The sequence below is a fragment of the Nonomuraea sp. NPDC052265 genome, assembly GCF_044547985.1.
Lineage (GTDB): Bacteria > Actinomycetota > Actinomycetes > Streptosporangiales > Streptosporangiaceae > Nonomuraea.
The window spans coordinates 1-226,245 of the sequence record NZ_JBIUBJ010000005.1 but is presented as its reverse complement, the minus strand read 5'-3'; the positions used below and the strand labels follow the sequence as shown (position 1 = coordinate 226,245).

Sequence of the window (226,245 nt, the reverse complement as noted above, 5' to 3'; positions counted from 1 at the left end):
TGAGTGATCCTCAGGAGACCCCCGGAAAACATGAGGACGGCGGCATGGTCAGGCCCCTCGAAGAGCGCTACCGCATCGTGCGCGAACTCTTCCCCCAGTTCCGCATCGAGACGGTCCAGGGCCGGATCGTGGTGAACGAACCGGGCACCTGGCAGCACAACATGATCCTGTCCAGGACGTTGTTCCAGCTCGCCGCCGCGATGGCCGGCCGGGGCTGGGAGATCTGGCCGAACATCTCCGTCTACCTGGGGCCCGGCCACGACCTCTACGTGCCCGACCTGGCCGTGGTCCCCCACCGGCCGCGCCTGCACGAGGAGCACGCCGTCCACGGCGCCTCGACGATCCTGCTCGTCGACGTCGTCTCGGTGGCCACGACGTACGACGTGCACTTCGTCAAGACCGGCGGTTACGCGCGCGGCGGGGTGCCGCTCTACCTGGTGATCGACCCGTTCCAGCGGCTGGTGACGCTGTACGGCGGGCCCGGCGGGACGCGTTACCGCAGCGAGAACGTGGTCTCCCTGGGCGAGCCGGTGTTCCTGCCCGAGCCGTGGAACGTCAACGTCGACACCGCGGCCCTGACGGAGGCCGGCGCCTGAACGCCGGCCCCCTGGCGGGGCACTAGACGATCTTGTGAATCCAGTCGCGGGTGTCGGGGCGGGCGCCGTACTGGATGCCGACGAGCTCCTCGCGCACCCGCATGGTCACCGGGCCCGGGGTGCCGTCGGCGATGGTCCAGGAGCGGTCGGCGCCCCTGACCGAGCCCACGGGGGTCACCACGGCGGCGGTGCCGCACGCGAACACCTCGGTCAGCTCGCCTGCGGCGCAGGCGGACTCCCACTCGTCCACCGAGATCAGCCGCTCCTCGGTCTCCAGGCCGAGGTCGTCGGCCATCTCCAGGATCGACTCCCGGGTGATGCCGGGCAGCAGGGTGCCGGTGAGCGCCGGGGTGACGAGCTTGTTGCCGAAGACGAAGAACAGGTTCATCCCGCCCATCTCCTCGACGTACTCGTGCTTGTGGGCGTCGAGCCAGACGACCTGGTCGCAGCCGTTCTCGACGGCCTGGCGCTGGGCGACGAAGGCGGCGGCGTAGTTGCCGCCGCACTTGGCGAAGCCGGTGCCGCCGGGCGCGGCGCGCGTGTACTCGGTCGACAGCCACACCGAGACGGGCTTGATGCCGCCGGTGAAGTACGAGCCCGCCGGCGAGGCGATGACCATGTACTTGTAGGTCTTGGACGGGTAGTTGACGCCGAGTCCGGGCTGCGTGGCGAACATGAACGGGCGCAGGTAGAGGCTGTGGCCCTCGGTGGTGGGCACCCACTCCTTGTCGGCCGAGACCAGGAGCGCCAGCGACTCCACGAACGCCTCCTCCGGCAGCTCCGGCATGGCCATGCGCTCGGCCGAGCGGTTGAAGCGGGCGGCGTTGGCGTACGGGCGGAACGTCACGATCGAGCCGGCGATCTGCCGGTACGCCTTCAGTCCCTCGAACAGCTCCTGCGCATAGTGGAACACCGAGGTCGCGGGGTCGAGCGAGAGCGGCCCGTACGGCAGGAGCCGGGCGTCGTGCCACCCCTCGCCCTCGGTGTAGTCGATCGAGATCATGTGGTCGGTGAAGACCTGCCCGAATCCGGGGTTCGCCAGTACCTGCTCCCGCTCGGCCGCGGTGCGAGCGTGGTCGGAATGCTGCACGTCGAAGCTGAGCTTCTGAGCGATGGTCATGACGACGGTCCTTCTCTCTGCGAATCTGCGATTCTGAAAGCTACTGCCCACGAGCAGTATTCGTACTTCCTATTGTCTTGCCATTTGGGATGGCAAGAGGCAGTTGGGATGGTTCGGTCCCTCTGGACGCAAAAAGCGCCTGGCAGCCCTCTCCGGGACCGCCAGGCGCGTACGGGGCTAGACGGTCCTAGCCGGATACTCGCGCGGAGATGTCGTCGCCGATCTCGCTGGTCGTGCGGCCGGCGCGGCCGGTGACGCGCTCGGCGATGTCGGCGGCCACGGCCTGCTCGACCTTGGCGGCCTCGGCGTGCAGGCCGAGGTGGTCGAGGAGCATGCCCACGGACAGGATGGTGGCGGTCGGGTCGGCCTTGCCCTGACCGGCGATGTCGGGCGCGCTGCCGTGCACCGGCTCGAACATGCTCGGCGAGGTGCGCTCGGGGTTGATGTTGCCGCTGGCCGCCAGGCCGATGCCGCCGGCGATCGCGGCGCCGAGGTCGGTGATGATGTCGCCGAACAGGTTGTCGGTGACGATCACGTCGAAGCGCTCGGGCTGGGTGACGAAGAACATCGAGGCCGCGTCGATGTGGCCGTAGTCGGTGGTGACGTCGGGGAACTCCTCGGCCACGCGGTTGACCGTGCGCTGCCAGAGGTCGCCGGCGAAGGTGAGCACGTTCGTCTTGTGGACGAGCGTGAGCTTCTTGCGGGGCCGCGACCGAGCCTTCTGGAAGGCGTAGCGCACGACGCGCTCGACGCCGTGGGCGGTGTTCAGCGACTCCTGGGTGGCGATCTCGTGCGGCGTGCCGCGCCGCACGACGCCGCCGGTGCCGGCGTAGAGGCCCTCGGTGCCCTCGCGGACGACGACCATGTCGATGTGCTCGGCGGTGGCGCCGGCCAGCGCGGTCTCGACGCCCGGGAACAGCTTGACCGGACGCAGGTTGACGTAGTGGTCGAACTCGAACCGGAGCTTGAGCAGCAGGTCGCGCTCCAGGATGCCCGGCGGCACGCTGGGGTCGCCCACGGCGCCGAGCAGGATCGCGTCGTAGCCGCGCAGCTCTTCGAGCACCGCGTCGGGCAGCGTCTCGCCCGTGCGGTGGTAGCGGGCTGCGCCCAGGTCGTAGTGGGTGGGCTCGATCTTCGTGCCCACGGCCTCCAGGGCCTTGAGCCCTTCGGCTACGACCTCGGCGCCGATGCCATCCCCAGGGATGACGGCCAGGCGGATGTTACGCGACTCCATGGGCGGTACCTTACCGGCTCGTCTCGGCTGACGAACACATCATCTCAACCTCCGGACAATCCGTTTTGGGGGGATTGCGACCTTTTGACCGTTTCGTTAGAGTCCGACGAGCCTAATCCACGCAGCCGCTGCGTGGAGCCGGGGACCCATCTCTCCCCCCGGGGCGAATCGGCACCGCTCTCCCTCCAGGAAGCACCGCCGTAGGGCTACTTCCAGGCCCGAGCCCGTCAGCTAACCCGGCCGGCCACGTGGAAGGACAGTCCCCTGTCTAGCATCGCCATTCTCCTGGCGGTGGCAGCGGGCGGCGCAGGTCTCGCGCCCGCAGCTCCCGCCGACCCCTCCCCCGCCATCACCCTCACCGGCCCCCAGGTGAAACAGGTCCAGGAACGGCACGTGCCGAAACCGGCCTGGAAGGTCGCCCTCGAATACGCCATGGACAAGCGCGGCACCCCGTACGTGTGGGGCGGCGCCAGCGAACGGGGCTACGACTGCTCGGGCCTCATGCTCCGGGCCTACGAGGACGCCGGCATCGAGCTCCCCAGAACCGCCGCGGAGCAGTACGGCGCCTTCTCCAAGAAGATCGCCTGGAAGGACCTCGAACCAGGCGACCTGGTGTTCTTCAGCGGCCTCGGCCACGTCGGCATGATCTCCAAGCCCGGCTACATGGTCCACTCCCCCCACACCGGCGACGTGGTGAAGGAGGAACGCCTGTCGCAGTGGCGCAGGCAGGCCTTCGTCGGCGCGGTACGCCCCGACCCCAAGGGCGTCAAGCGCTGGGCGGACTACGCCAAGCTCCGCAAGGCCCCCGCCCCCGCCATGCTCACCGCGACCCTGTGACGACGACCTTCCCCGGGGCGTGTCCCTCCTCCTGGTAGCGGACGGCCGCCGGGATCTCGCCGAACGGGAAGGTCCTGTCGATGACCGGGGTGACCTCCCCCCGCTCGACCATCCCGGTCAGCGTCAGCAGGTTCGCCCTGTTGCTCCCGCAGCGGACCACGTCCGCCCTGACGATCCGCTGCGGGACGAAGGGCGCCGACGCGAGCGCGGCGAACATGTGGCCGGCCGGCTGCACCCAGCGGCCGGCCGGCCCGCCGACCAGCACGTACGTGCCCTTCCTGGTCAGCGCGCGGCGGCAGTCCGACAGCCGGCGGCCGCCCGCGACGTCGAGGAGGACGTCGAAGCGCCGGTCCGACGCCGCGAAGTCCTCCTTGGTGTGGTCGATGACGTCGTCCGCGCCGAGCGAGCGGACCAGGTCCGCGTTCCGCCCGCTGCACACGCCGGTGACGTGGGCCCCCATCGCCTTGGCCAGCTGCACGGCGAACGTGCCCACACCGCCGGACGCGCCGTTGACCAGCACCTTGTGGCCCGGCTGGACGCGTCCCTCGTCGCGCAGCGCGATGAGCGCGGTGTTGGCCGCCATCGGCACCGCCGCCGCCTGCTCGAACGACAGACACTCCGGCTTGGGCGCCACCTCGCTCTGCCGCAGGCAGACGTACTCGCCGAAGCCGCCCTGAAGGGACATCGCGTACACCTCGTCGCCGGGGCGGAACAGCGTGACGTCCTTGCCCGCCGCCTCGACCTCCCCCGCCACATCGGCCCCGAGGACGGCGATCCTGGGCCGGCGCAACCCGACCCCGCCGCCCATGACCCGGGCCAGGTACGGCTCTCCCCGCATGAAGTGCCAGTCATAGGGCTGCACGGACGTGGCCCGCACCCGGACCAGCACCTCGTCGTCGCGCGGCACGGGCCGCTCGACGTCGGTCAGGACGAGCTGGTCGGGCGAGCCGAACGTGCGCAGGACGTAGGCCTTCATCGTTTCCTCCCTCGTGGACGTGCCGCCAGTGTGGGCGCGACCTGCGCGGATGCTCAACGGTCGAAAGGCGACGGCTCGATGGCCGAAAGGACGACGGCCCGTCCCGCCGATGGTGCGACCCGGGAGGGGCCGTCCGCGCGATGACCCGGCAGGGCCGCGCCGGTCACGCTCTCAGGCATGAGATGGATCGCACCCGCCGGGCTGCTCACGCTCAGCGTCGTCCCCCTGGTCGCCGGCGCCCTCCGGGTGACCGAGCTGGCCTCCGGCGCCGCCGTCACGGCGGACAACGCGCGGTTCTTCGCCATGCCCCTGCCGGTGCTGCTGCACATCCCGGCGTCGCTGGTGTTCTGCGTCCTCGGCGCGTTCCAGTTCCAGGCCGGGTTCCGGGCCGGGCGGCCGGGGTGGCATCGCGCGGCGGGGCGGGTGCTGGTGGCGAGCGGGCTGGTCGCGGCGCTGTCGGGGCTGTGGCTGACGCTCTTCTCCGACCTTCCCGCGGGCGACGGCGCGCTGCTGGCCGCGTTCCGGCTGCTGTTCGGGACGGCCATGGCCGCCTGCCTCGTGCTCGGCCTGGCCGCGATCCGGCGGCGCGACGTGGCCCGGCATCGCGCCTGGATGACGCGCGGGTACGCGATCGGGCTCGGCGCGGGCACGCAGGCGTTCACCCTGGCGTTCGGGCCGGCCGCCTTCGGGCCGCCCGGTGAGCTGGGCCGGGCGCTGCTCGTCGGCGCGGGCTGGGTGATCAACCTGGCGGTGGCCGAGACGATCGTCCGCCGGGGTCAGGTGCGTACGCGGTCGGTCTCGTAGGCCCACATGGCGATCTCGACGCGGTTGCGCACGCCGAGCTTGGTCATCAGGCTCGCGACGTGGCTCTTGACCGTGCTGAGCGAGATGTGCAGCTCGGCAGCGATCTCGCTGTTGGTCCGGCCGCGGGCCACGGCGCGCAGGATCTCCTCCTCGCGGCCGGTGAGCGCCTCGACCGGCTGCGCGGGCGCCTCGGTACGCCCGGCCCCCGCGAAGGCGGCCAGCAGACGCGCGGTCACGCTCGGGGCGATGAGCGCCTCGCCGCCGGCCGCCGCGGTCACCGCCTGGGCGAGCAGCGCGGGACCGGCGTCCTTGAGCAGGAAGCCCCTGGCTCCGGCGCGGAGGGCGGCGTAGACGTACTCGTCGAGGTCGAACGTGGTGATCACGACCACCGCCATGGGGTCGGCGACGTCGGGTCCGGCCAGCTCCCGGGTGGCCGAGATGCCGTCGAGGCCGGGCATGCGGATGTCGAACAGGCACACGTCGGGGCGCAGGCGGCGGGCCAGCTCGACGGCCCGCCTGCCGTCGCCGGCCTCGCCGACGACCTCGATGCCGGGCTGGGCGTCGAGGATCATCCTGAGCCCGGTACGGGCGATCTCCTGGTCGTCGGCGACGAGCACCCGGATGACCCCGGCCTCCAGCCGGTCGCTCACGGCACTCATGCGGCCTCCTTGGGGAGGACGGCGGTGACCGTCCAGCCACGGTTGGGGTTGGGGCCCGCCTCGCAGGTGCCGCCGAGCAGGGCGGCGCGTTCGATCATGCCGATGAGACCGTATCCGGGGGCGGCGACGCCGCCGGCGCGGTCGCCGTCGTCGCTCACGGTCAGGCGTACGGAGGCGTCGTCGGCCGTGACGCGGACGGTGATGTGGGTGGCGTGGCGGGCGTGCCGCCGGGCGTTGGTGATCGACTCCTGGGCGATCCGGTAGAGCGCGGCGCCGGCCGACGGCGGCAGATGGCCGAGCCCTTCCGCGATCTCCACCTCGACCGCCGGGCCGACGCGCGGGCGTCCGGCGAGCTGCCGCAGGTCGTCGAGGTGGCGGCCCGGAGCCAGTTCCGCCGGCTCGTTCCTGCGCAGCACCCGTACCATGGCCCGCATCTCGGCGAGCGTGCGCGACGCCTCCGCCTCGATCACCCGTAGCGCGTCGGTGGCCGCGCCCGGCTCGGAGGCGGCGGTGGCCAGGCCCGCCTGGGCGCGGATGGCCATGGCCGAGACGTGGTGGGCGACGGTGTCGTGCAGGTCGCGGGCGAGCTGTTCGCGTTCGAGCAGCTTGACCTGGTCGAGCTCGCGCAGCCGCGCGCCGGCCCGGTACCGGAAGGCGCTGCCCAGCCCTACGGTCGCGACCAGCACGCCGAGCGCCGGGACGATGTCGCCGGGCGCCATGCGTCCGGCGACCAGCGACAGGCCGACCGCGACGAGTCCGGCCGCCATCCCGGCCGCGGCCTCTCGCCCCGAACCCCACCGGAACAGCGCGTAGAGCACGATCGTCACGAAAGCCAGCGTGTACGTCTCCACCGGCTCGCCGCCGGTCAGCAGCGGGGCCAGGGCGGTGACGCCGAAGACGAGCGCGACCATGAGCAGCGGCCTGGTCCGGCGCCACAGCAGCGTGGGGATCAGCGCGAGGGTGACGGCCGTCGAGACCACCGGCCACCGGAGGTCGGGCCGCAGCGCGCCCTCGATCACCGCGACCGGCACGAGCACCGCGACGAGCGCCCAGTCGCGCCACACCCGCACCGGCGGGCCAGGAGGACGAGGCTCGCGCCACACAGAACGAACGAGGGCGGCCACCCCCTCATCGTAAAGGCCCCCCTCCTCCCCCCAGAGCCCCAAACCCCCACCAACCCCCGCCCTCTCACCACCCGAAGCCTCCGGCCACTGAGGGGCCAGGCCAGGGGGCCGGAGAGCAGAACCAGGGAACGAAACCGGGGGGCCAAGCCGGTCCGGGGCCGTTGGGAACGGTCAGTGTTTGCGGGCGTCGAAGATGAGGTCCCAGGCTCGGGACTTGGCGTGGGCGACCGCTCCCAGCAGTACGCCGCTGTCGCCGAGCATGCTGGCCACCACCCGCGGGCGCAGCGGCCCCAGTTCGGCGATGCGGCGCTCGACGGAGGCGCCCAGCAGGTCGAGGTTGCGGCCCACTCCCCCGCTCAGCACGATCACCTCCGGATCCAGCACCGCCGCCACGGCCACCAGCAGCCCGCCGATGCGGCGGCCCTCCGCCTCCACCACCGACCTGGCCGTCTCGTTCCCGTCGGCGGCGGCGGCGAAGACCTCCCTGGCCGTCTCCAGCTCCAGGCCCGCCGCCCGCGCGGCGCGCACGACACCCGGCGCGGAGGTGACGGCCTCGGTGGCACCGTGCACGAACGAGTCGGTGTCGCGCGCCGAGGAGCCGGTGCCCCGCGCGAGGGAGTCGGTGCTGCGTGCGTGGGGGTTGGCGTCGGGCGGGGTGGGGTCGGGCGGTTCTTCTGGGGCCGGGACGTAGGAGATCTCGCCGGCCGCGCCCCGCGCCCCGACGTACAGCTCGCCGTTGATCACGATGCCCATGCCGACGCCCGTGCCGATGGACACCAGGGCGAAGGTGGCCTTGCCGCGTCCGGCGCCGTGGGCGTGCTCGCCGACGGCGGCCAGGTTGATGTCGTTCTCGATGACGAGGTCGACGCCGAGGGCCGCGCGCAGGTGGTCGGCCAGGTCCGGCGGGCCGGGCAGGTTGGGGGCGAAGTCGAGGCCGCCGCGGACGGGGTCGTACACGCCGGGCGAGCCCACCACCGCGCAGGTGATCGCCCCCCACTCGACCTCCGCCTCGCGGGCCGCCGCCCTGGCCAGCTCGCCGACCAGCCCGGCCAGCTCGGCCGAGGTACGGGCCGTGTTGCGCCCGTCGGTACGCCCCGCGAAAGCGCCGCGCAGGTCGGCCACGGCCACCCTGATCCAGTCGCGACCGATGTCGATCCCGGCGACGTGGGTGGAGGCGGCGTTCACGTCGTAGAGCGAGGACACCGGGCCGGGCCGCCCGGACACCTCCCCCACCAGGTGGACCAGGCCGTCCTCCTCCAGCCCCGCCAGGGCGGCCGAGACCGTGGGCTTGGACAGGCCGGTGCTCTTGGCCAGGTCGGCGCGCGAGGCCGGGCCGTGCTCGTGGAGCTGGTCGAGCAGGCGGCGCTCGTTGAGCACCCGCAGCAGCCGTGGATTGGCCAGGTCGCGTCGCATGTCCGGCCTCCCTCCGAGGTGCACTCTAGCCAACTCGCCTGATAGTAAACTACCTTTCTTACCAAGCGGGGGCGGGCATCTTCTGAGAGGACGAAGTGCGATGCACCGAGCTTGGCGACTCATCCCCGCGGCGGCGGTCCTGCTGGCCGCCGCCTGCGGGAACAGCACCACCGGCACGACCACCACCACCCAGTCCACCGCGGCCCGGCAGGGCGGGACGATCGCCCTGTTCCTGCCCGAATCCAAAACCACCCGGTACGAGGCCTTCGACCGCCCTCTGTTCGAGGCCAAGGTCAAGGCGTTGTGCCCCGACTGCAAGGTGATCTACGGCAACGCCGAGCAGGACGCGGCCAAACAGCAGCAACAGGTCGAGGCCGCGCTGACCCAGGACGCCGACGTGCTCGTCCTGGACGCCGTGGACGCCAACGCGGTGGCGCCCCTGGTCAACCAGGCCAGGCAGAAGAAGGTCCCCGTGGTCGCCTACGACCGCCTGATCTCGGGGATCGACTACGCCTACTACGTCTCGTTCAACAACGTACGGGTGGGCGAGATGCAGGGCCAGGCGCTGCTCGACGCCATGAACGCCAGGGGCACCACGGCCAAGGGGCAGATCGTGATGCTCCACGGCTCACCCACCGACCCCAGCTCGGCCGACTACAAGAAGGGCGCCAAGAACGTCCTGGACGGCAAGGTGAGGGTCGGCAGGGAGTTCGACACCCCGGACTGGAGCCCCGACAAGGCCCAGCAGCAGATGGAGCAGGCGATCACCGCCATCGGCAGGGACGACATCGTCGGCGTGCTGTCGGCCAACGACGGCATGGCGGGCGGCGCGATCGCGGCCATGAAGCGCGCCGGCTACAAGGAACTGCCGCCCATCACCGGGCAGGACGCCGAACTGGCCGCCGTGCAGCGCATCCTCACCGGCGAGCAGTACATGACCATCTACCTGGACATCAGGACGGAGGCGGAGAAGGCCGCCGAGCTGGCCGTCGCCCTGACCAAGGGCGAGCAGCCCGCCGCCACCTCCAAGGTGAACAACGGCACCGCCGACATCCCGGCCTTCCTCCTCGACCCCATCGCGGTCACCGCCGACAAGATCAAGGACACCATCGTGAAGGACGGGTTCTACAAGGCCGACCAGATCTGCACGGCCGAGGTCAAGGCCGCCTGCGCGAAGGCGGGCATCGAGTAGATGATCGCGGCGACCGGGATCTCCAAACGGTACGGAGCGGTGCGGGCGCTCGACGGGGCAGGGCTGGACCTGCGTCCCGGCGAGGTCGTGGCGCTCATGGGCGACAACGGGGCGGGCAAGTCGACGCTGGTCAAGACCATCTCCGGCGCGGTCGTGCCGGACGAGGGCGAGATCACCGTGGACGGCGTGCCGGTGCGCGTCGCCACCCCGCACGACGCGCAGGCGCTCGGCATCTCGACCGTCTACCAGGATCTCGCGCTCTGCGAGAACCTCGACGTGGTGGCCAACCTGTTCCTCGGCGCCGAACGCCGCCGCTGGTCGGTGCTGCGCCACCTGAGCATGGAACGCGCGACCCGCGACCTGCTCGCCCAGCTCGACGTGCGCATCGGCGACATCAGGGTGCCGGTGTCGATGTTGTCGGGCGGGCAGCGGCAGTCGGTGGCCATCGCCAGGGCGCTGCTCGGCGAGCCCCGGCTGGTCATCCTGGACGAGCCGACCGCCGCGCTCGGCGTCGAGCAGACGGCGCAGGTGCTCGCGCTGATCCGGCGGTTGCGCGAGCGCGGGCTCGCGGTGCTGGTGATCTCGCACAACCTCGCCGACGTGCGCGAGGTGAGCGACCGGGTGGTGGTGCTGCGTCTCGGGCGCAACGCCGGTGAGTTCCGTACGGCCGAGGCCTCCCGCGAGGAGATCGTGGCCGCGATCACAGGAGCGGGCGAATGACGGCGATGCCGATCGCGGTGACCGGACGGCTGCGCCAGGGCGAGGTCGGCGCCTGGCCGGTGGTCGGCGGCCTGGTGGCGATCACGATCGTGTTCAGCACGCTCAACGAGCGTTTCCTGTCGCCCGAGAACCTCACCAACCTCGCCCTCCAGATGGCCGCCACGGGCACGATCGCGCTCGGCATCATCATGGTGCTGCTGCTCGGTGAGATCGACCTGTCGGCCGGCTCGGTCAGCGGCCTGTGCGCCACGATCATGACGATCGCGCATGTCAAGCAGGGCTGGAACGCCCTGCTCGCCATCCTGCTCGCGCTGGCCGCCGGCGCGGCGATCGGGCTGCTGCACGGGCTCATGCTGACCAAGCTGCGGATGCCGTCGTTCGTGGTCACGCTGGCCGGGCTGATGGGCTGGCTCGGGCTGCTGCTCTACCTGCTGCGCCAGGGCGGGACGATCAACCTGCCGTTCAACGGGTTCATCTCCGGGCTGAGCGACACGTGGCTGCCGGGCTGGCTGTCCTGGGCGCTGGTGATCGGGCTGGCGGGCGGTCACGCGGGGATCGCCACGCTGGCCAGGCGGGCGCGGCTGGCCGCCGGGCTGCCCGTGGCGCCGGCGTGGCAGGTCCCCGTGACGGCGGGCGGGCTGGCGGTCGTGCTCGGCGCGGCGGTGGCGGTCATGTCGGCCGACCGGGGCGTGCCGCTGCTGCTGGTGCTCTTCGGCGCGCTGGTCGTCCTGCTCGACCTGGTGCTGCGGCACACCACCTTCGGCCGCCACCTGTACGCCGTCGGCGGCAACGCCGAGGCCGCCAGGCGCGCGGGCATCAACGTGACCAGGATCAGGATCCTGGCGTTCGTGCTGGCCTCCACGCTGGCGGCGGCCGGCGGCGTGCTGGCGGCCAGCCGGCTGTCGGCGGTCAACCAGGGGTCGGGCGGGAGCGACATCCTGCTCATGGCCATCGCCACGGCGGTCATCGGCGGCACGTCGCTGTTCGGCGGCCGGGGCCGGGCCTACGCCGCGCTGCTCGGGGTGCTGGTCATCCAGTCGATCACCAACGGCATGTACCTGCTGAGCGTGGACTCCTCCGTCCGGTTCATGGTGACGGCCGGCGTGCTGGCCCTGGCGGTGGCGATCGACTCGCTGGCCCGCAGGGGCGCCGCGCGATGAGCCGGGTCCTGGGCATCGACGTGGGCGGGACGAAGGTCGCGATCGGGGTGTCGGGCTCCGACGGGCCGGTGGTCGCCGGTCGCACCCGGCTGGAGACCGGGCCTGACACGCTGGTCCGGGCCCTGGCCGCCGCCCGCGTCCTGGACGGGCGGCCGGCCGCGGTCGGCTTCTCCACCTGCGGGGTGATCAGGGACGGCGTGGTGCGCCTGGCCCCGAACGTCCCCGGCTGGGAGGGGCTGGAGCTGCCCAGGCTGCTGCGGGAGGAGTTCGGCGCCACACCGGTGGCCATCGACAACGACGTGAACGCGGCGGCGGCGGCCGAGCTGCGGTGGGGCGCGCTGCGCGGCGTCTCCACGGGCGTCTATCTCAATCTCGGCACCGGCCTGGCGGCGGCCCTGGTGGTCGGCGGCCGGGTGGTGGCCGGGGCGCACGGCGCGGCGGGCGAGATCGGCTACCTCCAGGTCACGCCGGGGCAGGCGGCCTTCGCCGACGGGCGGGTGCCGCTGGAGGAGCTGGTCTCCGGCGCTGGGCTGGCGGCCAGGGGCGGCGCGCTGCTCGGCCGTGCGACCACGGCGGAGGAGGTGCTCGCCGCGCGTTCCGGGCCGCTGGCGGAGCTGGTGGAGGAGACGCTGCGGGTGCTGACCATGACCGTGGCGAACCTGTGCGTCACGCTCGACCCCGAGCGGCTGGTCGTGGGCGGCGGCATGATGGGCGCGGCCGGGCTGATCGTGCCCAGGCTGGCCGGGGAGGTGCGGCGCGCCGTGCCGTTCCCGCCGGAGATCCGGCCCGGCCGGTTCACGGACGACGCGCCGCTGCTCGGCGCGCTAGCCCTGGCCCACGCCGCGGCGCGGGCCTGAGGACGGGCGCTACCGGGCCGAGTTCTGGGGGGCGCCGCCGTTGTCCCTGCGGTCCAGGGCGGTCTGCAGGGCCTCGGCAGCCTCGTTCTCGTTCTCTTCGGTACGGTTCCAGGCATACATCTCGTACATGTCGCTCATCTCGTTTCGCGGGCGCGTTCCAGAAAAAGGGGCGTCGGACCCCGGTCGCGAATCCGACCGGGCCTGCTCTCGCGGGTCCGGGTCACGGACCGGACGAGGGGAAGGGACTGACCGGCCGACGGCGTCACCACTCACCGCGGCGGGTCGTCGACCTGCCCTAACAGGCCCCGCCGCGGCAGGTAATGAGTACGAGCACCTGGCGCATCTCCATCAACGGTACCCGGCGGCAGTTTCGCTGTCTCGTTGGATGTCCTACTATCTCGCATTCTGAGACAAGAAAAGGCCGCCACCCGGAACGGTCCAGGTGACGGCCTTCCCCCAGATCTGAGGGTCAGTCCTCCGGCTGCGAGGGTCAGTCCTCCAGGTCGACCGAACGGCCGCTCTCGGCGCCGATCTCGGCCGCGATCTGGTCGATCATGGCGGCCGGGATGGCCGAGTCGACGGTCAGCGCGATCAGCGCCTTGCCGCCCTTGACGTCACGGGCCACCTGCATCGAGGCGATGTTGACGCCGGCCTCGCCGAGCAGCCGGCCGACCACGCCCACGATGCCCGGACGGTCGGTGTAGGTGAAGAACGACAGGTGGGCCGTCGGCTCGATCTCCATCTCGTAGCCGTTGACCTCGACGATCTTCGTGATCTGCCGGGGGCCGGACAGCGTGCCGGAGACCGAGACGTGCCGGCCGTCGGCGAGCACGCCGCGCAGGGTCACCACGTTGCGCCAGTCGGGGCTCTCGGAACTGGTCACCAGCTCCACGCTGATGCCCCGCTCCTTGGCCAGCAGCGGCGCGTTGACGTACGTGACCTGCTCCTCGATCACGTCGGCGAACACGCCCTTGAGCGCGGCCAGCTCGATGACCCGCACGTCCTGGGAGGCGATCTCGCCGCGGACCTCGACGTCGAGCTTGGTGGCCACCTCGCCCGCGAGGGCGGTGAAGACCCGGCCCAGCTTCTCGGCCAGCGGCAGGCCCGGCTTGACGTCCTCGGCCACCGCGCCGCCCTGGACGTTGACCGCGTCGGGCACGAACTCGCCCGCCAGCGCCAGCTTCACGCTCCGCGCGACCTGCGTGCCGGCCTTCTCCTGGGCCTCGTGCGTGGAGGCGCCGAGGTGCGGCGTGGCGACGACCTGGTCCAGCTCGAACAGGGGGCTGTCGGTGCACGGCTCCTTGGCGAACACGTCGAGGCCGGCGCCAGCGACGCGGCCCTCCTTGATCGCCGAGTAGAGCGCGGCCTCGTCCACGATGCCGCCGCGGGCCACGTTGATGATCCGTACGGACGGCTTGACCTCGTGCAGCTCCTTGTCGCCGATGAGCCCGAGGGTCTCCTTCGACTTCGGCAGGTGCACGGTGATGAAGTCGGCCTGCTTGAGCACCTCTTCGAGGCTGAGCAGCTTGACGCCCATCTGCGCGGCGCGGGCCGGCGGCAGGTAGGGGTCGTAGGCGATCAGCTCGACGCCGAACGGCTGGAGCCGCTGGGCCACGAGCTGGCCGATCTTGCCGAGGCCGAGGATGCCGACGACCTTCTCGTCCAGCTCGACGCCGGTGTACTTGGAGCGCTTCCACTCCCCGTTCTTCAGCGCGGCGTGGGCCTGGGCGGTGTTGCGGGCGCTGGCCAGGATGAGCGCGATGGTCTGCTCGGCGGCGCTGGTGATGTTGGAGGTCGGCGCGTTGACGACCATGACACCGGCCTTGGTGGCGGCTTCGACGTCGACGTTGTCGAGACCGACGCCGGCGCGGGCGACCACGCGCAGCTTCGGCGCGGCGGCGATGGCCTCGGCGTCGACCTGCGTGGCGGAGCGCACGATCAGGGCGTCCACGTCGGCGAGGGCGGGCAGAAGCTGGGAACGGTCCGCTCCGTCGGTGTGGCGGACCTCGAAATCGGCGCCGAGCACGGCGAGGCCGGCCTCGGACAGCTCCTCTGCGACCAGAACGACGGGCTTGTTCACAGGCGTGGATCCTTAGGGGCATGCGGCGGGCTGGAGGGACACGTCGATGGGTCCCTCGGATCCCTCTGAGTCTATCCGCGCTTGTGAACGCGTTCACGAGGGACCCACGATTTGAGACGGCCGACCGGCGTCGCGGGCCCCTGGAGACGGCTCCGAGTACCCCCGCGACACAAAGTCATCCACTCTGCACTCATCTTTGTCTTGATCGGGAGATTTATTCGCCATTAGCCTGATAAGCCGTGGCCGACTACCTATGGTTCGTCATATGAGCATCGGGAACCCTGCGCTTGCCGACGTGCTCGCACAGCATGGCATGCCCCATCGCCTGCTGGCGGCCCTCGCCGACGGTGGAGTCCTGGTGGCAGTGCGACCAGATCGATCGGTCGTCCTCGGGACGACCCAGGCGGGTGACCGGGTTCTGCTCGGGTACACCAGCCCTACGACCTACGCCAGGCACCGCGGCAGCCATTCCCTCACGGCGTGCGACGCCGGCACCATCCTGGACATCCAGCGCGTCACGGGCGTGCGGGAGATCGTGATCGACGCCGCGGGTCCCGCAGCCGCGGCCGTGCCCATCGACGATCTCCAGCGCTTCCTCACCGGCACGCGCTCGGGGCCCACACCCGTGTTGTCGGGGGCGGTGCCCGCCGCCTACGCGACCGGCGCGATGGCCACCGTCTCGCGGGTGCCCGCGCTGGCGCAGGTGCCCCCGCCGGCCCCGCAGGCGCCCGCGCTGCCGTGGGTCCCCGCGCCCCGGCCCCACCTGTCGGGGCCGATGCAGCAGGTGGACCCCGGCTACCGCCGGTGCACGCACCCGATCCTGCCGGCGCTGCGGCAGGCCATCGCGCAACTGCTGGCCGACTTCCCGCTCGTGCACCACGTGTGGATCTCCGAGGCCGGCACCGCGTCCGGGGCGACCGGGATCATGCTGCACGTGAAGGTGCACATGTCGGCCGCCGAGGACGTCGTCCGCGACCTGCACCGCCTGGTACGCGCCCGCCTGCCGCAGTTCGCGGCCAGCGGCGCGCCGATCCTCATGGCCAGGGTCGCCGACGCGCGCAGCGAGCGCCGGATGATCGAGATCGGCGCGCACGTGGTCTGCGCCGACGTACGGGAGTAACCGTGGCGAGGGCCCGGGGAACCGGGCCCTCGAACGCGGGCGTTCGCGGCCGACCGGGAAAACTGGGCCCTACCGAACAAGCTCTCGCTCGGCTTGAATATGTCCATGATCACAACGCCGGTGAGCGCGCCCACGGTTTCCAGGGGCGTGCGCCTCGGCTACGGCGTGGGCTCCTTCTGCACGGCCACGGTCAGCGCCGTGCCGGGCCTGCTCCTGCTGTACTACATGACCAACTTCCTGGCGGTGCCCGCGTGGCTGGCCGGCGTGGTGGTCACCGCGCCCAAGGTCTGGGACCTGATCATCAACCCGCTGGTCGGCCGGTGGTCGGACCGGACCGTCTCGCGGATGGGGCCGCGCCGCCCCTGGCTGCTGGCCGGATCGCTGACGTTGCCCGTCGCGTTCTTCCTGGTCTTCGCCGGGCCGCCGCTGACCGGGGTCCCGGCCGCCCTGTACGTCGGGCTGTGCTTCATGGCCACGGCCACGGCGTACGCGCTGTACGAGGTGCCGTACAAGGCCATGCCCGGCGAGATGACCGACGACTACCACGAGCGCACCTCGCTGTTGCAGTGGCGGATGGTCTTCATCGGCGCGGCCACCGCGATCAGCGGCGTGCTGGCCCCGATGATCGCCACCGGCCAGGGCGAGGAGGGCACGCTCGGCAGCTACCGGCTGATGGGCCTGACGATCGCCCTCATCCTGCTGGCCTCGATGCTCGCTTCCTTCTTCGGCACCGCCCGCGCCCCCATGACCGGCGCGCCGGAGGCCGACCACGGCGGGTGGCGCGAGCAGTTCGCGGCGATCAGGGGCAACCGGGCGTTCCTGTGGCTGACCGTCATGGCCTGCCTGCAGATGCTGGCCGTCAGCATGATGCTGGCCGCGGCGCCGTACTTCGCGTCGTACACGCTGGGGTCGCCGAAGAGCACGCAGACGCTCTTCGCCGCGCTGGTCGGGCCGATGCTGCTGACCATGCCGCTGTGGGTGTGGCTGGCCCGGCGCTTCGACAAGCGCGGCGCGATGATCCTGGCCGCGCTGCTGTTCGGCGGGGGCACGGCGGCGGCCATGGCGACCCCGCTGTTCGGCCCCCTGTACGCCCACCTGACCATCCTGCTGGTCGGCGTCGGGATCGCCGGGGTCGAGCTCATGCTGTTCTCGATGCTGGCCGACGTGGTCGCCACGGACGCGTCGGAGTCGGGCAAGCGGCGGGCGGGCGTGCTGACCGGGCTGTGGACGGCCATCGAGAGCGGCGTCAGCTCGTTCGGCGCGCTGATTTTCGGGGTCATCCTGTCGATCGGCGGCTTCGTCGAGTCCGACGCGAGCAGGCCCGTCCAGCAACCGGACAGCGCCGTGACCGCGGTCCTCATCGGGCAGACCGCGGTCCCGGCGCTGATCATCTTCCTGTCCGTGCTGGTGACGCTGCGGTACCGGCTCAGGCCACCCGACGGGCCAGCACCAGGCGCGTCCGGGTGAACAGCCCGGCCACCAGGGCCGCGACCAGCGGCAGGCCCAGCACGAGCGCGGCCAGGAACAGCCAGGGGACGTCGATCACGGCGGGACCGTCCAGGAAGTCACGCGAGCGGCCGCCGCCGTACCTGGTCAGCGGCCAGGTCACCGCCACCCCTGCGACGGATCCGGCCGGCAGGCCCACCGCGGCGCCGAGTCCCGCGATGTAGGCGGCCTGGGCGGCCACCACCAGCCTGCGCACCCGGGGCGCCGCGCCGACCGCCGACAGGTTGTTCAGGTCGGGACGCATGTCGGCCGCCGCCAGCCCCGTGGCCGCGAACGTGCCTCCGAGGACGAGGACCAGCGCAGCACCGAGCAGGATCATGAGGACGAAGGCGCGCTCCTCCGCGTTCCCCCGCTCGGCGTAGAGGAACAGGTTGCCGTCCACCTCGCCCCGCAGGTCGGCCTCCATGCGCCGTTCGTCCTGCGGCGGGGACGCGGTGTAGAGCAGCCGCTCGACCGCGCCGAACCCGGCCTCGGCCAGCGCCTGCGGCGGGATCATGGCGCCCGCCTGACGGGGGTCGGCGCCGGTGGAGACCACGGCCGGGATCCGGATCGTCCTGGTGGTCGTGCGCGTGTCCCCCTCCTGGCGGTCGACGGTCACCTCGATCATGCCGTCGCGCACCACGTCCGAGCTGAAGGCCACGGCCTTGCCCGCCGCCAGCGCGGCGGCCGCCTGCGGGTCCCGGCGCTTCTGGAGGAAGGCGAGCAGGTCCGCGCCGCCGATCGGGGGGCGGTCGTAGACCCGCTGCGGGCACGCCGGCCCGCACATCCTGTTCACGGTCAGCCACAACGTCCTGCCCTTGGCGTCCGCCACCTCATGTCCGGCGACGATCTCCGTGCCGGGGAAGCGGACGCGGACGGCCTCCTTCAGCCGGGCCCACGTCTGCCCGTCCATCTCCGTGGCCCCGCCGATCACCGTGGTGCCCAGCGGGAACACCGTGATGTTGGCCTCCTCCCGGTGGGTGTACGCGGTGCTGCTGCCGATGCCGAGCGCGACCGCCCCCATGGTCGCCGCCATGACGGCGGCCGCGGCGGAGGCCGTACGGACGCGGTGGCGCGCGGCGTCGCGCACGGACAGGCGCAGCGGGAGCGGCAGCCGGGCGGCGATCCGCGAGCCGGCCTGGACCAGCCACGGCATCAACGCGACCATGCCGAGCACGAACGGCACGAAGGCCGCCGTCATCGACACCACGCCCCTGGTCATGGCGTAGCCGGTCGCCCCCAGCCCGACCACCAGCAGCACGATCCCGAGCACGGGACGCCGGGCCCGCCCCCGGACCTCCGCGGCCCGACCGGCCAGCACCAGCGCGGTGTTCTGCCGGCTCGCCTGCACCGCGGGCACGATCGCCGCGACCAGCCCGCTGAGCAGGCCCAGCGCCGCCACGCCGAGCACCGGCAGCCACGGCACGTCCGCCGGCCCTTGCGTCCAGTTCAGTTCCCTGGCCGCGATCGACTCGACCAGCAGGCCGGGGCCGATGCCCAGGACCACCCCGAGCACGGCCGCCGCGCCGCCGAGCACCAGGCCGTCGGCCAGCACGATCATGCGCAGGTGCCGCGCCGACCCGCCCTGCGCGGAGATCACCGCCAGCTCCCTGCGCCGCCGCCGCAACCCCACGGCGAACGCCGGACCGGCCAGCAGCACGGTCTCCATGATGACGAGCACGATCGCGACGACGAGCACGACCAGATCCTTCGCCCTTCCCGGGCCGTCGAAGCGCGGGTCGTCCCCCGTGTGGGCGTCGAGCAGCGCGCGGGAGGTGACGCCCAGACCCGCCCGGTTGAGCTGCTGCACCTTCGACCCCATGACGGGCGTGGCGGTGTCGGCCAGCCAGCCGCTGCTGTTGCCGTCGTTCTGGTGCGGGAGCAGGCCCTCCGGCAGGGCGGTCAGCTCAAGGATGCCGGGCCGGATGGGGTTGTCGAAGACGCCGACCACCTTCACGGTGCGCTCCGGCCGCCGCGTGACGAGCGTGTCGCCCACCCGGACGCCGCTGTCGGCCAGCTTCGACGAGATCGCCACCTCGCCGGGCGCGGCGGCGTACCGGCCCTGCTTCAGGGGGCGCATCCCGGCCGTCATGGGGTCGCGCAGATCGACCTCCAGGACGTCCGCCAGGTTGAAGCCGTCGGGCAGCCGGGTGGTGACCACGCTCTCCTGGTAGCGCAGCAGGCGACCGGGGAGCAGCGTGTTGATCTCGGCGACCGTCCACGGGCGCATCGGGCCGGTGCTCTGGCTCTGGTACGCGGAGAAACCGTCGTAGTTCTGCTTCACCGGCAGGCGGAACGGGAAGGTGCTGATCCGCGCGTCGGCCGCCCCGATCTCCAACACGGCCTTCTCCTGCGGGGTGACGCCGGTCGTGGCGGCGCCGGTGAGCACCGCCGTGATCACCAGGACGGGCAGGCCGATCATCACCATGATCAGCGCGGTACGGCCCTTGGCCCGCAGCGCGCTCCGCCTGGAGATGCGCAGGGCGGCGAGGAAGGCGCTCATCGCGAGCTCTCCAGCCGCACCGCCGACGCCTCCGCGATCAGGCCGTCCCGCAGGTAGACCACCCGGTCGGCCCACGCCGCGTAGCGCGGCTCGTGGGTGACCAGCAGTACCGCCGCGCCCTCGTCGCAGCGGTTGCGCAGCAGGTTCAGGATCTCGTCTCCGGTGGCCGTGTCGAGCGCGCCGGTCGGCTCGTCGGCCAGCAGCAGCCGCCGTTCGCCGACCAGCGCTCTGGCGATGGCCACGCGCTGGCGCTGACCGCCGGACAGCTCCTCGGGGAACCGGTCGGCGATCTGGTCGACGCCCACGTCGGCCAGGACGGCCAGCGCCTCCCGGCGGGCCTGGCCGGCGCGGATGCCGCCCAGTTCCCTGGGCAACATCACGTTCTCGGCCGCCGTCAGGGACGGGATCAGGTTGAGGTCCTGGAAGACGTACCCGACGCTGCCGCGTCGCAGCGCGGCCAGGTCGCGGACCTCGGCCAGGTCGTGGCCCTCGATCCGGACCGTGCCCGACGTGGGCCGGTCGAGGCCGCCGGCCAGGTTGAGCAGGGTCGATTTGCCCGAGCCCGACGGGCCCATGACCGCGACGAGCTCCCCCTGCCCCACCTCCAGGCTGACGCCGCGCAGGGCGTGCACCTGGCCGTGCTCGCGGGTAACGTCCCGCAGCTCCACCACAGTCATTGGTTCTTCTCCTTGGCAACGGCCTCGCAGTGGTCGAGCCAGCGTTGCTCGGCCTCGACCTTGAAGATCATCGATTCCAGGACGAGCCGCTGGGCGAGACCGTCCCCGGCGGTCCTCTTGGCCCTGGTCAGGTCCTGGAGTGTGCGCATGCTCGCCATCCGTTGCGCCTGGATGACCTCGCCGACGTCCACGTCGGTGGCGGCGACGGCCATCGCGATCTTGATGACGAGCTCGTCCCGAGGCCGGTCGGAGTGGTCGACGGGGGTGCTGAACCATCGTTCCAGCTCCTCCCGACCGGCCTCGGTGATCGTGTAGACGGCTCTGCCCTGCTCGTCGGCGCCGCCGGGCGCCACCAGGCCGTCACGTTCCAGGCGGGAGAGCGTCGTGTAGACCTGGCCGATGTTGAGCGGCCAGGTCGCCCCCGTAGACGCCTCGAACTCCACCCGGAGCTGATAGCCGTAGCGCGGCGCGCTGCTCAGCAGAGCGAGCAGTCCGTGTCTGATCGACATGGATACTGAGTATGCATACTGAGTATGGCGATCGCAACCGATCCGCGTATTCTGGACACGGCACGCCGTTCAGGCCGATACTCGGGAGATGAGCTCCACGCAACCGCCGTTCCGCGCCTCCGACGGGGAACGCGACCGTGCGATCGACGAGCTCAAGCACCGGGCCGTGGAGGGCCGGATCTCCCACGACACCTTCGTCGGCCGGGTCGACCAGGTGCTGCGGGCACGCAACCAGCACGAGCTCGACGAGCTGGTCGCCGACCTGCCGCGGCGGCCCACGATCCGGCAGCGGCTGACGGACGCGGTCTCGTCGGTGTCGGAGTTCACCACGCGGCTCCAGTCGGCCTGGCGGCGGCCACGACTCCCCCGGCTGGCCCTGCCGGACGACGACCGGCTGCGTTACGTCGTGGGCCGGGGCTCGGCCTGCGACCTCGTCCTGTCGGACCTGACGGTGTCGCGCGTGCACGCCGAGCTGCGGCGGGAGGGCGACGGCGGCTGGATGCTGGTCGATCTCGGCTCGCTCAACGGCACCCGGCTCAACGGGTGGCGGCTGGTGGGGCCCGCCCGGGTGAAGTCGGGCGACGAGATCTCCTTCGGCGACTGCGGCTTCCTGCTCGCCTCGGACCACCCGTCCTCCTGACCCCGCGCCGCCGCAGCCCGCTCCAGAAATACGGATATTTGCGGATTACACGGCGACCACGCTGATTCATGCTCACATGCGATCCCCCAGTCCCTTGGAGACCACATGCGGCGCACCTCAGCCTCCCTCCTCGCGGGCACGCTCGTCGCGGCACTCGCGTGGGCGTCCGGCCCTTCCACACCGGCGGTCGCCCTCGACCCCTCGCCCGGCGTGGCCGACCTGACCCAGGACATCAACCAGATCCTCGGCGACTCCCGGCTCACGATCGCCAGAGCGGGCGTCGTCGTGAAGAGCGCCGCGAACGGCGAGCAGCTCTACGCCACCGACGCCGGCAAGCTCCTGACCCCCGCGTCCAACACCAAGCTGTTCACCTCGGCCGCGGCCGTGGAGACGCTCGGCCTGGACTACCGCTTCCCGACCACCGTGCTGAACGCCGGCCGCAAGGTCGGCTCGGTGCTCACCGGCGACCTCGTGCTGCGCGGCACCGGAGACCCGACCATGCTCGCCGAGGACTACGACGCGCTGGCGGCCAAGGTCGCCGCGGCCGGCGTCAAGGTCGTGACGGGCAAGCTGATCGCCGACGACACCTGGTTCGACGGCCAGCGGCTCGGCACCGACTGGGCGTGGGACGACGAGACCGCCTACTACGCGGCGCCGATCTCCGCGCTGACCGCCTCCCCCGACCGCGACTACGACGCCGGCTCGGTGATCGTCTCGGTGGCGGCCGACGGCGGCCAGGTCAAGGTCTCGACGACCCCGGAGACCGACTACCTGAAGATCGTCAACAAGGCCACCGTGGGCGCCGAGACCGACGTGCTCATCGAGCGGCAGCACGCCTCCCGGACGGTCGTGATCACCGGCACGGTCGCGGACCCGTACCAGGAGTGGGTGGCGGTGGACGACCCCACGGCGTACGTGTCCTCGCTGTTCCGCAAGGCGCTGGCCGCGCACGGCGTACGGGTGCTCGGGCCGACGACGACGGCTGCGGCCCCCGCCGGGGCGGCCGAACTGGCCAGGCACGACTCGATGACGCTGGGCGAGCTGCTGGTGCCGTTCCTGAAGCTGAGCAACAACATGCACGCCGAGATCCTCACCAAGGCCATGGGCCGCAAGGCCGCGAACCAGGGCACCTGGTCGGCCGGCCTGAAGGTCGCCACGGACTTCGCCAAGGCCAACGGCGTCCAGGTGATCAACATGCGGGACGGCTCGGGGCTGTCGCGCCGGGACGGCTTCTCGCCGGACTCGATCGTGCGGCTCCTGACCGCCGTACGGGCCAAGCCGTGGTTCGGCACCTGGTACGAGGCCCTGCCCATCGCCGGCAACTCCGACCGCTTCACCGGCGGCACGCTGCGCAGCCGGATGCGGAACACCCCCGCGGCGAACAACGTGCACGCCAAGACGGGCTCGCTGACCGGCGTGACCTCGCTTTCCGGCTACGTGACCAGCGCCGAGGGCGAACCGCTGGTCTTCTCGATCATGCTGAACCAGTTCCTGTCCGGCTCGCTGAAGGACATCGAGGACAAGATCGCCGTACGGCTCGCGCAGTTCTCGCGGACGACGGCGACCGACGTCACCGCCCAGCTCAAGGCCGCCGACCAGGGCGCGGCGGGCGACCTGGAGTGCTCGTGGCTGAAGCCGGCCCAGTGCTAGCGGACCGCTAGACGACCCGGCGGCCTCCGGACGCGCGAGAGGCCGCGCCGCACGTCCCCCGCACACAGGACCGCGGCCGGGCCCGCCCCCCTCGCCCGGGGACGGGCCGCCGGACCCGTCACGGGCCCTGCCGCGTCACGGCACGACAAAGGGGCCTGCCCCGATGGGCAGGCCCCTTAGACACGCAGTTCAGTCGCTGAGGAATGACGTCAGCTGACGGCGCACTTCGTGTCTTTGCTCTTGATGCCGAGGATCTGGCTCAGGATGTCGCCGGTCTCGAGGACGAGCACACCGCTGGTGCTGTTGTCGACCTCGCCACGGGCGAAGATGTTCTCGTCACCGCAGACGAAGAGAACCCGGCCCGGGTCCTCGTCGGAGTGAGGGACGAAGGCCATGTGAGGGGTCGCCGCTAGAGCCGAGCCGCCGACCATGACCATCCCGCCGACGAGCCCGGCCAGGATGAGCCCTTGTCTGAACATATCGATTCTCCTTGATACCTATCGACTACTCTCCGTAGCTATCGGGAGGAGATTTGCCCTAGGCCCTCTTTCAACAAACGCCAGTATTTCTGTCTTTACCAGCGCAAAAACGCGGCGTGGGAGAAGGGGTGACACAGCTCGCCGTTCTTGACCGACCGGTGTACGCGGCAGAGGAATATCCAGCCCCGCCATGACCCCCCACTGACGGTACCCCGCTCAGAGGACGGTGAGAACCACCGGACCGTCGGCGGTGATGGCCACCGTGTGCTCGACGTGGGCGCTCCTGCTGCCGTCGGCGGAGCACACCGACCACCCGTCCTCGGCCATGCTGTACTCGTCGTCGCCGCCCGCCATCAGGCTCGGCTCGATGGCGATCACCAGGCCGGGGCGCAGCCGCAGCCCTCGTCCGGCGCGCGCCTCGTTGGGCACGAACGGCGACTCGTGCATGGCCCGGCCGATGCCGTGGCCGCCGAAGTCGTTCTGCATGCCGTAGCCGGCGCCGCGGCCGACCAGCGACATCGCGTGGCCGATGTCGCCCATCCGGCCTCCGGGCACGGCGGCCGCGATGCCCGCCGCCAGCGTCTCGCCGGCCACCTGGACGAGCTTCAGGTCCTCGGCCCGCGCGTGCCCGACGGAGAAACTCACCGCGCCGTCGGCGTGCCAGCCGTCCACGTGCGCGCCGAAGTCCACGCTCAGCAGGTCGCCGTCACGCAGCCGGTACGGCGTCGGCAACCCGTGCAGCATGACGCCGTTCACGGACGTGCACACCACCCCCGGGTACGGCATGGCCCCGAACGACGGGTGGTACCCGAGGAACGACGACCGCGCCCCCGCCTCGTGCATGACCTCCCGGGCCACCTCGTCGAGCTCCAGCAGCGACACCCCGACGGCGGCCCGCTCCCGGACGGCGGCGTGCACGGTGGCCACGACGCGGCCCGCCTCCCGCATGGCGTCGATCTCCCCGGCGGTCTTGAGCGTGATCACAACGGCCTCCCAGCCCTCGACGCGATAACTATACCGGTATTATTATCACGCTTACCAAGAGCTTCAAGACCGCGGGCGAGGTCAATCAGGGCTTACTCATTGACTAATCACACAGAGTAACCGTTATAGTGCTCAGAGTATGCGTTTCGGACGGTTCTCGATGCTCGCTCTGGCGCTCGCGGCTGGGGCCGTCGACGCGCTGAGCTTCCTCGCGCTCGGCCAGGTGTTCACCGCGAACATGACCGGCAACGTCGTCCTTCTCGGCCTGGCCCTCGGCACCGGCGACACCTCGCACGTCATCCGCTCGGGCATCGCCCTGGCCACGTTCTGCCTGGGCCTGGCCGCCGGGTTCACCCTGCTGGGCCGCGCCCCGCCCGCCGGACGGGATCCACCGGCGGGGGTGCCGGTGAGTCCGCTGGCGGTGCTGCTCGCCGAGCTCGCGCTGCTGGTGCTGGTGGCGGCCGGATGGGCGGCGCACGTACTGCCGCGCCCGGCGCTGATCGCCGCCTCGGGGACGGCGATGGGCCTGCAGAGCGCGGTCACGCGCTGGGCGGGCGGCCCCGGGCTGTCCACGACCTACCTCACGGGCACGCTGACCAGCCTGGCGGGCCGGGCGGTCGGCCCGCGTTCGGGGGTGCTGCGCCCGCTGGCCGTGGTGCTCTCCGTGGCCTCGGGCGCCGTCATCGCGGCCTCGGCGCTACGCCTGCACGCCGCCGTCACCCCGCTCATCGCCCCGGCCACGGTCGCCGCCGCAACCGCCGCCTGGGTCCTCACCGCCGACCGCCGAGGGAGACCGCGCCCGCCCGGGTGACGGTCAGGACGGCTTCCGGTAGGTCAGCAGGTAGCGCCAGAAGAGCCGCCTGCGCAGGGAGAAACCGGGGAGCAGGGACGCCGCTTCCCGCCGGATCTCCTCCAGGGACATCTCCGGCGGCCGTACGGGCGCGCGCACGGCCCGGGGACGAGGGCCCCTCGCCCGCTCCGCCGCCGCCACCGCCACCCGCGCCGCCGCGTTCACCGGTACGGCGGCCAGGCTCCAGGCGAAGTCGGCGGTCGTCCGCTCCGGGTAGCAGCCGAGGACGGCCAGCACCCCGCCGGGCGCCAGCGCGTCCCGGAGAGCCGCCACCGTCCCGAACGGCATGTGGTGCAGGCTGGCCAGGCAGGAGATGTAGTCGTAGCGCCCCGCGGGCAGCTCCATGCGCGTGACGTCGGCGCACAGGAACCGCACGCCGTCCACCGGCGCCGCCGAGGCGGCCTCGATCACCTCGGGGGCCGGGTCCACCGCGTCGACCTCGATCCCGAGGCCCGCGAGCCGCCGCGCGAACCGCCCGGTGCCGCAGCCGACGTCGAGCGCCGTACGGGCTCCCCCGGGCACGAGCCGGGCCATCGTCCGGTGGTAGTGATCGTTGTGATCGAAAGGCATTCCGGCATCATGCCATCGGACCGCCCGAGCCCCCCGGAGTCGGGGGAAAAGCATCGCCCGCCCGATGACGGTGCAGCGGGCGGGCGACGCGTGAAGGTCAGGCCTTGAGCCAGCTCATCATCGGGCGCAGCTTGGCACCCGTCTTCTCGATCGGGTTCTCGGCCAGCTCCTCGCGGTGGCGCGTGAACTCCTTCTGGCCGCCGTCGAACTCCTCGACGAGCTGCCGGGCGAAGGTGCCGTCCTGGATCTCGCCGAGGATGCGGCGCATCTCCTGACGGGTCTCGTCGGTGATGACGCGCGGGCCACGGGTGTAGCCGCCGTACTCGGCGGTGTCGGAGACCGACCAGTACATCTTGGAGATGCCGCCCTCGTACATGAGGTCGACGATGAGCTTCATCTCGTGGAGGCACTCGAAGTAGGCGACCTCGGGCTGGTAGCCGGCCTCGATGAGGGTCTCGAAGCCCGCCTTGATCAGCTCGGAGACGCCGCCGCACAGCACGGCCTGCTCGCCGAACAGGTCGGTCTCGGTCTCCTCGGTGAAGGTGGTGCGCAGCGCGCCGGCGCGGGTGCCGCCGATGCCCTTGGCGTACGACAGCGCCAGGTCCAGAGCCTTGCCGGAGGCGTCCTTCTCGACGGCGACCAGACACGGGACGCCACGGCCGGCCTCGAACTGGCGGCGGACCAGGTGGCCCGGGCCCTTCGGGGCGACCATGCAGACGTCGACGCCCTCGGGCGCCTCGATGAGGCCGTAACGGATGTTGAGGCCGTGGCCGAAGAACAGCGCGTCGCCCTCGACGAGGTTGGGGGCGACGTGCTCGGCGTACAGGTGGCGCTGGATGTGGTCCGGCGCGAGGATCATGGTGAGGTTGGCCTCCTCCACCGCCTCGGCCGGGGTGACGACCCGCAGCCCGTCGTTCTCCGCCTTCTCGCGGCTCTTGGAGCCCTCGGGGAGGCCGACGCGCACGTCGACGCCGGAGTCACGCAGGGAGAGCGCGTGGGCGTGGCCCTGGCTGCCGTACCCCAGCACGGCCACGTGACGCCCCTGGATGATCGACAGGTCGGCCTGGTCGTCGTAGTAGATCTCGGTCACTTGAATAAAACCTTTCAGGCGGTACGGTCCAGTGCCCTGAGGGACCGGTCGGTAATGGAACGGGCGCCGCGGCCGATGGCCACCATGCCCGACTGGACGAGTTCTTTGATCCCGAACGGCTCAAGGACCTTGACGAACGCGTCCAGCTTGTCGGGGGTGCCGGTGACCTCGATGGTCACCGCGTCGGCCGCGACGTCCACGCAGCGGGCGCGGAAGAGGTTGACGAGTTCTAGGACGTGCGACCGGTTCTCGGCGTCGGCCTTGACCTTGATCAGCATGAGTTCGCGCTGGACCGACTGTGACGGGTCCAGCTCGACGATCTTCAGGACGTTGACCAGCTTGTTGAGCTGCTTGGTGACCTGCTCAAGGGGCAGTTCCTCGACGCTCACCACGATGGTGATGCGCGAGATGTCGTCGTGCTCGGTGGGCCCGACGGCGAGCGAGTCGATGTTGAACCCCCGCCTGCTGAACAGCGCGGAAACACGTGCGAGAACGCCCGGCTTGTTCTCCACGAGCACGGACAGCGTGTGCCTACTCATCCTCGTTCTCCCACTTCGGCGCCATGTCCCGGGCGATCTTGATGTCGTCGTTGCTGGTGCCGGCCGCGACCATGGGCCACACCATGGCGTCCTGGTGGACGACGAAGTCGATCACGACCGGCACGTCGTTGATCTCCATGGCCTTCCTGATGGTCGCGTCGACGTCCTCGGCGCGCTCACACCGCAGGCCCACACAACCATAGGCCTCCGCCAGTTTGACGAAGTCGGGGATGCGACGCGCGGTCTGCAGGTTGGTGTTGGAGTAACGCTCCTCGTAGAAGAGCGTCTGCCACTGGCGGACCATGCCGAGATTGCCGTTGTTGATGACGGCGATCTTGACCGGCACGCCCTCCAGGGCACAGGTGGCCAGCTCCTGGTTGGTCATCTGGAAACAGCCGTCGCCGTCGATGGCCCACACCGTGGCCTCCGGCCGGCCCATCTTCGCGCCCATGGCGGCCGGGACGGCGAAGCCCATCGTGCCGAGACCGCCGGAGTTGATGAACGTCCCGGGGTTCTCGTAGTCGATGAACTGCGCGGCCCACATCTGGTGCTGCCCGACCCCGGACACGTAGTACGCGTCGGGCCCGGCGATGGCGCTCAACCGCTCCATGACGTACTGGGGGGCCAGCGTGCCGTCCTCGAACGTCTCGTAGCCCAGCGGGTAGGTCTCCTTGTAGCCGTTCAGGACGGTCCACCAGTCGGTGTAGTCGCCCTTCTGGCCCGAGGCCTGGATCGCGCCGACGAGATCGCTGATGACCTCCTTGCAGTCACCCACGATGGGCACGTCGGCGTGCCGGTTCTTGGAGATCTCGGCGGGGTCGATGTCGGCGTGCACGATCTTGGCCTGCGGCGCGAACGAGGACAGGTTGCCGGTCACCCGGTCGTCGAAGCGCACGCCCAGCCCGATGATCAGGTCGGATCTCTGCAGCGCGCCCACGGCCGAGACGCTACCGTGCATGCCCGGCATGCCCATGTGCTGGGGGTGGCTGTCGGGGAACGTGCCACGAGCCATCAGGGTGGTGACGACCGGGATGCCGGTCAGCTCGGCGAGCTGCAGGAGCTCGGCCGACGCGCCGGCCTTGTGGACGCCGCCGCCGACGTACAGGACGGGCCGCCGGGACTCGGCGATGAGCTTGGCGGCCTCGCGGATCTGCTTGGAATGCGGCCTGGTGACCGGGCGGTAGCCCGGGAGCTGCATGACAGGCGGCCAGCTGAAGGTGGTCTGGGCCTGCAACGCGTCCTTGGAGATGTCCACCAGCACCGGCCCCGGACGGCCGGTCGAGGCGATGTGGAACGCCTCCATGATCGTGCGGGGGATGTCCGCCGGATCGGTGATCAGGAAGTTGTGCTTCGTGATCGGCATGGTGATGCCGGAGATGTCGGCTTCCTGGAACGCGTCCGTGCCGATCATCGGCGCGGCGACCTGGCCGGTGATCGCCACGATCGGCACCGAGTCCATGAAGGCGTCGGCGATGGGGGTGACCAGGTTGGTGGCTCCGGGGCCGCTGGTCGCCATGCACACGCCCACCTTGCCGGTGGCCTGCGCGTAACCCTCGGCCGCGTGGCCGGCGCCCTGCTCGTGCCGTACAAGCACGTGCCGGACCTTGGTCGAGTCGTAGAGGGGATCGTAGGCGGGCAGAATCGCGCCGCCCGGGATCCCGAACACGGTGTCGACTCCCACGTGCTCCAGCGCCCTCACCAGGGCCTGTGCACCTGTCATCCGTTCGGTCATCGGCTCGTTCCTTGCGTGGCTACTCACTTAAGGACATAAAAAATGCCCCTTCCCACCGGCGGGGGTGGGTCTGGGGCGGCGCGCAGGTCGGAGTGCTTCGCTATCGGCCTGCGCGCCGGCGAAGTACTACGAGAATCTCACTGCGAAGCATGGCTTACACCATAGCCGCTCAGAACGCCCCGGTGTCAACTTGGCGGGACACGAGTCTCAAACAGTGAGACTCGTACGCATCAGGCTGTCCACGCCGCGGGCCGCCATGGGACGTGCCACCAGGAATCCCTGCCCCCTGGTGCAGCCCATCTCGCGCAGCAGCTCCAGCTGCTCGGGCCGTTCGATGCCCTCGGCCACCACGGTGAGCCCGAGGTCGTGGCCGAGCCGCACGATCGTACGGGTGAGCAGGGTCAGCGTGTCGTCCCTGCCCAGCCCCGACACGAACGACGGGTCGATCTTGATCATGTCGACCGGGAGCTGCCTGAGGAAGGCCAGCGAGGCGTAGCCGGTGCCGAAGTCGTCGATCGCCAGCCGCACGCCCAGCGACCGCAGCTCCGACAGCCGCTTGATGGTCTCCTCGGCGTCCTCGACGAGCATTTCCTCTATCACCTCAAGGGTGAGCGCGGAGGCGGGCAGGCCGCTCTCGGCCAGCGCCTGCTCGACGGTCTCGACGAACCGGGGGGCGGTGATCTGCCGCGCCGACAGGTTGAGCGACAGGCCGATGTCCCACGAGGACGCCCGCCAGGCCGCCACCTCGCGGCACGCCTCGCGCAGGATCCACTCGCTCAGCGGCACGATCAGCCCGGTGTCCTCGGCCGGGCCGAGGAACTGCTCGGGCGGCACGAACACCGAGCCGCGCCACCACCGCACCAGCGCCTCGACCGCGGTCACCCGGGATGTGGCCAGGTCGACCACGGGCTGGTACTCGATGGCGAACTGCTGCTCGATGAGCGCCCGCTGCAGGTCGGCGGCCAGCTCCAGGCGGCGGACCACGTCGGCGTGCATCTGCGCGGCGAACACCTCGACCCGCCGCCCGCCCAGTTCCTTGGAACGCGCCATCGCCACATCGGCGTTGCGCATGAGGTCGCCGGCGGGCAGGCCGTCCTCGGTGAAGGCCACGCCCACGCTCGCGGTCAGCGCCACGTCGCGGTCGGCGACCCGGAACGGCTCCTGGGAGACCGCGCGTACCAGGCGTTCGGCCATGTCCACGGCCATCTGCGCGTCGCCGCCGGTCTCCACGAGCACGGCGAACTCGTCGCCGCCCCACCGGGCCAGCGTGTCGTCGGCGCGTACGGCCCCGCGCAGCCGCCGGGCGGCCTGGCCGAGCAGGTAGTCGCCGCTGGCGTGCCCCACCGAGTCGTTGACCGAGGTGAACCCGTCGAGGTCGAGGAAGATGACCGCGACGTTGCCGGACGTGCGGCCCGACAGCACCTCGCGGGTGCGTTCCTCGAAGTAGGCGCGGTTGGGCAGCCCGGTGACGCCGTCGTGGAAGGTCAGGTGGGCGACCTGGTTGCGCAGGGCCTCCTCGTCGCTGACGTCGCGGGTGGTGACGAGCATGAGGTCGTCGCCGCCGATGTGGCGGGTGGCGACGGACTCGGTGGGCCGCCAGGTGCCGTCGGCGGCGCGCACCCGGCAGGCGATCATGCAGGCGCCCGGCGCGGCGCCCTCCTCGTCGGTGGTCATGGCGCGCATCGCGGCCTGGATGCCGGGGACGTCCTCGGGGTGGATGTAGTCGAAGATCGAGCCGCCGACCAGCTCCTCCGGGGTGTAGCCGTAGGTGACCTCGACACCGGCGCCGATCTCGTGGACGACGCCCTCGTAGTCGCACAGCAGCACCACGTCGCCGGTGCTCTCGGCCAGCTCCCTGAGCTGCCGCTCGCCCAGCGAGACCAGGCCGCGCAGCCGGATGGAGGCCGCCGAGAGCACGAACAGGCGTACGAGCAGGAGCAGCACCACGGAGACGGCGACCACCACGACGCCGGTCACCGGCTGCGCGGCACGGGCTCCGGCGAGGTGGGCCAGCAGCGTGCAGGTGGCCACGGCGACGAGCGCGAGCGGCATCATCGCGACCACGTTGCGCACGACGGGACCGCCGACCGGCCGCGCCCGCGGCCCCCAGGGCACGGCGGCCAGCAGCAGCAGCGCGACGGGCACGAGCATGACGGTCCACATGGGCGGCTGGTCGCCGGACAGGCGGGCCATGGCGGCCGACAGCCCGCCCACGGTCATGGTGGCGAGCACGCCCACCCCGGCCAGGCCGAGCAGCCAGGAGCCCGCCCTGCTGGTGAGCACCGAGGGGATCACCCCGCAGGTGACGAGCAACGCGATCATCGGCGGCACCATGGCGAACGTGAACGTGGGCGCGTCGCCGGTGTCCTCGTAGTAGTGGCGCAGCGCGACCACCCAGCCGATGAGGAAGAGCGAGGCCGCGCACAGGTACGCGTCCGTGAGATGCCGTAGAGCGACCTTGGCCGGGAACCTGCGGTCGGCGGCGATCAGCGCGCCGCCCGCGATGATCACGGTGCCGAGCAGGACGAACAGGTCGGCGAAGCTGACGACGAAGCTCGTGGCGACCGAACGGAGCGCCACGCCCGCGGCCCACACGACGGTGCCGCCGCCCATCCAGCGCGCGGCCATCGCCGTCGAGCGGTGTTCGGCCGACCTGACCGAGACCACCAGCAGCGAGGCGGCGACGACGAGGGCCGCCACGCCTCCGGCCACGGCCCCGGTCAGCAGGGCCGGCCCGCCCGCGAGGAGCGCGGCGGCGAACGCCACCACTCCGGCCGCCCCTGCGGCGGCCAGCGGCGCCCGTGGATCACGCCAGCGGATCACAGTCGTTGCCCATCCCGTCTTGAACCCTGCACCAGTGACCGCCGAAGCCCGGCGAGCACATCGCCAGTGTGTGCGGTCGCGGATGCGCGGGTGGTGACAACGCCGATGTCGTCACCGATCTGATAACCACACAGACCAATTTCCGCCAAGAGTTCCTTGACAGCGAGTCAGGAACTCCCTGCAGACGCCACCGTACGCACGAAAGGTCACGGACCAGCCACGTTCCGGAATCCTCTCAATACGAGTCGGAAATGACGTTGATCAACTGTTCACCTGCGAGGTAACGGCCGAGCTGCTCGCGGATCAGCCGGAGCGTGCGCCGCACGGAGGCGGGGGTGCTGCCCGCGATGTGCGGTGTGATCAGCACGCCCGGCGCGCTCCAGAGGGGGTGGCCCTCGGGCAGCGGCTCGGGCGCGGTGACGTCGAGCGCGGCGCGTAGCCTACCGGTTTTGAGCTCGGCGATCAGCGCTTCTGTGTCGACCACGCCGCCCCTGGCCGCGTTGACCAGGACGGCGCCGTCCTTCATGCGGGCCAGGAAGGCGCCGTCGACCATGCCCGCGGTGTCGGCCGTGGCGGGCACGAGCAGGACCACGACGTCGGCTCCCGGCAGCAGCGCGGGCAGCTCCTCCATCGCGTGCACGCCCTCGCGCGCGCTCCTGGCCACCCGGACGACCTCGACCTCGAAGCCGCTCAGCCGCCGTTCGACCGCCGCGCCGATGGACCCGTGGCCGACGATCAGCACGGTGGAGTCGGCGAGCACGCCGGTGTGGTGGTAGGTCCACTCGCCCCTGCGCTGGGCGTCGGTGAACCCGGGGAACTCCCTGAGCACCGCGATCATCGCGCCGACCGCCCACTCGGCGGTGCCGGCGTCGTGCACGCCGCGGGCGTTGCACAACACCGCCCCCTCGGGCAGGTGCGGCCGGTACGGCTCCACCCCCGCGGTGACCGTCTGCACCAGCCGCAGCGAGCGCATCCGCGCCAGCGTCCCCGGCACGTCGGGCACCACGACCAGCGGCGGGATCCAGACCTCGACGTCCTCGAGGCCGTCCGGCATGGACGAACCATCGTAAACAGCGAATTCGACGCCCGGCAGGTCAGACAGGACCTCCGCCGCCGCTTCGGACGGAACCCAGATCTTCATGCCGAGAACCTTACGACCCGCGGGGAAGTATGGAACACATGAGGAAGCTCCGGACGATCGTGCTCCTGACCGCGCCGGCCGTGCTGGCCGCGCTGGCCGCCTGCTCGGGCGACGGCCAGACGCGCCTGACGGCCGCCGCCCCCACCGCCGCCCCCACCGCCGCCACGACCGCCGCCACGACGGCCGCCCCTACGGCCTCCGTCCCGGCGGCCGTCGCGCCCGGCGCGCCCAAGGACGTGGTGACCGGCCTGGCCGTGCCGTGGGCGATCGCCTTCCTGCCCGGCGGGGACGCCCTGGTCACCGAGCGGGACACGGCCAGGCTGCTGCGCGTCACCCCCGCGGGCAAGGTCACCGAGCTCGGCCGGATCGCCGACGCGCGGCCCGGCGGCGAGGGCGGCCTGCTGGGCGTGGCGGTCAAGGACCGGCAGGTCTTCCTCTACTACACCGCCGAGCAGGACAACCGGATCGTCCGCTACCGGCTCGGCCAGAACGGCCTCGGCGACGAGCAGGTGATCGTGCGGGGCATCCCGAAGGGCGGCATCCACAACGGCGGCCGGCTCGCCTTCGGCCCCGACGGCTACCTGTACGCCACCACCGGCGAGACCGGCGAGCGCGAGCTGGCCCAGCGGCGCGACTCGCTCGGCGGCAAGATCCTGCGCATGACCGTGGACGGCGCCCCCGCCCCCGGCAACCCGTTCGGCACGCTCGTCTACAGCTACGGCCACCGCAACGTCGAGGGCCTGGCCTGGGACACCGCGGGCCGCCTGTACGCCTCCGAGTTCGGCGCGAACACCTACGACGAGATCAACCTGGTCCGGCCGGGCGCCAACTACGGCTGGCCGGTGGTCGAGGGCAAGGGGCACGACGCCCGCTTCGTCAACCCCATCCTCACCTGGTCCACCGGCGAGGCGTCGCCGTCCGGCATGGCGTACGCGGACGGCGGGCTGTGGGTGGGCACGCTGCGCGGCCAGCGGCTGTGGCAGGTGCCGCTGGGCCGGGACGGCTCGCCGGGCACGCCCGTGGCCCGCCTGACCGGCCGCTACGGGAGGCTGCGGGCGGTCACCGCGGCACCCGGCGGCACCCTGTGGGTGGGCACCAGCAACAAGGACGGCCGCGGCTCACCACGCCCCGGGGACGACCGGATCATCTCGGTCCCCATGCCCTAGCCGTGGGGACATAGCCGTACTGACTCAGCCGGTCGTGCCGCAGGTGAGCGCGGTCTGCGGCCGGTACTTGGTGACCAGCTTCTTGTCCTTCTTGACGGCCTCGCCGTCCTTGTAGAACACGCGGGTGACGTCGATCGTGAAGCCCTGCTGGCCCATGGCCGCCACGCAGCCCGGCTCACCGCTGGTCGCCCGGCCGAACGGCTTGAAGTCGCGCCGCTCGGACTCGACCGCCTCGACCTTGTCGTACCGCTTGGTGCTCCACAGGGTGACGGTGACCGTCGTGGAGGTGGTCGCGGTCTTGATCAGCACGCCGTACTCGGAGTCGTTGCGCCACTTGAGGTCGCGGTCGGGGTAGAGCAGCGCCACGTCGCGCCCGGCGGGGTAGGAGGGCGCGTAGTAGTCCATGGGCTCGTGCTCGACCAGGTCGAAGCCGCCGAGGAAGGCCGCGTTGTACATGGTGGTGGCGAACTGGGAGACGCCGCCGCCGACGATGTCCACCATCCGGCCGCCGACGATCTGGCCGGCCCGGACGTAGCCGTCCTCGATCGTGCGCTCGCCGGTCGCCTCGTTGAGCGAGAGCGTCTCGCCCGGCTTGACCAGCCTGCCGTCGAGCTCCTGGGCCATGCGCCGGATGTTGGTGACGCGGGGCGGGCAGCAGTCGAAGGTCGTGCTGAACGTGCCGACGTTCTCCTTGATGCCGAGGCCGCGGATCTGGCCGGTGGTGACCTCCGGGGTGACCACGCCCAGCTTGACCTCCACGGTCCGCGGGCCGTCCGAGGTGAGCAGCTTCTCGATGTCGCGGGCCAGCAGCTTGGCGTTCACGCCCCTGCCCTTGCGCGCGGGCACCAGCACCGGCTTGTCGCCGACGATCTGGTACGTCGCGTCGCGCGGTTGCTGTGTGGCGTCCACGAGGCTGTTCTCCACCGGCGCGAGCGCGGCCTCGGCGTCGAACGCGGGGACGAGCGCGCCCTCGCCGTCGGGCACGTAGGACAGGTGGGCGGCGATCACGGCCGGGGTGAGCTGGGCCTGCTTGCCGGCCAGGGTCAGCGTGACCGGCGCGGAGACGGCCTTCCTGGCCTCGGCCAGGGCCGACTCGACGGCCTCCGTCGTGGTGGCGGGCTTGGCCGGGCGCATGTTGAGCACCACCGCGCCGCCGCCGCGCAGGAAGGTGTCGCCGATCCGGCGTACGGCGTCGTCCCGGTCGAGGAGCACGCCGTCCTCGGGCATGCGGGCCTTCGGCGTCAGCCCGGAGAAGACCACCCTGCCCTCGCGGGCCTGCTTGTCCACGCCTTCGGCCAGGCCCTCGACGGTCCTGGTGAGCTGGGAGGAGTCGATGGTCACCTTGGGCGGGACGTCGGTCGTGCCGGTCAGTCCGTGCCAGACCTCGACGGGGCCGGGGAAGCCGCTGGGGGCCTGCCCGATGGTGCCGACCACGTCGAGTTCGAGCCCGGCCTCGTCGGGCTGGATGGTGTCCTTCTTGCCGCCGACGTCCACCGTGACCGGCCGGCTGAGCCGGGCGCCCAGCTCGGTGCGCAGCTTGTCGGCCGCCTGCGTGACGGTCAGGCCGCCGATCTCCACGCCGCCCACGCGGGTGCCGCGCAGCACGGCCCCCGACATCATCACGGCCGGCACCACGTACGCCAGCGCGGCCAGGACGAGCACCAGCACCAGCACCCCGGGCAGCAGACGGCGCCGGCGGGCGGGCTCCGGCTCGAAGGAGGACGGCCGGTCGCCGCCGCTCCCCCCGAACACCGGGGCGGACGCGGCGGGGTCCTTGTCCCTCATCGGCCACGGCTGCGCGGGCGGCGCCTTCGGTGGCAGCGCCCCGCCGGTCTGACCGCCGGGCGCGCTCGGTCCTGGGGCCGGCCGGGGCTCCTGCTGGTCCTGCGGGCCGAAGATGTCACGGGACACGCCCGGAGGTAATCCTTCGATCCGCGGCTTCTTGGAGACACCCGACGTGGGCAGTGGCACCGAGGCGAACGGGTCGGTCGGTGATTCGATCGGTCCGGCGTTTCGCACGCCTCAATCTCCTCCCGGTCCGCAGCCAAGTCTCAGGCAACAGTAAGGCACGAGTATCCGACTATGTCACGAGAAACGAATACGGAAGTGTGTCAACCTAGCCACCGGTAGCGATGTTCCGGCCGTCCCGCGGTGCCGTACCTGGGGTGGAGCCCGGCCCGGCCCGAGGCGCACAGGTGCTCCAGATACCGCCGCGCGCTCACCCTCGACAGGCCCGTGAGCTCGGCCGTCTCGGCCGCCGACAGGTCGCGCCCGGACTCACGCAGCGCCCCGGCCACCAGCGCGCAGGTGGCCGGCGACAGGCCCTTCGGCACCGGGACGGGCTGCTGGGGCGCGCCGAAGAGCCGGTCCACGTCGTCCTGGCGGGCCTGGGGGCCGATGGCGGTGAGCCGCCTGCGGGTGTCGGCGTACTGGCGGAGGCGTTCGGTGAGCGCGGCGGCGGTGAACGGCTTGATCAGATAGTTGACCGCGCCGCCGCGCATGGCCTCCCTGACCGTGGCCACGTCGCGGGCCGCGCTGATCATCAGGACGTCCACGTCGGTGAGGGACTTGAGCACCTCCAGGCCGGACATGTCGGGCAGGTAGATGTCGAGCAGGACCAGGTCGGGCCGGAACTCGGCCACGGCGGCGAGCGCGTCGGCCCCGCCGTGCGCCACGGCGACCACCTCGAAGCCGGGGACGCGCGAGACGTACCCGCTGTGGATGCGGGCGACCATGAAGTCGTCGTCCACCACCAGGACCCGTACGTCGTTCATCCGCGGGCCTCGGCGGGCAGCAGGGCGGTGAAGACGGCGCCTCCCGCGTTGCGGACCCGGACCCAGCCGCCCCTGCGCAGGCACGCCTGCCGGGTCAGGGCCAGGCCCAGGCCGCGCGGCCCCGAATGGGCGGCCTTCGTCGTGAAGCCCTCCCTGAAGACCTCCTCCACCAGCTCGGGGGTGATGCCGGGGCCGGAGTCGCCGACGCGGACGTGCAGGCCCTCGGCGTCGGCCACGACCGACACCTCGATCGTCCCGCCCGCGCCGTCGAGGGCGTCGATCGCGTTGGCGACCAGGTTCCCGACCACCAGGACGGCGTCCTGCGGGTCGCCGAGCGCGCCCTCGGGCACGGCGGAGTCCTCCGCCAGCACCAGCCGCGCCCCGCGTTCGGCCGCCTCCGCCGACTTGGCCAGCAGCAGCGCGGCCAGCGTGGGGTCCTGGACGCGTTCGCGCAGGCCGGTGGCGTACGCGCCGCCCGTGGTGCGGGTGATGAAGCCGATCGCGGCCTCGTGCTCGCCGAGCTCCAGCAGGCCGACGACCGTGTGCATGCGGTTGGCGAACTCGTGGGCCTGGGCGCGCAGGGCCTCGGTGGCGCTGCTGCTGTCGTCCAGCTCGCGGGCCAGGCGCACCAGCTCGGTGCGGTCGCGCAGGGTGACGACCCAGCCGCGGTGCCGGCCGCGTACCGCGACCGGGGTCCTGTTGAGCACCAGCACGCGGTCGCCGTGCAGCACCACGCGGTCCTCGCCAGGGTCGGCGCCGGTCAGCACGTCGCGCATGCGCTCGGAGACCGGCATGCTCGTCACGTCGGCCCCCAGGTCGCCGAGCAGGTCGCGGGCCGCGTCGTTGACCAGCGTGACGCGCCCGGCCAGGTCGAGGGCGAGCACGCCCTCCTTCACGCCGTGCAGCACGCCCTCGCGCTGCTCCAGCAGCGCGGCGATCTCGCGCGGCTCCAGCCCGAACGTCTGCCTGCGCACCCGGGCGGTGATCAGCGCGGCCAGCGCCAGACCGGCCAGCAGCACCGCCAGCGCGGTCCAGATCAGCGGCGGCAGCGCGCCGCCGAGCTGGCCGGTGACCGTGGTCTGGAGCACGCCGACCGACACCAAGCCGATGACGTTGCCGTATTCGTCGCGGATGGGGGTCTTGCCCCTGACCGTGGTGCCGATCGTGCCGGTCTCGGTGCCCACCCAGCTCCGGCCCGTACGCAGGACCGCGGTGCCGTCGGTGGACAGCCGCTTGCCGATCAGGGCGGCGTTGGGATGGGCGTAGCGCTTCTGCTCGGCGTTGGCGATGGCCACGTAGTCGGCTCCGGTCTCGTGCTGGACGCTGAGCGCCAGCGGTTGCAGCACCGACTCCGGGTTCTCCAGCCGGAAGGCGTCGCGTACCTGCGGAAGGGCGGCCACCGACTGGGCGATGGCCAAGGCGCGCTGCTGGTGCAGCGCGTCGAGCTGCTCCCGTGTGTGCCCGGCCCACACACCGGCCGTGCCGCCGACGGCGAGCAGCACGATCACCATCTGGAGCACGAACAACTGGGTGCCGAGGGGGGCATCGGTAACCCTGCGCACGCCCACATGGAAACAAAGCCAGGTCACGGCCAGGTCGCGACCAATACGACCACTATGACGGCAATCGCCCAAAGCCTCGACCGCGCGGGGAACGGGCATCACCATCGCAGCCCTACGACTGTGAGAATCCCCCCTTGGAGTGATCATGCGCTTGCGCGTATTCGCCGCCGCCCTGGCGGCACTCTCCGTCACCGCCCTGTCCGGCTGCGGCGGGACCGGCGCCTCAGGCGGCGACGCGTCCCTGCGGATCATGGCCCCCGCGGCGGCCGGCGGCGGCTGGGACCAGACCGCCCGCACGGCCGAGCAGGCGCTCAAGACGGCCGACCCCAAGCGCAAGGTCGAGGTCTACAACGTGCCGGGCGCGGGCGGCACGATCGGCCTGGCCCAGCTCGCCGGCGAGAAGGGCAACGGCAACCTGCTGATGACCATGGGCCTGGTCATGGTGGGCGCCATCGAGCAGAACAAGTCGAAGGTCACCCTGGCCGAGACCACCCCCATCGCCAAGCTGACCGAGGAGTACGAGATCGTCGTGGTCCCGGCGGACTCCCCGTTCAAGACGCTGGCCGACATGGTCGCCGCGTGGAAGGCCGACCCGGCGAAGGTCTCCGTGGCGGGCGGCTCGGCGGGCGGCACCGACCACATCGTGGCCGGGCTGATGGCCAAGGCCGCCGGCGTGGACCCCAAGCAGGTCAACTACATCGCGCACTCCGGCGGCGGCGAGGCGCTCAACGCGCTGCTGGGCAGCAAGGTCAGCGCGGGCATCTCGGGCGTCGGCGAGTTCGCCGAGCACGTGAAGTCCGGCAAGCTGCGGGCGCTGGCCGTCAGCAGCGGCTCGCGCGTGGCCGGCCTGGACGCGCCGACCCTCAAGGAGGGCGGCCTGGACGTCGAGCTGGCCAACTGGCGCGGCTTCGTCGCCCCCGGCGGCCTGGACGAGGCCGCCAAGAAGTCCCTCACCGACCTGGTCACCAAGATGCACGACTCCCAGCCGTGGAAGGACGCCGTCGCCAAGAACGGCTGGATCGACTCCTTCCAGACCGGGCAGCAGTTCGCCGACTACCTGAAGTCCGAGGAGACCAAGGTCAAGGGCATCATCGCCGAAATGGGGCTCGTGTCCTGATGGCTCGCTGGTGGCGGCCCGAACTCGGGCTGGCGGTCGTGGTGCTCGGGCTGGGCGTGTTCGTGTTGGTCGGCACGCTCGACGTCTCGGCCGCGGCCTCCCAGCTCGGCCTCGGGCCGCGCTTCTTCCCCATGCTGGTCGGCGGGGCCATGGTGCTGATCGGCGCGCTCTACGTGATCGACGTGCTGCGCGGCGGCGCCGGCGACCCCGAGGAGAGCGAGGACGTGGACGCGGACGCGCCCACCGACTGGCGCAGCGTCGGGCTGGTCAGCGGCGTCTTCCTGGCCTTCGCCGCGCTCCTGGACGTGCTCGGCTGGGTCATCGGCTCCGGCCTGCTGTTCTTCGGCCTGTCGGTCGCGCTCGGGGCCGAGCACAAACTGCGGGCCGCCGTGGTGGCCTTGGTCCTCGGCGTGACGACGTACCTGCTGTTCGTCAAGGGGCTCGGCGTCTCGCTGCCGGCCGGGCCGCTCGGCGGGGTGATCTGAGATGGGCTCGATCGACCTCCTGATGGACGGCTTCGCCGCCGCGCTCACCCCCGTCAACCTCCTGTACGCCCTGATCGGCGTCACCCTCGGCACCCTGGTCGGCGTGCTGCCCGGCATCGGGCCCGCGATGACCGTGGCGCTGCTGCTGCCGATCACCTTCACCGTGCCGCCGGCCAGCGCGTTCATCATGTTCGCCGGCATCTACTACGGCGGCATGTACGGCGGCTCGACCACCTCCATCCTGCTCAACACGCCCGGCGAGTCGTCCTCCATGATCACCGCCCTGGAGGGCAACAAGATGGCCAGGCGCGGGCGGGCGGCGCAGGCCCTGGCCACGGCGGCCATCGGGTCGTTCGTGGCGGGCACGATCGCCACGGCGCTGCTGGTGGTGGCCGCGCCCGCCGTGGCGAGCTTCGCGATCTCGTTCGGCCCCGAGGACTACTTCGCGCTGGCGATCCTGGCCTTCACCGCCGTGTCGTCGGTGCTGTCCCGCTCGATCGTGCGCGGGCTGGCCTCCCTGGGGCTGGGGCTGGTGATCGGCCTGATCGGCATCGACCAGCAGACCGGTCAGGCGCGGCTCACGCTGGGTGTCCCGCAACTGCTCGACGGCATCGACGTGGTGATCGTCGCGGTGGGCCTGTTCGCCGTCGGCGAGGCCCTGTACGTGGCCTCCAGGCTGCGGCACGCCACCCCCGAGGTGGTGCCCGTGGGCCGGGCGTGGATGGGCCGCGCCGACTGGCGGCGCTCGTGGTTGCCGTGGCTGCGCGGGACCGCGCTCGGGTTCCCGTTCGGCGCGCTGCCCGGCGGTGGCGCGGAGATCCCGACCTTCCTGTCGTACGCGGCCGAGAAGCGCCTGGCCAAGGGCGTGGCCAAGGAGGAGTACGGCAAGGGCGCGATCGAGGGCGTCGCGGGCCCGGAGGCGGCCAACAACGCCTCGGCGGCCGGGACCCTGGTCCCGCTGCTCACGCTGGGCCTGCCCACGTCGGCCACGGCCGCCATCCTGCTGGCCGCCTTCCAGCAGTACGGCCTGCAACCCGGCCCGCAGCTCTTCGACCACAACCCGGCCCTGGTGTGGGCGATGATCGCCTCGCTGTTCGTCGGCAACACGATGCTGCTCGTGCTGAACCTGCCGCTGGCGCCCCTGTGGGCCCGCGTCCTGCGCATCCCCCGGCCGTACCTGTACGCCGGGATCGTGCTGTTCGCCGCGCTCGGCGTCTACGCCCTGAACGGCACGGTCGTGGACCTGTTCGTCCTGTACGTCCTCGGCCTGCTCGGGTTCTCCATGCGCCGCTTCGGCCTGCCCGTCGCGCCCGCGGTGATCGGCATGATCCTCGGGCCGATGGCCGAGATCCAGCTCCGCCGCGCGCTCGCCATCGGCGCGGGCGACGTGAGCGTGCTGGTACGCAGCCCGATCGCCGCCGTGCTCCTCGCCCTGGCCCTGCTCGCGCTGCTCACGCCGCTGTTGCGGCGGCTGATGGCACGCCGGGGCGTCGATGCGGTCACACCCGTGTCACGCGAGGACTGACCGGCCCGCCCACCGGGAACGACGCCCGGTGGTTCTTGGGGCCGGTGCCTCCCTTCCCGGAGGCGCGGTGCTCACGGGCGCGGCTCCTCGGTGGCCCCGTCGATATGTCCGGATCGGCGGGACCACCAGGGGTCCCGCCGATGTGCCGGACCTACTCCGAGACGCCCAGCTTCTCCAGGATGAGCTGCCGGGCGCGGGCCGCGTCGGCCTTGCCGCGACTGGCCTTCATCACGCCACCGACCAGCGCACCGGCGGCGGCGATCTTCCCGGAACGCACCTTCTCGGCCGCGTCCGCGTTGTCGGCCAGCACCTGGTCGATGATCGCCGACAGCTCGCCCTCGTCGTTGACGATCTTCAGGCCGCGCGCCTCGACCACCTCGTCGGGTGTGCCCTCACCGGCCATCACGCCTTCGAGCACCTCCCGGGCGAGCTTGTCGTTGAGCGCGCCCGAGGCCACCAACTCGGTGACCTTGGCGATCTGGGCCGGCGTGATGGGCAGCTCGGCCAGCGGGACGCCGCTCTCGTTGGCGCGCCGCGCCAGCTCGCCCATCCACCACTTGCGCGCGTCGGCCGCCGGCGCGCCGGCCGCGACCGTGGCCTCGACCAGGTCGATCGCGTCGGCGTTGTGCATGGCCTGCATGTCGAGGTCGGACAGACCCCACTCGGCCTGCAGCCGCTTGCGCTTGACCGACGGCAGCTCGGGCAGCGCCGCCTTCAGCTCGGCCACCCACGCCGGGTCGGGCTCGATCGGCACCAGGTCGGGCTCCGGGAAGTACCGGTAGTCCTGGGCCTCCTCCTTGGACCGGCCGGACGTGGTGGTGCCGGTGTCCTCGTGGAAGTGCCGCGTCTCCTGGATGATCTTGCCGCCCTCGGCGAGGACGCCCGCCTGGCGCTCGATCTCGCTGCGCACCGCCCGCTCGACGCTGCGCAGCGAGTTGACGTTCTTGGTCTCGGTGCGGGTGCCCCACTCCGACGACCCGCGCGGCATGAGCGAGACGTTGACGTCGCAGCGCAGCGAGCCCTCCTCCATGCGCACGTCGGACACGCCGAGCGAGCGCATGATCTCGCGCAGCTCGGTGACGTACGCCTTGGCCACCTCCGGCGCGAGCCGGTCGGTGCCCGGGATGGGCTTGGTGACGATCTCCACCAGCGGGATGCCCGCGCGGTTGTAGTCGACGATCGAGTAGTCGGCCCCGTGGATGCGGCCGGTCGCGCCACCCATGTGGGTGGACTTGCCGGTGTCCTCCTCCAGGTGCACCCGCTCGATCTCGATGCGCACGATCTCGCCGCCGATCTCGACGTCGACGTAGCCGTCGAAGCAGAGCGGCTCGTCGTACTGGGAGATCTGGTAGTTCTTCGGCATGTCCGGATAGAAGTAGTTCTTCCGGGCGAAGCGGCACCACTCGGCGATCGAGCAGTTCAGCGCCAGGCCGATGCGGATCGTCGACTCGATGGCCATGGCGTTGGCCACGGGCAGCGAGCCGGGCAACGCCAGGCAGGTCGGGCAGACCTGCGTGTTGGCCGGGGCGCCGAAGGCGGTCTTGCAACCGCAGAACATCTTCGACTTGGTGCCGAGCTCGACGTGCGTCTCCAGCCCGAGCACCGGCTCGAACCTGTCGAGCGCTTCGTCATAGACCATGGTCATAGCGACGGGGCCTCCTTCAGCAGCGGGCCGCCCCAGCGGCTCTCCAGGGCCTTCTCGACGGCGGCGCCGACGCGGTAGCAACGGTCGTCGGCCAGAACCGGGGCCATGATCTGCAGGCCGACCGGCAGGTTGTCCTCGTCGGCCAGGCCGCACGGCACCGAGATGGCCGCGTTGCCCGCGAGGTTGGACGGGATGGTGCACAGGTCGGCGAGGTACATCGCCATCGGGTCGTCGGTGCGCTCGCCCAGCCGGAAGGCCGTGGTCGGCGTGGTGGGCGAGACCAGCACGTCGACCTGCTCGTAGGCCGCCTGGAACTCGCGCGAGATGACCGTGCGCACCTTCTGCGCCTGGCCGTAGTAGGCGTCGTAGTAGCCGCTGGACAGCGCGTACGTGCCCAGCATGATGCGCCGCTTGACCTCGGGGCCGAACCCGGCGGCCCTGGTCAGCGCCATGACCTCCTCGGCGCTGCGGGTGCCGTCGTCGCCGACGCGCAGGCCGTAGCGCATGGCGTCGAAGCGGGCCAGGTTGGACGAGCACTCCGACGGCGCGATCAGGTAGTACGCCGGCAGCGCGGTCGTGAACGACGGGCAGGACACCTCGACGACCGTGGCGCCCAGCGACTCGAGCAGCTTGACGACCTCGTGGTAGCGGGCCAGCACGCCCGGCTGGTAGCCCTCGCCGGCGAACTCCTTGACCACGCCGATGCGCATGCCGGCCACGTCGGGGTTCCTGGCCGCCTCGACGACGCTCGGGACCGGCGCGTCGACCGACGTGGAGTCCATCGGGTCGTGCCCGGAGAACGCCTCCTGCAGCAGCGCCGCGTCGAGCACGTTCCGCGCGAACGGCCCCGGCGTGTCGAGCGAGCTCGCGAACGCGATCAGCCCGTAGCGGGAAGAACCGCCGTAGGTGGGCTTCATGCCCACGATGCCCGTGACGGCGGCCGGCTGCCGGATCGAGCCACCGGTGTCGGTGCCGGTGGACAGCGGCGCCTCGTACGCGGCGACGGCCGCGCTGGACCCGCCGGACGAGCCGCCCGGGATCCTGTCCAGGTCCCACGGGTTGCGGGTCGGGTGGTAGGCGGAGTTCTCCGTGGAGGAGCCCATGGCGAACTCGTCGAGGTTCGTCTTGCCGAGGATGACCAGCCCGGCCTCGCGCAGGCGCGCGGTCACGGTCGCGTCGTACGGCGGCCGCCAGCCTTCGAGGATCCTGGACCCGGCCGTGGTCGGCATGTCGCGGGTGGCGAAGATGTCCTTGTGCGCGACGGGCACCCCGGCCAGCGGCCCGAGCTTCTCGCCCGCGCGCAGCCGGGCGTCGACCGCCCGCGCCTGCTCAAGGGTCGTCTCCCGGTCGACGTGCAGGAACGCCTGGACCTTGGGCTCCACCTCGGCCATGCGGTCGAGGTGCGCCTCGGCCACCTCGGCGGCCGACACCTCACCCGCGGCGATCATCGCGCCCAGCTCGGCGGCGGTCTTGCGGATCAGACTCATGCCTCCTCCCCGAGGATGCGTGGCACACGGAAGCGGTCGTCCTCGACGGCGGGAGCGCCGGAAAGGGCCTGCTCGGGCGTCAGGGACTGTCGCACCTCGTCGGCACGGAAGACATTGGTCAACGGAAGCGCGTGCGACGAAGGCGGCACGTCCTCGGCGGCGACCTCGGCCACCTTCGCGACCGACTCGATGATGGCATCGAGCTGGGTGGCGTAGTGGTCGAGCTCGTCGTCGGTGAGCGCCAGCCTGGACAACCGGGCCAGGTGCGCGACCTCGTCGCGGGTTATGGCGGACATGAGTCGTTGAACCCGTTTCGTGGATGGAGTTTGGGACACTGCCATCCTAGAGGGCTTGACGCCGCAGGCCCGAACCCTTAACCCGGCGGAAACACGCTCATCCGTAGAGCTGGTCCAGGCCGATCGCCAGCACGTCGCTCTCCTGGACGATCCCGGCCCCGATCTCGCCCGGCGACTTTCCCAGGACCTCGAGTTCCAGCAGGTGGAACTGACGGCACATCTCCTCGAAGTGCGGGCCGAGCACTTGGTCGCTGAAACTGGCCCTGGCGTTCTCCCAGGCGTTGGTGGCCAGGCCGCTCTCCAGCAAGCCCCATGGAGTCCCGCGTCTCCGTCTCCTCTTCGAGGACATGGCGAGCTTCCTTGAAGAGCGGGGTCGTGGACCGGAGCACCGTTCGCCGCACCCAGTCGTCGAAGTCACCGAGGTCTTTCGGCCTGTCGTTGTCGACCAAGGGCGGGTAGGCGGGCGTTCCTCCGGTCACCGCATGCAGCTGACGGCCAGCCGCGGGCGACGAAGTCGAGTCCTGTAATCGTTCAAGCCGTCTGGGTGACCTCGGGCTGGAAGCCGAACTCGACCGCCGACGCCGCCTCGCAGTGGTCCCTCAGCCAGACTGTGGCCTCGGAAGCCGGCATGGGCTGGCAGAACAACCACCCCTGGCCCAGGTCGCAGCCCATCTCGGCCAGGCGCAGGGCGACCTCGTCGGACTCCACGCCCTCGGCCACCGAGCGCAGGCCCAGCGAGCGCACCAGGTCGACGATCGACCGGACGATGCGGTCGTCGTCCTCGGACTCGGCGATGCGGCGGACGAACGAGGCGTCGATCTTGACCTCGGAGACCGCCAGGCGCTGGAGCCTGATCAGCGAGGAGTAGCCGGTGCCGAAGTCGTCGAGGGACAGGGGCACGCCGAGCGCGGCCAGCGCCTTGATGGTCTCCTGGGTGTAGGCCTGGTCGCCGGTCAGGATGCGTTCGGTGACCTCCAGCTGGATGGCGGCGGGCGGCAGGCCGTAGCGGGTCAGGCCCACCTCCAACTGCTCGGGCAGCGCCGCGTCGAGCAGGTCGCGGGCGGAGATGTTGACCGAGATCTGCATGTGCAGGCCGGTGTGCCACCAGCGGGCGGCCTGCTCCAGCGCGGCCTCGATGACGTATTCGGTGAGCTGGCGCATCAGGTACGTCTGCTCGGCCAGCGGGACGAAGTCCGACGGCGGGATCGGCCCGTGCACCGGATGGCGCCAGCGCAGCAGGGCCTCCACCCCGGTCACCGCGCCGCCGGTCAGGCCGATCTTGGGCTGGTAGTGCAGTTGCAGCTCGCGGTTGTCGATGGCGCGGCGCAGGTCGCCCAGCAGGTTGAGCCGTTCGGGCGAGTTACGGTCTTTGTCAGGCTGGTAGAGCTCCACCCCGGTACGCCCCTCCTTGGCCAGGTACATGGCCACGTCGGCGCGTTGCAGCAGCAGCTCGAAGTCGGGGGCGTGGTCGGGGTAGAGCGCGATGCCGACCGAGCCGTCGAGGTCGAAGCTCATGCCCTCCAGGCGTACGGGCTCGGTCAGGGCGGCCCGCAGCCTGGCGGCCACCTCCCTGGCGGCGTTGGCGTCCCTGATCGAGGGGAGCAGCACGGCGAACTCGTCGCCGCCGAGCCTGGCCACCACGTCGCCCGGACGTACGGAATGGGTCAGCCGGTGGGCCACCATCTGCAGCAGGCGGTCGCCCACCGGATGGCCCATCGTGTCGTTGACCTCCTTGAACCGGTCGAGGTCGAGGAGGAACAGACCGACCCGCTCGTCCTGGCGGGACTCGGCCAGCGCCTCCTCCGTGCTGACGATGAGCATCTTGCGGTTGGGCAGGCCGGTCAGCTCGTCGTGCAGGGCCTGGTGGTCGCGGCGCATGGAGAGCGTGGCGGTGAAGTAGACGGCGGCCAGGGGGGCGACGAAGAGCGGCACGAGACCGGGCGAATGGTCCATCACCACGACGACCAGCGGCGCGAGGCCGAGCAACGCCGTGTAGACGAGCCCCTGCGGACCGGCGGTGACCCGCAGCACGCGGACGATCGAACGCCGCTCGTGCAGCGCGACCGCCCCCGACACCAGCGCGGCCCTGGTGGCGAAGTAGGCCACCCCGGCCAGCGCGATGGCCGGCAGGTCGGCCCCCCTCGGCACCCACGGCACGGCCGGACCCGGCACGATGCCGAACAGCCCGAGCACGACGGCGGCGGCGGTGAGCGCGAGGGTGGACTGGGCGACGTTGAACATGACCCGGTGCCACGCCTTGCGCGTCACGACGCCGTTCATGGCGATGGCGACGGCCTGCATGAGCACGGCGGTGGACAGCCCGAAGTGCAGCAGGACCGCGAAGGTGAACATGGTCGACGGGTACGTGCCGCCGACCGCGGTCGCCGAGGACACCATGACGGGCCGCAGCTCGCCCAGCACCACGAGAACCGCCAGCACCCAGAACAACGGTGTACGGGCGAGCTCCGCCAGCGCGACCAAATCCAGCCGGAGCAGCGCCACGACCAGTGCGGTGAAGCCGATCACGGTGATGCCCGCGAGGAACGCCCAGAGCGGCGTGCCGACGCGCGGTCCGGTGTCACGGGTGTCGGTTGGGTCAGTCATCGGTAACAGAACCCCCATTAGGTCACTATGGGAGGGTACGACCTTCACCCCACTTCGCGAAACCAAGCGCGTACGTTCCGTCACTTCTCCTTTCCGACATATACCCAAAAACCACTATGGGTAGCGCGGACATCGACGGTCCGTACACCATCCTGATCCCCGGCCCGCCGGGCACGCATCCGCGAAGTCACCGAACACGAGCCCCGGCGCAAGGGCGAGCCGGCCCGTTCGCTACGCCTCCTCGGTGACCGCCACCCGCGCCGCGGCCTCCGGGCCCTCCTTCAGCAGCACCTCGAACCCCTGCTCGTCGAGGATCGGCACCTTCAGGCTGACCGCCTTGTCATACTTCGACCCAGCGTTCTCCCCCGCCACCAGGAACGACGTCTTCTTCGACACCGATCCGGCCACCTTCCCGCCCCGGCCGGTCAGCGCCTCGGACGCGGTGTCACGCGTGTACGCCTCCAGCGTCCCCGTGACCACGAACGTCAGCCCCTCCAAAATCTGGGGCTCCGTCTTCTCCGGAGCGGGTCCGTCGTCCATCCGCACGCCGGCCGCCCGCCACCGCTCGACGATCTCCCGGTGCCAGTCGACCTCGAACCACTCCCGGATCGTCGCCGCCACCCGCGGCCCGATGCCCTTGATCGAGGCCAGCTCCTCCTCCGAGGCGTTCATGATGGCGTCGATCGACCTCATGGAATCGGCGAGGTCACGGGCCGTCGGCGGCCCGACGTGCCGGATCGACAGCGCGACCAGCACCTGCGCGAGCGGCGCCGCCTTGGCCCGGGCGAGCTCGTCGACCAGCGTGCGGGCGGCCTGGCTGGGCCCGCCGTCGAGGTTGGCGAACAGGGAGACGACCTTCTGCTCGCCGGTCTCGGGGTCGAGCTTGGGCAGCCCGGTGTCCTGGTCGCGGACGACCGACCGGATGGGCATGAGCTGCTCGATCGTCAGGTCGAACAGGTCGGCCTCGGTGCGCAGGACGGGCTCCTGCGGCGGCACCGGCTGGGTGAGCGCGGTCGCCGCGACGTAGCCCAGCCCGTCGATGTCGAGCGCGCGCCGCCCGGCCGCGAAGTAGAGGCGCTCGCGGATCTGCGCGGGGCAACTACGGGCGTTGGGGCAGCGCAGGTCGGCGTCGCCCTCCTTCTCGTAGGCCAGCTCGGTGCCGCACTCCGGGCAGTGGGTCGGCATGACGAACTCCCGCTCGGAGCCGTCGCGCAACGCCGTGACCGCGCCGACGATCTCGGGGATGACGTCGCCCGCCTTGCGCAGCACCACGGTGTCGCCGACGAGCACGCCCTTCTTGATCACCGTGGCCGCGTTGTGCAGGGTGGCCCGCTCGACGGTCGAGCCCGCGACCACGATGGGCTGCATCACCGCGTACGGCGTGACCCGGCCGGTGCGGCCGACCCCCACCTGGATGTCGAGCAGCTTGGTGTTGACCTCCTCCGGCGGGTATTTGTAGGCGATCGCCCACCGCGGGGCCCGCGAGGTGGACCCCAGCTCCCGCTGCGTACGGAAGTCGTCGACCTTGACCACGACCCCGTCGATCTCGTACGCCGGATCGTGCCGGTGCACCCGGTAGTGCTCGATGAACTCCTCGACCTCGGTGAGGCCGGGCACCACCTTGAACAGGTCGCTGACCGGCAGCCCGAACTCGCGCAGCCGCTCGTAGACCTCGGACTGGGCGCGCGGCACGGCCGAGCCCTCCCAGATGCCGATGCCGTGCACGAGCATGCGCAGCGGACGCTGCGCGGTGACGCGCGAGTCCTTCTGCCGCAGCGTGCCCGCCGCCGAGTTCCGCGGGTTGGCGAACGGCTGCTTGCCCTGCTCCACGAGCTGCTCGTTGAGCTGCCTGAAGCCTTCGACCGGGATGTAGACCTCGCCGCGCACCTCGACCAGGCTCGGGACGCCCTCGCCCTTGAGCCGGTGGGGCACCCCCTTGATCGTGCGGACGTTGGCCGTGACGTCGTCGCCGACGCGCCCGTCGCCCCGGGTCGCGCCGCGCTCCAGCTTGCCGTCGCGGTAGACGAGCGCGATGGCCAGCCCGTCGATCTTCAGCTCGCACAGGTAGGGCCCCGGGTCGCGCTCGGCCAGCCGCTCGACGCGGGCCATCCAGGCGGCCATGTCGGCCCCGTCGAAGGCGTTGTCGAGGCTCTCCATGCGGTTGAGGTGACCGACCTTGACGAAGTCGCCCGAGACCGGCGCGCCCACCTTCTGGGTGGGCGAGTCGGGCGTCTGCAGCTCCGGATGGGCCTCCTCCAGCGTCAGCAGCTCGCGGAACCACTCGTCGAACTGCGCGTCGCTGACCGTCGGCTGGTCGAGCACGTAGTAGCGCCAGCGCGCGTCCTCGACCAGCTCGCTCAGCTCCGCATGCCGCTTGAGCGCGGCCACGGGCACGCCCCCGACCTCGGTGTCACGCTCGCTCACGCTGGGTCTCCTTCCACGTCCGACACGCTGAGCAAACGCTACCGCCGGGCCCCGACAGGAACGACTCCCCCGGTCAGCCGCCCTGGGCCCAGACGCCTTCCCAGACCGAGCAGTTACCGGTGATCTTCCTTGCCGTGCCCCGGCAGACCCTGCCCTCGATGGAGAGCATGTAGCCGGTCTTGACCGAGAACTCCAGCGGCTCGGTGCCCGAGCAGTTGCGGTACGTCTTGTGCCCGTCGCCGCCGCCGTCCTTGACCCAGCGGAACTGCAACCACGAGCACCCCGTACGGCCGGGGAAGTCGTACAGCCTGCCGCTGACCACGAACCCGGGCCGGTCGAGCAGGACCTTGCCCTTGGCCTTACCGGCCCGGTCGGCGGAGTAGATCGACCCCCAGCTCCAGACCTCGGGGTTGGCCGAGGCCTCGGCGGGGACGGCGATCGAGGCGGACGCGATCAGCATGGTGGCACCGACGGCCAGCGAGCGAACAATCATGGCCCGCACGCTACTCAGCCGCCTTGCATCCCACTTGCCGGATCTCCCTTGAGGGACGCTGCTCAACCGCCTTGCCCGCTCGCCGGATCGTCCTCGCGGGACGCTGCTCAGCCGCCCTGCATCCCGCTTGCCGGATCGTCCTTGAGCACCTGGGCGGCCTTCCTGCACGCCGCCAGGGCCGCCCGCGCATACCGGGGCGAGGCCCCGGCGAGGCCGCAGGCGGGCGTCAGCGTGACCTTGGCGGCCAGGCCCTCGGGCGCGAACCCGAGCCGCCGCCACAGCTCGACGGCGGGTCTGGCGACCACCCCGGCGTCCGGCAGCGCGACGTCCCTGCCCGGGACGACGCCCAGCAACAGCCCCGCCCCGGCTTCAAAGAGCTCGCCGAGCTCTTCGTCGTCCCGGCGGCGCAGCAGCGACGCGTCGACCGACACGGCCCGCGCCCCGGCCCGCCGCAGCAGCGCGTAGGGCACCCCGGGCGCGCAGCAGTGGACCACCGGATCGGGGAACAGCCGCAACGCATCCTCCACCCGCCACTCCTCGACCGCCGCGAGCCGCCCGAACCCCGACGCGGTCGGGACCGTGCCCGCCAGGACGCCCGGCAGCCCCGGCTCGTCGAGCTGGAGCACGATCTCGGTGACGCCGGGCAGCCGCCGCCGCACCTCGGCGCAGTGGTCGGCGACCCCCTGGGCCAGCGACGCGACCAGGTCGCGCACGGCCCCCGCGTCGGAGAGCATCTTGTCGCCGAACCTCAGCTCAAGCGCGCCGGCCAGCGTCCACGGCCCGCACACCTGGAGCTTGAGCGGCCCGGAGTAGTCGTGCGCGACCTCCTCCAGCCCGTCGAGGTCGCGGCGCAGGTGATCGACGGCCCGCCGGTGGTCGCGACCCGGCCGGTCGGCCAGCCGCCACCCGGACGGCTGCACCTCGGCCGGGAGATCCACCAGCAGCCCGGCCGTCCTGCCGATCATGTCGGCGCCGACCCCTCGGGCCGGCAGCTCCGGCAGGTACGGCAGACCGAGCAATTCTCCGAACACGACACGGATCGCCTCAAGATGATCCTCACCCGGATGCGACCCGACCCCGGTGGCTTCCCACGTAGACATGGTCACAAGCGTAGGCTCTGCCGAATGGAGCTCACCAAACTCACGCACGCCTGCGTACGCCTTGAGAAGAACGGCAAGGTCCTGGTCATCGATCCGGGCACCTTCTCGCAGGAGCCGGTGCTCGACGGGGTCGACGCGGTGCTCATCACCCACCAGCACTTCGACCATTTCGACATCGAGAAGCTGAAGGCCGCCCCGGCCGGGATCGAGGTCTGGACCTGCGAGGGCGTCGCGGCCGAGCTGACCGACGTGCCGGTCAAGGTCCAGGTGGTCCGGCACGGCGACTCCTTCGACGCGGCGGGTTTCCGGGTGAAGGCGTTCGGCGAGTGGCACACCAAGAACCACCCGGATGCGCCTGTCGTCCAGAACGTCGGTTTCATGCTTGACGACGAGGTGTTCTACCCGGGCGACGCGCTCACGTTGCCCGGCGTCGACGTGCCCACCCTGCTGGCGCCCACCAACGCTCCTTGGATGAAGCTCAGCGAGATGGTCGAATACCTGCGGACGCTGCGCCCGGCCCGCGCGTTCTCCACGCATGACGGCCTGCTCAACGACATCGGCCTGTCGCTGGTGGACAACTACCTGGAGCTGGAGTCCGAGAAGCAGGGCGCCGACATGCGCCGGCTCAAGGTCGGCGAGTCGGTGACGCTCCCCTAGGCGGCCGAGACGATGGTGGCCGAGCCGATGACCGTGTCGCCGGAGTACAGCACGGCCGCCTGGCCCGCCGCGACGCCGGTGGCCGGGCGGTCGAGGTCGATGCGCAGGCCGCCCCCGGCCTCCTCGAAGCGGCAGCCGTAGACCTCGCCGTGGGCCCTGAGCTGCACGGTCAGGTCGTCGGAGCGGGACGGGCCGTTCCAGACCGGGCGGACGCAGGTGATCGAGGTGACCTCCAGCGCCGCGCGCGGGCCGACCGTGACCGTGTTGGAGACCGGCTCGATCGACAACACGTAGCGCGGCCTGCCGTCGGCGGCCGGACGGTCGATGCGCAGGCCCTTGCGCTGGCCCACCGTGAACCCGTGGGCGCCCTGGTGGGTGCCCACCACCTCGCCCTCCTGGTCGACGATCGGGCCCTCCTCGGCGCCGAGCCGGCCGGCCAGGAAGCCGCGCGTGTCGCCGTCGGCGATGAAGCAGATGTCGTGGCTGTCGGGCTTGTCGGCGACGGTCAGGCCGCGCCGGGCGGCCTCCTCGCGCACCTCGGCCTTGGTGGAGCCGCCGAGCGGGAAGATCGCGTGGCTGAGCTGCTCACGGGTGAGCACCCCCAGCACGTACGACTGGTCCTTGCCCTGGTCGACGCTCCTGGACAGCACGCCGTCGGACAGCTTGGCGTGGTGGCCGGTCGCGACGGCGTCGAAGCCGAGGGCGAGCGCCCGGTCGAGCACCGCCTCGAACTTGATCTTCTCGTTGCACCGCAGGCACGGGTTGGGGGTGCGGCCCGCGGCGTATTCGGCCACGAAGTCCTCCACCACGTCGCGCTGGAACCGCTCGGCCATGTCCCAGATGTAGAACGGGATGCCGATCACGTCGGCGGCTCGCCGCGCGTCGCGGGAGTCCTCGATCGTGCAGCAGCCCCGCGCGCCCGTGCGGTGGGATTGGGGGTTGGCCGACAGGGCCAGATGCACACCAGTGACGTCGTGACCGGCCTCGGCGATCCGGGCGGCGGCCACGGCGGAATCGACGCCGCCCGACATGGCGGCAAGCACACGCAGTCCCATGACCGTTCCAGCGTACTGTCCGGCGGGGAGTGCGCGGCCATCGGCTCCGTCTGGAAGGATTCAGCGCATGCGACTGTTCGGGCGCAAGGACGAAGAGGACGAGGCCGGCCGGCCCGGCGACGGCGTGGCCGGGTTCTGGGCGTGGTGGCAGGAGGCCAGGCCGCGGCTCGACCCGCTGGTGGCCGCGGGCGCGGCCGAGGGCATCGAGGAGCTGGTCGCCCCCGCCGTGGAAGCGATCCATCCCGGCCTGGTCTGGGAGGTGGCGCCCGGCAGGAACGCGGCCCACATCCTGGTGGTGACCGCGGCCGGCGACGCCGAGCTGCGCTCGCTCGCCCACCGCTGGGCCAGGGCCGCGCCGCCGGCCGACCTGTTGTGGGAGTTCCACCCGTCCCGGCAGGCCAATCCGCAGGCGCTGGAGCTGACGCTCGACGTGGGCGGGTTCGAGTTCGCGCTCGACAAGCTGGTGTTCGGGCTGCGCGTGCCGCGCGACCAGCCGCGGGTCGACGTGGCCGCCCACCACCCGATCTTCAGCGAGCTCGACGAGGAGACCCGCCTGGAGGCGGCGCTGCTCGCCCTCGACCGGCTGCTGGGCGAGGACGACGTGGCCAGGTGGGTGGGCGAGATCACACCCGCCACGTTCCAGCCGATCGACGCGGTCGCCGCCGTCCACCTGCCCGCCGTGATCGCCGACCTGGCCTCGGGTTACCAGGACGAGGAGTGGCTGATGCTCGAAGGCCGGACCGGCGAGGGCGCGCCGCTGGCCGCCACCGCGCGCTTCCCGCTGCGGCCCGTCGACCACCCGCTGTTCGACCAGCACATCGAGATCACGCTCCCGTACGCCCACCGCGACGACGACGGCCTGCCCGCCGGCGAGTCGCTGACGGCCCTGCGCGACTACGAGGAACGCCTGACCGGCCTCCTGCTCACGCTGCGCGACGACGCCCTGCTGGCCGCGCACCTGAGCGCCGCCGGCCAGCGGGTCGTCCACGTCTACGCCGACCCGGCCTCCGACGCGGCGACCCACGCCAGGGAGCTGATCGGGAGCTGGGAGGAGGGCGAGCCGCGGGTGGACGTCAGCAGTGACCCCGCCTGGGCCGCGGTCTCCCCCTTCCTCAGCTGAGCCCGGCCCTGCGGGCGCGTTCGACGGCCGCGGGCAGCACCTCGATCAGGCGGTCGACGTCGGCGCCGGTCGAGGTGTGGCCCAGGGTGAACCTGAGCGAGCCGCGCGCGGCGGCCGCGTCGGCGCCCATCGCGAGCAGCACGTGCGAGGGCTGCGCGACGCCCGCCGAGCAGGCCGAGCCGGTCGAGCACTCCACGCCCTTGGCGTCGAGCAGCATGAGCAGCGCGTCGCCCTCGCAGCCGGGGAAGGAGAAGTGGGCGTTGCCCGGCAGCCGGCCGGCCGGATCGCCGTTGAGCACGACGTCGGGGACGGCCTGGCGGACGCGCTGGATGAGCTCGTCGCGCAGCGCCGTCAGGCGGCGGCCCAGGGCCTCCTGCTCCTTCACGGCGGTCCGTACGGCGGCGGCGAGGCCCGCGATGGCGGGCGCGTCGAGCGTGCCGGAGCGCACGTCGCGCTCCTGGCCCCCGCCGTGTTGCACCGACACCGGCGTCAGCCCTCTGGCCAGGAGCAGCGCGCCCACGCCCATCGGGCCACCGACCTTGTGGCCGGTCAGCGTGAGGGCGTCGGCGCCCGAGTCGGCGAACGACACCGGGAGCTGCCCGATCGCCTGCACCGCGTCGGTGTGGAACGGGACGCCGTGGTCGTGGGCGACGGCCGCCAGCACGTGGACGGGCTGGATCGTGCCGACCTCGTTGTTGGCCCACATGACGCTGATCATGGCGACGTCGTCGGGGTCGCGCTCGATGGCGGCGCGCAGCGTGTCGGGATGGACCCGGCCGTACTCGTCGACGTCGAGCAGTTCGACCTCGGCGCCCTGGCTCTCGGCCAGCCACGTGGCCGGGTCGAGCGCGGCGTGGTGCTCGACGGAGCTGATCAGGATGCGCCGGCGCGGCCTGCGCGCCCAGTAGAGGCCCTTGATGGCGAGGTTGTCGGCCTCGGTGCCGCCCGAGGTGAACACGACCTCGCTCGGCCGGGCGCCCAGGGCGTCGGCGATGGTCTCGCGCGACTCCTCGACGACCCTGCGCACCTGACGGCCCGCGGCGTGCAGCGAGGAGGCGTTGCCGACGCGTTTGAGTTGCTCCGTCATGGCCTCGATCGCTTCGGGCAGCATGGGCGTGGTAGCCGCATGATCAAGATAGGCCGACGGTCGTGTCACCCAGCCAGGGTATCTCGTTTGCTACTGTACCGTCCGGACGGTACAGTTGACGCATGAGAAGGGACGAGTTGTTGGACGCGGCGGAAGACCTCCTGTGCGACCAGGGGTCGGCCGCGCTGACGCTGTCCGCCGTGGCCGACCGGGCCGGGGTGAGCAAGGGCGGCCTTCTTTACCACTTCGGCACCAAAGAGGCCCTGATCAAGGGCATGGTCGAACGGCTGATCGAAGAGTTCGACGACCTGATGGCCGCTCAGCCGGAGGGCACGTACACCGAGCGGTACCTCGGGGCCACGCTGGTCGCCGTGCGCTCGGGCCGGCTACGGAGATGGGCGGTCGTGACGGGCGCGTCGGGGAACCTCTTCCTGCTCGCGCCGCTGCGGGAGGCGATGTCCCGATGGCATCGGGAGGGGCTGGGCGACGAGCCCGACCCGCTGGCCTCGCAGATCGTACGGCTGGCGTGCGAGGGGTTGTGGGACGTGGCGAGCCATGATCCGCAGCTCAACACGGAAGCCGACCTGCGGGCCCTCGAAACCCGTCTGAGAGCCCTGCTCAAACCCGGCTGACCCCCGCCATCAGGCCGTATGTGCGGCTGTGTCGCGGGTCACCCTGGCCCCGGGAATGCTCCTGGGTCACTTCTGGTTCAGCTGTCGGAGCTTCTTCGCCGAAGCTCTTCCACGGCGGAACGGGATGGATGGGAGGGCGGGCCTGCGATGACGATTCACCGCACCCACGACCCCTGTCCCCCGGCTTCCAGCCGCCCACCGTCAAGACCCAACGCCTCGGCGACACCCGCCGGTCCGGCCCCTGCCGGACTGACGAGCGGGTTCGCGTCGGGCGACCGGTAGCCCCGGGCACTGGAGGGGCCGGTCGAGCGGCGCGGCCGTCCTGGCCGGTGACCCCGCTCAGGCGGACCGCCCGCATCCGGACGCCTGCCCCAAGGGCCCGGCACGGTCGCCGACCGGCACGAGGCAAGCCCGACCGGCACCAGCCGGTCGCCGCGCCCGAGCCGCCCCACTCAACCGCCCCAACCGCTCGACAACCCCACCAACACCCCAAGCCGACCGGCCCACCTCGGCCGGTCACCGGCTTGGCAGGCCACGCCCAAAACCGGCCTCCCTGTCGGCCGGCCCAACCGCTCCCCTCCGGCCCGGCAAACGGGTAGGCCACCAGCCAGACCGCTCAGCGGGCCGACGGGACGGGTCCGTCAGCCGAGCCAGGCCGGGCCGGTGGGACGAGCCGGGCCAGGCCAGTCGGTGGGCCGGGTTGGTGGTCTTGTCCCTTCGAATTCAGATTCTGCAGGCGCCCCCACACGGGAGCGCCTGATTTGTGGCGAACGAACGATCTTGTGAGAGGTGTGCTTTATGACCCGCGACCTGAGGACGGCCCGCTACGGGGCGATCCTCACCTTCGTCCTTGGCGGCCTGATGGTGGGCACGATGACCGTGCGCATCCCCGCCCTGACCGACAAACTCGGCCTGTCCGAGGCGACGGTCGGCGCGGTGCTCCTCGCATGGGGCCTCGGGGCCCTCGTGACCATGCAGTCCATGCGACGGATCATGGCCCGCGCGGGCAGCAGGGCGGTTCTGCGGATCGGCGGCCCACTCACCGCGATCGGCCTGCTGGCCGTCGCCTTCGCCCCGAACCTCCCCCTCCTCATCGTGGCCGCCACGTTCTTCGGCATGGCCTTCGGCACCGTGGACGTCGCCATGAACGCCCAGGGCTCCACGGTCGAGCAGGCGTACGGCCGGCCGCTGATGAACGGGATGCACGCCGGCTGGTGCGTCGGCGCGATCTCGGCGGGCGCCCTGGGCAGCGTGTCGATCGCCGCCGGCCTGTCGTTCACCGCCAACCTGGCGCTGGTCGCGCTGGTCTCGCTGCCGGTCGCGCTGCTGGTCGGGCGTACGTACCTGCGGGAGGCCCCGGCGACGGGGGCGGCGCGCACGGCCCGGCACCGCATGCCGGCCGTCGTCTACCTGCTCGGCGCGATCATGTTCTTCGCCTTCATGGTCGAGGGCGTGGTCGCCGACTGGAACGGCCTGTACATGCGCAACGAGCTCGGCGCCCCCGAGGCGCTGGCCGCGCTCGGCTACCCGGTGTTCGAGGCCGGCATGCTGCTGGCCAGGCTCACCGGTGACCGGCTGCGCTCCCGGTTCGGGGTGCGCGGCATGCTGGGCGTGTCGGGCGTGGCCACGGCCGGGTTCTTCGCGGTCGTGCTGATGGCTCCGGCGGCGCTGGTGGCGGTGCCGGCGATGTTCTTCGTCGGGCTCGGCGTGGCGACGATCGCGCCGCTGACGTTGTCCCTGGCGGGCACCGCGACCGACGCCCCCGGACCGGCCATCGCCCAGGCGGGCGCCATGGGCTACGCCGGCCTGCTGCTCGGCCCGGTGGTGATCGGCTTCCTGTCGGACGCCACCTCGCTGCGCGGCGCGCTCGGCATCGCGGTCGTCCTGGGCGTGCTGATCGCGGTGGCGTCGCGGTTCCTGCCCCGGCGGGAGGCCCCGGTGTTCGGAGCCGTTCCCGTGCGCGAGCCTGTGAAGGTCGCCGCGTAGGACGTTCGTCATGCCGAGCGGGACGGCGCTCGTCGTCCAGGACGGCGGCGCGTTCGCCCGCCCGGCCCGCCCGAGACGGCGAAGGCGGCGCCGCACGTCGTGCGGCGCCGCCTTCCCTTGACGCTACTTGCGCTTGCTGACCTCTTCGGTGAGCTGCGGGACGACCTGGTGCAGGTCGCCCACGACCCCGTAGTCGGCGAGCTCGAAGATCGGCGCCTCCGGGTCCTTGTTGATCGCGATGATGGTCTTCGCGGTCTGCATGCCGGCCCGGTGCTGGATGGCGCCCGAGATCCCGGCCGCGATGTAGAGCTGCGGCGAGACCGTCTTGCCCGTCTGGCCCACCTGGAACTGGTGGGGGTACCAGCCGGCGTCCGTGGCGGCGCGCGAGGCGCCCACGGCCGCGCCCAGCGCGTCGGCCAGGCCCTCGATGACGGAGAAGTTCTCGGCGGAGCCCACGCCCCGGCCGCCGGAGACCACGATCGCGGCCTCGGTCAGCTCGGGCCTGGCGCCCTTCTCCTGCTTGACGCGCTCGACGATGCGGGCGGCCTTCGCCGCCTCGCTCAGCGCGACCGACACCTCCTCGACGGCGCCGGCGCCCGCGGCGGCCTGCGGGGCCGTCGAGTTCGGACGTACGGCGACGATCGGGGTGCCCCTGCGCACCTTGGAGTGCACGTTGACGCCGCCGCCGAAGATCGACTGGTCGGCCACGAAGCCCTCGGACAGGCCCACGGCGTCGGTGATGACGCCGGAGTCGGTCTTGACGGCCAGGCGACCGGCGACCTCCTTGCCCTCGGCCGTGGCGGCCACGAGCACCGCGGCGGGCGACTTCTCGGCGACGAGCTGGGCCAGCAGCTCGGCCTTGGGCGCCACCACGTGGTCGACGATGTCGGCGGACCCGGCGTTGTAGATCTTCTCGGCGCCGTACTCGGCCAGCCTGGCCTTGGCGGCGTCGCCGAGGCCGGGGCCGGCCCAGACGGCGGCGGGCGTGCCGAGCGAGCGGGCCAGGGTCAGCAGTTCGAGCGTGACCTTCTTGACCTCGCCGTCGACCTGCTCCACGAGAACGAGAATCTCCGACATATCAGTAACCCCCCGTTCTCAGATGAACTTCTTGGAGGCGAGGAAGTCGGCGGCCTTCGAGCCGCCGTCGCCCTCGTCCTTGACGATCGTGCCGGCGGCGCGCGGCGGCGCGGCGGCGAAGTCCACCACCTCGGACCAGGCGGCGCCCAGGCCGACCTGGGCGGCGTCGATCTCGGCGTCGGCGATGGCCAGCGTCTCGACCGGCTTCTTCTTGGCCGCCATGATGCCCTTGAAGGACGGGTAGCGCGGCTCGTTGATCTTCTCGACCACGGACACGACGGCCGGCAGCGAGGCCTGGACCTTGTCGAAGCCGTAGTCGGTGATGCGCTGGACGCTGATCGAGGAGCCCTCGACCTCCACCTTGTTGGCCAGGGTGAGCTGGGCCGTGCCCAGGCGCTCGGCCAGCATCGCGGCCAGCACGCCGGTGCGGGCGTCGGTCGACTCGGAGCCCAGGACGACCAGGTCGAACCCGATCTTCTTGAGCACCTGGGCCATCGCGTACGAGGTGGACAGCGCGTCGGAGCCGTGCAGCGCGTCGTCGCTCAGGTGGACGGCCTTGTCGGCGCCCATCGCCAGGGCCTTGCGGATGGTCTCGGTGGCCTTGCCCGGACCCATGGTGAGCACGGTGACCTCGCCACCGTGCGCCTCCTTGAGCTTCAGCGCCTCCTCGACCGCGTACTCGTCAAGCTCGTTGACCACGCCGTCGACGGCGTCACGATCGAGCGTGTTGTCATCGGACCGCAGCTTGCGCTCGGTCGCCGTATCGGGGACCTGCTTCACGCAGACGACGATGTTCATGGCCGGTGGCCGACCTCCCGTGTTCGCGTGCGCCCACCGCGTCGCTGCGATGGGCGCCGAATGCAATGCTGACCAGACTGCCAGGTTCCCGACGGGCTCCTGACACGGGGTGGGTCAGAGTCGTGCCCTGGCTCCCGCGGTCATGTTACCCGTGGGTAGCTTACGCGCAAACCAGCGGTTCCCGCGAAAAGCCGTACCGTCCCCACCATACCGAACTTTATTCGGTATGGTCCGATCGCCCCCCGGGGAAATCAGGCGGACAACAGGAACACGATGCCCACCACCAGGGCCGTACCCGCGAACAGGGCCAGTGTGAACGTGCTGAACACCGCGGCCAGCCCGAAGCAGAGCCCCACCACCCCCGCCACGCTCACCACGTCGGTCACCATCCGGCTCTGCCGGAACGGCCCGCGCGAGAACAGCGCCACCCCCGCGTCGCTCACCACCCCCAGCGCGTAGGCGGCCAGCAGGAAGAGCGCCACCTCGGGCAGCGGCTCGCGGGCGGCCGCCGCCAGCAGCGACACGAACAGGCCCGAACCGATCAGCCACCGCCTGCGCACCTTCTCCCGGTGCCGCGCCCTGGACTCCCCGACCGACCCGCGGCGGCCGTCGCCCGGCCGCCACTCCCTGGTGCTCATGTCGTCGGCCGGCCGCGGACGCACCGCCGTGGCCGAGGGACGGGGACCGGTCGGGCGTACGTGCGGGACGGAGGCGACGCCCAGCCGGTCGCAGATCCGCGCGGCCGTGGGACGCGCGGCGGGGTCGGTGGCCAGGCACTCGCGTAACAGCGGCGCCAGCCATTCCGGCACGCCCTCCAGGTCGGGCGGGTGGTGCACCACCCGGTAGGCCACCGCCGAGGCCGGCCCCTGCCCGTACGGCTGCCGCCCGGTCGCGGCGTAGGCGAGCGTCGCGCCGAAGGAGAACACGTCGGCCTCGGCGCCCGCGCTCCCGCCTTCGAGGATCTCGGGAGCCAGGTAGCCGGGCGTGCCGACCACCGCGCCCGAGGCCGTGACCGACAACGAGTCGAGCGCGCTGGCGATGCCGAAGTCGATGACGACCGGGCCGTCCTCGCTCATCATCACGTTGGCCGGCTTGAGGTCGCGGTGGACGACCCCGGACTCGTGCATGGCGAGCAGCGCGTCGGCCAGCCCCGAGGCCAGAGGGGCCAGGTCGGCGACGGGCACGGGCACGGCACTGAGCGGGCGGCCCTGGACGTAGCGGGTCACCAGGTAGGGTCTTGGGCCCTCCAGCGAGGCGTCGAGCACCTCGGCGACGTGCGGCCCGCCGACCCGGCGCATGGTCTCGACCTCGCGGTCCAGCCTGGCCAGCGCGAGGCCGTCGGCCGCGACGTGTGGATGCAGCACCTTGACCGCGACCGTGCGCCCCTGGGCGTCGAGCGCCAGATGGACCTCGCCGAAACCGCCCGCGCCGAGCCTGGAGAGAAGCTCATAGGGACCGAGGCGCTCGCTCATACCTCATCTCTCCCCCGCCGGGCCGACGGGGACACTCAGGACCACGGAGTCAGGAAGCCCAACCCCAGCCCGTCGAGCAGACTTTCGATCAGTCCGGTGATCAGCCCGATCGTGCTCTGCCTGGCGTCGCTCGCCAGGTCGTCGATGACGCTCTGCGGGGCCCGCCAGGGCGTCCAGACCGGGTCCTGGCCGAGCGCGAACATCGCCGCGAACAGCGCCGCCGTGCCCACCGCGACGACCGCGACCAGCGCGGCGCCGGGGCTGCGCAGCACGCCGGTGAGCGTGCGGGTCACGGCCTTGCGCGGCGCGCCGCCGCCCGGCAGCACGAACAGGCCGCCGGCGAACGCGCCCGCGGCGTAGGCGGCGGCCTGGTTGGTGCCCATGCCGCCGGCCCAGTGGAGCGCTCCCCAGACGCACGCGCCGAACAGCAGCGCGAGCGGCACGTGGACCAGCGTCACCAGCGCGGCCTTGACCAGCGCCCACGGCGTGCCGACCAGCGCGAGCAGCGGATCGGCCGAGCTGCTGCCGCGGATCTGGCGCCGCTTGACCATGTCGCCGAAGAGGTACTCGCCCACGCGCAGCACCACCGCGAGCGCGACGGCCACCGCGCCCATCACGACGGGCATCATGACCGTCAACGCCACCAGCGTGACCAGCAGCAGCAGCCCGGTCACCTGGGCGCCGAACAGATACCTCCTCCGCTCCGCCGGCGGCACGTGGCCGCGCGGCTGGGGCGGCGGCGTGTGGGGGCGCGGCTGCGGCGGCGGCGCCGGGTAGCCCGCCACGCGCTGGTCGGTGCGCGGCACCGGCCGCGCCGACGTCGGCGCGGGCACGTAGGGCGGCGGGCGCTCGTCCCGCCGCGCGGGCGGCGGTGGCGGGGGCGGCGTGGGCTTGCGGTACTCGACCGGCGGCAGCAGGTCGGAGAACGTGTCCATGGCGCGCGTGCCGCTGCCGATGCGCTTGGTGCCGGTCGGCCCCTCGAACTCGTTGAACGTCGTCACCGACGGGTCGAGCTCCCTGGCCATGCGCAGCAGCTCCTGCGCGCTCGGGCGAGCGGCCGGGTCGACCCGCAGAGCGCGCGACAACCAGCCGCGCAGCCACGCGGGCGCCCGGTCGAGCTGGGCCCGCCCCTCCATGATGTTGAAGCAGACCGCCTCGAACGTCCCGGTGCCGAACGGCGGCGCGCCCGTGGCGGCGAAGAACACCGTCGAGGCCAGCGCGTGCACGTCGGCCGCCTGGGTGATGTCGCTGTCGCGGATGATCTCGGGCGCCAGGTAGCCGGGCGTGCCGACGAACATGCCGGTCTGGGTCAGCCGGGTCGCGTTCACCAGGTGGGCGATGCCGAAGTCGATGACCAGCGGCTCGCCGTCGACCAGCATGACGTTGGACGGCTTGAAGTCGCGGTGGATCACGTCGGCCGCGTGGATGGCGACCAGCGCCTGGCACAGCCCCAGGGCCAGCCTGATGACCTGCCGCGCCTCCAGGGCGCCCTCGCTCAGGACGGTCTCCTCGAGCGTGCGCCCGGGGGCGAAGCGGGTCACGACGTAGGGCTGGCCCCCCACCAGCTCGGCGTCGATGACCTCGGCGACGTGCGGGCTGCGCACCCGGCGCATGGTCTCGACCTCGCGCGTGAGCCGGTCGCGGGCCTTGAGGTCGGCTGCCACGTGCGGGTGGAGCACCTTGATGGCGACCTCGCGGCCTTCACCGTCGAGACCCAGATGGACGACCCCCATGCCGCCTTCGCCGATCTTCCGGACGATGCGGTAGGGGCCGAGGCGTTCCGGCGCTTGGATGCTCATCGCCACCTTCCTCGGCTCAGCCGCCCTTCAGGCTGGTGAGTTGCTCTGTCACGGGTGTGACGTCCAGTGGACTCCATACACTCCCCCTTGGCGTGTCCCCGAACGTGCCGTAGGCGAGGATCAGCGAGAGCGCGGCGCCCGCCGCCAGGACTCCCGCCATCGCCATGGCCGCTGTTCTCGAGGGTACGAGCGATGAGAGCGTTCTGCGCATCTGCCGCCCCGGGCCCTCGACGCCCGGCCCCGCGCAGAGGGTCCAGAGCGCGACCGCGGCGCCCCACGCGAGGGCGTTGGCCGAGTTCATCTTGACCACCACGCTGAGCAGCAGCGTCACCGGCAGGCCGAGGATGAGGGCGTACAGGACGAGGGCGAACGTGATGCCGACGGACTTGGCCAGCGCCTGCGGCCGGGCGAAGACCCTGAGCACGTCGAGCGCGGCGGCCCCGGCGGGCCTGCGGCCGTTGAGCTCCGGCTGGGCGAGGTCGGCCGCGCGCAGCAGCACCGCGATCGGGATCGCCACCACCGCCACCAGGACGGGCGCCGTCACCGCCGCCACGATCAGGAGGATCAGCAACATCGCGCTCGCCACCCCGTACGCCTTCGAGCGTTGCAGCGTCGGCCCCGGATGCGCGCCCGGGTTGTAGGGGTCACGGGCGGTCTGCGGGTCTTGGGGCGGATATTGCGGCCGCGCCGGGATGTAGGGCGGCGGCTGCGCGGGCACCGGGCCCGGCCTGCCGTAGTCGGGCTGCTCGGGCCCGGCGCCGGCCAGGCGGTGGTCCACGGGCTGGGGGCCGGAGCTGAGCCGGCCGAACTCGGCCGAGTCCGGACGCACACGCCGGGTGGGCACGTCGGCCTCGTGCCAGTCGACCTGCGGCTGAGACTGCTGCTGGGACTGGGGGTGGGAGTGCTGCTGGGGCTGGGGGTGGAGCGGGGGCTGCTGGTGCGGCCAGGGCTGGCTGGGCCCGGCCTCGCGCTGGATCTGGCGCAGTTCCTCCGGCGACACCCGGCGGGTCGGCCACGGGTCGCCCGCGCCCTGGCCGGGCAGCTCTCCACCGTGGTCGGGCAGCGCGGCGCCCTGGCTGGGCAGCCCCTGGCCGGGCAGCCCCTGGCTGGGCAGCAGCGAGACGAAGTGCGGATCGGCGGGCGGCGCGACCGGCTGCTCCTGGCCGTCGATCAGCCGGCGCGGCGTCATCGGCGGCGTGGAGACGTCGTAGGAGGGCTTCTCCCCCACGAACGGCGGCCGCCTGGTCGGGAAGTCGTCGGGCGCGTCGGGCCGCGGCACGGTGGAGATCTCGTCGGGCACGCCCTGCGGCGGCCTCGGCAACATCCGGGCCGTCTGCTCGGCCAGGTCGGCGGCCTTGGGCCGCTTGGCCGGGCTGCGCTGGAAGCCCGCCTTGAGCAGCGGCTGCAACTCGGCCGGCACGCCGCTGATGTCGGCCTTGCCGGCGGTGATGTTGTAGAAGATCATCTCCAGCGTGCCCTTGCCGAAGGGCGGCTGGCCGGTGGCGGCGTAGAGCAGCGTGCCCGCCCAGGCGTGGATGTCGACCTCGGGGCCCGCCTCCTGGCCCTCGATGATCTCGGGCGCGAGGTAGCCGGGCGTGCCGATGAACATGCCGGTCTGGGTCAGCCGGGTCGCGTCGACCGCCTGGGCGATGCCGAAGTCGATCAGGACGGGCTCGCCGTCGAGGATCAGCACGTTGCCCGGCTTGAGGTCGCGGTGGATCACGCCGACGGAGTGGACCACGGACAGCGCGGAGGCCACGCCGTGGGCCAGCCGGACCAGCGCGGGCAGGTCGAGCGGCCCGTCGTCCTTGACGATCTCGTCGAGGGGACGGCCGGGCACGTAACGCGTGACGATGTAGGGACGATGACCGGTTACGTCCGCATCGACCACTTCTGCAATGAATTTGCTGCGGACTCGGCGCATGGTCTCGACCTCACGCGAAAGCCGTCGCCTGGCGACCTCGTCACCGGCGACCTCTCCGCGCAGGACCTTGACCGCCACCTGCCGCCCCTGGGGGTCGACAGCGAGGTGGACAACGCCCATCCCGCCTTCACCGAGCCGCCTGAGCAGCCGGTAAGGCCCTAGTCGGTCATCGTTCATGGCATGAAGCACCATACCGGCTTAATCCCCGCCCACGAGATGAACCATGAGGCCACATTCCCACTCGTACAACGTCCGATACGGCCTCATCGGTTTCCCATCCAACGGTCTCGAATTGGCTTCAGTTCGGCTTCGGGGCCTTCAGGTCGTCAGGGACAGCACCTCGGCGCCCTTCAGCCCGGCCAGCGTGGCGCCCGGCACGGCGAGCTTCGACCTGCGCAGGCCGCTGCCGATGACCACTCTGGGATGGTCGGCGACATGCTTGTCCACCAGGACGGGCCAGTCGCCGGGCAGCCCGAGCGGGGTGATGCCGCCGTACTCCATGCCGGTCAGCTCGACCGCGTCGGCCATCGGCGCGAAGCTCGCCTTCCGGGCGTCGAGGTGCCTGCGCACCACGCCGTTGACGTCGACGCGCATCGTCGCGAGCACCATGCAGGCGGCATAGCGCGTCTCGCCGCCGCGCTTGGCGGCCACGACCACGCAGTTGGCGGACTCGTCGAGCCGTACGCCGTAGCGCTCGCAGAACGCGGCCGTGTCGGCCAGGCCGGGGTCGATCTCCGTGACCTCGGCACCCTCGATGCCCGTGACGGCGATCGCCACCGGATCGGCCAGCAGGTCACCGCGGTCGCTCGCGGGCACCCAGTGCAACGTCATCCTCGTCTCCTCGATCGCTCTTCCTCGACCGACCCTATGCCGGTCGCGGAAGTAGCGTGCGACGTCACGTGGACTGCAGCACCCGCTGGTGCAGCAGGGTGACGACGCTGCGGGCCGACTCCATGGCGCCTGCCTGCCAGGCGATCAGGTGGGTGAGCCAGTCACCCGCGAAGTACACCCTTCCGGCGGGGCGTTGCAGAAGAGTGAAGGACGAATCAAAGGACGGCCAGTACATCCAGCCGCCCTGGATGTGCTCCTGGCGGTGCCAGGCGATGGAGACGCTGGACAGGAGGTCCTGACGGTATTTGTCGCCGTGGATCTTCCTGCCCTGGGTGAGGGCCTTGCGCCGTCTGTCCTCGGGGGTGAGGGAGCCGTACAGCTCGGCGTTCTGCTCGGTGTTGTAGTAGCCGACGATCAGGCCGCGTTCGGAGTGGTAGCCGTGGGAGGGGTACCAGATGTGGGTGATGTCCAGGTCGGTCTCGGTGACACCGCCGTAGATGCGGTCCTCCAGCTCCCACCAGCGCCTGCCGTACTCCAGGCCGATCTTGCCGGCGGCGATCGGGATGGGGGTGCTCAGGGCGCTGGTGACCTGCGCTCCGAGGTTGTGCGGGATCTTGGCGAGGAGGTGCGGGGGGAGGGTGGCGACGCAGTAGTCGGCCTTGACGCTGCCGCCGCTGTAGGCCACCTCGACGCCGTCGTCCAGGGTCGTGATCCTGGTGACCTTGGCGCCCGTCCTGATGCGGTCGGCCCCTACGGCCTCGGTCAGCTTCGTGACGATCGCGTCCATGCCGCCGACCGGCTGGAACATGGGGGTGGCCATGTCGTAGCCGAAGTCGTTGGTGATGGCGCGGCCGGTGGCGGCGGCCAGGACGTCGTGGAGGGTCCCGGGCGGCGGGATGGGGGTGCCGGTGTCGAGCGCCGGGTATTTGGTGAAGCCGCGCCGGGGTGAGCCCTCGTAGTCGAGCTTGGGTCCCAGGTCGCCGAACCGGCGGAGGAATTCGAGCAGGCGTTGCCGGTCGTCGGCGGTGATCGCCTTGTCGAGCGCGCCGACATTTGTGGCCTTGGCCAGCAATTCAGCGACATATCCGTACATGTCGGCTCGGGCGGTCCGGGCCCGCACGGTTCTGCCGTTGGTGTGGACGTACGCGGCGGCGTTGTTGTTGACGAACGTCTCGATCGGGACGCCCAGCTCGCGGCAGTAGTCGAGGGTGACCATCCAGGGGGCGATGCGGCCGGGGCCGGCGTTGAAGTAGACCCCCTCGCCGAGCCTGACGTCCTGGGCCGGGCCGTTCAGCTCGGTCAGGCGGTCGCCGCCGCGCAGCGTGAGGTTCCTGCCGCCGGCCCTGTCCCTGGCTTCGAGCAGGGTGCAGTCGTAGCCGGCCTTGCCCAGCTCGTACGCGGCGGTCAGCCCGGCCACGCCCGCGCCGAGAATCACCACCTTGGCCGCGCCCCTGCCGCGCAGGGAGAAGTCGCCGGGACGCGGCGCGGCGAACTCCTTGTCCTGCTCGGAGGGGGCGAGCCCGAGCGCGCCCATGGCGGCGTACATGGCGCCCGCGCCACCCACCGCCCCGATCCCGACGAGCAGCCCCCGCCGGGTCAGCGCCGCGCCTTCCACCGTCACCCGCTCCCTAGGTCAGCAGTTACCGACATCTCAGCCGTAGGGCCCGCTGCCGCAGGCCACCTGGCCGCCGATGGTGGCGAAGATCCCGAGCAGCGCCATGATCTGGCGGAAGTCGTCGGTGGTGAACTCGGTGTGCCGCGAGCCGACGGTCTTCACACCGGGCACCAGCGCCACCGCCGCCGCGATGGCGGTCGAGTTCCACTCCACCCCCAGCGTGTACGGCGCCTCCACCCGATAGGGCGTGAAGTCGCTCAACCTGGAGAGCCCGCGAGCGGCGGCCTCACAAATCTTCGCCTGGGCGACGCTCGGCGGCAGCAACTCGGCCGAGAACTTGTCGATCCCCTTCTTCACCGCGACCGTCTCGACGTCGCCGAGCAGCTCGCGCGCCTCCTCGCCGACGGCCTCGTCCCCGGTCACCAGCACGACGGGCACGCCGTGGAAGCCCGCGCACGCCGCGACCAGCCGGGTCTCGCCGCACAGCTCGCCGTTGAGGTAGACGTTCTGGATCTCCTTGCCCATCCACGTGTGGTTGAGCACGCCGTGCTGGACGCCGGCCCTGGCGTGGTAGCCCACGAAGCACGCGGCCTGGAACGTGCCGTCGAGCCCCTGGGCCATGCGCTGGGCCTTGCCCGGCCCCCGGATCAGGGTGGCCCGCGGGTCGAGGAGGTCGATCCGCAGGTTCTTGGTGGACCCGTGGGCGTCGTTGACCAGCACCGATCCGGCGCCGGCCGCGAACGCGCCCTCGACGGCGGCGTTGGCGTCGGCGGTCATCAACTCGCAACCGCGGTCGTAGCCGCGCTTGCCGGCGTGCATCTCCTCGGGGTCGGTCAACCCCGTCACGCCCTCCATGTCCACCGACAGGTAAACCTTCACGCAGTCAACTCCTCGTCCTTCGCCGGATCCGTCCCGTGGACGGTCACGCGCCCCACGTCTCCACCCGCCGTACCTCGGCCTCGGTCATGATGCCGACCTGGGAGGTCAGGAAGGCGGCCGCCTCGGCCCGCCACGGCTCGGGGATCTCCTCGATGGCCGGCGGGTAGCAGTGGTCGAGCCAGCTCGTGGACTCCTCGGTGGCCTCGAAGTGGTCGAGGGCCTTGGCGAACAGGGAGTGCTCGACGCCGGGGATGCGGGCCAGGCCGTACTCGATCATCTCCTGGCCGCCGAAGGGCGGCGGCCGCAGCCACTTGCGGGCCACGGGACGGTCGGCGGTGACGGGGGTGTCCAAGGGGCGGCGCTCGACGGCGGCCTGGATGAGCTCCTTGTACAGGCACTTGCCGCAGGTGCGGCAGGGGCCGTCGGTACCGCGCAGGCACCAGCGCACCTGGTCCTTGAGCTCGGAGTTCAGGGCCAGCCGCATGGTGACGGCCTCGCTCACCCCGCCGACCGGGAGCACGATGTGCACGCCCGCGGCGGCGAACAACCGGCCCCACGCGCCGTGCGGCGCCCACATGGGGTTGTCAGGCGTGAACCGCAACAAGTAACGGTCACCGCCGAGCCAGCGTGAACCGAGTTCATAGCCGAAGCCCAGGCCACCGAGGTTCATCCGGTCGGCCAGCAGGAGCGCTCCCGCCGCGACGGCGTGGTGCTCCGGATAGCCCGGACGCGGCTCGGCGAGGGTGAACTCCAGGTCGGAGGTGACGGTGGTGAGCTCGCGGCCGGTCCGCTCGGCGAGCTTGGCCAGCACGTCGGAGCGGTAGTGCGGCCACCGGTTGGGCACCCTCGGATGCGGCACCCGCCGGAAGTGCACGAACGGCGCCGACGGGTGGATGGCCGCCGCGGCCACGGAGTCCGCGCCGCCGCTGTAGGAGAGGGCGAGCCTGTCCCCGGCCCGGCGCGGCTCGGCGCCGACCGGCCCGGCCTCGATGCCCCAGCCGTCGTGCAGGGCCTCGGCCACCTCGGCGGAGATCGCCCGGTCGAACGTGATCCGCCGCCTGGTCCAGGGCGCCACGATCGTCCAGGCGGCCACGGCGAACAGGTCGGGGTGGGCCTCGGCGGGCACGCCGCCGATCGAGCAGGAGTTGGTGGCCAGCTTGACGGGGTGGTCGTCGGCCGCCCTGCCGGTGATCTCGTCCTCGGGGTCGAGACGGAAGGTCAGCTCGCCGTCGGACCAGGTCACACGCACGGCCGGCCCCCTTCGGCGGCCCCCGGGACGCGGCCTCTCAGGTCGTCGATGGCCTGCCAGACGAGCACCTCGTTCTGGAGCACGCCGTCGAGGGCCTTCGCGGTCTCCTGCGCCAGCCGGTACGTGTCGTCGACCCTCGCCTTGTCGATCAGCGGGGCGACCAGCGGCGGCCGGGCGTTCCGCAGCCGCTCGACCTCGCCCTGGAGGGCCGCCATCTCCCGGCGCAGCGTCTGGACCTCCCAGAGCGCGTCCCGGATGTCCTGCCGGTGATCGGCGACGGAGATGTAACGGGAGTCGAACCACGTACGCACGGCTTTACGCAGCCGGGCGGGGACCGGGACGCGCATCATGAAACGCCACCATACTGGCAAACCCGCTTCCCCTTGGACGGCCTACTCCAAAGGGTCGCATTCGTATGGCGGCCGGGCGGTCACCGTCCGGTGAACCTGGGTTTGGCCTTCTCCGTGAAGGCCCGCATGCCGATCCGGGCGTCGTCGGTGGCGAACAGGCCGGAGAACTGCAGGCGCTCGATCTCCAGGCCCGAGTCGAGATCGACCTCGACGCCCTGGTCGACGGCCTGCTTGGCGGCGCGCAGCGCCACGGCGGGGCCGCCGACGAACGTGGCCGCCCACTCCAGGGCGGCCGTGTAGACCTGCTCGTCCGGCACCACCCGGTCGACCAGCCCGATGGCCAGGGCCTCGGCGGCGGGGACGTGCCGGCCGGTGAAGATCAGGTCTTTGGCGCGGGACGGGCCGACGAGGCGGGGCAGGCGCTGGGTGCCGCCCGCGCCCGGGATGAGCCCGAGCAGGATCTCCGGCTGGCCGAGCCTGGCCGACTCGCCCGCGACCCGGAAGTCGGCGCACAGGGCCAGCTCGCAGCCGCCGCCCAGGGCGTAGCCGGTGACGGCGGCGATGACCGGCTTGCCGATGCGCGCGACCGTGGTGAAGCACGCCTGGAGCGTGCGGGAGTGGGTGGACATGTCGGCATAGGACATGTCGGCCATCTCCTTGACGTCCACGCCGGCGGCGAAGACCCGCTCGCCGCCGTAGAGGATCACCGCCTGCACCTGGTCGTCGGCATCGACCTGAAGCGCCGCCTCGACGAGCTCCCGCTGCGTCTGAACGTCGAGCGCGTTCATCTTCGGACGGTCAAGACGGATCGTGGCGATCTGGTCGGCCACCTCGACGCTCACAAACTCACCCATGAGGCGAACCTAACAGAGCGCTCCCCGCTCACCCCGCCGCGGCCGACCTCACCTCGTCGGCGGTCTTCTCACTGGTCGACACGCGTACCAGTGCCGCCGACAGGCGGGCGAGCTCGTCGCCGGAGCGGGCCAGGCGGGCCAGGCCGCGTTCCTGGCGGGGCAGGCCGAGCCGGGCCGCGCCGTCCAGCACCCGCCTGTCCAGGTGCGGCGCGACCTGCGGCCAGACGCCCTGGACCTCGCGCAGGAAGATGTCGGCGCCGGTCGGGCCGATGCCGGGGAACTCCCGCAACAGCTCGCCGATCCGCCCGGGGTCGCCCCCCGCCTCGTCGCGCAACCTGCGCAGGTCGCCCTTCCAGCGGTCGAGCAGCAGCTCGGCGCCCCTGCCGAGCATGGTCGAGGTGCGTTCGTCGTAACGCCGGTAGTGGCCGCGGCCCAGGGCGTCCACGCGGTCCTGCCAGCTCGCCCGCGCCATGTCCCGCGGCGTGCGGTACCCGGCCGCGAACAGCTCGCGCGCCGCCGCCACCGCCACTCCGGACGAGATGCGCGCGCTGAGCAGCGTGGCCAGCACCAGGAGCTGGTACAGCGGCCGCGGCCGGTCGGCGAGCCTGATGCCCGCCTCCCCGGCGAACGTCTGGCCGCACTGTTCGAGCAGGGCGTCCAGCACGCCCTTGTCCTTGTCAGCCATGAAGCTCCGCTACCCCCATGGCGGGCGCTCATCCCGGCCCGGCGCGTTTGCCGCCCTGGTCGCGGGGGAGGCGGGGGTTCTCCAGCGAGAAGGAGCTCACCGTGCTGACATTGACTGACAACGCCGTGGTCGCCATCCGTGACCTGATGGTCGGCGAGGACGTGCCCGCGAACGCCGGCCTGCGGATCTCTCCCAAGCCGGACGAGGCGGGCACCTTGGAGGTGTCGCTCGCGAGCACGCCGTACGCCGGGGACCAGGTCATCGAGCAGGGGGACGTCCGCGTCTTCGTGGCCGAGGACGCGGCGCCCATCCTCGACGACAAGTCGCTGGACGCCCAGCCGGGCACGCCGGGTCACCCGACGTTCCGGCTGGACCGCCGGACCTGACCGCCGCTCCCGGCGGCCCGGCCCGGCACCTCGGGGCCGCCGGGGGCCGTCAGCCCGCTTCGCGGCCGGCGCGCACGGCGTCGGCCAGCTCGACCAGCAGGCGCTCGGTCTCCTCCCAGCCCACACAGGCGTCGGTGATGCTCTGCCCGTACGTCAGGCCCTCCGCCGGACCGGGCTCCTGCCGCCCCGGCACCAGGAAGCTCTCCACCATCAGCCCCGCGACGCCCTTCTCGCCCGCCGCCAGGCGCCCGGCCACCTCGCGGACCACCGCCGCCTGCCGTACGTGGTCCTTGCCGCTGTTGCCGTGGCTGGCGTCGATGATCAGCCGTTCCGGCAGCCCGGCCTTGGCCAGCAGCGCCAGGGCGTCGCCGACGGACTGGGGGTCGTAGTTCGGGCCGGTGCGCCCGCCGCGCAGGATGACGTGACAGTCGGGGTTCCCGGTGGTCGAGACGACCGCGGCCCGGCCCTCGTCGTCGATGCCGAAGAACACCTGCGGGTGCGAGGCGGCCTTCACGCCGTCGATGGCCACCTGCACGTCGCCGTCGGTGGCGTTCTTGAAGCCGACCGGCATGGACAGGCCGGAGGTGAGCTGGCGGTGCACCTGGCTCTCGGGCGTGCGGGCGCCGATCGCGCCCCAGGTGACGGCGTCGGCGATGTACTGCGGGCTGGTGGGCTCCAGGAACTCGCAGCCCACCGGCAGCCCGGTGTCGAGCACGTCGAGCAGCACCGTCCTGGCCAGGCGCAGGCCGCGCTGGACGTCGTGGCCGCCGTCGATGTCCGGGTCGTTGATCAGGCCCTTCCAGCCGATGGTGGTGCGCGGCTTCTCGAAGTACACCCGCATGACGACGCACAGGGCGTCGCCGAGGTCGCGGGTGGCGGCGGCCAGGCGGCGGGCGTAGTCGAGCGCGGCCTCGTGGTCGTGCACCGAGCACGGGCCGACGATGAGCAGCAGGCGGTCGTCGTCGCCGGTGAGCACGTCGCGCACCGCGTTCCTGCTCGCCGCCACCAGGGCCTCGCGCTCGGGGCCCAGCGGCTGTTCGCCGATCAGCTCGTGGGGCGTGGGCAGGGGTTCGAACGAGGTGATGCGCAGGTCGCTGGTCGTGGTCATGAGCTGTGTCCTCCGCTTTTCGATGGGAGTCGGAAGGCGGTACGGCCCACGTCCGTGGCCCCCGGAGCCGTCCGCCTGAACGACGAAAGGCAGAGACGGGACGTCTCTGCCTTTGGGCTCCGGGTGATCAGTAAGTCAGCGCACGTGACCTTCGGCTCCACCCGGAGCCGCCACATAGCGCCAAAATCGGCTGATCACTGACATGCTGTTGACGCTAGCAGACGCCGGGTGACCGCTCCAAATCCCGTCCGCTATCCGAGATCGGATTCCCAGCCGGGTTCGCGCAGGTCGCCGAGCCCGTAGAGCCCGACCAGGGTCCCGTCGGCACGGGTGACGACGACGTGGTCGACGTTCGCGCCTTCCATGCGCCTGGCCAGGGCGTCGAGCTGTTCGCTGGGCCGTACGGTGGTGACGCCGGTGTCCATGGCGGCCTCGGCGGTGCCGGTCAGGTCGGCGCCCTTGAGCTGGCGCGACCCGATGACGCCCTGCACCACCTCGTCCCTGTCCACCACGACCGCGAGCCCGGCCGGGTCGGCGACGATGCGCTCGCTGAGCTCCTCCAGCGGATCCTCCAGATCGGCGGTGACCGGATCGCGCCGGGTGCCGGAGGCCACCAGGACGGCCTCCCCCTCGTACGGCAGGTCGTCCGACAGCCAGTCCATCTTGCCTGGGCCGTAGTCGTGCACGTCGGCGAAGCCGAGCCGGGCGAGCCGGTGGGCGGCGCGCGGGCTCAGGTCGCAGAGCCAGTCGTGGCAGTAGACGACGACCGGACGCGAACGGTCCAGCAGGTCGTCGGCCAGCCGGTCGAGCGAGCCGAGCGGCAGGTGCACGGCGCCGGGCAGGTGCGCCCAGGCGTACTCCCGCTCGGGCAGCACCTCGGCGAGCTGGGCCCCGCGCGTCGCCAGCAGGTCCTGGACGCCCTCGCGGTCGATGATGTCCGTCATGAGGCGCTCAGCGCTCCCCGCCGTGGGGCCGTTCGGACTTGGGCCCTTCGGCGCGGTCGCCGCCCACCTTGCGCGGGCTCTTGGCCGGGTCCGACTGGAGTTTCCTGGCCACGCGTTTCTTGAGCTCCTGCTCGCTCAGCCCCTGCCGGTCCAGCTGCTTGCGGAGCCGGCGGCGCTCGTTGTCGTAGGAGTGACTTCCGGGTCGAGGCATTACAGCTCCCCCTCTCCTCCCGGGCCCGCTACCCAGCCCCCCGCGCGGTAGTCCTGGCACCTATGGGCCGGCCGCCGGGCGGGCCTATCGCGCCCGGCCTGCCGGAGCCGCGCCTCCCGCCGCCCGGCACGGTGTGCCCCCCGGAGCGGCGACCGGACACTCTGTTAAGGGATGAAAAATATCTTCGCAAAGTTCTCGCCAGAGAAGGAAAATGTTGAGACGCTGAACCCGCACCACGCCCCCCAGTCAAGGAGCGGTTCATGCGCAGAGCGCTGGCGATCGCCGTCGTCGCCTTGTTGCCCTTAACCCAAGTGCCCTCGGCCAACGCCGAAGAACCCGCCGACCGGCAGCAGGCCTTCGCCGCGGCGGCCGACGAGTTCAAGGTCCCACAGAGCGTGCTGCTCGGGGTCTCGTACCTGGAGTCGCGCTGGGACGCACACGCGGGCCAGCCGTCGAGCGACGCCGGGTTCGGCCCCATGCACCTGACCGACGCGGCCGCCTACACCGACTCGAACCACCACGGAGAGGGCGAGGAGGACGCCCGCGGCGACGAGACCAGGCCGCTCGCGCCCACCCCGGTCCCCGTCCCGGCGGAGATCCCCGCCTCGCTGCGCACGATGGAGCGGGCCGCGCAGCTCACCGGCGAGAGCCACGAGCGGCTGCGCGCCGACGACGCGGCCAACATCCGCGGCGGCGCGGCGCTGCTCGCCGACTACCAGAAGAGCCTCGGCGCGCCCCTGAGCGCCAACCCGGGCGAATGGTACGGAGCCGTCGCCAAGTACTCCGGCGCCGAAGAGGCCGACGCGGCCAAGTTCTTCGCCGACGAGGTCTACGCCACCATCCAGGAAGGCGCCGAGCGCACCACGGACGACGGGCAGAAGGTCACCCTGCCCAAGGTCCCGGACCTGGAGAAGATCGAGAAGTGGCTGGAGAAGCTCGGCCTGAAGCCCCCGAGGCGCGACGGCGTCGAGTGCCCGGCCTCGATCTCCTGCGAGTGGATCCCCTCGGCCTACCAGGAGCTCCCGCCGGACGACTACGGCCACTACGACCTGGCCAACCGGCCGGTCAGCCAGAAGGTCGACTACATCATCATCCACGACATGGAGGGCTACTTCCTCCCGTCGATCAGGCTCAACCAGGACCCGAACTACGGCGCGAGCTGGCACTACTCGGTCCGTTCCAGTGACGGGCACATCGCCCAGCACATCAAGACCAAGGACGTCGGCTGGCAGGCCGGCAACTGGTACATCAACTCCAAGTCCATCGGCATCGAGCACGAAGGCTTCCTGGCCGAGGGCAGCACCTGGTACACCGAGGCGATGTACCGCTCGTCGGCCCGGCTGGTCCGCTACCTGGCGCTCAAGCACGGCGTGCCGCTCGACCGCGCCCACATCCTCGGCCACGACAACGTCCCGGGCACGATCCCGAGCACGGTGCGCGGCATGCACGAGGACCCGGGGCCGTTCTGGGACTGGGCGCACTACTTCCAGCTCATGGGCGCGCCGCTGCACCAGTTCGGCGGGCCGCGGGCCGGCTCGGTCATGATCAAGCCGGACTTCGCCACCAACAAGCCCTACTTCTACGGCTGCGACCGCAAGAACCCCGAGGCGGCCTGCCCGCCGCTCAGCGCCGGCACCGTGTGGCTGCGCACCGAGCCGCGCGAGGACGCCCCGCTGATCAAGGACATCGGCAAGCACCCGACCGGCGGCTCGCTCTACAGCGTGTACGACCACAGCGCCAGGGCCAGCACGGGCCAGCGCTTCGCCGTCGCCGACCGCCAGGGCGACTGGACGGCGATCTGGTACCTCGGCCAGAAGGCGTGGTTCCACAACCCGGCGAGCGCCCCGACCGCGATCCCGTCCATGGGGCTCGTCGTCACGCCGAAGCCGGGCAAGGCGACCGTACCGGTGTACGGGCGGGCGTATCCGGAGCAGGAGGCGTACCCGGCCGGTGTTCCGTACCAGGCGGTGACGCCGCTGCAGTACACGTTCTCGGCGGGTGAGCAGTACACGCTGGCCGGGCCGGCCGCCGCCGAGTACTACCGGGCGGTCACGTTCAACCTGGAGGACCACAAGGTGGTCAAGGGCAAGACGAAGTACCTGGAGATCCAGTTCGGGCACCGCGTGATGTACGTCAAGGCTGACGACGTACAGGTGACGTTCTCCGGGTGAACTCCTTGACGGCGCGCCTGGTGCTCGCGAGCGCCTCCTGAGAGGAGTCGAACGTACGCTGGGCGACACCGACGAACACGCAGTCGACGACGAGGAGCTGGCTGATCCTGCTGGCCAGGGCGCCGGGACGGAACTCCGTCTCGCGCCCGGCCGAGATCAGCACGTGCTCGGCCAGCTCCGCGATCGTCGAGCGCGGGTTGTTGGTGACGGCCACCGTGGTGGCCCCCGCCTCGCCCGCCCGGCGCAGCGGCTCGATCACGTCGGGGGTCTCCCCCGAGGTGCTGATGCCGATCGCCACGTCGCCCGCCTTCAGCAGGACGGCGCTGGTCAGGGCCAGGTGGGCGTCCTGGAAGGCGTGGCTGGACAGGCCGATGCGCAGCAGCTTCTGGGCGACGTCCTCGGCGACTAATCCCGAGGCGCCCACGCCGTAGGCGTCGATGCGCCTGGCCCCCACGATCGCGTCGACGACCAGGCCCAGGCGCTCGCTGGTGAGCTGGGCGACGGTGTCGTTGATGGCCTCGGACTCGGCCCTGGCCACCTTCTGGATGACCTCCGACAGCGGGTCGTCGGGCGCCAGGTCGCCGGGCACGAGCCGGTCGGGCTGCGCGGCCGCCGCGGCCAGGGCCAGCCTGAGCTGGGGATATCCGGCGAAGCCGAGCAGCCGCGCGGTGCGCACGATCGTGGCCTCGCTGGTGCCGGAGGCGGCCGACAGCTCCGTGATGGTGCTGCGCGCGACCGTCGCCGGATCTTCCAGGATGAGCCGGGCGACGGTCTGCGCGGCAGGCGTCAGGGACGGCAGGACACCGCGGACCGTGGCCACCAGATTGTCGGCCCGCAGGCCGTTCCCGCTGTCGTCCACGGTCCTGATTATGCACCGCCCGGCCACCGGGCCGACCTCGTCCGGATATATCAGCGCAAGGTACCGTTCGTCATTCCCACCGGCTCCTCGGGGACGGCGATCAGCCCCAACTCCGCCGGAGTGGCAGCGAACGGGTGATGCGGGACGACCCGGACTGTGTACCCGAAGGCCCCCGTACGGTCGAGCGGCACCCGGCCCGTGAAGTGGGCGTGGCCGTCGTCCTCCAGCGACTCCACGGCCAGTCGCGCGTACCGCAGGTGGACCAGCTCGTCGTGCGGCCCGACCTTGCCGTACGCCGCCTCGACCAGCACGTCCCCGGGCTCCAGGTCGCCGAGGGCGATCGTGGCCCGCAGCTCGACCGCGGCGCCCACCTCAGGGGTGTCGCCCACGCCCGACGCCTCGACGTGCTCGACCCGCACGCCCGGCCAGGCCCGCGTGACGCGCACCCGCCAGGCCGCGAACGCCCTGGCCGCGGCGTAGGAGTCGGCCGACAGCGCGCGGGCCGACTTGGCGGCCGGGGTGTACAGATTCACGACGTAGTCGCGGAGCATGCGCCCGGCCAGCACCTTGGGCCCCAGCGAGGCCAGGGTGTGCTTGACCATCTCCATCCACCTGCGCGGCAGCTCGTCGAAGGGCCGGTCGTAGAAACGGTCGGACACCTCGTGCTCGATCAGGTCGTACAGGGCGCCGGCCTCCAGCTCGTCGCGCCGGTCGGGGTCGCTGACCCCGTCGGCGGTCGGGATGGCCCAGCCGTTGGTGCCGTCGTACCACTCGTCCCACCAGCCGTCGCGGATCGACAGGTTGAGCCCGCCGTTCAGCGCCGACTTCATGCCCGAGGTGCCGGACGCCTCCAGCGGCCGCAACGGGTTGTTCAGCCACACGTCGCAGCCCTGGACCATGAGCTGGCCGAGCGTCATGTCGTAGTCGGGCAGGAAGACGATCCGGTGGCGCACGTTGTGCTGGTCGGCGAACTTGACGATCTGCTGGATCAGCTTCTTGCCGCCCTCGTCGGCCGGATGCGCCTTGCCGGCGATCACGATCTGCACCGGCTTGTCCGGGTCGAGCAGCAGGCGGGCCAGCCGCTTGGGGTCGCGCAGCATGAGCGTGAGCCGCTTGTACGACGGCACCCGCCGGGCGAAGCCGATCGTCAGCACGTCGGGGTCGAGCGCGTCGTCGATCCAGCCCAGCTCGGCGACCGAGGCGCCGCGCTCGCGCCACGACCTGCGCAGCCGCTCGCGGGCGCCCTCGACCAGCCGCCCGCGCAGCTTGCCGCGGATCTCCCAGATCTCCCGGTCGGAGATCTTCTGGATGCCCTCCCAGCCGCGGGCGCGCTCGATCAGCGAGGGCAGCTCGCGGCCGGCCAGCTCCATGAACTCGCGCCCGACCCACGTGGGCGCGTGCACGCCGTTGGTGATCGAGCCGATCGGCACCTCGTCGAGGTCGAAGCCGGGCCACAGATCCTTGAACATCTCCCGGCTGACCGCGCCGTGCAGCTCGGAGACGCCGTTGACGCGCTGGGCCAGGCGCATGCCCATGACCGCCATGTTGAAGCGGCCGGGCTCGGCCTCGGCGCCCAGCGCCAGGATGCGCTCGACGGGCACGGTCGGCCAGGCGGAGTCGCCGCCGAAGTGGCGTTCGATCAGGTCACAGGGGAAGCGGTCGATGCCCGCGGGCACCGGCGTGTGCGTGGTGAACACCGTTCCCGCGCGTACGGCCTCCAGCGCCTCGTCGAAGGACATGCGCGACTCGGTCAGCTCGCGGATGCGCTCCAGGCCGAGGAAGCCGGCGTGGCCCTCGTTGGTGTGGAAGACCTCGGGCTCGGCGTGGCCGGTGATGCGGCAGTAGGCCCTGATCGCGCGTACGCCGCCCACGCCCAGCAGCAACTCCTGCATGAGCCGGTGGTCGGTGCCGCCGCCGTAGAGGCGGTCGGTGACGTCGCGGGCGGCGGTGTCGTTGTCGGCCACGTCGGAGTCGAGCAGCAGCAGCGGCACCCGGCCCACCTGCGCCACCCAGACCTGGGCGTGCAGGACGCGGCCCTCGGGCAGCCCGAGCCGGATCTTGACGGGTTCGTCGCCGTCCTTCAGCAGGGTCAGCGGCAGCCCGCCGGCGTCGAGCGCCGGATAGTGCTCAAGCTGCCAGCCCTCCGGCGAGAGCGACTGGGTGAAGTAGCCGTGGCGATAGAGCAGGCCGACCGCGAGGATCGGCACGCCCAGGTCGCTGGCCGCCTTGAGGTGGTCGCCGGCGAGGATGCCGAGACCGCCTGAGTACTGGGGCATCGCGGCGGCGATGCCGTACTCGGGGGAGAAGTAGGCGATGGCGCGTGCGACGTCGGGCAGCGTCTGGTACCAGCGCGGCGAGGTCATGTATTCGCGCAGGTCGTCGGCTGCGTCGGCGAGACGGCGGAGGAAACGGCGGTCGGCGGCCAGCTCGTTGAGCCGGGCCGGTGTGACGGCGCCGAGCAGGGCCACGGGATCGTGACCGACCTGTTCCCACAGGGCCGCGTCGACCTCGGCGAAGAGGTCCAGCGTCTCCGGGTGCCAGGACCATCGGAGATTGTGCACGAGCTCGCCCAGGGCGGCCAGCTCCGCGGGCAGGACGGTGCGGACGGTAAACCGGCGGATAGCTCTCACGTTTCTGCACCCTACGGGCTAGGAGGGACCTCTCAGTCCTTCACCCCCAAGAAGGCCCTTCAAACCCCAGCCCGTAACAAGCATGAAGCCGGACGATTGGGGCAACTTTCCTCTTTGTTGGCTCTCCCGGGAACACACTCGGGAGGTCTATCCGCTGCTGTCCAGTATTTACGTGCAAGGATCGTTACTGCCGGGGTAGGCCGTATCCAGCGGTCCCCGTGGTTGCGGAATCTTGCACATACGGAAAGCCTCCGGCGGCGCCGAGCGCGCCGTCGCAAACCCTGCGATTGCGATGATCGGACGAATTCCCATCACGGACATCTCCCCCGTCGTCGACTGCGGGCAGTGGCCCGCCAAGGCGGTCGCCGGCGAGACCTTCCAGGTCTCGGCGACCGTCTTCCGAGAAGGCCACGACGCCGTGGCCGCGGGCGTGGTGCTCACCTCGCCCGATGGACAGCGTGGCCGCCTGAGACCCATGCGCGAGCTCGCCCCCGGCACCGACCGCTGGGGTGTGGACGTGTGCCTGCCGGCCGAGGGTGACTGGATGTTCCGCGTGGAGGCGTGGAGCGATCCGATCAGCTCGTGGCTGCACGACGCCGAGATCAAGATCCCGCGCGGGCTCGACAGCGACCTGATGTGCGAGGAGGGGGCCCGCCTGTTCGAGCGGGCCGCCAAGGCCGTCCGTACGGCCGACTGCCCCGCCCCCGGCGGCCAGACGGGCGCCGCGAACGGCCACTCCAGGAACGGCAAGGGCAACAGCAAGGGCAACGGCAACGGCGACAGCGCGTGCGGGCACCGGGCGGCGCTGCTGTCGGTCGCGGCCACGCTGCGTGACGAGGAGCTCGACCCGCGGGCCAGGCTGTCCATCGCCCAGCTCCCCGAGACGGCCGCGCTGCTGGCGGCGCATCCGTTCCGCGAGCTGGTGACCAGGGCGAAGCCGTACAAGGTCAGGGTCGACCGGCGCAGGGCGCTCTACGGCTCCTGGTACGAGTTCTTCCCCAGGTCCGAGGGCGCGGTCGTCAGCGAGGCCGGCGTCTCGCAGTCGGGCACCTTCCAGACCGCGTCCAAGCGGCTGCCGGCCATCGCCAAGATGGGCTTCGACGTCGTCTACCTGCCGCCGATCCACCCCATCGGCCACACCTTCCGCAAGGGCCGCAACAACACGCTCAGCCCGGAGCCCGACGAGCCCGGCTCGCCGTGGGCGATCGGCTCGGAGGACGGCGGCCACGACGCGATCCATCCCGATCTGGGCACCCTTGAGGACTTCGACGAGTTCGTCAGCCGCACCCGCGCCCTGGGCATGGAGGTCGCGCTCGACTTCGCCCTGCAGTGCGCGCCGGACCACCCGTGGGTCAAGGAGCACCCGGAGTGGTTCACGATCCGGGCGGACGGGACGATCGCCTACGCCGAAAACCCGCCCAAGAAGTACCAGGACATCTACCCGATCAACTTCGACAGGGACCCCGAGGGCATCTTCGCCGAGGTCCGGCGGGTGCTGCGGCACTGGATGGACCACGGCGTGCGGATCTTCCGGGTGGACAACCCGCACACCAAGCCGGTGTCGTTCTGGGAGCGCATGCTGGCCGACATCCACGCGACCGACCCGGACGTGGTGTTCCTGGCGGAGGCGTTCACCCGGCCCGCGATGCTCCAGACGCTCGCCAAGACCGGGTTCCATCAGTCGTACACGTACTACACGTGGAAGAACTCCAAGTTCGACGTGGAGACGTACCTCTCCGGGCTCGCGCACGAGACGTCCGCGTTCCTGCGGCCGAACCTGTTCGTCAACACCCCGGACATCCTGCACGAGTACCTGCAGCACGGTGGCGTGCCGGCGTTCAGGATCAGGGCCGTGCTGGCCGCTCTCGCGTCGCCGACCTGGGGTGTCTACTCCGGGTACGAGCTCGCCGAGAACGTTCCGGTGCGCCCGGGGAGTGAGGAATACCTTGATAGTGAGAAATATCAGTACAAGCCGCGCGACTGGGCGGCGGCGGAACGCGAAGGAAGGACCCTCGCCCCGCTCATCACCCATCTGAATTTGTTCCGAAGAGCGCATCCGGCGCTGCAGGAATTGCGTAACCTACGGTTCCACAGGGTCGACCATCCGGACATCGTCTGCTTCTCCAAACGGCTTCCGGGCGCCTATGACACGGCCACACGAAGGCACGGCCTGGGCGACGTCGTTCTGGCGGTTGTCAATCTGGATCCTCACCACACCCATGAGGCGACGGTAGATCTCGACCTGCCCGCCATCGGTTTCGACTGGAACGCCGAATTCGTCGTGGACGACGAACTGTCGGGCGAGTCCTACCGCTGGAGGCAGAGCAACTATGTGCGTCTCGACCCTCACATCCAGCCTGCCCACATTCTCACCGTACGAGCCGCGCCACGGTAGAACAGAATTCAGCGGGGAGTCTTCAACGTGTGTGAAAGCGCCCTCCTCATGAGCCCCTCGTGGGGGAGCCCATGAGCTCCACACCCATTCCCAACACCTTTGACGAGGAAAAGCCGCGCGATCCTTACTGGTACAAGCGCGCCGTCTTCTACGAGGTGCTGATCAGGGGATTCGCCGACTCCAACGGCGACGGGACCGGAGACATCAGAGGTCTGATCAGCAAACTCGACTATCTGCAGTGGCTGGGCGTGGACTGCCTGTGGCTGCTGCCCCTGTACGAGTCGCCGCTGCGTGACGGCGGCTACGACATCGCCGACTTCATGAAGATCCTGCCCGAGTTCGGGGACCTGGGAGACTTCGTGCGGCTGGTCGAGGAGGCGCACAAACGCGGCATGCGGGTGATCGCCGACCTCGTCATGAACCACACCAGCGACGCCCACCCCTGGTTCCAGGCGTCCAGGCACGACCCGGAAGGCCCGTTCGGCGACTTCTACGTCTGGTCGGACACCGACGAGAAGTACCAGGACGCCCGGATCATCTTCGTCGACACCGAGACGTCCAACTGGACCTACGACCCGGTGCGCGGCCAGTACTACTGGCACCGCTTCTTCCACCACCAGCCCGACCTCAACTACGAGAACCCGGACGTGCAGGAGGCCATGCTGGAGGTGCTGCGGTTCTGGCTGGACCTCGGCATCGACGGCTTCCGCCTCGACGCGGTGCCCTATCTCTTCGAGGAGGAGGGCACCAACTGCGAGAACCTGCCGAGGACGCACGAATACCTCAAGAGCATCAGGCGCGAGGTCGACCGCCTCTTCCCGGACCGGGTGCTGCTCGCCGAGGCGAATCAGTGGCCTTCGGACGTGGTGGAATATTTCGGCGATCCAGTAGGCGGCGGGGACGAATGCCACATGGCCTTCCATTTCCCGCTCATGCCCCGCATTTTCATGGCGGTCCGCCGGGAGTCCCGTTACCCCATCTCCGAAATTTTGGCACAAACGCCGAAAATTCCGGAACATTGCCAGTGGGGGATTTTCCTCCGCAACCATGATGAGCTGACGCTCGAAATGGTGACGGACGAAGAACGCGACTACATGTACACCGAGTACGCCAAGGATCCCCGTATGCGGGCGAATGTCGGCATCCGCCGACGTCTGGCGCCCCTGCTGGAGAACGACCGCAACCAGATCGAGCTGTTCACCGCGCTGCTCCTGTCACTGCCGGGATCTCCCGTGCTCTACTACGGCGACGAGATCGGCATGGGCGACAACATCTGGCTCGGCGACCGCGACGGCGTCCGTACCCCGATGCAGTGGGACCCCGACCGCAACGCCGGGTTCTCCGACTGCGACCCCGGCCGGCTGTACCTGCCCGTGATCATGGACCCGATCTACGGCTACCAGGCCATCAACGTCGAGGCCCACCAGAAGAACGCGGGCTCGCTCCTCCACTGGACCAAGCGGATGATCGAGATCCGCAAGCGCCACCCCGTCTTCGGGCTCGGCGAGTTCGCCGAGCTCAACTCCTCCAACCCCAGCGTGCTCGCGTTCGTCCGGGAGCTGGGCGACGACCGGATGTTGTGCGTCAACAACCTGTCGCGCTTCCCGCAGCCGGTCGAGCTTGACCTGCGCAGATTCGTCGGCGTCTCCCCCGTGGAAACCATGGGAGGGGTCCCATTCCCGGCAATTGGCGAACTACCGTATCTTTTGACGCTTCCCGGGCATGGGTTCTATTGGTTCACACTCCCACCGGCACACACCCAGGAGGAGTAGGGCGTGATAGACGAGCTCCTTGCCGCATGGATCGGTCGCCAACGATGGTTCGGCGGCAAGGGGCGCCCGATCGACCGTTTGTCGATCGAATCGGACGTCGAGCTGACGCCAGGGCTCCGGCACCTCATCGTGACCGTCTGGCAGGAGGGCTCGCGGGACCGGTACCAGATCCTCATGGGCGAGCGGCGTGACCTGCCCGACCGGCTCAACCACGCCCTCATCGGCAATCTCGGCGAGACCTTCTTCTACGACGCCGTCCATGACGCCGACAGCATGAGCTGGCTGCTGGAGGGCATGGCGGGCGACGAGACCCGCAGCGGGCTGCGCATGCGGCACGCGCCCGGCGTGACCATCGACACCGGCCAGCGCAGCCTGGTGCTGGGCGCCGAGCAGTCCAACACCTCGCTGGTGTACGGCGACGCCTACATCTGCAAGCTGTTCCGGCGGCTGATCCCCGGCGTCAACCCCGAGCTGGAGATCATCACCGCCCTGGCCGCCCGGCACGCGCCGAACATCGCCCAGCCGTACGGGTGGATCGAGGCCGACGTGGACGGCACGGACACCACGCTCGCCTTCATGCAGGAGTACCTGTCCAACGCCAACGACGGCTGGGACCTCGCGCTGGCCAGCGTCCGCGACCTGTACGCCTCGCTGCCGGAGGTCACCGCCGCCGAGGCGGGCGGCGACTTCGCCGCCGAGTCCGTACGGCTCGGCGTGGCCACCGCCCGCGTCCACCACGAGCTGGCCGAGGCCTTCCCCACCGAGCTGGTCGAGATCCACGAGGTCAAACGCATGGCCGAGGGCTTCCGGCGGCAGCTCGGCCGGGCCGTGGCCGAGGTGCCCGAACTGCGGCCGCACATGCCGGCCCTGGAGGACGCCTACCACCAGGTGGAGCTGCTCACCAGGGAAGTGCCCGTGCAACGCGTTCACGGGGATTACCACCTCGGCCAGGTGATGCGTACGCCCACCGACTGGGTGGTGCTGGACTTCGAGGGCGAGCCGGGGCAGCCGCTGGCCGAGCGCCGGGCGCTGTCGTCGCCGCTGCGGGACGTGGCGGGGATGTTGCGCTCGTTCGACTACGCGGCCAGGCACCTGCTGGCCGACCACCCGCAGGCCGCCGGACTCCTGCCCCGGGCCGAGGCCTGGGCCGACCGCAACCGCACCGCCTTCCTGGAGGGGTACCGGGAGGGGGGCGGCGTGATCACGGTGGGCGACGCGGCGCTGCTGCGGGCGTTCGAGCTGTCGAAGGCGGTGTACGAAGTGGTCTACGAGGCCCGCAACCGCCCGTCCTGGGTCTCCATTCCCCTGGCCGCCTTCCGTCCCCGCCCCTCCTGACCTCCGGTCCCGGCGCGGACGCGGGGGTCAGCGGAGCTCTTCGACCAGGCCGGGCAGTCCTTCGGCGCCGTGGCCACGGGCCGCGCGCTGGTCCACGATGGTCTTCAGCGGCAGCAGGAGGTCGGGCTTGACCTGCTGTTCCCTGAACGCGCGCACCAGGTTCTCCAGGCCGGACCGGTTGATCTCCAGGTTCGACACCAGGGTCGTGTAGTCGCGGGACTCGACGGACTTGACCCACTCCGGTTGGAGCGCGGCCATCGCGTTGAGCCACGGGACCAGGAGGGTGCCGGTGAAGTCGGTCAATGGGTAACCGGCGGCGTCCACGAGCGCGATCGCCTCCAGGAAGCCCGCGATCTGGCCGTACATGCCGGTCAGCATGGCCAGGTCGAGGAGCGGGGCCATGCCGGGGTCCGGGCCCACGAAGCGCGGTTCGGCCATCGCGCGGAACGCATCCTCGTGGCGGTCGAAGGCCCCCTGCGAACCGCTGTAGAGCACGAGCGCGCCGGGCCGGCCGATCATCTGGGGCACGGCCATGATGCCGCCGTCCACGTACTCGCCGCCGCGTTCGGCCACCCAGCCGGCGGCCTGGCGGGCCTCGACGGGCCTGCCGGTGGTCAGGTTCGCCACGACGCGGCCCTCCAGCGGGACGTCGGCCAGCAGCTCGTACACGGCCGGGTAGTCGAGCACGCAGACGATCACCAGCGGGCTCGCCGCGACCGCCTCCGCCACCGTCGCGGCGCGGGTGGCGCCCCTGACGACCAGGGGGTCGGCCTTGTCGGCCGAACGGTTCCAGACGGTGACGCGGTGCCCGGCGTCCAGGAGGCTGCCGGCGAGCGCCGCGCCCATGAGGCCGAGACCAATAATCGAAATTTCTTGCGACATTTCGGGATTCCTTAGTGTTTGACGGATGCGTTCACCCTGCACGTGGGGGGTTATGGTCTGATTCGGAGTTGCTTATGGGGGGCGGAGTGCGGTTCGGGGTGCTGGGGGCGCTCACCGTGTGGGGGCCGGGGGGCGAGCCCGTCCAGGTGCTGGAGGTCAAGGTCCGGGCGCTGCTGGCCGACCTGCTGATCCACGCCGGGCGGCCGGTCTCCGCCGATCGGCTCATCGAGGACCTGTGGGGCGGCAGGCCGCCGGCGAACGCCCTGGCCGCGCTCCGGGTGAAGGTCTCGCAGCTCCGCCGGGTGCTGGGCGACCGAGAGCTGGTGGCGTACCGGGCGCCGGGGTACGTGCTGCGGGTGGAGCCCGAGGCCGTGGACGCCGGGCGGTTCGCGGCCCTGGTCGGGCAGGCGCAGCGCAGCGCCGACCCGGGGGCCCGCGCCGTGCTGTTGCGGCAGGCCCTCGACCTGTGGCGGGGGGCCGCGTTCGCCGAGTTCGCCGACGAGGAGTTCGCCAGGACGGCCGTGGCCAGGCTCGACGAGCAGCGGCTGGTGGCCGTGGAGGAGCTGGCCGAGGCGCGGCTCGGACTGGGCGAGCACGGGCTGCTGGCGGCCGAGCTGGCCGACCTGGTGGCCGAGCACCCGTTCCGGGAGCGGCTGCGGGCCGCGCACGTACGGGCTCTGTACCGGGCGGGGCGGCAGAGCGAGGCGCTGGCCAGTTACGCCGACCTGCGGGCGCGGCTGGCCGACGAGCTGGGGCTCGACCCCGGTCCCGAGCTGGTGGCGCTGCACCAGGCGATCCTTGAGCAGGACCCGGCGCTCGACGGGCCGGGACGGCGGCGTACGAACCTGCCCGCGCCGCTCACCGGCCTCGTGGGGCGGGAGGAGGCGGTGGCCGAGGTGCGCGCCCTGCTGCGGGCCAACCGGCTGGTCACGCTCACGGGCCCCGGCGGGGTCGGCAAGACCCGTCTCGCGCTCGCGGCGGCGGACTCCCCCGGCCCGGCCGGCTTCGGCGGCGGCGTGTGGCTGGTGGAGCTGGCGGGGTTGCGTGCCGGCGCGCCGGCGGTCGAGGTGGCCGAGGCGGTCGCGGGGGTGCTCGGCCTGCGGGACGACGTGGCCGGCGCCGACAAGGACCTGACCGCCCGGCTGGCCGGCGTCCTGGAGGGCACGCGGACGCTGCTCGTCCTGGACAACTGCGAGCACGTCGTCGAGCAGGTCGCCGCGCTGGCCGGACGGCTGCTACGGGCCGCTCCCGGGCTGCGGATCCTGGCCACCGGCCAGGAGTCGCTGCGCATCGAGGGCGAGGCCCTGTGGAGCGTGCCGCCCCTGGGACGGGAGGCGGCGGCGGAGCTGTTCGCCGCGCGCGCGGGCATCGAGCCGGACGACGACGTCGCCGAGATCTGCGCCCGGCTGGACGGCATCCCACTGGCCCTGGAGCTGGCCGCGACCCGGATGCGCACGCTCACCCCGCGCCAGCTCGCCGAACGGCTGGACGACCGGTTCAGGGTCCTCGCCTCCGGCCGGCGCGGCGCGCCCGCGCGGCAGCAGACCCTGCGCGCGATGATCGACTGGAGCTGGGAGCTGCTGGGCGAGGACGAGCGCGTCGTGCTGCGGCGGCTGGCCGTGCACGCCGACGGGTGCACGCTGGAGGCGGCCGAGGAGGTCTGCGCCGAGCCGGGCGTCGACGTCCTGGACGCGGTGGCCAGGCTGGTGGACCGTTCGCTGGTGGTGCGGGCGTGGGGCGACGGGGAGCCGAGGTTCCGGCTGCTGGAGTCGGTGGCGGCGTACTGCGTGGAGCGGCTGGGCGCTGCGGGCGAGCTGGAGGAGGTCCGGCTCCGGCACGTGCGCCACTACACGGGCCTGGCCGAGCGGGCGGAGCCGTACCTGCGGGGGCACGGGCAGCGGCGCGCGCTCGCCCGGCTCGACGCGGAGGGCGGCAACCTGCGCGCGGCGCTGGAGACGGCGGTGCGGCTCGGCGCGGCGGCCGAGGCTCTGCGGCTGGTGAACGCCCTGGCCTGGTACTGGGTGCTGCGCGGCCGGCTGGGCGAGGGCAAGCGCGCGCTGGAGGCGGCGCTGGCGATCCCGGCGGACGACGATCCGGGCGCCCCGCGGGCCAGGGCGTGGCTGGCGGGCATGCGGCTGCTGGTGGGGCAGCCGCCGGGCCCGGACGTGACGGAGCTGTTCGCGGCGGTCGAGGACGCGCGGGAGCGGGCCAGGGCGCGGTGGTTCGTCGGGTTCGCCCTGTTCGGGTACGACGACCTGTCGGTCAGCGCCGGGATGGTCGAGACGGCGTTGTCGGAGTTCGACGAGCTGGACGACGAGTGGGGCATGGCCGCCACCTTGACCATCAGGGCCAGGTGGGCGGGGATGCGCGGCGACCTGGAGGGCATGCGGCGCGACGGCGAGCGCGGCCTCGCGCTGTTCAGGCGGGCCGGGGACCGCTGGGGCGAGCTGCGGGCGGCGGAATGCCTGGGCAGCCACGCCGAGATCATCGGCGACTACGACCGCGCCGCCGGGCTGCGCGCGCAGGGCCTGCGCATGGCCGAGGAGCTGGGCCTGTGGAGCTCGGTCTCCGACGCACTGTCCCGCCTGGGCCGGATCGCCATGCTGCGGGGCGACCACGCGGCGGCCGAGGACCACCACGAGCGGGCCAGACGGCTGGCGGTGTCGCAGTCGAACCGTCCGGCCGAGGAGTTCGCGGAGATCGGTCTGGCGCTCGGCGCGCGCCGGCAGGGGCGGCTCGACGAGGCCGAACGGCTGCTGCGGACCTGGCTGGACTGGGTGCTGGACGTCTCCGGCGAGCCCGGCGCGGCGCTGATCCTGGCGGAGCTGGGGTTCGTGGCCGAGCTGCGCGGCGACGCGGCGGGCGCGCTGGAGTTCCAGCTTCGCGGGCTGGCCGCCGCACGCAAGGTCGGCGACCCGCGCGCGACCGCCCTCGGACTGGAGGGCCTGGCCGGGGCGCGGGCGCTCGGCGGGCGGCACGAGGACGCGGCGCGACTGCTGGGCAAGGCCGCCGCGCTCAGGGCGTCGGTCGGTGCGCCGCTTCCGGCGGGCGAGCGGGGCGACGTGGACCGGATCACGGCGCTGGTGACGACGGCCCTGGGAGCGGCGGCACTGGCGACCGGGCTCGCCGAAGGCGCCGGCACGCCGGTGGACGACCTCCTCCAGGAGGAGTCCGGCCACGACACGGCCAAGGAACATCCATGACGATCACGCATACTTCTGCGATCATCCCGGGATTTTGCACATTCGGTGATTGTCGCCGTGAAAGCGGGCAGTGCCTGGGATGGACGGTCATCATAAGGCAGGGTTGGGAGCATGCCCATGAGGACAGAGCTCGACCGCCTGGCTGGCGGGGCGCACCACGATCCGCACTCCGTGCTCGGAGCGCACCCCGTCGCGGGCGGCGTGGTGTTCCGCGCGCTGCGCCCGCTGGCCGAGCGGGTGCAGGTGGTGCTCGACGACGGCACGGCCCACGACATGAGACACCAGGCCCACGGCGTGTTCGAGACCACGGTCGGCGGGCTGGACAAGGTACCCGACTACACGCTGCGCGTCCGGTACGCCGGGGGCGAGCCGCATGAGGTCAAGGACCCGTACCGGCACTGGCCGACGCTGGGCGAGGTGGACCTGCACCTCATCGGCGAGGGGCGGCACGAGCGGCTGTGGGAGGTCCTGGGCGCCCGCGTGATGGAGCACCAGGACGTGCGCGGCACCGCGTTCGCCGTCTGGGCGCCGAACGCGCGCGGCATCAGGGTCGTCGGCGACTTCAACCACTGGGACGGCACCGCCTACCCGATGCGCTCGCTCGGCCGGTCGGGCGTGTGGGAGCTGTTCGTCCCCGGGCTGGACGCCGGTGAGCGGTACAAGTTCCAGATCCTGGGCGCCGACGGGCTCTGGCGCGACAAGGCCGACCCCATGGCCCGGCGCACCGAGGTGCCCCCGATGACCGCCTCCGTGATCGACCGGTCCACCTACACCTGGGCGGACGACGACTGGATGGCCGAGCGGCGCGACCGGCCGGCGCAGCTCGGGCCGATGAGCGCCTACGAGGTGCACCTGGGGTCGTGGCGGCCGGGGCTGTCGTACCTGGAGCTGGCCGACCAGCTCTCCGACTACGTGGCCGACATGGGGTTCACGCACGTGGAGCTGCTGCCGGTCGCCGAGCACCCGTTCGGCGGCTCGTGGGGCTACCAGGTGACGTCCTACTACGCGCCGACGGCCCGGTTCGGCACGCCCGACGAGTTCCGGCACTTCGTGGACCGCATGCACCAGCGCGGCATCGGCGTGCTGCTGGACTGGGTGCCGGCCCACTTCCCCATGGACGAATGGGCCCTGGCCCGCTTCGACGGCACCCCGCTGTACGAGCACGCCGACCCGGCCAGGGGCGAGCACCCCGACTGGGGCACGTACGTCTTCGACTTCGGCCGCAGGGAGGTCAAGAACTTCCTGGTCGCGAACGCGCTCTACTGGCTGCAGGAGTTCCACGTGGACGGCCTGCGCGTGGACGCGGTCGCCTCGATGCTCTACCTCGACTACTCGCGCCGCGAGGGCGAGTGGACCCCCAACGTCTACGGCGGCCGGGAGAACCTGGACGCGGTCGAGTTCCTCAAGGAGATGAACTCGGTCTGCTACCGGGAGGCTCCGGGCATCTCGACCGTGGCCGAGGAGTCGACGGCCTGGCCCGGCGTGTCGCGGCCGGTGCACCTGGGCGGGCTCGGCTTCGGGTTCAAGTGGAACATGGGCTGGATGCACGACACGCTCGAATACCTGCGCCGCGAGCCGATCTTCCGCCAGTACCACCACCATCAGATGACGTTCTCGCTCATCTACGCCTATTCCGAGAACTACGTGCTGCCGCTGTCGCATGACGAGGTCGTGCACGGCAAGGGCTCGCTGCTGGGCAAGATGCCGGGGGACGAATGGCAGCGCTTCGCCCAGCTCAGGGCATTGCTGGCGTTCATGTGGGCGCATCCGGGCAAGCAACTGCTGTTCATGGGCGGCGAGTTCGGCCAGGGCTCGGAGTGGTCGGAGGAGCGCGGGCTCGACTGGTGGGTGCTGGAGTTCGACGGACACAAGGGCGTTCAGCGGCTCGTCCGCGACCTGAACAGGCTCTACAAGGAGACCCCGGCGCTGTGGGAGCAGGACGCCAGGCCGGAGGGGTTCCGGTGGATCGACGCCGACGACGCGTCCGGGAACACGTTCTCGTTCGTCCGGTACGCGGCCGACGGGTCGGCGGCGGCCTGCGTGGTCAACTTCAGCGGCGGGCCGCACGAGAGCTACCGGCTCGGCCTCCCGTACGGCGGCCACTGGGCGGAGGTCGTCAACACCGACGCCTACGACTACTGGGGCAGCGGCGTGGGCAACATGGGAGGGGTCGAGGCCGAGGCCGAGCCGTGGCACGGGCTGCCGTTCTCCACGACGTTGCGGGTGCCGCCGATGGGCGCGGTGTGGCTGACCAGGGAGGCGCCGGCCGATCCGCTGAACACGTGAGGCCGGCCGGTCCGCTGAACACGTGAGGTGCGTGCGCTGAAAGTTCGGTGAGAAACAGGGCTGGGCCCTGTGCTGGCGGGATAAATCGCCCTAAACTCCGAGATCATCCCCCTCGGAGGACGCGTGCGATTTCGCCCCCTGATCGTGTGCTCGATCGTGCTGGCCCTGTCATCGGTCTCGCTCCCGGCGTTCGCCGACGACCCCGTGGCGACGCCGACGCCGGCGCCCTCCCAGGGCAAGCTGGAGGAGGGCCTCGCGCTCGACGGCGACACCACCCGGGCCATCGTGGAGCTGACCGACGCGGCGCAGCACGAGCCGGTGGCCGGCGCGGCGGCGGCCCAGAGCGTCGACGTGCTGCTGCAGCCGCAGAGCCAGCCGTTCATGGTGGTGGAGGGCACCGCCGAGGAGCTGGCCAGGCTGGCCGAGGACCCGCGCGTGACCTCCATCCACCGCGACCGGACGTACGCGCCGGCCGAGGTGGGCTCCAACATCACCCAGATCGGCGCGGACAAGGCCCACGAGAAGAACTTCACCGGCGCGGGCCAGAACGTCGTCGTCCTGGACACCGGGATCGACCGCGACCACCCGTACTTCGCGGGCCGGCTCGCGGGCGAGGCGTGCTTCTCGGCGGTGGAGAGCGGCGTGGAGTCGCTGTGCCCCAACGGGCAGCCCCAGCAGACCGGCGAGGGCGCGGCCGACGCCACCACCGCCAAGTGCCTGTCCGGCGGCGTGAACCTGTGCGAGCACGGTACGCACGTCGCCGGCATCGCGGCCGGCGGCGGCGGCGTGGCCCCGGGCGCCGGGATAATCGCGATCCAGGTGTTCAGCCGGGTCAACGACGAGGACATCTGCATGGGCGAGTCGTCGTGCCTGCTGGCCTTCGAATCGTCGCTGCGGCTGGCCATGGACTACGTGGCCACGCTGACCCAGCCCGTCGCCGCGGTGAACCTGAGCCTGGGCGGCGCGCTGTCGGAGACCGACTGCGACGCCACCGAGGAGGGCGCGGTCTTCAAACCGAAGATCGACGCCCTGCTGGCCAAGGGCATCGCGACCGTGGTCGCCGCCGGGAACGAGTTCTTCGAGGGCGCCTCCTACCCCGCCTGCGTCTCCTCGGCGGTCGCGGTCGGCGCGAACGACGGCGCCGACGCCATCGCCGACTTCTCCAACCGGGGCTCGCTGGTCGACTTCTTCGCCCCGGGCGTGGACATCTCGTCCTCGGTGCCGGACAACCAGATGGCCGTGCACAGCGGCACCTCGATGGCGACGCCGCACGTGGCGGGCGCGCTGGCGCTGATGAAGGCTGCCTCGCCGCAGACGCCCATGGCCGACCTGATCAACACGCTGAAGACCACGGGCAGGCCCTACCAGTACGAGGCCAACGGCACACAGGTCACCACCCCCCGCCTGGACGTGGGCGCCGCCCTGGCCGGCACCGGCACCCAGCCGCCGATCACCCAGGCGCCGACGACCGGCCCCACCGCCGACCCCGAGCCCGACCCGACGGACGGCAGCGGCCCGACGCCCGAGCCCGACCCCGACGACCAGAACCCCGCGCCGGCCCCGACGTCCTCGGTCACGCCGGTCCCGCTGCCCACGGTCACGGTCACGGTGACCGTCACGCCGACGCCCGCCCCGTCGGCCGCCGCCGTCTGCACGCGCGGCACCTCCGGCGCCAGGATGACGGCCGCGAAGTGGGCCGTGGAGATCCACCGCAGCAGCGGGACGATCCCCGACAGCACGCTCAACTGCTATCTGAAGCTGATCGGCAAGGCCAGCAAGGTGTTCCCCGAGCTGACCAAGGCGTCGTCGCTGGGCAAGGCGTACCGGGTGCTGAAGGGCACCAAGACGACTCGGGACAAGCTGGACGGCGCGCTGCTGACGGCCTGGCTGAACTGGGCGCACGGCACGAACGGCACCACCGTGCTGACCGCCGCCGAGAAGGTGCGGCTGAGCGGCTCGGCGTCCAAGGCGGCGCTGAAGAAGGCGACGAGGAACGTGCTCAGATCACTCTGAGCGGCTTCACCAAGGAAAGGGCCGGTCCTGTCCGACCGGCTCTTTCCCTTTTCCCGGCACAAGGCAAAAAGCCGCTCAGCTTTCCCTGCTTTCACATACGTCACGGACATCACACTTGTCACACCCGGGGATGGTCACCTCACACCGGACGGTCTGACCCTCGGAGGACTAAGTGAGGCTACGGTCCCTGTTGACCTGCGCTGTCGCGCTGGCCACGACATCCGCCGTGCTCTGCACGACGCCACCGCTGCACGCCGACGCGCATGACAGCGGCGACCCGGTCATCAGCCCCGCCCTGGTCGCGGAGGTCAAGGCCAAGAGCAAGGTGCGCTCGATCATCCAGCTCAAGCCGGGTCAGAACGTGCAGGCCGTGGCCAAGGACCTCGAACAGGCCTCCGAGGGCAGCCGGGTCCTGGAGGCGGCCCAGTCCACCCACTTCTTCGTCGCCGAACTGGACGGCAAGACCCTGGCCCAGCTCAGGAAGGACGACCGCGTCCAGGCGGTCTACAAGGACGAGCTGCGCCCGGCCGTCCTGGACGCGAGCACCCGGCTCATCGGCTCCGACCGGGCCAACGCGGCCGGCTGGACGGGCAGGGGCCTGACGGTGGCCATCCTCGACACGGGCATCGACCGCGACCACCCGTTCTTCGCCGGCCGGATCGTGGACGAGGCGTGCTTCTCCTCCTCCGACGCCGGCGACGGCTCGGTCTCGCTGTGCCCGAACAACCAGCCGAGCCAGACCGGCCCGGGCGCGGCCGACGCCGAGACCGCCCAGTGCGTCGTGAACGGCGTCAACGCCTGCTCGCACGGCTCCCACGTCGCGGGCATCGCCGCGGGCCGGATGACGACCGGCGCCCCCTCCGACGGCGTCGCGCCCGCCGCGGGCATCCTGCCGATCCAGGTGTTCAGCCGCATCGACAACGCGATGACCTGCGCGGTCATCGGCACCCAGTCGCCCTGCTTCCTCAGCTACACCTCCGACCAGAAGCTGGCGCTGGAGTACGTGGCGCGGGTGGCCGCGGCCCAGCACGTCGCCGCGGCGAACCTGAGCCTGGGCGGCGGCGGCCCCTACCGGGAGAGCTGTGACTCCGACCCGAGCGCGGCGGGGCTCAAGCCGGACTTCGACACGCTGGTCTCCCTCGGGGTCGCGCCCGTGGTCGCGGCCGGCAACAACGGCTTCTCCGACGGCGTCTCGGCGCCCGCCTGCATCTCGTCGGCGGTCGCGGTGGGCGCCACCGACGACCGGGACGCGGTGGCCGACTTCTCCAACCGGGGCACGCTGCTCGACCTGTTCGCGCCGGGCGTGGGCATCAGGTCCTCGGTCCCGGACGACACCTACGCCGACAAGAGCGGCACGTCGATGGCCGCGCCGCACGTGGCGGGGGCGTTCGCGCTGATGCGGCAGGCGTACCCGAACCTCACGGTGGCGCAAAGCCTGCAGCGGTTGCAGGCCACCGGCCGGAGCATCGGCTACGCCTCCGGCGGCGCCCAGGTGCGTACGGCGCGCATCGACGTGTTCGCGGCCACAGCCCAGGGAGCTCCCAAGGTCTGAGCTCAGCGCGACGAAAAGGGCCGGATGGGACGATCCGGCCCTTTCGCGTACCAGAACAAGAAGCGGTAACAGAACACAAGCACCTCTCTGACATCTCTTGTCCAATATCTACACTTCTTTACACAAACACCCCCCGACCCCCCGGAGGATCAGTTGAGACTTCCGTCTCTGCTGGCCGGTGCGATCACGCTCGCCGCCACCGCTGCGACGCTGGTCGCCACCCCCGCCCTGGCCGACCCCGCGTCCAAGATCGACCCGGCGATCACCTCGACCGGCGAGCACCGCGTCATCGTCCGCGTACGCCAGCCCGCCCAGGTGCAGTCCGCCCGGGCCGGCGCGGAAGGGGTCAGGCAGGACAGGCGGAACGTCACGGCCACGCCGCCCGCGGAGGTGGCGGGCAAGCTCGACTTCTTCGTCTACCGCGGCACCCGCGCCGAGCTGGAGAAGGTCGCCGAGCAGGCGGACGTCGTCTCGATCCGCGAGGACCGGGTCAACGAGCCCTCGCTGGCGCAGAGCGTCCCGCTGATCGGCGCCGACCGGGCGCACCGGCAGGGCTACACCGGCAAGGGCACCGCCGTCGCGATCATCGACTCCGGCATCGACGGCGACCACCCGGCCTTCGGCCGCCGCATCGTGGCCCAGGCATGCTTCTCCGCCACCGACCCGGCCGACGGCTCGACGCCGCTGTGCCCCAACGGCAGCCAGTTCCAGATCGGCGACGGCGCCGCCGACTCGGAGACCGAGGCGTGCCTGCGCAACGCCCCCCGGCCCGAGTACGGCCTGTGCTACCACGGCACCCACGTCGCGGGCATCACCGCGGGCCAGGCCACCAAGGACTTCCCGTACCCCGGCGTCGCCCCCAAGGCCAGGATCATCGCGATCCAGGTCTTCAGCCGCTTCGACAACTCCCCCTACTGCGGCGCCGCCGCCGCGTGCGTGCTCGCCTACGACTCCTCGGTCCTGACCGGCATGGCGTACGCGAACGTGCTGGCCGACCAGTACGACCTCGCCGCGGTCAACCTGAGCCTGGGCGGCGGCAAGTACGACGCGTACTGCGACGAGGGCGACGGCGCCGACTTCAAGGCCGAGGTGGACCACCTCCAGGCCAAGGGCGTCGCCACCGTCGTGGCCGCGGGCAACAACGGCTTCGACGCCTCCGTCTCCTGGCCCGCCTGCGTCTCCAACGTCGTGACCGTGGGCGCCACCGACAAGCAGGACGCCGTGGCCCCCTTCTCCAACCGGGGCACGCTGCTCGACCTCTTCGCCCCCGGCGTCGCGATCACCGCCGCCATCAGCGGCAACGGCTACGCCGCGCTGAACGGCACCTCGATGGCCTCCCCGCACGTCGCCGGCTCGTTCGCGCTGCTGCGGCAGAAGCGCGCGCACGCCACGTCCGACCAGCTTCTCGACGCGCTCAAGCGCACCGGCAAGCCCATCGCGTACGTCAGCGCGGGAACCCAGCTCACCACCCCCCGCATCGACGTCCACGCCGCCCTCCGCGACCGCCACTGACCCTCACCGTGAGACCCAGGCGGACGTCGCCCGGCACGTCCGCCTGGAACCCGGCCTCAGCCTCTTCTGAGCCTCATCCGAAATGCGTCGCTTAGGGTGGCTATATGGACGCAGGCAGGGCGATCTTCGAAACCGTCGACAAGCTTCGCCAGCGGCGCACCGGCCCGCTGGTCCTGGAGCTCGATCTCACCGAGGGCCTCACGGAAGGACCGCCGGCCGACCCGGTCGCCGCGGTCCTGTCCATGCGCAAGACCCGCCTGTCCGACGTGCTGTCGGGGCTCCGGCGGGCCGGGCGGGACTCCAGGGTCAAGGCGCTGGTGGTCAAGCTCGGCGGCAACCCCCTGGGCCTGGCCATGGTCCAGGAGCTGCGCGAGGCCGTCACCCGCTTCCGCGCCTCCGGCAAGCTGACCGTGGCCTACGCCGAGACGTTCGGGGAGTTCAGCGGCGGCACGGTGCCCTACTACCTGGCCACCGCGTTCGAGCGGGTCTACCTCCAGCCCAGCGGCGACGTCGGGCTCACGGGGGTGGCGATGGAGCAGCGTTTCCTCAAGGGCGCGCTGACCAAGCTGGGCGTGGAGGTCGAGGCCGGTCAGCGGCACGAGTACAAGACCGCGGTCAACACCTTCACCCAGGAGCACATGACCGAGCCCCACCGCGAGTCGATGACCCGCATCGTGGAGTCGGTCGCCGAGCAGCTCGTACGCGGCATCGCCGAGGGCCGCGGGCTCGACCCCGGCAAGGTGCGTGAACTGATCGACCGCGGCCCCTTCACCGCCTCCGAGGCGCGGGAGACCGGCCTGGTGGACGCCCTCGCCTACCGCGACGAGGTGTACGACGAGGTCAGGCGGGCCGCGGGCGGCGAGGCCCACCTGCTGTTCGTCTCCCGGTACGCCAGGAGCGCGGCGGTGCGGAAGCTGCCGCACCCCATGGCCGACAGCATCGCGCTCGTGCACGGCAGCGGGCAGATCAGGAGCGGCCGCAGCGGACGCAGCCCGCTCGGCGGGGGCGGCGCGATGGGCTCCGACACGATCAGCGCGGCGCTGCGCGCGGCCCGCCGGGACGAGCACGTCAAGGCCGTGGTCTTCCGCGTGGACAGCCCCGGCGGCTCGTACGTGGCCTCCGACACGGTGTGGCGCGAGGTGACGCTGACCCGCCGGGTGAAGCCGGTGATCGTGTCCATGGGCGACCTGGCCGCGTCCGGCGGCTACTTCGTGGCGATGGGCGCCGACGTCATCGTGGCCCAGCCCGGCACGCTGACCGGCTCGATCGGCGTATATGGCGGCAAGCCCGTCATGACTGACTTGCTCCAAAAAATCGGGATAAATACTGAACTGGTCGCCGACGGCGTCAACGCCGGCATGTTCTCCACCGCCCGCGGCTTCTCCCCCGAGCAGTGGGACCGGGTGAACGCCTGGCTCGACCGCATCTACGACGACTTCGTGGGCAAGGTGGCACAGAGCCGCGACCTCACCCGCGAACGCGTCCACGAGCTGGCCAGAGGCCGGGTCTGGACCGGCGCGGACGCCCAGGCCAACGGCCTGGTGGACGAGCTGGGCGGCCTTGAGCACGCCCTCGGCCTGGCCCGCGAGCGCGCCCGGCTCACCGACGACGCCCCCGTGCGCGTCTACCCCAGGCTCAACCCGCTGGAGCGCCTGCGGGGGCCGGAGTCCAGCGAGGACAAGTCCGCCGCCCTGGCAGGCATGCGCCTCGACGCCTGGGGGCCGCTGGCCCGCCTGTCGGCCGAGCTGGGCCTGCCCGCCGCCGGCCCGCTCGCGTTGCCCGGTTGGTACATCATCAGGTGATCGCGGGCGTGGTGGCCGTCCGGCCGAAGAAGGTGGCGGCCCGCTCCAGGGCGCCGGTGTCGCGCAGGATGTCGCCGGGGCGGTTGGCGTAGCCCACCAGCGCGCCGCCCCACGACCCGAAGTACTCGGCCGACAGGCGCAGCGTGCCGACCAGCGGATCGGCCACGGACTCGTCCTCCTCGCTGATCGTGGTGACCGCCCAGACGGTCTTGCCCGCCATGCGCGCCTTGAACTCGTACCCGGGGACGCGCATCCAGGCCGACCAGTAGTCCAGGTAGAGCTTGGTGGTGGCGGAGACGCTGTACCAGTAGAGCGGGGAGACGATCACCAGGTCGGTGGCGTCGAGCGTGGCCTCGGCCAGCAGCTTCTCCGCGCCCTCGGGGACGGGGTAGACGCCGTCGCCGGAGTGGCGGATGTCCTGGAAGGGCGGCAGCGGGTGGTCGTCGAGGCGCAGCCAGCGTTGCCGGACGTCCGGCGCGAGCGTGGCCGCGGCGTGCCTGGCCAGGGTCTCGGTGTTGCCGTCGCGGCGACTGCTGCCCAGGAGGAAGAGGAAACTGCGCATTCAGCATCCCATCGGCCGGTAGCGGGCGCGCAGCCGTACCAGCGGCTGGAGCGCGGGGGTGACATAGGGGACGGCGAGGACCTGGGCGACGAAGAGCGTGTGGTCCCCGGCCGGGACGACCTGGGTCGTCTCGACCTCCAGAGCCGCCACACCGCCCTCGACCACCAGCGCCTCGGTGTGCGCCCCCCGGTGGTGGGGGGTGCCCGCCAGCAGGAGGCGGGCACTGGGACGGCCGGCGGTGGCGAAGCGGCTGGCGACCGCGGCCTGGCCGGAGGACAGCAGCGAGGCCGCCCACCGGTCCCGCCGGAGCAGCACCTCGCAGAGATAGCCGCGCGAGGCCAGGCTGACCAGCACGAGCGGCGGCTCGGCCGAGACGGACATCAGCGTCGAGACGGTCACGCCCAGGTCGTCGCGCCCGTCCCGGACGGTGATCACCGCGACGCCCGCGGCCAGTTGCGCCATCGCCTCCGTGAACTCGCTCACAGCGGGGACCTCCGCCCGGAGGCCCCCGCCGCGGGCGTCAGGCGAGGCCGTTGGAGGTCAGCCATTCCTTGGCCACCGTGGCGGGCTCGTCCTTGTTGACGGAGATCTTCTGCATCATGTCGAGCAGGGACTGCGTGCTCAGCTTGGCCGAGACGCCGTTGAGCGTGGTGCGGATCGTGTCGCTCGCGCCGGCCTTGAACAGCAGGGGCGTGACGTTCTGGGCGGGGAAGATGTTCTTGGTGTCCTGGAGCGGCACCAGGTTGTTGGCCAGCATCTTGGGGTCGGTGGTGAACACGTTGCCGACCTGGATCGAGCCGTCCTTCAGGGCGTCGGCCGTGGCCGGGCCCTTGGGCTCCCACTGCTTGAACTCGATGCCGTAGACCTCCTTGAAGCGTGCCTCCCACCGCTTCTTGAACTCCGGCGGGCCGCCGACGACCATGTTCTTGGAGACCTTGGCCAGGTCCTCCATGGTGTTCAGCGACTGCTTGGTCTGGGTCTCCTTGGTGACCGAGAGGCTGTCCTTGTCCTCGGCCGGGGAGGAGTCGAGCACTTCGAGCTCGGCCGGGAGCTTCTCCTTCAGCGCCGCGTTGACCTCGTCGGTCGTCGAGGCGGTGTTCTTCAGGTCGATGAAGGCCAGCAGGTTGCCGTTGTACTCCGGAACGATGGTCAGGCCACCGTTCTTGACCTGGTCGTAGACCGCCTCGCGGCTGCCGATGCGCGGCTTCTCCTCGACCTGCACGCCCTTGGCCTCAAGCGCCTGGGCGTAGATCGACGCGAGCAGCACGCTCTCGTCGAAGTCGAAGGAGCCGATGACGGCCTTGCCCCCGGCCGCCGCGGCCGACCCACTGGGCGCCGCGCTCGTGGTGTCGAGCGGGTTGCCCCCACCGCCGCCACCGCCACCACAGGCGGCCAGCGCCAGCGTCGCCGACACGAGCACCGCCGCGGTGCCGATCATGCGTCTCATCTCGAATTTCCCTTCTAAAGCGGCAGGTAATACCGGAGACTATCGAACCTTCAGTCTCTGGCTCACCCCCGGCGAAACGGTCACCCTCTGGATGAGGGCGAACACGATCTGCACGACAAGCGCGAACAGCACAATCAGTACTGAACCCCCCACGACGCTTGCATAATCCTTCGTCGCGAAACCGTCGATCACGAATCGGCCGAGCCCGCCGAGCCCCGTGTACGCGGCGACCGTCGTGGTGGAGACCACCTGGATCGCCGACAGCCTGAGCCCGAGCAGGATCAGCGGCAGCGCCACCGGGACCAGCACCCGGCCGAGCACCTGCCCGCCGCGCAACCCCATCCCGTACGCCGCGTCGCGCAGCTCCGGATCGACGCCCCTGATCCCCTCGTAGGTGTTGACCAGGATCGGCGGCACCGACAGCAGCACCAGCGGGATGATCACCGGCCAGATCGAGGACGTGCCCAGCAGCAGCACGAACAGCACCAGCAGGCCGAGCGTCGGCAGCGCCCTGGCCAGGTTCGCCGAGATGACGACCACGACCTCGCCCCGGCCGGTGTGCCCGATCGCCAGCCCCAGCGGCACCGCGATCAGCATCGCCAGCGCCAGCGCCAGGACCGAGAACTCCAGGTGCTCCAGCAGCCGCGCCGGGATGCCGTCGGGGCCGGCCCAGTTCGCCCCGGTGCCGAAGAAGTCGGCCAGCCAGCCGAAGAACGAGCCCAACCAGCTCACGACGTCCCCTTCCGCGCGCGTACCCAGGGAGTGAGCAGTCGCTGGGCCAGGACCAGCAGGCCGTCGGCGACCAGCGCCAGCGCGACGATCAGCACGATGCCGGTGACCACCGGCGGCATGAACGGGTTCTGGTAGGCCCGGGTGAACAGCCCGCCGAGCCCGCCCTGGCCGATCAGCGCGCCCACGCTGACCAGGCTGATGCTGGAGACCGCGACCACGCGCAGCCCGGCCAGCACCACCGGCGTGGCGATGGGCAGCTCGACCTGCAGCAGGCGGCGCATGGGCGTGAACCCCATCGCCACGGCCGACTGGCGAACGTGGTCGGGCACCGAGTTCAGCCCGTCGACCACGGCGGGGATGAGCACGGCCATGCCGTAGAAGGTCAACGGGATGATCACGGTGGTCTGGGACAGCCCGGTCACCGAGATCAGCAGCATGAACACCGGCAGCGACGGCAGCGCGTAGACGACGTTCATCAGGCCCGAGGTGGGCTGGTAGAGCCAGCGCCAGCGCACACAGGCCAGCCCGAGCGGCAACGCGAGCACCAGCGCGGCCAGGATCGGCACCAGGGACATGGTCAGGTGGTCGGTCAGCAGGTTCCTGATGCTGTCGGCGCGGCCGGTGTCCCAGTTGCGGGCGATCCATTCCCAGATGCTGGGCGGACCTTCACGCATCGGCGGCCTCCGCCAGCGCCTCGTCCAGGGCCTCCCTGGTGGCCACGCCGATGACCCGGCCGTCCTCGTCCACGGCGACCGAGCAGCCGGAGGGCGACAGCAGCGCCGCGTCCAGCGCCGACCGCATCGAGTCGCGCCCGAGCACGAACGTCCCGTACGGCTCCAGTTCCTCGGGCCGCGACCCGGCGAACCAGCCCACGGGCCGGTCGTCGTCGGTCACGACCAGCAGCCACGGCTCGTCGCTCGCCGCCCGTTCGCGCACGGTCAGGTCGGTACGCAGCCGCAGCCCCTTCGTGGAGATGAACTGCAGCCGCCTGATCCCCCGGTCGTGGCCCAGGAACTCGCGGACGAAGTCGTCGGCCGGCTCCGACAGCAGCGTCTTGGGGTCGGCGAGCTGGGCCAGCCGCCCGCCCACGCGCAGCACGGCCACGCGGTCGCCGAGCTTGATCGCCTCGTCGATGTCGTGGGTGACGAACACGATGGTCTTGTTCAGCTCCGCCTGCAGCCGCAGCAGCTCGTCCTGGAGGCTGGTGCGGACGATCGGGTCGACCGCGCTGAACGGCTCGTCCATGAGCAGCACGGGCGGGTCGGCGGCCAGCGCCCTGGCCACGCCCACGCGCTGCTGCTGCCCGCCGGAGAGCTGGAACGGGTAGCGGTCGGCGAAGGCCGGGTCGAGCCCGACGCGTTCGAGCAGCTCCATGGCCCGCGCGCGGGCCTTCTTCCGGTCCCAGCCCAGCAGGTACGGGACCGTCGCGATGTTGTCGACGATCTTCCGGTGCGGGAACAGGCCCGCCTGTTGGATGACGTACCCGATGCCGCGGCGCAGCGTGGGCGGGTCGATGCCGCTCACGGGCACCCCGTCGAGGAGGATCTGTCCCTCGGAAGCGTCGATCATGCGATTGATCATCCGGAGGGACGTCGTCTTCCCGCAGCCCGAAGGGCCCACCAGCACGGTGATCTCGCCGGTGGGCGCCTCAAGGCTGAGAGCGTCCACGGCGGTGGTGCCGTCTGGATAGCGTTTGGTGACAGCGTCGAATGTGATCACGCGTGACCTCTCGCTCGATGGCAGGGCCGCGGCCCCCGTGCCACGACCGCCGCATGATCTCGGTGGCCCACAAGACTACGGCGGCCCGGACCCCTGTGTCCTCACGGGGGACGGCTTAAACGTTTCACTGACCAGGGAGATTTACCGGAATTTCCGATCAAGTGGTGCGCCGGACCTGGGTGAGTTGGCATGATTACCTCCACAATCTCCAGACGCGTACCCCTCACCTCAGCGTCCGCACATTTAGCAAGAGGATCGGCCCCGTGTCCCAGCCGCTCACCGGTCAGCGCCCCCGCAACGAACTGATCGCAGAGCTCTACGACCGCCATGCCGCCGGGCTGTTCGCGTACTGCGCCGACCAGCTCGGTGATCCGGGCACGGCGTCCGACGTCCTGGCGTCCGTGCTCGCCGGCGTCCCCGACGCCGTCCCGCCCCGCGCCGCCCTGTACGCCTACGCCCGCCGCCAGATGCGCCGGCGGGACGTCGTCTACGCCCCTCCGGTCGTGGACCCGCTGGTCGATCCGGCCTCGGCGCTGGTCGAGCGGGTGCTGCGCGAGCTGCGTCCGCAACAGCGCGAGGTGCTGGTGCTGTCCGCGGTGTGCGCGCTGAGCAGGGCCGAGCTGGCCTGGGTGCTCGACATCGCGCCCGACACCGCCGAGGAGCTGGTCGTCGGGGCGAGCCACCGCTTCCGCCAGGTCCTGGGCATGGCCCTGGCCGCGCTGGCCGACGGGCGGGTGCCCAAGCCGCTCTCCGACGTGTACGGCGCGCTCGCGGTCGCGCCGCTGCGGGACGTCCTCGGACGTCTGCCCTGGCCGGAGCCGCCCGCGATCCTGCGCGTGCACTTCGCCGGGTCGGTGCCGGCCGAGCCCGGGCCGCTGTTCGTCAAGCCGCTCTGGCCCGCGCCGCCGCAGTGGCCGCTGCCGCTCGCCGAGGCCGACCCGGCGACCAGCACCGGGATCTTCCCGGCGGACCTGCTCGTGCCGCCCGCCGCCGGGCGGCCGTCCGTGCACGAGGCGACGACCGCGCCGATGCCCAAGCTGCGCGATCCGCTGGGGGCGCTGGACTCGATGGGGCCGCTGCGGGACCCGGCCGCGCGGGCGGCGGCCGTACGCCCGTTCCTGTCCACGCCCCCGAAGCCGTCACAGCCCTCGAAGCCCTCGCAGCCGCCACAGCCCCCGCGGAGCCTGGCCGAGCCGTCGCAGGCCCTGGCCGAGCCCGCGCGTCCCTCCGCCCGGCCCTTCAGCACGGGCGACTTCACCGCCCCGCCCGCCTCCCAGCCCTCCGCGGCGGACGCCTCGGCCGAGGCCCGCGTGGAGCGGGCCGCCGTCCCGCCGCCCGGGGAGCGGCCCTTCTTCCTGGCCGCGCCGGTGCCCGCCGACGTGCTGGACGACGAGCCGGTGACGCAGGAGATGCCCGCCATCAGGGACGTGCCGGTACGCGAGGACCCGCCCCGCCCCCCGCAGCGTCCCCTCGCGGCGGAGCAGCCGGGCAAGGAGGCCGCGCCGCTGTTCACCCCGAGGTCCAGGGCCACCGCCGAGCCGGTCTACCGCATGCCCGAGCCCGAGCCGGACCCGGCGCCCTCCGGCCCGGCGCCGTCCGGGCGGAGCCGCGCCGCGGACTTCGCCGCCGAGCTCGCCCGCGAGCTCGAAGCCGACCGCGAACGCCACCCGGACCCGATCCGCGACCTCCAGCGCCCGTCCCGCCGCGGTCCCGGCGCCGAGCCGGCCCGCTCACCGGGCAGAGACGGCGCCAAACCAGGCGCCAAACCAGGCGCCAAGCCCGGCGCCCGCAAGCAGCCGGCGGGCAAGAAGAAGGCCGCGGCCAGGAAGAAGGCGCTCAAGCGGCGCAGGGAACGGCACCACGACTGGGCCTGGGAGTTGATCGGGTTCCTGATCTGCGTGGCCATCGCGATGATCGTGTTCTTCTCCGTGCCGATGTTCATGGGCCCGTGAGCGCCTACATGGTGTTGACGATCAGCCCGATGTGCGTGAAGTAGTTCAGCGCGCCGAACAGGAGGAACGCCACCCCGGCGATCCCCCAGCACACCCCGGTCACGGTCGTGACCGGGCCGCCCCTGGCCCGCAGCGCGAACGGGAACAGCACCGCCCCCACGCCGACCAGCACGTACAGGCCGGAGATGAAGGTGGCCTCCAGCAGGGGCATGCCGGCGAAGGCCCCCGAGATCGGCTCCTGCGGCGGCGCGGCGAACAGCGTGTACGTCCACCCGGCCGCGGCGATCCCGAAGCAGGCCAGCCCCATGGCGAAGACGAACAGCGCGATCGGCCCGGCCGTACGCGCCACGAGCTTGCGCCGGTCGGGCGCCACGGCGACCAGCCCCCAGCGTTTCCACAGGTAGAGCGCGGCGGCCAGCAGCAGCACGCCGAACGCCAGCGAGGGCTCCCCGAAGATGATGTTGTCGAACGGGAAGCCCTGCCCGGCCAGCGGCCAGGTGAGCGTCATGTGCAGCCCCGTCACCGCCAGGATGGCCCCGACCGCGCCGAACGCCAGCGCCCAGCCCTCCACGTGCTCCAGCGGGTCGCCCCTGAGCAGCCGGCGGCCGAAGGAGACCACGAGCAGCAACCCGACGCCGGCGGCGACCGCCATGATCGTGTTGTACGTGGGCATCCTGGTCCAGTCGATCTTCAGCTCCGGCTCCGCCAGGACCACCCAGATTCCACTCATACAGACGCAATTACCCTAAGTATCATACAAGTAACACAAAGTTACACGGCCGACAGGATCAGCCCGCTCGTCGGCACGCCGGTCCCCGCCGTGACCAGGACGTTCCGCACCCCGGCCACCTGGTTGGCGGCCGTCCCCCGGATCTGCCGGACCGCCTCGGCGATGCCGTTCATGCCGTGGATGTACGCCTCGCCCAGTTGGCCCCCGTGCGGGTTGACGGGCAGGCGGCCGTCCAGCTCGATGCCGCCGTCCCGCAGGAAGTCCGGGGCCTCGCCGCGCCCGCAGAAGCCCAGCTCCTCAAGCTGGGCCAGGACGAACGGGGTGAAGTGGTCGTACAGGATGGCCGTCTGGATGTCCGCCGGGGACAGCCCGGACATCTCCCACAGCTGTCTGCCGACGACGGACATCTCCGGCAGGCCGCTCATGTCGTCCCGGTAGTAGCTCGTCATCATCATCTGGCCCGCGCCCGCCCCCTGCGCCGCCGCTGTGATCACGGCGGGCGACCTGCGCAGGTCGTGGGCGCGTCCGGCGGACGTCACGACCAGGGCCACCGCGCCGTCGCTCTCCTGGCAGCAGTCGAGCAGGTGCAGCGGCTCCACGATCCACCTGGACGCCTGGTGCTCCTCCAGCGTGATCGGCCGCCCGTGGAACCAGGCGGCCGGGTTCGTGGCGGCGTGCCGGCGCATGGCCACCGCCACCCGCCCGAAGTCCTCCGACGTCGCCCCGAACTCGTGCATGTACCGCCGCGCGAACATGGCGACCCACGCGGCCGGGGTCATCAGCCCGAACGGCACGTGCCAGCTCATCTCCAGCCCCTGGGAGGTGGGCTCCCCGGTCAGCCGGGCGTTCGGCTGGCCGAAGCGGCGGCCGGAGCGCTCGTTGAAGGCCCGGTAGCAGACCACCGTGCGGGCCATGCCGGTGGCCACGGCCATGGCCGCGTGCGCGACGGTGCCGCAGGCCGCGCCGCCTCCGTACTCGACGCGGGAGAAGAAGGTGAGGTCGCCGACGCCGGTCTCCCGGGCGACGGCGATCTCCTGGTTGGAGTCCTGGGTGTAGGTGACCATGCCGTCCACCTCGGACGGCGGCACCCCGGCGTCGTCCAGGGCGGCGAGCACGGCCTCGGCCGCCAGCCGCAGCTCCGACCGGCCCGAGTCCTTGCTGAACTCGGTGGCGCCGATGCCCGCGATCGCGGCCCGCCCGCCCGGCATCACGCGCTCCCGGGCAGGACGAAGGTGACGGTGCCGGTGGCGTGGTCGCCCAGGCTCACCCTGCCGCGCACCTGCGCGGTGTACCGGTCGCCGTCGCGCTCGACGATCACGCCGCTGAAGCTCAGCCGGTCCCCCGCGTACGCCGGGACGCCCAGCCTGACGTTGATGCTCGTGATGACCGCCTCCGGGCCCGTCCAGTCGGTGACGTAGCGTTCCACCAGGCCCATGGTGGTGAGGATGTTGAGGAAGATGTCCTTCGAGCCCTGGGCGCGGGCCTTGGCGGTGTCGTGGTGCACGGGGGTGAAGTCCCTGGTGGCCAGGGCCGTGGCGATCACCGTCGTGGGGGTCAGGTCGACGGCCAGCTCGGGCAGGGCCGTACCGGTGGCGGGGGTCACGGCTGCTCCGGCGTCCACATCGGCAGGACGAGCTCGTCGTCCATCGACCGGTACGTCACCCGCAAAGCCATCCCGACCTCCACCTTCTCGATCGGGCAGTCCACGACGTTGCCCACGATCCGTACTCCTTCCGGCAGGTCCACCACGCCCACCACGAACGGGACCTCGCGCCCCGGCACCGGCGGATGGTGGTGGACGACGTAGCTGTAGAGGGTGCCGCGGCCGCTCGCGACGACGTGCGACCGGTTCGCCGAGCGGCAGGCAGGGCACATCGGGCCGGGCGGGTGGCGCAGCTCGCCGCAGTCCGCGCAGCTCTGCACGCGCAACTCGCCGTCCCGCACGCCCTCCCAGAAGAACGCGGTGTCCCTGTTGACCGCCGGCCTCAGCGGGTACGGCTCCCGCGCGCGCGGCGCGGGCGCCTTCGGGCGGAACTTCAGCACCCGGAAGAGCATCTCGGCGACCGGCTGGTCGTCGTCGCCGTACCAGGTGACGTTCCAGGTGGCGAAGTAGCCCTCGCCCAGGGCGGTGCGCTTCGGCCCGGACAACGACGTGAAGCGGGTGGCGGGCGTCAGCAGCTCGCCGATCCTGGCGTACCGGTGGTAGGTCTGCTCGCAGTTGGTCGCCACGACCCCGGTGTAGCCTCCGGCGTCGAGCGCGGCCAGCAGGTCGTCCACCGGCGAGCGGTCCTTGGCCCGCGAGCCCGGCCCCTGCATGGTCCACACCTGGGCCATCGCGGGCGGGGCCACCCCCTCCTCCAGGTAGCGCGGGTTGGCGTCGCCCATGGCCTCCAGCCAGTGGCGGATCATGGGCGCGTTCACCGGGTCGGCGGCCGGGGTGCCGCGCAGCTCCCCCATGGCCATCTGCTTGCCGGCCAGCTCGTGCAGCTCCTCGTCGCTCATCGCGGCGGTCATCGCGTCGGTCATCGCGGCGGCCTCGGCAGGTTCAGGCCGAGCATCGCGATCAGCTCGCGCTGCACCTCGTTGACCCCGCCGCCGAACGTCAGCACCACCGCGCCCTTGACGCCGTGGTCCATGCGCTCGGCCAGCTCGGCCGTCTCCGGGTCCGAGGGGTCGCCGTACCTGGACACGACGTCGCAGACCAGCCGGCCGATCTCCTGCATGCGCTCGGAGCCGTAGATCTTGGTGGCCGAGGCGTCGGGCGCGCCCAGCCAGCCGAGGTCCATGTTCGCCGCCACCTGCCAGTTGAGCAGCTCGTTCGTACGGAAGGCGGCCCGTACCCGGGCGAGGGCTCGGCGGACGTCCGGGTTGTCCGTCAGCCCGGCGTGCCTGGCCCAGGCGAGGAAGCGGTCGTAGGTCTGGCCGAGGTTGCCGGCCGGGCCGAGGGTGACGCGTTCATGGTTGAGCTGGTTGACGATCAGGTCCCAGCCCCGGTCCACCTCGCCGACCACCATGTCCACCGGGACGCGGACGTCGGAGAAGTAGGTGGAGTTCGTGTGGTGGCGGCCGTCCATGGTGACGATCGGGGTCCAGGAGAAGCCGGGGTCGTCGGTGGCGGCGATCATCATCGTGATGCCCTTGTGCTTCTTGGCCTCGGGGTTCGTCCGGGCCGCCAGCCAGATGTACTGGGCGTAGTGCGCGCCGCTGGTGAAGATCTTCTGGCCGTTGACGACGTAGTGGTCGCCGTCGAGCACCGCCGTGGTGCGCAGGGAGGCCAGGTCGGTGCCGGCCTCGGGCTCGCTGTAGCCGATCGCGAAGTGGCACTCCCCGGCCAGGATGCGCGGCAGGAACCGGTCCTTCTGCTCCTGGGTGCCGTACTGCATCAGCGTCGGGCCCACCGTCTGCACGGTGATGATCGGGTACGGCACCCCGGCGCGGGCGATCTCGTTGGCGAAGATCTGCTGTTCCAGGGGCCCGTACCCGCCTCCGCCGTACTCCTTGGGCCAGCCCAGCCCGAGCTTGCCGTCGCGGCCGAGCCGGCGGCAGTGCTCCATGTACGCCTCGCCGAACGGGTCGTCGGCGATCTTCGCGCGGTCCTCGGCGGTCAGGCAGCTCCGGAAGTACTCGCGCAGCTCGTCGCGGAGCGCGCGCTGCCCGGGGGTCAGGTCGATCAGCATCAGACGAGGGCTCCGATCAGGTCGAGCTGGGCGTCGGCGCCGCCGAGCAGGTGGGACAGGTGCTTGGCCTGCGCGAAGTAGCGGTGCAGCGGGTAGGTGACGTCGAGCCCGAGCCCGCCGTGCAGGTGCTGGCAGGTGTAGAGGGCCTTGACGGCCTCGCAGACGTGGAACGCGGCCAGCGCCACGTCCTCGTCGGCGGGCAGGCCCTCGCCCAGCCGCCACGCCGCCGACCACATGGCCACGTCGAGGGCCCGTCCCGCGATGTAGACGTCGGCGATCTGCATGGTCACGGCCTGGAACTCGGCCAGCGCCCGGCCGAACTGCCGTCTCGTCCTGATGTAGGAGGTGGTCAGGTCGAGCGCCCCGGCCAGGACGCCGCTCGCCTGCGCCGCGACGGCCACGGTGAACAGCCGCCCGGCGTCGGCGGCGGCCTCGGGCCCGGCCACCCGCTCGGCGGGCGTGCCGTCCAGCAGGACCGTGGCGGCCGGCTCGCCGGTCGAGGTGAACTCGGGGCTCGCGGGCGGCGACGCCGCCAGGAACAGCCCCTCGTCCGCGGTGACCAGGACGTCGTCCGCCGGGTACGGCACCGAGACCTTGCGCCCGGTCAGCGACCAGCCGTCGCCCTCGCGGCGGGCGGACGTCGCGGGCGGATCGGCCGGGGCCCGGCCGGGCTCGCGGCGGGCCAGGGTGCCGCGCGTGACCCGCCGCCGCTGGTCGGGGCCGCCGTGACGGGCCAGGGCCAGCGTGCTCACCAGGACGGGCAACGCCGGCACGGCCGCCGCCCGCGCCCCGACCTCGCGCAGCACCACGGCCATCTCGACGGGTCCGAGCCCGGCGCCGCCCGCCTCCTCGGGCACGCACACGCCCATGAGCCCGGCCCGCCACAGCCCGTCCTCGGCCGCCGGGCCGCCCTCCCCCTGCTTGGCCAGAACTTCGGCGGTCAGCTTCTTCAGGTCCTGCTGGGTCTCGTCCAGGTTGAAATCCATCAGCTCTCCAAGAGGTGGTGCCTGCCGTGCTCGACGAACTCGTCCTCGATCGCCTTGACGTCCACGCCGGTCAGGGGGCGCAGCCCGGCCGGGGACCGCCACCAGACGGGGTCGCCGGTCCGCCACGCGTCCTTGGCCAGGATCCGCTTGATGACCTTGTGGGAGGGGGTCAGCGGAAGTTCACTACAGATCCGGATATAGCGGGGTAAGGACTTGGGGCCCAGGTCGGTCCGCCCGGCCAGGAAGGCGGTGAACGCCTCGGCGTCGAAGGGGCCGTCCAGGACCAGCGCCGCCATCACCTGGTCGCCGGCCGCCGCGTCCGGCACCGGGTAGACCGCCGCCTCCACCACGCCGCCGAACTCCCGCAGGGCGGCCTCCACGGGGGCGACCGCCAGGTTCTCGCCGTCCACGCGCAGGCGTTCGGTGCCGCGCCCGGCGAAGAAGACGTGGCCGCCGGGGTCGGCGTAGGCCAGGTCGCCGGACCAGAACGCGCCGTTCCTGACACGTTCGGCGTCCGCGTCCGGGTCGTTGTAGTAGCCCTCGAACAGGCCGGGGCCGGAGGTGTTGACCAGCTCGCCGACGGCCTCGTCCGGGTTGAGCAGGCGACCGCCCTCGATGCGGGCGGGCGGGCACGGGCGTCCGGTGAAGGGGTCGAGGATCCGCACGCCCGCGCCCAGCCTGCCGAGGCTGCCGGGCGGGCCGCCGGGGTCGGGGGTGAAGGAGATGGCCGTCTCGGTGGAGCCGAAGGCGTCGATCACCCGGCAGCCGAACCGTTCGCCGAAACGCCTGGTCGCGACCGCGCTGCCCTCGTTGCCGAAGGCGATCCTGAGGGGGTTGTCGGCGTCGTCCGGGCGTTCGGGGGTGGCCAGGACGTACGAGAGCGCCTTGCCGACGTAGTGCAGGTACGTGCAGCCGTGCCGCCGTACGTCCGGCAGCAGCCCGGAGGCCGAGAACCGCCTGCGCACGGCCAGCGCCGCCCCCGAGGCCACGGCCGGGGCGTAGGCGGCCATCAGGGCTCCGGAGTGGAACAGCGGCATCGAGCAGTGGACGACGTCCTCGGGCGTGAGCAGCGCCGCCAGGCTCAGCCCCGGCAGGGCCAGCTTGCGCTGCGTGATCCGGACGGCCCTGGGCCGCCCGGAGGTGCCCGACGTGAAGATCAGCATCACCAGGTCGCCGGGACCGGCCTCGGCGGGCCGTCCCTCGCCCTCGCCCAGGGACGACACCGTGGACAGCGGCAGGCTCTCCAGGCCCAGCGCCTCGGCGACCGACGTGGCCGGGCCCGCGAAGGGGGCGTCCCAGAGCAGGAGGTCCACGTCGGTGGCGCGGGCGTCGCGGATCAGCTCGTCGACCGGGCGCGTCGGGTTCAGCGCGACCATCACGTGCCCGCCGAGCGCCGCGCCGCCGAGCAGGAAGAGCAGCTCCGGGACGTTCTCCGCCAGCACGCCCACGTGCAGACCGGTGCCGCGCCCGCTCAGCCAGGCTCCGGCGGCCCGGCAGCGGGCGACGTGCTCGCGCCACGACCACACCGCGCCCTCGAACATCAGCCCAGGTCGGTCGTCCTGCGCCCGGTCGAGGAGCAGGGCCGCCAGCGTCTGCGCGATCATCGAGCCCTCCAGCAAGCGCTAGGTAAGCCGAATGGCAAACTAGAACAGATTCTAATATCTGTCCAGTACCGGCCTTTCTCGCCTTGTTCCGACATAGTCCTGTAACGCCGTAGACATGGGCCGATACGGCCTGTTTGTGACTCACGAGTAACAAGCCGCGTAGTCGAGAAATCAGATAACGTGTTCTTATGCGTACCTCGCCCGGGTCATTCTCCGCGCCCCCCAGCGACACCGAGGGGGCCGCCGAGGGCCGCGCCGCGGCGGGCGGTCGCAGTGTCCGCACCCGCAGCCAGCACCAACGCCGCAAGCGCATCGTCCAGGCCGCCGCCGCGCTGGCCTCACGCGGCGGTGTCGAGGCCATGCAGATGCGCACGGTCGCCGAGCGCGCCGGCGTGGCGCTGGGCACGCTCTACCGCTACTTCCCGTCCAAGATGGACCTGGTCGTGGCGGTCGTGGGCGAGGAGATCGACCTACTGGAGAGCAGCATCGAGCGCCGCCCTCCGGGGGCCTCCACGCCGGCCAGCCGGGCCGTCGACGTGCTCATGCGGGCCACGCGGGGGCTGATGCGCGAGCCGGAGCTGGCCGACGCGCTGATCCGGTCGCTGATCATGGCCGAGGTCCAGACGCCGTTCGGCGACCGCATGACGGGGCTGCTGCTGCGCGTGTCCGCCGACGGGCTCACGGTCGACCAGGCCGGCGAGGAGCAGCTCGACCTCGCGGGCTCGCTGGCCAGCGTGTGGGTGCAGGAGCTGCTGGAGATGTTGCGGGGGCGGCGCACGTACGACCAGATCCAGCGGCGCATCGAAACGGCCGCGAATCGCCTCCTGGCCGACATCTAGCCTCTTGTCGGATATCTCCGTCATGCCCTAAAACCGTCCGAGGCCGGCGCCGAAATTGTCGGTGGCGGGAGCTATACAGGGGGGCATGAGCGACAAGCCGACGAGCGACGACTTCCTCCGGCTGGCCGATCCGATGCGGCGCGAGCTGTTCGCACACTGCTACCGGATGCTGGGGTCGGTGCACGACGCCGAGGATCTCGTGCAGGAGACGTATCTGCGGGCCTGGCGGGGCTATGACGGGTTCGAGGGGCGGTCGTCGCTGCGCACGTGGCTCTACCGCATCGCCACCACCGCCTGCCTGACCGCGCTCGACAGCCGTGGCCGGCGGCCCCTGCCGACCGGTCTCGGCGCCCCGAGCACCGAGGCGAGCGCCCCGCTGGTCCAGGACGGCGAGGTGCCCTGGCTGGAGCCGGTGCCCGACACGCTGGCCGGGGTCGAGGCGGGCGGCGACCCCGCCTCGATCGTGACCTCGCGCGAGAGCATCAGGCTCGCGCTCGTCGCCGCGCTGCAGCACCTGCCGCCCCGGCAGCGCGCGGTGCTGATCCTGCGCGACGTGCTCAGGTGGCGGGCGGCCGAGGTCGCCGAGGCGGTCGGCCTGTCCACGGCGGCCGTCAACAGCATCCTCCAGCGGGCCCGCGCGCAGCTCAGCGAGGTCTCGCCGAGCCTCGACGACCCCGTCGAGCCGCTCTCTGCCGAGCAGCGCCACCTGCTCGACCGCTACGTCGCCGCCTTCGAGAACTACGACGTCGACGAGCTGGTCTCGCTGTTCACCAAAGACGCGATCTGGGAGATGCCGCCCTACGTGGGCTGGTACGAAGGCCCCGACGCGATCGGCGAGCTCGTCTCCGACCAGTGCCCCGCGAGCCGGCCGCACGACCTCAAACTGCTTCCGGTCGCCGCCAACGGCCAGCCCGCGTTCGCCGTCTACTTCCGCGAGGACGACGTCTACCGTCCCTTCGCGATCATGGTGCTGGCGCTCCGCGACGAGGGCATCAACCACGTAGCCATGTTCTTCGACCTGCAGCTTTTCGACACCTTCGGGCTGCGCGCCGAGCTCCCCGCGGGAACCGAGACTTCCGCCGGAAAGTAGAACGCGTTACAGTCGCGGCCAGAGCAACGTTCTGGAGGCGACTGTGGGCACACCTGTGATCGTCGAGGCCGTTCGCACACCCATCGGCAAGCGGGCGGGATGGCTGTCGGAGCTCAAGCCGCAGCAGGTGCTGGCCGCGGCGCTGAACGGGCTGATCGAACGCGCCGGCGCCGACCCGGCCTCCGTCGGCCAGGTGTTCGCCGGATGCGTCACCCAGGCCGGCGAGCAGGGCGGCCACGTCGGCCGCCATTCCTGGCTCTACGCCGGGCTCCCCTACCAGACGGGCGTCACCACGATCGACGCCCAGTGCGGCTCCTCGCAGCAGGCCGTGCACCTGGCGGCGGCGATGATCAGGGCCGGCGTCATCGAGGCGGGCATCGGCTGCGGCGTCGAGATCATGAGCAGGGCGCCGCTCGGCAGCAACGTGCGGCCCGCCAGACCGCGTCCCGACGACTGGAGCATCGACCTGCCCGACCAGTTCACCGCGGCCGAGCGGATCGCGCGGCGGCGGGGGCTGACCAGGGAGCGGCTCGACTGGTTCGGCGCGCGCTCGCAGCGCCTGGCGGCCAAGGCGTGGGCCGACGGGCGGTTCGAGCGGGAGATCGTGCCCGTCGGGTCCGTACGCAGGGACCAGGGGTTACGCGAGACCACGGTCGAGAGCCTGGCCGGGCTCAAGCCGGTCGCCGAGGGCGCCCTGCACACGGCCGGCACGTCCTCGCAGATCTCCGACGGCGCGGCCGCCGTGCTGGTGACGAGCGAGCAGGAGGCCCGCCGGCAGGGGCTGCGGCCCAGGGCGCGCATCCTGGCGCAGGCGCTCGTGGGGGCCGAGCCGTACTATCACCTCGACGGTCCCGTGGAGGCGACCGCGAAGGTGCTGACGGCGGCCGGGATGACCATGGGCGACATCGACAGGTTCGAGGTGAACGAGGCGTTCGCGTCCGTGGTGCTCTCGTGGGCCGCCGCGCACGAACCCGACCTCGACCGGGTCAACGTCAACGGCGGGGCCATCGCGCTCGGCCATCCCGTCGGGGCCACCGGCGCCCGGCTCATCACCACCGCCCTGCACGAGCTCGAACGCTGCGACGGCAGCACCGCGCTGGTCACGATGTGCGCGGGCGGCGCGCTGGCCACGGCGACGATCCTCGAACGCGTCGCCTGATCTACCATTCAACGCACGTGCTCGATCGGGGGAACCGGTGGGGAAGACCAGGCGCAGGCCGTACTCGGAGCAGCGGCCGCAGGAGCTCGGCGGCGGGGTGTGGAGCGTGCCGGTGCCCATCCCGGGCAACCCTCTCGGCTACACGCTGGTCTACGCCGTCGAGTCGCCGCGCGGGCCGGTGCTGGTGGACGCCGGCTGGAACCACCCCGACGCCTGGGCGGCGCTCAGCGGCGGCCTGGCCTCGCTCGGGCTCGACGTCGCGGCCGTGAGCGGCGTGGTCGTCACCCACTTCCATCCCGACCACGCCGGGCTGGCCGGGCAGGTCAAGGAGGCGTCCGGGGCCTGGATCGCGATGCACGAGGAGGACGCGGCGCTGGTCCGGCTCATGCACCGGTTCGCCTCGGAGGAGCACGCGAGCTTCCAGTCCGACATGCTCAGGCGGGCCGGCGCCGATCCCGCCGAGGTGCGCGAGGCGATGGGCACCCGGCCGACGCCGCCCGCGCTGCCCGACCGCGAGCTGCGCGACGGCGACCTGGTGGAGCTGCCGGGCCGCAAGCTGCGGGCGGTGCACACCCCCGGTCACACGCCGGGCCACATCTGCCTGCACCTGGAGGACGCCGACCGGCTGTTCACCGGCGACCACGTCCTTCCCGACATCACCCCGCACATCGGGATCTATCCCTACGACCGGGACGACGTCGATCCGCTGGGCGACTTCCTGGACTCGCTCGACCGGGTCGGCGAGCTGGGCCCCCTGGACGCTCTGCCAGCACATGAGTGGATATTTCCTGATGTTGCCGCACGCGCCGCCGAGATCCGCCACCATCACGAGGAGAAGCTGATCCGGTTGCGCACCCTCATGGCCGAGCGGTCGCGACCGCTGACCATCTGGGAGGTCGCCGCGATGATGACCTGGAACCGGCCCTGGGACGACCTGACCCCCGTGCTGCGCGGCATGGCGGCCGGCGAGGCCGCGGCCCATCTGCGCACCCTGGAGACCCGGGGCCTGATCCGCCGCGTCCCGGACGTCGATCCCGTACGCTTTCAGGCTCTAGACTCCTAGACATCCGATGTCTAGGGAGAAAAGCGTGGCGGTCACCGACGCGGCCATCGACAAGATCAAGCAGATGATCCTCTCCGGCGAGCTGACTCCGGGCGACCGTCTGCCGAAGGAGGCCGACCTCGCCGAGCGGCTGGGCCTGTCGCGCAACTCGCTGCGCGAGGCCGTGCGCGCGCTCGCCCTGATCAACGTGCTCGACGTACGCCAGGGCGACGGCACGTACGTCACCAGCCTGGAGCCGCACCTGCTGCTCGACACCATGTCGTTCGTGCTCGACCTGCACCGCGACGACACGGTGATCCAGTTCTTCGAGGTCCGGCGCATCCTTGAGCCGGCCGCGACGGCCCTGGCCACCGAGCTGATGAGCGAGCAGGACATCGAGGAGCTGCGGCTCATCCTCGACTCGTTGCCCGCCGAGCCGACGGTCGAGGAGCTGGTCGCCAACGACCTGGAGTTCCATCAGCGCATCGCGCGCGGGTCGGGCAACAGCGTGCTGTGCTCGTTCATCGAGAGCCTGTCAGGTCCGACCACTCGGGCCCGAGTGTGGCGCGGCCTCACCCAGGAGGGCGCGATGACGAAGACCCGCGAGCAGCACACCGCGATCTACGAGGCCATCGCCGCCCGCCAGCCGGACGTGGCGCGTTCCTGGGCCACCGTGCACGTGGCGGGCGTGGAGGCGTGGCTGCGCAAGGCCCTCGACTGATCGGCACGCGGGAGCGCTCCCCGGGTAGTAACCGTGTCGTGCCCGACAAACTGGAGCGATACCGCAGCAAACGCGACCCCAGCCGGACCCCCGAGCCCGTGCCCGCCACCCCTCCCGAGGACGGTGGCGGCGCCGCGTTCGTCATCCAGGAGCACCACGCCCGGTCCCTGCACTGGGACCTGCGGCTGGAACGCGACGGCGTGCTGGCCTCCTGGGCGGTCCCCAAGGGCCTGCCCGCCGACCCCGGCACCAACCACCTGGCCGTGCACACCGAGGACCATCCGATGGAGTACCTCACCTTCCACGGCGAGATCCCCAAGGGCGAGTACGGCGGCGGCACGATGACCGTCTGGGACACCGGCACGTACGAGACCGAGAAGTGGTCCGACCGGGAGGTCAAGTTCGTCCTGCACGGCAGGCGGGCCTCCGGCCGGTTCGTGCTGTTCCGGACGCGGGGCAAGAACTGGATGATCCACCGCATGGACGCCCCCGCCCGCGACCCGTTCCCCGACGTGGAGCCCATGCTGCCCACCGAGCGCGCCCGGCCGCCCAGGAACGCCGCCGACTATGCCTTCGAGTTCGCCTGGCGCGGACGCCGGCTGCTGGTCCCCATCGACGGCGGGCGCACGACGGCCGCCCGCGAGCACCCCTGGCTGCGTCCGCTGGCCGAGTCGTTCGGCAGCCGGACGGCGGTGCTGGACGGCGAGGTGGTCACGCTGGGCGGCACCGAGATCCTGGTCGTCCACGACCTGCTGTACGACGAGGGCCGCTCCCTGCTGGACGAGCCGTTCGCCGACCGACGGGCCGCCCTGGAGGCACTGGAGCTGGCCGGTCCCCGCTGGCAGACCGCGCCCTCGTGGCCCGGCGAGGCCGGCCCGGTCCGGCAGGCGGCGCGCGAGCAGGGCCTGCCCGGCGTGGTCGCCAAACGCCTGGACTCCCCCTACGAGCCCGGCACGTCCAGGTCCTGGCTGTTCATCCCCTCCTGACGCCGCCGTCGTCGCGGTCAGCCCGTCAGCAGGCCCTCGTCCGCCAGTTCCAGCCACAGGTCCCCGGGGACCGGACGGGACCACAGGGCGGCGTTGGCCAGGACCTCCTCGGGCGCGCGGGCGCCCAGGACGATCGAGGCGACCGCCGGATGGCGCAGCGGGAAGGCCATGGCCGCCTGCGGCAGGGTGACCCCGTGGCGCTCGCAGGTCTTGGCGATCCGGACGGCCCGGTCGAGCAGCGGCGCCGGCGCGGGCGCGTAGTCGAAGGTGCCCGACGGGGCCGGCGTGGCCAGGAGGCCGCTGTTGAAGACCCCCGCGGCCAGCACCCTGACGCCGCGTTCGGCGCACTCCTCCAGCAGCGGCAGGCCCGACTGGTCGAGCAGCGTGTAGCGGCCGGCGAGCATGACGACGTCGATCCCGGTCTCCCGGACGAACCGCAGCGGCACCTGCCACTGGTTCATGCCGACGCCGATCGCCTTCACCACGCCCTGCTCCCGCAGCTCGGCCAGCGCCGGGTACGCCTCGGCGATCGCCTGCTCCACGTGGTCGTCGGGGTCGTGGATGAGGGCGATGTCGATCTCCGGCAGGCCGAGCCGGGCCAGGGAGTCCTCCAGGGAGTCGCGCACGCCGTCGGCCGAGAAGTCCCATTCGCGGCCCAGCCCGACCGGGACGTCGAAGATCTCGTCGTCCTCGCGGACCTGCGAGGGCACCACCAGCCGGCCCACCTTCGTGGACAGGACGTAGCCCGACCGCTCGGCGAGCGCGGCGCCCATGCGGCGCTCGGACAGCCCCAGCCCGTAGTGGGGCGCGGTGTCGTAGAGCCGCACGCCGCTGTCCCAGGCCGCGTCGACCGTGGCGCGCGCCTGCTCGCCGGAGACCGCCTGGTAGAGGTTGCCGATCGGGGCGCCGCCGAAGCCGACGCGGGGCAGGTCGATCACGTCATCTCCCAGACCGGTCGCATGCCGCCCGCCGACTTGTCGAAGCCGCCGTCGAGCAGGCGGTTCATCTGGCGTTGCCAGGCCTGGTCGGCGGGGTCGTCCTTGAGCGCGGCCTGCAAGGCGGCGTAGTCCTCGACCTCCACGAAGTGGAACAGGTCCAGGCCGTCGCGCCAGATGCGCCACGAGACCACGCCGCCCGCGCGCATGGCGGACTCCAGAGCGGCCGGGATCTCGGCGTGCTCCCTGTCGTAGGTCTCCTCGCACCCGGGCCTGAGCCTGGTGTGGAGGGCGAGGCGTTCCATCAGTCCTGCGCCTTTCCGCCGGCGATCCTGCTGATGATCAGTGCGATCAGAATGATGCCACCGTAGATGACCGGTTGCCAGAAGCCGGAGACCCCGATCAGGGTCAGGATGTTCTGGACCAGGCCGATCACCAGCACACCGGTCAGCGCGCCGAGGACGGTGCCCTTGCCGCCGTCCATGCTGACGCCGCCGATGACGGCCGCGGCGAAGACCATGAAGATCCAGCCGTCGCCCATCTCGTTGCCGATGCCCCCGAGACGTCCGGTCTCCAGGATGCCGGCCGTGGCGGCCAGGATCCCGCCGAGGACGAACACGCCGAACAGCACGCGGTCCACCCGGATGCCGGCGGCGCGGGCGGCGTCGGCGTTGCCGCCGATGGCGTACAGGGCGCGGCCGAGCCTGAGGTAGGTCAGGCCGAGGACGCCGGCGGCGAACAGCAGCGCGGCGATCCAGATGGCGGCGGGCAGCCCGAGCCAGGTGGCGCTGCCGAGGTAGAGCATCGAGTCGGGGAGCTGGAACAGCGTCTTGCCCTGGGTGAGACCCTGCTGGAGGCCGTCCACGATGATCAGCATGGCCAGCGTGACGATGAACGCCGAGAGCTGGAACCTGATGATCAGGAATCCGTTGAACGCGCCGATGGCCGCGCCCACGAGCAGGGCCAGCGGGATCACCAGCCAGCCGGGCAGCCCGAGGCCGAACCCGCCCGCCGAGGCCGGGACCACCAGCATCACGGCGATGCTGGGCGCGCTGCCGACCGTCGACTCCAGCGACAGGTCGAACTTCCCGGCGATCAGGATCATCGCCTCGGCCAGCACGAGCAGCGAGATCGCCGCCTGCTGCTGCAGGACGTTCGTCAGGTTGCCCGCCGTCAGGAAGGTCGGGTCGAGGAACGCGCCCACGACGAGCAGGAGCAGGATCACCGGCACCAGGGTCAGGTCGCGGAACCTGGCCAGCCGCAGCCGGGGGGGCGGAGCAGTCAAAGTGGTCACTCTTGTATGCCTTCCATCACGGCCACGAGCTCGTGGTCGGTCCAGCCACGCGGCACGTCCTTGACGACCCTGCCGTGGAACATCACCAGCACCCGGTCGCAGATGCGCAGGTCGTCGAGCTCGTCGGAGACCACGACGGCCCCCGCGCCCCGGCCGACCGCGTCCTCGACCGCGCCGAGCAGGGCCTGCTTGGCCTTGACGTCGACCCCCGCGGTCGGGTTGATCACGACCAGCGCCCTGGGGTCGTCGACGAGCGCCCGCGCGAACACGACCTTCTGCGCGTTCCCGCCGGACAGGTCGCCGACGGGCTGGTCGGGCCCCTCGGTCTTGATGTCCAGGCTCTCGATCATCTGGACGGCCCTGGCCCGGCGCCGCGCGGGCGAGACGATGCCGTAGGGGCCCAGTTTGCGGGCGATCGGCAGGGTCGCGTTCTCCCCCACGGACAACATCGGCACGAAACCCTCGTGGTGCCGGTCCTCGGGCACGAACCCGAGCCCGGCCCGCATGGCGGCGGGCACGTCGCCCGGCCTGACCTGGGCGCCGTCGATCGTGACCGTGCCCGTGTCCGGTTTGCGCAGCCCGACCAGGGTCTCGGCCAGTCCGACCTTGCCGCTGCTCGCCGAGCCGGCCAGGCCCACGACCTCACCGGACCTGACCGCGATATCCACGTCCTGGTAGCGGCCGGCCAGCGACAGGCCCGCGCCCGACAGCACGACCGCCTCGCCCGGCGTGCGCTGCCGGAAATCGTAGGCGGCGGTGGCCTCGCCGGTCATCGCGTCCACCAGCTCGTCGTGCGGGAACCCCTCGACCGGCCGGGTCACGATGTGCCGGGCGTCGCGGAAGACCGTGACGCTCTGGCAGATCTCGTACACCTCGTCCAGATGGTGGGAGATGTACATCATCGTGACGCCCTGCTCGCGCAGCGAGCGCATGCGGGTGAACAGCCGCTCGATGGCCGGGCCGTCGAGCCTGGCGGTGGGCTCGTCGAGGATGATGAAGCGCGCGCCGAACGACAGCGCCCGCGCGATCTCCACGAGCTGCCGCTGCTCGACGCTCAGCTCGCCGGCCAGCGCCCGCGGGTCGACGTCCACCTCGTACGTGTCCAGCAGCTCGCGCGCCTTGGCCCGCAGCGCCCGCCAGTTGATCACCCGGCCGCGGTCGGTCTGGCGGTTGACGAACAGGTTCTCCGCGACCGTCAGCGCAGGGATGATCGTGGACTTCTGGTACACGCAGGCGACGCGCCGCCGCCAGGCGTCGCGGTCGCCGAGGGCGGGCGCCGTCTCTCCCGAGAACAGCACCTCGCCCTCGTCAGGCCGCTGGAGCCCGGTGAGGATCGACACGAGGGTGGACTTCCCCGCGCCGTTCCGGCCGACGAGGGCATGGGTCCGGCCCTCGGCGATGGCGATCTCCGCGCCGTTCAGCGCGGTGGTCGGGCCGAAACGCTTGACAACATTTCGGGCTTCAACGTGATATTTCATCACTTGACCTGGTTACCCCAGAGGTTCTGGTCGTCCACGTTGTCCTTCGTCACCAGCGGCGCCGGGAGCTGGTCCTCGAAGCCGTTGGGGAGCTGGATGATGTTGCTGCCGTGGTCGGTCGGGCCCGGCTGGAACGTCTTGCCGTCGACCGCCGCCTTGGCGTAGAAGATCGCGTACCGGGCGTAGAGGTCGGCCGGCTGCGACACCGTGGCGTCGATGTTGCCCTTGCGGATCTCCTCGAACTCCTGCGGGATGCCGTCGTTGGAGACCACGAAGACGTGCTTGGGGTCGGCCGGCGGGACCAGCAGGTTCTTCTGCTTGAGCACCTGCAGCGTCGGGGCCAGGTGCACGCCGCCGGCATGCAGGTAGATGCCCTTGATGTCCGGGTTCTGCTCCAGGCGGGTCTGGAGCATGGACGCCGCCTTGCTGCCCTCCCACTCCGTCGGCTCGCTGAACACCGTGATGCCGGGGAACTTGCTCTTCATGCACTCGTTGAACGCCTCGGACCTGTCGCGGCCGTTGATCGAGCTGAGCGCGCCCTCAAGCTGCACGACCTTGCCCTTGCCGCCGAGCTTCTCGCCGAGGAACTCGCACGCCTTGGTGCCGTACGCGCGGTTGTCGGCGCGTACGACCATGTAGACCTTGCCCTTGTCGGGGCGGGTGTCCACGGTCACCACGGGGATCTTCTTGCTCTCCAGCTGCTGGAGCGTGTTGGCGATGGCGCCGGTGTCCTGGGGGGCCATGACGATCGCCTTGGCGCCCTGGCCGACCAGCGCCTGCACGTTGTTGACCAGCTTGGAGACGTCGTTCTGGGAGTTGGTGGCGGGCATCAGGTCGACCTTGAGCTCGGTCGCCATCTGCGGGACGTACTTGATGTAGGAGTTCCAGAAGTCGGAGTCGGCGCGCGGGTGGTCGATGCCCACCTTGCCGCCGCCTCCTCCTTCCGCCGTGGAAGCGCTGGTGCCGTTCGTGCCGTTGGAGCCACAGGCGGCGACGACCGCCAGCAGGGCCGCGCTCGCGACCACCGGACCGATCTTCATGGGGGGTTACCTTCCTTGGTGGGTTGGCCGGAGCCGCAGCCCCTGCATGCCGCCGTCGACCGCGAGCGCGGTGCCGGTGGTCGCGGCGGCCTCTGGACCTGCAAGATAGGCGATCGCCGCGGCGACCTCCTCGGCGCTGACCAGGCGGCCCATGGGCTGCCTGGCGTTCAGCGCCGCTCGTTCGCCCTCGGGATCGCCGGCCGAGTCGAGCAGCCGCCCCACCCACGGGGTGTCGGCGGTGCCCGGGTTGACGCAGTTGACGCGGATGCCCTCACGGACGTGGTCGGCGGCCATGGCCAGGGTCAGCGACAACACCGCGCCCTTGGTCGCGCTGTAGAGCGCCCGGTCCGGCAGCCCGGCGGTGGCCGCGATCGAGCAGGTGTTGACGATGGCCGCGTGCTGCGACCTGCGCAGGTACGGCAGCGCCGCCCGGCTCACCCGGACCATGCCGAACACGTTGACGTCGAAGACCTTCCGCCACTCCTCGTCCGGATTGTCCTCGACCGTGCCCTGGGCGCCGATGCCCGCGTTGTTGATCACGATGTCGATGCCGCCGAGCCGTTCGGCGGCCTCGGCCACCGCCACGCGCACGGACGCGTCGTCCGCCACGTCCGCCTTGATCCCGACGAACGGGTCGCCGGGCGGGACGAGGTCGAGGCAGGCGACCTTCATCCCGCGCGCCACGAGCAGGGTGGCGGTGGCCAGGCCGATGCCCGAACCGCCGCCGGTCACGATGGCTTTGAGCGTCATGACGTGGCCCTCCAGACCTCTCCGTCGGGGAACGTGTGTGCGGCGATCGACGCCGCGTGCATCTCGGCGCTGAAGCCGGGCGCCATGGGGACGGCGTAGCGGCCGTTGTCGATGACGACCGGGTGCACGAAGTGCTCGTGGAGGTGGTCGACGTACTCGATCACGCGGCCGTCCATCGTGCCGGTGACGGCCACGTAGTCGAACATCGACAGGTGCTGCACCAGCTCGCACAGCCCGACGCCGCCCGCGTGCGGGCAGACCGGCACGCCGAACTTGGCCGCGAGCAGCAGGATCGCCAGGTTCTCGTTGACCCCGCCGACCCTGGCCGCGTCGATCTGCAGGTAGGAGATCGCGCCGGCCTGGAGGAGCTGCTTGAAGACGATGCGGTTCTGGACGTGCTCACCGGTGGCCACCGGGACCGGGCTGATGCCCGCGGCGATGGCGGCGTGGCCGAGCACGTCGTCGGGGCTGGTCGGCTCCTCCACCCAGTGCGGCCGGTACGGGCTCAGCGCGCCGACCCACTCGATGGCCGAGGCGACGTCCCAGCGCTGGTTGGCGTCGATCGCGATCGGGTAGTCGGGGCCGCAGACCTCGCGGGCCACGCGGAAGCGGCGCAGGTCGTCGTCGAGGTCGGCGCCGACCTTGAGCTTGATCTGCCCGAAGCCCTGGTCGAGCGCCTCCTTGCAGAGGCGTCGCAGCTTGTCGTCGTCGTAGCCGAGCCAGCCGGGAGAGGTGGTGTAGGCGGGGTAGCCGATCTCGATGAGCCGCTGGATCCGCTCTTCCTTCCCCTCTTCCGCATTTTTCAGGATCTGGAGGGCTTCGTCCTGGGTGAGAGCGTCGCTCAGGTAGCGGAAGTCGATGAGCCCGACGATCTCCTCGGGCGACATCTCGGACAGCAGCCGCCATACCGGCTTGCCCACCCGCCTGGCCTTCAGATCCCAGAGGGCGTTGACCACGGCGGAGATCGCCATGTGCATGACGCCCTTCTCCGGCCCCAGCCACCGCAGCTGCGAGTCGTTGACCAGCTCCTTGTACAGGACGCCCAGGTCTTCGACGTCCCGGCCGAGCACGTACGGCTCAAGCGCCCGGATCGCCCCGGTCTGCACGTCGTTGCCGCGCCCGATGGTGAACGCGAACCCGTGCCCCTCGACCCCGTCGTCGGTCTTCAGCACCACGTACGCGGCGGAGTAGTCGGGGTCGGGGTTCATCGCGTCCGACCCGTCCAGCTCCCGCGACGTGGGGAAGCGCACGTCGTGCGTCTCCAGCGCGACGATTCTGTACGACATCAGGCCTGCCCCACCGTCTGGCGCTGGCGGCCGAGCCCGTCGATCTCCAGCTCCATCACGTCCCCGGCGCGCAGGTACGGCTGTCCGGGGATGCCCATCGCGACCCCGGCCGGGGTGCCGGTGTTGATCACATCACCGGGTTCGAGCACCATGAACCGGCTCAGATAGCGCACGATCTCGGCCACGTCGAAGATCATGTCCTTGGTGCCGCCGTCCTGGCGTCGCTCGCCGTTCACCGAGAGGCGCAGCCCCAGGCTCTGCGGGTCGCCGACCTCGTCCGCCGTCACCAGCCAGGGGCCCAGCGGGTTGAACGTCTCGCACGACTTGCCCTTGTCCCACTGGCCGCCGCGTTCGAGCTGGAACTCGCGCTCGGAGACGTCGTTGGAGATCGCGTACCCGGCGATCGCGTCAAGGGCCTCCTCCCGGCTGTCGAGGTAGCGGGCCTGCCTGCCGATGACGACCGCCAGCTCCACCTCCCAGTCGGTCTTCACGCTGCCACGTGGCACCAGCACCTCGTCGTACGGGCCGATCACGGTGTTGGCGGCCTTCATGAACACCACGGGCTCGGTGGGCGGCTCCGCGCCGGACTCGGCGGCGTGGTCGCGGTAGTTCAGCCCGATGCAGACCACCTTGCCCGGCCGGGCGATCGGCGCGCCCACCCGCAGCCCGGCGGCGTCGACCATGGGCAGGTCGCCGCGCTCCAGCGCGTCACGCACGCGCGCCACTCCCCCGGAGGCGAGGAAAGCCCCGTCGATCTCGGGCTCCCCGATGTCACGCAGGGTTCCGGAGGCGTCCATCACCACCGGCCGCTCCTGTCCGACAGGTCCCACTCGCAGCAGCTTCACACCGCACCCTTCACTTATTCATCGGATGTCTGTGCCTCAGATGCTGCTGCTCCATGGCGGCGCGTGTCAAGGGCGTCCAGCGGGATACATCCGATCCGTAACCCAGAAGGACACCTCGAACCCCAAGCAAACCACCCAACTCAGCCCCCACACCTCCCAGGTTTCCCTCCTTCGCCGGTCACCTCATCGTAAAAAACATCGGACGTACCCAAGGATCACCCAGAAGGCGCCACTCGGCCCGGAACGGGGGCCGGGGCCTTGTGCGCAGGCCGTGGACGTCACGCACGAGGTGCGCCCGCAGGTCCTAAGCCCGGGGCGACCCGCCTTCCGCTCTCGCGCTCGCCTCCTTGCGTCCTGGCCGGAGCAGCAGCAGCCCGGTGACGGTGAGCGCGCAGGACAGGATGACGAGTTGCACGCCGTAGTTGAGGGACTTCGTCGGGAGCAGAAGGTTGCCGGCGTGCAGGCCGGTGTGCACGCCTACCGCCATCCACAACGTCCCCGTACGCGCACGCGCCGCCGCGCACGCGAAGCCGAGTGCGACGGCCTGCAGCACGTAGAGCAGGCGTTCGGCCGGCGAGTCGGCCGAACTGTTGGAGAGGATGTGCAGCGCGCCGAACCCGACTGACACCACGATCAGCACGGCCGTCCGCGACAACCGGGCCGACAGCGTGTCGAACAGGTGCCCGCGCCACAGCAGCTCCTCCGGGAACGCCTGGCTGAGCAGGGCGAACGCGATGCCGTACGGCACCAGGCCCAGATTGGCGAAGATCGCTTCGCTCGGCGCCAAGGACGTGACCCCGAACGCCAGCGACAACAGGACGGCGGCCACCACCGGTGCCGCGCCCGCCACGACCCCCAGCAACAGCTGCGGCACGGCCCGCCATGAGCGTTCCAGGCCCACGCCGGCCCAGGACTGCCCGCCGAGGAAGCGTCGGATCAGATACACCAGCCCGAGCGAGGCCAGCGTGATCCCGATCATGCCGAGCGGCCGGTAGAGGGGATGGTCGGCGGTCAGTAGCAGGGTCACGGGAGCGGTGCCGACGATGACCTGCGCGAACATGGCGGCCACGGTGATCAGCACGGCCCAGAGGGGATGGGTGGCTCTGGTCATGGAAGAACACGCTAGGCAGCCGGCCCGGACGGCACATCCGACCGGAGTCTGAACCCGGCATGACCATGGTCATGGGTCCTCGGGGAGGATCACGGCGTCCTCGCGTGCGGCTAGAGTCGTCGGGCATGCCGCCCTCTCCGACCGGGCTCCGTGACCCCCACCGGCCGGCCCTGTTCAGCATGGTGTTCTGGGTGGTGTGCGCGGGCACCGCGATCGCGTACGCCTCGAACCCGGGAACGCCGGCCCAGGTCGTGCTGTTCTACGCCGCCCTGGCGTTCGTGGTCACGCTGTGGCTGCTGCTGCCATGGCGGCGGGCCACCGGGTGGCGGCGTCCGGTCGCGTTGGTGTTTCTGCCGGCGACGCTCACGCTGGGACCGATGGGGTCGGACGGGGTCCACATGCCGCTGACGCTCATCGCCATCGCCAACGTCGCGTTCGTGTACGACATGCGGGCCGCGGCGGTCATCATCGGCTGCCTGAGCGCTGTCCTGTGCGTCCTGGACATCGTGATGTACGACCGGAGCCTGGTGCACGCCGTCGGCCAAGCCGTTCCGTTCATCGTGTTCGCCTCCTTCGTGCTCGGCATGACGTCGGCCGTGCTGGAGGCGCGGCGCAGGCGGGCCGAGGCGCAGCGGCTCCTCGCCCGCGTGCGGGAGCTCACGGTCGCGCAGGAGCGGGCGCGGATAGGCGCGGAGATGCACGACTCGATCGGCCACCACCTGACGGTGATCAAGATCAGCCTGGAGAACGCCGAACGCTTCCGCTCCCGCCGCCCCGAGGCCGCCTGGGACGACGTGCGGCTGGCGAAGGAGACGAGCGTCGCGGCCCTGGCCGACGCCCGCCGCTGGGTCAGGGCCCTGCGTCCGCTCGCGTTGGAGGGCCGCGTCAGCAGCGCGGCGCTGGAGCGGCTGGCGACCTCGTTCGACGGCACGGGTCTGTCGGTGTCCTTCGAGGTCGAGGGCGAGGAGGTGCCGCTGGAGCCGGACGTGGAGCTGGTGCTCTACCGCGTGTTGCAGGAAGGCCTGACGAACGCCGTCCGGCACGCGGGGGCCCGCCACGTGCGTGGACGGCTGGCGTTCGGCGACGAGCGGGTGGTCCTGGTGGTCGCCGACGACGGCGGAGGCCGGGGCGCGGACGCACCCGACGGCTTCGGCCTGCGCTCCCTCGCCGAACGCGCCCGCGCGGTGGGCGGCACCCTGGTCGCGCGCGACCGCCCGGAAGGCGGTTTCGAAGTACGGGCAGAGCTTCCGGCACGGCTCGGGGTAGCGTCATGACCCGGCGCGAGCACCTGCCGGACGGCGAGGCGGGGTCGGAGGTGACATGACGGCGATCAGGGTCCTGCTGGCCGACGACCAGGAGCTGATCCGGCGTGGGCTGCGCAGGATGCTGGAGATCGAGGACGGCATCGAGGTGGCCGGTGAGGCCGCCGACGGGGAGGAGGCGCTGCGCGTGGCCGCGGAGTGCCTCCCCGACGTGGCGCTGGTCGACGCGAGAATGCCCAGGATGGACGGCGTCGAGCTCATCCGCCGCCTGTCGGCCGGGCATCTCGGCGTGGCCGCGATCGTGCTCAGCACCTTCGACGAGGACGACTACATCTTCGGCGCCCTGCGCGGCGGCGCCGTCGGCTACCTGCTCAAGGACTGCACGCCGGAGGAACTGGTCGACGCCATCCGCCGGGCGAGCCGAGGGGAGACGGTGCTCGCCTCGCCCGTCGCCGAACGTCTGGTGGCCGAGCTACGGCGCGCCCCCGCTGCGCCCAGGGCGCTGCCTCACCAGGAGCGCCTGTCGGCCAGGGAGTCCGAGGTCGCCAGGTTGATCGCCGCAGGGGCCACGAACCGGGAGATCGCGGCGCGGCTGCGCATCACGGAGGGCACGGCGAAGAACCACGTCTCAAGCCTGCTGCGCAAGTACGGCATCCCCGACCGCACCCGCCTCGCCCTCCATCTCCGGGACACCGACCCCCTCACCCCCTGATCGGCCACCACAAGGGAGAGGGGGCGGCGGTGAGGGGTGGTGTTCTGCGGGGTTACATCGGGATGTCCGGCCGGACGGGAGCTGGGGGCGGACCCGGGCTACTTGACGGGCGTACAGTGGCGTAATAGAACACGTTTCAGTACATATAAAACAAGCGCTTGATCAAGAGGTGACCGCGCGTGCATATCGACCTCGTCGACAAGGACCGTTACGCGACTTCCGGCCCACCCCACGAACAGCTCGCCTGGCTGCGCGCCAACTCCCCCGTCCACCGGCACGACGGCGAGCCCGGGTTCTGGGCGGTCACCCGGTACGAGGACGTCGTGCACGTCTCCCGCCACTCCGACCTGTTCTCCTCGGCCAAGAAGCTCGCCCTCTTCGACGAGATGCCCGAGGACCAGATCGCCCTCCAGCGGCTGATGATGCTCAACCAGGACCCGCCCGAGCACACCAGACGGCGTTCCCTGGTCAACCGCGGCTTCACCCCCCGGACGATCGGCGCCCTCGAACAGCACATCCGCGACATCTGCGACGACCTGCTGGACAAGTGCTCCGGCGAGGTGGACTTCGTCACCGAGGTCTCCGCCCCCCTCCCCCTCTACGTGATCTGCGAGTTGCTCGGCGCTCCCACGACCGACCGCGACAAGCTGTTCTCCTGGTCGAACCGCATGATCGGCGCCCAGGACCCCGACTACGCGGCGACGCCCGAGGAGGGCTCCGGCGCCGCCATGGAGGTGTACGCCTACGCCAACGAGCTCGCGGCGCAGCGCAGAGCCGCCCCCAAGGACGACATCATCACCAAGCTCCTCCAGCCCGACGACAAGGGCGAGACCCTCGGCGAGGACGAGTTCGACCTCTTCGTCCTGCTGCTGATCGTCGCGGGCAACGAGACCACCCGCAACGCGGCCTCCGGCGGCATGCTCGCCCTCTTCGACCACCCCGACCAGTGGGACCGCCTGGTCGCCGACCCCACGCTGGCCAGGACGGCGGCCGACGAGATCGTCCGGTGGGTGTCGCCGGTCAACCTGTTCCGGCGCACCTCCATGGCCGACCAGGTGCTCGGCGGGCAGCCGATCAAGGACGGCGACAAGGTCGTGGTCTTCTACTCCTCCGCCAACCGGGACGCCTCCGTCTTCCCGGACCCGGAGGTCTTCGACATCGGGCGCACGCCCAACACGCACATCGGGTTCGGCGGCGGCGGCGCGCACTTCTGCCTCGGCAACCACCTCGCCAAGCTGGAGCTGCGCGTCCTGTTCGAGCAACTGGCCAGGCGCCGCCCGCGCATCCGCCAGGCCGGCCCGGCCCGCCGCCTGCGCTCGAACTTCATCAACGGCATCAAGGAGCTGCCGGTCACGATCGCCTGACCCTCCCGAGGGCGCCGGGAACGCCCTCACGAGAAGCGCCGGTGCCGGAGATGGCGCTGGGGCCTGTCTCGTCTCCGTCATCAGGCGCCTTCACGAAGTGGTGGACTGTCACCCATCCTTCGCCGCAGGCCCGGATCGTCTTCCGCGTGTCCCGCCGCCGGTCAGGAAGTCAGCGCGCGGAGGGCGGGCAGCACCTCCCCGGCCAGGCGTCCCGCCTGGGCGCGCGGGTCGGGGCCGACCGGCGTGAAGTTCATCGACGTGAACCCCATGGCCACGAACTCCGCCAGGCGGCCGGTCACCTCCGACGCCGAGCCGGCGACCATCCCGTCCCCCTCGGCGGCGGCGCCGATGCGGAAGGCGACGTTGTACACGCACTCGACCGGGCGACCGGCCGACAGGATGCGGTCCCTCATGGCCGCCGCCCGTTCCGGTGGCGCGAAGCCCAGGGAGGGGATCCAGCCGTCGGCCAGCCGTCCGGTGGCGTCCAGGGCGCGCGGCCCGTACGTGCCCAGCCAGATCGGGATGGGGCTGAGGGGCTTGGGTTCGATGGTGGCCCGGTCGGTGTGGTAGCGAGAGCCTTCGTAGGTGAAGTGCGATTCGGACCAGAGGCCGCGGATGACGTGGATGGCCTCCACCATGCCGTCCACCTTCTCGCGCGGCGTCGGCACGCCCAGCCCGAACGCGCGGAACTCCTCGTCGGAGTAGCCGCCCCCGAGGCCGAGGATCAGCCGGCCGCCGGAGAGCCGGTGCAGCGTCTCGGCCATCTTGGCGACCATCGCGGGCGGCCGGTACGGCACCCCGAGCACCCGCGTCGCCACCCTGATCCGCGAGGTGGCGGCGGCCACCCAGGTCAGCATCGTCCACAGCTCGTACGTCGGCTCGCTCCCGCAGGGGTGATCCGAGGCCGAGACGAAGTCGAAGCCCAGCTCCTCGGCCGCGCGAGCGTCCCCCACGGGATCGGCCCCCGGCCCCGCCGAGGTCGATATGCCCAGTCCGAACACGACGCGCCTCCTCCAGGTTGGTTTACATGTAAACCTAGAGCGAAGGTCGGTTACACGTCAACTAAACTCCGGAGGCATGGAGCCACGCTGGCTGGACGACGCCGAGTTCCGGGCCTGGATCGGCTACCGCAGGATGCGCCTGCTGCTGGACGCCCAGGTCAGCCGCGACCTCGCGCGCGACTCGGGATTGTCGGCCCCCGACTACGACGTCCTGTCCGCGCTGAGCTCCACGCCCGACCACCGGTGGCGGCTCACCAGGCTGGCCGACCGGATGCTCTGGTCGAAGAGCCGCCTCTCGCGGCACATCTCGCGGATGGAGCAGCGGGGGCTCGTCACGCGGGAGGGCTTCGAGGGGGACGGGCGCGGGGCCGTGGTCGTGCTGACCGAGGGAGGGCTGCGGGCCATCCAGGAGGCGGCGCCCGACCATGTGGCGTCCGTCCGCAGGCACTTCATCGACCTGCTCTCGCCGGAGCAGATCGAGGTGCTCGCGACGATCGCCGAGACCGTCCTCGACCACCTGCCGGACGGCGAGCAGGACAAACCTGGCTGACCCGGCGCGCTCAGGCCTCGACCCACATCGGACGCCAGTCCGGCACCTCGTGGTAACGCCGCAGCTCCGCCACCCCGGACAACATCCCGCCCCAGGCCGCGTACGGCGGGCGCTCGGCGTCGAAGCCGCTCTGCACGAGCGTCAGCCGCGTCCTGCCGGCGGACCCGGCCAGCTCCCAGGAGCTCACCCCGGGGCCGCCCCAGTCGACGGAGAACCGGCGCTCCGGCTCCAGCTCCAGCACCTTGGCCGGCGACGGGTCGTTCGCGAACCCGCCCATGGCGAACCGGCCGCCGACGTACGGCTCGATCTCGATCGGGATCCCGAACCACTTGGTCACCGTCTCCGAGTCGATCAGCGACTCGAAGACCTGGGCGGGCGCCGCGTCGATGGTGACCTCGGCGCGCAGCTCGCGCGCGGTGAAGTCGGCGCGCGGCGTGAGCGCCCGGCCCTCGACGTGCTCGGCCAGGCCGGCCAGGACCTGGAACCAGTACGTCTGCAGCACGCCCCGGATGCTCTTGCCGGTGACGACGTCCTGGAAGTCGAAGTGCGACTGCGACACCGAGACGATCGTCGCCGAGTCGCCGTCCTCCTCGACCGCGAGTTCGGCGGTCGTCTCGACGCCGTCCAGCAGCCAGGCGAACCGCACGCCTCGGTCGTCGGCCGACAACACCCGCTGGTGCGGCGCGTCGCCCTCCGGCGTCGTACGGCCCCAGAACTCGAACCGGTCCGGCAGGTCCACCTCGACGTGCTCGGCCAGCCAGACCCGGACCGCGGCCGGATCGGTCAGCGCGTGCCACACCTCCTTGACCGGCGCCTGGACGCGGACCTTCGCGATCATCGGCTCACTCATGCTCTTCTCCCTTGGGGTAACAGGCGACGGCGAGCTTGAAGGCGTCCCCCTCAGCGCCGCCGTAACGAGTGAAAAGCTCCTGCAGCATGCCCTGCAGGTCGTTCAGGAACTGCTGGCGGCTCTCCGGACGTACGCGGATCTCTCCGGACAGGCCGATGGACGGCAGCTCGGGCGCGTCCCGGTCGAGCGCGGCGATGTCGGCCTGGACCTCCTCCATGAGGTCGAGCAGGTAGCCCAGGCTCAGTTCGTCACGTGCCTTGCGCAGCCCGATCCGCCCGACCAGCCGCGGCGACAGCCAGTACGAACGGGCGCCGGCCTGGTAGATGCCCTCGTGGATGCCGCGCACCTTGCGCTCGGACACCAGGTCCACGAGACCGGCCTCGACCAGCCGCTTGACGTGGTAGTAGACCCGCTGCGGCGTCTGCCCGAGGCGTTCGGCCACCTCCGAGCACGTACGCGGCTCGGCCAGTTGCCTCAGCACCTCGACCCGCTGCGGCTTGAGCAGCGCCTCGGCCTGCTCGATCTGCTCCAGATACAGGACATCTCTCATCGCAAAAGCGATTTTTTACGTAAAAATCCTCCTTGTCAATAGGGCCCGACGAAGCGAGCGGGTCACCCGTGAAGGGTCAGAGCCGTACCCCTGGAAGGCCCTCAAAACCGCACAGAGCGGAAGGAACGCTCAACCGGCTCTACGGCCAGGAGCTGTCCTGATCGGGGTCGCCGCCGGCGGACAGGAGGCGGAGGTCGCTCTCGACCATCATGGCGACCAGCTCGTCGAACGACACGCTCGGCTCCCACCCGAGCTGCGCCCGCGCCTTCTTCGGGTCGGCGCACAGCAGGTCCACCTCCGCCGGCCGGTGCAGTGCCTGGTCGACCACCACGTGCCGCTCCCAGTCCAGCCCGGCGGCCGTGAAGGCGGCCTCCACCAGCTCACGCACCGACTTCATCCGCCCGGTGCCGATCACGTAGTCCTCGGGGTTGGCGGCCTGGAGCATCAGGTGCATCGCCTTGACGTAGTCGCCGGCGTAGCCCCAGTCGCGGCGCGCCTCCAGGTTGCCCAGCCGCAGCTCCGTGGCCAGCCCGAGCTTGATCCGGGCCACTCCGAGCGTGACCTTCCTGGTCACGAACTCCGCGCCGCGCCGCGGCGACTCGTGGTTGAACAGGATCCCCGACACCGCGAACATCCCGTACGACTCGCGGTAGTTCTGCGTGAGGAAGTGCCCGTACGCCTTGGCCACCCCGTACGGCGAGCGCGGGTGGAAGGCGGTGCGCTCGTTCTGCGGCGTCTCGGTGACCTGGCCGAACATCTCCGACGACGAAGCCTGGTAGAAGCGGATCTGCCCCGAAGGCGACGATCCTCCGCCCCGCGACACGCCCGAACACACCCGGATGGCCTCAAGCATCCGCAGGACGCCCATCCCGGTCACCTCGGCGGTCAGCTCGGCCTGCTCCCACGACATGGGCACGAACGAGATCGCCCCCAGGTTGTACACCTCGTCGGGTTGAACGCGTTCCACCGCCGAGATCAGCGAGCCCTGGTCCAGCAGGTCGCCCCGCACCACGTGGACGTCGGCGAGCAGCTTGCGCATGCGCGAGACGCGCGGGTTCGCCTGCCCGCGGGCCAGCCCCCACACCTCGTAGCCCTGGTCGAGCAGGTGCTCGGCCAAGTAGGAACCGTCCTGGCCGGTGATGCCGGTGATCAGAGCGCGCCTGGCCAAGGGGTCCTCCAACTATCACGTAGGTACGGTGGCCCGCACCGCGTCCCTTTGGGACGGGAATGTACAGCTAAGCGCCTGGACGCAGCACCCAAGGCCACTAGAACATGTTCCACCGAACCACGCTCGGTTACCTTAATGTCGCAGTTCGCACGGCCTGTGGAGACTGTTGTGAACAATTCCAGGTGACCTACCGAATGGTAGCCTTCTCGGACTAAGGTCATCTTTCACGGTACACGCCCACCTCTTGGGGCCTTACCGCAGAAAACATGGGCCTACCGGCGGAGAAAGGGGTGTCCGTGAGCGAGGCGCTGCGGATCGCGCTGCTGTCCTATCGCAGCAAGCCCACCTGCGGCGGGCAGGGCGTCTACCTCCGGCACCTGAGCCGCGAACTGGTCGCGCTCGGCCACCACGTCGAGGTGTTCTCCGGACCGCCCTACCCCGAGCTGGACGAGGGCGTCGTCCTGCGTGAGGTGCCGAGCCTCGACCTCTACCGCGACGAGGACCCGTTCAGGACGCCGAAGCTGGCCGAGTACCGCGACTGGATCGACCTCCTGGAGGTCGGCACCATGTGGACGGCCGGCTTCCCCGAGCCGCTGACCTTCACCCTGCGCGCCTACCGCGAGCTGAAGAAGCGGGTCGGCGACTTCGACGTCGTCCAGGACAACCAGACCCTCGGCTACGGCCTGCTCGGCATCCAGAAGCTGTTCCCCGTGGTCGGCACGATCCACCACCCGATCAGCGTCGACCGGCGGATCGAGCTGGAGGCCGCCACCGGCTACAAGAAGCTCACCATGCGCCGCTGGTACGGGTTCGTGAAGATGCAGTCCCGCGTGGCCCCCAGGCTCAGCCCGATCCTCACCGTCAGCGAGTCGTCGCTGGCCGACATCCACCGCGACTTCAACGTCCCGCAGGCCAACATGCGGCTGATCCCGCTCGGCGTGGACACCCGCTACTTCCACCCGCGCCCCGGCAAGCCCCGCCGCAAGGGCTCGATCGTCGCGGTGGCCAGCGCGGACTCGCCGATGAAGGGCGTGTCCACGCTGCTGCGCGCGGTCGCCAAGCTCGCCACCGAACGCGACGTGAACCTGACCGTCGTCAGCAAGCCCACCCCCGGCGGCCCGACCGAACGGCTCGTCCAGGAGCTGTCCTTGCAGGACCGGGTGCGCTTCGTGCACGGCATCTCCGACGACGAGCTCGGCGAGCTGATCGCCACCTCGGAGATCTCGGTGGTCCCGTCGCTGTACGAGGGCTTCTCGCTGCCCGCCGTCGAGCACATGGCCTGCGGCACGCCCCTGGTGGCCAGCCGTACGGGCGCGCTGCCCGAGGTCGTGGGCGACGCGGCCGTCCAGGTGCCGCCGGGCGACGCCGAGGAACTGGCCGCCGTGCTGCGCCGCCTGCACGACTCCCCCGAGGAGCGCGAGCGGGTGGGCAAGGCCGGATACGACCGGGTCATGGAGCGCTACACCTGGCACGTCGTCGCCAAGCGGACGGTCGAGGCGTACCGCGAGGCGATGGCGGCGCACAAGAGCCGCCGCTGACCCCCGAACGAAAAGCCCCAAGAGCTGATCAAGGAGAAGCGACAAAGTGCTGACCGTGGACTTCGCCCGGCTCCCCGTGGGCCCCGGCGTGCGCGTGCTCGACCTGGGCTGCGGCGGCGGCAGGCACGCCTTCGAGGTGCTGCGCAAGGGCGCCGACGTCGTCGCCTTCGACATGGACCAGGCCGAGCTGGACAACGTGGCGGCCATGTTCGTGGCGATGGACAAGGCGGGCGAGGTGCCGCTGGGCGCGACCGGCGAGACCGTCCAGGGCACGGCGCTGGACATGCCGTTCGAGGACGGCGGCTTCGACCGGGTCATCGCGGCCGAGGTGCTGGAGCACATCCCCGACGACATGGCGGCCATGCGGGAGATCTTCCGCGTGCTCAAGCCGGGCGGCACCGCGGCGATCACCGTGCCGAGCTTCCTGCCCGAGCGCATCTGCTGGGCCCTGGACGAGGACTACCACACCGCCCCCGGCGGCCACGTGCGGATCTACACGCTGGCCGAGCTGTCGGCCAAGCTCAAGTCCGTCGGCTTCGAGATCGGCCCGCACCACCACGCCCACGGCCTGCACGCGCCCTACTGGTGGATCAAGTGCGCGGTGGGCGTCAACAACGACGACCACCCGGTCGCCAAGGCGTACCACGAGCTGCTGGTGTGGGACATCATGAAGCGCCCGGCCGCCACCAGGATCGCCGAGGCGCTGCTCAACCCGCTCATCGGCAAGAGCGTGGTCCTCTACGTCAAGAAGCCATGATCTCCCGCGAGGAGGTCGTCCGCACGGCCCTCAGCATCGCGGCCATCCAGCAGGACGACGGCGGCGTGCCCTGGCCCGAGGGGCACGTGGACGCGTGGAACCACGTCGAGTGCCTGATGGGCATGTGCGTGGCCGGACTGGCCGAGCCGGTGCGGCGCGGCTGGGAGTGGCTGGCCCGCCACCAGCGCCCCGACGGCTCCTGGCCGATGAAGCTGCTCGACGGGGTGGCGACCGAGGCGGGCGGCGAGTCCAACCACGCCGCCTACGTCGCCGCCGGCGTCTGGCACCACCATCTCGTCACCGGCGACCGCGAGCACGCCGAGCGCCACTGGCCCATGGTCAAGGCCGCCCTCGACTACGTGGTGGGCCTGCAGACCGAGCGGGGCGAGATCGTCTGGGAGCGGGACGCCCACGGCCGGGCCGCGGCGTACGCGCTGCTGACCGGGTGCTCCTCGATCCACCAGGGCCTGCGCTGCGGCGTGCTGCTCGCCGACCACCTGGGCGACCCGCAGCCGCACTGGGAACTGGCCGCCGACCGGCTCGCCCACGTGTTGTCGGCGCACCCGGAGGCGTTCGCCGACAAGAGCCGGTTCTCGATGGACTGGTACTACCCGGTGCTCGGCGGCGCGGTACGCGGGCGGCAGGCGTTCGAGCTGCTGGAACGCGAGTGGTCCACGTTCGTGGTGCCGGGGCTCGGCATCCGGTGCGTGTCCGACCAGCCGTGGGTGACCGGGGCCGAGACGTGCGAGCTGGTGCTGGCCCTGGACGCCATGGGCGACCGTACGCGGGCCGCCGCCCTCTTCGCCGACGTGCAGCACCTGCGGCACGAGGACGGCTCGTACTGGACCGGCTGGCAGTTCGTCAACCTCAAGCACTTCCCGCACGAGCGCTCCGGCTACACCGCGGCCGCTGCCATCCTCGCCGCGGACGCGTTGCAGCGCCTCTCCCCCGGTTCCGGGCTGTTCCGCGACATCGCGGGCACGTCGGTGTCCGATCCGGAGGCGTGCGGGTGCGTGGAGCGGCAGTCCTTCAGGCCGGCGCCCCCCGGCTGAGCCCACGTCGGCGGGGGCAGGGGCGCAAGGGCTTTTGCGGGTTCTTTGCCGGGGACATCCGGTGCGCCGCCGGTGAATGGCGCAATGGGGTTACTAGCTTCGTGTCTGGCCGTAGGAGGCGTCTTCGGGGGAAGCGTGGGCGACACGGGCACAACAGCGTTCTTGGACCAGGTCAGGATCGAGCCGACACTGTCCCCGGCGAGGGGGCTGCGGAGTTTTCTGGCCAAGGATCCTTCGGAGTCCGATCTGGGCCGGCGCAGGTTCCGGTTGCGCGCCGGGGCTCCCCGAACAGTCTTCGCGGATGCCGAAAAGTCGTACGTATTCGGCTTCAACGCGGTGATGTCGCGGGAAGTCGAGAAAATCGAAGAGCTATCACCTGAGCAGCGGCCTTTCGGCTACGAGGGCGCGGCGGCGGCCTGCACCGTGCTCGACCTGCTCACCTTGACCCGGGGCCGGCGCCTTCACGAGCTACTGGCCGGCCCCGCCCAGCATCACCGCCACGCCGCGTACGTCGGCGCCGGACGCGGCTACGCGCTGCTGCGGCTGCGTCCGGTCTGGGGCGCGCGGCGGGCGCACCCGCTGATGCGCTGGCTGGCGGTGGACGGCTTCGGGTTCCAGTGGAGCCTGGCGCGCGCCGACCGCATGGTGGGCCGCAGGAGCATGCCCGACCTGCTCACCCGCGCCCACTGCGCGGTCTTCGACCAGGGGCTCGGACGGCTGCTGTGGTACCACGACTGCGCCTCGCCGGACGACGTCGGCGCGCGGATCGCGGGCTTCCCCGCGTCGCGGCGGGCCGACCTGTGGAGCGGCGTGGGGTTCGCGGCCACGTACACGGGCGGCGCCGACAGCGACGAGCTGTGGTGGCTGACCGAGCACGCCGGCGCCGACGGCTTCCGCGCCCACCTGGCGCAGGGCTGCGCCTTCGCGGTCGCGGCCCGGCTGCGCTCGGGGGCGCTGCCGGACCACGCGCGGCCGGCCGTGCCGATCCTGGCCGACGCCGCGCCCGACGAGGCGGCCGCGTGGACCGACCAGGCGCTCCTCGCACTCGGCCACGACGCCCACACCCACGAGGACTTCCAGCGCTGGCAGGCCCACACCCGAAGGTCGTGGAACCGCCGCCACCGCAGCTAGACGCCCTGGCCGACGCGTTCGAGCACGCGCAGCGAGCCCTCGGCCGACACCTCGAGGAAGGCGCCCGACTCCAGGGCCCGCAGGTAGACCCGGTACGGCGCCTGCCCGCCGTCGGCCGAGTCGGGGTAGATGTCGTGGAAGACCAGCGCGCCGCCCTCCATGACGTGCGGCGCCCAGCCCTCGTAGTCGCGGGTGACCGGCTCCTCGGAGTGGCCGCCGTCGATGAAGAGCATGCCGAGCGGCGTGTTCCACAACGCGGCCACCCGGTCGGACCGCCCGACGACGGCGATCACCTCGTCCTCCAGCCCGGCGGCGGCGATCGTGGCCCGGAAGACGGGCAGCGAGTCCATCCGCCCGAAGCGCGGGTCCATCAGCGTCGGGTCGTGGTGGGCCCAGCCCGGCTGGATCTCCTCCGAGCCCCGGTGATGGTCGACGGTGACGACCACCGAGCCGACGTGCCGGGCCGCCGCGCCGAGATAGATCGCCGACTTGCCGCAGTACGTGCCGATCTCGCAGACCGGCCCCCGGCCGCCGTAGCGGCAGGCCGCCTCGAACAGGGCCAGACCCTCCTTCGGCGGCATGAATCCCTTGGCGTGCTCCGCTGCGTGGAGCAGCTCCGGCGGCATCGTCATAGGCATGCACACTAGCCGAACCGAATAACATTCCAGGGACCTCTTGCCGTGCTTCTTTGCAACCTGTTCTACTTGGCACGTGAATCAGCGCGCTCGCATCGCGATGTCCGACGACGAGGTCACGGCGTTCCTGGAGGGGTCGCGCAAGGTCCAGCTCGCGACCGTCAACCCCGACGGGACACCGCATCTGGTGACCATGTTCTACGGGCTGGACGAGGGCCGCATCGCCTTCTGGACGTACGGCAAGGCGCAGAAGGCACGCAACCTGGCGCGCGACCCGCGGGTGAGCTGCCTCGTCGAGGCGGGCGACGACTACGACCAGCTCCGGGGCGTCCTGGTGTACGGCGTCGCCGAGCAGGTGGACGACCGCGACCGCGTGCTCGACATCGGCATGATGATCGCGCGCAGGACGACCCCGGGCGTACCGGACGACCTGCTGAGCCCCTATGTCGAGCAGACCGGGAGGAAACGGATCGCCTACGTCGTCGAGCGCACCAAAGTGGTCTCATGGGACCACAGGAGGCTCACATGAAGGTCAAGGTCGATGAACTGGTCTGCGAGGCCAACGCCGTGTGCATGGGGCTCGCGCCCGAGGTGTTCGAGGTGGATGACGACGACCAGCTCCACATCCTGCTCCCCGAACCACCCCCCGAAATGCGGGACCGCGTCCGCAGCGCGGTCAGGTCCTGCCCGAAAGCCGCCCTGTCGCTAGAGGACTAGCCGTAGCCGGAGGAGGAACCCCATGCGCGCCGCGATCCTGCACGCCGTAGGCAACGACAAGCTGGACATCCGCGACGACATCACCCTGGCCCCCGTCGGGCCGACCGATGTCCGCGTACGGATCAGAGCCACGGGCGTGTGCCACTCGGACCTGTCGGCCATGTCCGGCGTGCTTCCGCAGCCGGTGCCGCTGATCCCGGGCCACGAGGGCGCGGGCGAGGTGGTCGAGGTGGGCGAGCACGTCACGTCGGTCGCGCCGGGCGACCACGTCGTGATCAGCTGGCGCCCGGCCTGCCAGTCCTGCGACCTGTGCGTGGGCGGGCAGCCGTACATGTGCATGAAGTACGTCATCGAGTCCTTCAGCAAGGGCAACTTCCGCTTCGGCGGCGACAACGCGACGGCGTTCGGCATGGCCGGCTGCGGCACCTGGGCCGAGGAGGTCATCGTGCCCTGGCAGGGCGCGATCAAGATCGACGAGGACGTGTCGTGGGAGGCGGCGGCCCTGATCGGCTGCGGCATCACGACCGGTGTGGGCGCCGCGATCAACACCGCCAAGGTGCGTCCCGGCTCCACGGTCGCGGTGATCGGCTGCGGCGGCGTCGGCCTGTCGGTCATCCAGGGCGCCCGCGTCTCCGGCGCCAGGACGATCCTCGCCATCGACCCGCTGGAGTCCAAGCACGCCCTGGCCAAGAAGGTCGGCGCGACGCACGCGATCACCCCCGAGCAGGTCCCCGAGGCCCTGAACGAGCTGACCGGCGGCAGCGGCTTCGACTACGGCTTCGAGGTCGTCGGCAAGGCGGCGACCATCCAGAGCGCCTGGCAGCTCACGCGGGCGGGCGGCGACGTGGTCGTGGTCGGCGCCGGCGCGGTGGACGACATGGTCTCCATCTCCGCCTTCAGCCTGCTGTTCGAGGGCAAGAGACTGCTGTCCAGCCTGTACGGCGAGGCCGACGTGCGGCACGACTTCCCGTACTTCGCCAAGCTCCACAAGGCGGGACAGCTCGACCTGGAATCGCTGATCAGCGCCCGCATCCGGCTCAGCGACCTGAACGACGCCGTCGCGGCCCTCAGGGGCGGCGAGGTGCTGCGCCAGATCGTCATCATGGACTGACACCACCCCCAGCCCGCCGAGGCCGGAGGCCGGGCCCCCGGTTTCCGGCCTCGGCGTGGCTCCGGCGACCCGTACCTGGCCTGCAAGTTCCTCACGACGGACGTGGTGATGTCCGCGCTGCGCGGCACGTCCGACGCCCTGGTCTGCCGCGTCGTCCGCTGACCGTCCCGGGCGGCGGAGCCGCACCGTCAAGGCGTCCCCGGCGGCCGGCCCCGGCCTGTTCTCCTCGCTCTGAGCGCGTGGCGGGGCCGGCCGGCGAGGGCGGCTCAGGAGGGCAGGAGCGTGTCGAGCGGGACGGCGGGATCGGCGAGCGCGGCCCTGTCCACGGGCTTGCCGGAACGGATGAGGGCCTGGGTGTGGTCGGTGACGTCCCAGACGTTGACGTTCATCGCGGCCAGCACCTTGTCCCTCTCGTCCAGCCAGAACGCGATGAACTCGCGGGCGTCCAGGTCGCCGCGCACCACGACGTCGGGGGTGCTGCCGGGCGGGATGTGGCCGACGTACTCCATGCCCAGGTCGTACTGGTCGGTGTAGAAGTAGGGCAGGTTGTCGTAGGTGTCGGCCCGGCCGAGCATCGCGCGGGCGGCGGTGGCGGGCTGGTTGAGCGCGTTCGCCCAGTGCTCGACCCGGACGTGGTACCCCAGCAGCGGGTGGTAGGCGTTGGCGATGTCCCCGGCGGCGAAGATGTCGGGGTCGGAGGTGCGCAGGTCGGCCCCCACCTTGACGCCGTCCTCGACGGTCAGCCCGGCGGCCCGCGCCAGGCCGGTGTCAGGGTCGGCGCCGACGCCGGCCACGACGACGTCCGCCTCGACGTGGGCGCCGTCGTCCAGCAGCACCCCCGAGTCGGTGATCTCGGCGGGGCGGGCGTCGAAGAGGAAGTTCACGCCGTGCTCGCGGTGCAGCGCGGTGAACACCTGGGCGACGTACGGCCCCAGCACGCGCAGCAGCGGCGCGGACGCCGTCTCGATCACGGTGACCTCGGCCCCGGCGGCCCGTGCCGCGGCGGCCACCTCCAGCCCGATCCAGCCGGCTCCGAGTATCGCGACACGACCGGCGCCGGCCAGGGTGGCGCGAAGGCGTTCGCTGTCGTCGACGGTACGCAGGTACAGCACGTCGGACCGGTCGGCCCCGGGGATGCCGGGACGGCGCGGCCGGGAACCGGTGGCCAGCAGCAGCTTGTCGTAGCCGAGCCGCTCGCCGCCGGTGAGGGTGACCTGGTGGCCGCCGGGGTCGATGCCGGTGACCTCGACGCCCAGCCGCAGCTCGACGTCGTGCTCGGCGTACCAGGAACGGTCGTGGACGAAGATCTTGTCGCGTTCGGCGCCGCCCTGGAGATAGTCCTTGGACAGCGGCGGCCGCTCGTACGGCAGATGGGTCTCCCTGCCGACCAGCACGAGCCGGCCGTCGAAGCCCTCCTCGCGCAGGGCCTCCGCGGCCTTGGCGGCGGCCAGGCCGCCGCCGGCGATCACGATGGTCACGGGTTCAGGCATGGTCGGATCTCCTCTTCCTGTCCTGGACGAAGGGCCCGGCGCCCGGTCGGGGCCGGGCGTCGGCGCGGCGATCGCGGCACATGTCGGCTCCTACCCACACCGGCGCGGTGAGCGACATCAGGGGTTCCGCGTCGGCCGGTGCGCGGCCGGGCGGGCGCTCTATCGTGGGATCACCCAGCTCCGCGGGAGCGGCAAAGTGGTCGGGGAAGGCGTCTGATGGTCGCAGCCATCGCCAGGGTCCATGGCCTGTCGACAGCGCTGGTCCCGTGCGCGTACGGGGCCGCGGTGCTGACGCTGACGTGGCTGACCCAGGACGGGAACCTGGGCGACGTGATGTACGGGGACCTCGCCATGATGGCCATGGCCTTCCCGCTCTACCTCGCCGCCGGACCCCTGAACGGCATGCTGCTCCAGGTCATCCGCCCGCGGCCGCACGACGACCCCGCCCACGGGTGGGACTACCCGTACGCCTGGGACTACGTCCTCATGGCGTGGCCGGGGGTCGTCATGGCGGTCCTGCTGGCGGTCCTGCTGACGCGCCGGCGCACCCGTACGGCGGGACGGGTCCTCGGATGGCTCTCGGCCGCGGCCGTCACCCTGGTGGGAGTGGCGACCACCTTCGACGGCTGGGGGCCGCGCCGGCCGTTCGGGTGGCCGTTCCTCGTCTACGGGCTGGTCATGATCATGGGGTTGATGACCGTGCGGAGCCCGGCTCCGGAGAAGGCCGTCACTCCGGACGTCTAGCGCGGGGGCGCCCGGTGGCCGGGCAACGGGCGCCCTTGAGAGTCCCTCGTCCTACGTGGTGGAGAAGGCCGCGTCGAAGGCCGTGGCGGGCGGCGTGATGGAGTTCAGTCTCCTGATGTACCCCAACGCCTCTCTGGCCCCGTCCAGCCGGTCCATGCCCGCGTCCTCCCACTCGATGGAGATCGGCCCGTCGTACCCGATCGAGTTGAGCGCCCGGAAGCAGTCCTCCCACGGCACGTCCCCGCGCCCGGTGGAGACGAAGTCCCAGCCCCGTCGCATGTCCGCCCAGGGCAGGTGCGACGACAGCCGTCCCTTGCGCCCGTCGCCGATCCGGACCCGCGTGTCCTTGCAGTCCACGTGGTAGATCCGGTCCTTGAAGTCGAGGATGAACGCCACCGGGTCCAGGTCCTGCCACACCATGTGCGAGGGGTCCCAGTTCAGCCCGAACGCCGGCCGATGCCCGATCGCCTCCAGCGTCCGCTGCGTCGTGTAGTAGTCGTAGGCGATCTCGCTCGGGTGGATCTCGTGCGCGAACCGCACCCCCACCTCGTCGAACACGTCGAGGATCGGGTTCCAGCGGTCGGCGAAGTCCTGGTAGCCGGCCTCCACCATCGACGCCGGCACCGGCGGGAACATGGCCACGGTGTGCCAGATCGACGACCCCGTGAACCCGACCACCGTGTCCACGCCGAGCGCCGCCGCCGCCCTGGCCGTGTTCTTCATGTCCTCGGCCGCGGCCCGCCGTACGGACTCCGGGTCGCCCGAGCCCCAGATGCGCGCGGGCAGGATCGCCTTGTGCCGCTCGTCGATCGGATGGTCGCAGACGGCCTGGCCGACGAGGTGGTTGGAGATCGTCCACACCTTCAGGCCGTGCTTGTCGAGCTGGGCGCGTTTCTGCTCCACGTACGCCGGATCCGCCACGGCCTGCGCCACGTCGAAGTGGTCGCCCGAGCAGGCGATCTCCAGGCCGTCGTAACCCCATTCGGCCGCCAGCCTGCACACCTCCTCGAACGGCAGGTCCGCCCACTGCCCGGTGAACAGCGTTACTGGTCTCATGAGTCCTCCACAGGGGTGTAACGGCTGCCGTCGGCCGCGCTGCGCTCCACCGCCGCCAGCACGCGCTGCACCCGCAGCCCGTCGGCGAACGACGGCGCGGGGTCGGTGCCGGCCGCGACGGCCTCCAGGAAGTCCTTGATCTCGTGGGTGAAGGTGTGCTCGTAGCCGAGCCCGTGTCCCGGCGGCCACCACGCGCCGACGTAGGGGTGGTCGGGCTCGGTGACCAGGATCCGCTCGAACCCGCCCCCGCCCTCGCTGAACCACAGCTCGTTCATGGACTCGAAGTCGAACGCCAGGCTGCCGAGCTGCCCGTTGATCTCGATGCGCATCGCGTTCTTGCGCCCGGTCGCGAACCTGGTGGCCTCGAAGGAGGCCAGCGCGCCGCCCGACATCCGCCCGATGAACAGCGCGGCGTCGTCGACGGTGACCGCCCCCCTCTCCTCCGTACGGGACCCGCCCAGCCCCGCCGACTCCCCGGCCAGCGGGCGTTCCTTGACGAACGTCTCCGTCAGCCCCGACACGCCCACCACGTGCTGGCCGGTGACGAACTCGGCGGCGTCCACGATGTGCGAGCCGATGTCGCCCAGCGCCCCCGCGCCCGCCTTGTCCTTCTGCAACCGCCACACCAGCGGGAACTCCGGGTCCACGATCCAGTCCTGGAGGTACTGGGCGCGCACGTGCCGGATCTCGCCGAGCCTGCCCTCCTCGACGTACCGGCGGGCCAGCGCGACCGCGGGGACCCGCCGGTAGTTGAAGGCCACCATGCTCCTGCCCGGCGCCTCGGCCGCCGCCGCGACCATGGCCTCGGCCTCGGCGACGGTGTTGGCCAGCGGCTTCTCGCAGATCACGTGCTTGCCGGCGCGCAGCGCGGCGACGGCGATCTCGGCGTGCGAGTCACCCGGCGTGCAGATGTCGATGATCTGCACGTCGTCCCGCCGTACGAGCTCTCTCCAGTCCGTCTCGACGTCGGCCCAGCCGAGCCGGGCCGCCGCGGCCGCGGTGTGCTCCTTCGACCGGCCCGCGAGCACCGCCATGCGCGGCGCGAGCGGCAGGTCGAAGAACGCGCCGACGTTCCGCCACGCCTGGGAGTGGACGCGGCCCATGAACGCGTAGCCGATCATGCCCACGCCGATGGTGGTCTTGTCTGACATGCAACCCCCGATCAGGATTCGAATCCGAGCGCCAGATACTTGTCGACGTTCTCCTTGGTGATCGTCTCCGAGGCGAGGGTGATCGACTGGGGAACCTGGTTCTCCACGAGGTCACTCATGCCCTTGCCCTGCGCGATCAACCGGGCGAGCCGGACGGCCGAGGAGGCCATCGTGGGGCTGTAGGTGACGGTGGCCTTGAGCACCGAGGTGCCCGCCTGGATCTCCTTCATCGCGTTCAGCGAGCCGGCGCCGCCGACCATGATGAACTCGTCGCGGTTCGCCTCCTTGATGGCGGCCAGGACGCCGACGCCCTGGTCGTCGTCGTGGTTCCACAGGGCGTCGATCTTCTTGTGCGCCTGCAGCAACGAGGTCGCCACCTGGTTGCCGGTCTCGACGGTGAACTTGGCGTCCTGCTTGGCCGTGACGCTGAACCCGTACGTCTTCAGCGCGTCGGCGAACCCCTTGCTGCGGTCCTGGGTCAGCGGCAGCGTGGCGATGCCCTGGATCTCGACGATCACCGGGTTCGCGACGCCCTTGTCCTTGAGCTGCTTGCCGATGTAGTGCCCGGCCGCGACGCCCATGCCGTAGTTGTCGCCGCCGATCCACGTCCGGTAGGCCAGCTTGTCCGGGAACACCCGGTCGAGGTTGATGACCGGGATGCCGGCCTGCGCCGCCTGCAGCGCGACCTGGTTGAGCTGCTGGCCGTCGTTGGGCAGGATGACCAGGGCGTCCACCTTGGCCGCGATCAGCGACTCGACGGCCGAGATCTGCTGGTTGATGTCGTTGGTGGGCTCGACGGGCTTGAAGTCGACGTCGCCGTACTGCTTGGCCGCGCTCTCGGCGTTCTTGGCGATGGCCGCGATCCAGCCGTGGTCGGCGGCCGGCGCGGAGAAGCCGATCGTCACCTTCTGACCGGGTTCGTCGTTGCCGCTCGCGGCGGTGGCGGGCGCGGGCGCCGCCGACGAGGGAGCGGCCGCGGGCTCGTTGCTGGTGCAACCCGCCGCTAACAGCACTGCCCCGCCGACGAGGAATCCCCTGCGCGCGACGTTCTCACTCATATTGCTCTCGCTTTCAGGTTCCGCCGCTGGAGAAGGACGGCGACGACGATGATCAGGCCCTTGGCGATCAGCTGGTCGCTGGTGTTGAGCCCGTTGAGGATGAACAGGTTCGTGATGAGGGTGAAGATCAGCAGGCCCAGGATCGAGCCGATGATCGTGCCCCGGCCTCCGGTGAGCAGGGTGCCGCCGATGATGACGGCGGCGATGGCGTCGAGCTCGTACAGGTCGCCGTGGGTGGACGAGCCTGTCGTCGTGCGGGCCATGATGAGGATCGCGGCGACGCCGCAGCAGAAGCCGGACAGGGCGTACAGGAGCATCGTGTGCCTGCGTACGTCGATGCCGGCCAGCCTGGCCGCCTCGGGGTTGCCCCCGACCGCGTACGTGCGGCGGCCGAACGTGGTGCGGTTCAGGACGATCCACCCCAGCACCACGACCAGGGCGAACACGTAGACCAGCAGCGGGATGCCGAGCACCCGCGTGGTGGACAGCTGCACGATGCCCTCGACCTGGATGAGCTGCGTCTTCCGGTCGGACATGCGCTGGGCCAGGCCGCGGGCGGCCACGAGCATGGCGAGGGTGGCGATGAACGGCACCATCCGCCCGTAGGCGACCAGCAGCCCGTTGACCAGCCCGGCCCCGGTGCCGACGAGGATCGCGCAGACGGCCATCACCACCGGCCCGTACGACTGGGTGGCCAGCGTGGTCGCCCACACCGAGGCCAGGGCCATGACCGCGCCGACGGACAGGTCGATGCCGCCGCCGATGATCACGAAGGTGGCCCCGACGGTGATGACGCCGATCGTGGCGGCCAGGGCCAGGATGCTGACCAGGTTGGAGGTGGTGGCGAAGTTGTCGAACCGGGTGACGAGGCCGACGACCACGAGCAGCGCCAGCGCGCCCAGCAGGCCGAGATGGCGGATCTCGGCGACCCCGTTCAGCAGGGACGGTCTCGGCCGGGCGATCCCGGTGGCGGGTCGTTCGGGCGCCTCAATGGGGTCGCTCATCAGGCGGCCCTCCCATCCATGATCATGTCCAGTACGCGGTGCTCGTCCAGGCCGGCCGCCTCGCCCTCGTGGATGACGGCGCCCTCGCGCAGCACGAGCACCCGGTCGGCCAGGCCCAGCACCTCGGGCACCTCGCTGGAGACCAGCAGCACGCCGATGCCCTGGTCGGCCAGGTCGCGGATGACGGCGTACAGCTCGGCGCGGGCGCCGACGTCGACGCCCCGGGTGGGCTCGTCGAGCAGCAGCAGCCTGCGCCCGCCGAGCAGCCAGCGGGCGAGCACGGCCTTCTGCTGGTTGCCGCCCGACAGGGTCCTGATCGGGCGCTCGGGGTCGGGCGGGCGGATGTCGAGGAGTTCGGCCAGGCGTGCGGCCTCGGCCCGCTCGCGTTTGCGGTCGATCCATCCGAACCTCGCGAACTGCGGCAGGGTGCCGAGCGTGATGTTCGCGGTGACGCTCTGGTCGAGCAGCAGGGCCTGGGCCTTGCGCTCCTCGGGGGCCAGGCCCATGCCCTGCCTGACGGCGCCGGCCACGCGACGGCGCGCCGGGCGGCCGGCGAGCGTGACGCGGCCGGAGGCGGGGCGGGCGCCGTAGACGGCCTCCAGGATCTCCGAGCGTCCGCTGCCGACGAGCCCGGCCAGCCCGACGATCTCCCCGGCCCGGACGGAGAAGGAGACGTCGGCGAACACGCCGGGCGCGGTCAGGTTCTCGACGCGCAGCACCTCCTCGCCGGGGGGCCTGGTGAGGCGGGGCGGGAAGACGTACTCGACGTCGCGGCCGGTCATGAGGGAGACGATCCGGGCGGTGGGGGTGTCGCGGGCGGGCAGGCCGACGGCGACGGTGCGGCCGTCCTTGAGCACGGTGACGCGGTCGCCGATCTCGCGGATCTCCTCCAGCCGGTGGGAGATGTAGACGACGGCCACGCCCTGGGCGGTGAGCTCGCGGATGATGCGGAACAGGTTGGCGACCTCGTCGTGGGCCAGGGCGGCCGACGGCTCGTCCATGATGATCAGGCGGGCGTCGTGGGAGAGGGCGCGGGCCATCGAGACGACCTGCTTGGCGGCCGGTGAGAGCCGTCCGACCTCGGCGGACGGGCGGATCTCGCCGTGGCCGAGGCGTTCCAGCACCTCGCGGGCGGCCCGGCGGCCGGCCTGGCGGTTGACGAACCCGAAGCGGGCGTGCTCGTGGCCGAGGAAGATGTTCTCGGCCACGCTGAGGCCGTCGACCAGGTCCAGTTCCTGGTAGATGGTGGCGAAGCCGAGCCGGATGGCGTCGATCGGGCTGGTGGGCCGGACCGGCGTGCCGTTGAAGACGATCGTGCCCTCGTCGGGCTGGTGGGCGCCGGCCAGCACCTTGATCAGGGTGGACTTGCCCGCGCCGTTCTGGCCGAGCAGGCAGTGGACCTCGCCCGCCCGTACGTCGAGATCGACCCCGTCGAGCGCGCGCACGCCGGGGAACTGCTTGACGATGCCCTTCATGACCAGCATCGGGGTCCCCTTCAGGCGTTGACGATGCGGTTGATGTTGTCCGGTGACAGGTAGTGCTCGATCGCGAGCAGGCCCGCGCCGAGCGCGGCGGCGTTGATCCCGGTGCGGCTCGGGGTGATGGACAGGTGGTGGGTGGCCAGCGGCAGGGACCGGCGGTAGATCGTCTCCCTGATCCCGGCGAGCAGGTGTTCGTGGACGCGCGACAGCGCGCCGCCGATGACGATGACCTCGGGGTTGAAGAAGTTGACCAGGCCGGCCAGCACCTCGCCGATGAGCCGGCCGGCCTCCCTGACCAGCCGCAGCGCCTGGGTGTTGCCCGCCTGGACGAGCGCGACGACGTCGGCGCCGGTCTCGGCGGCCAGCCCGAGCTCGGCGAGCCGGCGCGCGATGGCGGCGCCGCCGGCCACGGCCTCCAGGCAGGCGCTGTTGCCGCAGCGGCAGCCGGCGTCGTCGTGGCCGCTGACGCGGATGTGCCCGATGTCGCCGGCCGAGCCCTGGGCCCCTCTGTGGAGCTTGCCGTCGGCCACGATGCCGCAGCCGATGCCGGTGCCGACCTTGACGAACAGCAGGTGGCTGGTGCCGGCGAAGGCGTTGCGGTGCTCGCCGAGCGCCATGACGTTGACGTCGTTGTCGACCAGCACCTGGATGCCGTCGAAGTACTCGGGGACGGGGTAGTCGTTCCAGCCGGGCATGATCGGCGGGTTGTTGGGGCGGCCGGTGGCGAACTCGACCGGGCCCGGCACGCCGATGCCGATCGCGCGCAGCGCGGCGCGTGGCCGTCCGGCCTCGCCGAGCAGCCGGTCGAGCCGCTGGTCGACGTGGGCGAGCACCTTCTCGGGGCCCTCGCCGATCTCCAGCGGGTCTTCGCACTCGGCCAGCAGGCCGCCGGTCATGTCCATGAGCGCGACCCGGCAGTGGGTGGCGCCCAGGTCGACGCCGGCGAAGGCGTGCTCCTCGGTGTGCAGGCGGAGCTGGCGCGGAGGACGGCCGCCGGTGGACTCGCCGCTCTCGGTCTCCTCGACGAGGCCGCGCTCGATGAGCGCGTCGACGCGCTGGGAGATCGTGGATCTGGCCAGTCCGGTGAGGCGCGCGAGATCGGAACGGGTGGTCGCCGATCCGGCGCTGATGAGCGTCAGGACGTCGGCAGCCGAGCCCGGCTGGGGGGTCATGCGGGAACAATAAGATCACTCATGCGGCAAATCAAGAGTCTGATTCGACCGAACTGCACGGACTTATGCCGAAGATCGAACAAAGCCTGTCATGCGACGTGCGCCGCAACCCTCCCGAACGCGCGGAAGCCGGCCGCCGCCCGGACGGGCGACGACCGGCTTCCGGCAGGTGCGGGCGTTAGAGCATGGCCTTCATCGAGTCGCCGGCCGTCAGCACGTACGGCTGCTCGGCCATCACCGCGTCCCAGTTGCCGGCGATCGCCTCGGGCGTGAGGTCGTCGGTCTTCCAGCCCGGCCCCTCGGCCACGAAGACGCGGGCCACCCGTCCGCCGCCGACGGTGAACACCTCTCCGCTCGACTCGCACGAGTCGTGCACGAGGTAGGCGACCAGCGCGCTCACCCGCTCGGGCGTGAACTTGGCCTCGAACTCGGCCGGCAGCAGCGCCTCGGTCATCCTGGTCCAGGCGATCGGCGCGATGGCGTTGGCCTTGATGCCGTTGCGCGCACCCTCGACGGCCAGCGTCTTGGTCAGCCCCACCAGGCCCATCTTGGCCGTGGCGTAGTTGGCCTGGCCGAAGTTGCCGAACAGGCCGGCCGGGCTGGAGGTGTTGACGATCCGGCCGTACCCGGCCTCCTTCATCAGCGGGTACGCGGCCTGGCTGACCAGGTACGACCCGCGTACGTGCACGGCCAGCACGCCGTCGAAGTCCTCGACCGTCATCTTCCCGAACGACTTGTCGCGCAGGATGCCCGCGTTGTTGACGACGACGTCCACCCTGCCGAACGCGTCGACAGCCGTCTGCACGAGCGCCCTCGCGCCCTCGGGGGTGGCCACGTCGTCGACGTTGGCGACGGCCTGGCCGCCGTTCTTGGTGATGAGCTCGACCACCTCGGCGGCGGGGCCGGTGGAGGCGCCGGTGCCGTCGAGCGCGCCGCCGAGGTCGTTGACCACGACCTTGGCGCCCCGCTCGGCGAGCAGGAGCGCGTGCGCCCTGCCGAGGCCGTGCCCGGCGCCCGTGATGATCGCGACCCTGTCATCGAACCGAAGCATCGAACCTCCAGAGCAAGAGAACAACATTCTGGTAGGAGTACGATAACCGACCGGCTCAGGCGCGTCTCCAGAGCTCCGGCTCGCCCTCCTCCCTGCCTACTCTGCCCCGATCGGCCAGCCACACCAGGTGGGCCAGCGTCTCGTTGTTGGCCGCCCGGCGCATGAACGGCGGGATCGTCTCCCAGGGCCGCGACCAGCTCAGCCGGGTGGCGACCTCCCAGCAGGTCACGCCGTCGCCCTCGCCGACGACCCGTTCGATCTCGGCCAGCCGCTCGTCGTGGTGCGCCAGCACGTGGTCGACGCGTTCGGCCAGCTCCAGGAAGCGGTACTCGTGGCCGGGCAGCACCTCCTCCACGTCCAGCTCGCGCACGGCGGCCAGCGAGCCGAGGTAGTCGGCCAGCGGGTTCGGGCCCGACTGGGGGTGCACGGCCACGATCGGCGTGATCTTCGCCAGCACGTGGTCGCCGGAGAGCAGCAGCCTGCGCCCCGGCGAGACGAAGCACAGGTGGCCGGGCGTGTGCCCGGGGGTCCACACGGCCCGCAGGTCCCAGCCGGGCAGCCCGAGGTCCTCGCCGTCCTCGATCAGCCGGTCGGGACGGGCCATCGTGACCATGTGCCTGATCATCATGGAGGCCCCGGCCAGCTCGTCCAGGCTCAGCTCGGGCACGCCGGAGCGCAGGAGCAGGGCCCGCTCCCGCTGGACGAGCGAGTCGATGGCGGCGTCGTCGTACCGCTCGCGCACGAGGCCCGCGTCGGCCGGGTGCAGCCCGATCCAGGCGCCCGACGCCTCACGGACGCGTCCCGCCAGGCCGTAGTGGTCGGGGTGCAGGTGGGTGACCAGGACGGCCCGGACGTCGGCGATCCCGTAGCCGGCCACGGCCAGCCCGGCGGCGAGGGCGTCGTAGGCCTCGTCGGTGTTCCATCCCGCGTCCACGATCGCCACGCCGTCGGGCAGTTCGAGGGCGTAGACGAGCACGTACCGCAGCGGGTTGACCGGAATGGGCACCGGGATCGACCAGAGCCCCGGCCGGACCCGCTCGACCTCCGGAACCACCCCGCTCACCCATGCATCACGCTGCGCCACGCTGGAAGGAGTCACCACGAACTTCGCCATGGCCCCGAATATAGTTCTGGTCCCGAATCATGTTCTACTAGGGGTCATGAAGCTGAGCCGCGAGATCTCGGACGATGGCCGCTTCGTCCGGCAGCCGAACCGCTTCACCGAACGGCTCGGGCCGCCCGAGCCCGGCCGCTACCGGCTCTACGCCTCCTACGCCTGCCCGTGGGCACAGCGCGTGCTGATCGTCCGCGCCCTGCTCCGCCTGGAGGACCTGCTGGACGTCACGATCGTCGACCCCGTCCGCGACGAGAAGGGCTGGCGGATCCCCGACGGGGACCCGCTGTACCTGTCGGAGCTCTACCACGCCACCGAACCGGGCTACACGGGCCGCTACACCGTGCCGTGCGTCTGGGACACCCGGGACGAACGCATCGTCACCAACGACTTCCCGCGGATCACCCTCGATCTGGAGACGTCGTGGGGCACCGGTCCCGACCTGTATCCCGAACGCCTGCGCCCGGACGTCGACATCATGAACGACCGCCTCTACCACGGCCTCAACAACGCGGTCTACGAGGCCGGCTTCGCGCGCGGGCAGCAGGCGTACGAGGAGGCGGTCACGCGCGTGTTCACCACGCTCGACCTGCTGGAGGTGCGCCTGGCGGAGTCGGAGTTCCTCTTCGACACGCTCACCGACAGCGACGTGCGCCTGTTCACCACGCTGGTCAGGTTCGACACGGTCTACCACGGCCACTTCAAGTGCTCGATCAGGCGGCTGACGGACTATCCGGCGTTGTGGGCGTACGCCCGGAGGCTCTACGCCATCCCCGCCTTCCGCGACACCACGGACTTCGACCACATCAAGCGCCACTACTACCTGACCCAGACGAACATCAACCCGAGCAGGATCGTTCCGGTAGGGCCGGAACTCGACTGGAGCCTGTGACCCCCGGCCTCGGCATCGCCACGAACAGCAGCGCCGAGGCCAGCACCACGCCGGAGGCCACCCACCAGGCGGCCGACGCCCCCGTCTGCGCGGCCAGCAGGCCGAGCGTGGAGTTGGCCAGCACCCCGCCCGCCTGCAGCGAGAGCGAGGACGTCGAGGTGACCGTGGTGCGCTCGGCCGCGGAGACCGCGTTGTGCTGCATCTCCAGGCAGAGCAGCCCGGTCACCGACAGCCCGGCGAACATGACGAGGTAGGCCAGCCCGGCCGTCACCAGGCCGGGCACGCCGTCCAGCCCGGCGGTGGCGGCCAGCGAGCCGACCGACAACGCGCAGAGCACCGCGCCCACCGCGGCCCCCCGGGCCGAGCTCCCGGCCAGGCGGGCCACGCGGGGGGCGAGCACGCTGCCCGTGGCGCTGGCGGCGTAGCCCAGGGCGGCCACGACGGCGTAGGCCAGGCCGCCGCCCTCGGCCGTGCCGGCCAGCTCGGCCAGGCGCCCGGGGGTCAGCAGCTCGATCGTCATCAGCAGCACGCCGGACGCGGCGGCGACGAGCATCAGGCGGCGCAGCACCGCGGACCCGGCGGTGAGCCGGATCCCGGCGACCACCGTGGCGGGCACCTCACGCAGCACGCCCCCCAGCGACCGCCGCGCGTGGGACGGCTCGGGCAGCGCGAACACCACCACGACCAGCAGGACGGCGGCCGCCGCCGCCCCCAGCAGGGGCGGCACCGCGAGCGGCGTCATCAGCTCCGGCGGCACCACCATCGGCACCCCGCCGCCCACCAGCACGCCGACGCACAGGGCCGCCGACTCCATCGCGCCGCCGCGCGCCAGGCCCGGTTTGAGGTCGGCGTCCTCGCCTTCGAGCTCGTGCAGGGTGTCGACGTACCAGGAGGTGGCCGGGCCGGTGGACAGCGCCCTGGCCACGCCCTTGATCACGCCGCTGACCAGGAACATCCAGAACGTCGTCGAGACGCTCATCATCGCGAGCCCCGCCACGGTGAACGCGGCCGAGGCGGCCAGCACCATCCGCCGCCCGACGACGTCGGCCAGACCGCCCGTGGGCAGCTCCAGGCTCGCGGCGACGACGGAGAAGACGGTCACCGACAGGCCGATCTCAGCCAGGCCGAGCCCTCTGTCGGTCATCAGCAGGACCATGCTGGCGGCCATGAGCCCCAGCGGCAGCCAGGTCAGGAAGCTGACGAGCATGTAGCGCCGCAACGCGGAACGAGCGGTCATCGGTCCTGCTCCTCTTCGTCGTCTCTGGTGCGGGGGAAGCCGCCGAGCCAGATGTGCACCTGCCGGGCGTCGGGATCCCCGGCGTGGCGGGCGGCGAGCTCGCGGACCAGCTCCTCGACCCGCTCGCCGAACTCCATGAGCCCGGCCGGCGGCAGCTCGACGAAGTCGTCGCTCAGCCCCGCCGCCCGCACCCATTCGGGCGACCAGCGGCGCTCGTCGTAGTCCTCGACGATGCGGGCGAGGGTCTCGACCTGGCGCATCCGCATGATCCGGACCGCCTCGCGGCCCTCGTCGGTGCCCGACAGCTCGCTGCTGTCCCAGGAGGTGTAGCGGTGGCGGGCCCGCCAGCGGCGTTCCCGGCCGTCGCGCCGGTCGGGGTCCTCCTCGATGAAGCCGTACTTGAACAGCTCACGCAGGTGGTAGCTGGTCGAGCCGGAGCTCTCCCCCACCTTGCGGCCCAGCTCGCTGGCGGTGGCCGGGCCGTCGCTGCGCAGCAGCCCGAGCAGCCGCACCCGCAAGGGGTGGGCGACGACCTTGAGCACCTGCGGGTCATTGATCTTGTACCGCTCCTCCATGAGCACGACCCTAGACCGCAAAGGCTTTTTTGCAAAGGGATTTTTGCGAATTCTCCGGCCTTCTAGACTGGGCGCATGCTCGACGACATCCGCGTGGACGACGCCGTCCTCGCCCTGCGCCCCGACTTCGCCGTGCTGGTCATGCTGGCCCACGGCCTGCGGAACGGCCCCACCGACGACCGCACCCGCGCCTGGCTGGCCGAGGTGTCGGCGGCCGAGGCGCAGCCCGACAAGATCGACGCCTGGAAGGACGCCTACCGCGCCTTCGGCGCCAAGCCGCAGCGCACCAGGCCCTCGGTCGACGCCCTGACCCGGCGCATGCCGCTGCCGGAGATCAACCGGGTGGTCGACGCGTACAACACGATCAGCGTCAAGCACGCGCTGCCCATCGGCGGCGAGGACCTCGACCGCTACCAGGGCCCGGCCCGCCTGGTGCGGGCGACCGGCGACGAGCACTCGGAGGAGGCGCTCGGGCAGCCCGAGCCCGGCGAGGTGATCTGGCGCGACGACGCCGGCGTGACGTGCCGCCGGTGGAACTGGCGTCAGGTGGCGCGCACCCGGCTCACCGAGGAGACCACCAACGCGATCTTCCTCCTCGAACGCCTGGAGCCGATGTCGATGGAGGAGCTCCGGCAGGCCGGGAAGGAACTGGCGGGCCTGCTGTCGGAGCTGTCACCCGGGGTGCGGATCACCAGCAGAATCGCGCCCGACGGGAAATAAACCTGGCGGCCACACGTTGATACCAAACAGTAACAATGGCGACTCTCCCTGGATTGACTAGGCGGGCGTGACCTCTTCGGCGTGTCCTGAGAGGATCGTTCGAGGCGGCGCGCGCTCTTCGGCGCGCGCTGCCGGTCCGGGCGAGTAGCCTTGGACAGGTTCTCTAACATCAACGCCGATCTGCGGAAGAGGGCGATTTCCGCCGTGTCGTCTGAGTCGTCGCGGACAAACCCGCTGGCAAGCTTTGGTCAGAACGAGTGGCTTGTCGACGAGCTGTACCAGAAGTACCTTCAAGATCCAGAGTCTGTCGACAAGGCCTGGTGGAACTTCTTCGCTGACTACAACCCTGATTACGGACCGGGCCGGACCCCGGTCAGGGAGGCGGCGAACGGCACTGCGACCGCGCCCGCTCCTCCCAAGGCGCCCCCGAAGGCGCCTCCGGCAGCCGAGAAGCCGAAGCAGCCGGCCACCCCGGTGCCCAAGGGCGCCGAGGAGGTGAAGCTGCGCGGCGCCGCCGCGCGCACGGCCGCCAACATGGACCTGTCCCTGACGGTCCCGACGGCGACCAGCGTGCGGGCCATCCCGGCCAAGCTGCTCATCGACAACCGCATCGTGATCAACAATCACCTCAAGCGGGGGCGTGGCGGCAAGATCTCCTTCACCCATCTGATCGGCTTCGCGATCGTCAAGGCGCTGAAGGCGATGCCGGAGATGAACCACTCCTACACGGAGGTCGACGGCAAGCCGACGCTGGTCAAGCCCGAGCACGTCGGGTTCGGCCTGGCGATCGACGTCCAGAAGAGCAACGGTGAGCGCCAGCTCCTCGTGCCCTCGATCAAGGGCGCCGAGGAGATGGACTTCCGCCAGTTCTGGGTGGCCTACGAAGAGGTCGTCCGCAAGGCCCGCGCGGGCAAGCTGGGCGTCGACGACTTCTCCGGCACCACGATCTCGCTGACCAACCCCGGCACGATCGGCACCGTCCACTCGGTCCCGCGTCTGATGCCGGGCCAGGGCACGATCATCGGCGTCGGCGCCATGGAGTACCCGGCCGAGTACCAGGGCGCCTCGCCCGACACGCTCTCGCGCCTGGCCGTCTCCAAGGTCATGACGCTGACCAGCACCTACGACCACCGGATCATCCAGGGCGCCCAGTCGGGCGACTTCCTGCGCCAGATCCACCGGCTGCTGCTCGGCGAGGACGGCTTCTACGACGAGATCTTCGAGGCGCTGCGCATCCCGTACGAGCCGGTGCGCTGGGTCCAGGACATCTCGGCCTCGCACGACGACGACGTGGCCAAGTCGGCCCGGGTCATCGAGCTGATCCACGCCTACCGCGTGCGCGGCCACCTGATGGCCGAGACCGACCCGCTGGAGTACAAGCAGCGCAAGCACCCCGACCTCGACATCCAGTCCCACGGGCTGACCCTGTGGGACCTCGAACGCGAGTTCGCCACGGGTGGTTTCGGCGGTCGTGCGCTGATGAAGCTCCGCGAGATCCTGGGCGTGCTGCGCGACTCCTACTGCCGCACGGTCGGCATCGAGTACATGCACATCCAGAACCCCGAGGAGCGGGCCTGGATCCAGGCGCGGGTGGAGAAGCCGCACGCCTCGCCCGAGCGCGACGAGCAGCTCAACATCCTGTCCCGGCTCAACACCGCCGAGGCGTTCGAGACGTTCCTGCAGACGAAGTTCGTCGGCCAGAAGCGCTTCTCGCTGGAGGGCGGCGAGTCCCTGATCCCGCTGCTCGACTCGGTGATCAGCGACGCCGCCGACGAGGGCCTCGACGAGGTCGTCATCGGCATGGCCCACCGCGGCCGGCTCAACGTGCTGGCCAACATCGTGGGCAAGTCCTACGCCCAGATCTTCGGCGAGTTCGAGGGCAACATCGACCCGCGCACCGCCCACGGCTCCGGTGACGTCAAGTACCACCTGGGCGCGAGCGGCGAGTTCACCGCGCCGAGCGGCAAGATGATCACCGCGTCCGTGGTGGCCAACCCCTCCCACCTGGAGGCGGTCGACCCGGTGCTGGAGGGCGTGGTCCGCGCCAAGCAGGACCTCCTGGAGCGCGGCGAGGAGGGCTTCACCGTCCTTCCCGTCCTCGTCCACGGCGACGCGGCCTTCGCCGGCCAGGGCGTGGTGGCCGAGACGCTCAACCTGTCGCAGCTGCGCGGCTACCGCACCGGCGGCACCGTGCACGTGGTGGTCAACAACCAGGTGGGCTTCACCACCTCGCCCGCCTCCTCCCGCTCGTCGGTCTATGCGACCGACGTGGCGCGGATGATCCAGGCGCCGATCTTCCACGTCAACGGCGACGACCCCGAGGCCGTGGTGCGCGTGGGCCAGCTGGCCTACGAATACCGCCAGGCGTTCCGCAAGGACGTCGTCATCGACCTCATCTGCTACCGCCGCCGCGGCCACAACGAGGGCGACAACCCCGCCTTCACCCAGCCGCTGATGTACGACCTGATCGACGCCAAGCGCTCGACCCGCAAGCTCTACACCGAGGCGCTGATCGGCCGGGGCGACATCACGGTCGAGGAGGCCGAGTCGGCGCTGCGCGACTACCAGGCCAAGCTGGAGCAGGCGTTCACCGAGACGCGCGAGGCGGCCAAGAAGCCCAAGGAGGCGGCCGCCATGCGGGTGCCGCCGGCCGAGGTCGTCAAGTGGTCCCACGCCGACACGCCGACGGCGATCAGCGACGAGACGCTCAAGCGCATCGTCGAGACCCAGCTCAACCTGCCCGACGGCTTCACGCCGCACCCGCGCCTGGCGCCGGTGTTGCAGCGCCGCGGCCAGATGGTCGAGACCGACTCGATCGACTGGGCGATGGGCGAGACGCTGGCGTTCGGCTCGCTGCTGATCGACGGCCACCCGGTGCGCCTGGTCGGCCAGGACTCCCGGCGCGGCACGTTCACCCAGCGACACGCGGTGCTGGTCGACCGGATGACCGGCGCCGACCACACCCCGCTGAAGCAGTTCAACGAGGGCACCACGAAGTTCTACGTCTACGACTCGCTGCTCAGCGAGTTCGCGGCGCTCGGCTTCGAGTACGGCTACAGCGTCGTGCGTCCCGATGCCCTGGTGGCGTGGGAGGCGCAGTTCGGCGACTTCGTCAACGGCGCCCAGACGATCATCGACGAGTTCATCTCGTCCGGTGAGCAGAAGTGGGGCCAGCGGTCGTCGGTCGTGCTGCTGCTGCCGCACGGCTTCGAGGGCCAGGGTCCCGACCACTCCTCGGCCAGGATCGAACGGTTCCTCCAGGTCTGCGCGCTCGACAACATGACGGTCGCGCAGCCGTCCACGCCGGCCAACTACTTCCACCTGCTGCGCTGGCAGGTGGAGTCCAACCGGCACAAGCCGATGGTGGTCTTCACGCCCAAGTCGCTGCTGCGGCACAAGGCGGCAACGTCGAAGGCGTCCGACTTCACCACCGGCACCTTCCAGCCGGTCCTGAGCGACACCACGGTCGATCCGGCCAAGGTCACCCGGGTCGTCCTGGTCTCGGGCAAGCTCTACTACGACCTGGCCGCGCAGCGCGACAAGACGGGCCGCGACGACGTCGCGATCGTCCGGCTCGAGCGGCTCTACCCGTTCCCGACCGAGGAGCTCACCGCCGAGCTGGCCCGCTACGGGCAGCAGGCCGAGCTGGTGTGGGCGCAGGACGAGCCGGTGAACATGGGCCCGTGGCCCTACCTGACGCTGAAGCTGGCCGAAGACCCGCAGACGCTCGGCGGCCGGTCGCTGCGCCGCGTCTCGCGGACCCCGAACAGCTCGCCTGCGACGGGTTCGCACAACTCGCACGACACCGAGCTGGAGGAGATCCTCCACCAGCTCTTCGGCTGAGCAGGCCGCCAGTGAGCCCCCGGCCGCCCGGCCGGGGGCTTCTGTGTTGACCGGCAGGGTGAGGCCCCTGCCTGCACGAAGGAGAAACCCATGTACTTCACCGATCGAGGGATCGAGGAGCTGGTCGATCGGCGGGGCGAGGAAGAGGTCAGCGTGCTCTGGCTGGGCGAACGGCTGCGCGAGTTCGTCGATCTCAACCCCGAGTTCGAGACCCCGATCGAGCGCCTGGCCACCTGGCTGGCCCGCCTCGACGACGAGGACGACGACTGACACGATTCCGCCACCCAGACGCGATACATCTTGAGTTTTCGAGTAACGCGACATATCGTGTTCTCGTAGGAGACGTACTCGTCGAGGAGGCATACGTTCATGGAGAAGTGGACGCTGGAGGCCCCTGAGCAGCTCACGTTCGGGCCGGTGGAGTCACTTGACGTGCGCATCGTCGCCGGCAGGCTGGCCGTGCTGGCCAGCGAGGGCCCGCCCACGCTGGAGCTGACGGAGATCGAGTCGGCCGCGCCGCTGCTGGTCAGCTACGACGCGCTGACCAAGGAGCTGGTCGTCGCCTACGAGGGCCTGACCCTGGACGGCCTGCTCGGCTGGCTGCGGCGCGACAGGCGCAGGACCAACCTGACCCTCACCGTGCCCAAGGGATGCCGGGTGAACACGGAGGTGGTCTCGGCCTCCACGGTGCTGGCCGGGTTCGAGCGTTCCACCCGGGTCAAGAGCGTGTCCTCCGAGGTCGTCCTCGACGGCGTGAGCGGCGAGGTGAGCGCCACGACGGTCTCCGGCTCGATCGAGAGCCGGGCCATGGAGGGCGACCTGGCGTTGAAGACCGTCTCGGGCGAGCTGACGCTGGCCGACGGCAGCCCGCGCCGGCTCAAGGCCAGCACGGTGTCCGGCCGCATCACCGCCGACCTGACGCTCCGGCCGACGAGTCATGTGACGCTCAACAGCGTCTCGGGTGCCATTCTGGTGCGGGTGCCGGAGAACGCCGAGTCCGACGTCAGCATGAGGTCCACCTCCGGCAGGCTCAGCTCGACGTTCGACGGGCTGTCGGCGGCCAACAGCCCCGGCTCCAAGACGCTGTCGGGGCGGCTGGGCGGAGGCATGGCCTCACTGTCGGCGTACACCGTCTCGGGCGAGGTCGCGCTGCTCAAGGGAGAGAAGGAATGAGCCCTGTCTTCGGTCACGGCCGGCTCCGGCTGTACCTGCTCAAGCTGCTGGAGGAGAGCCCGCGGCACGGATACGAGGTCATCCGGCTGCTCCAGGACCGCTTCCTCGGCGTCTACTCGCCCTCCCCCGGCACGATCTACCCGCGCCTGGCCCGCCTGGAGGAGGAGGGCCTGGTCACGCACGAGGTGATCGACGGCAAGAAGGTGTTCTCCATCACCGACAAGGGCCGCGAGGAGCTCAACGCCCGGCTCGACGAGCTCGACGACCTGGAGCAGGAGATCTCCGCCTCGGTGCGGGACATCGCCCGCGAGGTCAAGGAGGACGTCCGCGACACGGTGAAGTCGCTGCGCGACGAGCTGACCCGGATGGCCAAGGACGTCCGCACCGGCACCCACGACAGCGCCAAGACCCGGGCCGAAGACCTCAAACGGCTCAAGGAGCAGCAGAAGCGGCAGTGGATGGCGCACGCCAGCCAGTGGCAGGTGGAGAGCGACCGGCTGGCCGGCGAGTGGCGCCGGATCTGGTCGGACATCTGGGCCACGCTCGGCGGCGACACCGTGCGCCGCATCGAGCTCGACAGCGAGCTGGGCGAACTGCTGGCCGACTTCGTGGCCCAGGCCCGCATGGAGGCCGCCGACGCCGCCCTGACCACGCAGAAGCTGACCGAGCTGCACGCCGTCCTCGACGAGGCGTCCGCCCGCATCCGCGACATCCTCCAACGCTGAGCCCGTGCTCAGCCCGTCCTGAGCCGACGCCGAGTCACCGCTAGGCCGAGCGCAGCGACCGTTCCGGGCGCCCGAGGCCGCGGGCCGCCCTGCGGGCGTGGTAGGCGACCGGCATGTAGCGCAACCGCTCGGGCAGGCGCGCGGTCAGCATCGCCACCGCGTGCCCGAGGTGCCGCAGCCGCCGCTCGTCCCGGGCCGTCCAGCGCAGGCCGAGCTTCCTGCGCGCGGCCGGCGGCAGGGTGCCGACGGTGACGAAGTGGTTGAACTCCCCCGAACCCAGCCCCACCGGCGTCCACAGGCGGCGCAGCGGCCTCGGCAGGCCGGGCGGGGCCGGTGTGCCGCGCATGACGGCGAGCACCTCCAGCGCGGTCGGGTGCGGCTCCAGCCGTTCGGCGATCATCGTGTCGAAGTAGCGCCAGAACGCCTCCAGGTTCGCCGGCATCTCCCGCTCCGGCACGTGCAGGATGGCGCCGAGCTGCCGCGATTCGGCGTACATGCGGCGTTGCTGCTCTTCGGTGTACGGGGTGCCGAAGTAGCGGTTGAGCGTGACGAAACGCTCGAACAGCGACAGGTGCACCCAGGCCCATGCCTCGCCGTTCAGGGCGTGGTAGGCGCGGCCGTGCTCGTCCACGCCGCTGATGGACCGGTGCAGCTCGCGCAGCCGCCGGCCCTCGGCCAGGCCGCCCTCCCCGCCGTAGACCCACTTCTGGACGGAGGCGAGCGTGCGGTTGAGCCGCCCCCACGGATCTTCCTTGTACGTCGAGTGCTGTGCCACGGCCGCGCCGACCGCCGGATGCATGGTCTGGAGGACCAGCGCGCTGCCGGCCACGAGCAGGTTGCGGTATTCGCCCGCGGTGTCCCAGTGCATCGAACCCGGGCCGAACGGCTCCACATCCATGGTGACGCCTCCAGGGTGATACAACCTCATTTTCCTGTATCACCCGGAAGACGGACAAGTAACCCTGCACTTATTCAGCCAGTAAAGACGATCTTTCCGAAGATCTCCCCCTCGGCCATGGCGGCGAAGCCGTCGCGGGCCTCGGCCATCGGCAGCGTCCGGTCGATCACCGGCCGCACGCCCGTCTGCTCCAGGAACACCGCCAGCCGCTGGAGCTGGTCGCGCGTGCCCATGGTGGTGCCGACCACGGAGAGCTGCAGGAAGAAGACGCGGTTGAGGTCGGCGGACGGGACCGCGCCGCTGGTGGCCCCGGAGACCACGATGCGGCCGCCCGGCCTGAGCGACTTGAGCGAATGGTCCCAGGTGGCCTGGCCGACGGTCTCCATGACCGCGTCCACCCGCTCGGGCAGCCGCGCGCCGGTCTCGAAGACCTGGTCGGCGCCGAGCTCGCGGGCCCGCTCGCGCTTCTCCTCCGAGCGGCTGGTCGCCCAGACCCGGAAGCCGCCCGCCCGGCCGAGCGCGACGAGCGCGGTGGCGACGCCGCCGCCGGCGCCCTGCACCAGCACCGTCGAGCCCGGTTCGAGCCCCGCCTTGTCGAACAGCATGCGGTACGCGGTCAGCCAGGCCGTGGGCAGGCAGGCGGCCTCCTCGAAGCTGAGCGCGGCCGGCTTGGGCACGAGATTGCGCCGCGGCACGGCCACCCGCTCGGCGAACGTCCCGTCGTGCACCTCCGACAGCAGCGAGCGCCTGGGATCGAGCGTCTCGTCCGCGCCCGTGCCGATGACGGCGTGCACGATGACGTCGTTGCCGTCCTCGTCCACGCCGGAGGCGTCGCAGCCGAGCACGATCGGCAGGCGGTCCTTCCTGATGCCCACGCCCTTGAGCGTCCACAGGTCGTGGTGGTTGAGGGCGGCGGCGCGTACGGAGACGGTCGTCCAGCCGTCGGGCGCCTCCGGCTCGGGATGCTCACCGAGCGTCAGCCCGGCGAGCGGATTGTCGGGATCGGTCTGTGTGGCGGTTACGGCGAACATGGCCGCACCCTACTAACCGGCCCACCGCCACCCGCGGCGCCGCCCCGCCTCTCACCGTTCGACCGTCACCCGGATCCCCGCCAGGGCGCGACGTCATCGCTGGACCGTCACCCGGATACCCGCCAGGGCGCGGCGCCTGAAATCCTCGGAACCGGCGACGGCGACCTCCACGTCCCCCCGGCACGTCCACTCGCCCGGACGTCCGCGCCCCTGGATCACCTTCGGCAGCCGGGCCTTCCCGGCGCAGTCGGGCGTGGGCACCAGCACGACCATCTCCCGCACTCCCCCGCCGAACCAGAGTTGCGGCCCGGCCGGATCCCCCTGAATCGTGGCCCCCGGCTCGGCGAGCCGCACCGACCCCTTGCCCGACAACACGAGATAGCCGTCGCGGGTCACCTGTCCGCGCAGCTCCCGCGCCAGGGCCGTGCGCTGCTCGAAGGTCAGCCCCTCGCCCCGGTCCTGCATCGCCACCCGCCACCGTCCGAACGTGAACAGCAGCACCTGCCCGGTGCCCCCGCCGGGCTGACGCGGCCACAGGGTGACGCCCGGGCCGTAGCTCCTGATCGGCCGGCCGCCGCCGGTCACCTCGGCGACCCCGTTGTACGGCACGCTGAACTGCCGGAAGAGCCCGTCGACCCACGCCCCCTGGAACGGCCGCACCCCCAGCTCGTTGAGGTCGAGGTCGGCCGGATAGCGCACCTCGGCCTTCAGCCCGTCGGGGAAGACGACGTCGATGATCTCGTCCCGCCCCTTGGTCCTGGCCGGGACCCGCAAGGTGCTGGGGCCGTTGTCGATCGTGGTGAGGGAGCGGATGGGCGCGGTGGCGGACGGCGCGGGCGCCCGCGGCAGCGGGTCGCGGCTGAGCAGCAGGCTGACGGCCGGGATCACCAGCAGAGCCAGCACCACCGCGAGCCCGATCCACCGGCGGCGGCCGCGCTCACCTGCCTCGATGACGTCGAACTGGTCGGACACGACGTGCCTCGCCGGGTTAGTGCGGGTTGTGCCCTTCACCCCCAGTTCAGTTGAGCGACATCCACCCGCGCAAGCCCTCGAACCCGGCGAAGTCGCCGTCCGAGGTCACAACTTCACAACCCCGTGCGGGATCACCAGGTGGCCACGTTGAGCCCGCCGCCGGTGACCAGCTCGACCCGCTGCCCGACCAGTTCCCTGGACATGGCGTCGGCCAGCAGCTCCGGCTCCAGCACGTGCGCGTGCGCCCGCCCGCCGGCCGGCAGGTCCACGACGAGGATGCCCTTCTCCGGGCCGCCGTCCCGGCCGTGCGCGACCGTGTACCCGGCCACGGTGGCGGGCCCGGCGTACGAGTCCGCCACGGGCACACCGGAGGCCGTGAACACCGGTGTGGCGTCCCCCAGGAGCCCTCCCGGCTCGCTGGACCACACCGCGTACGTGTGCTTCGTCAGGTGCATCCCGACGCCGGTCACCAGCCCGTGCCCCGGCTGCGTGCGCAGCAGCCCGGCCATCGTGGCCGTCGAGTGCAGCACGTAGTCGCTGGCCGGGCCGCCGGCGTACGGCAGGCCGCCGGTGACCGTCAGGCCGCGCCGGTCGAACGGGTCGAGCCCGATCGCGTCGCACGCCTGCCGCAGCGCGACGGCGAAGCAGCTGTACAGGTCGAGGGCGTCGAGGTCGGCGAGGCCGAGCCCGGCGCGGCGGAAGGCGGCCTCCGCCGCGGCCCCGATCGCCCGCGAGGAGCCGAGCGCGGGCCGCGCCGCCACCTCCCAGGTGTCCTCCGCGTACGCCCAGCCGCGCAGGTGGACCCGCCGCTCGTCCGGCACCCCCAGGCGGTCGGCCAGCCCCGCGGCGGCCAGGACGACGGCCGCCGCCTGGTCGACCTCCATGACGGCCACGGTGTTCCTGGTGTACGGCCAGCCGACGAACCGGTTGCCCTTCACCAGCTCCTCGGGTGTGCGCACGGCCCGCCGCCACGCGTACGGGTTGGCCGCGGCCACCTCGGTCATCGGCGCCATCATCCGGCCCCGGTCGAGCATCTCCTCCTCGACCGTCATCCCGGCCGCCGCCCGCCGCGCGGTCTCCATGATCGCGTACGTGTGCACCGGCAGGAACAGCTCGTGCGCCAGCTCGGCGGGGTGCGGGGGACGTTCCCAGCCATAGGGCGGCTTGGGATCGGCGGCGTGGCTCCACGGCACGTGCTCGCCCGCCCGCCGGTAGGCCCGCCGGGTGGCCAGCGCCTCGGCCCCGGTGATCAGCGCGCAGTCCAGCTCGCCCGCCGCGATCCGGGCCGCGGCCTCACCGATGAGGAGCTGCGGAGCCGTACCGCTGACCTTGGAGTAGGTCTGGTGGCGCGGCGTGGCGCCCAGGCGCTCGGCCAGCCGTCCGGTCGGGGAGTCGTACTGCCAGGAGTCGGTGTACACGATCTGGATCGAGTCGAGCCGTCCGACGGGAAGCCGGGCGTCCTCGGCCGCCTCGCGGGCGACCGACTCCCACAGGTCGAGCGGTTCCGGGCCGGGCTGCTCTCGAATGGTGCGTTGTGCGATGCCGATGAGACAGGGGGTGCGTGGATCCATGCGGACATCCAACCAGAACAACATTCGGTTGATAAGTAGTGGCGTTTGACAATTAGCGTTACCGCTGTTGCTGAAGACTATTCATCGCGCCTTTGACCTGCGCGGATGCCCTTCGCGAATACATGCGATTTTGCTATTTCCATAACGGAACGGAACCGGCGCCGACTTTTTCGCGTCGTTTCCTGGCCGACGGGTTGCGCCATTCATTAGCGTGCTCAACGTTTTCCTGGCCCACCGGGGCGCAGTACCCCGCTCTGGGCCGCCGAGAACTGAGAGGAGCTCCATGTATTCCCGAGCAAGGCGCATCGCGATCCCCCTCGCCGGACTGGTGGCCGTCGGCCTGGCCACCGCCATGACCAACGGCGCCGCGGCGCAGGCGACCTCAGCACCCGATGTCGTGTCCAGGAACGCGGCGACCCCCGCCGAGCAGGCCGTGCAGTTCTGGACGCCCGACCGCATCAAGCTCGCCACCGACTACGACGGCGCGCTCGACGTGTCCTCCAGGGGCGCCAGGGGCGGCGTCCAGACCCCCGACGGCCCGCCCGGATCCGTCCCGCCGATCGGCCAGGAGAAGGGCAAGGCCGGCAGGAGCAAGCAGGTCAACCTGCCCAACACGGTCGGCCGCGTGTTCTTCACGCTGCCCCGAGCCGACCCGCGCGACCCGAAGAACTGGCGGTACTGCTCGGCCAGCTCCGTACAGGGCAAGTACCGCAACCTGGTGGCGACCTCCGCCCACTGTGTCTACGACACCCAGAAGAACACCTTCTACGACAACTGGATCTTCATCCCGTCGTACTGGGACGGCGACAACGTCTGGGAGGGCAAGGCGCCCTACGGCATCTACGCCGCCAAGACGTTCAACGCGCACGACGACTTCGTGGTGAAGGAGGACTACGACTTCGACTACGCGTTCGTCAACGTCTACAACGGCATCAAGGTGCAGTGGGAGAAGACCGGCAACCGGTGGCGGTGGACCGTCAAGAACGTCGGCCGCCTCGGTGACAACGTCGGCGGCCAGGGCTTCACCTGGAACCGCAGCACGAAGCTGAACGTGTACTCCTTCGGCTACCCGGCGGGTGGGCATCCCGACGGCGACAAGCCGTACACCGGCCGCACCATGAAGTGGTGCTACGGGAGGACGGCTCCGATGCCCGAGGCCAAGAAGTACAACCTCCAGGAGCAGATCGGCTTCAGGTGCTCCTTCACCGCCGGCGCCAGCGGCGGCCCGTTCATCTACGACTACAGGAACTCCTCACGCACCGGCTACCTGGTGGGCGTGAACAGCGTCGCGTGGGACACCGACGGCAACGACCGCTACGACCACATCTCGTCGCCGTACTTCAACACCGACACGTACAACGTCTACAAGGCCGCCGCCAACCGCTGGACCGGCAACATGCCGTGATCCGGCCCTGCAGTCGAGGCCCCGGATCCTCCTCGGCGGGATCCGGGGCCTTCCCCCGCCGTCGAGGGATTCCGATGCCCGTTCAGACGCGGAAGACCGGCCCGGTGGCGACGGCGAGCGCGCAGGCGTTGGGGAAGGTCTGCGAGTAGTGGTAGCGGTCGCCGTCCCAGACGCCCCACGCCCGTACGTCCACCGGCTCGTACTCGGCGGTGCAGGAGACGCCCGTACGGCCGGTCAGCCGGGCCGGGTTCCCGTGCACCTGTTCGAGAGCGGCACAGGCGGCGACCTGCCCGGGAACGACCCGGCCGGGCGTGCACTCCAGTACGCCGTGACGATCTCCCACACTGATCCGGAAAAGCCTTTGATCCTTGTGCGGCGTCTGGACATCGGACGGGCCGGTCGTGGCGTTCGCCACTGGAGCGGCGGCGAATGCCGCGCAGGAAAGCGCGGCGATGCAGAGAATTCGGTGCATACGCGAAGCCTCTATCACCCCTCTGACCTGCGGCAACGACCGACACGCGTGATCATTTAGACGTATCGGGAGGGATCGGCTGATGGTGTCCTTATCGCACACGGTGCACTCTTGATCAGGTAACGAATCTCTATCCGGGCTGCAATACAGGCAGTTGATCTGGAAAAATCCACCCTTACGACCCTAAGAAAGGCATTTCATGATCTCCCGGGCCAGGCAACTGGCGGCGGCCGCCCTGGGCGGCGCGCTGCTGCTGCTGCCTGCCTTCACGGGGATCGCGAACGCCGCACCGGCGAGCAAGGTCTTCGGCGTCACGCTGGCCAGGACGGCCACCGACATGAAGAAGGTCGCCGACTACTGGCGGCCCGACCGGCTCAAGCAGGCCGACAGCTACAGCCCCGCCACGCCGGGCGCACAGGCCGCCCCGACGTCCTCGGCCGGCGCCGTCTCCGGGCCGAACTCCCCCGCGACGGCGGTGCGGCGGACGTCCGCGACGCAGGACGTGGTGCCCGTGCCCCCGAAGCAGGGCGGCGCCGGCAAGACCATGGGCAAGGTCTTCTTCAGGTTCGGCACCAAGGAGTACTGGTGCTCGGCCAGCGCGGTCGCCGCCAGGAACCGCAGCGTCGTGGCCACGGCCGGGCACTGCGCGTACGACTCCCGCCAGGCCAAGGCCGCCGAGTACTGGATCTTCGTGCCCAACCCCGGACCCAACGGCGAGACGCCCGACGGGATCTACGTCGGCGCCGCGCTCAGCCTGCACGAGGACTGGCCCGGCAAGGGCGACTACGACTACGACTACGCGTTCGTGACCGTGCACCGCGGGTTCGTCTGGGAGCAGGCCAAGGACGGCACGTACACGATGAAGGACGTCGGCAGGCTCCAGGACAACGTGGGCGCCCAGGGGCTGGAGATCAACAGGAAACCGGCCGCCTACACCGTGGCCGCGTTCGGTTTCCCGGCCGGCGCGCAGCCCGACGGCACGCGTCCGTTCGACGGCAGGACGTTGCGGACATGCCAGGGCGGCGTCACGTACTGGACCGTGGCCCCCGCGCTCGACCTGCAGAAAGGCGTACGACTCCAGCCGTGCGACTTCAGCCCCGGCGCCAGCGGCGGCCCCTGGCTGGTCGACTACGACGCGGCCCGCAGGCTCGGCAACCTGAACGGCGTCAACAGCCTCACCTGGAACAGGGACGCCAAGGGGGCCTACGACGCGGTGTCGTCGCCGTACTTCGACACGACCACCGCGGAGGTCTACCGACGCGCCGCCGCGATCACCACACCGGGAAATGTGGCGTAAGTCACACGAAACGGTGTGATCACTGCTCGTGATCAGCCGATCCTTGATCTCGGTCCGGTAACGGAGGCTCTGGGAGCGCTGACACGATCTTCCTAAAATTTTCATCAGGAGTGTCAGCGTTATAGGTTCCGGGTCGTCCGTTTGCTGAGTTTTGGGGTGCAAGAGGCGCCTCCTGTCAGCGCAACCTGGAGATACCTTGAAGCGAATCCTCCTCCCCCTCGGCGGCGTGGTCCTGACGACCGGCCTTCTCGCCGCCGGGCTCTCCGCCACCGCCCAGGCCGACGGCGGCGTCTCCAACGACCCGATGGCCGGCAACAACTCCCAGGCCGCCTCGATCGCCTCCTTCTGGATCGCCTCCAACGGCGCCGCGCTCCGCCAGGCCACGCAGTACACCTGGGACTCCAAGGAAGTGCGGAAGGTCGTCTCCAAGGGCGGCTACGACCCCGACGGCCGTCCCGGCATGACCGCGCCCACCGGCGCCCAGAAGGCCGGCGCCTCCCAGAACGTGAACCTTCCCAAGAGCATCGGCAAGGTCTTCTTCGTCGACGGCTCCGGCAAGTTCCGCTGGTGCTCGGCCACCTCCATCCAGTCGGGCAACCGCAACCTGGTCGCCACCGCCGGCCACTGCGTGTACGACACGGACAGCAACAGCGACACGCTGTCCAACTGGGTCTTCGTCCCCGGCTACTACCAGGGCAAGACTCCGTGGGGCATCTACGTGGGCAAGCAGGCCTTCACCCACTACGACTTCGACACCTACGAGGACTACGACCGCGACTACGCGTTCGTGACCGTCTACAACGGCATCCAGTTCGACGGCGTCAAGCAGGTGGACCGCAAGGACTACGAGCGCTTCAGCGGCCCGAAGCGCTCCTGGGGCGGCCACTACTACATCCTGCTGTCCAAGGACGCCGGCCGGCTCGGCGACGCCGTGGGCGGCCAGGGCTTCGCCTGGAACCAGCCGACGGGCAAGCCCGTCCGCACCTTCGGCTACCCGGCGGCCCCGCACCCCGACGGCAACAAGCCGTACAGCGGCGTGACGCCGAAGCACTGCTACGGCAAGACCACGGCCAAGACCGTGGGCGCGTCCTGGCTCAAGATCGAGGAGCACGTCGGCCTGAAGTGCGCCGTCACCCCCGGTTACGACGGCGGGCCGTGGCTGCTGAACTACAGCAACGCCAAGCGCCTCGGCTACGTGAACGGTGTCACCAGCACCTTCGCGGACCAGGACGGCAACGACCGCATCGACTACATCACGTCGCCTTACTTCGACGGTGAGACGGCGGCCGTGTACAAGGCGGCCACCAACTTCCCGTCGGGGAAGATCGTGGGGCCTAACGGCGAGCTGTACAAGTAAGCCCTTACCAGGGGAGAGAGGGTCCCGGCGTTGCTCCTTGCCGCCGGGGCCCTCACCTGTGTGCGGGCCGCCCGCCGATCGTCTTCGCCGAACCGGGGGCGCTTCGTGCCCACAAAGGCTCAGGCCCCTTCTCATCGGGCCCCTGCCCCCCGCCATGGGCCCCACCTGTGTTGCGATTACGGCTCGCCCTGCTGGAACCGGCTTCTCTCCCTCGACCGCCTTCCGCGGCGACGGCCCTCCGCCCGCCACGCGGCTCGGGGTTCCTGAACGCGGAGCTGTGGCCCGCTACGCCCGCTGAGTGCCCACTCGTCTTCCGGTGCCAGCTGGGCGAGTCCACGCTCTGGCCACGCGTCCCTTGCACCGCCCCTCGAATCCGAAGCGTTTCGGGACGTGATTCGCCAGCGCTTGTGGCGCAAGATGTCGGTATGACCGAGGATCACGACGCGCCCGCGACCGCTCCCGCCATGACGAGCCCAGAGGTCACGATCACCCTCGACCCCCACGTCAAGGCGTACGTCGACCGAGCGGTCGAGAACGGTGAATTCGAATCCGTGTCCGCGGCCTTCAACGAAGCGATGCTGGAACGAATGCGCCGCCGCCCCCGCGTCCGCAGCTGGTGACCCACAGCACCCGTACGACAGCCCCGGCCGTCCGCCCCGGACGCACGGCCGGGCCCGTGACCAGCGGACGGTGACGCGGTCGCCCGTCGGCGCCCACACCGGCGAACGGGCGACCAGATGACTCGCGAGCGCCCCGGCGTCGTCCGGCCCGCTCGTGTACGTGGTCGTCCCCTCCCAACGCGGCCACCCGTCGAAGCCGGCGATGAGACTCCAGGCGCCCGCAACCGGAGCATCGACTCAGGCGCTCGTACCCGGCGCCCCCGACGCGGAAGCACGGGACACGAACGTCCCCCGCCCATGGACGACGACCAGCAGGCCGCGCTCCGCCAGATCCTTGACCGCCCGCCGAACCGTCACCCGACTGACGCCGTACTGGCTCGCCAGCTCCAACTCGGTCGGCATCTTGGCGTTCGGAGCGAGCGCCCCGGCGGCGATGTCGCTCTCGACGTCCTCGGCGAGTTGCCGCCACACCAGGTCTGGCCCGACGTGATCGATGCGGTCACTTTTATCGTGCAAGGCCATGCGAAGACGCTAATGGACGGAGAACCTACGAGAACGAGCCACTACCTCCTCCAAGGTATGGAGAGGTCTTATCATGTCTACTGCTTGTATCTCTGATCGCTCCCCCCGCGGGCCGCGATGACGACGAGCTCGGCGAACGTGAAACCCGTCGTTCCCACAAGCCCTGACGAAAGGAAGCAGCATGACGGACCTGTATGGCGGCAGCCTCGACGACGTGCCCTTCACCCAGTTGTGCGGCGGCCCCCACCAGGGGGAGTCCTGCGTCCTGATCGCCCCGATTCCCGGTATCGAGGACGCCTACGCGCTCCGTGACTCGAAAAACCCGGACGCCGGGACGCTCCGCTTCACCGGTACCGAGCTTCGCGCCGCCGGAATCGCCACCATCTAGCCAAGACCCGAGACGGCCGGCCCCTGCCCGGAGGACCCGAGCAAGCAGGGGCCGGCCCGCCGACCGCAGGGGAGCACCCATGCACTGGCACGCCTACCTGTGGACCGGCTCCGGCGCCGAGCGCGGGAACGAGGCCGAACGCCGTCCCAGCTCCCCCGATTTCCCCACCTCGGCGCTCCCTCCGATGCGTACGGGCGACTGGCTGGCGAAGCCGGCGGCGCGCAGCGCGGCCACTTTCGAGGAACCAGAACCGGCGACCAGGTGGATGGCGACCGAGTACGGAAAGACGCGCGACCAGCTCCACCCACCCGAGCGGATCCCCCTTGAGGAACGGCTGACGACGGCCCTCGACCTGCTCCCCCGGGGCATAGACGTGCAGTGGGGCGAGTGGCTCCAGAGCGGCCGGTTCCTCACGATCGGCGTGATCTGCTGCCCGAACCGACATATCCCCCACCCATGCCCAATCCACCGCCCTTACGGATGAAGGCCCCTTCAGTGACATAAGGCCCGATGTCTAACATGAGACCCATGCTGATCGACGCGGTGACCGAAATCCTTCGTGAAACCGCCGAGACCGCGATCCTCCCCCGGTTCCGCGCCCTCGCCACCGGAGACGTCTCCGAGAAGACACCGGGCGAAGTGGTCACCGTGGCGGACCGCGAGGCCGAGGACCTGATCAGCCGCCGCCTCCGCGACCTCCTGGACGCCCCCGTCGTCGGCGAAGAGGCGACCGCCGCCGGGTCGTACGCCCCGCGGAGGACGACGTCTACGTCGCCGAGCTCGGCTCCGGAACCTGGCGCAACGGCATCCCCGCCGACCCCGCCCACCTGCGCGGCGCCGCCCTCACCCGCTTCCTGGACGACGACACCAAGGCCCACGTCCAGACAGCCGCCCACCACTTCGCCGCCCTCACCCAGGGAACGAAGTGCGCTGGCGTGGACTACCCCCGCCTCCTGAACGGCGACCAGGACTTCCTCCTCTTCCACCGGACGCTCCCCTGGGACCACGCGCCGGGCGTCCTGCTGCTGGCGGAAGCCGGCGGAACCGCCCGGCACCTCGACGGCACCCCGTACAGCCCGTCGATCCCCAGGCCCGGCCTTCTCAACGCCACCGACGCCACCTCCTGGCAAACGGTGCGCTCCCTCCTTCTCCCCTGACGCGCCCTCAGCACAGGGACCAACCGCCTTCCGGGACGACGACTGCCGTCGCCTCCCGCTTCGCCATGCGCAATACCGACAAAGAGCACAAAAGGCACACGAGCCGAGGCTCCGGGTTGCACCTGGACCCCCTACGGAATCGGCCAGATTGTCGAATCCTGAAGGCTTCCGACACGAACCTGAAGATCACCTGTGAGCGACGGGCTGAGTTAGACGGATGAGCCACGATTCTGGTTCCTGTGATCTAAGTCACATTCAAGCGGTCACGGAGCGCAACGGATCACTAACGGAACTTTCGTCCCATCGACCAAATCCCCTACAGGGCCAGCGAAAACATCACCTTCCGGTAACATCACGCCAAAGCCTCTGACAGATAACAGCACGATAACGGCAGAAACGCCCCTTACCGATCCCCTCAGAACGGCTTTCACCTGCGGAGATCACCGCGCTATGTTCCTTGCTATCCCTTTACTGACGCATGGGACGCATGTTGCGACCCACGACAGAGCAAGGAGCAGTTCCCTTGAAGCGCATCCTCATCCCCGCCGGTGGCGCCATCCTGGCTACCGGCCTCCTGGCCGCCGGCCTCGCCGGTACGGCCTCGGCCGACAGCGACATCTCCACCGACGCGATGGCGGCGAGCGCGGCCAACGCGAAGGCGATCGCCCAGTTCTGGGCCGAGAACAACGGTGCCGCCCTCCGGGCCGCCACCGAGTCCAACGTCTGGGACAAGGCGGACGTCGCCAAGCTGCAGAGCAAGGGCGGCTACAGCGCCGACACCAAGCCGGGCACCACTGCCCCGATTGGTGAGGAGAAGAAGACCACCGCCAAGACGCAGAACGTCAACATGCCGAAGACCATCGGCAAGGTGTTCTTCGTCAACGGCAAGGGCGAGAAGAAGTGGTGCTCCGCCACCTCGCTCCAGTCGAAGTACCGCAACCTGGTCGCCACGGCCGGCCACTGCGTCTACGACACCGGCGCCAACGCCGACGTCATGTCCAAGTGGGTCTTCGTCCCCGGTTACTACCAGGGCAAGTCCCCGTGGGGCATCTACGTCGGCAAGCAGGCCTTCACGCACTACGACTTCGACGTGTACGAGGACTACGACCGCGACTACGCGTTCGTGACCGTGTACAACGGCGTCACCGGCCTTGATGGCAAGGTCAGCAAGGTCACCAAGGGCGAGTTCGACAGCTACAAGGGCCCGAAGTGGTCCGACGAGAAGAAGACCGAGGTGACGAAGGCCGAGTACGAGGCCTTCATCGCCAAGCAGGGCGGTCTGAAGACCAACACCTCCGTCGAGGACGAGGTCAAGCCCACCCTGGCCAACCCCGGCTCCGAGGGCTCGGTCTACGCGCCCAAGGAGGTCACCGAGGCCGCCTACGGTCCCGGTGCCGCCACGGACCCGTTCGCGATCTCGACCGCCGAGGCGAAGAACAACGCCCCGGCCGGCGTCAAGATCGAGTACTTGACCAAGGCTCAGTACGACGCCTACCTCGCCGCCAAGAAGGCCGGCAAGGAGGGCTACCTCGGTCGCCCGATCTCGGGTGAGCAGGTCGCCAACGCCGCCGCCGGTAAGGCCTACGGCAACAAGTACGACGACGCCAACGGCCCCTGGGCTGTGGTGACCTTCTTCCACAAGCAGTGGATCAAGCCGGGCAAGGACGCCAAGTACTACGTCCACGAGACGAGCTACTACCTCAAGGAGCTCACGGTCAAGGACGCCGGTCGCCTCGGCGACAACGTCGGCGGCCAGGGCTTCGCGTGGAACCAGCCCACCGGCAAGGACGTCCGCGTGTTCGGCTACCCCGCCGCGCCGCACCCCGACGGCCACAAGAACTACACCGGCATCACGCCGAAGTGGTGCTACGGCAAGACCACCAAGAAGCTGGTCGGTTCGGCCGCCAAGAAGATCGAGGAGCACGTGGCGCTGAAGTGCGCCATGACCGAGGGCGCCGACGGTGGCCCTTGGCTCCTCAAGTACAGCAACGCCAAGCGTCTGGGCTACGTGAACGGTGTCACCAGCACCTTCAACGACCAGGACGGCAACAACCGCGTGGACTACATCTCCTCGCCGTACTTCGACGGTGAGACGAACGTCGTCTACAAGGCCGCTGCCAACGTTTGGTCCGGCAAGCTCGTCTGACGACGGCTCTCGACGACCGGTCCTGACCGTTCGTAGAAACCGTTAGCAACCGAAGGGCCCGGCATCCGCCGGGCCCTTCGGCCTTTCCGGGCCAGAAGTGAAGGCGGTTGGACGCACACGACGCCGAATCGGTGCCATCAACCCGATGTGATCTGCGTCACACCTATTGAGCGAACCGGATCGCGGGCAACCCGTGCTCCCGCCGGAACCTCTCACACCTTCTTTATGTTGATCAGGGCAAACAGTCTCAAGCCCGACTTCGCCCGACTCCTGCGCAACAGCAGCCCAAACATCACAGAACGATAACGCCCGGCTTGTCGCATCTTTTCCTCTCAAAGCGGCTACCGGATCTCAAGATCGACACTGTATGTTCCTGGCTATCCCTTTACTGACGCATGGGACGCAAGAAGCGTTCCACGACAGCGCAAGGAGTTACCTTGAAGCGCATCCTCCTCCCCGCCGGTGGCGCCATTCTGGCCACCGGTCTGCTGGCTGCCGGCCTCGCCGGTGCCGCCCAGGCCGACCCGGACGTCGACGCTGCTGCTCTGGCTGCCAGCCAGCAGAAGGCCGCCGAGGTCCTGGACTTCTGGACCAAGTCCGACAACGCTGCCCTGCGGCAGGCCACGGCCTACTACTGGGACAACAAGGACGTCAAGAAGATCGTGCAGAAGGGCGGGTACGTCGCTGACGGCAAGCCCGGCTCCACCCCGCCGATCGGCGCCGAGAAGACCACCACGGTCAAGTCGCAGAACGTGAACCTGCCGAAGTCCATCGGCAAGGTGTTCTTCGAGGGTCGCGACGGCAAGCTGTACTGGTGCTCCGGCACCTCGATCCAGTCGAACTACCGCAACCTGGTTGCGACGGCTGGCCACTGCGTGTACGACATCGCCGCCAACGACGAGGTTGTCTCCCGCTGGGTGTTCGTCCCCGGTTACTACCAGGGCAAGACCCCGTGGGGCATCTACGTGGGCAAGCAGGCCTTCACCCACTACGACTTCTCGAACTACGAGGACTTCGACCGCGACTACGCGTTCGTCACCGTCTACAACGGTGTCCACGGCGCTGGCGGCAAGGTCTCCAAGGTCACCAAGGCCGAGTTCGACGGCTTCAAGGGCCCGAAGTGGTCCGAGTCGAAGAAGACCGAAGTGACGAAGCCCGAGTACGAGGCTTTCATCGCCAAGCAGGGTGGTCTGAAGACCAACACCTCGGTCGACGAGGCGGTCGACTCGACCCTCGTCAACCCGGGTACCGAGGGCTCGGTCTACGCGCCCAAGGAGGTCACCGAGGCCGAGTACGGCGCGGGTGCTCGTAGCAACCCGTTCGCGATCTCGACCGCTGACGCGAAGAACAACGCCCCGGCGGGTGTCACGGTCGACTACCTGACCAAGGCGCAGTACGACGCGTACCTCGCTGGCCAGAAGGGTGCGGACAAGGCCAAGTTCCCGGGTCGTGTGATCTCCGGCGAGCAGGTTGCCAACGCCGTTGCCGGCAAGGCCTACGGCGAGAAGTACGACGACGCCAACGGCCCGTGGGCGCTCGTCCGCTTCTTCCACAAGCAGTGGATCAAGCCGGGCAAGGACGCCAAGTACTACGTGCACTCCACCGACTACTTCGTCAAGGAGTGGGCGCTCACCGACGCCGGTCGCCTCGGCGACAACGTCGGTGGCCAGGGCTTCGCCTGGAACCAGAAGACCGGTCAGTACGTCCGTACCTTCGGCTACCCCTACGCCAAGCACCCCGACGGCTCGAAGCCCTACTCCGGCGTTACGCCGAAGTGGTGCTACGGCAAGACCGGCGCGAAGGCGACCAAGGTCCCGAGCCTGAAGATCGAAGAGCACATCTCGCTGAAGTGCGCCGTCACCGGCGGCTACAACGGCGCCCCGTGGCTCCTCAAGTACAGCAACGCCAAGCGCATGGGCTACGTCAACGGCGTGACCAGCGTTCTGTACGACACGGACAACAACGACCGCTGGGACTACATGTCCTCGCCGTACTTCGACGGTGAGACCAACTCGGTCTACGCCGCCGCGGCGAACGTGTGGTCGGGCACCATCCTTCCGAAGGCCGACAGCTGATCTTCGGACGGATACCGGGCTGAGGGTCCAAACCTCCGCTCAACCTAGCTTCACCCGAAGGGCTCGGCATCTGCCGGGCCCTTCGGCCTTTTCCGGGGAGAATGATACGAACCCTTACCAGAGTGACTAAGGGGTCGGTAGTGTCGTTACACCCTTCTTGACAACCCGTGTGGAGCCTCCCTTGAAGCGCCTGCTCATCCCCCTCGCTGCTGCCAGCTTGAGCGCGGCCGCCTTGGCCATACCCGCCGAGGCCAACCCCCATTGGGCCACCGACGACCTGGCCCCCAAGCCCGTCGACGCCTACGGAGTCGCCCAGTTCTGGCTCGGCGCCAACGGTGCCGCCCTCCGCAAGGCGACCCAGTACCACTGGGATGCCAAGGACGTCACCAAACTGGTCGCCGCCCGCGGCGAGGAGGACGGTGCCCCCGACGGTAAGCCCGGCATGACGGCACCGACCGGCAACCCCAAGCCGGCCAGCAGCAAGAACGTCAACCTGCCCAAGACCATCGGCAAGGTCTTCTTCGTTGACCACGAAGGCCGCTACAACTGGTGCTCGGCCACCTCCATCCAGGCCCGCCACCGCAACCTGGTCGCCACGGCCGGCCACTGCGTGTACGAGAAGGGCAAGGACGTCTTCGAGAAGTGGGTCTTCGTACCCGGCTACTACCAGGGCAAGGCTCCCTGGGGCATCTACGCCGGCGCGTACGCGTTCACCGCCTACGATCTCGACGTCTACGACGACTACGACGGCGACTTCGCTTTCGTCGCCGTCCACAACGGCATCCTGGACGCGACCGCCAAGCCCACCGAGGTCACGAAGGCCAAGTTCGAGGCCTACGACGGCCCGAAGTGGACCGTCGAGGAGAAGACCCAGGTCACCAAGGCTCAGTACGAGGCATACCTCGCCAAGCCGCAAAACGACAAGACCAGGGCCTTCATGGTGCCCGGCACCGAGGCGACCCTGGCCAACCCCGGCGGCGACGGCGCCCTCTACACGCCCAAGGAGGTCAGCGAGTCGGCCTACGGAACGGGTGCTGCGACCGATCCGTTCAAGATCCCGACCGCTGAGGCCAAGAACAACACTCCCGCTGGCGTCACCATCGAGTACGTGACCAAGGCCCAGTACGACGCCTACCTCGCCGCCAAGAAGGCCGGCAAGGAGGGCTACCTCGGCCGTCCGATCTCGGGCGACCAGGTCGCCAACGCTGCCGACGGCAAGGCGTACGGGCCCAAGTACGACGACGCCAACGGCCCCTGGGCGGTGGTCCACTTCTTCATCAAGCAGTGGATCGTCCCGGGCAAGGACGCCAAGTACTACCTGGTGGAGACGCACTACTTCACCAAGGACCGCCTCAAGGACGCCGGCCGCCTCGGCGACGTCGTCGGCGGTCAGGGGTTCGCGTGGAACCAGCCGCGTGGCCAGAAGGTCACCGTCTTCGGCTACCCCGGTGACCCGCACCCCGACGGCGATAAGCCCTACACCGGCGTGACCCCCAAGTGGTGCTCCGGCAAGACCGGCACGAAGACCTACCAGGTCAACACCTTCCGGGTCGAGGAGCACCAGGTGCTCAAGTGCTCCATGACCGGCGGCTCCGACGGCGGCCCCTGGCTCATGAAGTACGACAACGGCAAGCGCACCGGTTACGTCAACGGCGTGACGAGCATGTTCCACGACCAGGACGGCAACGACCGGATCGACTTCATCAGCTCCGCCTACTTCGACGGCGAGGTGGCCGACGTCTACAACAAGGCCAACTACGCCGAGACCAAGAGCATCGTCGGCCCGAACGGCGAACTGCTCAAGTAGCACCGGTGAAGCCCCGGACCGCCCGGAAGGGCGGCCCAGGGCTTCACCCGTCCCAGGGAGAACCGTCACACGGACGTGAGCCCGCGGAAAAGCTCCCGCAACGTCACCCGTCCCACGAAAGCCGTCACACGGACGTGAGCTCGCGCGTACGCTCCCGCAGCACCATCACGGCCCGCTCGTTCTTGAAGGGCTCCAGCCGCCGCCGCAGGTCCGCCGCGTACGACCGGGACCGCACCGACTGCAACTCCCCCGCCAGCGTCAGCGCGCTCCCCGCCGCCTGGCACGCCTCCTCCAGTTCCCCGCACTCCAGCAATCCGGCCGCCAGCAGCGACAGGTTGAACATGCGCCCCCGGACGTACCGGGTGTCCATGTCGAGGGAGCGCCGCGCCAGCCGCACCGTGCGCTCCCCCTCCCCCAGGTCGCGGAAGCAGTGGGCGAACTTGGCCGACAGATAGGCCTCGTCGAAGTAGCTGAGCCACCGCGGCTCCTCGGCGGGCCTGCGGGCGTCGAAGGCGAGCTCGGCCCGGTGCAGGGAGGCGCCGCAGGACCTGGGGTCGCCGAGGCCCGCGTGCGCGTGGGCCTCCAGGACCTGGGCGGAGGCCAGCAGGGTCTGGACGCCGGCCCGCCGGGCCGCGAGCTGGGCGGCCCTGGCCAGGTCGAGCGCGTGGGCCGGCTGGCCCATGTAGATGGCCTGGTGGGCCATGCCGGCCAGGATCTCGCCGCCCAGGGTGTGGTCGTCGGCGCCCCTGGCCAGGCGGAGGGCCTGGATGAGGTAGCGCTGGGCCAGGCCGTGCTGCTCCATGTCGTAGGCCATCCAGCCGGCCAGGCGGGTCAGCTCGGCGGCCGCGGCGGCGAGCTGCTTGCCGGTGGACTCGCCGTAGCTGCCGTCCTTGAGCAGGGGGGAGACGGCGGTGTCGAGGTACTTCACGACGGACGAGCGCACCCGGCCGCTGCCGAAGCGGTTGTCGAGCTCGCCGAAGGACCGGGTCACCTCGTGGATGGCGGCGATGTCCGCCCTGCCCACCCGGCGTGCGCCGGTGCCGCTGGGACGCCCGTCAGAAGGCGCCGTCAGCCACCGTATGGCTCCGACGGAGCCTGCTCCGATCGCGAAGGTGGAGTCGATCAGAAACCTCCGTCTCTCTACGTCGGCCCGCCACAACGTCGTCACGGTCGCGACCCCCTCCTGCCACGTGTGGGTGAACTCCTGACCGAGATCGAGGGGCGTGATGTTGGTCGGCATGCCCAGGTCCTCCGAGCTCACCGGGCGGCCGAGCCGCAGCGCGAATATCTCTGTGAGCAGGCACGGGACGGGATCCCGTGGCTTCTGGCCCCCGATCCACCGCAGCACCGAGCTGTGGTCGTACTTCAGGCCCGGCGTGCCGCGCGCGGCGCCCAGATCGTTGAGGCGCCGGGCCAATCCCTTGTGGGAGAAACCCGCCTCCGCGATGAGCTGCTGCAGCAGTCGATTAGGCTCGCGTTCCATCGCTCTCCTCGTCACAGGAGTCGGCGCCCACATCCTTACAGAGAGCTATTTTTATAGCACGTTGTGTAAAGGCTTTCCGGCGGTTCCGCAAGGTCACGCGAACTCCATCGCAATCCCTTCGCCGGCCCTGCTCGGGATCAGGATCCGGACCCGTTCACCTGGACGGGCAACTCACCTACCCACGCCGCGGCCGGGAAACGGCAATGCCTCCCGACCTGCGAGGAAGCGCGAAAACAGGCGAGCGGGGGCCGGTCGGCCCCCGCTCGCCCCATGAACCGGTCAGGCGCGGGCGACGCCGTCGGCGCGGGCCTGGGCGGCCACGGCTGCGGTCACCGCGGGGGCCACGCGCTGGTCGAACGGGCTCGGGATGACGTACGTGGCCGAGAGGTCGTCGCCGACGACGGCGGCCAGCGCGTCGGCGGCGGCCACCTTCATGTTCTCGGTGATGGTCGTGGCCCGCACGTCGAGCGCGCCGCGGAAGACCCCCGGGAAGGCCAGGACGTTGTTGATCTGGTTGGGGAAGTCGGAGCGCCCGGTGGCGACCACCCTGGCGTGCCTGGCGGCCACCTCGGGGTGGACCTCCGGGGTGGGGTTGGACAGCGCGAAGACGATGGCGTCGGGGGCCATGGACGCGATGGCCGCCTCGGAGACGGTCGAGCCCGACAGGCCGAGGAAGACGTCGGCGCCGGCCAGGGCCTCCTCGGTGGAACCGGTGTGGCCGGCCCGGTTGGTGTCGCGGGCCAGGGCCTCCTTGACCGGGTTGAGCCCTTCGCGGCCCTCGTAGATCATGCCCTTGGAGTCGGCGACCGCGATGTCGCCGATGCCGGCGCCCAGCAGGATGCGGGTGACGGCGACGCCGGAGGCGCCCGCGCCGGCCACGACGGCGCGCAGGTCGCCGAGGGTGCGGCCGGTCAGGCGGGCCGCGTTCCGCAGGGCGGCCAGCACGACGATGGCGGTGCCGTGCTGGTCGTCGTGGAAGACGGGGATGTCGAGCAGGTCGCGCAGGCGGTCTTCGACCTCGAAGCAGCGCGGGGCGCTGATGTCCTCCAGGTTGACGCCGCCGAACGACGGCGCGAGGCGCACCACGGTCTCGACGATCGCGTCGACGTCGGTGCAGTCGAGGCAGATCGGGACGGCGTCGACGTCGCCGAACTCCTTGAACAGCAGCGCCTTGCCCTCCATGACCGGCATGGCGGCCGACGGCCCGATGTCGCCCAGGCCGAGCACGGCGGTGCCGTCGGTGACGACGGCGACCACGTTGGAGACCCAGGTGTAGTCGTTGACCAGGGCGGGCGTCTCGGCGATGGCGGTGCAGACGCGGGCGACGCCGGGCGTGTAGGCGAGCGACAGGTCGTCGGCGTCGCGGACGGGAATGGTCGAGCGGACCTCCAGCTTGCCCCCGCGGTGGAGCGCGAAGGCCGGATCGAGGTCGAGCGACTCGACGGAAGCAGAAGCGGAAGCGGGCGTGGCAGACACAGCGACCCCTGTATTCATCGAAACGGACGAAACCATCGGCGTACGAGCGCGAGTGGGCCGGCTTCGGTAGCTGCCGGGCTCCCCTCGTCGGTCGTCTCTGAGGGGTTACGGGGGTCACCCGTCTCCCCATAGTGCCACATGGTGAGATGGTCGATGGTGTCGGAGCCGACGCCGTTCCGTTGACGCATCGTTAAACGCTGGATGACGGACCGCTGCTAAACCCCATTTAAACTGCACAAAACGCAAGTTACGTGGCATAACTCTTTCGAGGAGGCCGTACATGGCCCTCAGCCCCCAGGGCCGCCGTGGCTACGCTGTCGGCGCGCTCGCTCTGACCGCCGCTCTCGCCCTCAGCGCGTGTGGCAGCGACACCGGAGGCTCCTCCTCCGGCAGCACGACTGGCGCGAGCGCCTCCGCGGCCGGCGGCGTGAAGCTCGTCCAGCCCGGCAAGCTCACGGTCTGCACGAACATCCCGTACGAGCCGTTCCAGTTCAAGGACGACAGCGGCAAGATCGTCGGCTTCGACGTGGACATCGTCGACCTCGCCGCGAAGAAACTGGGCGTGACCCAGAACATCGTGGACATCGACTTCGCGGTGATCAAGAGCGGTGCCGCCATGGCCGCGGGCAAGTGCGACGTGGCCGCCGCCGGCATGACGATCACCGACGAGCGCAAGCAGAACATCGACTTCTCCGAGCCCTACTTCGACGCCACCCAGGCGCTGCTGGCCAAGAAGGGCACGGGCGCGAAGTCGCTGGAGGACGTCAAGGCCAAGAACCTCAAGCTGGGCGCGCAGGCCAGCACGACCGGCCTCGACTACGTCAAGAAGCAGGGCTTCAACCCCACCGAGTACGCCGACTCGGCCAAGGAGCTGCTGGCGCTGCAGGCCGGGCAGGCCGACGTGGTCGTCCAGGACCTCCCCGTGGTGCTGACCTGGCTGAAGAAGCCCGAGATCGCCGAGAAGTTCGAGCTGGTCGCCAGCCTGGACACCGGCGAGCAGTACGGCATCGGCCTGAAGAAGGGCGCCGACCCGACCCTGCTCAAGACGATCAACGAAGAGATCACCAAGTCCAAGCAGGACGGCACCTACGAGAAGATCTACGTGAAGTGGTTCGGCAAGAAGCCCGGCGAGCTGGGCTGATCCATGGCCGACCAGCCGAAGACCGCTGAGCCTGGCCGGGCCGGGCTCAGCCCTCGGAAGAAACAGCGGATCACGCGTGCGGTCCAGTACGTCGTGCTGGCCGCCGCGCTCGTCGCCGTGGTCCTGTACGCGGACTGGGCCAGCCTCGCGCAGAACTTCACCAAGGCCGACGTCGCCAAGCAGGCGCTGCCCGACCTGTTCACGATCGCGCTGCGCAACACGATCATCTACACGGTGGGCGGTTTCGTCGTCTCGTTCGTGGCCGGTCTGCTGCTCGCGCTCATGCGGTTGTCGCAGGTGCGGCCGTACCGGTGGATCGCGGTCGTCTACATCGAGATCTTCCGCGGCCTGCCGGCGCTGCTGATCTTCCTGATGATCACCTTCCTGCCGCTGGCGCTGCCCGGGTTCCAGGTGCCGTTCGGCACGTACGGACAGGGCATCCTGGGCCTCGGCCTGGTCGGCGCCGCCTACCAGGCGGAGGTCTTCCGGGCGGGCCTGCAGGCGGTCCCCAAGGGCCAGACGGAGGCCGCCAGGTCGCTGGGCATGTCCGCGACCCGGGCACAGGTGACGGTGGTCATCCCGCAGGCCATCCGCATGGTGATCCCGCCGACGACCAACCAGTTCGTGTCCCTGCTCAAGGACTCCTCGCTGGTGCTGTTCCTGGGCGTCTCCGGCGAGTACGTCGAGCTGGCCAAGTTCGGCAACGACCTGGCCTCCCAGTACGCCAACGCCACGCCCATCATGGTCGCCGGCGTGACGTACCTGATCGTCACGATCCCGCTGGGTTACCTCGCGTCCCGGCTTGAGGGGCGTAAGCGGAGGAGCCAATGACGCACGCCATCGAGCTAAGAGGCCTGCACAAGTACTTCGGCGGGAACCAGGTGCTCAAGGGCATCGACATGACGGTCGAGCCCGGGCAGGTGGTGTGCGTCATCGGGCCGTCCGGCTCGGGCAAGTCCACGCTGCTGCGCTGCGTGAACCTGCTGGAGGAGCCCACCAAGGGCAAGGTGTACGTGCAGGGCGTGGAGGTGACCGACCCCGACGTGGACATCGACGACGTACGACGCCGCATCGGGATGGTCTTCCAGCAGTTCAACCTGTTCCCGCACATGACCGCGCTGGAGAACGTCATGATCGCGCAGCAGCGCGTGCTGAAGCGCGGCAGGCGGGAGGCCGAGGTCGTGGCCCGGGAGAACCTGGAGAAGGTGGGCGTCGGCGCCAAGTGCGACTCCTACCCCACCCAGCTCTCCGGCGGGCAGCAGCAGCGGGTGGCCATCGCCAGGGCGCTGGCCATGAACCCCGACCTGATGCTGTTCGACGAGCCCACCTCGGCGCTCGACCCCGAGCTGGTCGGCGACGTGCTCACGGTCATGCGCAAGCTGGCCGAGGAGGGCATGACCATGCTCGTGGTCACCCATGAGATGGGCTTCGCCCGCCAGGTGGCCGACCGGGTGGTCTTCATGGACGGCGGCGTCGTCGTCGAGGACGGCGACCCCGCCCAGGTGATCGGCGACCCGCGGCACGAGCGCACCCGCGCGTTCCTGCACCGGGTGCTGCACCCGGAGGAGTGAGCGGTCCGGGCCCCCGGAGGTGCCGGGGGCCCGGCGACTCGTGTAATACTCCCGCATGGACCTGACCTCTTACGCAGAGTGGGCGGTCCGCCTGATCAACGATCCCGCCCCGCCCCCGGAGCTGACCGGCCTGCGCGCCGAGCTCGCCGCGGTGTTCGACGTCGCAGGCGACGCGCGCGCGGTGGCCGAGCGCCTCAACGCCCTGCTCGTGCGCTACCCGGTGCACCCGCGGCTGTCGGACCACGACGGCCAGGGCTGGCACCTCCACCTGGCCGAGGACTCCGCCGCCAGCGCGGTGATGGGCCTGGCCGCCGTCGTCGCCGAGGTGGGCGCCGACCGCCTGGGCCGCTGCCACGAGCCGCGCTGCGCCCGCGCCTTCCTCGACACCTCCTCCAACCGCTCCCGCCGCTACTGCTCCCCCCGCTGCGCCACGCGCGCCAACGTGGCGGCCTACCGGCGCCGCAGGAGCGCCCAGGAGGGCTGAGGGGCCGGTCGTGGGGCCGGCCGAGGGGTCATCCGCGGCGCATCAGCGGCCAGTAGCGCAGCACGACGCGCCCGACGATCTCCTCGACCGGCCCGAAGTCCCAGCTGTCGCGGCGCCCGCCGGCGCGCTGGTTGTCGCTCTCCAGCCACCAGCCCCCCTCGCCGTGCCACTGGGCACGTTTCACGATGAGCTGATCGGGATCGCCCGGCAGCCTGGCCACGACGAGGTCCCCCGGACGGACGGCGGCTCCCCGGCGGACCAGGAGCCAGTCGCCGGGGACCAGCGCGGGACGCATCGAATCGCCCTCGACACGCACTCTCATGGGCGGAGACCCCCTACTCCACAGGCGTTGGGACCCGAGTAAGGTCGGTTGTGGACCAAGCTGATTCAGCATCAAGGAAGGACTTTCTGATGCTCGCACGACTGCTACGACCCAAGCATGTCGCTTCCGCCCACTGCGACCTGCCCTGCGGTGTCTACGACCCCGCCCAGGCCCGGATCGAGGCCGAGTCGGTCAAGGCGATCATGGAGAAGTACGAGGCCAGCGACGACCCGGTCTTCCGTACCCGCGCGCTCATCATCAAGGAGCAGCGCGCCGAGCTGGTCAAGCACCACCTGTGGGTGCTCTGGACCGACTACTTCAAGCCGCCGCACCTGGAGCAGTACCCCCAGCTTCACCAGCTCTTCTGGGAGGCCACCAAGCTGGCGGGCGCCGCGGCCGCCAAGGGAACCGTCGACGGCGGCAAGGCCGACGAGCTCCTGGCCAAGATCGACGAGATCTCCAAGATCTTCTGGGAGACCAAGGCCGCCTAAATCGGCACAAAAGGCTCTGTGTGGTCCACACCGCACAGAGCCTTTTCCGTTGATGGCGAGTCTGAATCCGCCAAGCACCTCCCCGGAGCGGTAAGTTGCAGTTGGCGTCGGAAACGCGAGGAGGAACGTGACCGAGGAAACCGAGACGCGTGCGGAGGGCGTGGCCGGCATCCGCGACGTGGTGAGCATCAGGCTCCCTGCCGCGAGTGCTTACCTGTCTGTGCTGCGTACGGCTACCGCCGGCCTGGCCGCCCGGCTTGACTTCACCCTGGACGAGATCGAAGATCTGCGCATCGCGGTCGACGAGGCGTGTGCCATGTTGCTGAGCGAGGCGGTCCCGGGCACCGACCTGACCGCCGAGTTCGAGCTGACCGGCGACGTGATGAAGGTCAGCGTCGAGGTGGCCACGGTAGGCAGCTCCGCCCCCAAGCGCGACGACTTCGCCTGGATGGTGCTGACCGCCCTGGCCGACGACGTCGACGCCGTGACCGACTCCCCCGACCGCATGGCGATCGTCCTGCGTAAGCGCCGAGGCGCAGCGAGGCCGGCGTGACGGAAAGGACTGGAGCCATGGCCACCAGCGAACACGCCGTGCCCGACAGGGTTCGCGCCCGCTTGCTCTTCGCCGAGCTGGCCGAGCTGGGTCCCGAGGAACCGCGCCGCCAGCGCATCAGGGATGAGCTGGTCGAGCTTCACCTTCCTCTGGTCGAATACCTGGCCCGCCGCTTCCGCAACCGCGGCGAGTGGCTCGACGACCTCACCCAGGTCGCCACGATCGGCCTGATCAAGTCGATCGACCGGTTCGATCTCAAGCGCGGGGTCGAGTTCTCCACCTACGCCACGCCCACCATCGTCGGCGAGATCAAGCGGCACTTCCGTGACAAGGGCTGGGCGGTCCGGGTGCCGCGCCGGCTGCAGGAGCTGAAGCTCTCGCTGACGAAGGCGATCAGCGACCTGTCGCAGCGCGAGGGCCGCGCGCCCACGGTCGCCGAGCTGGCCGCCTACCTCAAGATGACCGAGGAGGAGGTGCTGGAGGGCCTGGAGTCGGCCAACGCCTACTCCACGGTGTCCCTCGACGCGCCCGACTCCGGCGACGACGACGCCCCCGCGGTGTCCGACTCGCTGGGCATCGTGGACGAGTCGCTGGAGGGCGTCGAATACCGCGAGTCGCTCAAGCCGCTGCTCGAACGGCTGCCGCCGCGCGAGAAGCGCATCCTGCTGCTGCGGTTCTTCGGGAACATGACGCAGTCGCAGATCGCGACCGAGCTCGGCATCTCGCAGATGCACGTGTCCCGGTTGCTGGCCCGTACCCTCGCCCAGTTGCGCGAGGGGCTGACCGCGGAGGACTAACCGTCCCCGTAGAGCGCATGGGTGGTGGGAGGCGCGAACAGCGCCGCCAGCCCGGTCAGGGCCAGCACGATCAGCGGAACGCCGATCAGCGGCTGACCTGACTGGATGAGCGTGCCCCCGACGGGCAGCAGGAAGATCTGCGCCAGCACGCCGGGCGACCTCCCCCACCGCTCCGCCCTGAGCAGGCCGCCCCAGGCGACCCAGAGCAGCCCGGCCCCGATCAGCAGCCCGAAGGCCGACTCCGCGATGGCCGTGCTGAGACTGTCGGGCGTGCTCACCACCGTCTCCACCGCGACGTAGATCCCGAGCCCGACGGCGATGAGCCCCTCCAGGGCCACGACGACGGCGGCGGCGAGCAAACTCCACGGACGCTTCGACACAGCCAAACCCTATCCGCCCCAGGGTCCGGTCCCGCCGGGGATGTTCCCCCACCCCGAACCGGCCGGCGATCAGCGACTACGCTGGCGATATGCGCGCAATGTTGCTGGTCAATCCCAAGGCCACCACCACCAACGCCCGCACGAGAGACGTGTTGATCCGCGCGCTCGGCGCGGCCGTGGAGCTGTCGGTGGAGGAGACCGGCTACCGGGGGCACGCCGCGACGCTGGCGGCCACGGCCCGGGCCAAGGGGTTCGACGTGGTCGCGGTGCTCGGCGGCGACGGCACGATCAACGAGACCGTCAACGGCCTGCTCAACCCGGTCAACAGCCACGACACCCCGCCGGCCGAGAACCCCAGCTCCGGCCGTCCCCACCTCATCGTGATCCCCGGCGGCAGCGCGAACGTGTTCGCCCGCTCCCTCGGCCTGCCGAACGAGCCGATCGAGGCCACCGGCGCGGTCCTGGAGGCGCTGCGGGAGGGCCGGCGCCGGACCGTGGGCCTGGGGCAGGCGCTCTGGGAGGGGCACAGCCGGTATTTCACGTTCTGCGCGGGCATGGGGTACGACGCCGAGGTCGTGCGGGCCGTGGAGGGCCTGCGGGGCACGGGCAGGAAGGCCACTCCGGCCCGGTACGTGAACACCGCTCTGCGGCACTATCTGGCCACGGACAAGCGGCACGCTCCGATGACCCTGACCGGGCCCGGCATCCCGGCGGCCGAGGGCGTGTTCATGGCGATCATCTCCAACACCTCGCCGTGGACGTACCTGGGGGCCAAGCCGGTGACGCCGACGCCGTGGGCCAGCTTCGAGACCGGGCTCGACCTGCTCGGGCTGAGGAGGATGGGGCCCGTCCAGATCGCCGGGCTGATCCGGCAGATCCTCACGGAGAGTGACGCCGTCCCGTCCGGCAAGCACCTGGTCCAGCTGCACGACGAGGCCGAGTTCACCCTCACCGCCGACCGTCCCGTGGCCTTCCAGCTGGACGGGGACTACCTGGGCGAACGCGAATCCGTAACGTTCCGGTCTACCCCGAACGCGTTACAAGTTCTGGTCTAGCCGGTTACATTCGGTCATTGTGTGACGCATCCGACATCCATAACCGCTAAAACTTCGCCCCAACCCTCTTGCGTGCACTCTGCGTGGCTGGAAGGCTCAACACTGACGTCGGAACGTAGGACCTTTAACAACCCCAAGGCCCTCCGAGCTGTCAGGCGGACACCCCCGGTCCAACACCTGGATTCGGGTAATTGTTCGCGCGAGTTAGTGAAACTCTTCACAAAGTAGTAGCCGCACGGAGCCGACCACAGGTTCCATCTACTAAGGAGTGGACGCATGGACTGGCGCCACCGAGCTGCCTGCCGTGACGTGGACCCCGAGCTGTTCTTCCCGATCGGCAACACCGGCCCCGCCCTGATGCAGATCGAAGAGGCCAAGCAGGTCTGCCGGTCCTGCCCGGCCGTCGACGCCTGCCTGAAGTGGGCGCTGGAGTCCGGACAGGACGCCGGCGTCTGGGGCGGTCTGAGCGAGGACGAGCGCCGCGCCCTCAAGCGCCGCACCGCCCGCGCGCGCGCCCGCGCCTCCGCCTGACCCCGTCTGACCCTGTTCCTCCCCGCAGGAGCCGCCCAGCTTGGCGTGATCGACGTTTCCGCCAAGACCCCGTCGCGTCGCGTACGCGGCGGCCAGGCTCGTACGGACCGGGCGCACCGCTCCTAAGGCGGCCGCCCGGACCGGCGCAACCTCACCCGGACGGCAGCGGGATCGACAACCCGACGTGCGTGCCGCCCCCCTCGCGGGGCTCGATCGTGAGCCTGCCCGACAGCTCCCCCTCCACCAGCGTGCGGACGATCTGCAGCCCCAGACTGGTGGACTTGTCGAGATCGAAGTCCGCCGGAAGGCCCCGCCCGTCGTCCCAGACGGTGACGTTCAGCCGGTCGGGGGCGGGCTCGACCAGCACCTCCATCCGCTTGGGACGCCCGTGCTGCAACGCGTTCTGCAGCAGCTCGGTCAGCGCCATGGCCAGTGGCGTGGCGATGAGCGAGGGCAGCACGCCGAACGCGCCCACCCGGCGGGGCGTGACCGCCGCCTCGGCCGCCGACACCTCGCCCGCCATCGCGATCACCCGGTCGGCGATCTCGTCGAAGTCGACGAACTCCTCCGGCGCGTGCGACAGCGTCTCGTGCACGATGGCGATCGAGCCGACGCGGCGTACGGCCTCCTCCAGCGCCTCGCGGCCCTCGGGCACCTGAAGGCGCCGCGCCTGGAGCCGCAGCAGCGCGGCGACGGTCTGAAGGTTGTTCTTGACGCGGTGGTGGATCTCGCGGATCGTGGCGTCCTTGGTCATCAGCTCGCGCTCGCGCCGCCGCAACTCGGTGACGTCCCTGATGAGGACGAGCGCGCCGATGCGGCCGCCGCCGACGATCAGCGGGATGGCCCTGAGCTGCACGATCGTGCCGCCCGACTCGACCTCGGTCTCCTTGGCCGCGCGCCCGCTGGCCACGATCATCAGGTCTTCGTTGATCGGCTCGTCGGAGTAGCACAGCGTCGCCGTCACCCGGCCCAGCTCGGCGCCCACCAGGTCGGCGTGCAGGCCCAGCCGCCGGTAGGCCGACAGGGCGTTGGGCGAGGCGTACGTGACCCGCCCGGCCCGGTCGAGCCGCAGCAGGCCGTCGCCGACGCGGGGCGAGCGGACCAGGATCGGCTCCTCCCCCGAGAACGGGAAGCGCCCCTCGGCGACCATCTGCGCCAGGTCGGACGCGCTCTGGAGATAGGTCAGCTCAAGCCGGGACGGGGTGCGGGCCGAGGAGAGGTTCGTGGAGCGCTGGATCACGCCCAGGAAGCGGCCCTCGCCGTTGTCGACCGCCCGGCGCACCGGGATCGTCTCCTCGCGGACCGGGACCCCCGTGGACCAGTCGGGGTCGCCCTCCCGGCAGATGCGGCGCTCGTTCCAGGCCGTGTCGATGAGGTGGCGCTCGCCCTTGGCGGCCACGCTGCCGACGATGTCGTCGTGGTAGACGGTGGGGCCGGTGGTGGGGCGCATCTGGGCGATGGCGATCCAGCCGTTCTCACCGAGCAGCGGCGCCCACAGGATGAGGTCGGCGAAGGACAGGTCGGCCAGCAGCTGCCAGTCGGAGACCAGCGAGTGCAGCCAGTCGAGGTCCGCCTCGTCGAGTGCGGTGTGGCGGGCGACGAGGTCGCTGAGAGTCGGCACGAGTGCATCATGCGTGCTTCGGCCGCCAACAGCCAAACCGACCCCCTGATCGAATGCGCAGCTCCTGGCCGGGGAAGGACTCCGCGCGGCGGGCACGGGTGCGCCACCGTGCACCCGGCGTGACTTTCGGGGAATCTCATAGTGTGAGAACCGTCACACGGCGGGATCGCTCGATCCCCATGACGGGACTTCACGGGCATGCCGGAGGTGATCGACACGGGCGGGTGGCTCCTCGATGACGCGGGCCTGACACCGGCCTCGGTTGCGATCGCGCACGCTGCTGTGGATATCCTTCACAATCAGTCTGAGCTGCCCGGATTCGCGCGTACTTGGCGGTGTGCGTGCTCCGTGCGGATATGCCGTCTTTTCAGGTGGTTGACCGCTCGGGCCGATATGAGTTCCGATGATCTCGCGGTGATCAGACACGCCCTCACCGCCGTGCCAGAAGTGAAGGTGAGAGCGTGACCGACGACGGCCCCCGCGTTCCCAAGTACTACGACGTGAAGCGCAGTCTTCTGGAGCTCACCAAGAGTCTGTCCGCGGGCACCGCCCTGCCTCCCGAGCGCACGCTGGCGGTGCGGTTCGAGACCTCGCGCACCACCGTCCGCCAGGCGCTGACCGAGCTGGTCGTCGAGGGCAGGCTGCTGCGCATCCAGGGCAAGGGCACGTTCGTGGCCCAGCCGAAGGTGGCGCAGGTGCTCCAGCTCACCTCCTACATCGGCGACCTGCGCACGGCGGGCCTGGAGCCGGACACGAAGATCCTGGAGATCGGCTACATCACCGCCGACGAGGCGCTGGCGCGGCGGCTGGCCATCAACCCCGGCGGCCGGGTGCTGCGCATCCACCGGCTCCGGCTGGCCAACGGCGAGCCCGTCTCGATCGACACCACCCATCTGTCCGCGCGGCGCTTCCCCCGCCTGCGACGCGAGCTCGAGGTGCACGCCTCCCTGTACGAGACGCTGCACAACGCCTACAACGTACGGCTCACGGACGCCGAGGAGATCATCGAGACCGTGCTCGCCACCCCCTACGACGCCAAGGCCCTGGGCGTGGACGTGGGCCTGCCGATGCTCCTGCTGACCCGCCACGCCTTCGACGCCGACGGCAACCCGGTGGAGTGGGCACAGTCCCTCTACCGCGGCGACCGGTACAAGTTCGTCACGCGCCTGCGGCGTCCCTGACCGGGACGGCGCGCGGCGGCTTCTAGGCTGGGACGATGAGCGTTCTCGTCGTGTCCGGCACCGACTTCGGCGTGGGCAAGACCGTCGTGTCGGCCGCGGTGGCCGCCCTGGCCAGGGAGCGGGGGGCGTCCGTCGCCGTGGTGAAGCCGGCGCAGACCGGCGACGGCCACGACCTCGACGAGGTGATGCGGCTGTCCGGGGTGAGCACCACGTTCGAGCTGGGGCGTTTCGCCGAACCGCTCTCGCCGGCCGCCGCCGCGCGGGTCGCCGGGGTGCCGCCGGTGTCGCTGACGACCGCCGCCCGGTTCGTCGAGGAGCTGGCCGAGAGCAACCGGCTGGTCGTCGTCGAGGGGACGGGCGGGCTGCTGGTGCGGTTCGACGAGGACGGCGCGACGATCGCCGACCTGGCCCGGCTGGTGGGCGCGCAGGTGCTCGTGGTCGCGGGTGCCGGCGTCGGGGCGCTCAACCACACCGCGCTGACCCTGGAGGCCCTGGCGCACCGGGGGCTCGACCTGGCGGGCGTGGTGATCGGGCGCTGGCCGGAGGAGGCCGGGATCGTCGAGCGGAGCAACGTCGCCGATCTGGAGATGCTGGCCGCGCGGCCGCTGGCCGGAGTGCTGCCCGATGGAGCCGGGAGACTCGGCCGCGAGGCGTTCGCTCAGCTGGCGCGCGAGGGGCTGGGCGCCACGCTGGGCGGTTCGTTCGACCCGGCCGCCTTCAAACGGCGGGTGGGGGCGCTCTAGCAGGCGGCCTCGGGGAGGCGGCAGACCTTGACGGTCATCTCGCGCGCCTGGCCGATCAGCCCCTTGAAGCCCTTGAGCGGCAGGCTCCTGGTCGGCCGGGCCGACTCGCCGACGATGTAGAGGGCCGCGCCGCGCCTGACCGCGACCGCGTGCTCGCCGCTGTCGAAGAAGCGGCCGCCGGCGCGCAGGCCGTCGTCGCGCACGTCCAGGGGCTGGGTGAAGTAGCGGTGACGGTTGACGCCCTTGCCGACGTCGGCGCAGCGCCTGAGGTCCGCGCGCAGGATGCGCATGGCGGCCTTGGCGTGCCGGACGTCCTTGTAGACCACGAGCTGCTCGTACTTCATCTCGTCCTCGCTGGAGTAGAGCACGGCGCGCGTCTCCAGGCGGCCGCCGTCCCGCCGGTGGTGCGACAGGCACGGGTCGAGCTGGAGCGGCAGCTTGACGGAGTTTGGAGTGAGATGTTCTGTGTGCGGCAATTGTTCGAGGGTGGGGTTAGCTCTACCGTCCACCGGCACACCAGACCCATTTCGCGGCGGTCTGGTCGATCAATACCTTTGATGCATGAAAGTCCCCCGTCCCTGGTCGGCACGTGCCTGGCTCGACACGTCCCACGTGATGATCGGGCTGCCGGTCGCCATGGTGCTCGGCGGGCTCACGCTGCTGCTGGCCGTGGCCCCGCCGGTGCTGCGGCGCGGCGTCCCGGCGTTCACCCGGGTGCAGCGGTCCAGGTTCGCGGCCTTCCTCGACGTGCGCATCCCGCCGCCGGTGGGGCCGGTCGGCTGGCGCAGGGCGACCACCTGGCGGCAGATCACCTACCACCTGCTGTCGCCGTTCGTGGGCACGGCGGCGGCCGTCCTCGTCGCGCTGGCATGGGGCGGGGCCGTGGTGGGGCTGCTGTCGTTCGTGCCGCCGCGGGTGCAGGCGCCGCCGCTGGTGTTCCTGGTCGATCTGCGCGATCCGGTCATCGTGGGGATCTCCATGGGGACCGGCCTGGCGCTACTGCTGCTCGCGCCGGTCCTGGCCAGGGGCATGGCGGCGCTCGACCTGTCGGTGGCGCGTACGCTGCTCGGGCCCAGCCGTACCGAGCTGGGGCAGCGCATCGAGACGCTGACCGAGAGCCGGGCCGGCGTGATCGACGCCGCCGACGCCGAGCGCCGCAGGATCGAGCGCGACCTGCACGACGGCGCCCAGCAGCGCCTGGTCTCGCTCGCCATGAACCTCGGCCTGGCCAGGGCCACCCTCACCGACCTGCCCGAGCCCGCCCGCGAGGCGATCGAACGGGCCCATGAGGAGGCCAAGCAGGCGCTCAAGGAGCTGCGCGACTTCGTCCGGGGCCTGCATCCGGCCGTGCTCAACGACCAGGGGCTCGACGCGGCGCTCTCCGGGGTCGCGGCCCGCGCCCCGCTGCCCGTACGCCTGCGCGTCGACATCGACCGGCGCGTCTCCCCGACCATCGAGGCGGTGGCCTTCTTCATCGTGTCCGAAGCACTGACCAACATCGCCAAACACTCCGCCGCGACCAAGGCCGAGGTGACGGCCCGGCGCGAGCGCGACCGCCTGCACGTGCTGGTCCACGACGACGGCTGCGGCGGCGCCCGGCTCGACGGCGGCACCGGGCTGCGCGGCCTGGCCCAGCGCATCGACTCCGTGGACGGGACGCTGCGCCTGTCCAGCCCGCTCGGCGGGCCGACCACGATCGAGGTGGACCTGCCGTGCGAGTAGTTCTGGCCGAGGACTCCGTCCTGCTGCGCGAGGGGCTGATCAGGCTGCTCGACGCGTCCGGCCTGCGGGTGGTGGCGGCCGTGGACGAGGCCGAGGGCCTGTTGCGGGCCGTCGAGGAGCACCGGCCGGAGCTGGTGATCACCGACGTGCGGATGCCGCCCACGCACACCGACGAGGGGCTGCGCGCCGCTCTCGTGCTGCGCCGCCAGCATCCCGGCCTGGCCGTGCTGGTGCTCTCCCAGTACGTCGAGGAGCGCTACGCCGCCCGCCTGCTGGCCACGGCGACCGGCGGCGTCGGCTACCTGCTGAAGGACCGGGTGGCCGACGTGGCCGAGTTCATCGACGCCCTGCGCAGGGTCGCCGGCGGCGGCACCGCCCTCGACCCGGAGGTCGTCGCCCAGCTCCTGCTGCGCGGCGACAGCGACCCGCTGGAACGCCTGACGCCACGCGAGCACGAGGTGCTCAAGCTCATGGCCGAGGGCCGCTCGAACGCCGGGATCGGCCAGGCGCTCGTGCTCAGCGAGGGGGCCGTGGGCAAGCACATCGGCAACATCTTCACCAAGCTCGACCTGCCCCCGGCCGAGGGCGATCACCGCCGGGTCCTCGCCGTCCTGCAGTTCTTCAAGATCAGGAGCATGCCGTGAGGACCATCTGGCTGACGGCGGGCGCCGTGGCGACGGTCGCCGCCCTGCTGCTGTCCGTCCTGCTGGTCTGGAACGGGTTCGCCCGCGCCACCGCGCCGCAGGAGACACGGGCCAGGACGGTCCCGTTCGCGCTGGACACGCTGAAGGTCACCACGGGCAGCGGCGAGGTGAACGTCGAGATCGTGCCGGGCCCCGCGGGAGAGCTGACGATCTCCCGGTCCGTGAACTGGACCTCGATCGACCGGCCGGTGATCATCGAGGACTGGAACGGCGACACGCTGCGGCTGGACATCCGGTGCGGAACCGCCCCCCGGCCGGACGGTCCGGTGTGCCGGGCGGACTACACGCTGCTGGTGCCCTTCGAGACCGGGGTCGCAGCCCGGACGACCGTCGGCGACCTCGGGGTCCACAGCGTGGTCGGCGCCGTGCGGCTGACGACCGTGTCGGGGAACGTGCGGGCCGAGGGGGTCACCGGCGAGGTCTGGGCCAGGTCCGGTTCCGGGTCCGTCTTCGGCGACGCGATGCTCGGCGGCCAGGCCGACGTCGAGACCGGCTCGGGCGACGTACGGCTCGACTTCGCCAACCCGCCGCTCGCGGTCAGGGCCGTCGCGCGGGCCACCGGCGACGTCGAGCTGCGGCTGCCGCCGGAGACCTACGACGTGACGACCGAGGGCCGCCGCACCGAGGTTGAGGTCGACGCGGTGAAGGGCGCGCCCAGGAAGATCGAGGCGCGGGCGCCGCTGGGCTCGGTCCGCGTCTGCTGCGGATAGCGGAGACCGTCCGGCCCACAGTCGGCCCACAACGCGGCCGGACGCAAGCCTTAAGATCTGTTTACTCTTATCACTGGTTGGTAAGTTCCCGGCATGGAGTCTGCGAAGCACGCCGGTGACGTCGCCGTCGCCGTGTCCAAGGCCTATGGCGTCGAGACCATGTTCACGCTCTCGGGAGGCCACGTCTTCCCGCTGTACGACGGCGCGGTGCACGAGGGCATGCGCATCCTCGACGTACGCCACGAGCAGAGCGCGGTCTTCGCCGCCGAGGCGACGGCCCGGCTGACCAGGAAGCCCGGCCTGGCCGTGCTGACCGCCGGGCCGGGCATCACCAACGGCGTCAGCGGCATCGCGACCGCGCACTTCAACGGCTCGCCGGTGGTCGTCATGGGCGGCCGCGCCCCCCAGTCGCGCTGGGGCAGCGGCGCCCTCCAGGAGATGGACCATCCGCCGCTGCTCGGCCCGATCACCAAGCTGTCGTTCACCGCCTCCGGCGCCGACTCGATCGGCCAGGACGTCGAGTCGGCCTTCCGCACCGCCGTCGCGCCCCAACGCGGCCCGGTCTTCCTCGACTTCTACATGGACCACCTGTTCGCCCCCTCGCCCGCCCACGAGGTGCACACGCAGTCACCCTCGCCGCTGGAGCCCGACCCCGACGACCTGGCCGCCATCGCCCGGCTGCTGGCCGAGGCCGAGCGTCCGGTGCTGGTCTACGGCTCCGACGTGTGGATGGACCGGGCCGAGGAGGCCGCCCGCGACTTCGCCGAGACCTGGCGGCTGCCGGTCATCCCCAACGGCCAGGGCCGCGGCATCCTGCCCGCCGGGCACGAGCTGCTGGCCACCCGCGCCCGCGGCCTGGCCTTCTCCCAGGCCGACCTGGTCATCGTGATCGGCACCCCGCTCGACTTCCGGCTCGGCTACGGCTGGTTCGGCGGCAAGGACGGCGCGCCCCTGGCCCGCGTCGTGCACATCGCCGACGCGCCCTCGCAGCTCGCCACCCACATGCAGCCCGCCGCCAAGGCCGCGGGCGACCTGTCGGTGGTGCTGTGGAGCCTCGGCGCGGCCTGCGGCGACGCCGGGGTCAAGCCCGGCTCGTACGCCTCCTGGCTGTCCACGCTGGCCGACGCCGCCGCCGCGGCGATCGAGGACGACGCCGAGCTGCTGGCCGCCGACACCGACCCGATCCACCCCATGCGCATCTACGGCGAGCTGGGCAAGGTCCTGGCCGACGATGCCGTGGTGATCGGCGACGGCGGCGACTTCGTCTCCTACGCCGGCAAGTACGTCGAGCCCAGGCAGCCGGGCAACTGGCTCGACCCGGGCCCGTACGGGTGCCTCGGCACCGGGCTCGGCTACTCCATCGCCGCCCGGCTGGCCCGTCCGTCCTCGCAGGTCGTGCTCCTGCTCGGCGACGGCGCCGCCGGCTTCTCCCTGATGGACGTCGACACCCTCGTACGCCACCGGCTGCCGGTCGTCATGATCTGCGGCAACAACGGCATGTGGGGCCTGGAGAAGCACCCCATGCAAATGCTGTACGGCTACGACGTGGCCGCCGACCTCCAGCCGCAGTGCCGCTACGACCAGGTCGTGACGGCACTGGGCGGCGGCGGCGAGCTGGTCACCAAGCCGTCGGAGATCGGGCCGGCGCTGTGCAGGGCGTTCGACTCCGGCATCCCGTACATGGTGAACATCGCCACCGACCCGCAGGTCGCCTATCCCCGCAACACGACGGGGATCTGACCCCCTACGACTTGGGCGTGGCCGTGGGGGTCGGCGACGGCGTCGGCGTCGTGCAGATGCCGTCGATGACGTAGAGCGTGATCACCTTCGTCTCCGGGACCACCGTGCCGCCGGCCGGGACCGTCTTGGTGATCCTGCGGCAGGCGGGGTCGTCGGTGGTCACGGACGAGTCGCGGACGTGGACCTGCAGCCCCGCCGCCTCGACCATCTCCTGTCCCTTGAGGAAGGACAGCCCGGCGACCTGAGGCACCTTGATCTTCTTGACCGTCGGCGTCGGCGTGCTCGTCGGCGTCTTGGTCGGCTCCTTCGTGGTGGTCGGGGTGGTGGTGGGCGTGGTCGTCGGCTCCTCGGTCTCCGTCGGCTCCTCGCTCGGAGGGTGCGTGGGCGGCCTGGTGGTGGGCGGCAGGGGCGGCTTCGTGGCAGGCGTCGCCGTGGGTTTGACGCCCTTCTTGGGGCCGGACTTCGCCGGCGTGGGGCCGTCGTCGCTGTTGCCCTCGTTGGTGATGGTCGAGGTCGGCGTCGGCGTGCCGGGGACCATGCCCGTCAGCGCCACCGCGCCGGCGCCCACGCCGAGCACCACCGCGGCCGTGAGCCCGACGACCAGGCCGGTCCTGCGCGGCGCCTTGGCGGCGCGGCGGCCCCCCGGGCGGCGCTCGCCGACGGCGGCCGTGGTCTCCTCCGACGAGGCCGGCAGGTGCGTCCCCGTCTGGAACGCGCCACCCCCGGACGGCGGCTGCCCGCCCTGGTAGGCGAGCGGCTGCCCCTGCTGGTAGGCGCCGGTCTGGGGCTGCCCCTGCTGGTAGGCGCCCGTCTGCTGGGACTGGCCCTGCTGGTAGGCGCCCGTCTGCTGGGACTGGCCCGCCTGGTAGGCACCGGTCTGGTACGACTCGGGCGGCGGGGCCATCGTGGCGCCCGTGGCCGGCGGCGCGATCTCGGCCACCGGCGTGATCGCCTGGCCCGACCCGGCCGCGCGGGCCGCCTCGCTCATCGCCTTCGCCGTCGGGAACCGCCTGGCGGGGTCCTTCGACAGCGCCACCTCCACCAGCGCCCTGATCGGCGCCGGGATGTCGGCGGGCAGCGGCGGCGGCGCCTCCCGGATGTGCTTGAGCGCGATCGTGACCGCGCTGTCACCGTCGAACGGCCGCTGCCCCAGCAGGCATTCGTAGGCGACCACGCCGAGCGCGTAGATGTCCACGGCCGGCGTGACGGGCGCGCCCTCGGCCTGCTCGGGCGCGCAGTAGGCGGCCGTGCCCAGCACCATGCCGGCGTCGGTCAGCCGGTTGGCCAGGTCGGAACGGGCGATGCCGAAGTCGGTGAGCACCAGCGTGCCGTCGCGCTGCACCAGCAGGTTGCCCGGTTTGACGTCGCGGTGCACGATCCCCTGGTCGTGCACCGCCTGCAAGGCCGAGGCGGCCTGCGCGATGAGTTCCATGGCCGCCTGTGGCGGGATCCGGCCGAGCCGGGCCAGCAGCCGGTCGAGCGGCTCCCCGTCCACGAACTTCATCACGAGGTAGACGGTGTCGCCGCTCACCCCGTAGTCGTAGACGTCGACCACGCCGGAATGGTTGATCGTGGCCATCGCCCTGGCTTCCCCCTGGAAGCGGGCGACGAATCCGCGGTCATCCATGCGGCCTGGGAGCAGCACCTTGACGGCGACGGTGCGGGCGAGCACGATGTCCTCGCCTCGCCACACCTCGCCCATGCCGCCGGCGCCGATGCGGGTATCCAGCCGATACCGCCCCGCCAGCGTCGTGCCTTGGGCCACCATGACTCCCCCGCTACCCCCCTACATCGGTAACCTCGCCCACCCCGCGGTTCTTCAACCAAGCGAACTTTTGTCGCGGTGAGGTAACACAGTGGTCACGGAAACTCCGAGAGTGTACCGGTCTCAGGAGTCCCATATGCCACTCATATGCCGCAAGCCGTACAAACCCTATCCTGGAGCCTTATAGGCGTTGTTGTCCGCGTTTCCTGGAGATCAGAGCCGCCCTGGGTAGGCTGCTCCTCATGACGCTCTCACCTGGACTCCGCGCCCAACTGCTCACCATGGTCGAGAGATCCGACACGGCGGAGAAGGCCGGCAGCGGCGACGTGCCCGTGCTGGCCACGCCCAGGCTGCTCGCGCTGGCCGAACGGGCCACCGTCGATGCCGTGCGTGCCCACCTGGCCGAGGGCGAGACGTCGGTCGGCACCCGGATCGAGCTCGAACACCTGGCCGCCAGCCCCGTCGGCGCCCACGTGCAGCTCACCGCCGAGCTCACCGAGGTGGACGGCCGGCGGCTGGTCTTCGCCTTCGAGGCCCGCGACCCGCAGGGCGCGGTCGTGGGCAGGGGCACGGTCGAGCGAGTGGTCGTCGACCGCGCCAGGTTCCTGGCCCGCGCTAGTCGATGACGGCGATCAGGTCGCCCTCCTGGATCACGTCGCCCTCGGCCACCTGAAGCTGGGACACCACGCCCCCGTCCTCGGCGAGCACGGGGATCTCCATCTTCATCGACTCAAGGATGACCAGCGTGTCGCCCTCGGAGACCACCTCGCCCTCCCGGACGACCACCTTCCACACGTTCGCCACCATCTCGGCGCGTACCTCGCCCACCAGGGCTCCCCTCTTCCGACGCCACCAACTATGTGTCAACCGGGTCAAGCCCGCATTCGCCCGACCAGTCCTGTGTCGTAGTCTCCCGCGACGAATGCCGGGTTCTCCAGCAGCTCGGCGCAGAAGGGCAGATTGCTCTTCGGCCCCTCGACCGTGAACTCCGCGACCGCCTTGCGGCCCAGCTCCAGCGCCTCGGTACGGTCGGCCCCGACCACGCACAGCTTGGCCATCAGCGGGTCGTAGAACATGGTCACCGTGTTGCCCGGCTCGTAGCCGGAGTCGACGCGGACGCCGTCGCCGGTCGGCTCGTCCCAGGTGGTGATCCGGCCGGGCCCGGGGAGGAAGCGTTTGGGGTCCTCGGCGTAGACCCGGAACTCGATCGCGTGCCCGGCGGGCGCCACCGTGACCTCCGGGCTCTCCCCCGCGGCCACGCGGAGCTGCAACTCCACCAGGTCGAGGCCGGTGACCAGCTCCGTGACCGGGTGCTCGACCTGGAGCCTGGTGTTCATCTCCAGGAACACGAAGTCCTGGGCGTCGGCGTCGACCAGGCACTCGACCGTGCCCGCGCCGACGTAGCCGACGGCCTCGCCGGCCCGCACGGCCGCGGCCAGCATGCGTTCGCGCAGCTCGGGGCCGATGCCGGGGGACGGCGACTCCTCGACGACCTTCTGGTGGCGGCGCTGCACCGAGCAGTCGCGCTCGCCCAGGGCCAGCACCCGGCCGTCGGGCAGGCCGAGGATCTGCACCTCGACGTGGCGGGCGCGTTCGACGTAGCGCTCCAGCAGGACCGCGGGCCCGGCCAGCGCGTCCCCCGCGCCGCCCGCCGCGGCCGCCGCGGCGAACCTGGCCGCCGCCCTGGCCGCCTGCTCGAACGCCTTGGCCAGCCCGGCGTCGTCGCGGGCCACGCTCATGCCGATCCCGCCACCGCCGCCGGCGGTCTTGACCATGACCGGGTAGCCGATCAGCTCGGCCGCGTCGAGCGCGGCGACCAGGTCGGTGACCGGTTCCCTGGTGCCCGCGGCGACGGGCACGCCCGCCTCCTCCATGAGGTTCCTGGCGTTGATCTTGTCGCCCATACGGTCGATGGACTCCGGCGACGGCCCGATCCACACCAGCCCGGCCTCGATCACCGCCCGCGCGAACGCGGCGTTCTCCGACAGGAAGCCGTAACCGGGATGAACCGCCTTCGCTCCCGTGGCGCGGGCCGCCTCCAGCACCCTGGCGGGGTCGAGATAGCTCTGCGCGGGGTCGGCCGGGCCGATCAGCACCGCCTCGTCGGCCTCGCGCACGAACGGCAGCCCGGCGTCGGCCTCGGAATGGACGGCGACGGCACGCAGCCCCATCCGCCTGACCGTACGGATGATCCGCCGCGCGATCTCCCCGCGGTTGGCGATCAGAACGGGCCCGAGCGTCTCAGCAATCACGCGGACAACCCTATGACCGCCGTCGGCTCGTCCCCTTTCCCCCGGGAGTACCGATCAGCAGAGCATGATCTGTAGGAACCCCACAAAGACGGGCAATTCAGCTAGACGCGGCCTCTGCCGACCACCCGGGTCAGGGCGTCGAGCGCGGCGGCGTCGTACGCGCTGCCCGCCGTGAGCCTGATGCGTTCCAGCGCCGCCCCCGCCCGGTCACGATCGGTGGACGGGCCCACCAGGTCGTCGTAGGCGTTGGCGACCCTGATGATCCGGCTGGACAGCGGCGGGTCGTCGGCGATCTCGTCGCACTGCCGCCGGACCACCTCGGCCACCCGGTCGAGCACGCCCGTCTGCCTGATCACCTCGGCCCCGAGCTCGGCGATGCGCCGCGCCTGCTCAGGATCGGCGAGCACGGTCGCGCCCCCCGGAATGGGGTCGCGCAGCGAGAGCTGGCCGATGTCGTGCATGAGGGCGGCGTACTCCAGCTCCAGCAGCTCGGGCTCGGCCATGCCCAGCTCCCGGCCGACCGCCACGGCCAGGCGGGAGACCCGGCGCGAGTGGCCGGGCTCGACGTAGCCGCCGACCTCGGTGACCCGCGACAGGGCGCGGACGGTCTGCAGGTAGGTGGCGCGGATGCCGGCGTACTTGCGGAAGGCCACCTGCGTGACCAGCAGCGGCGCGGCGAAGACCAGCAGGGCCATCAGATCCATGCTGTGCGTGGCGAGCGCGAGCAGCACGCCCGAGGCGGCCACGGCGGCGCCCAGCGGGAACGCCATGTTGATCTCGTCGCGCACCGCCACCCGGAACGCCGTGCGCAGCCGCTCGGCCCGCAGCAACGCGGCGATCAGCACGTCGACCAGCAGCGTCACCGTGATCAGCGAGACCATCACGACGAGCGCCGGCCACCAGGTATGGGCGCCCGGCGGCGGCTTGGTGAGCTGGTAGAGCGGGTCGGCCAGCGGGCGGAAGGCGAAGGCCAGCAGCGCGCCGGTGAGCAGGCGGCGGGCCATCGCGTCGAGCCGCGGCGGCCGGCCGACGGCCAGGTGGGGCAGCGCGCCGGCGATCATCCCGGCCGCGATCACGGCCACGACCTGCAACGCGGAGTGGCGCAACTGGTTCTGGCTGAGGTCGAGCAGCAGGGTGTAGCCGAGCGCCGCGGCGGCGCCGATGGGCGCGACCTCCCTGTTGCCGGGCATGGTCAGCCGGGCCAGCTCGCCGACCGCGATCAACGCGCCGAACCCGATGGCGATCTCGGGACGGTCGAGCCCGACGGCCGCCGTGTGCGCCACACCCGCGACGGCGACCAGGCCGGCCGCGCAGATCAGCAGCAACTGGCCGGAGTCGAGCCTGCGCAGGACGGTGGCCTGCGCCCTGTCGGCGCGCCGGACGCGCTCTGTGGTGGTCATGGCCCGCTCACGACCTGGATGGGCATCGTCGGGTCGTCGTGGTCCTTGATCGTGGCGTCGGCCGCGTCGGGCGGCGGCGCCTCGACCCGGCGCGGCGGCTGCCACGGATTGCGGTCCAGCGCCCGGATGAACGCGGCCACCATGACCGGGTCGAAGTGCGTGCCGGAGCACTTGCGCAGCTCCTCGACGGCCACCTCGACCGGGCGCGCCCCCCGGTAGGAGCGGTCGGAGGTCATCGAGTCGAACGCGTCGGCCACCGCGATCACCTTGGCGAACTCGGGGATCTCGTCGCCGGCCAGGCCCATCGGGTAGCCGGTGCCGTCGTGGCGCTCGTGGTGGTGCATGATCCCGGCGTAGGCCTCGTCGAGGAAGCCGATGCCGCGGACGATCTCCAGCCCGCGCATCGGATGGAGCTGGATCGCGGCGAGCTCCCCCTCGGTGAGCGGCCCGTCCTTCTGCAGCACCTTCGTGGGCACGCCGAGCTTGCCGACGTCGTGGAGCATGCCGGCGTAGCGGATGGCGCGGACGCGTTCGAGGCCCATGCCGATCTCCTGGGCGATCATGCTGGAGGCGAGCGAGACGCGCGTGCAGTGGCCCCGCGTGTAGTAGTCCTTGGTCTCGACGGCCTGGCAGAGCGCGGCGATGGTGGCGTCGTACGAGCGCTGCTGGGCGTGGTACTGGCCGAACGCCCATCGGGCCACGAACAGCGGCATCAGCACCAGCACCGCCGAGATCGACTGCACGGTCGCCCACAACCCGGCCACCAGCAGCCCGAACGTGCCGTAACCGAGGTAGGACAGCAGGAACTGGACCATGCCGCGCAGCGGCACCTCCGTGGCCCGCACGCTGGTCGCCAGACTGATCATGGTCAGCGTGAGCACGATGTTGAGCGGCACGAAGACGGCGGTCGCGGCGGCGTAGGGGCCGATGAGGCTGTCGAACTCGTTGACCCGCGGCACCCCGATCGCGCCGTGGAGCCACTCGTAGACCCACCCGGAGGCGTAGCCGCAGACGGCGAACTGGGCGCCGTTGAACAGCCGCTTGATCAGCGGCAGCCCCGGCCGCACGCTGACCGCCGCGGTGAGCCCCACCACCGCAGCGCCCTCCGGCCCGATCAGCACGACCGCGGCCAGCGACGCCGAGAAGCTCACCGACACCGCGAACTGCTCCACGTTGAGCAGCGTCGGCATCGACTCGCACACCAGGAAGAGCAGCGCGAGCACCAGCAGGATGTCGAGATTCTCCGGCGCCACGAGCGGGCCGGAGACGATCGCGCTGTGCCCGATGAGAGCGGCCGCCGCCGCGATCACGGCGACCAGGTAGACCCTCGCGGGCCAGGGCAGGTCACGCATTGCGGCCCCCTACTGCGGTCAGGTCCAGGAAACCCCTGGCGGAAGCGCGCCGATACCGGTCAGGACCACCATCGAGGCGACCACGATGACGGCGGCGAGCAACCGGGTGAACCTGTCCTTCAACATCCCACATGCCTCCACGTCGACTTCTGGAGCTCACGCTACAGAACAGGACGTCACCGTACGGGCCGAGCGGGAAATCGCAAGCAAAGTGTAATCAAGCAACTACCTGGTGCGACTCCGCGCCCAGGCCACGGTGCTCTTGACACCGGTCGGCAGGTCGGTGCGCGGCTCCCAGCGCAGCCCCTCGTGGGCGGGCACCGGGTCGACGGCCATCGCGGGCAGGTCGCCGACGCGCGGCTGCGCGAACCCGGGCTTGTCGTGGGCGCCGGCCGCGTCGGCGATCAGCGAGTGCAGGCGCCGGTCGGTGGTCTGGATGCCGGTGCCGATGTTGAACCGGCGGCCGTTGCCGTCGCTGCCGCAGGCCCGGACGAAGCCGTCGACCACGTCGTCGACGTAGACGTAGTCGCGGGTCTGGGTGCCGTCGCCGTAGAGGACGGTGGGGGTGCCGTTGAGCAGGGCGTCCGTGAAGATCGACACGACGCCGGCCTCGCCGTCGGGGGACTGGCGCGGGCCGTAGACGTTGGAGAGCACCAGCGTGGTGTACTCCAGGCCGTACAGGGCGCGGAAGGTGGCCAGGTAGGTCTCGGCGCTCAGCTTGGAGGCCGCGTACGGCGAGCGCGGGTCGGTGGGGGCGTCGCCCGGCACGGGGATGGTGGCCGGCCGGCCGTAGACCGCCACGGAGGAGGCGAACACCACCTTGCGCGTGGTGCCCTCCTTGGCCGCCGTGAGCACCGACGCGGTGCCCTCGACGTTGAGCCGGGCGTCGTGGACGGGGTCGGCCACGCTCTTGCGTACGCTGATCTGGGCGGCCAGGTGGCAGATGACCTCGGGCCGCAGCTCGGCCGCCAGCCCGATGATCGCCGGGTCTCGCACGTCGATGACGTGCAGGCTGAAACGGTCGCTCTCGGCCGCGTTGACCAGGTTGTCCCTGCTGCCGGAGGACAGGTCGTCTACGGCGACGACCTCGTGTCCGTCCGCGAGCAGGCGGTCGACGAGATTCGACCCGATGAAACCGGCACCACCGGTGACTAGGACGCGCATGGCGTGAATCCTAGTCGGCCAGCTCCGCCCTCACCTGCTCGATCCGCGCCAGCACCTTGGAACGCAGATCGGCGGGGACGGGGTCGCAGCCGCAGTGCTTGGCCACGAGCGCCTTGACCGCCTTGTCGAGGTCGTACTCCTTCAGGCACGGGCTGCACTCGTCGAGGTGCACGCGGATGTCGGAGACGTCACCCTCGGTCAGCTCGCCGTCGAGGTAGGCGTAGACCTTGTCCAGCACCTCGCGACAGTCGGTGTCGTGCGGGTTGCCACAGCTCATTTCGATCCCTCCGAGGGGACCAGGCCGCGCTCGCGGGCGTAGTCCTCAAGGAGGCCCCGGAGCTGCCTGCGTCCCCGATGCAGCCTGGACATCACGGTGCCGATGGGAGTGCCCATGATGTCGGCGATCTCCTTGTAGGGGAAGCCTTCGACGTCGGCGAGGTAGACGGCGATCCTGAACTCTTCCGGCAGCGCCGCGAGCGCCTGCTTGATGTCGCCGTCGGGGAGGTGTTCGAGCGCCTCGACCTCGGCCGACTTCAGCCCGCTCGAGGTGTGGGACTCGGCGCGCGCGAGCTGCCAGTCCTCGATCTCCTCGGTGCCGGACTGCTTGGGCTCACGCTGCTTCTTGCGGTAGCTGTTGATGAACGTGTTCGTCAGGATCCGGTAGAGCCACGCCTTGAGGTTCGTGCCCTCCTGGAACTGGTGGAACGACGCGAACGCCTTGGCGAAGGTCTCCTGAAGCAGGTCCTCCGCGTCCGCTGGATTCCGGGTCATCCGGAGCGCGGCGGAGTAAAGCTGTTCGAGATACGGCATCACGTCGCGCTCGAACCGCTCGCTGCGCTGCTCCAGAGTCTCCGCGCCTGTCGCGGGCACCGGACCCACCCCCCTAAGATCACCGGTGGCCGGCTGTGGCGGTACACCGTACTCAGGGGAGAATACCCGCTGGCCGATGACCTCCTGGTCATCGGGGCGCGGTCTTTCCAATGTGAGCATGCTCGTCGCAACACGCCCGCGCCCTTGTCTGTTCCCGCAAGATAGAAGGTACAGAGGACCCGGTGCGGGGAACGTCCATACGTACCGGCTGGTAGCCCTTTTCCCGGAACTCAGGAGTCGCGTGTGCTGCCCATTCCGGCCGAGGAACTGAACGGCTCTGGGACGCTCGGGCCGTACTGGACCTTCTACCGCGCCGTCGCCGCCGAGCAACTGAACCGCTGGCTTCCCGGTGAACCATCGGTGATCCTCGATCTGTCCGGCGGCCGCGGACGCTGGTCCGGCCAGGCCGCGAGGGCGGGCCACCGGGTGATCGAGGTGCTCGACTTCCGCCGGACCGTGGACGCGCAGTCCCGTTTGCGGGACGCCGACCGGGTCCGGCACGTGCGCGCCGATGATCTGGCGTTTCTTCCCGATGAGAGCGTCGACGCGGTGCTCGCCGAGGAACGCGCGATGTCGATCGAGCTCATGGCCGAGTCGGCGATGAGCGACGTGGCCAGGGTGCTGCGTCCGGGCGGGCGGGCGCTGGTGTGCGTCGACTCGCTGGTGCTCGGCATGGCGATCCTCGCCGAGCAGGAGCAGTGGCAGCACCTGCGGCAGACCGGCGAGGTCATGCTGGTGCCCTGGCCCGACGGCAGCATCACGCGCTGCTTCAGCAGCGGTCAGCTCCGGGAGCTGCTGATGGGGGCCGGGCTGGAGGTGGAGTGGATGCGTCCGCGCACGGTGCTGTCGCCGTCCACGGTCGACCACGTGCTCGGGTCCGACGGGCGGGCCCTGACCTGGCTCGTGCGCACCGAGCTCGACGCCCATCCCGACGACGACGACACGGTCGGGATCCACCTGGTGGCCAGCGCGCGCAAGAGCTGACCCGCCGCCCGTGGGCCGCCGTTCTCCGTGTCCGGCGGCCTCGGGCTCCCGCCGGTGCGGCGGGCTCTGCACGATCAGCGGCGGCGTTCGCGTCTTCCCTGGCACTGTACGCAGCGGGCGGCCTCAGGGCGGGCCTCCAGACGGCCCTCGGGCACCGGCTTGTCGCAGTCGAGACACCTGCCGTACGCGCCTTCGTCCAGGCGAGTGATCGCCTCGGTCACCGCGCGGCGCTGCGCGGTCGCCACGGTGAGCATGGCCCGCGCGCGGTCGGCGTCGGTGAGGTCGGAGCCCGCGTCGGCCGCCGAGCGTTCCCCGATCGCGACCGGGTCGCCCTGAAGGACCCCGATCGAACGGTCCAGCTCCACGAGCATGTCTTCGAGCCGCTGACGAGCGGTCGTGACGTCCACGAATCCGCACCTCCGGGTGAAATGGGGGCAACCCGCGGCTAGGACTCCCCGGTTGTCCCGCCCGGCGCAATTAGGGGCATGTTGTGGCGGTGACACCGAGTGAACGGTTGCATCGCTTTCCTCACCGAATGCCCACTTACCGCGCTTCCTACACCTTTAGAAAAGGGCGGCTTCCTCCTCGTCGGGCAGTGGTTTGATGAGATCCGGGCCATTGTTCCGGACATTATTGACATCAGTAGAAACGGGATATGCCGCCAGCCTCCCGGCCTCCGCGGGCACCAGGAGACGTGAGGCGCGCTCGGTGTCGGTGACACCCGGGTCGAGCCAGTCGGCCCAGCGGTCGCGCTCGATCATCATGGGCATCCTGTCGTGGATGCGGCCGAGCTGGTCCTCCGCGTCCGTGGTGATGACCGTGCAGGTCACCAGCCACTTGAGCGGGTCGTCGTCGTCGCGCGTGGGGTCCTTCCAGAACTCGTACAGGCCGGCCATGGCCAGCACGCCGCCGTCCTGGGGGTGGATGAAGTACGGCTGCTTCTTCTTCTCGCCCTCGACGGCCATCCACTCGAAGTAGCCGTCGGCCGGGATCAGGCACCTGCGCTTGGCGAACGCCTGCCGGAACGACGGCTTCTCGGCCAGCGTCTCGGCCCTGGCGTTGATCAGCCGGGAACCGATCGACGGATCCTTGGCCCAGACCGGCACGAGGCCCCACTTGACGATCCTGAGCTGCCGGACCGGGTGCTCGTCCTCCTTGGAGGTCCGGCTCATGACCGCGTAGACGTTCTTGGTGGGGGCGACGTTGAAGTCCGCGCCCAGCTCCTTGTCGGGCTCGCCGTCGAGCTCGACCTGGAACTCCTCCAGCAGGTCGTGCTTCTTGCGCGCCGAGGCGTATCTACCGCACATGTCCCCACAGTGCCATACGTCCGGCTTTCGCTCGCGGGTTTGCCTCCGGGCCCGCCGGACGGGGTAGGCGTGCTCGCATGAAGGCGTACCAGCTCGTCGAGCCGGGGCAGGGCCGAGCTGGGGGCCGCCGGGGGCTACGGCGCCGACGAGACCGTCTGGCGGGCGGGGCCCTGGCGTTCCCGGCGGCGAGCCCGCCCCAGGGGCTGCCGTGAGGCACCGCGGTCGCCAAGCCGTACGCCGGGACGCGGCGCGACCCGCACGAGGTGCTCGCACTGGCCCGCCAGGGACGGATCAGGGCACGGGTGGAACGCCGGCCGCTGGCCGAGGCCCCGTCGGTACTGTCCGAGCTGGAGTCCGGCACGATCGAGGGCCGCGCGGCCCTGACCCCTTGATCCCGCCGCGCCCCCGACCCTTCGGACACGTGACAGCGCGTTGTCCACAGGCTGTGAACGCGCCGTACCAGGGCCAGTAGGCTCTGTACATGCCCGCTCCGCACTGGCCCGCGCCGACGGCCGTCACCCCCGTCAACGCCTCCGTCCGCCTGCCCGGCTCCAAGTCGGTCACCAACCGCGCGCTGCTGCTGGCCGCGCTGGCCGACGGTCCAGGCGTCGTGCGCCAGGCGCTGCGCAGCCGCGACGCCGACCTCATGGTGTCGGCCCTGCGCGCGCTCGGCGCCACGCTGACGGCCGTGCGCGAGACCACCGACGCGGTCGACTGGGCGGTGACGCCGGGCCCGGTCAGCGGCGGCGCCCGCATCGACGCCGGCCTGGCGGGCACGGTCATGCGGTTCGTCCCGCCGATGGCGGCGCTGGCCGACGGGCCGGTCTTCTTCGACGGCGACCCCTACGCCCGCAAGCGCCCGATGGGCCCGATCCTCGACGCCCTGCGCGCGCTCGGGGCGCGCATCGACAACGACGCGCTGCCGTTCACGATCACCGGGCCGCTGACCGGCGGCGAGGTCACGATCGACGCCTCCGGCTCCTCGCAGTTCGTCTCGGGGCTGATGCTGACGGCGGCGCGGTTCGAGAAGGGCGTGACGATCCGCCACGTCGGCCCGCCGGTGCCCTCGCAGCCGCACATCGAGATGACCGTCCACATGCTGCGCGAGGCCGGGGTCAGGGTCGACGACACCGAGCGCGACGTGTGGCGGGTCGAGCCGGGCCCGATCGCGGCCAGGGACCTGACGGTGGAGCCCGACCTGTCCAACGCGGCCCCGTTCCTGGCCGCCGCGCTCGTCACGGGCGGCACGGTCACGATCCCCGACTGGCCGCCGGAGACCACCCAGCCGGGCGACGCGCTGCGCGGCCTGCTCACCACCATGGGCGCCACGGTGACCCGCGACGGCGACGACCTGGTCGTCACCGGCACGGGCGAGGTCAAGGGCCTCGACGCCGACCTGCACGAGGTGGGCGAGCTGACCCCCACGATCGCCGCACTGGCCGCCCTGGCCACCACGCCGAGCCGCATCCGCGGGGTCGGCCACCTGCGCGGCCACGAGACCGACCGGCTGGCCGCGCTGGCCGCCGAGATCAACGCCCTCGGCGGCGACGTGGAGGAGACGGCCGACGGCCTGCTCATCCGTCCGCGGCCGCTGCGCGGCGGCGTGTTCCACAGCTACGACGACCACCGCATGGCCACGGCCGGGGCCGTGATCGGCCTCGCGGTGCCGGGCGTGGAGGTGGAGAACATCGCCACGACCGCCAAGACGCTGCCCGAGTTCGTCCAGATGTGGGCGGCGATGTTGGAGTCCCGATGAGCGGCGCTGATCGGGCGTTTCGCGGCAGGCGGCATGGGCACTTCGCAGGAGGGTCCGGCGTCGTCCGTCCGCGTGCCGCGAGGTCGTCGTGCTCGGCGCGCGCCCCGCGGCCGGCACATCCGGCGAAGGTGAGAGGAAGCGAGCGCATGGGAGCAGACCGCTGAGAAAGCGGGAGTACGACGAGGACGACGTACGGGTCAGGCCGGGCAAGGGCTCGCGCCCGCGCACCCGCATCCGTCCCGCGCACGAGGACGCCGTGGAAGGCTTCGTGGTCGCCGTCGACCGGGGCCGCTACACGACCCTGGTCGAGCCCGAACGCGGCCACAAACGCAAGCAGCAGGCGCAGCGCCGGCTCGTGGTCGCCATGAAGGCCCGCGAGCTGGGCCGCAAGGGCATCGTGGTCGGCGACCGGGTGGCCCTGGTCGGCGACGTGTCGGGGCTCCCCGACACGCTGGCCAGGGTGGTCCGGGTGGAGCCGCGCACCTCGATGTTGCGCCGCTCGGCCGACGACACCGACGACACCGACGGCATCGAGCGCCCGGTCGTGGCCAACGCCGACCAGCTCGTGATCGTCACCGCGCTGGCCGACCCGCCGCCCCGGCCCCGGATGATCGACCGGATCCTGGTGGCGGCGTTCGACGCCGAGATCGACGCCCTGCTCTGCCTCACCAAGTCCGACCTCGCCCCGCCGGACGAGCTGGTCGCCCTGTACGAGCCGCTGGGCGTGCCCCACATCGTGGTCCACAAGGGCGGCTCGCTCGACGAGCTGCGCGACCACCTGGCCGGCCGCATCAGCGTGCTGGTGGGCCATTCGGGCGTGGGCAAGTCCACCCTGGTCAACACCCTGGTGCCGGACGCCAACCGGGCGGTCTCGCACGTCAACGCGGTCACCGGCCGCGGCCGCCACACCTCCACCTCGGCCGTCGCGCTGGAGCTGCCCGAGGGCGGCTGGATCATCGACACGCCGGGGGTGCGCAGCTTCGGCCTGGCGCACGTGTCGGTCGAGACCGTGCTGGCCGCCTTCCCCGACCTGGTGGAGGGCACGGTCACCTGCCCGAAGGGCTGCACCCATCTCGGCGACGGCTGCGCGCTCGACGCCTGGGCGGCCCAGGGCAACGCCGACCCGGCCCGCCTCGAGTCGCTGCGCCGCCTCCTGTCCAGCCGCGAGGGCGCCCCCGACGAGCCCGCCGCCTGACCCCGGGGGGGTCAGGGGCGGTTGGGGCGCAGGGTCCAGGTGACGGTGAGGCTGGTGACCAGGGTGCCGGCGGCGTCCCGCACATCGACCAGCACGTCGAAGACCGGCCGCTCACCGGCGTCCAGCTTCCCGACGACCTCCTCCCTGGTGGCCGCCACCCGCGCCTCGGCCCGCACCTCGCCCAGGGCCACCTTCCGGAACTCGATGGTCGCCGTCGTGGGCAGTGGCACGCTCCGGCTGAGCTGATCGCCGAACCTGGACAGCACCGCCGCCCCCGACGCCGACTCCGCCAGCGTGAACAACGTGCCGGCGTGCGGCCCGGCCACGTGGTTGTGCAGCTCGGGCCGGTCCGGCAGCCGGCATTCCGCCCGGCCGTCCTCGACCGAGTCGAACACGATCCCCAACGTACGGGCGAATGGAACGGTTTCGAGAAGGAAGGCACCTACATCAGTGGACATAGGAGACATGTTACTGGTCAGTAGGCGAAAAGGGAGTTACCAGAAAAGAGCGTCAGCGACTGATGTCCGGCACGACCGACGCGATAGCGTGGCTGACCGTGCAGGGTTACAACGACGATCTACGCCTCGCTCACGTCATGGCGGACGCCGCCGACGACCTGACCATGCGGCGGTTCAAGGCGGTCGACCTCAAGGTCGAGACCAAGCCCGACCTGACGCCGGTCAGCGACGCCGACCGCGCCGTCGAGGAGGCCATCCGCGGCACGCTGCGCCGCGCCCGGCCACGCGACGCGGTGGTGGGCGAGGAGTTCGGCAAGACCGGCTGGGGAGCCCGGTCGTGGATCATCGACCCCATCGACGGCACCAAGAACTACGTGCGCGGCGTGCCGGTCTGGGCCACGCTGATCGCCCTCATGGAGTACGGCAAGGTCGTCGTCGGCCTGGTGTCGGCCCCCGCGCTCGGCCGGCGCTGGTGGGCGGCGACCGGCGGCGGCGCGTGGACCGGCCGGAGCCTGGCGAAGGCCACCAGGATGAACGTCTCCTCCGTCGCCAGGCTGGAGGACGCCTCCTTCTCCTACTCCAGCTTCGGCGGCTGGGAGAAGCTCGGCAAGCTGGACAACTTCCTCGACCTCGGCCGCACCTGCTGGCGCACCCGCGCCTACGGCGACTTCTGGTCGCACATGATGGTCGCCGAGGGCTCGGCCGACGTGTCCGCCGAGCCCGAGCTGTCCCCGTGGGACATGGCGGCCCTGACCGTGATCGTCGAGGAGGCCGGCGGTGTCTGGACCGACCTCGGCGGCGTGCGCGGCCTGGAGGGCGGCAGCCTGGTCTGCACGAACGGCACCCTCCACGACGAGGTGCTGAACCGCCTCAACGGCACCACGATCACCTCCTGAGCGGGGAACCCGTCAGGCCGTCTCGAAGTCGGTGCACAACCACTGGTGGCCGTGCCGCTCCAGCCGTACGGCCAGGACGTGGCTGCGCTCGCCGCAGTGCACCAGAAGGCACATCTCGACGGCCCCTTCCCTGGGCTCCATGACGTGCGGGCTCCCGACGAACGGCGGCCGTTCGGCGGAGATCATCCGTCCGGCCCTGACGAGGTCGCGGTAGGCCCGGCCGGTGAGCCGGTCGGCCACCGACTCCGGCGGGCGGCGACCCGTCAGCACCTCGGCCAGCGCCTGCCCGAGCTGGCGCAGCCTGCGCTCGTCGGGCCGGGCCCCGGGCGGTCCCCAGACCAGCGGGGTCAGGGCCAGTGCGCCGTGCGTGGGGTCGTCCGCCATGCGCCCTCCAAATACTCAGGGGGAAGAAGGAAACGCCTTAATGAGTTTTCGGCCCGGGCCGCCGGATACGAAATCCGCCAACTTTACCCGGCCGCCGTCCTCTTTCATCCGCTTGGGCGGAGAAAGGCTTCCCCGAGCTGGATCCCCTATTTCTTTATCGGTTGTTCAGAGCGACAACACCCCGGCGACCGCATTCATCAGTGAATCGCGGTAGGAATCGCCGTACAGGACCACGTGCACCAGCAGCGGATGCAACTGGTGCAGCGGCACCCGCTCCCGCCACCCCGGCGCGAGCGGGAACTCCTCCCGGTACGCCCCCATCACCCGATCCAGGTACGGCAGCCCGAACAGGGCGAGCATGGCCAGATCCGTCTCCCGATGGCCGCCGTGGGCCGCCGGATCGACGAGCACCCCCGTGCCGCCGGACCACAACACGTTCCCGCTCCACAGGTCCCCATGGACGCGGGCGGGCGGCTCGGCCGGCCCGCCCACCTCGGCGAACCGTTCCACCGCCCGTTCCACCAGCGCCACGTCGCGGGACGGCAGCCGCGCCAGGCGCAGGAACGGCAACACCCGCCGGTTCGCGTAGAAGGACGGCCAGTCGCCGTCGGGCGAGTTGTCCATGGGCAGCTCGGCGATGAACCCCGGCCAGGGCGCGCCGAAGCCGTCGGCCCCGGCGCGGTGCAGACGGGCCAGGTCACCGCCGAGCCGGACGGCCGCCTCCGCGGTGGGCGCCTCCTGCGGCACCCACGACAGCACCAGCCGGTCCGGGCCCACCTCCACGACCTCGGGCACGGTGATCGCCTCGCCCAGCCAGCGCAGCCCGGCGGCCTCGGAGGCGAAGACGCCGGAGGCCGGCCCGGTCTTGGCGAACACCTGCCGCCCGTCGGCCAGCACGCCTCGCCGCAGCCGCCGGCCGTGGGAGGAGCCGAGGTCCTCAGTCGATCTCATCGGCGATGTGCCCGGCCACGCCCTCCGAGGCCGTCTCCAGCATGGTCAGCACCTCCTCGAAACCCTCGCGGCCACCGTAATAGGGGTCGGGCACCTCGGCGCCGTCCGGCGCGCCGGAGTCGAACGAGCGGAACAGGCGCACCTCGACCCCGGCGGGCGCCAGCCGGCGCAGATTGGCCGCGTTGTCCCGGTCCATCGCCAGCACCAGGTCGTAACGGTCGAACCAGTCCTCGGTGAACTGCCTGGCGCGGTGGGCGGCGCCGTCGTAGCCGTGCTCGGCCAGGATGCCCAGAGCGCGTTCGTCCATGGGGTCGCCGACGTGCCAACCGCCGGTGCCCGCGCTCTCGACGACGACCCGGCCGCCGAGCCCGTACCCCTCCAGGGTCTGCCGGAGCACCACCTCCGCCATCGGTGAACGGCAGATGTTGCCCATGCACACGAGACACACGCGATAGCTCATACCTCCCATCTTCCCTGGTCACATTGATGGAGATGACCGGGCGCGTTCACCGAACGTTCACCCTTGTTGGGGGGTCTGAGTCACTTTGCCTGCATAACTTCGTGGCGACTAAGGACCAAGTGAGGGGAACCCAACCGTGAAGTATGCAGGCCGGCTCGCCGCCGTCGCCGTCGTCGGCGCGCTCTCGCTCGCTGCGTGCGGCACAGACAACAACAGCTCCGGGGGCACGAGCGACACCAGCTCCGCGAGCGCTTCCGCCGCGGGCAACGACAACGGCCTGAGCGGCACCATCAACGCCGCCGGCTCGTCGGCCCAGGCCAACGCGATCGACCAGTGGAAGAAGGACTTCCAGGCCAAGAACTCGGGTGTGAGCCTGAACTACCAGCCGAGCGGTTCGGGTGCCGGTGTGCAGTCGTTCATCGCGGGCACGGTCGACTTCGCGGGTTCCGACTCCGCCCTCAAGGACGACAAGGGCGAGCCCGCCCAGGCCGACGCCCGGTGCAAAACCGGCAAGGCCATCAACATCCCGATGGTGACCGGCCCCGTCGCGGTGGTCTACAACGTCCCCGGCGTGGACGGCCTGCAGCTGTCGCCCAAGACCATCGGCGGCATCTTCGACAGCAAGATCACCAAGTGGGACGACGCGGCCATCAAGGCCGACAACCCCGACGCCAAGCTCCCGTCCACGCCGATCTCGGCCTTCCACCGCTCGGACGAGTCGGGCACCAGCGACAACTTCACCAAGTTCCTCAAGGCGACCGCCGGCTGGCCGTACGAGCCGGCCAAGGCGTGGCCCGCCGAGGCCAAGGGCCAGGGCGCCAAGGGCTCCGACCAGGTCGCGGCCAGCGTCAAGAGCACCGAGGGCTCCATCGGCTACGTCGAGCTCTCCTTCGCCGAGAACTCCCAGCTCAGCAAGGCCAAGGTCGCCAACGGCTCCGGCGAGTTCGTCGAGCTGACCGCCGACAGCGCGGCCAAGACGGTCGAGACCGCCGAGATCACCGGCACCGGCAACGACCTGAAGCTGAGCATCGACTACGCCACCAAGACGGCGGGCGCGTACCCGATCGTGCTGGTGACGTACGAGATCACCTGCGAGAAGGGCCTCGCGCCCGAGCAGGCCAAGATCGTCAAGGAGTTCCTCACCTACACCTCCAGCGACGAGGGCCAGGCCGCGCTGAAGGACCTCGGCTACGCCCCGCTCGCGGGCGAGCTGCTCACCAAGGTCCGCACCGCCGTCGGCGCGATCTCCTAGCAGCACATGACGACCAACGTTCGTACCCGTGGGGGCGGGCCGGCCACGAGCCGGTCCGCCTCGCGGCGCAGCCATGGTGAAGGCCCCTTCAAGTTCGTCTCCACCGGTGCCGGCGTCCTGCTGCTGGCGATCATGGCGGCCATCGCCGTGTTCCTCATCAGCGAGGCCGTGCCGGCCCTGCAGGCGAACAAGGGCAACTTCTTCACCGACCTGATCTGGGAGCCCAACGGCAGCCAGGTGTTCGGCATCGGCGCGCTGGCCTTCGGCACCGTCCTCAGCTCGGCGATCGCGCTGGTCATCGCCACCCCCATCGCGGTGGGCGTGGCGCTGTTCATCTCCCACTACGCGCCCCGCCGCCTGGCCGGGCCGCTCGGCTACCTGGTCGACCTGCTGGCCGCCGTGCCCAGCGTCGTCTACGGCCTGTGGGGCGTGACGTTCCTGGTGCCGCTGCTGCGCACGCCGTCGCAGTGGCTCAACGAGCACCTCGGCTGGTTCCCGCTGTTCTCCGGCGAGGGGGCCATCGGCGGCAAGACCATGCTCGCCGGCGGCATCGTCCTGGCGATCATGATCCTGCCGATCATCGCGGCCATCTCGCGCGAGGTCTTCCTCCAGGCCCCGAAGATGAACGAGGAGGCGGCCCTGGCGCTCGGCGCCACCCGCTGGGAGATGATCAGGATGGCCGTGCTGCCGTTCGGCCGCCCGGGCGTCATCAGCGCCGCCATGCTCGGCCTCGGCCGCGCGATGGGCGAGACCATCGCGGTCGCGCTGATCTTCCCGGCCACCTTCGACCTCAGCTTCGAGATCCTCACCCCGCACGCCAACAGCATCGCGGCCAACATCGCCAACGGCTTCGGCGAGGCCACGCAGGTCGGCCGGGGCGCGCTGATCGCCTCCGGCCTGGTGCTGTTCGTCATCACGCTGCTGGTCAACATGGGCGCACGCATGGTGATCAACCGGCGCAAGGAGTTCAGGGCGGTGGGGGCATGACCATCCAGCACATCTCGACCGGCCGCCGGATCAAGGACAGGTTCGTCCAGGGGCTGGTCTATCTGGCGTTCGCGCTGGCCGTGGTGCCGCTCGTGTCGGTCCTCTGGCTCGTCATCTCGAACGGCCTGCCCCGCTTCGACCTGGAGTTCCTCACCCACTCGATGCGGAACATCGGCGCCCGCGACGTCGGCGGCGGCGCCTACCACGCCATCATCGGCACGTTGGAGCAGGTCCTGCTGGCCTCGCTCATCTCGGTCCCGATCGGCCTGTTCACCGCCATCTACCTGGTCGAGTACGGCCACGGCGGCCGGCTGAGCCGGGCCATCAGTTTCTTCGTGGACGTCATGACCGGCGTCCCTTCAGTCGTTTCCGGCCTGTTCATCCTCGCCTTCTGGGTGCTCTTCCTGGGCAACCCGTTCTCCGGCTTCGCCGGCGCGCTCGCACTGTCGATCCTGATGATGCCGACCGTGGTCAGATCGGCCGAGGAGATGCTCCGGCTGGTGCCCAACGACCTGCGCGAAGCGTCGTACGCGCTGGGCGTGGCCAAGTGGCGCACGATCCTGAAGGTCGTGCTGCCGACCGCGCTCACCGGCATCGTCACCGGCGTCATGCTGGCCGTCGCCCGCGTGGCCGGCGAGACCGCGCCGCTGCTGCTCACGGTGTTCTTCACCGACTCCATCAACAACGATCCGTTCAGCGGGCCGCAGATGGGCCTTCCCCTCTTCGTCTTCGACCAGGCGGCCCGTCCCAACGACGCCGCCATCGACCGCGCCTGGGCCGGAGCCCTCACGCTGATCCTGATCGTCATGCTGCTCAACCTGGTGGCGCGCCTGATCGCCTGGTGGCGCAGGCCCGCCAGGGGCCGATAGGGGGTAACCGCCACAATGTCCAAGCAGATCCAGGTCTCGGGCCTCGACGCGTACTACGGGTCGCACAAGGCGATCGAGGACGTGTCGATGACCATCGAGCCGCGCTCGATCACCGCGTTCATCGGCCCGTCCGGATGCGGCAAGTCGACGTTCCTGCGCACGCTCAACCGCATGCACGAGGTGATCCCCGGCGCCCGCGTCGAGGGCAAGGTCATGCTCGACGGCGAAGACCTCTACGCCCCCACCGTCGAGCCCGTCTCGGTCCGCCGGATGGTCGGCATGGTCTTCCAGCGCCCCAACCCGTTCCCCACGATGTCGATCTACGAGAACGTGGCCGCCGGGCTCCGCCTCAACGGCCGGGTCGGCAGGTCCACCCTCGACGGCATCGTGGAGCAGTCGCTGAAGGGCGCCAACCTCTGGAACGAGGTCAAGGACCGGCTGAACAAGCCCGGCGCCGGCCTGTCCGGCGGTCAGCAGCAGCGCCTGTGCATCGCCCGCGCCATCGCGGTCAAGCCGCAGGTCCTGCTCATGGACGAGCCGTGCTCGGCGCTCGACCCCATCTCGACGCTGGCCATCGAGGACCTGATGGCCCAGCTCAAGGAAGAGTTCACGATCGTGATCGTGACCCACAACATGCAGCAGGCCGCCCGCGTCAGCGACCGGACCGCGTTCTTCAACCTGGCCGCCCAGGGCAAGCCCGGCAAGGTCATCGAGATGGACGAGACCTCCCGCATGTTCACCAACCCTTCGGAGAAGGCAACAGAGGACTACATCACGGGACGCTTCGGCTGATGACCCCACAGCAGGCGGCATCCACGATGAACGGGGACACGAGGACCAAGCCCGTACTGCTCATCGCCGACCCCGACGAAGCCGTGGTCGATGACCTGGCCACGGCCCTGGAACGCGAGGGCGTGGCCGTCACCGGCGCGCCGGACGGCGCCCAAGGGCTGCTGCAGGCGGGAGCGCTGCAGCCGGACGTGGTGCTCGTGGCGGCCACGCTCCCGGTCATCGACGCGGTGGACTTCGTCCGCGCGGTACGGCTCGCGCGAGCCGTACCGGTCCTGCTCGGCGTCGGCGAGGGTAACGCCGAGCAGGCCGTACGCGCGCTCGCGGCCGGGGCGGCGGCCTGCGTCGCCCGGCCGTACCGGGTGCCGGAGCTGCTGCCCTTCATCCAGGCGGCCTCCCCCGAGTCCCGCAAGGTCCTGGCCGTCGGCGGCGTCGAACTGGACGTCCAGGCGTACCAGGTACGCGTCGAGGGCCGCGCGGTGCACCTGCCGCTGCGCGAGTTCGAGCTGCTGCAGTACCTGATGCGCAACGCCGACCGCACGGTCACCCGCGAGCAGATCATGCGGCACGTGTGGCACGCCGCCGCGACCACCTCGACGAACACCATCGCGGTGCACGTCAAACGGCTGCGGGCGCGCCTGGGCGACAACGACGACCGGCTCATCCAGACCGTACGTGGCGTCGGCTACCGGCTCGTCACGCCGGGCATCTCCGGAAGTCCCGCATGATCCGTGCGGCGACGCCCTCGACGGTCGCGATGCCGTCCCCCACCTCGGCGCCGCCCTCGGTGAGGACGGCGACCGCGTAGTCGTGCCCGCGGCCCCTGATCAGCCCTACGCTGACCGTGGCCCAGCGCCTGTTGGACACGCGCCTCAGCCAGCCGTTCTTCAGGTGCACGCGCTCGCCCTCGCAGGCCGCGGCGGAGAGGCCCCAGTCCTGGCCGTGGACGACCGTGCCCATGAGCCTGAGCACCTGCGCGCGTTCCTTCGCCTTGAGCGGGCTCTTCCCGGACACCAGCGCCTTCGTCAGGCGAACCTGGTCGTCCACCGACGTCTCGGTGATGCCCCAGCAGTAGAGGTCCACGCAGTCCCCCGGGACGCCGCGCGTGTGCTTGAGCCCGAACCTCCTACCGGCCTCGGTGAAGCCCGCCGCGCCCCCGATCCGCAGCCAGAGGCGGTCGGCCGCGTGGTTGTCGCTGTAGCGGATCATGAGCTCGGCGTCGCGCCTGACCGGTTCGGGGAGCTTGCGCCACGGCTTCCGGAGCAGCAGCGCCATCAGGATCTGGACCTTGGCCGTACTGGCGGTGATCAGCCGTTCGCCCGGGTGGTAGCGGTATACCCGGCCGGTCGTCAGGTCCTTGACCATGGCCGTGACCGGGCCCGGCCTGCCCGCCAGGAAGCGGTCGAGCCGCTTGGTGATCTTCTTCGCCGGGACCGGTTTCACGGTCTTCGGCTTCTCCACCGGCCAGGCCACGGCCGTCGGCTTCTCCACCGGCCAGGGCTCGGCCACCGCCGCGGATCCCGGGTGGCGCGGCGCCCGTACCGGCGCAGGGGCCGCGTGCGTGCTCACCACCGTCCCCGCGGCCCTTACCGGGACGAACGGTGGCAACAGGAGGGCGAGCGCGATGGCCAGCCGGGGAAGCGTTCTCAGGCTGCCCGCGATCATGCGGTGAATTATCACGAAAAATGGCGACGACTCGCTACGAGTGGCTGGAAATCATCTTCACCTACTCATCACCGCGCGAAGAGCCCGACCACCCCTGAGACCGGCGATGTGACCACTGGTACGATTCCCCTCTTTCGGGGTTTCCCAGCACTCTCGGGGCAAAAGTGACAACGGGGCCGACTTATCCTCAGTATCAGGGGCAACAACAGCAACAGTGGCCGGGCATGCAGCCGCCACCACCACCCACTCCTCTTCCTCCTCCCAGGCGCCGGACCGGTTTCTGGGTCACCATGGGCATCGTCTCGCTCGTGGTGGCGATCGCCGTCGGCGCCGGGGTCGGCTTCGTCCTGCGGGGGCGCATCGGCGGCGTCGACGACCCGCTGCGCCGGCAGGAGGCGTCGGGCAAGAGCGACCCGAACGCCGTGGTCGTCACCGACCAGGAGATCAACAAACTGGTCTACGAGCACGGCAAGGCGCTGAGCGGCGGCAACGCCGAGGCGTTCACCTCGATCTTCGACAAGGGCAACGCGGGGCTCATCCGCGACCAGCGCAAGGTGTTCGCGAACCTGCGCAAGGTTCCGCTCAGCGAGGCGTCGTACAAGGTGCTGCACCGCGAGGGCCGCGCCGAGGACAGCTTCGGGCGGGCCTTGAAGTTCACCCAGGACGTCGCGTTCGTCCACCGGTTCGCCGGCATCGACCTGCGGCCGGTCTCGGAGTGGTACCGCTGGACGCTGGAGAAGGCGTCCGCCGACGCGCCACTGGTCGTCACCAAGGTGGACGGCGCGCCGCCGCCCATGCTGAGCGAAGGCTCCAAGTCCATGTACTACCCGGGCCCATGGGACATCTGGCCGGACATCGCCGTGGTCCGCGCGGGCGCCAGCGTCGTCCTGGCCCGTCCCGAGGACGCGGCGATGGCCAGGCGCGTCGCCCCGGTGGTCGCCGGCGCGGCGAAGAAGAACCTGGACTTCTGGAAGCGCAACGGCGACGCGGCCGCGTCCGTGCCGGCCGGATTCGTGGTCGCGCTCGTGAAGGGGCAGAACCAGCTCGGCAACCTGTTCCGCAAGGAGAAGGCGCACGAAGCGGGCGTGTCCATCCCCATGCTCGCCTGGAACTCGATGGGCGACGACGTGAAGGTCGGCGGCACCCGGGTGGTCATGGACACCACCTCGGGCTTCTTCCGGTCCTCCGAGGGCATCCTGGAGATCAGCACCCACGAGCTGGCCCACTCCCTCCTGGCCGGCCTGGACAGCGCCGACTTCTCCCTCTTCGGCAAGCCGAACTGGGTCATCGAGGGCTTCGCCGAGTACGCCGCCAACCGCGGCCGCCCGCTCAACCAGAACATCCGCGTCCAGGAAGGCCGCGCCTACGTGGCCGGCCGGCTCAGCACGCCCTTCACCGGACACCTCCCCGACAACCCGTCCTGGGACTCCAACGGCATGACGAACGTGCACTACCTGATGGGACACCTCGCCATGCGCTACATCGCCCAGCGGTACGGCGACGAGAAGCTGACCACCGCCGTGGTCGCGTCCTACCGGGCCAAGGGCGACGACGGCGAGGCGGCACTGTTCAAGGTGCTGGGCGTGACCAAGGCGGACTTCGAACGGCAGTGGACGTCGTACGTCCGCGGGCAGCTGGCCTGAACGGGGAACCAACCATGACCGACCACTCCAACACCCCACCCAGCCCGTACGGCCACCAACCCCCCGACCCGTACGGCCAGCCGGCGTCCACGTCCGGCTCCTACCCCCCGCCTTCCCAGCCGTGGCCCCAGAGCCCCGCCGCGTACCCCCCACAAGGGACGACCCCGGCCGCCTACCCACCCGCGGGCTACCCACAACCGCCCGCAGGCGCGACCTCGACCCCCTACGCGCCCACCGGCGCGCCTTCCTACCCGCAACCCCCGGCGGGCGCGCCTTCCTACCCGCAACCCCCGGCGGGCGCGGCTCCCTACCCGCCGCCGGCGGGCCACCCGGCCGCATACCCGCCGAACACCCCCTCCCCCGGCGCTCCCTCGCCATACGGACAACCCCCGCAGCCCCCCACGAACGGCAGCGGCACCCCGTACGGCGGCTACCCCGCGCCCGCACACCCCCAGCAGAGCCCCCGCCCCAAGTGGAAGACCGCCCTGATCGCCACCGGCGCGGCCGTGGTCCTCCTCTCCGTCAGCACGGGCACCGCCTGGTTCGTCGCCACCACCGGAACCACCAGCGGGGGCATCACCGCCCTCGGCGGCGGGAACAACGCAGGCGAATGGGACGTCCCCCTTCCCAACGCCGGCAGCTGGGACTTCACCACCGCCCTGGCCTTCGGCAGCTGGCTGACCGACAGGGTCGTCATCCGCGCCCAGAAGGACGGCGTCCTGGCCTACGACCTCACCACCGGGAAACGCGCCTGGGGCATCCCCTCACCGGGCTCCCAGCTCTGCGGCGCGACCCCAGACCTGTCACAGGGCAAGGCCGCCATCGCGTACGGCAGCAACACCTCGTGCGACCACCTGGCCGGCATCGACACCACCACGGGCAAGCTCACCTGGAAGATCAAGATTCCGGCGGAGAAGTCCACCCTCGCGAACTCCATCAACGTCCCCCGCATCATGAGCGCCAACGGCGTGGCCGTCACCGAGCTGAACGACGCGGTCACCGCCTACCGCCTCTCCGACGGCCGCAAGGTGTGGAGCGCCACCGCGTCCGGCGACGACGGCTGCCACGTGAAGGACATCAACACCGCCCCCACCCGGGTCGCCGTCATCCTCGACTGCACCTTCAGGGGCGGCACCCGCCTCCAGTACATCGACCCGGGAACCGGCAAGATCACCAAGCAGGCCACCCTCGGCCAGCTCGGCCTCATGAGCAGCCTCCTGTCGGCCTCCCCCGCGATCATCCGCAACGAGTCCGGCGGCCAGAACAACTTCACCGTCTACTCCGACGCCGCCGCCAAGGTGACCGAGTTCAAGACCCCCGAGGTAGACATGCTCGCCATGAACACCGTCGCCTTCGTCAGCGGCCTGTTCGAACAACGCCGCTACACCATCCACGGCGACCGCCTCTACCTGGCGTCGTTCCCGGAGAACGTCCCGCAGAGCATGCGCTCCCGCAACAAGGCCCTGGCCTTCGACCTGAAGACCGGCAAGCAGGTGTGGGAATCCTCCGGCACCCACGACACGATCCTCACCTACATCCGCGCCGACGACCAGGGCCTGCTCGCCGTGGAAACCGGCGACCGCCGCGACCTGGCCCCCCGCCTCATCCGTCTGGACGCCGCCACCGGCAAGGTGACCGAACTGGCCACCCTCCCCCAGAAGTACGGCACGGAGGCCGAGAAGGCCCGCGTCTTCGAACGCAACGGCGCAGTGATCATCATCCCCTGGACCTCCGTAGCCACCAGGTACGCCGTCACCTACGTCAACACCAGATCCAGCTAACCCACCGAACATAGAAGGGCCCCACGCACCCAGCGTGAGGCCCTTCTCCCATCTCCAGCCCCGCAGCCCACCACTGCGAACCGGCGCTCCCCACCACGAGAACATCGACCACACGCGACGCCCCCTCACCGCCCTATTGAGCAGACCCTCACGAAGCCCAGCAGCCGATCCTGATGGGCCTGATGAACCAGCCCTACATCACCCCACCCGCCCATGACCCCTTCCGCACCTCCCAGGAAGACAGCTCCCCCGTAGTCCCCGCTTCACCAGGCCACCATGCCACCCCGCCCGGGCCCCTCCCCGCCCCCAGCGAAGCGCCTTCCGAGCATCCGCAAGCGTGGCCTCTCCCCATGCCGCAGGCCGGTATGAGCGGCCCCATCCAGCGAACCAGAGGCTCCTGAACGGCAGGCACTCCCACCCCCACAACCGAGCCGACCCGTCCAAAGCCCCCAACCAAGGCCTGTCCGAAGCCCCCACCTGACAACCGGCTCGTCCACCGCCCGCTCTCGACAACTAGACCGCCGAATGCCGGCTCCCAACAACCAGCAGACCGTCCCCCTGCTCCTGATCGAAGCAGTGCCACCAGCCCGACTGACCTACCGCTCCGACACCCCCACCTCGAAGGCCGTCGCCCCGGCACCCGGCGCCTTACCCATCGCCTTGGCCCTACGGCCCACCAAAGCTAGAAACCGGCCTGCCCCCACACCCCAGTTCTCCCAGCACCGCCCACCCGACGCCCATCACGCAGCCCCGCCACGAGACCCTGTAACGAGCCCCCGTCACGCGGCCCGTCACGCGGCACTGCCCCGTAACGTCAGCCGCAGCGCAGCACACGCACCGCCTACGCAGGGCCGCTCCCAACCAACCGGCCAGCCCATCCCACACCAGCCCCGACGTCAACACCTGTAACCGCACCCCGACGCCTCAAGCCGGCCCACCGCCGGAGCCACCCCAGCAGCACGAGACCCCTCAAGCTCGCTCTCTGCCTCCGAACAGCCCACCCGGCGTGCCCACCGTAGCCGGCCCCCTCCCCGGCCCGCGACCCCGGACCCCGAATCCCGACCCCGGACCCCGAATCCCGGCTCGCGAACCCCGGGATCCCGGCCCGCGGATCCCGCATCGCGGACACAGGGACAGTGGCCACGGGCCCCAGACGCGGACTACAGGACGCGGGTCCACCAACCCACCCGCCCCACCAACGCCCCCGCCCACGCCCACGCCCCCGTCGACGTCGACGTCCAGACACCACACGAAACAACCCCGGAAACACAGAAAGGGCCCCGACCGAAGTCGGAGCCCTTCCCAAAAGATTGTCCGGCGGTGACCTACTCTCCCACACCCTCCCGAGTGCAGTACCATCGGCGCAGAGAAGCTTAACTTCCGGGTTCGGAATGTAACCG

Annotated in this window: 207 protein-coding genes, 1 rRNA gene, 1 pseudogene and 1 riboswitch; of the genes and pseudogenes, 94 read left to right on the top strand and 115 right to left on the bottom strand. The window is 71.0% G+C overall.

What is annotated here, in order from left to right:
* The first annotated feature begins 44 nt into the window (after positions 1-44).
* Positions 45-596, top strand: coding sequence for a Uma2 family endonuclease (locus ACIHAD_RS17950; protein ID WP_397355592.1), 552 nt, complete (start codon positions 45-47; stop codon positions 594-596).
* Between the two features lie 22 nt (positions 597-618).
* Here the strand turns inward: ACIHAD_RS17950 and ACIHAD_RS17945 are convergent, their stop codons facing one another.
* On the bottom strand, positions 619-1,716 hold the full coding sequence (locus ACIHAD_RS17945) for a branched-chain amino acid aminotransferase (RefSeq protein ID WP_397355591.1): 1,098 nt from the start codon (positions 1,714-1,716) through the stop codon (positions 619-621).
* Between the two features lie 187 nt (positions 1,717-1,903).
* On the bottom strand, positions 1,904-2,950 hold the full coding sequence (locus ACIHAD_RS17940; protein WP_397355590.1) for a 3-isopropylmalate dehydrogenase: 1,047 nt from the start codon (positions 2,948-2,950) through the stop codon (positions 1,904-1,906).
* Between the two features lie 99 nt (positions 2,951-3,049).
* A riboswitch (cyclic di-AMP (ydaO/yuaA leader) is annotated at positions 3,050-3,211 on the top strand.
* A 30-nt stretch (positions 3,212-3,241) separates the two neighbouring features.
* On the opposite strand from ACIHAD_RS17940, the gene ACIHAD_RS17935 reads away from it, so the two are divergent.
* Positions 3,242-3,787, top strand: coding sequence for a C40 family peptidase (locus ACIHAD_RS17935; RefSeq protein ID WP_397355589.1), 546 nt, complete (start codon positions 3,242-3,244; stop codon positions 3,785-3,787).
* On the opposite strand, the gene ACIHAD_RS17930 is transcribed toward ACIHAD_RS17935, so the two are convergent.
* A complete protein-coding gene (locus tag ACIHAD_RS17930; protein WP_397355588.1) occupies positions 3,771-4,763 on the bottom strand; it encodes an NAD(P)-dependent alcohol dehydrogenase in 993 nt (330 codons plus the stop codon). The two genes, ACIHAD_RS17935 and ACIHAD_RS17930, sit on opposite strands and share 17 nt — an antisense overlap.
* Positions 4,764-4,940: 177 nt before the next feature.
* Between ACIHAD_RS17930 and ACIHAD_RS17925 the strand changes: the two genes are divergently transcribed.
* A complete protein-coding gene (locus ACIHAD_RS17925) occupies positions 4,941-5,567 on the top strand; it encodes a DUF2306 domain-containing protein (protein WP_397355587.1) in 627 nt (208 codons plus the stop codon).
* Here ACIHAD_RS17925 and ACIHAD_RS17920 read toward each other — a convergent pair.
* The 3 genes from ACIHAD_RS17920 to ACIHAD_RS17910 form a co-directional block, all read right to left on the bottom strand.
* The gene (locus ACIHAD_RS17920) at positions 5,540-6,226 is read right to left on the bottom strand and encodes a response regulator (RefSeq protein ID WP_397355586.1); all 687 of its coding nucleotides are present in this window, start codon (positions 6,224-6,226) and stop codon (positions 5,540-5,542) included. The genes ACIHAD_RS17925 and ACIHAD_RS17920 overlap by 28 nt on opposite strands.
* The gene (locus ACIHAD_RS17915) at positions 6,223-7,350 is read right to left on the bottom strand and encodes a sensor histidine kinase (protein ID WP_397355585.1); all 1,128 of its coding nucleotides are present in this window, start codon (positions 7,348-7,350) and stop codon (positions 6,223-6,225) included. The genes ACIHAD_RS17920 and ACIHAD_RS17915 overlap by 4 nt, the downstream gene beginning before the upstream one ends.
* A gap of 171 nt (positions 7,351-7,521) precedes the next feature.
* A complete protein-coding gene (locus tag ACIHAD_RS17910; RefSeq protein WP_397355584.1) occupies positions 7,522-8,763 on the bottom strand; it encodes an ROK family protein in 1,242 nt (413 codons plus the stop codon).
* A gap of 100 nt (positions 8,764-8,863) precedes the next feature.
* Between ACIHAD_RS17910 and ACIHAD_RS17905 the strand changes: the two genes are divergently transcribed.
* Genes ACIHAD_RS17905 through ACIHAD_RS17890 form a run of 4 tightly spaced genes read left to right on the top strand, consistent with a single transcriptional unit; the run spans position 8,864 to position 12,692 of the window.
* Complete coding sequence (locus tag ACIHAD_RS17905; RefSeq protein ID WP_397355583.1) at positions 8,864-9,955, top strand: sugar ABC transporter substrate-binding protein; 1,092 nt, start codon at positions 8,864-8,866, stop codon at positions 9,953-9,955.
* Positions 9,956-10,675 (top strand): ATP-binding cassette domain-containing protein, encoded by a 720-nt coding sequence (locus ACIHAD_RS17900; RefSeq protein ID WP_397355582.1) that lies wholly within the window; start codon positions 9,956-9,958, stop codon positions 10,673-10,675.
* Positions 10,672-11,835 (top strand): sugar ABC transporter permease, encoded by a 1,164-nt coding sequence (locus ACIHAD_RS17895; RefSeq protein WP_397355581.1) that lies wholly within the window; start codon positions 10,672-10,674, stop codon positions 11,833-11,835. The genes ACIHAD_RS17900 and ACIHAD_RS17895 overlap by 4 nt, the downstream gene beginning before the upstream one ends.
* Positions 11,832-12,692: an ROK family protein gene (locus ACIHAD_RS17890; protein ID WP_397355580.1), complete on the top strand. Its 861-nt coding sequence runs from the start codon at positions 11,832-11,834 to the stop codon at positions 12,690-12,692. Before ACIHAD_RS17895 ends, ACIHAD_RS17890 begins: the two co-directional genes overlap by 4 nt.
* A 490-nt stretch (positions 12,693-13,182) precedes the next feature.
* On the opposite strand, the gene serA is transcribed toward ACIHAD_RS17890, so the two are convergent.
* Positions 13,183-14,772: a phosphoglycerate dehydrogenase gene (serA, locus tag ACIHAD_RS17885; RefSeq protein ID WP_397355579.1), complete on the bottom strand. Its 1,590-nt coding sequence runs from the start codon at positions 14,770-14,772 to the stop codon at positions 13,183-13,185.
* Between the two features lie 295 nt (positions 14,773-15,067).
* On the opposite strand from serA, the gene ACIHAD_RS17880 reads away from it, so the two are divergent.
* Positions 15,068-15,892, top strand: a complete 825-nt coding sequence (locus tag ACIHAD_RS17880) for a hypothetical protein (RefSeq protein WP_397355578.1) — start codon at positions 15,068-15,070, stop codon at positions 15,890-15,892.
* Positions 15,893-15,997: 105 nt separating this feature from the next.
* Positions 15,998-17,359 carry an MFS transporter gene (locus ACIHAD_RS17875; protein WP_397355577.1) on the top strand — a complete coding sequence of 454 codons (1,362 nt, stop codon included), beginning with the start codon at positions 15,998-16,000 and terminating at the stop codon, positions 17,357-17,359.
* Here the strand turns inward: ACIHAD_RS17875 and ACIHAD_RS17870 are convergent.
* Genes ACIHAD_RS17870 through ACIHAD_RS17860 form a run of 3 tightly spaced genes read right to left on the bottom strand, consistent with a single transcriptional unit; the run spans position 17,319 to position 21,066 of the window.
* Complete coding sequence (locus tag ACIHAD_RS17870; protein ID WP_397355576.1) at positions 17,319-19,880, bottom strand: FtsX-like permease family protein; 2,562 nt, start codon at positions 19,878-19,880, stop codon at positions 17,319-17,321. The genes ACIHAD_RS17875 and ACIHAD_RS17870 overlap by 41 nt on opposite strands.
* The gene (locus ACIHAD_RS17865; protein ID WP_397355575.1) at positions 19,877-20,557 is read right to left on the bottom strand and encodes an ABC transporter ATP-binding protein; all 681 of its coding nucleotides are present in this window, start codon (positions 20,555-20,557) and stop codon (positions 19,877-19,879) included. The genes ACIHAD_RS17870 and ACIHAD_RS17865 overlap by 4 nt, the downstream gene beginning before the upstream one ends.
* Complete coding sequence (locus tag ACIHAD_RS17860) at positions 20,554-21,066, bottom strand: PadR family transcriptional regulator (protein WP_397355574.1); 513 nt, start codon at positions 21,064-21,066, stop codon at positions 20,554-20,556. The genes ACIHAD_RS17865 and ACIHAD_RS17860 overlap by 4 nt, the downstream gene beginning before the upstream one ends.
* 88 nt (positions 21,067-21,154) lie before the next feature.
* Between ACIHAD_RS17860 and ACIHAD_RS17855 the strand changes: the two genes are divergently transcribed.
* Together ACIHAD_RS17855 and dacB are read left to right on the top strand one after the other, a co-directional pair.
* Positions 21,155-21,706 (top strand): FHA domain-containing protein, encoded by a 552-nt coding sequence (locus ACIHAD_RS17855; protein WP_397355573.1) that lies wholly within the window; start codon positions 21,155-21,157, stop codon positions 21,704-21,706.
* 105 nt (positions 21,707-21,811) lie between these two features.
* Positions 21,812-23,356, top strand: coding sequence for a D-alanyl-D-alanine carboxypeptidase/D-alanyl-D-alanine-endopeptidase (gene dacB / locus ACIHAD_RS17850; protein ID WP_397355572.1), 1,545 nt, complete (start codon positions 21,812-21,814; stop codon positions 23,354-23,356).
* A 209-nt stretch (positions 23,357-23,565) separates the two neighbouring features.
* Here the strand turns inward: dacB and ACIHAD_RS17845 are convergent, their stop codons facing one another.
* Positions 23,566-23,835: a hypothetical protein gene (locus ACIHAD_RS17845; protein WP_352318980.1), complete on the bottom strand. Its 270-nt coding sequence runs from the start codon at positions 23,833-23,835 to the stop codon at positions 23,566-23,568.
* Positions 23,836-24,051: 216 nt separating this feature from the next.
* Positions 24,052-24,819: a type I methionyl aminopeptidase gene (gene map / locus ACIHAD_RS17840; protein WP_397355571.1), complete on the bottom strand. Its 768-nt coding sequence runs from the start codon at positions 24,817-24,819 to the stop codon at positions 24,052-24,054.
* A gap of 139 nt (positions 24,820-24,958) precedes the next feature.
* Between map and ACIHAD_RS17835 the strand changes: the two genes are divergently transcribed.
* Positions 24,959-25,630, top strand: a complete 672-nt coding sequence (locus tag ACIHAD_RS17835) for a DUF1275 family protein (protein ID WP_397355570.1) — start codon at positions 24,959-24,961, stop codon at positions 25,628-25,630.
* 3 nt (positions 25,631-25,633) lie between these two features.
* On the opposite strand, the gene ACIHAD_RS17830 is transcribed toward ACIHAD_RS17835, so the two are convergent.
* The 6 genes from ACIHAD_RS17830 to ACIHAD_RS17805 all read right to left on the bottom strand — a co-directional run bounded on the left by ACIHAD_RS17830 (position 25,634) and on the right by ACIHAD_RS17805 (position 33,477).
* Positions 25,634-26,239: a class I SAM-dependent methyltransferase gene (locus ACIHAD_RS17830; protein WP_397355569.1), complete on the bottom strand. Its 606-nt coding sequence runs from the start codon at positions 26,237-26,239 to the stop codon at positions 25,634-25,636.
* 97 nt (positions 26,240-26,336) lie between these two features.
* Positions 26,337-27,320, bottom strand: a complete 984-nt coding sequence (gene ilvC / locus ACIHAD_RS17825; protein WP_357973514.1) for a ketol-acid reductoisomerase — start codon at positions 27,318-27,320, stop codon at positions 26,337-26,339.
* 23 nt (positions 27,321-27,343) lie between these two features.
* On the bottom strand, positions 27,344-27,868 hold the full coding sequence (ilvN, locus tag ACIHAD_RS17820; protein WP_397355568.1) for an acetolactate synthase small subunit: 525 nt from the start codon (positions 27,866-27,868) through the stop codon (positions 27,344-27,346).
* Positions 27,861-29,600 (bottom strand): acetolactate synthase large subunit, encoded by a 1,740-nt coding sequence (locus ACIHAD_RS17815; protein ID WP_397355567.1) that lies wholly within the window; start codon positions 29,598-29,600, stop codon positions 27,861-27,863. Before ACIHAD_RS17815 ends, ilvN begins: the two co-directional genes overlap by 8 nt.
* 207 nt (positions 29,601-29,807) lie before the next feature.
* Positions 29,808-32,423, bottom strand: coding sequence for a putative bifunctional diguanylate cyclase/phosphodiesterase (locus ACIHAD_RS17810; RefSeq protein WP_397355566.1), 2,616 nt, complete (start codon positions 32,421-32,423; stop codon positions 29,808-29,810).
* Positions 32,424-32,658: 235 nt separating this feature from the next.
* A complete protein-coding gene (locus tag ACIHAD_RS17805; RefSeq protein WP_397355564.1) occupies positions 32,659-33,477 on the bottom strand; it encodes a 2-hydroxyacid dehydrogenase in 819 nt (272 codons plus the stop codon).
* 125 nt (positions 33,478-33,602) lie between these two features.
* Between ACIHAD_RS17805 and ACIHAD_RS17800 the strand changes: the two genes are divergently transcribed.
* On the top strand, positions 33,603-34,730 hold the full coding sequence (locus ACIHAD_RS17800; RefSeq protein WP_397355563.1) for a PQQ-dependent sugar dehydrogenase: 1,128 nt from the start codon (positions 33,603-33,605) through the stop codon (positions 34,728-34,730).
* Positions 34,731-34,754: 24 nt separating this feature from the next.
* Here the strand turns inward: ACIHAD_RS17800 and ACIHAD_RS17795 are convergent, their stop codons facing one another.
* From ACIHAD_RS17795 to ACIHAD_RS17785, 3 genes are all read right to left on the bottom strand, one after another.
* Positions 34,755-36,641, bottom strand: a complete 1,887-nt coding sequence (locus tag ACIHAD_RS17795; RefSeq protein WP_397355561.1) for a VanW family protein — start codon at positions 36,639-36,641, stop codon at positions 34,755-34,757.
* Between the two features lie 200 nt (positions 36,642-36,841).
* Positions 36,842-37,504: a response regulator gene (locus ACIHAD_RS17790; RefSeq protein ID WP_397355560.1), complete on the bottom strand. Its 663-nt coding sequence runs from the start codon at positions 37,502-37,504 to the stop codon at positions 36,842-36,844.
* Positions 37,501-39,066, bottom strand: coding sequence for an ATP-binding protein (locus tag ACIHAD_RS17785; protein WP_397355559.1), 1,566 nt, complete (start codon positions 39,064-39,066; stop codon positions 37,501-37,503). The genes ACIHAD_RS17790 and ACIHAD_RS17785 overlap by 4 nt, the downstream gene beginning before the upstream one ends.
* Before the next feature lie 145 nt (positions 39,067-39,211).
* Between ACIHAD_RS17785 and ACIHAD_RS17780 the strand changes: the two genes are divergently transcribed.
* From ACIHAD_RS17780 to ACIHAD_RS17770, 3 genes are read left to right on the top strand one after another with little or no spacing between them, the layout of a single operon-like run.
* On the top strand, positions 39,212-40,183 hold the full coding sequence (locus ACIHAD_RS17780) for a tripartite tricarboxylate transporter substrate binding protein (protein ID WP_397355557.1): 972 nt from the start codon (positions 39,212-39,214) through the stop codon (positions 40,181-40,183).
* A complete protein-coding gene (locus tag ACIHAD_RS17775; protein ID WP_397355556.1) occupies positions 40,183-40,668 on the top strand; it encodes a tripartite tricarboxylate transporter TctB family protein in 486 nt (161 codons plus the stop codon). The genes ACIHAD_RS17780 and ACIHAD_RS17775 overlap by 1 nt, the downstream gene beginning before the upstream one ends.
* A 1-nt stretch (position 40,669) precedes the next feature.
* The gene (locus ACIHAD_RS17770) at positions 40,670-42,193 is read left to right on the top strand and encodes a tripartite tricarboxylate transporter permease (RefSeq protein ID WP_397355555.1); all 1,524 of its coding nucleotides are present in this window, start codon (positions 40,670-40,672) and stop codon (positions 42,191-42,193) included.
* 151 nt (positions 42,194-42,344) lie between these two features.
* Here the strand turns inward: ACIHAD_RS17770 and gatB are convergent, their stop codons facing one another.
* From gatB to ACIHAD_RS17730, 8 genes are all read right to left on the bottom strand, one after another.
* Complete coding sequence (gene gatB, locus ACIHAD_RS17765) at positions 42,345-43,832, bottom strand: Asp-tRNA(Asn)/Glu-tRNA(Gln) amidotransferase subunit GatB (protein WP_397355897.1); 1,488 nt, start codon at positions 43,830-43,832, stop codon at positions 42,345-42,347.
* Between the two features lie 2 nt (positions 43,833-43,834).
* Positions 43,835-45,325, bottom strand: a complete 1,491-nt coding sequence (gene gatA / locus ACIHAD_RS17760; RefSeq protein WP_397355554.1) for an Asp-tRNA(Asn)/Glu-tRNA(Gln) amidotransferase subunit GatA — start codon at positions 45,323-45,325, stop codon at positions 43,835-43,837.
* The gene (gatC, locus tag ACIHAD_RS17755; RefSeq protein ID WP_101787882.1) at positions 45,322-45,621 is read right to left on the bottom strand and encodes an Asp-tRNA(Asn)/Glu-tRNA(Gln) amidotransferase subunit GatC; all 300 of its coding nucleotides are present in this window, start codon (positions 45,619-45,621) and stop codon (positions 45,322-45,324) included. Before gatC ends, gatA begins: the two co-directional genes overlap by 4 nt.
* A gap of 97 nt (positions 45,622-45,718) precedes the next feature.
* Positions 45,719-45,928, bottom strand: a complete 210-nt coding sequence (locus ACIHAD_RS17750; RefSeq protein WP_397355553.1) for a hypothetical protein — start codon at positions 45,926-45,928, stop codon at positions 45,719-45,721.
* A gap of 224 nt (positions 45,929-46,152) precedes the next feature.
* A complete protein-coding gene (locus ACIHAD_RS17745) occupies positions 46,153-48,225 on the bottom strand; it encodes a putative bifunctional diguanylate cyclase/phosphodiesterase (RefSeq protein WP_397355552.1) in 2,073 nt (690 codons plus the stop codon).
* A 231-nt stretch (positions 48,226-48,456) separates the two neighbouring features.
* Positions 48,457-50,649 (bottom strand): NAD-dependent DNA ligase LigA, encoded by a 2,193-nt coding sequence (ligA, locus tag ACIHAD_RS17740; RefSeq protein WP_397355551.1) that lies wholly within the window; start codon positions 50,647-50,649, stop codon positions 48,457-48,459.
* Between the two features lie 73 nt (positions 50,650-50,722).
* Positions 50,723-51,142 carry a hypothetical protein gene (locus ACIHAD_RS17735; RefSeq protein WP_397355550.1) on the bottom strand — a complete coding sequence of 140 codons (420 nt, stop codon included), beginning with the start codon at positions 51,140-51,142 and terminating at the stop codon, positions 50,723-50,725.
* Between the two features lie 107 nt (positions 51,143-51,249).
* Complete coding sequence (locus tag ACIHAD_RS17730) at positions 51,250-52,242, bottom strand: methionine synthase (protein ID WP_397355549.1); 993 nt, start codon at positions 52,240-52,242, stop codon at positions 51,250-51,252.
* Positions 52,243-52,266: 24 nt separating this feature from the next.
* Here ACIHAD_RS17730 and ACIHAD_RS17725 point away from each other — a divergent pair, with 24 nt between their 5' ends.
* Positions 52,267-52,899, top strand: coding sequence for an MBL fold metallo-hydrolase (locus ACIHAD_RS17725; protein WP_397355548.1), 633 nt, complete (start codon positions 52,267-52,269; stop codon positions 52,897-52,899).
* Here the strand turns inward: ACIHAD_RS17725 and mnmA are convergent.
* Positions 52,896-53,954: a tRNA 2-thiouridine(34) synthase MnmA gene (gene mnmA / locus ACIHAD_RS17720; protein ID WP_397355547.1), complete on the bottom strand. Its 1,059-nt coding sequence runs from the start codon at positions 53,952-53,954 to the stop codon at positions 52,896-52,898. The two genes, ACIHAD_RS17725 and mnmA, sit on opposite strands and share 4 nt — an antisense overlap.
* Before the next feature lie 67 nt (positions 53,955-54,021).
* On the opposite strand from mnmA, the gene ACIHAD_RS17715 reads away from it, so the two are divergent.
* The gene (locus tag ACIHAD_RS17715) at positions 54,022-55,074 is read left to right on the top strand and encodes a DUF695 domain-containing protein (RefSeq protein ID WP_397355546.1); all 1,053 of its coding nucleotides are present in this window, start codon (positions 54,022-54,024) and stop codon (positions 55,072-55,074) included.
* On the opposite strand, the gene ACIHAD_RS17710 is transcribed toward ACIHAD_RS17715, so the two are convergent.
* On the bottom strand, positions 55,067-56,230 hold the full coding sequence (locus ACIHAD_RS17710; RefSeq protein ID WP_397355545.1) for a cysteine desulfurase family protein: 1,164 nt from the start codon (positions 56,228-56,230) through the stop codon (positions 55,067-55,069). The two genes, ACIHAD_RS17715 and ACIHAD_RS17710, sit on opposite strands and share 8 nt — an antisense overlap.
* Positions 56,231-56,283: 53 nt before the next feature.
* Here ACIHAD_RS17710 and ACIHAD_RS17705 point away from each other — a divergent pair, with 53 nt between their 5' ends.
* Positions 56,284-56,793 carry a TetR/AcrR family transcriptional regulator gene (locus tag ACIHAD_RS17705; RefSeq protein ID WP_397355544.1) on the top strand — a complete coding sequence of 170 codons (510 nt, stop codon included), beginning with the start codon at positions 56,284-56,286 and terminating at the stop codon, positions 56,791-56,793.
* Positions 56,794-57,591: 798 nt separating this feature from the next.
* Positions 57,592-58,779, top strand: a complete 1,188-nt coding sequence (locus tag ACIHAD_RS17700; RefSeq protein WP_397355543.1) for an MFS transporter — start codon at positions 57,592-57,594, stop codon at positions 58,777-58,779.
* A 123-nt stretch (positions 58,780-58,902) separates the two neighbouring features.
* Here the strand turns inward: ACIHAD_RS17700 and ACIHAD_RS17695 are convergent, their stop codons facing one another.
* From ACIHAD_RS17695 to ACIHAD_RS17640, 12 genes are all read right to left on the bottom strand, one after another.
* Positions 58,903-59,856, bottom strand: a complete 954-nt coding sequence (locus ACIHAD_RS17695) for an electron transfer flavoprotein subunit alpha/FixB family protein (protein WP_397355542.1) — start codon at positions 59,854-59,856, stop codon at positions 58,903-58,905.
* An 18-nt stretch (positions 59,857-59,874) separates the two neighbouring features.
* Positions 59,875-60,654, bottom strand: a complete 780-nt coding sequence (locus tag ACIHAD_RS17690; protein WP_397355541.1) for an electron transfer flavoprotein subunit beta/FixA family protein — start codon at positions 60,652-60,654, stop codon at positions 59,875-59,877.
* 251 nt (positions 60,655-60,905) lie between these two features.
* Positions 60,906-62,126: a serine/threonine-protein kinase gene (locus tag ACIHAD_RS17685; protein ID WP_397355540.1), complete on the bottom strand. Its 1,221-nt coding sequence runs from the start codon at positions 62,124-62,126 to the stop codon at positions 60,906-60,908.
* A gap of 35 nt (positions 62,127-62,161) precedes the next feature.
* Positions 62,162-63,925 (bottom strand): serine/threonine-protein kinase, encoded by a 1,764-nt coding sequence (locus tag ACIHAD_RS17680; RefSeq protein WP_397355539.1) that lies wholly within the window; start codon positions 63,923-63,925, stop codon positions 62,162-62,164.
* Positions 63,926-63,941: 16 nt separating this feature from the next.
* Positions 63,942-65,969 carry a serine/threonine-protein kinase gene (locus ACIHAD_RS17675; protein ID WP_397355538.1) on the bottom strand — a complete coding sequence of 676 codons (2,028 nt, stop codon included), beginning with the start codon at positions 65,967-65,969 and terminating at the stop codon, positions 63,942-63,944.
* 198 nt (positions 65,970-66,167) lie between these two features.
* Positions 66,168-66,680, bottom strand: coding sequence for a YbaK/EbsC family protein (locus ACIHAD_RS17670; RefSeq protein WP_397355537.1), 513 nt, complete (start codon positions 66,678-66,680; stop codon positions 66,168-66,170).
* Positions 66,681-66,744: 64 nt separating this feature from the next.
* Positions 66,745-68,301, bottom strand: a complete 1,557-nt coding sequence (locus tag ACIHAD_RS17665) for a flavin monoamine oxidase family protein (protein ID WP_397355536.1) — start codon at positions 68,299-68,301, stop codon at positions 66,745-66,747.
* Between the two features lie 30 nt (positions 68,302-68,331).
* Entirely contained in the window at positions 68,332-69,174 is an 843-nt protein-coding gene (locus tag ACIHAD_RS17660) for a M55 family metallopeptidase (RefSeq protein WP_397355535.1), read from the bottom strand.
* Positions 69,175-69,217: 43 nt separating this feature from the next.
* Positions 69,218-70,423, bottom strand: a complete 1,206-nt coding sequence (locus tag ACIHAD_RS17655) for a DUF6395 domain-containing protein (RefSeq protein ID WP_397355534.1) — start codon at positions 70,421-70,423, stop codon at positions 69,218-69,220.
* Positions 70,414-70,773: a hypothetical protein gene (locus ACIHAD_RS17650; protein WP_397355533.1), complete on the bottom strand. Its 360-nt coding sequence runs from the start codon at positions 70,771-70,773 to the stop codon at positions 70,414-70,416. The genes ACIHAD_RS17655 and ACIHAD_RS17650 overlap by 10 nt, the downstream gene beginning before the upstream one ends.
* 80 nt (positions 70,774-70,853) lie before the next feature.
* Entirely contained in the window at positions 70,854-71,627 is a 774-nt protein-coding gene (locus ACIHAD_RS17645; RefSeq protein WP_397355532.1) for an enoyl-CoA hydratase/isomerase family protein, read from the bottom strand.
* A 28-nt stretch (positions 71,628-71,655) separates the two neighbouring features.
* Entirely contained in the window at positions 71,656-72,312 is a 657-nt protein-coding gene (locus ACIHAD_RS17640) for an endonuclease (protein ID WP_397355531.1), read from the bottom strand.
* A 101-nt stretch (positions 72,313-72,413) separates the two neighbouring features.
* Here ACIHAD_RS17640 and ACIHAD_RS17635 point away from each other — a divergent pair, with 101 nt between their 5' ends.
* The gene (locus tag ACIHAD_RS17635) at positions 72,414-72,698 is read left to right on the top strand and encodes a Fe-S cluster assembly protein HesB (protein ID WP_397355530.1); all 285 of its coding nucleotides are present in this window, start codon (positions 72,414-72,416) and stop codon (positions 72,696-72,698) included.
* Positions 72,699-72,747: 49 nt separating this feature from the next.
* Here ACIHAD_RS17635 and ACIHAD_RS17630 read toward each other — a convergent pair whose 3' ends face one another.
* The 3 genes from ACIHAD_RS17630 to ACIHAD_RS17620 all read right to left on the bottom strand — a co-directional run bounded on the left by ACIHAD_RS17630 (position 72,748) and on the right by ACIHAD_RS17620 (position 74,961).
* A complete protein-coding gene (locus tag ACIHAD_RS17630; RefSeq protein WP_397355529.1) occupies positions 72,748-73,806 on the bottom strand; it encodes a 3-deoxy-7-phosphoheptulonate synthase in 1,059 nt (352 codons plus the stop codon).
* Between the two features lie 251 nt (positions 73,807-74,057).
* A complete protein-coding gene (locus tag ACIHAD_RS17625) occupies positions 74,058-74,750 on the bottom strand; it encodes a CBS domain-containing protein (protein ID WP_397355528.1) in 693 nt (230 codons plus the stop codon).
* A gap of 7 nt (positions 74,751-74,757) precedes the next feature.
* Complete coding sequence (locus ACIHAD_RS17620; protein ID WP_364085248.1) at positions 74,758-74,961, bottom strand: hypothetical protein; 204 nt, start codon at positions 74,959-74,961, stop codon at positions 74,758-74,760.
* Between the two features lie 260 nt (positions 74,962-75,221).
* Between ACIHAD_RS17620 and ACIHAD_RS17615 the strand changes: the two genes are divergently transcribed.
* Entirely contained in the window at positions 75,222-77,132 is a 1,911-nt protein-coding gene (locus tag ACIHAD_RS17615; protein WP_397355526.1) for an N-acetylmuramoyl-L-alanine amidase, read from the top strand.
* On the opposite strand, the gene ACIHAD_RS17610 is transcribed toward ACIHAD_RS17615, so the two are convergent.
* Positions 77,095-77,991 carry a MurR/RpiR family transcriptional regulator gene (locus ACIHAD_RS17610; RefSeq protein ID WP_397355525.1) on the bottom strand — a complete coding sequence of 299 codons (897 nt, stop codon included), beginning with the start codon at positions 77,989-77,991 and terminating at the stop codon, positions 77,095-77,097. The genes ACIHAD_RS17615 and ACIHAD_RS17610 overlap by 38 nt on opposite strands.
* Positions 77,992-78,041: 50 nt before the next feature.
* Positions 78,042-80,621 (bottom strand): alpha-glucan family phosphorylase, encoded by a 2,580-nt coding sequence (glgP, locus tag ACIHAD_RS17605; protein ID WP_397355524.1) that lies wholly within the window; start codon positions 80,619-80,621, stop codon positions 78,042-78,044.
* A gap of 292 nt (positions 80,622-80,913) precedes the next feature.
* Between glgP and ACIHAD_RS17600 the strand changes: the two genes are divergently transcribed.
* From ACIHAD_RS17600 to ACIHAD_RS17590, 3 genes are all read left to right on the top strand, one after another.
* Positions 80,914-83,016, top strand: a complete 2,103-nt coding sequence (locus ACIHAD_RS17600) for an alpha-1,4-glucan--maltose-1-phosphate maltosyltransferase (RefSeq protein WP_397355523.1) — start codon at positions 80,914-80,916, stop codon at positions 83,014-83,016.
* 71 nt (positions 83,017-83,087) lie between these two features.
* Entirely contained in the window at positions 83,088-84,788 is a 1,701-nt protein-coding gene (treS, locus tag ACIHAD_RS17595) for a maltose alpha-D-glucosyltransferase (protein WP_397355522.1), read from the top strand.
* Positions 84,789-84,791: 3 nt separating this feature from the next.
* Positions 84,792-86,123, top strand: a complete 1,332-nt coding sequence (locus ACIHAD_RS17590) for an aminoglycoside phosphotransferase (protein ID WP_397355521.1) — start codon at positions 84,792-84,794, stop codon at positions 86,121-86,123.
* Positions 86,124-86,150: 27 nt separating this feature from the next.
* On the opposite strand, the gene ACIHAD_RS17585 is transcribed toward ACIHAD_RS17590, so the two are convergent.
* Entirely contained in the window at positions 86,151-87,005 is an 855-nt protein-coding gene (locus tag ACIHAD_RS17585; RefSeq protein ID WP_397355520.1) for an NAD(P)-dependent oxidoreductase, read from the bottom strand.
* Positions 87,006-87,079: 74 nt separating this feature from the next.
* Between ACIHAD_RS17585 and ACIHAD_RS17580 the strand changes: the two genes are divergently transcribed.
* From ACIHAD_RS17580 to sppA, 6 genes are all read left to right on the top strand, one after another.
* A complete protein-coding gene (locus ACIHAD_RS17580) occupies positions 87,080-90,208 on the top strand; it encodes a BTAD domain-containing putative transcriptional regulator (protein ID WP_397355519.1) in 3,129 nt (1,042 codons plus the stop codon).
* A gap of 117 nt (positions 90,209-90,325) precedes the next feature.
* A complete protein-coding gene (glgB, locus tag ACIHAD_RS17575; protein WP_397355518.1) occupies positions 90,326-92,494 on the top strand; it encodes a 1,4-alpha-glucan branching protein GlgB in 2,169 nt (722 codons plus the stop codon).
* A 123-nt stretch (positions 92,495-92,617) separates the two neighbouring features.
* The gene (locus ACIHAD_RS17570) at positions 92,618-94,507 is read left to right on the top strand and encodes a S8 family peptidase (protein WP_397355517.1); all 1,890 of its coding nucleotides are present in this window, start codon (positions 92,618-92,620) and stop codon (positions 94,505-94,507) included.
* A gap of 190 nt (positions 94,508-94,697) precedes the next feature.
* The gene (locus ACIHAD_RS17565) at positions 94,698-96,059 is read left to right on the top strand and encodes a S8 family peptidase (RefSeq protein WP_397355516.1); all 1,362 of its coding nucleotides are present in this window, start codon (positions 94,698-94,700) and stop codon (positions 96,057-96,059) included.
* A 153-nt stretch (positions 96,060-96,212) separates the two neighbouring features.
* Positions 96,213-97,571, top strand: coding sequence for a S8 family peptidase (locus ACIHAD_RS17560; protein ID WP_397355515.1), 1,359 nt, complete (start codon positions 96,213-96,215; stop codon positions 97,569-97,571).
* Positions 97,572-97,675: 104 nt separating this feature from the next.
* Positions 97,676-99,373, top strand: a complete 1,698-nt coding sequence (sppA, locus tag ACIHAD_RS17555) for a signal peptide peptidase SppA (protein ID WP_397355514.1) — start codon at positions 97,676-97,678, stop codon at positions 99,371-99,373.
* Here sppA and ACIHAD_RS17550 read toward each other — a convergent pair.
* Genes ACIHAD_RS17550 through ACIHAD_RS17525 form a run of 6 tightly spaced genes read right to left on the bottom strand, consistent with a single transcriptional unit; the run spans position 99,366 to position 103,833 of the window.
* Positions 99,366-99,935: a flavodoxin family protein gene (locus ACIHAD_RS17550; protein WP_397355513.1), complete on the bottom strand. Its 570-nt coding sequence runs from the start codon at positions 99,933-99,935 to the stop codon at positions 99,366-99,368. The two genes, sppA and ACIHAD_RS17550, sit on opposite strands and share 8 nt — an antisense overlap.
* The gene (locus ACIHAD_RS17545; protein ID WP_397355512.1) at positions 99,936-100,418 is read right to left on the bottom strand and encodes a flavin reductase family protein; all 483 of its coding nucleotides are present in this window, start codon (positions 100,416-100,418) and stop codon (positions 99,936-99,938) included.
* Positions 100,419-100,455: 37 nt separating this feature from the next.
* Positions 100,456-101,382 (bottom strand): ABC transporter substrate-binding protein, encoded by a 927-nt coding sequence (locus ACIHAD_RS17540; RefSeq protein ID WP_397355511.1) that lies wholly within the window; start codon positions 101,380-101,382, stop codon positions 100,456-100,458.
* A gap of 39 nt (positions 101,383-101,421) precedes the next feature.
* Positions 101,422-102,114 (bottom strand): ABC transporter permease, encoded by a 693-nt coding sequence (locus ACIHAD_RS17535; protein ID WP_397355510.1) that lies wholly within the window; start codon positions 102,112-102,114, stop codon positions 101,422-101,424.
* Complete coding sequence (locus ACIHAD_RS17530) at positions 102,111-102,788, bottom strand: ABC transporter permease subunit (RefSeq protein WP_352322038.1); 678 nt, start codon at positions 102,786-102,788, stop codon at positions 102,111-102,113. Before ACIHAD_RS17530 ends, ACIHAD_RS17535 begins: the two co-directional genes overlap by 4 nt.
* Complete coding sequence (locus tag ACIHAD_RS17525) at positions 102,781-103,833, bottom strand: ABC transporter ATP-binding protein (RefSeq protein ID WP_397355509.1); 1,053 nt, start codon at positions 103,831-103,833, stop codon at positions 102,781-102,783. The genes ACIHAD_RS17530 and ACIHAD_RS17525 overlap by 8 nt, the downstream gene beginning before the upstream one ends.
* A gap of 263 nt (positions 103,834-104,096) precedes the next feature.
* On the opposite strand from ACIHAD_RS17525, the gene ACIHAD_RS17520 reads away from it, so the two are divergent.
* Entirely contained in the window at positions 104,097-105,785 is a 1,689-nt protein-coding gene (locus ACIHAD_RS17520; protein WP_397355508.1) for a hypothetical protein, read from the top strand.
* Between the two features lie 4 nt (positions 105,786-105,789).
* On the opposite strand, the gene ACIHAD_RS17515 is transcribed toward ACIHAD_RS17520, so the two are convergent.
* Genes ACIHAD_RS17515 through ACIHAD_RS17485 form a run of 7 tightly spaced genes read right to left on the bottom strand, consistent with a single transcriptional unit; the run spans position 105,790 to position 112,782 of the window.
* Positions 105,790-106,515 carry a DUF981 family protein gene (locus ACIHAD_RS17515; RefSeq protein ID WP_397355507.1) on the bottom strand — a complete coding sequence of 242 codons (726 nt, stop codon included), beginning with the start codon at positions 106,513-106,515 and terminating at the stop codon, positions 105,790-105,792.
* A gap of 41 nt (positions 106,516-106,556) precedes the next feature.
* Positions 106,557-107,723 (bottom strand): lipid-transfer protein, encoded by a 1,167-nt coding sequence (locus ACIHAD_RS17510; RefSeq protein WP_397355506.1) that lies wholly within the window; start codon positions 107,721-107,723, stop codon positions 106,557-106,559.
* Positions 107,723-108,118: a MaoC/PaaZ C-terminal domain-containing protein gene (locus tag ACIHAD_RS17505; RefSeq protein ID WP_397355505.1), complete on the bottom strand. Its 396-nt coding sequence runs from the start codon at positions 108,116-108,118 to the stop codon at positions 107,723-107,725. The genes ACIHAD_RS17510 and ACIHAD_RS17505 overlap by 1 nt, the downstream gene beginning before the upstream one ends.
* A complete protein-coding gene (locus tag ACIHAD_RS17500) occupies positions 108,115-109,041 on the bottom strand; it encodes a bifunctional MaoC family dehydratase N-terminal/OB-fold nucleic acid binding domain-containing protein (RefSeq protein WP_397355503.1) in 927 nt (308 codons plus the stop codon). Before ACIHAD_RS17500 ends, ACIHAD_RS17505 begins: the two co-directional genes overlap by 4 nt.
* The gene (locus ACIHAD_RS17495) at positions 109,038-110,192 is read right to left on the bottom strand and encodes an acyl-CoA dehydrogenase family protein (RefSeq protein WP_397355502.1); all 1,155 of its coding nucleotides are present in this window, start codon (positions 110,190-110,192) and stop codon (positions 109,038-109,040) included. The genes ACIHAD_RS17500 and ACIHAD_RS17495 overlap by 4 nt, the downstream gene beginning before the upstream one ends.
* Positions 110,192-111,178, bottom strand: coding sequence for an acyl-CoA dehydrogenase family protein (locus ACIHAD_RS17490; RefSeq protein ID WP_397355501.1), 987 nt, complete (start codon positions 111,176-111,178; stop codon positions 110,192-110,194). The genes ACIHAD_RS17495 and ACIHAD_RS17490 overlap by 1 nt, the downstream gene beginning before the upstream one ends.
* Complete coding sequence (locus ACIHAD_RS17485) at positions 111,178-112,782, bottom strand: AMP-binding protein (RefSeq protein ID WP_397355500.1); 1,605 nt, start codon at positions 112,780-112,782, stop codon at positions 111,178-111,180. The genes ACIHAD_RS17490 and ACIHAD_RS17485 overlap by 1 nt, the downstream gene beginning before the upstream one ends.
* 188 nt (positions 112,783-112,970) lie before the next feature.
* Here ACIHAD_RS17485 and ACIHAD_RS17480 point away from each other — a divergent pair, with 188 nt between their 5' ends.
* The 6 genes from ACIHAD_RS17480 (at position 112,971) to ACIHAD_RS17455 (ending at position 118,619) form a co-directional block, all read left to right on the top strand.
* Positions 112,971-113,621, top strand: a complete 651-nt coding sequence (locus tag ACIHAD_RS17480; RefSeq protein WP_352322019.1) for a TetR family transcriptional regulator — start codon at positions 112,971-112,973, stop codon at positions 113,619-113,621.
* An 85-nt stretch (positions 113,622-113,706) separates the two neighbouring features.
* A complete protein-coding gene (locus tag ACIHAD_RS17475; protein ID WP_397355499.1) occupies positions 113,707-114,711 on the top strand; it encodes a sigma-70 family RNA polymerase sigma factor in 1,005 nt (334 codons plus the stop codon).
* Positions 114,712-114,754: 43 nt separating this feature from the next.
* Positions 114,755-115,870 carry a steroid 3-ketoacyl-CoA thiolase gene (locus tag ACIHAD_RS17470; RefSeq protein WP_397355498.1) on the top strand — a complete coding sequence of 372 codons (1,116 nt, stop codon included), beginning with the start codon at positions 114,755-114,757 and terminating at the stop codon, positions 115,868-115,870.
* Between the two features lie 37 nt (positions 115,871-115,907).
* A complete protein-coding gene (locus tag ACIHAD_RS17465) occupies positions 115,908-116,933 on the top strand; it encodes an MBL fold metallo-hydrolase (protein ID WP_397355497.1) in 1,026 nt (341 codons plus the stop codon).
* A 25-nt stretch (positions 116,934-116,958) separates the two neighbouring features.
* A complete protein-coding gene (locus ACIHAD_RS17460) occupies positions 116,959-117,633 on the top strand; it encodes a FadR/GntR family transcriptional regulator (protein WP_397355496.1) in 675 nt (224 codons plus the stop codon).
* Between the two features lie 38 nt (positions 117,634-117,671).
* Positions 117,672-118,619 carry a DNA polymerase ligase N-terminal domain-containing protein gene (locus ACIHAD_RS17455; protein ID WP_397355495.1) on the top strand — a complete coding sequence of 316 codons (948 nt, stop codon included), beginning with the start codon at positions 117,672-117,674 and terminating at the stop codon, positions 118,617-118,619.
* Positions 118,620-118,636: 17 nt separating this feature from the next.
* Here the strand turns inward: ACIHAD_RS17455 and ACIHAD_RS17450 are convergent, their stop codons facing one another.
* The 9 genes from ACIHAD_RS17450 to ACIHAD_RS17410 form a co-directional block, all read right to left on the bottom strand.
* The gene (locus ACIHAD_RS17450) at positions 118,637-119,557 is read right to left on the bottom strand and encodes an aldo/keto reductase (RefSeq protein WP_397355494.1); all 921 of its coding nucleotides are present in this window, start codon (positions 119,555-119,557) and stop codon (positions 118,637-118,639) included.
* Entirely contained in the window at positions 119,554-119,859 is a 306-nt protein-coding gene (locus ACIHAD_RS17445) for an L-rhamnose mutarotase (RefSeq protein WP_397355492.1), read from the bottom strand. The genes ACIHAD_RS17450 and ACIHAD_RS17445 overlap by 4 nt, the downstream gene beginning before the upstream one ends.
* Positions 119,859-120,848 carry an ABC transporter permease gene (locus ACIHAD_RS17440; protein ID WP_397355491.1) on the bottom strand — a complete coding sequence of 330 codons (990 nt, stop codon included), beginning with the start codon at positions 120,846-120,848 and terminating at the stop codon, positions 119,859-119,861. The genes ACIHAD_RS17445 and ACIHAD_RS17440 overlap by 1 nt, the downstream gene beginning before the upstream one ends.
* Positions 120,845-122,326 (bottom strand): sugar ABC transporter ATP-binding protein, encoded by a 1,482-nt coding sequence (locus ACIHAD_RS17435; RefSeq protein ID WP_397355490.1) that lies wholly within the window; start codon positions 122,324-122,326, stop codon positions 120,845-120,847. Before ACIHAD_RS17435 ends, ACIHAD_RS17440 begins: the two co-directional genes overlap by 4 nt.
* Positions 122,326-123,366, bottom strand: coding sequence for a sugar ABC transporter substrate-binding protein (locus tag ACIHAD_RS17430; RefSeq protein WP_397355489.1), 1,041 nt, complete (start codon positions 123,364-123,366; stop codon positions 122,326-122,328). The genes ACIHAD_RS17435 and ACIHAD_RS17430 overlap by 1 nt, the downstream gene beginning before the upstream one ends.
* Positions 123,367-123,372: 6 nt before the next feature.
* Positions 123,373-124,116: an SDR family NAD(P)-dependent oxidoreductase gene (locus ACIHAD_RS17425; RefSeq protein ID WP_397355488.1), complete on the bottom strand. Its 744-nt coding sequence runs from the start codon at positions 124,114-124,116 to the stop codon at positions 123,373-123,375.
* Complete coding sequence (locus tag ACIHAD_RS17420; RefSeq protein WP_397355487.1) at positions 124,113-125,402, bottom strand: L-fuconate dehydratase; 1,290 nt, start codon at positions 125,400-125,402, stop codon at positions 124,113-124,115. Before ACIHAD_RS17420 ends, ACIHAD_RS17425 begins: the two co-directional genes overlap by 4 nt.
* Positions 125,402-126,247, bottom strand: a complete 846-nt coding sequence (locus ACIHAD_RS17415; protein ID WP_397355486.1) for a fumarylacetoacetate hydrolase family protein — start codon at positions 126,245-126,247, stop codon at positions 125,402-125,404. The genes ACIHAD_RS17420 and ACIHAD_RS17415 overlap by 1 nt, the downstream gene beginning before the upstream one ends.
* 304 nt (positions 126,248-126,551) lie before the next feature.
* A complete protein-coding gene (locus ACIHAD_RS17410) occupies positions 126,552-127,358 on the bottom strand; it encodes a lysostaphin resistance A-like protein (RefSeq protein ID WP_397355485.1) in 807 nt (268 codons plus the stop codon).
* Between the two features lie 125 nt (positions 127,359-127,483).
* Here ACIHAD_RS17410 and ACIHAD_RS17405 point away from each other — a divergent pair, with 125 nt between their 5' ends.
* From ACIHAD_RS17405 to ACIHAD_RS17395, 3 genes are all read left to right on the top strand, one after another.
* Positions 127,484-128,632 (top strand): sensor histidine kinase, encoded by a 1,149-nt coding sequence (locus ACIHAD_RS17405; RefSeq protein WP_397355484.1) that lies wholly within the window; start codon positions 127,484-127,486, stop codon positions 128,630-128,632.
* 46 nt (positions 128,633-128,678) lie between these two features.
* Entirely contained in the window at positions 128,679-129,332 is a 654-nt protein-coding gene (locus ACIHAD_RS17400; RefSeq protein ID WP_397355483.1) for a response regulator, read from the top strand.
* A 179-nt stretch (positions 129,333-129,511) separates the two neighbouring features.
* Positions 129,512-130,696, top strand: a complete 1,185-nt coding sequence (locus tag ACIHAD_RS17395; RefSeq protein WP_397355482.1) for a cytochrome P450 — start codon at positions 129,512-129,514, stop codon at positions 130,694-130,696.
* Between the two features lie 161 nt (positions 130,697-130,857).
* Here ACIHAD_RS17395 and ACIHAD_RS17390 read toward each other — a convergent pair whose 3' ends face one another.
* Entirely contained in the window at positions 130,858-131,697 is an 840-nt protein-coding gene (locus tag ACIHAD_RS17390; protein WP_397355481.1) for an LLM class flavin-dependent oxidoreductase, read from the bottom strand.
* A 76-nt stretch (positions 131,698-131,773) separates the two neighbouring features.
* Here ACIHAD_RS17390 and ACIHAD_RS17385 point away from each other — a divergent pair, with 76 nt between their 5' ends.
* Positions 131,774-132,247, top strand: coding sequence for a MarR family winged helix-turn-helix transcriptional regulator (locus ACIHAD_RS17385; protein ID WP_397355480.1), 474 nt, complete (start codon positions 131,774-131,776; stop codon positions 132,245-132,247).
* Positions 132,248-132,257: 10 nt separating this feature from the next.
* Here the strand turns inward: ACIHAD_RS17385 and ACIHAD_RS17380 are convergent, their stop codons facing one another.
* The 3 genes from ACIHAD_RS17380 to ACIHAD_RS17370 all read right to left on the bottom strand — a co-directional run bounded on the left by ACIHAD_RS17380 (position 132,258) and on the right by ACIHAD_RS17370 (position 134,815).
* Positions 132,258-133,097, bottom strand: a complete 840-nt coding sequence (locus tag ACIHAD_RS17380; protein WP_397355479.1) for an SRPBCC family protein — start codon at positions 133,095-133,097, stop codon at positions 132,258-132,260.
* On the bottom strand, positions 133,090-133,647 hold the full coding sequence (locus ACIHAD_RS17375; protein ID WP_397355478.1) for an ArsR/SmtB family transcription factor: 558 nt from the start codon (positions 133,645-133,647) through the stop codon (positions 133,090-133,092). The genes ACIHAD_RS17380 and ACIHAD_RS17375 overlap by 8 nt, the downstream gene beginning before the upstream one ends.
* A gap of 139 nt (positions 133,648-133,786) precedes the next feature.
* Positions 133,787-134,815 (bottom strand): GDP-mannose 4,6-dehydratase, encoded by a 1,029-nt coding sequence (locus ACIHAD_RS17370; RefSeq protein ID WP_397355477.1) that lies wholly within the window; start codon positions 134,813-134,815, stop codon positions 133,787-133,789.
* A 266-nt stretch (positions 134,816-135,081) separates the two neighbouring features.
* Between ACIHAD_RS17370 and ACIHAD_RS17365 the strand changes: the two genes are divergently transcribed.
* From ACIHAD_RS17365 to ACIHAD_RS17350, 4 genes are all read left to right on the top strand, one after another.
* Positions 135,082-136,353 carry a glycosyltransferase family 4 protein gene (locus ACIHAD_RS17365; protein WP_397355476.1) on the top strand — a complete coding sequence of 424 codons (1,272 nt, stop codon included), beginning with the start codon at positions 135,082-135,084 and terminating at the stop codon, positions 136,351-136,353.
* A gap of 46 nt (positions 136,354-136,399) precedes the next feature.
* Positions 136,400-137,110 (top strand): class I SAM-dependent methyltransferase, encoded by a 711-nt coding sequence (locus ACIHAD_RS17360; protein WP_397355475.1) that lies wholly within the window; start codon positions 136,400-136,402, stop codon positions 137,108-137,110.
* Positions 137,107-138,162: a prenyltransferase gene (locus ACIHAD_RS17355; RefSeq protein WP_397355474.1), complete on the top strand. Its 1,056-nt coding sequence runs from the start codon at positions 137,107-137,109 to the stop codon at positions 138,160-138,162. Before ACIHAD_RS17360 ends, ACIHAD_RS17355 begins: the two co-directional genes overlap by 4 nt.
* A gap of 84 nt (positions 138,163-138,246) precedes the next feature.
* Positions 138,247-139,293 (top strand): DUF1702 family protein, encoded by a 1,047-nt coding sequence (locus tag ACIHAD_RS17350; protein WP_397355473.1) that lies wholly within the window; start codon positions 138,247-138,249, stop codon positions 139,291-139,293.
* On the opposite strand, the gene ACIHAD_RS17345 is transcribed toward ACIHAD_RS17350, so the two are convergent.
* Positions 139,290-139,931, bottom strand: coding sequence for a class I SAM-dependent methyltransferase (locus ACIHAD_RS17345; protein WP_397355472.1), 642 nt, complete (start codon positions 139,929-139,931; stop codon positions 139,290-139,292). The genes ACIHAD_RS17350 and ACIHAD_RS17345 overlap by 4 nt on opposite strands.
* Before the next feature lie 73 nt (positions 139,932-140,004).
* On the opposite strand from ACIHAD_RS17345, the gene ACIHAD_RS17340 reads away from it, so the two are divergent.
* From ACIHAD_RS17340 to ACIHAD_RS17330, 3 genes are read left to right on the top strand one after another with little or no spacing between them, the layout of a single operon-like run.
* Positions 140,005-140,457 (top strand): pyridoxamine 5'-phosphate oxidase family protein, encoded by a 453-nt coding sequence (locus tag ACIHAD_RS17340; protein WP_397355471.1) that lies wholly within the window; start codon positions 140,005-140,007, stop codon positions 140,455-140,457.
* On the top strand, positions 140,454-140,645 hold the full coding sequence (locus ACIHAD_RS17335; protein ID WP_357697388.1) for a ferredoxin: 192 nt from the start codon (positions 140,454-140,456) through the stop codon (positions 140,643-140,645). The genes ACIHAD_RS17340 and ACIHAD_RS17335 overlap by 4 nt, the downstream gene beginning before the upstream one ends.
* Before the next feature lie 22 nt (positions 140,646-140,667).
* Positions 140,668-141,756 (top strand): Zn-dependent alcohol dehydrogenase, encoded by a 1,089-nt coding sequence (locus ACIHAD_RS17330; RefSeq protein ID WP_397355470.1) that lies wholly within the window; start codon positions 140,668-140,670, stop codon positions 141,754-141,756.
* Between the two features lie 266 nt (positions 141,757-142,022).
* On the opposite strand, the gene ACIHAD_RS17325 is transcribed toward ACIHAD_RS17330, so the two are convergent.
* Positions 142,023-143,246: an NAD(P)/FAD-dependent oxidoreductase gene (locus ACIHAD_RS17325; RefSeq protein WP_397355469.1), complete on the bottom strand. Its 1,224-nt coding sequence runs from the start codon at positions 143,244-143,246 to the stop codon at positions 142,023-142,025.
* A 216-nt stretch (positions 143,247-143,462) separates the two neighbouring features.
* Here ACIHAD_RS17325 and ACIHAD_RS17320 point away from each other — a divergent pair, with 216 nt between their 5' ends.
* Positions 143,463-143,990, top strand: coding sequence for a hypothetical protein (locus tag ACIHAD_RS17320; RefSeq protein WP_397355468.1), 528 nt, complete (start codon positions 143,463-143,465; stop codon positions 143,988-143,990).
* 51 nt (positions 143,991-144,041) lie between these two features.
* Here the strand turns inward: ACIHAD_RS17320 and ACIHAD_RS17315 are convergent, their stop codons facing one another.
* From ACIHAD_RS17315 to ACIHAD_RS17280, 8 genes are all read right to left on the bottom strand, one after another.
* A complete protein-coding gene (locus ACIHAD_RS17315) occupies positions 144,042-145,046 on the bottom strand; it encodes a sugar phosphate isomerase/epimerase family protein (RefSeq protein ID WP_397355467.1) in 1,005 nt (334 codons plus the stop codon).
* A complete protein-coding gene (locus tag ACIHAD_RS17310; RefSeq protein ID WP_397355466.1) occupies positions 145,043-146,197 on the bottom strand; it encodes a Gfo/Idh/MocA family protein in 1,155 nt (384 codons plus the stop codon). The genes ACIHAD_RS17315 and ACIHAD_RS17310 overlap by 4 nt, the downstream gene beginning before the upstream one ends.
* An 11-nt stretch (positions 146,198-146,208) precedes the next feature.
* Entirely contained in the window at positions 146,209-147,255 is a 1,047-nt protein-coding gene (locus ACIHAD_RS17305; protein ID WP_397355465.1) for an ABC transporter substrate-binding protein, read from the bottom strand.
* Positions 147,252-148,259: an ABC transporter permease gene (locus ACIHAD_RS17300; RefSeq protein ID WP_397355464.1), complete on the bottom strand. Its 1,008-nt coding sequence runs from the start codon at positions 148,257-148,259 to the stop codon at positions 147,252-147,254. Before ACIHAD_RS17300 ends, ACIHAD_RS17305 begins: the two co-directional genes overlap by 4 nt.
* The gene (locus ACIHAD_RS17295) at positions 148,259-149,743 is read right to left on the bottom strand and encodes a sugar ABC transporter ATP-binding protein (RefSeq protein ID WP_397355463.1); all 1,485 of its coding nucleotides are present in this window, start codon (positions 149,741-149,743) and stop codon (positions 148,259-148,261) included. The genes ACIHAD_RS17300 and ACIHAD_RS17295 overlap by 1 nt, the downstream gene beginning before the upstream one ends.
* Positions 149,744-149,754: 11 nt before the next feature.
* The gene (locus tag ACIHAD_RS17290; protein ID WP_397355462.1) at positions 149,755-150,912 is read right to left on the bottom strand and encodes an ROK family transcriptional regulator; all 1,158 of its coding nucleotides are present in this window, start codon (positions 150,910-150,912) and stop codon (positions 149,755-149,757) included.
* Positions 150,913-151,090: 178 nt separating this feature from the next.
* Complete coding sequence (locus ACIHAD_RS17285) at positions 151,091-151,963, bottom strand: SDR family oxidoreductase (RefSeq protein WP_397355461.1); 873 nt, start codon at positions 151,961-151,963, stop codon at positions 151,091-151,093.
* A 55-nt stretch (positions 151,964-152,018) separates the two neighbouring features.
* Positions 152,019-153,077 carry an MBL fold metallo-hydrolase gene (locus ACIHAD_RS17280; protein WP_397355460.1) on the bottom strand — a complete coding sequence of 353 codons (1,059 nt, stop codon included), beginning with the start codon at positions 153,075-153,077 and terminating at the stop codon, positions 152,019-152,021.
* A gap of 46 nt (positions 153,078-153,123) precedes the next feature.
* Here ACIHAD_RS17280 and ACIHAD_RS17275 point away from each other — a divergent pair, with 46 nt between their 5' ends.
* Positions 153,124-153,969 (top strand): glutathione S-transferase family protein, encoded by an 846-nt coding sequence (locus ACIHAD_RS17275; protein ID WP_397355459.1) that lies wholly within the window; start codon positions 153,124-153,126, stop codon positions 153,967-153,969.
* Here ACIHAD_RS17275 and ACIHAD_RS17270 read toward each other — a convergent pair.
* On the bottom strand, positions 153,917-155,206 hold the full coding sequence (locus ACIHAD_RS17270) for an MFS transporter (protein ID WP_397355458.1): 1,290 nt from the start codon (positions 155,204-155,206) through the stop codon (positions 153,917-153,919). The two genes, ACIHAD_RS17275 and ACIHAD_RS17270, sit on opposite strands and share 53 nt — an antisense overlap.
* Positions 155,203-155,781: a winged helix-turn-helix domain-containing protein gene (locus ACIHAD_RS17265; RefSeq protein WP_397355457.1), complete on the bottom strand. Its 579-nt coding sequence runs from the start codon at positions 155,779-155,781 to the stop codon at positions 155,203-155,205. Before ACIHAD_RS17265 ends, ACIHAD_RS17270 begins: the two co-directional genes overlap by 4 nt.
* 75 nt (positions 155,782-155,856) lie before the next feature.
* On the opposite strand from ACIHAD_RS17265, the gene ACIHAD_RS17260 reads away from it, so the two are divergent.
* The 5 genes from ACIHAD_RS17260 to ACIHAD_RS17240 all read left to right on the top strand — a co-directional run bounded on the left by ACIHAD_RS17260 (position 155,857) and on the right by ACIHAD_RS17240 (position 162,242).
* A complete protein-coding gene (locus ACIHAD_RS17260) occupies positions 155,857-156,501 on the top strand; it encodes a B3/4 domain-containing protein (RefSeq protein WP_397355456.1) in 645 nt (214 codons plus the stop codon).
* A gap of 204 nt (positions 156,502-156,705) precedes the next feature.
* The gene (locus ACIHAD_RS17255) at positions 156,706-160,344 is read left to right on the top strand and encodes a multifunctional oxoglutarate decarboxylase/oxoglutarate dehydrogenase thiamine pyrophosphate-binding subunit/dihydrolipoyllysine-residue succinyltransferase subunit (RefSeq protein ID WP_397355455.1); all 3,639 of its coding nucleotides are present in this window, start codon (positions 156,706-156,708) and stop codon (positions 160,342-160,344) included.
* 90 nt (positions 160,345-160,434) lie between these two features.
* Positions 160,435-160,614, top strand: a complete 180-nt coding sequence (locus ACIHAD_RS17250; RefSeq protein WP_352323532.1) for a DUF6104 family protein — start codon at positions 160,435-160,437, stop codon at positions 160,612-160,614.
* Positions 160,615-160,713: 99 nt separating this feature from the next.
* On the top strand, positions 160,714-161,517 hold the full coding sequence (locus ACIHAD_RS17245; protein ID WP_397355454.1) for a DUF4097 family beta strand repeat-containing protein: 804 nt from the start codon (positions 160,714-160,716) through the stop codon (positions 161,515-161,517).
* Positions 161,514-162,242 (top strand): helix-turn-helix transcriptional regulator, encoded by a 729-nt coding sequence (locus tag ACIHAD_RS17240; RefSeq protein ID WP_397355453.1) that lies wholly within the window; start codon positions 161,514-161,516, stop codon positions 162,240-162,242. Before ACIHAD_RS17245 ends, ACIHAD_RS17240 begins: the two co-directional genes overlap by 4 nt.
* 40 nt (positions 162,243-162,282) lie before the next feature.
* Here the strand turns inward: ACIHAD_RS17240 and ACIHAD_RS17235 are convergent, their stop codons facing one another.
* The 4 genes from ACIHAD_RS17235 to ACIHAD_RS17220 all read right to left on the bottom strand — a co-directional run bounded on the left by ACIHAD_RS17235 (position 162,283) and on the right by ACIHAD_RS17220 (position 166,714).
* The gene (locus ACIHAD_RS17235) at positions 162,283-163,140 is read right to left on the bottom strand and encodes an oxygenase MpaB family protein (protein ID WP_397355452.1); all 858 of its coding nucleotides are present in this window, start codon (positions 163,138-163,140) and stop codon (positions 162,283-162,285) included.
* 74 nt (positions 163,141-163,214) lie between these two features.
* Entirely contained in the window at positions 163,215-164,171 is a 957-nt protein-coding gene (locus ACIHAD_RS17230) for a zinc-binding dehydrogenase (RefSeq protein ID WP_397355451.1), read from the bottom strand.
* Between the two features lie 93 nt (positions 164,172-164,264).
* Positions 164,265-165,143, bottom strand: a complete 879-nt coding sequence (locus tag ACIHAD_RS17225; RefSeq protein WP_397355450.1) for a hypothetical protein — start codon at positions 165,141-165,143, stop codon at positions 164,265-164,267.
* A 131-nt stretch (positions 165,144-165,274) separates the two neighbouring features.
* Complete coding sequence (locus ACIHAD_RS17220) at positions 165,275-166,714, bottom strand: acetyl-CoA synthetase (protein ID WP_397355449.1); 1,440 nt, start codon at positions 166,712-166,714, stop codon at positions 165,275-165,277.
* A 283-nt stretch (positions 166,715-166,997) separates the two neighbouring features.
* Between ACIHAD_RS17220 and ACIHAD_RS17215 the strand changes: the two genes are divergently transcribed.
* Positions 166,998-168,119, top strand: coding sequence for a trypsin-like serine peptidase (locus ACIHAD_RS17215; RefSeq protein WP_397355448.1), 1,122 nt, complete (start codon positions 166,998-167,000; stop codon positions 168,117-168,119).
* An 82-nt stretch (positions 168,120-168,201) separates the two neighbouring features.
* On the opposite strand, the gene ACIHAD_RS17210 is transcribed toward ACIHAD_RS17215, so the two are convergent.
* Entirely contained in the window at positions 168,202-168,462 is a 261-nt protein-coding gene (locus ACIHAD_RS17210) for an SSI family serine proteinase inhibitor (RefSeq protein WP_397355447.1), read from the bottom strand.
* Between the two features lie 328 nt (positions 168,463-168,790).
* Between ACIHAD_RS17210 and ACIHAD_RS17205 the strand changes: the two genes are divergently transcribed.
* The 3 genes from ACIHAD_RS17205 (at position 168,791) to ACIHAD_RS17195 (ending at position 171,865) form a co-directional block, all read left to right on the top strand.
* Positions 168,791-169,888: a trypsin-like serine peptidase gene (locus tag ACIHAD_RS17205; RefSeq protein ID WP_397355446.1), complete on the top strand. Its 1,098-nt coding sequence runs from the start codon at positions 168,791-168,793 to the stop codon at positions 169,886-169,888.
* A gap of 196 nt (positions 169,889-170,084) precedes the next feature.
* Positions 170,085-171,245, top strand: a complete 1,161-nt coding sequence (locus tag ACIHAD_RS17200) for a trypsin-like serine peptidase (RefSeq protein WP_397355445.1) — start codon at positions 170,085-170,087, stop codon at positions 171,243-171,245.
* Between the two features lie 425 nt (positions 171,246-171,670).
* Positions 171,671-171,865 carry a hypothetical protein gene (locus ACIHAD_RS17195; protein WP_397355444.1) on the top strand — a complete coding sequence of 65 codons (195 nt, stop codon included), beginning with the start codon at positions 171,671-171,673 and terminating at the stop codon, positions 171,863-171,865.
* A 237-nt stretch (positions 171,866-172,102) separates the two neighbouring features.
* On the opposite strand, the gene ACIHAD_RS17190 is transcribed toward ACIHAD_RS17195, so the two are convergent.
* The gene (locus ACIHAD_RS17190) at positions 172,103-172,387 is read right to left on the bottom strand and encodes a GntR family transcriptional regulator (protein ID WP_397355443.1); all 285 of its coding nucleotides are present in this window, start codon (positions 172,385-172,387) and stop codon (positions 172,103-172,105) included.
* Positions 172,388-172,568: 181 nt separating this feature from the next.
* Between ACIHAD_RS17190 and ACIHAD_RS17185 the strand changes: the two genes are divergently transcribed.
* From ACIHAD_RS17185 to ACIHAD_RS17160, 6 genes and pseudogenes are all read left to right on the top strand, one after another.
* Entirely contained in the window at positions 172,569-172,775 is a 207-nt protein-coding gene (locus ACIHAD_RS17185; RefSeq protein WP_397355442.1) for a DUF397 domain-containing protein, read from the top strand.
* A 79-nt stretch (positions 172,776-172,854) separates the two neighbouring features.
* Entirely contained in the window at positions 172,855-173,259 is a 405-nt protein-coding gene (locus ACIHAD_RS17180) for a hypothetical protein (RefSeq protein ID WP_397355441.1), read from the top strand.
* A gap of 316 nt (positions 173,260-173,575) precedes the next feature.
* A pseudogene (locus ACIHAD_RS17175) lies at positions 173,576-173,932 on the top strand (inositol monophosphatase family protein); the annotation flags it as partial.
* A gap of 523 nt (positions 173,933-174,455) precedes the next feature.
* A complete protein-coding gene (locus tag ACIHAD_RS17170; protein WP_397355440.1) occupies positions 174,456-176,078 on the top strand; it encodes a trypsin-like serine peptidase in 1,623 nt (540 codons plus the stop codon).
* 437 nt (positions 176,079-176,515) lie between these two features.
* Positions 176,516-178,153 carry a hypothetical protein gene (locus ACIHAD_RS17165; protein ID WP_397355439.1) on the top strand — a complete coding sequence of 546 codons (1,638 nt, stop codon included), beginning with the start codon at positions 176,516-176,518 and terminating at the stop codon, positions 178,151-178,153.
* Positions 178,154-178,334: 181 nt separating this feature from the next.
* Complete coding sequence (locus ACIHAD_RS17160) at positions 178,335-179,960, top strand: trypsin-like serine peptidase (RefSeq protein ID WP_397355438.1); 1,626 nt, start codon at positions 178,335-178,337, stop codon at positions 179,958-179,960.
* Positions 179,961-180,084: 124 nt separating this feature from the next.
* Here the strand turns inward: ACIHAD_RS17160 and ACIHAD_RS17155 are convergent, their stop codons facing one another.
* Positions 180,085-181,443: a hypothetical protein gene (locus tag ACIHAD_RS17155; RefSeq protein ID WP_397355437.1), complete on the bottom strand. Its 1,359-nt coding sequence runs from the start codon at positions 181,441-181,443 to the stop codon at positions 180,085-180,087.
* Between the two features lie 279 nt (positions 181,444-181,722).
* Positions 181,723-182,937, bottom strand: a complete 1,215-nt coding sequence (locus ACIHAD_RS17150; protein WP_397355436.1) for an NADP-dependent malic enzyme — start codon at positions 182,935-182,937, stop codon at positions 181,723-181,725.
* A 262-nt stretch (positions 182,938-183,199) separates the two neighbouring features.
* Here ACIHAD_RS17150 and ACIHAD_RS17145 point away from each other — a divergent pair, with 262 nt between their 5' ends.
* From ACIHAD_RS17145 to ACIHAD_RS17130, 4 genes are read left to right on the top strand one after another with little or no spacing between them, the layout of a single operon-like run.
* Positions 183,200-184,060, top strand: a complete 861-nt coding sequence (locus ACIHAD_RS17145; RefSeq protein WP_397355434.1) for an ABC transporter substrate-binding protein — start codon at positions 183,200-183,202, stop codon at positions 184,058-184,060.
* Positions 184,061-184,063: 3 nt separating this feature from the next.
* Positions 184,064-184,891, top strand: coding sequence for an amino acid ABC transporter permease (locus ACIHAD_RS17140; RefSeq protein ID WP_397355433.1), 828 nt, complete (start codon positions 184,064-184,066; stop codon positions 184,889-184,891).
* Positions 184,888-185,631 carry an amino acid ABC transporter ATP-binding protein gene (locus tag ACIHAD_RS17135; RefSeq protein ID WP_397355432.1) on the top strand — a complete coding sequence of 248 codons (744 nt, stop codon included), beginning with the start codon at positions 184,888-184,890 and terminating at the stop codon, positions 185,629-185,631. Before ACIHAD_RS17140 ends, ACIHAD_RS17135 begins: the two co-directional genes overlap by 4 nt.
* A 55-nt stretch (positions 185,632-185,686) precedes the next feature.
* A complete protein-coding gene (locus tag ACIHAD_RS17130) occupies positions 185,687-186,115 on the top strand; it encodes a CGNR zinc finger domain-containing protein (RefSeq protein WP_397355431.1) in 429 nt (142 codons plus the stop codon).
* Positions 186,116-186,143: 28 nt separating this feature from the next.
* On the opposite strand, the gene ACIHAD_RS17125 is transcribed toward ACIHAD_RS17130, so the two are convergent.
* The gene (locus ACIHAD_RS17125; protein ID WP_397355430.1) at positions 186,144-186,509 is read right to left on the bottom strand and encodes a S24 family peptidase; all 366 of its coding nucleotides are present in this window, start codon (positions 186,507-186,509) and stop codon (positions 186,144-186,146) included.
* Between the two features lie 17 nt (positions 186,510-186,526).
* Here ACIHAD_RS17125 and sodN point away from each other — a divergent pair, with 17 nt between their 5' ends.
* The 3 genes from sodN to ACIHAD_RS17110 all read left to right on the top strand — a co-directional run bounded on the left by sodN (position 186,527) and on the right by ACIHAD_RS17110 (position 188,278).
* Positions 186,527-186,928, top strand: coding sequence for a superoxide dismutase, Ni (gene sodN / locus ACIHAD_RS17120; RefSeq protein WP_352331376.1), 402 nt, complete (start codon positions 186,527-186,529; stop codon positions 186,926-186,928).
* A gap of 127 nt (positions 186,929-187,055) precedes the next feature.
* Positions 187,056-187,481 carry an anti-sigma factor gene (locus tag ACIHAD_RS17115; protein WP_352352342.1) on the top strand — a complete coding sequence of 142 codons (426 nt, stop codon included), beginning with the start codon at positions 187,056-187,058 and terminating at the stop codon, positions 187,479-187,481.
* A gap of 17 nt (positions 187,482-187,498) precedes the next feature.
* A complete protein-coding gene (locus ACIHAD_RS17110; protein WP_352352343.1) occupies positions 187,499-188,278 on the top strand; it encodes an RNA polymerase sigma factor SigF in 780 nt (259 codons plus the stop codon).
* Here the strand turns inward: ACIHAD_RS17110 and ACIHAD_RS17105 are convergent.
* Positions 188,275-188,658 (bottom strand): hypothetical protein, encoded by a 384-nt coding sequence (locus ACIHAD_RS17105; RefSeq protein ID WP_397355428.1) that lies wholly within the window; start codon positions 188,656-188,658, stop codon positions 188,275-188,277. The two genes, ACIHAD_RS17110 and ACIHAD_RS17105, sit on opposite strands and share 4 nt — an antisense overlap.
* 89 nt (positions 188,659-188,747) lie before the next feature.
* Here ACIHAD_RS17105 and ACIHAD_RS17100 point away from each other — a divergent pair, with 89 nt between their 5' ends.
* Complete coding sequence (locus tag ACIHAD_RS17100; protein ID WP_397355427.1) at positions 188,748-189,713, top strand: diacylglycerol/lipid kinase family protein; 966 nt, start codon at positions 188,748-188,750, stop codon at positions 189,711-189,713.
* A gap of 276 nt (positions 189,714-189,989) precedes the next feature.
* The gene (locus ACIHAD_RS17095) at positions 189,990-190,244 is read left to right on the top strand and encodes a WhiB family transcriptional regulator (protein ID WP_113705541.1); all 255 of its coding nucleotides are present in this window, start codon (positions 189,990-189,992) and stop codon (positions 190,242-190,244) included.
* 151 nt (positions 190,245-190,395) lie between these two features.
* Here the strand turns inward: ACIHAD_RS17095 and ACIHAD_RS17090 are convergent, their stop codons facing one another.
* Positions 190,396-191,865, bottom strand: coding sequence for a histidine kinase N-terminal domain-containing protein (locus ACIHAD_RS17090; protein WP_397355426.1), 1,470 nt, complete (start codon positions 191,863-191,865; stop codon positions 190,396-190,398).
* Positions 191,866-192,326: 461 nt separating this feature from the next.
* On the opposite strand from ACIHAD_RS17090, the gene ACIHAD_RS17085 reads away from it, so the two are divergent.
* Positions 192,327-193,046, top strand: coding sequence for a GntR family transcriptional regulator (locus ACIHAD_RS17085; RefSeq protein ID WP_397355425.1), 720 nt, complete (start codon positions 192,327-192,329; stop codon positions 193,044-193,046).
* A 35-nt stretch (positions 193,047-193,081) separates the two neighbouring features.
* Positions 193,082-193,789 carry a dethiobiotin synthase gene (gene bioD / locus ACIHAD_RS17080; RefSeq protein ID WP_397355424.1) on the top strand — a complete coding sequence of 236 codons (708 nt, stop codon included), beginning with the start codon at positions 193,082-193,084 and terminating at the stop codon, positions 193,787-193,789.
* Here the strand turns inward: bioD and ACIHAD_RS17075 are convergent.
* Positions 193,786-194,265 carry a hypothetical protein gene (locus ACIHAD_RS17075; RefSeq protein WP_397355423.1) on the bottom strand — a complete coding sequence of 160 codons (480 nt, stop codon included), beginning with the start codon at positions 194,263-194,265 and terminating at the stop codon, positions 193,786-193,788. The genes bioD and ACIHAD_RS17075 overlap by 4 nt on opposite strands.
* Positions 194,266-194,350: 85 nt before the next feature.
* Between ACIHAD_RS17075 and ACIHAD_RS17070 the strand changes: the two genes are divergently transcribed.
* The 4 genes from ACIHAD_RS17070 to ACIHAD_RS17055 all read left to right on the top strand — a co-directional run bounded on the left by ACIHAD_RS17070 (position 194,351) and on the right by ACIHAD_RS17055 (position 198,665).
* Positions 194,351-195,511 carry a histidine kinase gene (locus tag ACIHAD_RS17070; RefSeq protein ID WP_397355422.1) on the top strand — a complete coding sequence of 387 codons (1,161 nt, stop codon included), beginning with the start codon at positions 194,351-194,353 and terminating at the stop codon, positions 195,509-195,511.
* A complete protein-coding gene (locus ACIHAD_RS17065) occupies positions 195,502-196,155 on the top strand; it encodes a response regulator (protein ID WP_397355421.1) in 654 nt (217 codons plus the stop codon). The genes ACIHAD_RS17070 and ACIHAD_RS17065 overlap by 10 nt, the downstream gene beginning before the upstream one ends.
* Positions 196,152-196,925 (top strand): DUF4097 family beta strand repeat-containing protein, encoded by a 774-nt coding sequence (locus tag ACIHAD_RS17060; protein WP_397355420.1) that lies wholly within the window; start codon positions 196,152-196,154, stop codon positions 196,923-196,925. The genes ACIHAD_RS17065 and ACIHAD_RS17060 overlap by 4 nt, the downstream gene beginning before the upstream one ends.
* A 93-nt stretch (positions 196,926-197,018) precedes the next feature.
* Positions 197,019-198,665: an acetolactate synthase gene (locus ACIHAD_RS17055; RefSeq protein ID WP_397355419.1), complete on the top strand. Its 1,647-nt coding sequence runs from the start codon at positions 197,019-197,021 to the stop codon at positions 198,663-198,665.
* Between the two features lie 4 nt (positions 198,666-198,669).
* Here the strand turns inward: ACIHAD_RS17055 and ACIHAD_RS17050 are convergent, their stop codons facing one another.
* On the bottom strand, positions 198,670-200,433 hold the full coding sequence (locus ACIHAD_RS17050; RefSeq protein WP_397355418.1) for a serine/threonine-protein kinase: 1,764 nt from the start codon (positions 200,431-200,433) through the stop codon (positions 198,670-198,672).
* A gap of 239 nt (positions 200,434-200,672) precedes the next feature.
* On the opposite strand from ACIHAD_RS17050, the gene ACIHAD_RS17045 reads away from it, so the two are divergent.
* On the top strand, positions 200,673-201,056 hold the full coding sequence (locus ACIHAD_RS17045; protein ID WP_397355417.1) for a thioesterase family protein: 384 nt from the start codon (positions 200,673-200,675) through the stop codon (positions 201,054-201,056).
* Here the strand turns inward: ACIHAD_RS17045 and ACIHAD_RS17040 are convergent.
* The 7 genes from ACIHAD_RS17040 to ACIHAD_RS17010 form a co-directional block, all read right to left on the bottom strand.
* Positions 201,046-201,258 (bottom strand): biotin/lipoyl-binding carrier protein, encoded by a 213-nt coding sequence (locus ACIHAD_RS17040; RefSeq protein WP_397355416.1) that lies wholly within the window; start codon positions 201,256-201,258, stop codon positions 201,046-201,048. The genes ACIHAD_RS17045 and ACIHAD_RS17040 overlap by 11 nt on opposite strands.
* A gap of 44 nt (positions 201,259-201,302) precedes the next feature.
* Positions 201,303-202,682: an acetyl/propionyl/methylcrotonyl-CoA carboxylase subunit alpha gene (locus ACIHAD_RS17035; RefSeq protein WP_397355415.1), complete on the bottom strand. Its 1,380-nt coding sequence runs from the start codon at positions 202,680-202,682 to the stop codon at positions 201,303-201,305.
* Between the two features lie 101 nt (positions 202,683-202,783).
* Entirely contained in the window at positions 202,784-204,082 is a 1,299-nt protein-coding gene (locus ACIHAD_RS17030) for an HD-GYP domain-containing protein (RefSeq protein WP_397355414.1), read from the bottom strand.
* On the bottom strand, positions 204,079-205,434 hold the full coding sequence (locus ACIHAD_RS17025) for an HD-GYP domain-containing protein (RefSeq protein ID WP_397355413.1): 1,356 nt from the start codon (positions 205,432-205,434) through the stop codon (positions 204,079-204,081). The genes ACIHAD_RS17030 and ACIHAD_RS17025 overlap by 4 nt, the downstream gene beginning before the upstream one ends.
* A gap of 225 nt (positions 205,435-205,659) precedes the next feature.
* Positions 205,660-206,598, bottom strand: a complete 939-nt coding sequence (locus ACIHAD_RS17020) for an NAD-dependent epimerase/dehydratase family protein (protein WP_397355412.1) — start codon at positions 206,596-206,598, stop codon at positions 205,660-205,662.
* 10 nt (positions 206,599-206,608) lie between these two features.
* On the bottom strand, positions 206,609-206,875 hold the full coding sequence (rsrA, locus tag ACIHAD_RS17015) for a mycothiol system anti-sigma-R factor (protein WP_397355411.1): 267 nt from the start codon (positions 206,873-206,875) through the stop codon (positions 206,609-206,611).
* Positions 206,872-207,588, bottom strand: coding sequence for a sigma-70 family RNA polymerase sigma factor (locus ACIHAD_RS17010; RefSeq protein WP_387654924.1), 717 nt, complete (start codon positions 207,586-207,588; stop codon positions 206,872-206,874). Before ACIHAD_RS17010 ends, rsrA begins: the two co-directional genes overlap by 4 nt.
* 123 nt (positions 207,589-207,711) lie before the next feature.
* Here ACIHAD_RS17010 and ACIHAD_RS17005 point away from each other — a divergent pair, with 123 nt between their 5' ends.
* Complete coding sequence (locus tag ACIHAD_RS17005; RefSeq protein WP_189646551.1) at positions 207,712-208,452, top strand: class I SAM-dependent methyltransferase; 741 nt, start codon at positions 207,712-207,714, stop codon at positions 208,450-208,452.
* 74 nt (positions 208,453-208,526) lie between these two features.
* Here ACIHAD_RS17005 and ACIHAD_RS17000 read toward each other — a convergent pair whose 3' ends face one another.
* Positions 208,527-208,859, bottom strand: coding sequence for a TraR/DksA family transcriptional regulator (locus ACIHAD_RS17000; protein WP_397355410.1), 333 nt, complete (start codon positions 208,857-208,859; stop codon positions 208,527-208,529).
* A 156-nt stretch (positions 208,860-209,015) separates the two neighbouring features.
* Positions 209,016-209,759: an SOS response-associated peptidase gene (locus ACIHAD_RS16995; RefSeq protein ID WP_397355409.1), complete on the bottom strand. Its 744-nt coding sequence runs from the start codon at positions 209,757-209,759 to the stop codon at positions 209,016-209,018.
* 263 nt (positions 209,760-210,022) lie between these two features.
* On the opposite strand from ACIHAD_RS16995, the gene ACIHAD_RS16990 reads away from it, so the two are divergent.
* The 3 genes from ACIHAD_RS16990 to rsgA all read left to right on the top strand — a co-directional run bounded on the left by ACIHAD_RS16990 (position 210,023) and on the right by rsgA (position 212,710).
* Positions 210,023-210,151: a hypothetical protein gene (locus ACIHAD_RS16990; protein ID WP_397355408.1), complete on the top strand. Its 129-nt coding sequence runs from the start codon at positions 210,023-210,025 to the stop codon at positions 210,149-210,151.
* Between the two features lie 89 nt (positions 210,152-210,240).
* The gene (aroA, locus tag ACIHAD_RS16985; RefSeq protein ID WP_397355406.1) at positions 210,241-211,515 is read left to right on the top strand and encodes a 3-phosphoshikimate 1-carboxyvinyltransferase; all 1,275 of its coding nucleotides are present in this window, start codon (positions 210,241-210,243) and stop codon (positions 211,513-211,515) included.
* Positions 211,516-211,675: 160 nt separating this feature from the next.
* Complete coding sequence (rsgA, locus tag ACIHAD_RS16980) at positions 211,676-212,710, top strand: ribosome small subunit-dependent GTPase A (RefSeq protein ID WP_397355896.1); 1,035 nt, start codon at positions 211,676-211,678, stop codon at positions 212,708-212,710.
* 11 nt (positions 212,711-212,721) lie between these two features.
* On the opposite strand, the gene ACIHAD_RS16975 is transcribed toward rsgA, so the two are convergent.
* Positions 212,722-213,177 carry a DUF4442 domain-containing protein gene (locus ACIHAD_RS16975; protein WP_397355405.1) on the bottom strand — a complete coding sequence of 152 codons (456 nt, stop codon included), beginning with the start codon at positions 213,175-213,177 and terminating at the stop codon, positions 212,722-212,724.
* Positions 213,178-213,230: 53 nt separating this feature from the next.
* On the opposite strand from ACIHAD_RS16975, the gene hisN reads away from it, so the two are divergent.
* Complete coding sequence (hisN, locus tag ACIHAD_RS16970; RefSeq protein ID WP_397355404.1) at positions 213,231-214,064, top strand: histidinol-phosphatase; 834 nt, start codon at positions 213,231-213,233, stop codon at positions 214,062-214,064.
* Positions 214,065-214,076: 12 nt separating this feature from the next.
* Here hisN and ACIHAD_RS16965 read toward each other — a convergent pair whose 3' ends face one another.
* From ACIHAD_RS16965 to ACIHAD_RS16955, 3 genes are all read right to left on the bottom strand, one after another.
* A complete protein-coding gene (locus ACIHAD_RS16965; protein ID WP_397355403.1) occupies positions 214,077-214,448 on the bottom strand; it encodes an Rv3235 family protein in 372 nt (123 codons plus the stop codon).
* Between the two features lie 165 nt (positions 214,449-214,613).
* A complete protein-coding gene (locus ACIHAD_RS16960; protein ID WP_397355402.1) occupies positions 214,614-215,399 on the bottom strand; it encodes a fructosamine kinase family protein in 786 nt (261 codons plus the stop codon).
* Complete coding sequence (locus tag ACIHAD_RS16955; protein WP_397355401.1) at positions 215,386-215,859, bottom strand: low molecular weight protein-tyrosine-phosphatase; 474 nt, start codon at positions 215,857-215,859, stop codon at positions 215,386-215,388. The genes ACIHAD_RS16960 and ACIHAD_RS16955 overlap by 14 nt, the downstream gene beginning before the upstream one ends.
* 136 nt (positions 215,860-215,995) lie before the next feature.
* Between ACIHAD_RS16955 and pstS the strand changes: the two genes are divergently transcribed.
* Genes pstS through ACIHAD_RS16930 form a run of 5 tightly spaced genes read left to right on the top strand, consistent with a single transcriptional unit; the run spans position 215,996 to position 220,484 of the window.
* Positions 215,996-217,111: a phosphate ABC transporter substrate-binding protein PstS gene (gene pstS / locus ACIHAD_RS16950; protein WP_397355400.1), complete on the top strand. Its 1,116-nt coding sequence runs from the start codon at positions 215,996-215,998 to the stop codon at positions 217,109-217,111.
* A gap of 6 nt (positions 217,112-217,117) precedes the next feature.
* Positions 217,118-218,098, top strand: coding sequence for a phosphate ABC transporter permease subunit PstC (pstC, locus tag ACIHAD_RS16945; protein WP_397355399.1), 981 nt, complete (start codon positions 217,118-217,120; stop codon positions 218,096-218,098).
* Complete coding sequence (gene pstA / locus ACIHAD_RS16940; RefSeq protein ID WP_397355398.1) at positions 218,095-218,967, top strand: phosphate ABC transporter permease PstA; 873 nt, start codon at positions 218,095-218,097, stop codon at positions 218,965-218,967. The genes pstC and pstA overlap by 4 nt, the downstream gene beginning before the upstream one ends.
* Before the next feature lie 15 nt (positions 218,968-218,982).
* A complete protein-coding gene (pstB, locus tag ACIHAD_RS16935) occupies positions 218,983-219,759 on the top strand; it encodes a phosphate ABC transporter ATP-binding protein PstB (RefSeq protein WP_397355397.1) in 777 nt (258 codons plus the stop codon).
* Positions 219,759-220,484, top strand: coding sequence for a response regulator transcription factor (locus ACIHAD_RS16930; RefSeq protein WP_397355396.1), 726 nt, complete (start codon positions 219,759-219,761; stop codon positions 220,482-220,484). Before pstB ends, ACIHAD_RS16930 begins: the two co-directional genes overlap by 1 nt.
* Here the strand turns inward: ACIHAD_RS16930 and ACIHAD_RS16925 are convergent.
* The gene (locus ACIHAD_RS16925) at positions 220,453-221,421 is read right to left on the bottom strand and encodes a serine hydrolase (RefSeq protein ID WP_397355395.1); all 969 of its coding nucleotides are present in this window, start codon (positions 221,419-221,421) and stop codon (positions 220,453-220,455) included. The two genes, ACIHAD_RS16930 and ACIHAD_RS16925, sit on opposite strands and share 32 nt — an antisense overlap.
* A 290-nt stretch (positions 221,422-221,711) precedes the next feature.
* Between ACIHAD_RS16925 and ACIHAD_RS16920 the strand changes: the two genes are divergently transcribed.
* Both ACIHAD_RS16920 and ACIHAD_RS16915 read left to right on the top strand, forming a co-directional pair.
* Positions 221,712-223,064, top strand: coding sequence for a hypothetical protein (locus ACIHAD_RS16920; RefSeq protein ID WP_397355394.1), 1,353 nt, complete (start codon positions 221,712-221,714; stop codon positions 223,062-223,064).
* 14 nt (positions 223,065-223,078) lie between these two features.
* Positions 223,079-224,845, top strand: a complete 1,767-nt coding sequence (locus tag ACIHAD_RS16915) for a PQQ-binding-like beta-propeller repeat protein (RefSeq protein WP_397355392.1) — start codon at positions 223,079-223,081, stop codon at positions 224,843-224,845.
* A gap of 1,312 nt (positions 224,846-226,157) precedes the next feature.
* Here ACIHAD_RS16915 and rrf read toward each other — a convergent pair.
* Positions 226,158-226,245 (bottom strand): 5S ribosomal RNA (rrf, locus tag ACIHAD_RS16910); the annotation flags it as partial.

Bases quoted from the DNA above. Each gene is read 5' to 3' on its own strand.
- ACIHAD_RS17325 (WP_397355469.1), bottom strand. From the start codon at position 143,246: ATGCCTGAACCCGTGACCATCGTGATCGCCGGCGGCGGCCTGGCCGCC.
- ACIHAD_RS17205 (WP_397355446.1), top strand. From the start codon at position 168,791: ATGATCTCCCGGGCCAGGCAACTGGCGGCGGCCGCCCTGGGCGGCGCG.
- ACIHAD_RS16915 (WP_397355392.1), top strand. From the start codon at position 223,079: ATGACCGACCACTCCAACACCCCACCCAGCCCGTACGGCCACCAACCC.
- ACIHAD_RS17100 (WP_397355427.1), top strand. From the start codon at position 188,748: ATGCGCGCAATGTTGCTGGTCAATCCCAAGGCCACCACCACCAACGCC.
- ACIHAD_RS17110 (WP_352352343.1), top strand. From the start codon at position 187,499: ATGGCCACCAGCGAACACGCCGTGCCCGACAGGGTTCGCGCCCGCTTG.
- ACIHAD_RS17735 (WP_397355550.1), bottom strand. From the start codon at position 51,142: ATGATTGTTCGCTCGCTGGCCGTCGGTGCCACCATGCTGATCGCGTCC.
- ACIHAD_RS17670 (WP_397355537.1), bottom strand. From the start codon at position 66,680: ATGACGTTGCACTGGGTGCCCGCGAGCGACCGCGGTGACCTGCTGGCC.
- ACIHAD_RS17910 (WP_397355584.1), bottom strand. From the start codon at position 8,763: ATGCGACGCGACCTGGCCAATCCACGGCTGCTGCGGGTGCTCAACGAG.
- ACIHAD_RS17780 (WP_397355557.1), top strand. From the start codon at position 39,212: ATGCGCTTGCGCGTATTCGCCGCCGCCCTGGCGGCACTCTCCGTCACC.
- ACIHAD_RS16930 (WP_397355396.1), top strand. From the start codon at position 219,759: ATGACCCCACAGCAGGCGGCATCCACGATGAACGGGGACACGAGGACC.
- ACIHAD_RS17425 (WP_397355488.1), bottom strand. From the start codon at position 124,116: ATGACGCTCAAAGCCATCGTGACCGGCGGCGGTTCGGGCATCGGCCTG.
- ACIHAD_RS17050 (WP_397355418.1), bottom strand. From the start codon at position 200,433: ATGGTGGCCCAAGGCACGACGCTGGCGGGGCGGTATCGGCTGGATACC.
- ACIHAD_RS16975 (WP_397355405.1), bottom strand. From the start codon at position 213,177: ATGTCTCCTATGTCCACTGATGTAGGTGCCTTCCTTCTCGAAACCGTT.
- ACIHAD_RS17730 (WP_397355549.1), bottom strand. From the start codon at position 52,242: ATGTCTACGTGGGAAGCCACCGGGGTCGGGTCGCATCCGGGTGAGGAT.
- ACIHAD_RS17485 (WP_397355500.1), bottom strand. From the start codon at position 112,782: ATGATCGCGCAGACGCTGGCGGCCCTGCTCCTCGACCGGGCGCAGGAC.
- ACIHAD_RS17620 (WP_364085248.1), bottom strand. From the start codon at position 74,961: ATGCCTCGACCCGGAAGTCACTCCTACGACAACGAGCGCCGCCGGCTC.
- ACIHAD_RS17865 (WP_397355575.1), bottom strand. From the start codon at position 20,557: ATGACTGTGGTGGAGCTGCGGGACGTTACCCGCGAGCACGGCCAGGTG.
- ACIHAD_RS17510 (WP_397355506.1), bottom strand. From the start codon at position 107,723: ATGCCGGGCGGGCGGGCCGCGATCGCGGGCATCGGCGCCACCGAGTTC.
- ACIHAD_RS16925 (WP_397355395.1), bottom strand. From the start codon at position 221,421: ATGATCGCGGGCAGCCTGAGAACGCTTCCCCGGCTGGCCATCGCGCTC.
- ACIHAD_RS17845 (WP_352318980.1), bottom strand. From the start codon at position 23,835: ATGTTCAGACAAGGGCTCATCCTGGCCGGGCTCGTCGGCGGGATGGTC.
- ACIHAD_RS17145 (WP_397355434.1), top strand. From the start codon at position 183,200: ATGGCCCTCAGCCCCCAGGGCCGCCGTGGCTACGCTGTCGGCGCGCTC.
- ACIHAD_RS17860 (WP_397355574.1), bottom strand. From the start codon at position 21,066: ATGTCGATCAGACACGGACTGCTCGCTCTGCTGAGCAGCGCGCCGCGC.
- ACIHAD_RS17350 (WP_397355473.1), top strand. From the start codon at position 138,247: ATGGGGTTACTAGCTTCGTGTCTGGCCGTAGGAGGCGTCTTCGGGGGA.
- ACIHAD_RS17680 (WP_397355539.1), bottom strand. From the start codon at position 63,925: ATGAGCATCCAAGCGCCGGAACGCCTCGGCCCCTACCGCATCGTCCGG.
- ACIHAD_RS17875 (WP_397355577.1), top strand. From the start codon at position 15,998: ATGATCACAACGCCGGTGAGCGCGCCCACGGTTTCCAGGGGCGTGCGC.
- ACIHAD_RS17540 (WP_397355511.1), bottom strand. From the start codon at position 101,382: ATGAGACGCATGATCGGCACCGCGGCGGTGCTCGTGTCGGCGACGCTG.
- ACIHAD_RS17055 (WP_397355419.1), top strand. From the start codon at position 197,019: ATGGAGTCTGCGAAGCACGCCGGTGACGTCGCCGTCGCCGTGTCCAAG.
- mnmA (WP_397355547.1), bottom strand. From the start codon at position 53,954: ATGGGACTGCGTGTGCTTGCCGCCATGTCGGGCGGCGTCGATTCCGCC.
- rsrA (WP_397355411.1), bottom strand. From the start codon at position 206,875: ATGAGCTGTGGCAACCCGCACGACACCGACTGTCGCGAGGTGCTGGAC.
- aroA (WP_397355406.1), top strand. From the start codon at position 210,241: ATGCCCGCTCCGCACTGGCCCGCGCCGACGGCCGTCACCCCCGTCAAC.
- gatA (WP_397355554.1), bottom strand. From the start codon at position 45,325: ATGAGTCTGATCCGCAAGACCGCCGCCGAGCTGGGCGCGATGATCGCC.
- ACIHAD_RS17095 (WP_113705541.1), top strand. From the start codon at position 189,990: ATGGACTGGCGCCACCGAGCTGCCTGCCGTGACGTGGACCCCGAGCTG.
- pstA (WP_397355398.1), top strand. From the start codon at position 218,095: ATGACCATCCAGCACATCTCGACCGGCCGCCGGATCAAGGACAGGTTC.
- ACIHAD_RS17385 (WP_397355480.1), top strand. From the start codon at position 131,774: ATGGAGCCACGCTGGCTGGACGACGCCGAGTTCCGGGCCTGGATCGGC.
- ACIHAD_RS17250 (WP_352323532.1), top strand. From the start codon at position 160,435: ATGTACTTCACCGATCGAGGGATCGAGGAGCTGGTCGATCGGCGGGGC.
- ACIHAD_RS17405 (WP_397355484.1), top strand. From the start codon at position 127,484: ATGCCGCCCTCTCCGACCGGGCTCCGTGACCCCCACCGGCCGGCCCTG.
- ACIHAD_RS17125 (WP_397355430.1), bottom strand. From the start codon at position 186,509: ATGCTGAATCAGCTTGGTCCACAACCGACCTTACTCGGGTCCCAACGC.
- ACIHAD_RS17745 (WP_397355552.1), bottom strand. From the start codon at position 48,225: ATGACTGACCCAACCGACACCCGTGACACCGGACCGCGCGTCGGCACG.
- treS (WP_397355522.1), top strand. From the start codon at position 83,088: ATGAGCTCCACACCCATTCCCAACACCTTTGACGAGGAAAAGCCGCGC.
- ACIHAD_RS17045 (WP_397355417.1), top strand. From the start codon at position 200,673: ATGACGCTCTCACCTGGACTCCGCGCCCAACTGCTCACCATGGTCGAG.
- bioD (WP_397355424.1), top strand. From the start codon at position 193,082: ATGAGCGTTCTCGTCGTGTCCGGCACCGACTTCGGCGTGGGCAAGACC.
- ACIHAD_RS17480 (WP_352322019.1), top strand. From the start codon at position 112,971: ATGCGTACCTCGCCCGGGTCATTCTCCGCGCCCCCCAGCGACACCGAG.
- ACIHAD_RS17515 (WP_397355507.1), bottom strand. From the start codon at position 106,515: ATGAGTGGAATCTGGGTGGTCCTGGCGGAGCCGGAGCTGAAGATCGAC.
- gatB (WP_397355897.1), bottom strand. From the start codon at position 43,832: ATGGTCTATGACGAAGCGCTCGACAGGTTCGAGCCGGTGCTCGGGCTG.
- ACIHAD_RS17135 (WP_397355432.1), top strand. From the start codon at position 184,888: ATGACGCACGCCATCGAGCTAAGAGGCCTGCACAAGTACTTCGGCGGG.
- ACIHAD_RS17625 (WP_397355528.1), bottom strand. From the start codon at position 74,750: ATGACGGACATCATCGACCGCGAGGGCGTCCAGGACCTGCTGGCGACG.
- ACIHAD_RS17580 (WP_397355519.1), top strand. From the start codon at position 87,080: ATGGGGGGCGGAGTGCGGTTCGGGGTGCTGGGGGCGCTCACCGTGTGG.
- ACIHAD_RS17790 (WP_397355560.1), bottom strand. From the start codon at position 37,504: ATGAACGACGTACGGGTCCTGGTGGTGGACGACGACTTCATGGTCGCC.
- ACIHAD_RS16995 (WP_397355409.1), bottom strand. From the start codon at position 209,759: ATGTGCGGTAGATACGCCTCGGCGCGCAAGAAGCACGACCTGCTGGAG.
- ACIHAD_RS17775 (WP_397355556.1), top strand. From the start codon at position 40,183: ATGGCTCGCTGGTGGCGGCCCGAACTCGGGCTGGCGGTCGTGGTGCTC.
- ACIHAD_RS17320 (WP_397355468.1), top strand. From the start codon at position 143,463: ATGGTCGCAGCCATCGCCAGGGTCCATGGCCTGTCGACAGCGCTGGTC.
- ACIHAD_RS17550 (WP_397355513.1), bottom strand. From the start codon at position 99,935: ATGCGCAGTTTCCTCTTCCTCCTGGGCAGCAGTCGCCGCGACGGCAAC.
- ACIHAD_RS17435 (WP_397355490.1), bottom strand. From the start codon at position 122,326: ATGAAATATCACGTTGAAGCCCGAAATGTTGTCAAGCGTTTCGGCCCG.
- ACIHAD_RS17295 (WP_397355463.1), bottom strand. From the start codon at position 149,743: ATGCTGGTCATGAAGGGCATCGTCAAGCAGTTCCCCGGCGTGCGCGCG.
- ACIHAD_RS17280 (WP_397355460.1), bottom strand. From the start codon at position 153,077: ATGGCGAAGTTCGTGGTGACTCCTTCCAGCGTGGCGCAGCGTGATGCA.
- ACIHAD_RS17180 (WP_397355441.1), top strand. From the start codon at position 172,855: ATGCACTGGCACGCCTACCTGTGGACCGGCTCCGGCGCCGAGCGCGGG.
- ACIHAD_RS17585 (WP_397355520.1), bottom strand. From the start codon at position 87,005: ATGTCGCAAGAAATTTCGATTATTGGTCTCGGCCTCATGGGCGCGGCG.
- ACIHAD_RS17270 (WP_397355458.1), bottom strand. From the start codon at position 155,206: ATGACCGCTCGTTCCGCGTTGCGGCGCTACATGCTCGTCAGCTTCCTG.
- ACIHAD_RS17245 (WP_397355454.1), top strand. From the start codon at position 160,714: ATGGAGAAGTGGACGCTGGAGGCCCCTGAGCAGCTCACGTTCGGGCCG.
- ACIHAD_RS17705 (WP_397355544.1), top strand. From the start codon at position 56,284: ATGAGAAGGGACGAGTTGTTGGACGCGGCGGAAGACCTCCTGTGCGAC.
- ACIHAD_RS17070 (WP_397355422.1), top strand. From the start codon at position 194,351: ATGAAAGTCCCCCGTCCCTGGTCGGCACGTGCCTGGCTCGACACGTCC.
- ACIHAD_RS17260 (WP_397355456.1), top strand. From the start codon at position 155,857: ATGCTCGACGACATCCGCGTGGACGACGCCGTCCTCGCCCTGCGCCCC.
- sodN (WP_352331376.1), top strand. From the start codon at position 186,527: ATGCTCGCACGACTGCTACGACCCAAGCATGTCGCTTCCGCCCACTGC.
- ACIHAD_RS17445 (WP_397355492.1), bottom strand. From the start codon at position 119,859: ATGGAACGCCTCGCCCTCCACACCAGGCTCAGGCCCGGGTGCGAGGAG.
- ACIHAD_RS17770 (WP_397355555.1), top strand. From the start codon at position 40,670: ATGGGCTCGATCGACCTCCTGATGGACGGCTTCGCCGCCGCGCTCACC.
- ACIHAD_RS17895 (WP_397355581.1), top strand. From the start codon at position 10,672: ATGACGGCGATGCCGATCGCGGTGACCGGACGGCTGCGCCAGGGCGAG.
- ACIHAD_RS17010 (WP_387654924.1), bottom strand. From the start codon at position 207,588: ATGCTCACATTGGAAAGACCGCGCCCCGATGACCAGGAGGTCATCGGC.
- glgB (WP_397355518.1), top strand. From the start codon at position 90,326: ATGAGGACAGAGCTCGACCGCCTGGCTGGCGGGGCGCACCACGATCCG.
- ACIHAD_RS17155 (WP_397355437.1), bottom strand. From the start codon at position 181,443: ATGGAACGCGAGCCTAATCGACTGCTGCAGCAGCTCATCGCGGAGGCG.
- ACIHAD_RS17855 (WP_397355573.1), top strand. From the start codon at position 21,155: ATGAGCTCCACGCAACCGCCGTTCCGCGCCTCCGACGGGGAACGCGAC.
- ACIHAD_RS17500 (WP_397355503.1), bottom strand. From the start codon at position 109,041: ATGACCGACGCGATGACCGCCGCGATGAGCGACGAGGAGCTGCACGAG.
- ACIHAD_RS17530 (WP_352322038.1), bottom strand. From the start codon at position 102,788: ATGCGTGAAGGTCCGCCCAGCATCTGGGAATGGATCGCCCGCAACTGG.
- ACIHAD_RS17475 (WP_397355499.1), top strand. From the start codon at position 113,707: ATGAGCGACAAGCCGACGAGCGACGACTTCCTCCGGCTGGCCGATCCG.
- ACIHAD_RS17905 (WP_397355583.1), top strand. From the start codon at position 8,864: ATGCACCGAGCTTGGCGACTCATCCCCGCGGCGGCGGTCCTGCTGGCC.
- ACIHAD_RS17330 (WP_397355470.1), top strand. From the start codon at position 140,668: ATGCGCGCCGCGATCCTGCACGCCGTAGGCAACGACAAGCTGGACATC.
- gatC (WP_101787882.1), bottom strand. From the start codon at position 45,621: ATGTCCGCCATAACCCGCGACGAGGTCGCGCACCTGGCCCGGTTGTCC.
- ACIHAD_RS16955 (WP_397355401.1), bottom strand. From the start codon at position 215,859: ATGAGCTATCGCGTGTGTCTCGTGTGCATGGGCAACATCTGCCGTTCA.
- ACIHAD_RS17025 (WP_397355413.1), bottom strand. From the start codon at position 205,434: ATGCGTGACCTGCCCTGGCCCGCGAGGGTCTACCTGGTCGCCGTGATC.
- ACIHAD_RS17835 (WP_397355570.1), top strand. From the start codon at position 24,959: ATGCGTTTCGGACGGTTCTCGATGCTCGCTCTGGCGCTCGCGGCTGGG.
- dacB (WP_397355572.1), top strand. From the start codon at position 21,812: ATGCGGCGCACCTCAGCCTCCCTCCTCGCGGGCACGCTCGTCGCGGCA.
- ACIHAD_RS17300 (WP_397355464.1), bottom strand. From the start codon at position 148,259: ATGAGCGACCCCATTGAGGCGCCCGAACGACCCGCCACCGGGATCGCC.
- ACIHAD_RS17410 (WP_397355485.1), bottom strand. From the start codon at position 127,358: ATGACCAGAGCCACCCATCCCCTCTGGGCCGTGCTGATCACCGTGGCC.
- ACIHAD_RS17375 (WP_397355478.1), bottom strand. From the start codon at position 133,647: ATGAGAGATGTCCTGTATCTGGAGCAGATCGAGCAGGCCGAGGCGCTG.
- ACIHAD_RS17310 (WP_397355466.1), bottom strand. From the start codon at position 146,197: ATGTCAGACAAGACCACCATCGGCGTGGGCATGATCGGCTACGCGTTC.
- ACIHAD_RS17900 (WP_397355582.1), top strand. From the start codon at position 9,956: ATGATCGCGGCGACCGGGATCTCCAAACGGTACGGAGCGGTGCGGGCG.
- ACIHAD_RS17800 (WP_397355563.1), top strand. From the start codon at position 33,603: ATGAGGAAGCTCCGGACGATCGTGCTCCTGACCGCGCCGGCCGTGCTG.
- ACIHAD_RS17490 (WP_397355501.1), bottom strand. From the start codon at position 111,178: ATGGATTTCAACCTGGACGAGACCCAGCAGGACCTGAAGAAGCTGACC.
- ACIHAD_RS17700 (WP_397355543.1), top strand. From the start codon at position 57,592: ATGACCCGCGACCTGAGGACGGCCCGCTACGGGGCGATCCTCACCTTC.
- ACIHAD_RS17830 (WP_397355569.1), bottom strand. From the start codon at position 26,239: ATGCCTTTCGATCACAACGATCACTACCACCGGACGATGGCCCGGCTC.
- ACIHAD_RS17420 (WP_397355487.1), bottom strand. From the start codon at position 125,402: ATGTCGTACAGAATCGTCGCGCTGGAGACGCACGACGTGCGCTTCCCC.
- hisN (WP_397355404.1), top strand. From the start codon at position 213,231: ATGTCCGGCACGACCGACGCGATAGCGTGGCTGACCGTGCAGGGTTAC.
- ACIHAD_RS17190 (WP_397355443.1), bottom strand. From the start codon at position 172,387: ATGGCCTTGCACGATAAAAGTGACCGCATCGATCACGTCGGGCCAGAC.
- ACIHAD_RS17890 (WP_397355580.1), top strand. From the start codon at position 11,832: ATGAGCCGGGTCCTGGGCATCGACGTGGGCGGGACGAAGGTCGCGATC.
- ACIHAD_RS17495 (WP_397355502.1), bottom strand. From the start codon at position 110,192: ATGCTGATCGACCTGACCCCCGGGCAGCGCGCGCTCCGCGACGAGCTG.
- ACIHAD_RS17400 (WP_397355483.1), top strand. From the start codon at position 128,679: ATGACGGCGATCAGGGTCCTGCTGGCCGACGACCAGGAGCTGATCCGG.
- pstC (WP_397355399.1), top strand. From the start codon at position 217,118: ATGACGACCAACGTTCGTACCCGTGGGGGCGGGCCGGCCACGAGCCGG.
- ACIHAD_RS17130 (WP_397355431.1), top strand. From the start codon at position 185,687: ATGGACCTGACCTCTTACGCAGAGTGGGCGGTCCGCCTGATCAACGAT.
- ACIHAD_RS17150 (WP_397355436.1), bottom strand. From the start codon at position 182,937: ATGAATACAGGGGTCGCTGTGTCTGCCACGCCCGCTTCCGCTTCTGCT.
- ACIHAD_RS17630 (WP_397355529.1), bottom strand. From the start codon at position 73,806: ATGACCACGACCAGCGACCTGCGCATCACCTCGTTCGAACCCCTGCCC.
- ACIHAD_RS17950 (WP_397355592.1), top strand. From the start codon at position 45: ATGGTCAGGCCCCTCGAAGAGCGCTACCGCATCGTGCGCGAACTCTTC.
- ACIHAD_RS17215 (WP_397355448.1), top strand. From the start codon at position 166,998: ATGTATTCCCGAGCAAGGCGCATCGCGATCCCCCTCGCCGGACTGGTG.
- ACIHAD_RS17355 (WP_397355474.1), top strand. From the start codon at position 137,107: ATGATCTCCCGCGAGGAGGTCGTCCGCACGGCCCTCAGCATCGCGGCC.
- ACIHAD_RS17380 (WP_397355479.1), bottom strand. From the start codon at position 133,097: ATGAGTGAGCCGATGATCGCGAAGGTCCGCGTCCAGGCGCCGGTCAAG.
- ACIHAD_RS17675 (WP_397355538.1), bottom strand. From the start codon at position 65,969: ATGGGCGTTGTCCACCTCGCTGTCGACCCCCAGGGGCGGCAGGTGGCG.
- ACIHAD_RS17870 (WP_397355576.1), bottom strand. From the start codon at position 19,880: ATGAGCGCCTTCCTCGCCGCCCTGCGCATCTCCAGGCGGAGCGCGCTG.
- ACIHAD_RS17305 (WP_397355465.1), bottom strand. From the start codon at position 147,255: ATGAGTGAGAACGTCGCGCGCAGGGGATTCCTCGTCGGCGGGGCAGTG.
- ACIHAD_RS16965 (WP_397355403.1), bottom strand. From the start codon at position 214,448: ATGGCGGACGACCCCACGCACGGCGCACTGGCCCTGACCCCGCTGGTC.
- ACIHAD_RS17195 (WP_397355444.1), top strand. From the start codon at position 171,671: ATGACCGAGGATCACGACGCGCCCGCGACCGCTCCCGCCATGACGAGC.
- ACIHAD_RS17815 (WP_397355567.1), bottom strand. From the start codon at position 29,600: ATGACCGAACGGATGACAGGTGCACAGGCCCTGGTGAGGGCGCTGGAG.
- ACIHAD_RS17285 (WP_397355461.1), bottom strand. From the start codon at position 151,963: ATGCTTCGGTTCGATGACAGGGTCGCGATCATCACGGGCGCCGGGCAC.
- ACIHAD_RS17945 (WP_397355591.1), bottom strand. From the start codon at position 1,716: ATGACCATCGCTCAGAAGCTCAGCTTCGACGTGCAGCATTCCGACCAC.
- ilvN (WP_397355568.1), bottom strand. From the start codon at position 27,868: ATGAGTAGGCACACGCTGTCCGTGCTCGTGGAGAACAAGCCGGGCGTT.
- ACIHAD_RS17235 (WP_397355452.1), bottom strand. From the start codon at position 163,140: ATGGATGTGGAGCCGTTCGGCCCGGGTTCGATGCACTGGGACACCGCG.
- ACIHAD_RS17615 (WP_397355526.1), top strand. From the start codon at position 75,222: ATGCGCAGAGCGCTGGCGATCGCCGTCGTCGCCTTGTTGCCCTTAACC.
- ACIHAD_RS17220 (WP_397355449.1), bottom strand. From the start codon at position 166,714: ATGGATCCACGCACCCCCTGTCTCATCGGCATCGCACAACGCACCATT.
- ACIHAD_RS17335 (WP_357697388.1), top strand. From the start codon at position 140,454: ATGAAGGTCAAGGTCGATGAACTGGTCTGCGAGGCCAACGCCGTGTGC.
- ACIHAD_RS17315 (WP_397355467.1), bottom strand. From the start codon at position 145,046: ATGAGACCAGTAACGCTGTTCACCGGGCAGTGGGCGGACCTGCCGTTC.
- ACIHAD_RS17230 (WP_397355451.1), bottom strand. From the start codon at position 164,171: ATGTTCGCCGTAACCGCCACACAGACCGATCCCGACAATCCGCTCGCC.
- ACIHAD_RS17140 (WP_397355433.1), top strand. From the start codon at position 184,064: ATGGCCGACCAGCCGAAGACCGCTGAGCCTGGCCGGGCCGGGCTCAGC.
- ACIHAD_RS17925 (WP_397355587.1), top strand. From the start codon at position 4,941: ATGAGATGGATCGCACCCGCCGGGCTGCTCACGCTCAGCGTCGTCCCC.
- ACIHAD_RS17650 (WP_397355533.1), bottom strand. From the start codon at position 70,773: ATGATGCGCGTCCCGGTCCCCGCCCGGCTGCGTAAAGCCGTGCGTACG.
- ACIHAD_RS17725 (WP_397355548.1), top strand. From the start codon at position 52,267: ATGGAGCTCACCAAACTCACGCACGCCTGCGTACGCCTTGAGAAGAAC.
- sppA (WP_397355514.1), top strand. From the start codon at position 97,676: ATGGACGCAGGCAGGGCGATCTTCGAAACCGTCGACAAGCTTCGCCAG.
- ACIHAD_RS17690 (WP_397355541.1), bottom strand. From the start codon at position 60,654: ATGAACATCGTCGTCTGCGTGAAGCAGGTCCCCGATACGGCGACCGAG.
- ACIHAD_RS17805 (WP_397355564.1), bottom strand. From the start codon at position 33,477: ATGCCGGACGGCCTCGAGGACGTCGAGGTCTGGATCCCGCCGCTGGTC.
- ACIHAD_RS17365 (WP_397355476.1), top strand. From the start codon at position 135,082: ATGGGCCTACCGGCGGAGAAAGGGGTGTCCGTGAGCGAGGCGCTGCGG.
- ACIHAD_RS17695 (WP_397355542.1), bottom strand. From the start codon at position 59,856: ATGTCGGAGATTCTCGTTCTCGTGGAGCAGGTCGACGGCGAGGTCAAG.
- ACIHAD_RS17930 (WP_397355588.1), bottom strand. From the start codon at position 4,763: ATGAAGGCCTACGTCCTGCGCACGTTCGGCTCGCCCGACCAGCTCGTC.
- ACIHAD_RS17345 (WP_397355472.1), bottom strand. From the start codon at position 139,931: ATGCCTATGACGATGCCGCCGGAGCTGCTCCACGCAGCGGAGCACGCC.
- ACIHAD_RS17185 (WP_397355442.1), top strand. From the start codon at position 172,569: ATGACGGACCTGTATGGCGGCAGCCTCGACGACGTGCCCTTCACCCAG.
- ACIHAD_RS17645 (WP_397355532.1), bottom strand. From the start codon at position 71,627: ATGGGTGAGTTTGTGAGCGTCGAGGTGGCCGACCAGATCGCCACGATC.
- ACIHAD_RS17290 (WP_397355462.1), bottom strand. From the start codon at position 150,912: ATGACCCCCCAGCCGGGCTCGGCTGCCGACGTCCTGACGCTCATCAGC.
- ACIHAD_RS17265 (WP_397355457.1), bottom strand. From the start codon at position 155,781: ATGGAGGAGCGGTACAAGATCAATGACCCGCAGGTGCTCAAGGTCGTC.
- ACIHAD_RS17240 (WP_397355453.1), top strand. From the start codon at position 161,514: ATGAGCCCTGTCTTCGGTCACGGCCGGCTCCGGCTGTACCTGCTCAAG.
- ACIHAD_RS17020 (WP_397355412.1), bottom strand. From the start codon at position 206,598: ATGCGCGTCCTAGTCACCGGTGGTGCCGGTTTCATCGGGTCGAATCTC.
- ACIHAD_RS17940 (WP_397355590.1), bottom strand. From the start codon at position 2,950: ATGGAGTCGCGTAACATCCGCCTGGCCGTCATCCCTGGGGATGGCATC.
- ACIHAD_RS17640 (WP_397355531.1), bottom strand. From the start codon at position 72,312: ATGGCTGACAAGGACAAGGGCGTGCTGGACGCCCTGCTCGAACAGTGC.
- ACIHAD_RS16920 (WP_397355394.1), top strand. From the start codon at position 221,712: ATGGGCATCGTCTCGCTCGTGGTGGCGATCGCCGTCGGCGCCGGGGTC.
- ACIHAD_RS16960 (WP_397355402.1), bottom strand. From the start codon at position 215,399: ATGAGATCGACTGAGGACCTCGGCTCCTCCCACGGCCGGCGGCTGCGG.
- ACIHAD_RS17430 (WP_397355489.1), bottom strand. From the start codon at position 123,366: ATGAAGATCGGTCCGGTGGTCGCGAGCGCGGCCCTGCTGGCGGTCGTC.
- ACIHAD_RS17715 (WP_397355546.1), top strand. From the start codon at position 54,022: ATGCGACTGTTCGGGCGCAAGGACGAAGAGGACGAGGCCGGCCGGCCC.
- pstB (WP_397355397.1), top strand. From the start codon at position 218,983: ATGTCCAAGCAGATCCAGGTCTCGGGCCTCGACGCGTACTACGGGTCG.
- ACIHAD_RS17920 (WP_397355586.1), bottom strand. From the start codon at position 6,226: ATGAGTGCCGTGAGCGACCGGCTGGAGGCCGGGGTCATCCGGGTGCTC.
- ACIHAD_RS17600 (WP_397355523.1), top strand. From the start codon at position 80,914: ATGATCGGACGAATTCCCATCACGGACATCTCCCCCGTCGTCGACTGC.
- ACIHAD_RS17030 (WP_397355414.1), bottom strand. From the start codon at position 204,082: ATGACCACCACAGAGCGCGTCCGGCGCGCCGACAGGGCGCAGGCCACC.
- ACIHAD_RS17275 (WP_397355459.1), top strand. From the start codon at position 153,124: ATGAAGCTGAGCCGCGAGATCTCGGACGATGGCCGCTTCGTCCGGCAG.
- ACIHAD_RS17685 (WP_397355540.1), bottom strand. From the start codon at position 62,126: ATGAGCGAGCGCCTCGGTCCCTATGAGCTTCTCTCCAGGCTCGGCGCG.